Annotated in this window: 203 protein-coding genes, 23 pseudogenes and 1 riboswitch (2 of these 227 running past the window's edge); of the genes and pseudogenes, 124 read left to right on the forward strand and 102 right to left on the reverse strand. The window is 64.5% G+C overall.

Annotated elements, in window-relative coordinates:
• The 5 genes from kdgD to ACSKB8_RS24740 form a co-directional block, all read right to left on the reverse strand.
• Positions 1 to 307 carry the beginning of a 5-dehydro-4-deoxyglucarate dehydratase gene (gene kdgD / locus ACSKB8_RS24720; protein ID WP_438107016.1) on the reverse strand. The gene continues 638 nt to the left of window position 1, outside the view, so 307 of the gene's 945 nt are visible here — the first part of the coding sequence; it begins with the start codon at positions 305 to 307; its stop codon lies off the left edge, out of view.
• A 123-nt stretch (positions 308 to 430) separates the two neighbouring features.
• Positions 431 to 1336: a LysR substrate-binding domain-containing protein gene (locus tag ACSKB8_RS24725; protein ID WP_370989917.1), complete on the reverse strand. Its 906-nt coding sequence runs from the start codon at positions 1334 to 1336 to the stop codon at positions 431 to 433.
• 122 nt (positions 1337 to 1458) lie between these two features.
• Positions 1459 to 2811, reverse strand: a complete 1353-nt coding sequence (locus ACSKB8_RS24730) for an MFS transporter (RefSeq protein WP_438107018.1) — start codon at positions 2809 to 2811, stop codon at positions 1459 to 1461.
• Between the two features lie 364 nt (positions 2812 to 3175).
• The gene (locus tag ACSKB8_RS24735) at positions 3176 to 5128 is read right to left on the reverse strand and encodes a hypothetical protein (protein ID WP_438107020.1); all 1953 of its coding nucleotides are present in this window, start codon (positions 5126 to 5128) and stop codon (positions 3176 to 3178) included.
• 91 nt (positions 5129 to 5219) lie between these two features.
• Entirely contained in the window at positions 5220 to 6302 is a 1083-nt protein-coding gene (locus tag ACSKB8_RS24740; RefSeq protein WP_370989920.1) for a lysylphosphatidylglycerol synthase transmembrane domain-containing protein, read from the reverse strand.
• A gap of 426 nt (positions 6303 to 6728) precedes the next feature.
• On the opposite strand from ACSKB8_RS24740, the gene ACSKB8_RS24745 reads away from it, so the two are divergent.
• The 4 genes and pseudogenes from ACSKB8_RS24745 (at position 6729) to ACSKB8_RS24760 (ending at position 11458) form a co-directional block, all read left to right on the forward strand.
• Positions 6729 to 7235: a ferritin-like domain-containing protein gene (locus tag ACSKB8_RS24745; RefSeq protein WP_438110664.1), complete on the forward strand. Its 507-nt coding sequence runs from the start codon at positions 6729 to 6731 to the stop codon at positions 7233 to 7235.
• 301 nt (positions 7236 to 7536) lie between these two features.
• On the forward strand, positions 7537 to 8946 hold the full coding sequence (locus tag ACSKB8_RS24750) for an MFS transporter (RefSeq protein ID WP_438107022.1): 1410 nt from the start codon (positions 7537 to 7539) through the stop codon (positions 8944 to 8946).
• Between the two features lie 112 nt (positions 8947 to 9058).
• A complete protein-coding gene (locus ACSKB8_RS24755) occupies positions 9059 to 10831 on the forward strand; it encodes a bifunctional diguanylate cyclase/phosphodiesterase (RefSeq protein WP_438107024.1) in 1773 nt (590 codons plus the stop codon).
• A pseudogene (locus ACSKB8_RS24760) lies at positions 10801 to 11458 on the forward strand (putative bifunctional diguanylate cyclase/phosphodiesterase). Before ACSKB8_RS24755 ends, ACSKB8_RS24760 begins: the two are co-directional and overlap by 31 nt.
• Positions 11459 to 11462: 4 nt before the next feature.
• Here ACSKB8_RS24760 and ACSKB8_RS24765 read toward each other — a convergent pair.
• Positions 11463 to 11897: pseudogene (locus ACSKB8_RS24765) on the reverse strand (hypothetical protein).
• Between the two features lie 79 nt (positions 11898 to 11976).
• On the opposite strand from ACSKB8_RS24765, the gene ACSKB8_RS24770 reads away from it, so the two are divergent.
• A complete protein-coding gene (locus ACSKB8_RS24770) occupies positions 11977 to 12558 on the forward strand; it encodes a hypothetical protein (RefSeq protein WP_438110666.1) in 582 nt (193 codons plus the stop codon).
• Positions 12559 to 12566: 8 nt separating this feature from the next.
• Here the strand turns inward: ACSKB8_RS24770 and ACSKB8_RS24775 are convergent, their stop codons facing one another.
• Complete coding sequence (locus tag ACSKB8_RS24775) at positions 12567 to 13910, reverse strand: PLP-dependent aminotransferase family protein (protein ID WP_438107026.1); 1344 nt, start codon at positions 13908 to 13910, stop codon at positions 12567 to 12569.
• Positions 13911 to 14096: 186 nt separating this feature from the next.
• Here ACSKB8_RS24775 and ACSKB8_RS24780 point away from each other — a divergent pair, with 186 nt between their 5' ends.
• On the forward strand, positions 14097 to 14333 hold the full coding sequence (locus tag ACSKB8_RS24780; protein WP_438107027.1) for a DUF1127 domain-containing protein: 237 nt from the start codon (positions 14097 to 14099) through the stop codon (positions 14331 to 14333).
• 926 nt (positions 14334 to 15259) lie between these two features.
• On the opposite strand, the gene ACSKB8_RS24785 is transcribed toward ACSKB8_RS24780, so the two are convergent.
• Together ACSKB8_RS24785 and ACSKB8_RS24790 are read right to left on the reverse strand one after the other, a co-directional pair.
• Entirely contained in the window at positions 15260 to 15685 is a 426-nt protein-coding gene (locus ACSKB8_RS24785; protein ID WP_027577099.1) for a universal stress protein, read from the reverse strand.
• A 70-nt stretch (positions 15686 to 15755) separates the two neighbouring features.
• Positions 15756 to 16292 carry a SixA phosphatase family protein gene (locus ACSKB8_RS24790; RefSeq protein WP_438107029.1) on the reverse strand — a complete coding sequence of 179 codons (537 nt, stop codon included), beginning with the start codon at positions 16290 to 16292 and terminating at the stop codon, positions 15756 to 15758.
• A 195-nt stretch (positions 16293 to 16487) separates the two neighbouring features.
• Between ACSKB8_RS24790 and ACSKB8_RS24795 the strand changes: the two genes are divergently transcribed.
• The 9 genes and pseudogenes from ACSKB8_RS24795 to ACSKB8_RS24835 all read left to right on the forward strand — a co-directional run bounded on the left by ACSKB8_RS24795 (position 16488) and on the right by ACSKB8_RS24835 (position 30095).
• A complete protein-coding gene (locus tag ACSKB8_RS24795; RefSeq protein ID WP_438107031.1) occupies positions 16488 to 17945 on the forward strand; it encodes an NAD(P)/FAD-dependent oxidoreductase in 1458 nt (485 codons plus the stop codon).
• Between the two features lie 88 nt (positions 17946 to 18033).
• Positions 18034 to 18546 (forward strand): peptide-methionine (R)-S-oxide reductase MsrB, encoded by a 513-nt coding sequence (msrB, locus tag ACSKB8_RS24800; RefSeq protein ID WP_438107032.1) that lies wholly within the window; start codon positions 18034 to 18036, stop codon positions 18544 to 18546.
• A gap of 236 nt (positions 18547 to 18782) precedes the next feature.
• Positions 18783 to 21044 carry a flagellar hook-basal body complex protein gene (locus ACSKB8_RS24805; RefSeq protein ID WP_438107034.1) on the forward strand — a complete coding sequence of 754 codons (2262 nt, stop codon included), beginning with the start codon at positions 18783 to 18785 and terminating at the stop codon, positions 21042 to 21044.
• A gap of 35 nt (positions 21045 to 21079) precedes the next feature.
• Positions 21080 to 22963: a flagellar hook-associated protein FlgK gene (flgK, locus tag ACSKB8_RS24810; protein ID WP_438107036.1), complete on the forward strand. Its 1884-nt coding sequence runs from the start codon at positions 21080 to 21082 to the stop codon at positions 22961 to 22963.
• A 21-nt stretch (positions 22964 to 22984) separates the two neighbouring features.
• Positions 22985 to 24868, forward strand: coding sequence for a flagellar protein (locus tag ACSKB8_RS24815; RefSeq protein ID WP_438107037.1), 1884 nt, complete (start codon positions 22985 to 22987; stop codon positions 24866 to 24868).
• A 71-nt stretch (positions 24869 to 24939) separates the two neighbouring features.
• A complete protein-coding gene (locus tag ACSKB8_RS24820) occupies positions 24940 to 25725 on the forward strand; it encodes a hypothetical protein (RefSeq protein ID WP_128938762.1) in 786 nt (261 codons plus the stop codon).
• Positions 25715 to 27365: pseudogene (locus ACSKB8_RS24825) on the forward strand (hypothetical protein). The gene ACSKB8_RS24820 and the pseudogene ACSKB8_RS24825 overlap by 11 nt, the downstream one beginning before the upstream one ends.
• A 1-nt stretch (position 27366) precedes the next feature.
• A complete protein-coding gene (locus tag ACSKB8_RS24830) occupies positions 27367 to 28602 on the forward strand; it encodes an ATP-grasp domain-containing protein (protein ID WP_438107039.1) in 1236 nt (411 codons plus the stop codon).
• A complete protein-coding gene (locus ACSKB8_RS24835) occupies positions 28599 to 30095 on the forward strand; it encodes a pyridoxal phosphate-dependent decarboxylase family protein (protein WP_438107041.1) in 1497 nt (498 codons plus the stop codon). The genes ACSKB8_RS24830 and ACSKB8_RS24835 overlap by 4 nt, the downstream gene beginning before the upstream one ends.
• Before the next feature lie 102 nt (positions 30096 to 30197).
• Here the strand turns inward: ACSKB8_RS24835 and flbT are convergent, their stop codons facing one another.
• Positions 30198 to 30638, reverse strand: a complete 441-nt coding sequence (flbT, locus tag ACSKB8_RS24840) for a flagellar biosynthesis repressor FlbT (RefSeq protein ID WP_128938758.1) — start codon at positions 30636 to 30638, stop codon at positions 30198 to 30200.
• 320 nt (positions 30639 to 30958) lie between these two features.
• Between flbT and ACSKB8_RS24845 the strand changes: the two genes are divergently transcribed.
• The 5 genes and pseudogenes from ACSKB8_RS24845 (at position 30959) to flaF (ending at position 41655) form a co-directional block, all read left to right on the forward strand.
• Complete coding sequence (locus ACSKB8_RS24845; protein WP_438107043.1) at positions 30959 to 33238, forward strand: DUF1522 domain-containing protein; 2280 nt, start codon at positions 30959 to 30961, stop codon at positions 33236 to 33238.
• A 359-nt stretch (positions 33239 to 33597) separates the two neighbouring features.
• Positions 33598 to 35877, forward strand: coding sequence for a DUF1522 domain-containing protein (locus ACSKB8_RS24850; RefSeq protein ID WP_438107045.1), 2280 nt, complete (start codon positions 33598 to 33600; stop codon positions 35875 to 35877).
• Between the two features lie 328 nt (positions 35878 to 36205).
• Positions 36206 to 38486, forward strand: a pseudogene (locus ACSKB8_RS24855) (DUF1522 domain-containing protein).
• 218 nt (positions 38487 to 38704) lie between these two features.
• Complete coding sequence (locus ACSKB8_RS24860) at positions 38705 to 40993, forward strand: DUF1522 domain-containing protein (protein ID WP_438107047.1); 2289 nt, start codon at positions 38705 to 38707, stop codon at positions 40991 to 40993.
• Between the two features lie 293 nt (positions 40994 to 41286).
• Positions 41287 to 41655, forward strand: coding sequence for a flagellar biosynthesis regulator FlaF (gene flaF / locus ACSKB8_RS24865; RefSeq protein WP_008554779.1), 369 nt, complete (start codon positions 41287 to 41289; stop codon positions 41653 to 41655).
• 88 nt (positions 41656 to 41743) lie between these two features.
• On the opposite strand, the pseudogene ACSKB8_RS24870 reads toward flaF, so the two are convergent.
• The 4 genes and pseudogenes from ACSKB8_RS24870 to ACSKB8_RS24885 all read right to left on the reverse strand — a co-directional run bounded on the left by ACSKB8_RS24870 (position 41744) and on the right by ACSKB8_RS24885 (position 44261).
• Positions 41744 to 42102 (reverse strand): annotated as a pseudogene (locus tag ACSKB8_RS24870) (hypothetical protein).
• Positions 42103 to 42259: 157 nt separating this feature from the next.
• On the reverse strand, positions 42260 to 42757 hold the full coding sequence (locus ACSKB8_RS24875; protein ID WP_438107051.1) for a hypothetical protein: 498 nt from the start codon (positions 42755 to 42757) through the stop codon (positions 42260 to 42262).
• Between the two features lie 11 nt (positions 42758 to 42768).
• On the reverse strand, positions 42769 to 43137 hold the full coding sequence (gene flgJ / locus ACSKB8_RS24880; protein WP_438107053.1) for a flagellar assembly peptidoglycan hydrolase FlgJ: 369 nt from the start codon (positions 43135 to 43137) through the stop codon (positions 42769 to 42771).
• The gene (locus ACSKB8_RS24885) at positions 43137 to 44261 is read right to left on the reverse strand and encodes a flagellar basal body P-ring protein FlgI (protein ID WP_091898030.1); all 1125 of its coding nucleotides are present in this window, start codon (positions 44259 to 44261) and stop codon (positions 43137 to 43139) included. Before ACSKB8_RS24885 ends, flgJ begins: the two co-directional genes overlap by 1 nt.
• Positions 44262 to 44555: 294 nt before the next feature.
• On the opposite strand from ACSKB8_RS24885, the gene ACSKB8_RS24890 reads away from it, so the two are divergent.
• A complete protein-coding gene (locus tag ACSKB8_RS24890) occupies positions 44556 to 44969 on the forward strand; it encodes a flagellar assembly protein FliX (RefSeq protein WP_438107055.1) in 414 nt (137 codons plus the stop codon).
• 159 nt (positions 44970 to 45128) lie between these two features.
• Here the strand turns inward: ACSKB8_RS24890 and ACSKB8_RS24895 are convergent, their stop codons facing one another.
• Positions 45129 to 45500: a winged helix-turn-helix transcriptional regulator gene (locus ACSKB8_RS24895; RefSeq protein WP_091898026.1), complete on the reverse strand. Its 372-nt coding sequence runs from the start codon at positions 45498 to 45500 to the stop codon at positions 45129 to 45131.
• A 149-nt stretch (positions 45501 to 45649) separates the two neighbouring features.
• Here ACSKB8_RS24895 and ACSKB8_RS24900 point away from each other — a divergent pair, with 149 nt between their 5' ends.
• The 3 genes from ACSKB8_RS24900 to ACSKB8_RS24910 all read left to right on the forward strand — a co-directional run bounded on the left by ACSKB8_RS24900 (position 45650) and on the right by ACSKB8_RS24910 (position 48088).
• On the forward strand, positions 45650 to 46261 hold the full coding sequence (locus tag ACSKB8_RS24900; protein ID WP_438107057.1) for an NAD(P)-dependent oxidoreductase: 612 nt from the start codon (positions 45650 to 45652) through the stop codon (positions 46259 to 46261).
• A 215-nt stretch (positions 46262 to 46476) separates the two neighbouring features.
• Complete coding sequence (gene dksA / locus ACSKB8_RS24905; RefSeq protein WP_438107059.1) at positions 46477 to 46842, forward strand: RNA polymerase-binding protein DksA; 366 nt, start codon at positions 46477 to 46479, stop codon at positions 46840 to 46842.
• 466 nt (positions 46843 to 47308) lie between these two features.
• The gene (locus tag ACSKB8_RS24910) at positions 47309 to 48088 is read left to right on the forward strand and encodes a 2-keto-4-pentenoate hydratase (RefSeq protein WP_438107061.1); all 780 of its coding nucleotides are present in this window, start codon (positions 47309 to 47311) and stop codon (positions 48086 to 48088) included.
• Positions 48089 to 48147: 59 nt separating this feature from the next.
• Here the strand turns inward: ACSKB8_RS24910 and ACSKB8_RS24915 are convergent, their stop codons facing one another.
• From ACSKB8_RS24915 to flgF, 5 genes are all read right to left on the reverse strand, one after another.
• Positions 48148 to 49305 (reverse strand): IS4 family transposase, encoded by a 1158-nt coding sequence (locus tag ACSKB8_RS24915; RefSeq protein ID WP_438103250.1) that lies wholly within the window; start codon positions 49303 to 49305, stop codon positions 48148 to 48150.
• Positions 49306 to 49781: 476 nt separating this feature from the next.
• Positions 49782 to 50546 (reverse strand): flagellar basal body L-ring protein FlgH, encoded by a 765-nt coding sequence (gene flgH, locus ACSKB8_RS24920; protein ID WP_438107063.1) that lies wholly within the window; start codon positions 50544 to 50546, stop codon positions 49782 to 49784.
• A gap of 3 nt (positions 50547 to 50549) precedes the next feature.
• Positions 50550 to 51680 carry a flagellar basal body P-ring formation chaperone FlgA gene (flgA, locus tag ACSKB8_RS24925; RefSeq protein WP_438107065.1) on the reverse strand — a complete coding sequence of 377 codons (1131 nt, stop codon included), beginning with the start codon at positions 51678 to 51680 and terminating at the stop codon, positions 50550 to 50552.
• 10 nt (positions 51681 to 51690) lie between these two features.
• A complete protein-coding gene (gene flgG, locus ACSKB8_RS24930) occupies positions 51691 to 52479 on the reverse strand; it encodes a flagellar basal-body rod protein FlgG (RefSeq protein WP_091898014.1) in 789 nt (262 codons plus the stop codon).
• A 16-nt stretch (positions 52480 to 52495) separates the two neighbouring features.
• Positions 52496 to 53257, reverse strand: coding sequence for a flagellar basal-body rod protein FlgF (flgF, locus tag ACSKB8_RS24935; protein ID WP_438107067.1), 762 nt, complete (start codon positions 53255 to 53257; stop codon positions 52496 to 52498).
• A gap of 379 nt (positions 53258 to 53636) precedes the next feature.
• Here flgF and fliL point away from each other — a divergent pair, with 379 nt between their 5' ends.
• The 5 genes from fliL to ACSKB8_RS24960 all read left to right on the forward strand — a co-directional run bounded on the left by fliL (position 53637) and on the right by ACSKB8_RS24960 (position 57304).
• Entirely contained in the window at positions 53637 to 54137 is a 501-nt protein-coding gene (gene fliL, locus ACSKB8_RS24940; RefSeq protein ID WP_128926721.1) for a flagellar basal body-associated protein FliL, read from the forward strand.
• 18 nt (positions 54138 to 54155) lie between these two features.
• A complete protein-coding gene (gene fliM, locus ACSKB8_RS24945) occupies positions 54156 to 55358 on the forward strand; it encodes a flagellar motor switch protein FliM (RefSeq protein ID WP_091898008.1) in 1203 nt (400 codons plus the stop codon).
• Positions 55355 to 55801, forward strand: coding sequence for a DUF6468 domain-containing protein (locus ACSKB8_RS24950; protein ID WP_438107069.1), 447 nt, complete (start codon positions 55355 to 55357; stop codon positions 55799 to 55801). Before fliM ends, ACSKB8_RS24950 begins: the two co-directional genes overlap by 4 nt.
• A gap of 9 nt (positions 55802 to 55810) precedes the next feature.
• Complete coding sequence (locus ACSKB8_RS24955; protein ID WP_438107071.1) at positions 55811 to 56572, forward strand: MotE family protein; 762 nt, start codon at positions 55811 to 55813, stop codon at positions 56570 to 56572.
• Positions 56573 to 57106: 534 nt separating this feature from the next.
• Positions 57107 to 57304: a hypothetical protein gene (locus ACSKB8_RS24960; protein WP_438107072.1), complete on the forward strand. Its 198-nt coding sequence runs from the start codon at positions 57107 to 57109 to the stop codon at positions 57302 to 57304.
• Between the two features lie 22 nt (positions 57305 to 57326).
• Here the strand turns inward: ACSKB8_RS24960 and ACSKB8_RS24965 are convergent, their stop codons facing one another.
• Positions 57327 to 61469: a VCBS domain-containing protein gene (locus ACSKB8_RS24965; RefSeq protein WP_438107074.1), complete on the reverse strand. Its 4143-nt coding sequence runs from the start codon at positions 61467 to 61469 to the stop codon at positions 57327 to 57329.
• Between the two features lie 404 nt (positions 61470 to 61873).
• Here ACSKB8_RS24965 and ACSKB8_RS24970 point away from each other — a divergent pair, with 404 nt between their 5' ends.
• From ACSKB8_RS24970 to ACSKB8_RS24980, 3 genes are all read left to right on the forward strand, one after another.
• Positions 61874 to 62500 carry a FecR family protein gene (locus ACSKB8_RS24970; RefSeq protein ID WP_438107076.1) on the forward strand — a complete coding sequence of 209 codons (627 nt, stop codon included), beginning with the start codon at positions 61874 to 61876 and terminating at the stop codon, positions 62498 to 62500.
• Positions 62501 to 62607: 107 nt separating this feature from the next.
• On the forward strand, positions 62608 to 63492 hold the full coding sequence (locus ACSKB8_RS24975; RefSeq protein ID WP_438107078.1) for a tetratricopeptide repeat protein: 885 nt from the start codon (positions 62608 to 62610) through the stop codon (positions 63490 to 63492).
• Between the two features lie 225 nt (positions 63493 to 63717).
• Positions 63718 to 67434, forward strand: a complete 3717-nt coding sequence (locus ACSKB8_RS24980) for a tetratricopeptide repeat protein (protein WP_438107080.1) — start codon at positions 63718 to 63720, stop codon at positions 67432 to 67434.
• A 253-nt stretch (positions 67435 to 67687) separates the two neighbouring features.
• Here the strand turns inward: ACSKB8_RS24980 and fliP are convergent, their stop codons facing one another.
• Together fliP and ACSKB8_RS24990 are read right to left on the reverse strand one after the other, a co-directional pair.
• On the reverse strand, positions 67688 to 68446 hold the full coding sequence (gene fliP / locus ACSKB8_RS24985) for a flagellar type III secretion system pore protein FliP (protein WP_438107082.1): 759 nt from the start codon (positions 68444 to 68446) through the stop codon (positions 67688 to 67690).
• Positions 68443 to 69416, reverse strand: a pseudogene (locus ACSKB8_RS24990) (flagellar biosynthetic protein FliO). Before ACSKB8_RS24990 ends, fliP begins: the two are co-directional and overlap by 4 nt.
• A 352-nt stretch (positions 69417 to 69768) precedes the next feature.
• On the opposite strand from ACSKB8_RS24990, the gene flgB reads away from it, so the two are divergent.
• From flgB to ACSKB8_RS25040, 10 genes and pseudogenes are all read left to right on the forward strand, one after another.
• Positions 69769 to 70173, forward strand: a complete 405-nt coding sequence (flgB, locus tag ACSKB8_RS24995) for a flagellar basal body rod protein FlgB (protein ID WP_438107084.1) — start codon at positions 69769 to 69771, stop codon at positions 70171 to 70173.
• A gap of 18 nt (positions 70174 to 70191) precedes the next feature.
• Entirely contained in the window at positions 70192 to 70617 is a 426-nt protein-coding gene (gene flgC / locus ACSKB8_RS25000; RefSeq protein ID WP_128932833.1) for a flagellar basal body rod protein FlgC, read from the forward strand.
• Between the two features lie 17 nt (positions 70618 to 70634).
• Positions 70635 to 70943, forward strand: a complete 309-nt coding sequence (gene fliE / locus ACSKB8_RS25005; RefSeq protein WP_438107086.1) for a flagellar hook-basal body complex protein FliE — start codon at positions 70635 to 70637, stop codon at positions 70941 to 70943.
• Between the two features lie 166 nt (positions 70944 to 71109).
• Positions 71110 to 71373: a flagellar biosynthesis protein FliQ gene (fliQ, locus tag ACSKB8_RS25010; protein ID WP_011088555.1), complete on the forward strand. Its 264-nt coding sequence runs from the start codon at positions 71110 to 71112 to the stop codon at positions 71371 to 71373.
• A 17-nt stretch (positions 71374 to 71390) separates the two neighbouring features.
• Positions 71391 to 72161, forward strand: coding sequence for a flagellar biosynthetic protein FliR (gene fliR, locus ACSKB8_RS25015; protein WP_091897984.1), 771 nt, complete (start codon positions 71391 to 71393; stop codon positions 72159 to 72161).
• A gap of 7 nt (positions 72162 to 72168) precedes the next feature.
• Positions 72169 to 73248 carry a flagellar biosynthesis protein FlhB gene (gene flhB, locus ACSKB8_RS25020; RefSeq protein ID WP_438107089.1) on the forward strand — a complete coding sequence of 360 codons (1080 nt, stop codon included), beginning with the start codon at positions 72169 to 72171 and terminating at the stop codon, positions 73246 to 73248.
• 155 nt (positions 73249 to 73403) lie between these two features.
• A complete protein-coding gene (cckA, locus tag ACSKB8_RS25025; protein WP_438107091.1) occupies positions 73404 to 75986 on the forward strand; it encodes a cell cycle histidine kinase CckA in 2583 nt (860 codons plus the stop codon).
• A gap of 577 nt (positions 75987 to 76563) precedes the next feature.
• Positions 76564 to 77553 (forward strand): Tim44 domain-containing protein, encoded by a 990-nt coding sequence (locus tag ACSKB8_RS25030; protein ID WP_438107093.1) that lies wholly within the window; start codon positions 76564 to 76566, stop codon positions 77551 to 77553.
• 152 nt (positions 77554 to 77705) lie between these two features.
• The gene (locus ACSKB8_RS25035) at positions 77706 to 78386 is read left to right on the forward strand and encodes a lectin (protein ID WP_438107095.1); all 681 of its coding nucleotides are present in this window, start codon (positions 77706 to 77708) and stop codon (positions 78384 to 78386) included.
• A gap of 231 nt (positions 78387 to 78617) precedes the next feature.
• Positions 78618 to 79324 (forward strand): annotated as a pseudogene (locus tag ACSKB8_RS25040) (glutathione S-transferase).
• 28 nt (positions 79325 to 79352) lie between these two features.
• Here ACSKB8_RS25040 and ACSKB8_RS25045 read toward each other — a convergent pair.
• The 3 genes from ACSKB8_RS25045 to ACSKB8_RS25055 form a co-directional block, all read right to left on the reverse strand.
• Positions 79353 to 80027: a methyltransferase family protein gene (locus ACSKB8_RS25045; protein ID WP_438107097.1), complete on the reverse strand. Its 675-nt coding sequence runs from the start codon at positions 80025 to 80027 to the stop codon at positions 79353 to 79355.
• A 117-nt stretch (positions 80028 to 80144) separates the two neighbouring features.
• Positions 80145 to 80318 carry a hypothetical protein gene (locus ACSKB8_RS25050; RefSeq protein ID WP_164934497.1) on the reverse strand — a complete coding sequence of 58 codons (174 nt, stop codon included), beginning with the start codon at positions 80316 to 80318 and terminating at the stop codon, positions 80145 to 80147.
• Between the two features lie 327 nt (positions 80319 to 80645).
• Positions 80646 to 81119, reverse strand: a complete 474-nt coding sequence (locus ACSKB8_RS25055) for a hypothetical protein (protein ID WP_438107099.1) — start codon at positions 81117 to 81119, stop codon at positions 80646 to 80648.
• Positions 81120 to 81332: 213 nt separating this feature from the next.
• Between ACSKB8_RS25055 and ACSKB8_RS25060 the strand changes: the two genes are divergently transcribed.
• Complete coding sequence (locus ACSKB8_RS25060) at positions 81333 to 82988, forward strand: fumarate hydratase (RefSeq protein WP_128938729.1); 1656 nt, start codon at positions 81333 to 81335, stop codon at positions 82986 to 82988.
• Between the two features lie 163 nt (positions 82989 to 83151).
• Here the strand turns inward: ACSKB8_RS25060 and ACSKB8_RS25065 are convergent, their stop codons facing one another.
• The 6 genes from ACSKB8_RS25065 to ACSKB8_RS25090 form a co-directional block, all read right to left on the reverse strand.
• Entirely contained in the window at positions 83152 to 84072 is a 921-nt protein-coding gene (locus ACSKB8_RS25065; protein ID WP_438107101.1) for an SH3 domain-containing protein, read from the reverse strand.
• 16 nt (positions 84073 to 84088) lie between these two features.
• Complete coding sequence (locus ACSKB8_RS25070; protein ID WP_438107103.1) at positions 84089 to 84385, reverse strand: hypothetical protein; 297 nt, start codon at positions 84383 to 84385, stop codon at positions 84089 to 84091.
• Positions 84386 to 84571: 186 nt separating this feature from the next.
• On the reverse strand, positions 84572 to 85126 hold the full coding sequence (locus ACSKB8_RS25075) for an inner membrane-spanning protein YciB (RefSeq protein ID WP_438107104.1): 555 nt from the start codon (positions 85124 to 85126) through the stop codon (positions 84572 to 84574).
• Between the two features lie 12 nt (positions 85127 to 85138).
• Positions 85139 to 85714: a hypothetical protein gene (locus ACSKB8_RS25080; RefSeq protein ID WP_438107106.1), complete on the reverse strand. Its 576-nt coding sequence runs from the start codon at positions 85712 to 85714 to the stop codon at positions 85139 to 85141.
• Between the two features lie 77 nt (positions 85715 to 85791).
• Complete coding sequence (locus ACSKB8_RS25085; RefSeq protein WP_438110667.1) at positions 85792 to 86055, reverse strand: hypothetical protein; 264 nt, start codon at positions 86053 to 86055, stop codon at positions 85792 to 85794.
• Positions 86056 to 86194: 139 nt separating this feature from the next.
• A complete protein-coding gene (locus ACSKB8_RS25090; RefSeq protein WP_438107108.1) occupies positions 86195 to 87589 on the reverse strand; it encodes a carotenoid oxygenase family protein in 1395 nt (464 codons plus the stop codon).
• Between the two features lie 104 nt (positions 87590 to 87693).
• Between ACSKB8_RS25090 and ACSKB8_RS25095 the strand changes: the two genes are divergently transcribed.
• Complete coding sequence (locus ACSKB8_RS25095; RefSeq protein WP_438107110.1) at positions 87694 to 88410, forward strand: TetR/AcrR family transcriptional regulator; 717 nt, start codon at positions 87694 to 87696, stop codon at positions 88408 to 88410.
• Between the two features lie 237 nt (positions 88411 to 88647).
• Positions 88648 to 89223, forward strand: a pseudogene (locus tag ACSKB8_RS25100) (SET domain-containing protein).
• Positions 89224 to 89356: 133 nt separating this feature from the next.
• On the opposite strand, the gene ACSKB8_RS25105 reads toward ACSKB8_RS25100, so the two are convergent.
• Together ACSKB8_RS25105 and ACSKB8_RS25110 are read right to left on the reverse strand one after the other, a co-directional pair.
• On the reverse strand, positions 89357 to 89755 hold the full coding sequence (locus ACSKB8_RS25105) for a hypothetical protein (protein WP_438107112.1): 399 nt from the start codon (positions 89753 to 89755) through the stop codon (positions 89357 to 89359).
• Positions 89756 to 89786: 31 nt separating this feature from the next.
• Entirely contained in the window at positions 89787 to 90017 is a 231-nt protein-coding gene (locus ACSKB8_RS25110) for a hypothetical protein (RefSeq protein WP_438107114.1), read from the reverse strand.
• 101 nt (positions 90018 to 90118) lie between these two features.
• Here ACSKB8_RS25110 and ACSKB8_RS25115 point away from each other — a divergent pair, with 101 nt between their 5' ends.
• Positions 90119 to 90940 (forward strand): helix-turn-helix domain-containing protein, encoded by an 822-nt coding sequence (locus ACSKB8_RS25115; protein WP_438107116.1) that lies wholly within the window; start codon positions 90119 to 90121, stop codon positions 90938 to 90940.
• 82 nt (positions 90941 to 91022) lie between these two features.
• Positions 91023 to 91688 (forward strand): DsbA family oxidoreductase, encoded by a 666-nt coding sequence (locus tag ACSKB8_RS25120; RefSeq protein WP_438107118.1) that lies wholly within the window; start codon positions 91023 to 91025, stop codon positions 91686 to 91688.
• Positions 91689 to 91696: 8 nt separating this feature from the next.
• On the opposite strand, the gene ACSKB8_RS25125 is transcribed toward ACSKB8_RS25120, so the two are convergent.
• The 3 genes from ACSKB8_RS25125 to ACSKB8_RS25135 all read right to left on the reverse strand — a co-directional run bounded on the left by ACSKB8_RS25125 (position 91697) and on the right by ACSKB8_RS25135 (position 94806).
• Complete coding sequence (locus ACSKB8_RS25125; RefSeq protein ID WP_438107120.1) at positions 91697 to 92860, reverse strand: GNAT family N-acetyltransferase; 1164 nt, start codon at positions 92858 to 92860, stop codon at positions 91697 to 91699.
• Between the two features lie 153 nt (positions 92861 to 93013).
• Positions 93014 to 94453 (reverse strand): cytochrome c oxidase accessory protein CcoG, encoded by a 1440-nt coding sequence (ccoG, locus tag ACSKB8_RS25130; protein WP_438107121.1) that lies wholly within the window; start codon positions 94451 to 94453, stop codon positions 93014 to 93016.
• A gap of 32 nt (positions 94454 to 94485) precedes the next feature.
• Positions 94486 to 94806 carry an ArsR/SmtB family transcription factor gene (locus tag ACSKB8_RS25135; protein WP_128932862.1) on the reverse strand — a complete coding sequence of 107 codons (321 nt, stop codon included), beginning with the start codon at positions 94804 to 94806 and terminating at the stop codon, positions 94486 to 94488.
• Between the two features lie 90 nt (positions 94807 to 94896).
• Here ACSKB8_RS25135 and ACSKB8_RS25140 point away from each other — a divergent pair, with 90 nt between their 5' ends.
• The 3 genes from ACSKB8_RS25140 to ACSKB8_RS25150 are packed head-to-tail and all read left to right on the forward strand — an operon-like array spanning position 94897 to position 96174.
• A complete protein-coding gene (locus tag ACSKB8_RS25140) occupies positions 94897 to 95325 on the forward strand; it encodes a YeeE/YedE family protein (protein WP_438107124.1) in 429 nt (142 codons plus the stop codon).
• Positions 95326 to 95330: 5 nt separating this feature from the next.
• Positions 95331 to 95798 carry a DUF6691 family protein gene (locus ACSKB8_RS25145; protein WP_091889119.1) on the forward strand — a complete coding sequence of 156 codons (468 nt, stop codon included), beginning with the start codon at positions 95331 to 95333 and terminating at the stop codon, positions 95796 to 95798.
• A 19-nt stretch (positions 95799 to 95817) separates the two neighbouring features.
• Positions 95818 to 96174 (forward strand): carboxymuconolactone decarboxylase family protein, encoded by a 357-nt coding sequence (locus tag ACSKB8_RS25150; RefSeq protein WP_438107125.1) that lies wholly within the window; start codon positions 95818 to 95820, stop codon positions 96172 to 96174.
• 79 nt (positions 96175 to 96253) lie between these two features.
• On the opposite strand, the gene ACSKB8_RS25155 is transcribed toward ACSKB8_RS25150, so the two are convergent.
• Together ACSKB8_RS25155 and ACSKB8_RS25160 are read right to left on the reverse strand one after the other, a co-directional pair.
• Complete coding sequence (locus tag ACSKB8_RS25155; protein WP_438107127.1) at positions 96254 to 96586, reverse strand: hypothetical protein; 333 nt, start codon at positions 96584 to 96586, stop codon at positions 96254 to 96256.
• 109 nt (positions 96587 to 96695) lie between these two features.
• Positions 96696 to 97100: a hypothetical protein gene (locus ACSKB8_RS25160; RefSeq protein WP_438107128.1), complete on the reverse strand. Its 405-nt coding sequence runs from the start codon at positions 97098 to 97100 to the stop codon at positions 96696 to 96698.
• A gap of 154 nt (positions 97101 to 97254) precedes the next feature.
• On the opposite strand from ACSKB8_RS25160, the gene ACSKB8_RS25165 reads away from it, so the two are divergent.
• Both ACSKB8_RS25165 and ACSKB8_RS25170 read left to right on the forward strand, forming a co-directional pair.
• Entirely contained in the window at positions 97255 to 97485 is a 231-nt protein-coding gene (locus ACSKB8_RS25165) for a hypothetical protein (protein ID WP_438107130.1), read from the forward strand.
• 13 nt (positions 97486 to 97498) lie between these two features.
• Entirely contained in the window at positions 97499 to 99535 is a 2037-nt protein-coding gene (locus ACSKB8_RS25170) for a pyrroloquinoline quinone-dependent dehydrogenase (protein WP_438107131.1), read from the forward strand.
• A 44-nt stretch (positions 99536 to 99579) separates the two neighbouring features.
• Here the strand turns inward: ACSKB8_RS25170 and ACSKB8_RS25175 are convergent, their stop codons facing one another.
• Positions 99580 to 99738, reverse strand: coding sequence for a PilZ domain-containing protein (locus ACSKB8_RS25175; protein ID WP_438107133.1), 159 nt, complete (start codon positions 99736 to 99738; stop codon positions 99580 to 99582).
• 261 nt (positions 99739 to 99999) lie between these two features.
• Between ACSKB8_RS25175 and ACSKB8_RS25180 the strand changes: the two genes are divergently transcribed.
• Complete coding sequence (locus tag ACSKB8_RS25180; RefSeq protein WP_176945666.1) at positions 100000 to 100293, forward strand: HdeA family protein; 294 nt, start codon at positions 100000 to 100002, stop codon at positions 100291 to 100293.
• 73 nt (positions 100294 to 100366) lie between these two features.
• Here the strand turns inward: ACSKB8_RS25180 and ACSKB8_RS25185 are convergent, their stop codons facing one another.
• Both ACSKB8_RS25185 and ACSKB8_RS25190 read right to left on the reverse strand, forming a co-directional pair.
• Complete coding sequence (locus tag ACSKB8_RS25185; RefSeq protein WP_438107135.1) at positions 100367 to 100831, reverse strand: PaaI family thioesterase; 465 nt, start codon at positions 100829 to 100831, stop codon at positions 100367 to 100369.
• A gap of 37 nt (positions 100832 to 100868) precedes the next feature.
• The gene (locus ACSKB8_RS25190) at positions 100869 to 101078 is read right to left on the reverse strand and encodes a hypothetical protein (RefSeq protein WP_438107137.1); all 210 of its coding nucleotides are present in this window, start codon (positions 101076 to 101078) and stop codon (positions 100869 to 100871) included.
• 115 nt (positions 101079 to 101193) lie between these two features.
• Between ACSKB8_RS25190 and ACSKB8_RS25195 the strand changes: the two genes are divergently transcribed.
• Together ACSKB8_RS25195 and ACSKB8_RS25200 are read left to right on the forward strand one after the other, a co-directional pair.
• Positions 101194 to 101487: a hypothetical protein gene (locus ACSKB8_RS25195; RefSeq protein ID WP_438110669.1), complete on the forward strand. Its 294-nt coding sequence runs from the start codon at positions 101194 to 101196 to the stop codon at positions 101485 to 101487.
• Between the two features lie 104 nt (positions 101488 to 101591).
• Positions 101592 to 101846 (forward strand): hypothetical protein, encoded by a 255-nt coding sequence (locus ACSKB8_RS25200; RefSeq protein ID WP_176945665.1) that lies wholly within the window; start codon positions 101592 to 101594, stop codon positions 101844 to 101846.
• A 115-nt stretch (positions 101847 to 101961) separates the two neighbouring features.
• Here ACSKB8_RS25200 and ACSKB8_RS25205 read toward each other — a convergent pair whose 3' ends face one another.
• Positions 101962 to 102207 carry a DUF6894 family protein gene (locus ACSKB8_RS25205; RefSeq protein ID WP_091889101.1) on the reverse strand — a complete coding sequence of 82 codons (246 nt, stop codon included), beginning with the start codon at positions 102205 to 102207 and terminating at the stop codon, positions 101962 to 101964.
• A 164-nt stretch (positions 102208 to 102371) separates the two neighbouring features.
• A complete protein-coding gene (locus ACSKB8_RS25210) occupies positions 102372 to 102560 on the reverse strand; it encodes a hypothetical protein (protein ID WP_438107138.1) in 189 nt (62 codons plus the stop codon).
• A 262-nt stretch (positions 102561 to 102822) separates the two neighbouring features.
• Between ACSKB8_RS25210 and ACSKB8_RS25215 the strand changes: the two genes are divergently transcribed.
• The gene (locus ACSKB8_RS25215) at positions 102823 to 103080 is read left to right on the forward strand and encodes a DUF2798 domain-containing protein (protein WP_370988963.1); all 258 of its coding nucleotides are present in this window, start codon (positions 102823 to 102825) and stop codon (positions 103078 to 103080) included.
• Positions 103081 to 103925: 845 nt separating this feature from the next.
• On the opposite strand, the gene ACSKB8_RS25220 is transcribed toward ACSKB8_RS25215, so the two are convergent.
• On the reverse strand, positions 103926 to 104093 hold the full coding sequence (locus ACSKB8_RS25220) for a hypothetical protein (RefSeq protein WP_164934493.1): 168 nt from the start codon (positions 104091 to 104093) through the stop codon (positions 103926 to 103928).
• 254 nt (positions 104094 to 104347) lie between these two features.
• The gene (locus ACSKB8_RS25225; protein ID WP_438107141.1) at positions 104348 to 104539 is read right to left on the reverse strand and encodes a hypothetical protein; all 192 of its coding nucleotides are present in this window, start codon (positions 104537 to 104539) and stop codon (positions 104348 to 104350) included.
• A gap of 377 nt (positions 104540 to 104916) precedes the next feature.
• Here ACSKB8_RS25225 and recA point away from each other — a divergent pair, with 377 nt between their 5' ends.
• From recA to ACSKB8_RS25255, 6 genes are all read left to right on the forward strand, one after another.
• Positions 104917 to 106002: a recombinase RecA gene (gene recA, locus ACSKB8_RS25230; RefSeq protein WP_091889095.1), complete on the forward strand. Its 1086-nt coding sequence runs from the start codon at positions 104917 to 104919 to the stop codon at positions 106000 to 106002.
• A gap of 105 nt (positions 106003 to 106107) precedes the next feature.
• The gene (locus ACSKB8_RS25235; protein ID WP_438107142.1) at positions 106108 to 106275 is read left to right on the forward strand and encodes a hypothetical protein; all 168 of its coding nucleotides are present in this window, start codon (positions 106108 to 106110) and stop codon (positions 106273 to 106275) included.
• A gap of 88 nt (positions 106276 to 106363) precedes the next feature.
• A complete protein-coding gene (locus tag ACSKB8_RS25240) occupies positions 106364 to 107095 on the forward strand; it encodes a hypothetical protein (RefSeq protein WP_438107143.1) in 732 nt (243 codons plus the stop codon).
• Positions 107096 to 107105: 10 nt separating this feature from the next.
• A complete protein-coding gene (locus ACSKB8_RS25245) occupies positions 107106 to 107840 on the forward strand; it encodes a hypothetical protein (RefSeq protein WP_438107145.1) in 735 nt (244 codons plus the stop codon).
• A 28-nt stretch (positions 107841 to 107868) separates the two neighbouring features.
• The gene (locus ACSKB8_RS25250; RefSeq protein WP_438107147.1) at positions 107869 to 108102 is read left to right on the forward strand and encodes a hypothetical protein; all 234 of its coding nucleotides are present in this window, start codon (positions 107869 to 107871) and stop codon (positions 108100 to 108102) included.
• Between the two features lie 56 nt (positions 108103 to 108158).
• Positions 108159 to 109133 carry a hypothetical protein gene (locus ACSKB8_RS25255; protein ID WP_370988865.1) on the forward strand — a complete coding sequence of 325 codons (975 nt, stop codon included), beginning with the start codon at positions 108159 to 108161 and terminating at the stop codon, positions 109131 to 109133.
• A 121-nt stretch (positions 109134 to 109254) separates the two neighbouring features.
• Here the strand turns inward: ACSKB8_RS25255 and gcvP are convergent.
• The 3 genes and pseudogenes from gcvP to gcvT form a co-directional block, all read right to left on the reverse strand.
• Positions 109255 to 112123, reverse strand: a pseudogene (gcvP, locus tag ACSKB8_RS25260) (aminomethyl-transferring glycine dehydrogenase).
• A gap of 175 nt (positions 112124 to 112298) precedes the next feature.
• Positions 112299 to 112667, reverse strand: a complete 369-nt coding sequence (gcvH, locus tag ACSKB8_RS25265) for a glycine cleavage system protein GcvH (protein ID WP_438107149.1) — start codon at positions 112665 to 112667, stop codon at positions 112299 to 112301.
• A gap of 10 nt (positions 112668 to 112677) precedes the next feature.
• Entirely contained in the window at positions 112678 to 113826 is a 1149-nt protein-coding gene (gene gcvT, locus ACSKB8_RS25270; protein ID WP_438107151.1) for a glycine cleavage system aminomethyltransferase GcvT, read from the reverse strand.
• A 164-nt stretch (positions 113827 to 113990) separates the two neighbouring features.
• Positions 113991 to 114079: riboswitch (glycine riboswitch) on the reverse strand.
• 236 nt (positions 114080 to 114315) lie between these two features.
• On the opposite strand from gcvT, the pseudogene alaS reads away from it, so the two are divergent.
• A pseudogene (gene alaS, locus ACSKB8_RS25275) lies at positions 114316 to 116995 on the forward strand (alanine--tRNA ligase).
• Positions 116996 to 117001: 6 nt separating this feature from the next.
• Complete coding sequence (locus ACSKB8_RS25280; protein ID WP_128932880.1) at positions 117002 to 118234, forward strand: cyclic nucleotide-gated ion channel; 1233 nt, start codon at positions 117002 to 117004, stop codon at positions 118232 to 118234.
• Between the two features lie 13 nt (positions 118235 to 118247).
• Here ACSKB8_RS25280 and ACSKB8_RS25285 read toward each other — a convergent pair whose 3' ends face one another.
• Positions 118248 to 118748: a DUF3455 domain-containing protein gene (locus ACSKB8_RS25285; protein ID WP_438107153.1), complete on the reverse strand. Its 501-nt coding sequence runs from the start codon at positions 118746 to 118748 to the stop codon at positions 118248 to 118250.
• Between the two features lie 154 nt (positions 118749 to 118902).
• Positions 118903 to 120117 carry an NADP-dependent isocitrate dehydrogenase gene (locus ACSKB8_RS25290; RefSeq protein ID WP_438110671.1) on the reverse strand — a complete coding sequence of 405 codons (1215 nt, stop codon included), beginning with the start codon at positions 120115 to 120117 and terminating at the stop codon, positions 118903 to 118905.
• A 334-nt stretch (positions 120118 to 120451) separates the two neighbouring features.
• Here ACSKB8_RS25290 and ACSKB8_RS25295 point away from each other — a divergent pair, with 334 nt between their 5' ends.
• Positions 120452 to 121723, forward strand: a complete 1272-nt coding sequence (locus ACSKB8_RS25295; RefSeq protein WP_438107155.1) for a TrmJ/YjtD family RNA methyltransferase — start codon at positions 120452 to 120454, stop codon at positions 121721 to 121723.
• Here ACSKB8_RS25295 and ACSKB8_RS25300 read toward each other — a convergent pair.
• Positions 121711 to 122511 carry a TetR/AcrR family transcriptional regulator gene (locus ACSKB8_RS25300; protein WP_438107157.1) on the reverse strand — a complete coding sequence of 267 codons (801 nt, stop codon included), beginning with the start codon at positions 122509 to 122511 and terminating at the stop codon, positions 121711 to 121713. The two genes, ACSKB8_RS25295 and ACSKB8_RS25300, sit on opposite strands and share 13 nt — an antisense overlap.
• Before the next feature lie 247 nt (positions 122512 to 122758).
• On the opposite strand from ACSKB8_RS25300, the gene ACSKB8_RS25305 reads away from it, so the two are divergent.
• The 3 genes from ACSKB8_RS25305 to ACSKB8_RS25315 all read left to right on the forward strand — a co-directional run bounded on the left by ACSKB8_RS25305 (position 122759) and on the right by ACSKB8_RS25315 (position 125427).
• The gene (locus tag ACSKB8_RS25305; protein WP_438107159.1) at positions 122759 to 123301 is read left to right on the forward strand and encodes an OsmC family protein; all 543 of its coding nucleotides are present in this window, start codon (positions 122759 to 122761) and stop codon (positions 123299 to 123301) included.
• A gap of 37 nt (positions 123302 to 123338) precedes the next feature.
• Positions 123339 to 124472, forward strand: coding sequence for an acyl-CoA dehydrogenase family protein (locus ACSKB8_RS25310; protein ID WP_438107160.1), 1134 nt, complete (start codon positions 123339 to 123341; stop codon positions 124470 to 124472).
• Between the two features lie 76 nt (positions 124473 to 124548).
• On the forward strand, positions 124549 to 125427 hold the full coding sequence (locus ACSKB8_RS25315; protein WP_438107162.1) for a sulfurtransferase: 879 nt from the start codon (positions 124549 to 124551) through the stop codon (positions 125425 to 125427).
• A 188-nt stretch (positions 125428 to 125615) separates the two neighbouring features.
• Here the strand turns inward: ACSKB8_RS25315 and ACSKB8_RS25320 are convergent, their stop codons facing one another.
• Positions 125616 to 127550, reverse strand: coding sequence for a sigma 54-interacting transcriptional regulator (locus tag ACSKB8_RS25320; RefSeq protein ID WP_438107164.1), 1935 nt, complete (start codon positions 127548 to 127550; stop codon positions 125616 to 125618).
• A 159-nt stretch (positions 127551 to 127709) separates the two neighbouring features.
• On the opposite strand from ACSKB8_RS25320, the gene ACSKB8_RS25325 reads away from it, so the two are divergent.
• The 4 genes and pseudogenes from ACSKB8_RS25325 to cynS all read left to right on the forward strand — a co-directional run bounded on the left by ACSKB8_RS25325 (position 127710) and on the right by cynS (position 131590).
• Positions 127710 to 129092: a CmpA/NrtA family ABC transporter substrate-binding protein gene (locus ACSKB8_RS25325; RefSeq protein ID WP_438107166.1), complete on the forward strand. Its 1383-nt coding sequence runs from the start codon at positions 127710 to 127712 to the stop codon at positions 129090 to 129092.
• 166 nt (positions 129093 to 129258) lie between these two features.
• On the forward strand, positions 129259 to 130098 hold the full coding sequence (ntrB, locus tag ACSKB8_RS25330; RefSeq protein ID WP_438107168.1) for a nitrate ABC transporter permease: 840 nt from the start codon (positions 129259 to 129261) through the stop codon (positions 130096 to 130098).
• 4 nt (positions 130099 to 130102) lie between these two features.
• A pseudogene (locus ACSKB8_RS25335) lies at positions 130103 to 131027 on the forward strand (ABC transporter ATP-binding protein).
• A 74-nt stretch (positions 131028 to 131101) separates the two neighbouring features.
• Entirely contained in the window at positions 131102 to 131590 is a 489-nt protein-coding gene (gene cynS, locus ACSKB8_RS25340; protein WP_370988880.1) for a cyanase, read from the forward strand.
• On the opposite strand, the gene ACSKB8_RS25345 is transcribed toward cynS, so the two are convergent.
• A complete protein-coding gene (locus ACSKB8_RS25345) occupies positions 131577 to 132404 on the reverse strand; it encodes an isocitrate lyase/PEP mutase family protein (RefSeq protein WP_438107170.1) in 828 nt (275 codons plus the stop codon). The two genes, cynS and ACSKB8_RS25345, sit on opposite strands and share 14 nt — an antisense overlap.
• A gap of 104 nt (positions 132405 to 132508) precedes the next feature.
• Between ACSKB8_RS25345 and ACSKB8_RS25350 the strand changes: the two genes are divergently transcribed.
• Positions 132509 to 133483, forward strand: coding sequence for a LysR family transcriptional regulator (locus tag ACSKB8_RS25350; RefSeq protein WP_438107172.1), 975 nt, complete (start codon positions 132509 to 132511; stop codon positions 133481 to 133483).
• Between the two features lie 5 nt (positions 133484 to 133488).
• Here ACSKB8_RS25350 and ACSKB8_RS25355 read toward each other — a convergent pair whose 3' ends face one another.
• Positions 133489 to 133812, reverse strand: coding sequence for a DUF1476 domain-containing protein (locus tag ACSKB8_RS25355; protein ID WP_128932894.1), 324 nt, complete (start codon positions 133810 to 133812; stop codon positions 133489 to 133491).
• A gap of 319 nt (positions 133813 to 134131) precedes the next feature.
• On the opposite strand from ACSKB8_RS25355, the gene purC reads away from it, so the two are divergent.
• Positions 134132 to 134899 (forward strand): phosphoribosylaminoimidazolesuccinocarboxamide synthase, encoded by a 768-nt coding sequence (gene purC / locus ACSKB8_RS25360; RefSeq protein WP_173015815.1) that lies wholly within the window; start codon positions 134132 to 134134, stop codon positions 134897 to 134899.
• Between the two features lie 15 nt (positions 134900 to 134914).
• Positions 134915 to 135154: a phosphoribosylformylglycinamidine synthase subunit PurS gene (purS, locus tag ACSKB8_RS25365; protein ID WP_091889056.1), complete on the forward strand. Its 240-nt coding sequence runs from the start codon at positions 134915 to 134917 to the stop codon at positions 135152 to 135154.
• A 12-nt stretch (positions 135155 to 135166) separates the two neighbouring features.
• Here purS and ACSKB8_RS25370 read toward each other — a convergent pair whose 3' ends face one another.
• Complete coding sequence (locus ACSKB8_RS25370; protein WP_438107175.1) at positions 135167 to 136183, reverse strand: magnesium and cobalt transport protein CorA; 1017 nt, start codon at positions 136181 to 136183, stop codon at positions 135167 to 135169.
• A 169-nt stretch (positions 136184 to 136352) separates the two neighbouring features.
• Between ACSKB8_RS25370 and purQ the strand changes: the two genes are divergently transcribed.
• The 3 genes from purQ to ACSKB8_RS25385 all read left to right on the forward strand — a co-directional run bounded on the left by purQ (position 136353) and on the right by ACSKB8_RS25385 (position 138261).
• The gene (gene purQ, locus ACSKB8_RS25375; RefSeq protein ID WP_438107177.1) at positions 136353 to 137054 is read left to right on the forward strand and encodes a phosphoribosylformylglycinamidine synthase subunit PurQ; all 702 of its coding nucleotides are present in this window, start codon (positions 136353 to 136355) and stop codon (positions 137052 to 137054) included.
• Positions 137051 to 138025: a tripartite tricarboxylate transporter substrate binding protein BugD gene (locus ACSKB8_RS25380; protein WP_438107179.1), complete on the forward strand. Its 975-nt coding sequence runs from the start codon at positions 137051 to 137053 to the stop codon at positions 138023 to 138025. Before purQ ends, ACSKB8_RS25380 begins: the two co-directional genes overlap by 4 nt.
• A 104-nt stretch (positions 138026 to 138129) precedes the next feature.
• The gene (locus tag ACSKB8_RS25385; RefSeq protein WP_438107181.1) at positions 138130 to 138261 is read left to right on the forward strand and encodes a hypothetical protein; all 132 of its coding nucleotides are present in this window, start codon (positions 138130 to 138132) and stop codon (positions 138259 to 138261) included.
• Positions 138262 to 138277: 16 nt separating this feature from the next.
• Here the strand turns inward: ACSKB8_RS25385 and ACSKB8_RS25390 are convergent, their stop codons facing one another.
• Both ACSKB8_RS25390 and ACSKB8_RS25395 read right to left on the reverse strand, forming a co-directional pair.
• Positions 138278 to 140158, reverse strand: coding sequence for a TRAP transporter large permease (locus ACSKB8_RS25390; RefSeq protein ID WP_438107183.1), 1881 nt, complete (start codon positions 140156 to 140158; stop codon positions 138278 to 138280).
• A complete protein-coding gene (locus ACSKB8_RS25395) occupies positions 140155 to 141180 on the reverse strand; it encodes a TRAP transporter substrate-binding protein (protein WP_438107185.1) in 1026 nt (341 codons plus the stop codon). The genes ACSKB8_RS25390 and ACSKB8_RS25395 overlap by 4 nt, the downstream gene beginning before the upstream one ends.
• A 283-nt stretch (positions 141181 to 141463) precedes the next feature.
• On the opposite strand from ACSKB8_RS25395, the gene ACSKB8_RS25400 reads away from it, so the two are divergent.
• On the forward strand, positions 141464 to 142369 hold the full coding sequence (locus tag ACSKB8_RS25400) for a LysR substrate-binding domain-containing protein (protein WP_438107187.1): 906 nt from the start codon (positions 141464 to 141466) through the stop codon (positions 142367 to 142369).
• Between the two features lie 138 nt (positions 142370 to 142507).
• The gene (locus ACSKB8_RS25405) at positions 142508 to 143863 is read left to right on the forward strand and encodes an NAD(P)H-dependent oxidoreductase (RefSeq protein ID WP_438107189.1); all 1356 of its coding nucleotides are present in this window, start codon (positions 142508 to 142510) and stop codon (positions 143861 to 143863) included.
• A 26-nt stretch (positions 143864 to 143889) separates the two neighbouring features.
• On the opposite strand, the gene ACSKB8_RS25410 is transcribed toward ACSKB8_RS25405, so the two are convergent.
• Both ACSKB8_RS25410 and ACSKB8_RS25415 read right to left on the reverse strand, forming a co-directional pair.
• Entirely contained in the window at positions 143890 to 144855 is a 966-nt protein-coding gene (locus ACSKB8_RS25410) for a DMT family transporter (RefSeq protein WP_438107191.1), read from the reverse strand.
• A gap of 73 nt (positions 144856 to 144928) precedes the next feature.
• Positions 144929 to 145408, reverse strand: a complete 480-nt coding sequence (locus tag ACSKB8_RS25415; RefSeq protein ID WP_438107193.1) for a PaaI family thioesterase — start codon at positions 145406 to 145408, stop codon at positions 144929 to 144931.
• Between the two features lie 184 nt (positions 145409 to 145592).
• On the opposite strand from ACSKB8_RS25415, the gene purL reads away from it, so the two are divergent.
• Positions 145593 to 147803 (forward strand): phosphoribosylformylglycinamidine synthase subunit PurL, encoded by a 2211-nt coding sequence (gene purL / locus ACSKB8_RS25420; RefSeq protein ID WP_438107195.1) that lies wholly within the window; start codon positions 145593 to 145595, stop codon positions 147801 to 147803.
• Positions 147804 to 147986: 183 nt separating this feature from the next.
• On the opposite strand, the pseudogene ACSKB8_RS25425 reads toward purL, so the two are convergent.
• Positions 147987 to 149176, reverse strand: a pseudogene (locus ACSKB8_RS25425) (acyltransferase family protein).
• A gap of 175 nt (positions 149177 to 149351) precedes the next feature.
• Here ACSKB8_RS25425 and ACSKB8_RS25430 point away from each other — a divergent pair.
• Complete coding sequence (locus tag ACSKB8_RS25430) at positions 149352 to 149525, forward strand: DUF1328 domain-containing protein (RefSeq protein ID WP_007612121.1); 174 nt, start codon at positions 149352 to 149354, stop codon at positions 149523 to 149525.
• A 122-nt stretch (positions 149526 to 149647) separates the two neighbouring features.
• Here the strand turns inward: ACSKB8_RS25430 and ACSKB8_RS25435 are convergent, their stop codons facing one another.
• Positions 149648 to 150007: a DUF427 domain-containing protein gene (locus tag ACSKB8_RS25435; protein WP_091889032.1), complete on the reverse strand. Its 360-nt coding sequence runs from the start codon at positions 150005 to 150007 to the stop codon at positions 149648 to 149650.
• A 174-nt stretch (positions 150008 to 150181) separates the two neighbouring features.
• Between ACSKB8_RS25435 and ACSKB8_RS25440 the strand changes: the two genes are divergently transcribed.
• On the forward strand, positions 150182 to 150436 hold the full coding sequence (locus ACSKB8_RS25440) for a BolA/IbaG family iron-sulfur metabolism protein (protein ID WP_035707582.1): 255 nt from the start codon (positions 150182 to 150184) through the stop codon (positions 150434 to 150436).
• Positions 150437 to 150475: 39 nt separating this feature from the next.
• Entirely contained in the window at positions 150476 to 151657 is a 1182-nt protein-coding gene (locus ACSKB8_RS25445) for a low temperature requirement protein A (protein ID WP_438107198.1), read from the forward strand.
• Between the two features lie 10 nt (positions 151658 to 151667).
• Here ACSKB8_RS25445 and egtD read toward each other — a convergent pair whose 3' ends face one another.
• Entirely contained in the window at positions 151668 to 152639 is a 972-nt protein-coding gene (gene egtD / locus ACSKB8_RS25450; protein WP_438107200.1) for an L-histidine N(alpha)-methyltransferase, read from the reverse strand.
• Between the two features lie 48 nt (positions 152640 to 152687).
• Positions 152688 to 153986 (reverse strand): ergothioneine biosynthesis protein EgtB, encoded by a 1299-nt coding sequence (egtB, locus tag ACSKB8_RS25455; protein ID WP_438110672.1) that lies wholly within the window; start codon positions 153984 to 153986, stop codon positions 152688 to 152690.
• 237 nt (positions 153987 to 154223) lie between these two features.
• Here egtB and grxD point away from each other — a divergent pair, with 237 nt between their 5' ends.
• The 4 genes and pseudogenes from grxD to ACSKB8_RS25475 all read left to right on the forward strand — a co-directional run bounded on the left by grxD (position 154224) and on the right by ACSKB8_RS25475 (position 157698).
• On the forward strand, positions 154224 to 154550 hold the full coding sequence (gene grxD, locus ACSKB8_RS25460) for a Grx4 family monothiol glutaredoxin (RefSeq protein WP_061883061.1): 327 nt from the start codon (positions 154224 to 154226) through the stop codon (positions 154548 to 154550).
• A 3-nt stretch (positions 154551 to 154553) separates the two neighbouring features.
• Positions 154554 to 155105, forward strand: coding sequence for an O-acetyl-ADP-ribose deacetylase (locus ACSKB8_RS25465; protein WP_438107201.1), 552 nt, complete (start codon positions 154554 to 154556; stop codon positions 155103 to 155105).
• Positions 155106 to 155151: 46 nt separating this feature from the next.
• Positions 155152 to 156437, forward strand: a pseudogene (locus ACSKB8_RS25470) (serine hydrolase domain-containing protein).
• Position 156438: 1 nt separating this feature from the next.
• Positions 156439 to 157698, forward strand: coding sequence for a serine hydrolase domain-containing protein (locus ACSKB8_RS25475; RefSeq protein WP_438107203.1), 1260 nt, complete (start codon positions 156439 to 156441; stop codon positions 157696 to 157698).
• Here the strand turns inward: ACSKB8_RS25475 and ACSKB8_RS25480 are convergent, their stop codons facing one another.
• The 8 genes and pseudogenes from ACSKB8_RS25480 to ACSKB8_RS25515 all read right to left on the reverse strand — a co-directional run bounded on the left by ACSKB8_RS25480 (position 157699) and on the right by ACSKB8_RS25515 (position 164677).
• Positions 157699 to 158766, reverse strand: coding sequence for a threonine aldolase family protein (locus ACSKB8_RS25480; RefSeq protein ID WP_438107205.1), 1068 nt, complete (start codon positions 158764 to 158766; stop codon positions 157699 to 157701).
• A gap of 89 nt (positions 158767 to 158855) precedes the next feature.
• Positions 158856 to 159473, reverse strand: coding sequence for a 30S ribosomal protein S4 (gene rpsD / locus ACSKB8_RS25485; RefSeq protein WP_438107207.1), 618 nt, complete (start codon positions 159471 to 159473; stop codon positions 158856 to 158858).
• Positions 159474 to 159672: 199 nt separating this feature from the next.
• A complete protein-coding gene (locus ACSKB8_RS25490; protein WP_370988904.1) occupies positions 159673 to 160440 on the reverse strand; it encodes an acyltransferase in 768 nt (255 codons plus the stop codon).
• Positions 160441 to 160556: 116 nt separating this feature from the next.
• A pseudogene (locus tag ACSKB8_RS25495) lies at positions 160557 to 160689 on the reverse strand (cupin domain-containing protein); the annotation flags it as partial.
• A gap of 49 nt (positions 160690 to 160738) precedes the next feature.
• Positions 160739 to 161512 carry an HpcH/HpaI aldolase family protein gene (locus ACSKB8_RS25500; RefSeq protein ID WP_438107209.1) on the reverse strand — a complete coding sequence of 258 codons (774 nt, stop codon included), beginning with the start codon at positions 161510 to 161512 and terminating at the stop codon, positions 160739 to 160741.
• 61 nt (positions 161513 to 161573) lie between these two features.
• Positions 161574 to 162372 (reverse strand): annotated as a pseudogene (gene murI, locus ACSKB8_RS25505) (glutamate racemase).
• 187 nt (positions 162373 to 162559) lie between these two features.
• Entirely contained in the window at positions 162560 to 163366 is an 807-nt protein-coding gene (locus tag ACSKB8_RS25510) for a Crp/Fnr family transcriptional regulator (protein ID WP_164934486.1), read from the reverse strand.
• 238 nt (positions 163367 to 163604) lie between these two features.
• Positions 163605 to 164677 (reverse strand): annotated as a pseudogene (locus tag ACSKB8_RS25515) (SecDF P1 head subdomain-containing protein).
• 250 nt (positions 164678 to 164927) lie between these two features.
• Between ACSKB8_RS25515 and ACSKB8_RS25520 the strand changes: the two are divergent.
• Positions 164928 to 166834, forward strand: a pseudogene (locus ACSKB8_RS25520) (acyl-CoA synthetase).
• Between the two features lie 135 nt (positions 166835 to 166969).
• Here the strand turns inward: ACSKB8_RS25520 and ACSKB8_RS25525 are convergent.
• Together ACSKB8_RS25525 and purB are read right to left on the reverse strand one after the other, a co-directional pair.
• Positions 166970 to 168139: a M20 aminoacylase family protein gene (locus ACSKB8_RS25525; RefSeq protein WP_438107211.1), complete on the reverse strand. Its 1170-nt coding sequence runs from the start codon at positions 168137 to 168139 to the stop codon at positions 166970 to 166972.
• A gap of 170 nt (positions 168140 to 168309) precedes the next feature.
• Positions 168310 to 169617 carry an adenylosuccinate lyase gene (gene purB / locus ACSKB8_RS25530; protein WP_438107213.1) on the reverse strand — a complete coding sequence of 436 codons (1308 nt, stop codon included), beginning with the start codon at positions 169615 to 169617 and terminating at the stop codon, positions 168310 to 168312.
• A 566-nt stretch (positions 169618 to 170183) separates the two neighbouring features.
• Here purB and ACSKB8_RS25535 point away from each other — a divergent pair.
• Positions 170184 to 170771: a TetR family transcriptional regulator gene (locus ACSKB8_RS25535; RefSeq protein WP_438107215.1), complete on the forward strand. Its 588-nt coding sequence runs from the start codon at positions 170184 to 170186 to the stop codon at positions 170769 to 170771.
• Between the two features lie 34 nt (positions 170772 to 170805).
• Here the strand turns inward: ACSKB8_RS25535 and ACSKB8_RS25540 are convergent, their stop codons facing one another.
• The 3 genes and pseudogenes from ACSKB8_RS25540 to ACSKB8_RS25550 form a co-directional block, all read right to left on the reverse strand.
• On the reverse strand, positions 170806 to 171111 hold the full coding sequence (locus ACSKB8_RS25540; protein WP_438107217.1) for a hypothetical protein: 306 nt from the start codon (positions 171109 to 171111) through the stop codon (positions 170806 to 170808).
• Positions 171112 to 171221: 110 nt separating this feature from the next.
• Entirely contained in the window at positions 171222 to 171875 is a 654-nt protein-coding gene (locus ACSKB8_RS25545) for a response regulator (RefSeq protein WP_370988915.1), read from the reverse strand.
• Between the two features lie 7 nt (positions 171876 to 171882).
• A pseudogene (locus tag ACSKB8_RS25550) lies at positions 171883 to 173254 on the reverse strand (sensor histidine kinase).
• 212 nt (positions 173255 to 173466) lie between these two features.
• Here ACSKB8_RS25550 and ACSKB8_RS25555 point away from each other — a divergent pair.
• From ACSKB8_RS25555 to ACSKB8_RS25575, 5 genes are all read left to right on the forward strand, one after another.
• The gene (locus tag ACSKB8_RS25555; protein ID WP_091888984.1) at positions 173467 to 174237 is read left to right on the forward strand and encodes a MotA/TolQ/ExbB proton channel family protein; all 771 of its coding nucleotides are present in this window, start codon (positions 173467 to 173469) and stop codon (positions 174235 to 174237) included.
• A complete protein-coding gene (locus ACSKB8_RS25560) occupies positions 174234 to 174920 on the forward strand; it encodes a hypothetical protein (RefSeq protein WP_438107219.1) in 687 nt (228 codons plus the stop codon). Before ACSKB8_RS25555 ends, ACSKB8_RS25560 begins: the two co-directional genes overlap by 4 nt.
• Positions 174913 to 175518, forward strand: coding sequence for a hypothetical protein (locus ACSKB8_RS25565; RefSeq protein ID WP_438107221.1), 606 nt, complete (start codon positions 174913 to 174915; stop codon positions 175516 to 175518). Before ACSKB8_RS25560 ends, ACSKB8_RS25565 begins: the two co-directional genes overlap by 8 nt.
• 115 nt (positions 175519 to 175633) lie before the next feature.
• The gene (locus ACSKB8_RS25570; protein WP_128932926.1) at positions 175634 to 176374 is read left to right on the forward strand and encodes a metallophosphoesterase family protein; all 741 of its coding nucleotides are present in this window, start codon (positions 175634 to 175636) and stop codon (positions 176372 to 176374) included.
• Between the two features lie 5 nt (positions 176375 to 176379).
• A complete protein-coding gene (locus ACSKB8_RS25575) occupies positions 176380 to 177819 on the forward strand; it encodes a serine/threonine protein kinase (RefSeq protein ID WP_438107223.1) in 1440 nt (479 codons plus the stop codon).
• A gap of 22 nt (positions 177820 to 177841) precedes the next feature.
• Here the strand turns inward: ACSKB8_RS25575 and ACSKB8_RS25580 are convergent, their stop codons facing one another.
• The 4 genes from ACSKB8_RS25580 to rpe all read right to left on the reverse strand — a co-directional run bounded on the left by ACSKB8_RS25580 (position 177842) and on the right by rpe (position 179234).
• Positions 177842 to 177991 (reverse strand): hypothetical protein, encoded by a 150-nt coding sequence (locus tag ACSKB8_RS25580; RefSeq protein ID WP_438107225.1) that lies wholly within the window; start codon positions 177989 to 177991, stop codon positions 177842 to 177844.
• A gap of 59 nt (positions 177992 to 178050) precedes the next feature.
• On the reverse strand, positions 178051 to 178230 hold the full coding sequence (locus tag ACSKB8_RS25585; RefSeq protein WP_438107227.1) for a hypothetical protein: 180 nt from the start codon (positions 178228 to 178230) through the stop codon (positions 178051 to 178053).
• A gap of 5 nt (positions 178231 to 178235) precedes the next feature.
• Positions 178236 to 178379 (reverse strand): hypothetical protein, encoded by a 144-nt coding sequence (locus tag ACSKB8_RS25590; RefSeq protein ID WP_438107229.1) that lies wholly within the window; start codon positions 178377 to 178379, stop codon positions 178236 to 178238.
• 153 nt (positions 178380 to 178532) lie between these two features.
• Positions 178533 to 179234: a ribulose-phosphate 3-epimerase gene (gene rpe, locus ACSKB8_RS25595; RefSeq protein ID WP_438107231.1), complete on the reverse strand. Its 702-nt coding sequence runs from the start codon at positions 179232 to 179234 to the stop codon at positions 178533 to 178535.
• Between the two features lie 280 nt (positions 179235 to 179514).
• Here rpe and ACSKB8_RS25600 point away from each other — a divergent pair, with 280 nt between their 5' ends.
• Complete coding sequence (locus ACSKB8_RS25600; protein WP_438107233.1) at positions 179515 to 180312, forward strand: EF-hand domain-containing protein; 798 nt, start codon at positions 179515 to 179517, stop codon at positions 180310 to 180312.
• 170 nt (positions 180313 to 180482) lie between these two features.
• On the opposite strand, the gene ACSKB8_RS25605 is transcribed toward ACSKB8_RS25600, so the two are convergent.
• A complete protein-coding gene (locus ACSKB8_RS25605; protein ID WP_438107234.1) occupies positions 180483 to 181484 on the reverse strand; it encodes a P1 family peptidase in 1002 nt (333 codons plus the stop codon).
• Between the two features lie 58 nt (positions 181485 to 181542).
• Complete coding sequence (locus ACSKB8_RS25610) at positions 181543 to 184380, reverse strand: PAS domain S-box protein (protein ID WP_438107236.1); 2838 nt, start codon at positions 184378 to 184380, stop codon at positions 181543 to 181545.
• Positions 184381 to 184615: 235 nt separating this feature from the next.
• On the opposite strand from ACSKB8_RS25610, the gene ACSKB8_RS25615 reads away from it, so the two are divergent.
• A complete protein-coding gene (locus ACSKB8_RS25615; RefSeq protein WP_370988927.1) occupies positions 184616 to 184999 on the forward strand; it encodes a response regulator in 384 nt (127 codons plus the stop codon).
• A gap of 75 nt (positions 185000 to 185074) precedes the next feature.
• On the opposite strand, the gene ACSKB8_RS25620 is transcribed toward ACSKB8_RS25615, so the two are convergent.
• The 5 genes from ACSKB8_RS25620 to ACSKB8_RS25640 form a co-directional block, all read right to left on the reverse strand.
• Positions 185075 to 186193: a branched-chain amino acid ABC transporter substrate-binding protein gene (locus ACSKB8_RS25620; protein ID WP_438107238.1), complete on the reverse strand. Its 1119-nt coding sequence runs from the start codon at positions 186191 to 186193 to the stop codon at positions 185075 to 185077.
• Positions 186194 to 186364: 171 nt separating this feature from the next.
• Positions 186365 to 187108 (reverse strand): ABC transporter ATP-binding protein, encoded by a 744-nt coding sequence (locus ACSKB8_RS25625; RefSeq protein ID WP_438107240.1) that lies wholly within the window; start codon positions 187106 to 187108, stop codon positions 186365 to 186367.
• Positions 187105 to 187938 carry an ABC transporter ATP-binding protein gene (locus ACSKB8_RS25630; RefSeq protein WP_370988930.1) on the reverse strand — a complete coding sequence of 278 codons (834 nt, stop codon included), beginning with the start codon at positions 187936 to 187938 and terminating at the stop codon, positions 187105 to 187107. Before ACSKB8_RS25630 ends, ACSKB8_RS25625 begins: the two co-directional genes overlap by 4 nt.
• Positions 187935 to 189236, reverse strand: coding sequence for a high-affinity branched-chain amino acid ABC transporter permease LivM (livM, locus tag ACSKB8_RS25635; protein ID WP_438110674.1), 1302 nt, complete (start codon positions 189234 to 189236; stop codon positions 187935 to 187937). The genes ACSKB8_RS25630 and livM overlap by 4 nt, the downstream gene beginning before the upstream one ends.
• 30 nt (positions 189237 to 189266) lie before the next feature.
• Positions 189267 to 190184, reverse strand: coding sequence for an ABC transporter permease subunit (locus tag ACSKB8_RS25640; RefSeq protein ID WP_091888955.1), 918 nt, complete (start codon positions 190182 to 190184; stop codon positions 189267 to 189269).
• A gap of 269 nt (positions 190185 to 190453) precedes the next feature.
• On the opposite strand from ACSKB8_RS25640, the gene ACSKB8_RS25645 reads away from it, so the two are divergent.
• Both ACSKB8_RS25645 and ACSKB8_RS25650 read left to right on the forward strand, forming a co-directional pair.
• Complete coding sequence (locus ACSKB8_RS25645) at positions 190454 to 190615, forward strand: hypothetical protein (protein WP_164934786.1); 162 nt, start codon at positions 190454 to 190456, stop codon at positions 190613 to 190615.
• Between the two features lie 207 nt (positions 190616 to 190822).
• The gene (locus ACSKB8_RS25650) at positions 190823 to 191347 is read left to right on the forward strand and encodes a hypothetical protein (RefSeq protein WP_370988932.1); all 525 of its coding nucleotides are present in this window, start codon (positions 190823 to 190825) and stop codon (positions 191345 to 191347) included.
• On the opposite strand, the gene ACSKB8_RS25655 is transcribed toward ACSKB8_RS25650, so the two are convergent.
• The 3 genes from ACSKB8_RS25655 to ACSKB8_RS25665 all read right to left on the reverse strand — a co-directional run bounded on the left by ACSKB8_RS25655 (position 191309) and on the right by ACSKB8_RS25665 (position 193946).
• On the reverse strand, positions 191309 to 191701 hold the full coding sequence (locus ACSKB8_RS25655) for a carboxymuconolactone decarboxylase family protein (RefSeq protein ID WP_091888951.1): 393 nt from the start codon (positions 191699 to 191701) through the stop codon (positions 191309 to 191311). The genes ACSKB8_RS25650 and ACSKB8_RS25655 overlap by 39 nt on opposite strands.
• A gap of 102 nt (positions 191702 to 191803) precedes the next feature.
• Positions 191804 to 192586, reverse strand: a complete 783-nt coding sequence (gene pcaD / locus ACSKB8_RS25660; RefSeq protein WP_438107244.1) for a 3-oxoadipate enol-lactonase — start codon at positions 192584 to 192586, stop codon at positions 191804 to 191806.
• Between the two features lie 37 nt (positions 192587 to 192623).
• Complete coding sequence (locus ACSKB8_RS25665) at positions 192624 to 193946, reverse strand: 3-carboxy-cis,cis-muconate cycloisomerase (RefSeq protein WP_438107246.1); 1323 nt, start codon at positions 193944 to 193946, stop codon at positions 192624 to 192626.
• 201 nt (positions 193947 to 194147) lie between these two features.
• On the opposite strand from ACSKB8_RS25665, the gene ACSKB8_RS25670 reads away from it, so the two are divergent.
• The 11 genes and pseudogenes from ACSKB8_RS25670 to adhP all read left to right on the forward strand — a co-directional run bounded on the left by ACSKB8_RS25670 (position 194148) and on the right by adhP (position 203406).
• Positions 194148 to 194594: an SRPBCC family protein gene (locus ACSKB8_RS25670; RefSeq protein ID WP_091888945.1), complete on the forward strand. Its 447-nt coding sequence runs from the start codon at positions 194148 to 194150 to the stop codon at positions 194592 to 194594.
• Between the two features lie 134 nt (positions 194595 to 194728).
• Positions 194729 to 195214 carry a (2Fe-2S)-binding protein gene (locus tag ACSKB8_RS25675; protein ID WP_091888943.1) on the forward strand — a complete coding sequence of 162 codons (486 nt, stop codon included), beginning with the start codon at positions 194729 to 194731 and terminating at the stop codon, positions 195212 to 195214.
• 33 nt (positions 195215 to 195247) lie between these two features.
• The gene (locus tag ACSKB8_RS25680; protein WP_130218699.1) at positions 195248 to 196054 is read left to right on the forward strand and encodes an FAD binding domain-containing protein; all 807 of its coding nucleotides are present in this window, start codon (positions 195248 to 195250) and stop codon (positions 196052 to 196054) included.
• Positions 196055 to 196115: 61 nt separating this feature from the next.
• Positions 196116 to 197039 carry an AAA family ATPase gene (locus ACSKB8_RS25685; RefSeq protein WP_438107249.1) on the forward strand — a complete coding sequence of 308 codons (924 nt, stop codon included), beginning with the start codon at positions 196116 to 196118 and terminating at the stop codon, positions 197037 to 197039.
• 161 nt (positions 197040 to 197200) lie between these two features.
• Positions 197201 to 198403 carry a vWA domain-containing protein gene (locus tag ACSKB8_RS25690; RefSeq protein WP_091888937.1) on the forward strand — a complete coding sequence of 401 codons (1203 nt, stop codon included), beginning with the start codon at positions 197201 to 197203 and terminating at the stop codon, positions 198401 to 198403.
• A gap of 10 nt (positions 198404 to 198413) precedes the next feature.
• Complete coding sequence (locus ACSKB8_RS25695) at positions 198414 to 198737, forward strand: XdhC family protein (protein WP_008564652.1); 324 nt, start codon at positions 198414 to 198416, stop codon at positions 198735 to 198737.
• A 2-nt stretch (positions 198738 to 198739) separates the two neighbouring features.
• Positions 198740 to 199441 carry an XdhC family protein gene (locus ACSKB8_RS25700; RefSeq protein WP_438107252.1) on the forward strand — a complete coding sequence of 234 codons (702 nt, stop codon included), beginning with the start codon at positions 198740 to 198742 and terminating at the stop codon, positions 199439 to 199441.
• A pseudogene (locus ACSKB8_RS25705) lies at positions 199438 to 201043 on the forward strand (NTP transferase domain-containing protein). The gene ACSKB8_RS25700 and the pseudogene ACSKB8_RS25705 overlap by 4 nt, the downstream one beginning before the upstream one ends.
• A 208-nt stretch (positions 201044 to 201251) precedes the next feature.
• Positions 201252 to 201641 carry a DUF4189 domain-containing protein gene (locus ACSKB8_RS25710; RefSeq protein ID WP_091888931.1) on the forward strand — a complete coding sequence of 130 codons (390 nt, stop codon included), beginning with the start codon at positions 201252 to 201254 and terminating at the stop codon, positions 201639 to 201641.
• A 186-nt stretch (positions 201642 to 201827) separates the two neighbouring features.
• Positions 201828 to 202238, forward strand: a complete 411-nt coding sequence (locus ACSKB8_RS25715; RefSeq protein WP_438107254.1) for a DUF2000 family protein — start codon at positions 201828 to 201830, stop codon at positions 202236 to 202238.
• A 142-nt stretch (positions 202239 to 202380) separates the two neighbouring features.
• A complete protein-coding gene (adhP, locus tag ACSKB8_RS25720; RefSeq protein ID WP_438107256.1) occupies positions 202381 to 203406 on the forward strand; it encodes an alcohol dehydrogenase AdhP in 1026 nt (341 codons plus the stop codon).
• 105 nt (positions 203407 to 203511) lie between these two features.
• Here the strand turns inward: adhP and ACSKB8_RS25725 are convergent, their stop codons facing one another.
• Genes ACSKB8_RS25725 through ACSKB8_RS25735 form a run of 3 tightly spaced genes read right to left on the reverse strand, consistent with a single transcriptional unit; the run spans position 203512 to position 204743 of the window.
• Positions 203512 to 203925, reverse strand: a complete 414-nt coding sequence (locus tag ACSKB8_RS25725) for a GFA family protein (protein WP_438107257.1) — start codon at positions 203923 to 203925, stop codon at positions 203512 to 203514.
• A gap of 12 nt (positions 203926 to 203937) precedes the next feature.
• Positions 203938 to 204411 carry an SRPBCC family protein gene (locus tag ACSKB8_RS25730; protein ID WP_091888923.1) on the reverse strand — a complete coding sequence of 158 codons (474 nt, stop codon included), beginning with the start codon at positions 204409 to 204411 and terminating at the stop codon, positions 203938 to 203940.
• On the reverse strand, positions 204408 to 204743 hold the full coding sequence (locus ACSKB8_RS25735) for an ArsR/SmtB family transcription factor (protein WP_438107259.1): 336 nt from the start codon (positions 204741 to 204743) through the stop codon (positions 204408 to 204410). The genes ACSKB8_RS25730 and ACSKB8_RS25735 overlap by 4 nt, the downstream gene beginning before the upstream one ends.
• A 101-nt stretch (positions 204744 to 204844) precedes the next feature.
• Between ACSKB8_RS25735 and ACSKB8_RS25740 the strand changes: the two genes are divergently transcribed.
• The 6 genes and pseudogenes from ACSKB8_RS25740 (at position 204845) to ACSKB8_RS25765 (ending at position 210844) form a co-directional block, all read left to right on the forward strand.
• Complete coding sequence (locus tag ACSKB8_RS25740) at positions 204845 to 205540, forward strand: TetR/AcrR family transcriptional regulator (RefSeq protein WP_438107261.1); 696 nt, start codon at positions 204845 to 204847, stop codon at positions 205538 to 205540.
• A complete protein-coding gene (locus tag ACSKB8_RS25745; protein ID WP_438107262.1) occupies positions 205537 to 206325 on the forward strand; it encodes an HlyD family secretion protein in 789 nt (262 codons plus the stop codon). The genes ACSKB8_RS25740 and ACSKB8_RS25745 overlap by 4 nt, the downstream gene beginning before the upstream one ends.
• Positions 206322 to 207254 carry an ABC transporter ATP-binding protein gene (locus ACSKB8_RS25750; protein ID WP_438107264.1) on the forward strand — a complete coding sequence of 311 codons (933 nt, stop codon included), beginning with the start codon at positions 206322 to 206324 and terminating at the stop codon, positions 207252 to 207254. The genes ACSKB8_RS25745 and ACSKB8_RS25750 overlap by 4 nt, the downstream gene beginning before the upstream one ends.
• Positions 207255 to 207266: 12 nt before the next feature.
• Positions 207267 to 208430 carry an ABC transporter permease gene (locus ACSKB8_RS25755; protein WP_128946572.1) on the forward strand — a complete coding sequence of 388 codons (1164 nt, stop codon included), beginning with the start codon at positions 207267 to 207269 and terminating at the stop codon, positions 208428 to 208430.
• A gap of 30 nt (positions 208431 to 208460) precedes the next feature.
• Positions 208461 to 209768, forward strand: a complete 1308-nt coding sequence (locus ACSKB8_RS25760) for an adenylate/guanylate cyclase domain-containing protein (RefSeq protein ID WP_438107266.1) — start codon at positions 208461 to 208463, stop codon at positions 209766 to 209768.
• Positions 209769 to 209930: 162 nt separating this feature from the next.
• Positions 209931 to 210844: pseudogene (locus ACSKB8_RS25765) on the forward strand (PhzF family phenazine biosynthesis protein).
• A 124-nt stretch (positions 210845 to 210968) separates the two neighbouring features.
• On the opposite strand, the gene ACSKB8_RS25770 reads toward ACSKB8_RS25765, so the two are convergent.
• Positions 210969 to 211430, reverse strand: a complete 462-nt coding sequence (locus tag ACSKB8_RS25770) for a DUF488 domain-containing protein (protein ID WP_370988948.1) — start codon at positions 211428 to 211430, stop codon at positions 210969 to 210971.
• Positions 211431 to 211438: 8 nt separating this feature from the next.
• Positions 211439 to 212275 (reverse strand): DUF72 domain-containing protein, encoded by an 837-nt coding sequence (locus ACSKB8_RS25775; RefSeq protein WP_438107268.1) that lies wholly within the window; start codon positions 212273 to 212275, stop codon positions 211439 to 211441.
• A gap of 95 nt (positions 212276 to 212370) precedes the next feature.
• Between ACSKB8_RS25775 and ACSKB8_RS25780 the strand changes: the two genes are divergently transcribed.
• From ACSKB8_RS25780 to ACSKB8_RS25795, 4 genes are all read left to right on the forward strand, one after another.
• The gene (locus tag ACSKB8_RS25780) at positions 212371 to 212736 is read left to right on the forward strand and encodes a hypothetical protein (protein ID WP_438107270.1); all 366 of its coding nucleotides are present in this window, start codon (positions 212371 to 212373) and stop codon (positions 212734 to 212736) included.
• Between the two features lie 87 nt (positions 212737 to 212823).
• On the forward strand, positions 212824 to 213018 hold the full coding sequence (locus ACSKB8_RS25785) for a hypothetical protein (RefSeq protein WP_438107272.1): 195 nt from the start codon (positions 212824 to 212826) through the stop codon (positions 213016 to 213018).
• 243 nt (positions 213019 to 213261) lie between these two features.
• Positions 213262 to 214395, forward strand: a complete 1134-nt coding sequence (locus tag ACSKB8_RS25790; protein WP_091889161.1) for a glycosyltransferase family 2 protein — start codon at positions 213262 to 213264, stop codon at positions 214393 to 214395.
• A gap of 6 nt (positions 214396 to 214401) precedes the next feature.
• Positions 214402 to 215904 (forward strand): glycosyltransferase family 39 protein, encoded by a 1503-nt coding sequence (locus ACSKB8_RS25795; protein ID WP_438107274.1) that lies wholly within the window; start codon positions 214402 to 214404, stop codon positions 215902 to 215904.
• Between the two features lie 39 nt (positions 215905 to 215943).
• Here the strand turns inward: ACSKB8_RS25795 and ACSKB8_RS25800 are convergent.
• Together ACSKB8_RS25800 and ACSKB8_RS25805 are read right to left on the reverse strand one after the other, a co-directional pair.
• Positions 215944 to 217834 (reverse strand): annotated as a pseudogene (locus tag ACSKB8_RS25800) (CHASE2 domain-containing protein).
• Between the two features lie 61 nt (positions 217835 to 217895).
• A pseudogene (locus ACSKB8_RS25805) lies at positions 217896 to 218421 on the reverse strand (FecR domain-containing protein).
• Between the two features lie 678 nt (positions 218422 to 219099).
• On the opposite strand from ACSKB8_RS25805, the gene ACSKB8_RS25810 reads away from it, so the two are divergent.
• Positions 219100 to 220206, forward strand: a complete 1107-nt coding sequence (locus tag ACSKB8_RS25810; RefSeq protein WP_438107276.1) for a DUF2778 domain-containing protein — start codon at positions 219100 to 219102, stop codon at positions 220204 to 220206.
• Positions 220207 to 220328: 122 nt separating this feature from the next.
• Here the strand turns inward: ACSKB8_RS25810 and ACSKB8_RS25815 are convergent, their stop codons facing one another.
• A complete protein-coding gene (locus tag ACSKB8_RS25815) occupies positions 220329 to 220922 on the reverse strand; it encodes a cysteine hydrolase family protein (RefSeq protein ID WP_438107278.1) in 594 nt (197 codons plus the stop codon).
• Between the two features lie 129 nt (positions 220923 to 221051).
• Between ACSKB8_RS25815 and ACSKB8_RS25820 the strand changes: the two are divergent.
• Positions 221052 to 221886, forward strand: a pseudogene (locus tag ACSKB8_RS25820) (LysR family transcriptional regulator).
• 177 nt (positions 221887 to 222063) lie between these two features.
• Positions 222064 to 222816, forward strand: coding sequence for a signal peptidase I (gene lepB, locus ACSKB8_RS25825; RefSeq protein WP_438107279.1), 753 nt, complete (start codon positions 222064 to 222066; stop codon positions 222814 to 222816).
• 59 nt (positions 222817 to 222875) lie between these two features.
• Here lepB and ACSKB8_RS25830 read toward each other — a convergent pair whose 3' ends face one another.
• Positions 222876 to 223106 carry a GIY-YIG nuclease family protein gene (locus ACSKB8_RS25830; RefSeq protein ID WP_438107281.1) on the reverse strand — a complete coding sequence of 77 codons (231 nt, stop codon included), beginning with the start codon at positions 223104 to 223106 and terminating at the stop codon, positions 222876 to 222878.
• A gap of 214 nt (positions 223107 to 223320) precedes the next feature.
• Between ACSKB8_RS25830 and ACSKB8_RS25835 the strand changes: the two genes are divergently transcribed.
• A complete protein-coding gene (locus ACSKB8_RS25835) occupies positions 223321 to 223866 on the forward strand; it encodes a hypothetical protein (RefSeq protein ID WP_438107283.1) in 546 nt (181 codons plus the stop codon).
• Between the two features lie 238 nt (positions 223867 to 224104).
• Here ACSKB8_RS25835 and groL read toward each other — a convergent pair whose 3' ends face one another.
• The gene (gene groL / locus ACSKB8_RS25840; protein ID WP_060736470.1) at positions 224105 to 225745 is read right to left on the reverse strand and encodes a chaperonin GroEL; all 1641 of its coding nucleotides are present in this window, start codon (positions 225743 to 225745) and stop codon (positions 224105 to 224107) included.
• Between the two features lie 45 nt (positions 225746 to 225790).
• Positions 225791 to 225986 carry the 3' portion of a co-chaperone GroES gene (locus ACSKB8_RS25845; protein ID WP_091888887.1) on the reverse strand. Its footprint extends 119 nt past the window's final position, so 196 of the gene's 315 nt are visible here — the last part of the coding sequence; its start codon lies off the right edge, out of view; it ends in the stop codon at positions 225791 to 225793.

A 225986-nucleotide genomic window follows, 5' to 3' on the forward strand; every position in this document is an offset into this window, starting at 1 on the left:
CGCCAACGGCGATCTCGCGGGCGATCGCGGTGCCGTAGCCGGTGCCGGCGAGCACGGGCACGCGGCCCTTGGTCTCCTCGACGGCGATCTTGACGATTTGCGGAACCTCGGTCGGCGTCAGCGAGAAGAACTCGCCGGTGCCGCCGGCGGCGAACAGGCCAGCGACGTCATAGCCGCACAGCCAGTCCATGTTGGCGCGGTAGGTCGCCTCGTCGAAGGAGTAGTCAGCCCTGAACGGCGTGACGGGGAAGGACAGGAGGCCAGATCCGATCTTCTGGGCCATTTCCTGCGGGGTCATCTTGCTCATGGGCGCGGCTCCCTTCTTGCGTGTTGTGGAGGACGCAAGCCTGCGCGTCCATGCGCCGGTGTTTAGGAGACCGTCCGATGCGCGTCCAAGCCAAAGCCTATATCGACTGATGCAGATTGAGTATCAATCCTCCGCCACCTCCACGGAGGACAATTCACCGGCGATTTTGACGAGGGCCGAGAGCAACGGATTCTCGTCGTCGCGGCGCCAGACCATGAAGAGCTCGACGGGAACGCGGGTACGCAGCTTCAGCGGCCGCAGCCGCACGTCGGCGATCTTCAGGCTTGCCGCCGCCGCCGGCACGATGGCAAGGCCGAGGCCGGCACGCACCATGGCGAGGATCGAGTGGATCTGGCTCAGATGCTGGACATAGCGCGGCAGCACGTCGGCGCGGGTGAACAGCGCCACCAGCAGATCGTGGAAGTAGCGGCTCTCATAGGGTGAATACATCACGAAGGGCTGGTCGTCGAAATCCTTGATGGTGATGCTCTCCGCATTCGCCAGCGGGTGCTTCTTGGGGATCGCCGCGAGCAGGGGCTCGGCGACGACGCGGCGGCTGGCAAGCTCGGGCCGCGCTATCGGCGGCCTGAGCAGGCCGGCGTCGATCTGGCCCGAGGTTAGCGCCTCGAACTGGTCGCCGGACACCATCTCCTTCAGCGAGAAGTCCACCTCCGGCAGCTTGGCGCGGCAGGCGGCAACGAGCTCAGGCAGGAAGCCGTAAGCCGCGGCGGCCGTGAAGCCGATCTTCAGCGAGCCGGTCTTGCCGAGCGCGATGCGGCGGGCGACTTGCGAGGCGCTTTCCGCGAGCTTGAGGATGCGCCGTGCCTCCGGCAGGAAGCTGCGCCCCGCAGGCGTCAGGCGCACCGAGCGGCTGGTGCGCTCCAGAAGCGGCGCATCGATGATGTGCTCGAGCACCTGGATCTGCCGGGACAGTGGCGGCTGCGTCATGTTCAGCCGCGCGGCGGCGCGGCCAAAATGCAGTTCCTCCGCCACCGTGACGAAACAGCGGAGCTGGTTGAGGTCGAACATCGATACATGCCTTAGATGGATAAGGCGTTTCCCCGGCGCTTCTAGCATCGATCACCCCCAAAACAAAGACGGCGGCTGGGAAGCCGCCGTTGAGTTGCCTGGTCAAGCTCCCATGGGAGCCCTCAGGAGGAATGTTTGAGCGTCACCCGCTCGATCTTGCCGACCACCACGAGATAGGCGAACGCCGCCACAAGCGCGTTGAGGCCGACGAACACCAGCGCGCCGTTGAACGAGCCGGTCGCAGCCAGGATGTAGCCGATCACGATCGGCGTGGTGATCGAGGAGAGGTTGCCGAAGGTGTTGAACAGACCGCCGGAAACGCCGCCGGCTTCCTTCGGCGAGGTGTCGGACACGACCGCCCAGCCGAGCGCGCCGATGCCCTTGCCGAAGAAGGCGAGCGCCATGAAGCCGACCATGAGTGCCTGTCCGTCGACATAGTTGCAGGCGATGATCGACATCGACAGCAGCATGCCGCCGACGATCGGGATCTTGCGCGCCATGGTCAGCGAGCCCGTCCTGCGCAGGATGGCGTCGGAGATGATGCCGCCGAGCACGCCGCCGATGAAGCCGCACAGCGCCGGGAGCGTCGCGACGAAGCCGGCTTGCAGGATCGACAGCCCACGCTCCTTGACGAGGTAGACCGGAAACCAGGTCAGGAAGAAATAGGTCAGCGTGTTGATGCAGTACTGGCCGAGATAGACGCCGAGCATCATGCGGTTGGAGAGCAACTGGCGGATGTGATCCCAGCCGGAGCCGGCCCCGGGGGCACGCTCGCGCAGCAGATCGTCCTTGGGCGCGTCGAGATCGACCAGCGCGCCGCCTTCCTTGATGTAGTCGAACTCGGCGTCGTTGATCGAAGGATGCTCCTTCGGGCTATAGATGCTCTTGATCCAGACGAGGCCCATGACGATGCCGAGCGCGCCCATCACGAAGAACACGAAGCGCCAGCCATAGGTGTGCGCGATCCAGCCCATCAGCGGCGCGAAGATCACGGTCGCGAAATACTGTCCCGAGTTGAAGAACGCCGACGCGGTGCCGCGCTCATTGCCGGGAAACCAAGCGGCGACGATGCGGGCGTTGGCGGGGAAGGAGGGCGCTTCGGCGATGCCGACCAGGAAGCGAAGTGCGAACAGCACGAGGACAGCGGTGCCGGCGCTGAAGAACCCGACCCAGCCCTGCATCATCGTGAAGATCGACCAGACGATGATGCTGAAGGCATAGACGAGGCGCGAGCCGTAGCGGTCGAGCAGCCAGCCGCCCGGCACCTGCGCGATCACGTAGGACCAGCCGAACGCCGAGAAGATGTAGCCCATGGCGACGGGATCGAGATGCAGCTCCTTGGAGAGCGCGGAGCCTGCGATCGACAGCGTGGCGCGGTCGGCATAATTGACGGTGGTGACCAGGAACAACATGGTCACGATGAACAGCCTGACGCGAGACCTCTTCACGTCCGCTGCGGACACCACTGCGCTCATCACGCGCCTCCTTAGAACTCGAACATTTCCTCAAGGCGACTCCTAGAGGCGCGCGCGGCAAAGTGTCCAAGTTCAAGGCAGTATCGATCGATGCCGTTTTTGGATTGATGGAACGGCAGGGAGAGGGAACGATCGTGAGGGTGGCGAACACGCGCTCTCCATACGCACTCCGCTGTCATTCCCCGCGACCCGGCTACGCCAAGGCTTCGCCGGGGTTGAGGTCCAGGGGCGCCGAAGCTTTAGCGAAGGCGGCAGGCGGGGAATCCAGTACGCCGCGGCCCCTCGATTTAATCACGCCTGCCGCGGAGTACTGGATCGCCCGCCTGCGCGGGCGATGACACCGATCGTGTGGAGCTAGCGTGAACTACTGCCGCGCACTCGGTAGCAGCTGTGGCAGAAATCCGCGCGTCACATCCGGCGGAGCGGCGTCGAGGCCGAGCACGGCGCTCGCGGCGGGCAGTGCGGCATCCGCCATCGCGGCGTGGCCCTCGGCACTTGGATGCACGGCACCGCCATAGACGGCGGAGAGCACGCCCCAGGTCGCGTCGTGGATGTCCGTCGGCTGGCTCGCGGCCGGCAATCCTTGCGGATAGGTCATCGCGGCAAAATAGCTGTCGTTGGCGTCGCGGATCCAGCGGGCGCGCGGCAGGTAGGCGCGGTATTCCGAAGCGCCGCGCCCGCACAGCATCGGCTGGCTCGCCGCCGTCACGATGTCGGGATTGAAGCTCTGGCCGTTCTCGGCAAAGCAGGTGCGGTCGAATTCGGGATCGTTGCCCGAATGAGCGCAGAAGCCGTGATCGGCGAACGCCGCCTGATGCGTGTCGACGAAGGTCATGCGGTCGGCTTCGGGATCACGGCAAAGCGCGCCGCGGGTGCAGGTGGCGAGCCCCTTCAGCTGCGGCAGGAATTCGGTGTCGACGAAGGTCGAGACGCGGGCCAGGCGTTGCGGATCGGCGTTGAAGGATGGATGGATGTCGAAGCCGGCGCGGCCGCCGCGGCAGGGCACGCCGCCATCGGCGAGCGCCGGGTTGGCGTAGGAGACATAAACCACGTGCGAGAGATCGCCACCGACCAGCGGCTTCAGCGCCTCGCGCAGCTTGACGAAATTCTGCGGCAGCTCGCGCGCCAGCGCATCGCGGGAATCATCCACGCTCGCCATCACGCCGGAGCGGCGGAACAGCGCGCGCTCGGTCGCGGTGTCGACGATGACGTCGGCGACGAGACCGGAAAAATAGACGTCGTTGGCGCCGACCGACAACAGCACGAGATCGAGCGTGCGGTCGGGCTGGCGCTTCTTCGCCGCGGTGAGCGCTTCGCGCAGCTCGGCGACCTGCGCGTTCACGCTGGTGTTGCAGACGCCGGTCTTGCCGGGCGGGCATTCGCGGGCGCGCTGCGAGCCGAGCAGTCCGTCGCCGATGCTGGCGCCGGTGCAGGCGAGCGGCAGGAAGGTCACGGCGATGTGGGTGTAACGCACCGCGAGCGCCAGCGCGGTGCGGGCCTGATAGCTGTAGAGCGAGCGGTGGCAGGGTGCGTTGAACCACAGCGCACTGTAGCGTTGCCAGTTGGCGAGCGTATCCGGCGCCTCGCAGGCGCGGCCACCCTTGAAGCCGTGGCGGCTCGGCCGGTAGTACTGCGCGCCGGCGGTACCGAGATAGGAGCGGAAGCAAAAACCTTCGTCCGACAGCGCCAGCGGTCGGTCCGGATTGCCTTCGCCTGAGGCGATGCTGTCCCCGAGGCCAGCGACGAAGATGTCGCGGACCTGAATCTCGGCCTGGACCCGCTGGGTCGGATCCGAGCCGGAGGAGACGTCGACGGTTGCGACCGTCTGCTTGCCGTAGCGGACGCGCAAATTGACCGGCTCGGCACAGTCGAAGGTCGAGGCTTGCGGCCCGTCGCCGTCGTCGAACGACCAGGCGCAGGTGGCGCCGACCGGCACTGCGCCGGCGAGGCGCACGGTGACGGGATGGTCGATCGGGGTGAGGTAGTTCTCCTTGACGTTGTCGCGGGTGCAGGGCTGGTTGACCCGGCCTTGAAGGTCGATGCAGAGCCGGTTGACCATGTTGCGGGCCCAGCCGCGGCCCTCGCTCTGGAGCTCCAGCGACTGCTCGGCAGCCAGGATGCTGCGGTTACGCGCATTCTCGACATGGAGCAGGAAATCGCGCTCCTCGCGGAACAGGCGGAAGCGGTTGCGCACCTCCCAACTGATCTGCATGGCGCCGGCGTCCTGCGCGGCGGCGCGCTCGAGCGGCAAGGCGAACAGAATCGCGGCAAGCACCAGGGCGCCTGCACAGAGGGTGCGAAAGGGGAGAGGGATCATGGTCCGCGTGTTCAACGGCAAAGTTGGGGCGGAAATAAGAGAGGATTGTTGCCCCGCCCGCAACCTTAGTCTGACGCTCCTGCTGACCCGCCTATCGCTTGCCGGCCTGCCGCAGCGTCCGCTCGCGCTCCATCGCGGCCACCTGCTGGGGCAGGTTGGCCTGGGCGCAGGCCTCCGCCAACCGTCGCCGCTCCTGCCACGGCGCGACCACGTTCATCCAGAGTTCGCGCGTGCCCATGATGGAGATGGCGAGGCCGAACGGGATCACGAAATAGAGAAGGCGGAACACCAGCAGCGTCGCCAGAAGCTGCTCGCGGCCGAATTCGGGCAGCGCTAACAGCATGGCGGCATCGAACACGCCAATCGAGCCGGGTGCGTGGCTGGCAAAGCCGAGCAGCGTCGCCAGGATGAACACCACGGCGAGCGACATGAAGTCGATTGGCGGATTGGCCGGCATCAGCAGGTACATCGCCGTGGCACAGAAGCCGAGATCGACCACGCCGATCAGGATCTGCACCAGCGTCAGCGGCGTCGAGGGCAGCACCACCTTCCAACCCTTCTGGCCGAGCTCGCGCCGCTTTTCGCCCATGCAAAGCCAGACCAAATAAGAACCGATCGAGGCGAGGCCGCCGAGCGCGATCAGCCGGTTGATCGATGACGGCAGCTGATCCATCGCGGACGCCGCATCCGGATGGATGGCCATGCCGATCGAGAGCACGAAGATGTTACCGAGCCAGAAGGTCAGGCCCGACAGGAAGCAGATTTTCGCGACGTCGATCGCGTTCAGGCCGTAATCCGAATAGATCCGGAAACGGATCGCGCCGCCGGTGAAGACGGTGGCGCCGATGTTGTGGCCGATCGAATAGGACGTGAAGCTGGAGAGCGCCGCGATGCGATAGGGAACGTGCTTCTTGCCGATCGTTCGCAGTGCAAAAAAGTCGTAGAAGGTCAGGGTGCAGAACGCGAAGAAGACGCAGATCGCCGCCAGTCCGATACTTCCGCGGGGAATCTCGGTCAACGCCGTCAGGATGACCCCGGTATCGATGCCCTTGAGGGTCCGCACCAGCGTGGTGACCGCGAAGGCGATGATGCAGACGCTCGCGGCAATGCCGAGCCGTCGCCAGCCGATCCATCTATTGAAGCCGCGTCTCAGCGCGGGCAGCAGTCCGTGCATTCATCCTCCCGGCGGGGGGCAAGACCGATCCAGCCAGGTATTGGCAAGTCGGGTACGATGACGGCCAAAGGCGGGCGTCGATCGGTTGGCATGATCCAGCTCATTTAAGGCAAAAACAGCGGCTTGTGCAGCCCTTGACAACAATAGGTTCTGCGTTGGACCAGCCACTTTTGTCATATGTGGTTCACATCTGACGCCCGTTAAGCATATGAGTCGCGAAACGCGGTTCGGACGGCGCATTCATGTTCAAGAGGATGGTTTCAAATCCTGCCGCCATCCGCATTGTTCCAGCGCAAGCGATGGGCGTTTTGGAACGTCGATACCGCGTGCTCGTTGGGCCCCATCAGCAACCGAACATGGCGGAATATGGGGCTTTTCGTGCAGGCCGATAACCACCGTGTTCCCGAAACCCAAGAGGACGGAACGATGGGACTGTTCACAAAAGACATCAAAACCATGAACGACCTGTTCGTGCACCAACTCCAGGACATCTATTACGCCGAGCAGCAGCTCACCAAGGCGCTGCCGAAGATGGCAAGCAACGCTACCGATCCGCAGCTGAAACAGGGCTTTTTGACGCACCTCGATGAAACCAAGCAGCATGTCACGCGTCTCGAGGAGGTGTTCAAGATGCACGGCGTCGCCGTGAAGGCAGTCGACTGCCCGGCCATCGACGGCATCATCAAGGAAGCCGACGAGACGGCCGGCGAGGTTGCCGACAAGGCCGTGCTCGATGCTGCGTTGATCAATGCGGCCCAAGCCGCTGAGCATTACGAGATCGTCCGCTACGGCAGCCTGATCGCCTGGGCTAAGCAGCTCGGCCGCAATGAGTGCGCGGCGGTACTTGCCAAGACGCTCGAGGAAGAGAAGGCAACCGACAGGAAGCTGACCACACTCGCCGAGAGCAAGGTGAATCTGCGCGCGGCGAGCTGATGAAGGTGGCGAGATAAGGTGCCGCGCGGTGCTCCGCGCGGCGCTTCTGTTTTTTCACCATCCACTGTCATACTCCGCGAAGGCGGGGCATTCAGTACGCCGTGGCGCCAATTGGATTCACAATTCCCGCCGCGGAGTACTGGATCGCCCGCCTCAGTGCGCAACTGCGCACAAGGTGGGCGATGACCCCGTTGGGAGTGGATTGCGCTGCACCGCTCCATCCATCATTCGTCCATTATCGAAACATGACAGCGGGCCGGAAGCGTATATTTCGCATGGGGCTGCAATCGAGGTTGGCAGCATGCGAGCAAGCGCCATCAAATATCAAACCGTGGACAACGCGCGCGTCGCCTCGCGCGCCGGCTCGCATCTTGCAACCTCCCTCACGCTTGCCGCGATGAGCCTCGGCTACGGCGTGGTGCAGCTCGACGTCACCATCGTCAACACCGCGCTCGATGCAATGGGCAGGGCGCTCGGCGGCGGCGTTGCCGAGCTGCAATGGGTGGTCAGCGCCTACACCATCGCGTTTGCCGCTTTTATCCTGACGGCCGGCGCGCTGGGCGACCGGATCGGCGCCAAGCGCGTCTTCATGGCGGGGTTCGCCATCTTCACCGCGGCCTCGCTCGCCTGCGCGCTGTCGCCCAATGCGGTCGTGCTGATCGCAGCACGGCTGGTTCAGGGCCTGGCGGCGGCGATCCTGGTGCCGAATTCTCTTGCGCTGCTCAATCATGCCTATGCGGACGACCGCGAGCGTGGTCGCGCCGTCGCGGTCTGGGCCGCCGGAGCAAGCCTTGCGCTCACCGCCGGCCCCTTTGTCGGCGGCGCGCTGATCACGCTGGTCGGCTGGCGCGCGATCTTCCTGGTCAATCTGCCGATCGGGCTCGCCGGCCTGTGGCTGAGCTGGCGTTACGCCAGCGAGACCACGCGGGCGCGCTCGCGCGAGATCGATCTGCCCGGCCAGCTGGCCGCGATCGGTGCGCTGGGCGCGCTCGCCGGCGCAATCATCGAAGGCGGGGCGCTCGGCTGGGACCACCCAGCCGTGATCGCAGCCTTTGTCGGAGCCGCCGTTCTCGCCGTGCTCTTTGTCTGGCGCGAGAGCCGCGCGGCGCAGCCGATGCTGCCGCTGTCGTTGTTCGGCCACCGGCTGTTCACGCTGACCGCGCTCGTGGGGCTGCTGGTGAACGTCGCGATCTACGGCCTGATCTTCGTGCTCAGCCTGTATTTCCAGCGGATCAACGGGCTGTCGGCGTGGTGGACCGGTCTTGCCTTCGTGCCCATGATGGCGGCGGTGCTGCCGGTCAATCTGCTGGCGCCGCGCCTTTCCGAGCGCATCGGTCCGTGTCCGACCATCGTCGTCGGCGCCTGCATCTCGGCCCTCGGCTGTCTCGGCCTGCTCTGGATCGAAGCCGGGACCAGCTATTGGGCGATCTGCGCGCAGACGATCGCGATCAGCGGCGGGCTCGGCCTCCTGGTGCCTCCTCTGACGTCGACGCTGCTCGGCAGCGTCGAGAAGGCGCGTTCCGGCATTGCGGCCGGCGTCCTGAACGCGACGCGGCAGACCGGCAGCGTGCTCGGCGTGGCTCTGTTTGGTTCCCTTGTGGCGTCGGACCGTGCGTTCATGACGGGGCTGCATCTGTCGCTGGTCATTTCGGCGGCCGTCTTGCTGATCGCCGCCGGCGTGATCGGAATCGGCGCGCCGGCGCGAGGATGAACAATGTGAGCGAACACACACATCTCCCGTTCACCATTCCCCGAACAGGCTTGCAGCCAGTTACCGATCGTCCATTTCTGTCGGGTCAAGTGCCGGTCGATAGGGGTCGGCAATGTATCAAGTTCTCTTTTGTCTCACCGACGAGCACGACTGGCGACTGGTCGCGCTTGGCGGCGCGGTGTGTCTGCTCGCCAGCGCGGCGGCGATCAGCCTGTTTCAGCGCGCACGAGTGACGCACGGCCCCGCGCGTCTGGCCTGGATCGCCCTGGATGCCGCCGTCAGCGGATGCGGCATCTGGGCGACGCATTTCATCGCGATGCTCGCTTACGGGCCGGGCGGCGCCGGCGCCTACAACATCCCGGTGACGCTCCTCTCCTTGATCCTTGCGATCTCCGTGACCTTCGTGGGGCTGAGCATCGCGGTATCGTCCTCGCGCCCGGTGTGGATCGCCCTCGGCGGCGCGATCGTCGGCACCGGTGTCGCGGCGATGCATTACACCGGCATGGCGGCGCTGGAGATACCGGCACGGGTGGACTGGATCGGAAGCACGGTTGTCGCCTCGGTGCTGTTCGGAATCGTCTTTGCCGCCTTCGCATTGTTCATCGCCGCGCGGCGCGACGACCTCTCCCATGCACTGACGGCGACCACCCTGTTGACGGTTGCCATCGTCGCGCATCATTTCACCGCGATGGGCGCGGTGCTGCTGACGCCCGATCCGACGCGCGCGATCAGCGGGCTTTCCATCCCGCCGGCTTCGCTGTCCTTCCTCACCGCCAGCGCCGCGGTCGCGATCATCGCGATTGCGCTCGTGGCCGCGCTGCTCGACCGCCGCGCCAAGGGCGCCTTGGGGCGCCAGCAGATCGTGTTGGACAGCGCGCTCGAGAACATGTCGCAGGGACTGTGCATGTTCGACGCGGACGGCAAGATCATCCTGTTCAACGAGCGCTATGCCGCGATGCTCCGTCGCACCGACATCCTGCTCACCGGCCGCCTTCTGGTCGACGTGCTCAGGGAAGAGCAGGCCAAGGGCCAGTGGCAGGGCGACGCGGATGAATTCTTCACTCGCCTCGTCGCCGACGCGCGCGAGGGCCGCACCACGACCGACGTCGTCAACCGGTTTGGCCGCTCCATCCGCGTCGTCAATCAGCCGATGCAGGGCGGCGGCTGGGTCGCGACCTTCGAGGACATCACCGAGTGGCTCGAGGCGCAGGCCAAGATCTCGCACATGGCGCGCCATGACGCACTGACCAGCCTGCCGAATCGCGTGCTGTTCCACGAACAGCTCGAGCAGGGACTGCGCCGGACCAATTCGGGCGACCAGCTCGCGGTGCTTTGTCTCGATCTCGATCACTTCAAGGACATCAACGACTCGCTCGGCCACCCCATCGGCGATGCGCTGCTGAAGGAGGTCGGCCGCAGGCTGAAGACGACCGTCGGCGAACACGACACCGTGGCGCGGCTCGGCGGCGACGAGTTCGCGGTGGTCCAGATCGGACGTTCCGAGGAAACCGCCGCGAGGTCCCTTGCCGGGCGCCTCGTCGAGGTGATCTCGGCGCCTTACGAGATCGACGACCATCAGATCGTGATCGGCGTCTCGATCGGCATCGCGCTGGCGCCGCAGGACGGCAACAATCCGGACGAACTCCTGAAGAACGCGGACCTCGCGCTCTACCGCGCCAAGGCGGACGGCCGCGGCACCTATCGCTTCTTCGAGACCGGCATGGATGCCCGCGCGCAGGCACGGCGCCTGTTGGAAATGGATCTGCGCGCGGCGCTGCAACGTGACGAGTTCGAAGTGTTTTATCAGCCGATCGTGACGTCGCGAGCGGCCGTGTCGTCGCCTTCGAGGCGCTGCTGCGTTGGAACCACCCGCAGCGCGGGCTGATCGCACCCATCAGCTTCATCCCGCTGGCCGAGGAGACCGGACTCATCGTTCAGCTCGGCGAGTTCGTGCTGCGCTCCGCCTGCACCGACGCGGCCACCTGGCCCGACGATGTCGACGTCGCCGTCAATCTCTCGCCGGTGCAGTTCGAAGAGTCCGAACCTGATCGCATCGGTGACCGAGGCGCTGGCCGCCTCGGGACTCGATGCGCGCCGCCTCGAGCTCGAGATCACCGAATCGGTGCTGCTCCAGAACAGCGAGGCGACGCTGACGACCCTGCACGAACTACGCGCCATGGGCGTGCGGATCTCGCTCGACGATTTCGGCACCGGCTATTCGTCGCTGAGCTATTTGCGCAGCTTCCCGTTCGACAAGATCAAGATCGACCGCTCGTTCGTGTCGGAATTGGCGACGCGCGAAGATTCCATGGCGATCATCCGCGTCGTGACCGGCCTCGGCCGCAGCCTCGGCATCGTCACCACCGCCGAAGGCGTCGAGAACGACGCGCAGCTCGAGCTGCTCCGGCGCGAAGGCTGCACCCAGGCGCAGGGCTATCTGTTCAGCAAGCCGCGACCTGCGTCCGATGTGGCGATGATGCTGGACGGCCCGCGGCTGCGCGCGTCGGCTTGATGGTCTAGCCGCGGCGCAGTGCGAAATGCGCGCCGCAAAATGCCGATCACGGCGCCGAGACACAGCGCAGCGAGCCCGGCGAGCACGCTCGAGACGGTCGGGATCGGGCTCGGTGCCGAGGCCACCTGACCTGCGCCCGCAAGCAGGAGCACGCCGACCGCGATCAGGAATTGCCGCATCCGTTGCGGGATCTGCCCGGAAATCGCGCTCTGCATCATGGTCGCGGTGGAATAGCCGCCGGAAAAGCCGACGGTGGCGATCAGCCACCATGCGATCGCCGCGCCGGCCGGGATGAACTCATGCGTGTCGGAGCGCCAGAGGCCGCCGAGATCGAGCCCGTAGCGCGCGCCCAGCATGTGCATCGCGAGCGCGAGCAGCACGCCGGAGATCATTGCGGCGCCGAGAATCAGGCGGCGCGGAAAAAGGTCGTCTCAGCCATGCCCCGCTTGTAGGATGGGCGAGGGCGGTCGCGCAAGCGGATCGCATACGGGATCGCGCGGATGGGATTGATTGTCGAGATGCAGGTTTCGGATGCTGAGGCAGTCACGAGCTATGCCTATAAGGCGTCGCTGATCGGCTCGGCACATCGCTTCGAGCTCACGGAGGAGGGGCTTTCCTGGCACGTCGCGGGGCGCTCCGCGCTGTGGCGCTATGATGAGATCAGCGCGATCCGGCTGTCGTTCCGCCCGGTGTCGATGCAGCAGCACCGCTTTCGCGCCGATGTCAGCCACGCCAGCGGTGGGCGTATCGCGATTCTGTCGACGAGCTGGCAGACCGCGGCGCTGATGGCGCCGCAGGACAGCGGCTTTCGCGCTTTTCTCGTCGCGCTGCATGCATGGATGGCGAAAGCGGGCAGCCGGGCGACGCTGAGCGCGGGCCTCGGCCGCAAGACCTATGCGGCGGTGCTGGCCTTCCTGGCGGTGCTGACGGTGGCGATGGCGGGTCTGTTGATCCGCGCGCTGATGATCGGCGAGTTCGCCGGCGCGCTGTTCATCCTCGGCTTTGCCGCACTGTTCGCCTGGCAGGTCGGCGGCTTCGTGTGGCGCAACCAGCCACGGAGCTACAGCTTCGATCAGTTGCCCCGATCCTTGCTGCCATAGACCGATCGCTACTCCGTCGAATCGAAATCCTCTTCCTTGGTGCCGAGCAGCGACACGATGGTGCGCAGGCCGGAATCGAGCTGCTCGGGCGAGGGCGGGGCGAGCGCGAGCCGCACCGCATTCGGTGCATGGCCATGCGCGATCGCGAAGGTCGAGGACGGCGTCAGCGCGATGCCGCGCCTTGCCGCCGCCGCGACGAAGGTCTGCGAGCGCCAGTGCGGCGGCAGCGTCAGCCAGAGATGATAGGAGCGCGGATCGGCGGCGAGCTGGTAGCCGGCCAGCAGCCTTGCCGCGGTCTGCTGGCGGCGCGCGGCGTCGATGCGCTTCAGCCGCGTCAGCTCGGCGACGGTGCCGTCGGCCATCAGCCGCTGCCCGGATGCGAGCGCGTGGCCGGAGGCGATCCAGCCACCGGTGCGGACCGCGCTCATCACGCTTTCGCGTAAGTGAGGCGGCGCGACGAGGATGCCGAGCGCAAGGCCCGGCGCGACCTTCTTGGACAGGCTGTCGATCACGATGCAGCGGTCCGGCCCGAGTGCGGCGAGCGGCGTGTCGTCGGCGAGGAAGCCGTAGACGGTGTCCTCGATGATGGTGAGATCGAGCTTTTCGGCAACCCGCATGATGTCGGCGCGCCGCGTCGCGTTCATGGTGACGCCGAGCGGGTTCTGGATGATGGGCTGGAGATACAGCGCCGACAGATGCGCCTCGCGATGCGCCTTCTGGATGGCGTCGGGCCGCGCGCCGTGCTCGTCCATGGGAAGCGGGACCAGCGTCACGCCGAGCCGCGCGGCGATGCTCTTGACGTAAGGATAGGTCAGCGCCTCGACGCCGCAGCGCCCGCCGGCGGGAACGAGCGCCGCGAGCGCGGCCGCGAGTGATTGCTTGCCATTGGCGGTGAAGACGATCTGCTCGGCCTGCGGCGTAAAATCCTTGCGCGAGAGATAGGCGGCGGCAGCATTGCGCGCGCTCTTGGTGCCGGTGCTGGTCGAGACGCGCAGCGCGGATTCGAGCGCGTCGACGCGCTCGAGCCCCGCAAGGCTCTTGGCGATCATCGCCCATTGCTGCGGCAGCAGCGGGTAATTGACTTCGAAGTTGATGCGCGCGTCGACCGGCTCGCTGATCGTCTCGACCTCGCGCCTGATGTCGCCGGAGATGAAGGTGCCGCGGCCGACCTCGCCGACCACGAGCCCCCGGCGGAGCAATTCCGTGTAAACCCGGCTCGCGGTCGAGACCGCGATGCCGCGGTCATAGGCAAAATTGCGCTGCGGCGGCAGCCGATCGCCGGGCCTTAACGTGCCGTTAGCGATATCGACGGCAATGGCATCGGCAAGCTTCACGTACTCGAACTTGGACATTATTGCACCGAGAGCAATGTTTTCCTTGCTCCGAGTAATGTACTGGAGCATTTAGGTTCCATCAAGTTCCGCGATTGAGCCGAGGAGAGCGAGAGCAATCCGACGGCAAATGAGGTGCAAGCGCTCGAAGCGTCTGCGCCAACGGCATCGGCTTCGCCGCGCGGGACGACAGGCCGGAGAAGAACAATGACCACGATCTCGCAAACTGCCGGGCAGAGCTTACGCCCATCCTCATCGAGCGGATTTTTCAGCACGCTCGCTGGCGCCGTCTACGCGCTGTTCGACCGCCTGGAGCGCCGCTCCGCTGTCAAGACGCTGAACGAGCTCGACGACCGCGCCCTGCGCGACATCGGGATCACGCGCAGCCAGATCGAGGACGCGGTCTACGGCCAGTTCAAGGCCGAGCTGACCAGGTATCTGTGAGCCGCTTCTATCGCTACGCCCGGCAAGTCCGGGCGTGGTGATGGACGTAAAGTGCTTCCCCATCGTCATTGCGAGCGTAGCAAAGCAATCCAGAATCCCTCCGCGGAAATACTCTGGATTGCTTCGTCGCAAAACTCCTCGCAATGACGGAGTATGGGCGACTCCGTCGCTTCATCGTTCGCATCTTCATTCCAGACGCACGATCGCATCCTCGCGGCTCATCTCGCCCGAGCTTTGCTTCGGTGCCTTGCCCTCAATGAAAGAGGGCGCAGGGAAGGCCGAGTGCCGGCCGGGCACCCACGGTCCACTGTGCGAAAGATGGCAACGAAATCTGCACAGCGGCATACAGGTGAAGCCTAACAACCGGCCTTCCCTGCGCAGTGGTTTTACGGCTTATGTCGTGCTCTCCCCGGGGAGCGATGCACTATTGCCCCCGTCGCCTTGCGGATGGCTGATGCGCGCGTCCGGTTGGACGAGACACATCACCGCCAGACTTGGCGCACAGACCCCGGGCGCCAGGACCACACGATTTGGCCGTACGCGAACCGCACCCGTCGTTGGCGTGACGCTTTCGCTCACGGTTGCCCGCCCTGCGAAGCCTTTCGCGCCGGTGTCGTCCATGTCCACCACCGCCCGACCCGCGTTCGTGACGATCGCGATACGCCCCTCTTCCTTGGGCCGGGTTGCGCGACACATACGCCCTTTCCGAATTTTGGTAAAGCAGAATATTTTGGATGGCGCGCGTTGACCCATGGCTTGCGTGTTTTGCCCGACAGGCAACGCAAGGTCTTGTAGCCCGAGCAATAGGCGGACGGTGTCTCAACGCCGTCATTGCGAGCGCAGCGAAGCAATCCAGAGTCTTTCCGCGGCGGCAGTCTGGATTGCTTCGTCGCAAGGGCTCCTCGCAATGACGGCATGGTGAGAGATCAGTGCCTGACCACCAGCACCGAGCATTTGGCGTAGCGCACGACGTGTCCGGCGTTGGAGCCGAGGAAGTAGGTGCGCATCGCCGGTCGGTGCGAGGTCATCACGATCAGGTCGGCTTTCATGTGCGCCGCTTCTTCCAGGATCTCGTGATAGATGCCGCCTTGGCGCACCACGCTGGAGATGCGGGAGGGCTCGATCCCGGACTCGCGCGCGACGATGGCGAGGGCCTCCTCCGAGGTCTGGCGCTGCTGCTCGTCGAAATCGGCCGGCACGTATTCGGCCAGCATCACCGGCGTCATCGGCAGCACGTTGAGCAGGCGTACCGTGCCGCTCCAGGTCTGAGACAACGTCGCCGCGGTTGCGATCGCCGGCTTGGCGAGATCGGTGTCGGCGAGGTCGATGGGCACGAGGATGGACTTGAACATCTGCGCCTCCAGTCTTCCAGTCAGCACCTCCTGGGACTGAATCAACCGGTCGAGACCACGCCCGCGCGTCTCATCCCGATCGAAGCAGCTTGGGGCTGACGAACAGCACCAGTTTGCCGCGGCGGTAGGCCACGTCACCCCAATCCTTGACGTCAAAGTCGAAGATCGCAAGCCCCGCTGTGGGCAGGTTGTGGCCGAGCGCCCTGGCTCCGGCCGGGTCGCCGCTGCCTGTCAGCATCAGCGCGACCTCGTGCATGCCGGGATTGTGGCCGATCAGCAGCAATCGCTTCGGGTTGGCCGGCGCGGTTGCAGTGCGAATGGCTTCCAGGATCTGCGCGGGATTGGCGCCATAGAGTTCCGGCAGGACCTCGACCTGCGGCGCCGCGACGCGGTCCTTCATTGCCTTCCAGGCGATGTCCCAGGTCTGTCGGGCCCGGACGGCATGCGACACCAGCACGGTATCGGGGAAGGGCGGATGGGCGGCGATCCAGTCGCCCATCTGCGCAGCATCCCTGTGGCCACGGTCGTCGAGGCGGCGATCCTGGTCACGGCCGCTCGGCGCGTCGGTCTTGGTCTTGGCGTGACGCAGCAGCATCAAACGGCGCATGGCATTCTCGAATCGTTACGCATCCAGGATAATCTACAGGCGCGGGTTGAGGACAAGGTGACAAGCGCCCGATCGGTCAATTAAAGCGCGACGGGATTAGGACGAATCGTCATCGCGCTTTAGGTTATTGCTTTAAGCATGATCTTTTCGGAAAACCGCTGCACACTTTTCCGGATCATGCTCTAAGAAAACGACATGAGCGAGACCTTCACAAGCGTGCCCCAGGACGAAGCCGGCTTTCACGAGCGGGAGCGGCTGTCGTTCGATCTCGATGCCGACATTTGCGTGATCGGGGCGGGGCTTGCCGGCCTTTCCATCGCGCTGGAGGCGGCCCGGTTCGGGGCCAGCGTCGCGGTGCTCGAGGGCCGCCATGTCGGCTGGAATGCCTCTGGCAATCAGCTTGGCACCGTGATGCCGGGCTTTGCACTGCCGCTCACCGACCTAATCGAGCGCATCGGCTTCGAGGACGCGCGCGAATTGTGGACGCTGTCGAAGGAGGGCGCCGAGTTCGTCCGCGCCAACGCCACGGAAGAGAACATGCCGGGGATCAGCCTCAGCGAGGGCGTGCTGGAAGTCTCCAATGTCGATGCCGGCGACCGGCTGATCAGCCGGTTGCAGATGCTGAACGAGGATTTCGATACCGAGGTCGAGGGCTGGCAGGTCGATCGCGTCCGCGCGGTGCTCAAGACCGACCGCTATTTCCACGGCATCCATTATCCCCGCGCGTTCCAGGTCGACGGCCGCAAATATGTGCATGGCCTCGCGGCGCTGGCGCGGCGGGCAGGCGCCCGCATCTTCGAGGATACGCCGGTCGTCAGCATCGATCATTCCGGCATCCGCAAGCGTATCGTCACGCCCTCGGCGCGGCTGCGCGCGACGCATATCGTGCTCGCCGGCAACATCCATCTCGGCGCGCCCTTGCGGCGCCTGTCGGAGACGCTGCTTCCGGTCTGGCGTTATGCCGGGATCACCGCGCCGCTCGGCGAGCGTGTGCATGAGATCATCGCCTTCAAGGGATCGGTGCTGGATTCCGACTGCATCGACCATTTCCGTATCGTCGACGGCGACCGGCTGATGTGGGCGAGCCCGGAAACCACCTGGGCGGCACGTCCGCAGCGCTTCGCCGGCGCCATCAAGCGGCGGATCCGCACGATCTTTCCCCAGCTCGGTGACGTCGAGATCATCGATACATTCGGCGGCGCCACCGGCCAGACCGTGCACGGCATGCCGCAGATCGGCCAGCTGCGCAAAGGCCTGTGGGTGGCGAGCGGGTTCGGCCGCCAGGGCATGAACATTTCGGCCATGGCCGGACAGATGATCGCGCGCAGCATCCTCCGGGCCGACGAGCGCTGGCGCCTGTTTTCGCCGTTCGAGCTGGTCTGGGCGGGAGGCACGACCGGACGGGTCGCGGGCCAGCTGGTCGGGATCTGGGGCAGGGCGAGCTCCGCCGCCGCCGGCTCGCTCGCCCGCTACCGCGAGCGGGCGCGGGTCAAGGACAGGGAACGCGAGGCCCGCCTTGCCGAAGCCAACCGGGCGGCCGGCACCGGTCCGCGCCGTCCGCCGCCCGCTGTCCGGCCACGGCCGGCCCCGCCGCCACGAGCTGCGGCCCAGGACGCGGAACCGGCCTCGCACGAGGACATTGTCTCGCAATAGACCCGAGAAAAATTCCGCCCGGAAGTGTAACGTCGGCCGTTAGAGCCCGTATCTCAGGGCGTGGACACGCTCCCGCACGGAGAATGAGATGTTTGATCGCCGCATCCTGCTATCGACTGCCGCCGGCCTGTTCGGCCTTTCGGCCTTCCGCTGGCTGAGGGCATCCCCGGCGGAGGCTGGTGAGAAGGCCGCGGAAAAGTTCGAGATAACGAAGACGGAGGCCGAATGGCGTGCCCAGCTCACGCCGCAGCAGTATGAGATCCTACGCAATCACGGCACCGAGCGGCCCGGCTCCAGCCCGCTGCTGAAGGAGCACCGCAAGGGCATCTTCGCCTGCGCCGGCTGCGACCTGCCGCTGTTTGCGTCCGAGACCAAGTTCGAGAGCGGCACCGGGTGGCCGAGCTTCTATGCGCCGATCGAGGGCAATGTCGGCAAGACCGAGGACCGTGCCTACGGCATGGTCCGCACCGAAGTGCATTGCCGCCGCTGCGGCGGCCATCTCGGCCACGTCTTCGACGACGGTCCGAAACCGACGGGCTTGCGCTACTGCATCGACGGCTTTGGGCTGGTTTTCCATCCCGCGGCGGCGTCGGCGACGTGAGGCTCTTTATTTGACGCGTCTTCTTCACCCGAGCTGGTGACGCGTCGCTCGAAAACGTCATGACGTCCCGGCAATTGTTGCCGGCCCGGCAATCGTGCCCCGGTCATCCGACCGGGGCATGTCTATTTAAGTCGTTGATTTCCTGAAGATACCCGCATTGGCATGGCCTTTGCGACTGTCTCTCCCGATTGCGGCCACGGGTCGGCGCCGCCGAGATCGGATTTGGAGACAAAGTTATGGGTATCTTCGATGCAATGAACACCTCGGTGGGTGGCTTGCAGGCGCAGTCCTTCGCGCTTCAGAACATTTCCGGCAACATCGCGAACTCGTCCACCACCGGTTACAAGGGCATCGGCACCAGCTTCGTCGATCTCATCCCCGACTCATCCGTGCCGAGCAAGCAGGTCGCAGGCGGCGTGACGGCCAACGCGAAGGCCACCATCACGACGCAGGGCACGATCTCATCGTCCACCGTCGCCACCAACATGGCGATCACAGGCGACGGTTTCTTCTCGATCCAGAAAGCGAGCGGCGTCGTCGACAACGTGCCGGTGTTCACCGGGGTCACCTACTACACCAGGCGTGGCGACTTCCAGCTCAATGCCAACGGCAATCTGGTCAATGGCGCCGGCTATTACCTGATGGGCGTCACGGTCGACCCGAAGACGGGCAATCCGCAGGGCAACGTGGCGACCGTCCTGCAATTCCAGAACAATTTCATTCCGGCGCAGGCGACCACCTCGATCCAATACGCCGCAAACCTGCCGACGCAGCCGAACACGGTGGCGAGCACGACCGCGGCGACCGGCACGCTGCTGGCGGCTGGTGGACTAAACCCGTCCGATTTCGCCGCCAACCCGCTGCCGGTCGGCACACCGCCCGCACCCTATACCAACGCAAAGGTGTCCGGCGCGGCGGCGACCGGCAACGTCCGCTCGGCCTACACGTCGACGACGGCGACGGGCACGGTTGCGCTGCAGAACAATTCGTCCGCGGTGGCCTCGACCACCACGTCCCTCGACAACACGGTCGGCACGCATCTCGCCTCCAGCATTCTCACCGCGCTGAGCGGCCAGACGCTGACCATCAACGGCAACACGATCACCTTCAACGCCGGCACGACGGTCTCGACGGTCGGCAGCAACACCACGATCGGTCTCGGTGCGGGCACGACGGCCACGGTGGCGGACATCCTGAACGCGATCCAGACCGCCGGCGGCGCCGGCGTCACGGCATCGCTCTCCGCCAGCGGCAATATCGTGATCTCCAGCGGTACCGGCACCGACGTGGCGGTGGGCAGCGGCACGGCAGCCACCGCGCTCGGCATCAGCAGCGTGACGCGCGGCGGAAACGTGCTGTCCTCGCCCGCGATCTCGGGCGCGACGGTGCTGAGCGGCACGGCGACCGCCGGCGGCGCCCAAGTGCTCTCGTCGGGTTTTTCGGCAGGCCCGCCCGCCGACACGATCACCGTCAACGGCCAGACGCTGACCTTCGTCGCCTCGGGTGCCTCGGGCCCGAACCAGATCAACATCACAGACAACATCACGACGCTGCTCGGCAAGATCGACGCGCTCTCCGGCGGATCGGGGTCGTCGGTGAGCAGCGGTGGCGTGATCACGCTGAACACCGGCACCGTCTCCAACCTCACGGTGTCGAGTTCGAACAGCGCTGCCTTCGCCGCGCTCGGCTTCACCTCGACCATCACCAAGAATCGCGACGGTGGCGGCACCGCCGGTACCGGCGGTGTGATCGGCAACGATATCGCCACCTTCACCAAGGAATCGATCAGCGGCGGTGCGGTGACCGCCTACAACGCCGCGGGCACGCCGGTGAACCTGCAATTGCGCTGGGCCAAGACCGACAGCGCCTCGCTGGGTGCGGGCCATTCCGATACCTGGAACCTGTTCTACCAGACCGACCCGAATGCGACTGGTACGACGGTCGGCTGGGTCAACACCGGCCAGGCCTTCACTTTTGCCGCCGACGGCTCGCTGACCTCGCCGAGCGGCTCGGGCATCACCATCAACAATGTCAGCGTGAGCGGTCAATCGCTCGGCTCCGTCGCCTTCAACATCTCATCGGGCGGGCTGACGCAATATGCCAGCACGAGCGGCGCGGTGACCATCAACACCATCACCCAGAACGGCTATGCCGCCGGTCAGCTCCGCTCGGTTGCCGTCAACAACAATGGCATCGTGGTCGGCACCTTCTCCAATGGCCAGAACCTCAACCTCGCTCAGGTGCAGCTGTCGCATTTCAACGGCACCAATTATCTGAAGGCGCTCGATGGCGGCGCCTATGCCGCGACTGAACAGTCGGGAGACGCCATCGACGGCGCTTCGGGCACCATCAGCGGCTCCTCGCTGGAGGGATCCAACACCGACATCGCCGACGAATTCACCAAGCTGATCGTGACGCAGCAGGCCTATTCGGCCAACACCAAGGTGATCACGACCGCGAATTCGATGGTGCAGGACCTCTTGAACGTGTTGCGCTGATCGGCGCGTAACGTAACCAAAGGCAGGTCAGTGATATGGGTTTGAGTTCAGCCCTCGCCAGTGCGATGAGCGGTCTGCGTGCCAACCAGGCAGCGCTCTCGATCGTCTCCTCGAACGTCGCGAATTCGCAGACGCCGGGTTATGTCGTCCAGACGCCGAACCAGATCGAGGTCACCACCGGCGACTTCGGCTCGACGGCGATGACCACCGGCGTCAGCCGCGAGCTCGACAGCTACGTGCTGAACCAGCTGCGGACCGAGACCGGCGGCAGCGGTTACGCCGACCAGATGGCCAACATCCTGAAGCAGCTTCAGAATGTCTATGGCACGCCGGGCAACGACGGCACGCTCGAAAGCGCGCTCAACAAATTCACCACGGCGCTCCAGGCGTTGTCGACCAGCTCGGGCGCCTCGTCGGCCCAGACCGTTGCGCTGGGCGCGGCACAGGCGCTGGCGCAGCAGTTCAACGTCACCACCAAGGGCATCCAGTCGCTGCGCTCCAACGTCGAGCAGGATCTCGGCACCTCCGCCCAGCAGGCCAACGCGGCGATGCAGAAGGTCGCCGACATCAACACCAAGCTTCAGGGCCTGTCGGCCAACGATCCCTCGGCGGCGACGCTGATGGACCAGCGCGACCAGGCCATCAACACGCTGTCGAAATATGTCGACGTCCGCGTCACCACCGACGGCTCGAACCAGGCCAACATCTACACCACGACAGGCATTCAGCTCGTCGGTGCCGGGCTTGCCTCGCAATTCTCTTTTGCGTCCACCGGCGCGCTCTCGGCAACGTCGCTCTATAACATCGATCCGGCCAAGTCCGGTGTCGGCGCGCTCACGATCAAGCTGCCGAACGGCTCGCAGCTCGACGTCGTCGCCAACAACGTGGTGTCTTCCGGCCAGATCGCGGCCGATCTGAAGCTGCGCGACCAGACCCTGGTGCAGGCGCAGACCCAGCTCGATCAGCTCGCTGCGACGATGTCGAGCGCGCTGTCCGACAAGACCACGGCCGGCAGCACGGTCTCGGGCCCACCGGCCGGATTCGATCTCGACCTTGCCGGTGCCCAGCCGGGCAATACCGTCAACATCACCTACACGGACACGGCGACCAACACCCAGCGCCAGATCACGCTGGTCAACGTGACCGATCCGGCGGCGCTACCGCTGCAGAACGCGACGAATGCCAACCCGATGCGGATCGGTGTCAACTTCTCCGGCGGCATGGGAGCGATCGCCTCTGCGCTCAATACCGCGCTCTCAGGCACGCATCTGTCGTTCGCCGCCGCCTCATCGCCGGCGACAGCCACGACCCTGCGGGTGACCGATGACAACACCGGTCTTGCCAAGCTCAATTCGGCCTCGACCACCAAGACGATCTCGTCGCTGACCTCGGGCAATCCGCAACTGCCGCTGTTCACCGACGGCGGGCAGGCGCTCTACACCGGTGCGATCACCGCGTCAGGCTCGCAGATGACCGGCCTTGCCGGGCGCATCGCCGTGAACACGCAGCTGGTTTCCGATCCGACCCGGCTGTCGGTCTACAACACCTCGCCGGTGACGCCCGCGGGCGACACCACGCGTTCGGACTATCTCTATTCGCAGCTCACCAATGCGGTGTTCTCCTATTCGCCGCAGACCGGCCTCGGCTCGGCGAACCAGCCCTTCACCGGTAGCGTTTCGAACTACCTGCAGCAGTTCCTGAGCATCCAGTCCAACGCCGCGACCCAGGCGACCCAGCTCCAGCAGGGCCAAAGCGTGGTGGTCTCGACGCTCCAGGCGAAGTTCGACTCGACCTCCAAAGTCAATCTGGATTCGGAGATGTCGAACCTGATCCAGCTTCAGAATGCCTATGCCGCCAACGCCCACGTGATGTCGGTGGTGCAGAGCATGATGAACACGTTGCTCCAGGCTCAAGGGTAAGAAGTAACAGGGCTCTGAAAGATGTCGATCAGCAGCATCAACTACTCGTCGTCGGTTCTGGGCGCGCAGATCCGCAACATCAATCAGCAGCTCACGGATCTGTCGACGCAGCTCTCGACCGGCAAGCTGTCGCAGAACTATTCCGGCATGGGCACCAACGAGGGCTTTGCGATCGCCGGGCGCGCGCAGCTCTCCAACATCGCCGCCTATACCGACACGATCACCAACGTCAATGTCAGCATCAACCTCGCCAATACCGCGCTGCAGTCGCTGACGAAGATCCGCAACACGGTGCAGACCGGCTCGGCCAGCACCGCGCAAGACCTCAACGTCAACGGCCAGACGGTCGCGCAGAACACCGCCGCCGCCCAGTTCGGCTCGATGGTCGGCGTTCTCAACACGCAGACGGGCAGCCGCTATCTGTTCTCCGGAACGGCCGTCAACACCCAGTCGGTTGCGGATGCCGGCGACATCATCAACGGCACCACGACCCAGGCCGGGTTCAAGACCGTCATGGCGGAGCGCCAGGCCGCCGACCTCGGCGCCAACGGCATGGGCCGCCTGGTGCAGACGCAGCCGACGCCGAGCTCGGTGCGGGTGTCGGAGGACGTCGCCGGATCGCCGTTCGGGCTCAAGATCAAGGCGGTCTCTTCGACCCTGACCGGCGCAACCGTCACCGGCCCGAGCGGCTCGCCGGTGTCGTTCTCGGTCGATCTCAACGGCGTCAACCCGAACAACGGCGACAAGCTGAGCATCCAGTTCACGCTGCCGGACGGCACGACCGAGCAGATCGACCTGACCGCCTCGACAGCGACGCCGACGCCGCTCGGCAGCTTCGCGATCGACGCGAGCGTCCCGGTCAACCCGAACAACACGGCCGCGAACCTCAACACGGCGCTGAACACCGCGATCACCAAGCTCGCCAACACCTCGCTGGTGGCGGCATCCGCGGTCGTCGCCGGCGACAATTTCTTCAACACGGCGAGCTCTGCGATCAGCACGCCCGTCAACAACCAGGCGGCGCCGCCGGCCCCCGTCACCGGCGCGACGGCACTCTCCGGCGCGAGCCCCTCGGACTCGATCTCGCCGGGCTTCGTCGCCGGCGACACCATCACCATCAACGGCACCACGCTGACCTTCGTCAGCTCGGGCGCGACCGGCAACCAGATGAACGTCACCGACGGCATCCAGACCCTGCTGAGCAAGATCGACCAGATCACGGGGACGTCGAAGCCCTCGACGGTCCATGGCGGTTCGATCACGATCAACACCGACGATGCGGCGAGCCTCAACATCACGAGCTCGAATACGGGGGCGCTGAGCTCGCTCGGTTTCAGTTCGACGCCTGTGACCGCCACGCAACCGCCGCTGCGCGTCGGCTCGTCGCCGGCGAGCTCGGCAACCACGCTGGTGAACGGCTCGGCCAATACGGTGAAATGGTATTTGGGCAATGACGGGCCGGGCTCGCCGCGCTCGACGGCGATGGCGCGGGTCGACGATGCCGTCACGGTGCAGTATGGCGCCCAGGCGAATGAAGATGCGATCCGCCGGCAATTGCAGGCGATCGCGGTGTTCGGGACTTTCTCGACCTCGCCGACCGGGCAATATTCGGGCGGGCAGGTTTCCGCGCTGAGCCTGCGCGTGACGCAGGCGCTGACCCAGCAGCCCGGTCAGCAGCGCATCGAGGACATCCAGACCGACATCGCGATGGCCCAGAACACAATGAAGGACGCGACCACGCGCCAGACCCAGGCCAAGGCGCAGCTCCAGACCATCATCGACCAGGCGGAATCGGCCTCGCCGGACCAGGTCGCGAGCCAGATCCTGGCGCTCCAGAACGCGCTCCAGGCGTCCTACCAGGTGACCTCGAACCTGGCGCAGCTCTCGCTCGTCAAGTTCTTGTAAGGTCGCGTTAAGACGCCGTTAACCATGCCTCTTTACCTCTTGGTGAGGATTGGAGCGGGGCGGGGCTGCCGATGTCGGACAAGATGCAATTGGTGGTGGCAACGCCATGCTTCGGCGGGCAGGTGTCGAGCATCTATGCGAGCTCGATCTTCGCGCTCCAGCGCGCCGTGCACGGAATGTCCAATCTCGAGCTCAAGGTGCACTTGCGCGACGGCGACGCGCTGATCACGCGCGCGCGGGCCAATCTGGTCGCGATGTTCCTGGACGATCCCAAGGCGACGCATTTCCTGTTCATCGATGCCGACATCGGCTTCAAGCCGGAGCAGGTGTTCCGGCTGATCGAATGCGGCGCCGACGTCGTCGCCGGCTGCTATCCGATCAAGCGGGTCAACTGGGACAAGGCGAAGCGCGCGGTCGAGGCCGGCCGCGCCGATGTGCCGGCGGCCTCGCTCGACTACGTGCTGGAGATCGAGGATCCCGACCGCATCGTGGTCGTCAACGGCTTCACCCGTGTGCGCTATGCCGGCACCGGCTTCCTGATGATCCGGCGCCACGTGCTGGAAGCGATGTGCCGCCACCCGGATTATGCAGCTCTGCAATTCTTCCGCGAGCATTCGCACGATACGCTGGCGGCGAGCCCGAACCGGTTCGCGCTGTTCGAATGCATGATCGATCCGGCGACCGGCACGTATCTTTCCGAGGACTTCGCCTTCTGCAAGCGCTGGACCGACATCGGCGGCGAGATCTGGGCCGACATCCAGAGCTCGCTCGATCACGTCGGACCGTCGGTGTTCCACGGCGACATCGCTTCGCAATTCGCGCCCGCGCCCGCAGCGGCGGCAGCCGATGCGGCGTGAGCCTTTCGGGATGAGCGCCGGCGCATCCCGTCTGTCGGCACCGGAACGCGCGTCCGAGGGCGGCCCGCGCTACCGCCTGCGCGATCTCTTCACACCGCTGGACACGCTGCTCGTCTCCGGCGGAGATCCGCGGCTGGCGCTGGACTCTAAGGATCGCATCAACGCCTATGGTTGCGCGGCCTCGCCCGAGCCGGAGATCTGGAATTTCGCCTCCTCGACCGCGTCGACGATCTCGCAAGCTGCTTACGATCGCGCCGCGCTCGCGCGCGAAGAGCTGATGCACAAGTGCCTGTTCGACGAGGTCGAGATCGCCTTCGATGCGCGCTGTGAAGGCATGCGCGAGGAGCTGCGCGGCCATTTCCAGCTTTCGCCGCGCGTCGATGTGGTGTTCTCGCCGTCCGGCACGGATTCCCAGCTTCACGCCCTGTTCGTGGCGCGCGCGGTGCTTGGCGCGCCGCCGGTGACGATCGTGGTCGGCGCCGACCAGACCGGAAGCGGGACGATCCATACCGCGCGTGGACATCATTTCAGCTCCACGACGGCGAGCGGCTTGGCGGTCCGCAAGGACGGCGCAGTTGCGGGGCTGGCCGGCGCCAGCATCGCGCTGCCATTGCGCGAGGCGGGGCCTGGGATCGCGATGCGCGCGGACGCGGATGCTGCGGTGCTGCGCGCGATCGAGGCCACGATCGCGCAGGGCGCGCCGGTGCTGCTTCAGATCATGGATGCCTCGAAACTCGGCTGGCGCGCACCGAGCGCGGCCTGCCTCGACGAGATCGCGCGGCGCTGGCCGCGCAAGGTTCAGATCGTTGTCGATGCCTGTCAGGCCCGGCTCGGCCGCCGCCGACTGCGCTCCTATCTCGACCGCGGTTACCTCGTGCTGATTACCGGCTCGAAATTCTTCGGCGGACCGGCCTTCAGCGGCGCGCTGCTCGTCCCGAAAGGCTTTTCGCGGTCGCTCGACCGAGTCGAGGCGATCGCGCCTGACTTTTTCGATTATGCCGGCCGTTGCGACTGGCCGATGGCCTGGACGATCCTGCGTTCGCGCTTCGAGCGCCGGCCGAATTTCGGCCAATGGTTGCGCTGGGAGGCGGCGCTGGCCGAGATCGGCAGCTACTATGCAGTGCCAGGTGCATTTCGCGCCAGGGCACTGGTCGAGCTCGCGGCCGGCATCGACAGCATGATCGCGCTGTCGCCGTCGCTTCGCTCCGTTCCAGCCGGAATCGGGAAGGTTGGTGTCGACGACGAGGAGTTCGCGCAAACTACGATCTTTCCGTTTCTGGCTGCTGCGCGACGGCAAGCCGATCTCGATCGCGGAGACCGGCGCCGTTCATCAGGCGCTGGCGCGTGACATGAACGAAGAGATCGGCGGCAGCACGGCGGACCGGCAGGTCGCCGCGCAGCGCTGCCTGGTCGGCCAGCCGGTCCGGCTGGAGCGCCAGGACGAGGCCCCGCTGGCCGTACTGCGCCTCTGCGTCGGCGCACGGCTCGTGACCGAGATCTGGTCCCCGGACATGGCGCAGGCGCGACGCAATTTGCAGCACGTGCTCGATCGCGTCGCCGACGTCCTGGTGAAGATCGAGCTGTTGCTTGATCGTGGCGCGGCGGCGCCCGTGCCGGCAAAGTCCGCGTTCGAGGTGTGAGATGCAGCAGCCGGTTTCCGTAGCCAACTTTGCCGACCGTATCGGCTTTGCGCAGTTGACGCGCCAGGCCTTCGAAGGTGTCGATTTGCAGCCGTTGCGCGACCAACTCGTCGTCCGGATCACGGAGGGGACGGCGCAGGCGGGCGAAGGCCTGGATTTGTCGCTGATCGTCCAGCTCCTTGGCGACAAGGCGGCGGGGCTTGCGATCCAATCGGAGGTGCTGACCTTCCATCAGTTGTTTCGTACGCCTAGCGCGGCTCCGAAGCCGGGCTTGCGCGTGCTCGCGCTTGCAGCCGACATCGACATGGGCGGCAACACGCCGATCGATTTCCTGCTCGAAGGCTCCGACATCGAGCTGTTGACGCTCTATGTGGTCAAGGGCGTCGGTCTGCCCGAGAACTTGCCCGAGCACGACGTCGCCATCGTGATTGCATCCGATTCCGAGGAATGCCGGGACGCGCTCGCGCTGATCGAGAAGGCCGCGCCACACTGGCCGCGGCCGCTGCTCAATCGCCCCGATCTCATCGGCAACCTCGATCGCGACAAGCTCTATCGGCTGCTGACAGGTGTGCCCGGCCTCGACATTCCCGCGACCGTCCACGCCACGCGTGCGCAATTGTCGGATCTCGCGCAGGGGCGGATCGCATGCGCGGCCATCGCGGACGAATTGCACTTTCCGATGATCGCGCGGCCGCGCGGATCGCATGCCGGTGTCGGGCTCGCGAAGCTCATTGATGCGGCGGCGCTCGTGGCCTATCTCGCCGAACGGAAAGAGCAGGACTTCTTCGTCGCGCGCTTCGTCGACTATGTCAGCCCCGACGGGCTCTACCGCAAGTATCGCCTCGCCATGGTCGACGGCAAGCCTTACGCCTGCCACATGGCGATCGCCGATCGCTGGGACATCTGGTATCTCAACGCCTACATGGCATTCAGCGAGGAGAAGCGGGCCGAGGAAGCCGTCTTCATGCTCGACTTCGACCACGCCTTTGCGGCGCGCCACAAGAGCGCGCTCGAGCAGATGAGCAGGCGCGTCGGCCTCGACTATTTCATCGTCGACTGCGCCGAGAACCAGAACGGCGAGCTCCTGGTGTTCGAAGCCGACAATACCGCCGTCGTGCACAACATGGATTTGCCGGTCGTGTTTCCGTACAAGCCGCCGCAGATGCGCAAGATATTTGCGGCGTTCACGGCGATGCTGTCGCGGCATGCGCGAGCGGGCAAGGGAAGTGCAACATGAACGAGATCATCCGCAGCACGCCAAGCTCCGTCACCCACAGCTCGCTCGATCCGCAGGACTGGAGCGAATTTCGCGCGCTGGCCCATCGCATGCTGGACGAGGCGATCGATGGCATCGCCAACGTTCGGGCGCGTCCGGTGTGGCAGCCGATCCCCGATGAGGTCCGCGCGGCATTCAAGGCCGACGTGCCGCGCGAGGCGAGCGACCTTGCCGATGTCTATCGTGAATTTGCCGAGCATGTCGCGCCCTATGCGACCGGCAACGTCCACCCGGGCTTCATGGGCTGGGTCCATGGCGGCGGCACTGCAGTCGGCATGCTCGCGGAGATGCTAGCAGCCGGCCTCAATGCCAATCTCGGCGGACGCGACCACATGCCGATCGAGGTCGAGCGCCAGATCGTGGCGTGGATGCGCCGCCTGTTCGCATTTCCGGAAGACGCGAGCGGCATCTTCGTCACGGGCACGTCGATGGCCAATCTGATGGCGGTGCTGGTGGCACGTACGAATGCACTCGGCACGCTGGCGCGCCAGCACGGCATCGGCAATGACGGCGCACTGCTTACGGCCTATACGTCGCACGCTGCACATGGCTGCATCTCGAGGGCGATGGACATTGCCGGGCTCGGCATGGACGCGCTACGCAAGATCGGTGTCGATGCCGATCATCGCATCGATGTTGCCGCGCTTCGTGCGCAGATCGCGGTCGATCGCGAGGTCGGCTTCAAGCCGTTCCTGGTGGTGGCATCGGCCGGCACGGTGGATGTCGGCGCGATCGACGATCTCAGGACAATCGCGGAGCTGTGCCGCGATGAAGGGATCTGGTTTCACGTCGATGGCGCTTTCGGTGCGCTTGCGATCCTGTCACCCGAGCTCGCGCCGTTGCTCCGCGGCATCGAGCTTGCGGATTCCGTTGCGCTCGACTTCCACAAATGGGGACAGGTGCCTTATGACGCCGGCTTCCTGCTGGTGCGCGACGGCGAGCAGCATCGACAGGCCTTTGCGCAGCCCGCGGCCTATCTGCGCCGCGAGGCGAGGGGGCTCGCAGCGGGCGCGGTCTGGCCCTGCGATCTCGGCCCGGATCTGTCGCGCGGCTTCCGTGCGCTGAAGACCTGGTTCACGCTGAAGACGTTCGGCACCGATCGGCTCGGTGCGGTGATCGCGCGAAGCTGCGCGCTGGCGAAATATCTGGAGGCGCGCGTGCTGGCCGAGCCGCGGCTGGAATTGCTGGCGCCGGTCAACCTCAACATCGTCTGCTTCCGCTACCGCGCCGATGATGCGATCAATCGCGAGATTGTCGCCGACATCCAGGAGGCCGGCGTCGCGGCCCCATCGAGCACGACGCTCGACGGCAAGTTCGCGATCCGCGCCGCGATCGTCAATCACCGCACCGACGAGACCGACATCGATGCGCTGGTCTCGGCCGTGCTGGAGTTCGGCGGACGAAGGAGTGACGGAGTGGTCGAGGTCGAGGCGCCGCCGCTGGCAGTGCAGTAGCATCGATGCATGGCCAAACGACAACGGCCCCGGAGGTGATCCGGGGCCGTTGTCGTTTGCGGCTTGGTTGTTGGCGCAGCGTGGCGGCACGAACGCGTGTGGTCAGGCTGCGGTGCTGACGTCGTCCTTGCCGGCTTCCGTCTTGGGATGGGTGGCCTCGAACTGATCTCGCAGCTTTTCCTCATAAGCGATCAGCTTGCGGGCGTCCTTCAGCGCCCGGTAGAGGTCGCCGTTGAGGATATTGTTGTTGATGCCTTCGATGATCGGCCAGGCGCTCGGCACCGCGGTGACGATGTCGCGCACCAGGTTGAAATAGGTGCCGTGCTGGGTCTGCGGATCCGGCGAGATGTACATGAGCTGGACCGCCAGATAGACCAGCTTGGCGGGCGTGGTTGCGGTCTCCGGCGTGAGAATGTCGCGCTCGCGCAGGATCGGCACGTTGTCGCCGTCGATCAGGAGGCGGGCGCGCTGGTCCGTGTTGGTAATCACGCAGTTACCGACGATGATGCGTTCGTGCGGTCTGAGCTCGACCTTGAGGGCCATGCCTGTTCTCCATCAACGCTTTCGTAACCGAGCGTTCGTTGCGGCTCATCAGGGCGTGATTCTCGCTCGGAATTAGTTAACGAGCTGTGAATCGCCGGCGTTCACGCGAAAAAGGACAGCATTATCAATATTGTATCTGTGTGGCGGTGCGGCGATGTGCTCAGCTCCCACGCCCGAATCACGTGCGGCCCGGCAAAAGCACGGGTTTCATTTCATGTTTCGTTAGAGGTCTCGACGCCACGGTCCGCCGGTCGCTGGGTCAATCTCGATCCAAGCTGACGCGTAACAGTAGCGTCGTTTACCAGAAAGGTAACACCTCAATGTCCGGTATCGTCCTCTCCGCATCGGTTCGTCAGAACCTGCTCTCCCTCCAGTCCACCGCTGACCTCCTCGCCACCACGCAGAACCGTCTGTCGACCGGCAAGAGCGTCAACTCGGCTCTCGACAATCCCACCAACTTCTTCACGGCCCAGTCGCTCGACAACCGCGCCAGCGACATCAACAACCTGCTCGATGGCATCGCCAACGGCGTGCAGGTGCTGCAGGCTGCCAACACCGGCATCACCTCGCTGCAAAAGCTGATCGACAGCGCCAAGTCGATCGCCAACCAGGCGCTGCAGACCACGGTCGGTTACTCCACCAAGTCGAACGTCTCCGCTACGATCTCCGGTGCGACAGCGGCCGACCTGCGCGGTACGACGAGCTTCGCCAGCGCGACGGCGAGCAGCAACGTGGTGTATAGCGGCGCGGCCGGCGGCACCACGGCGGCGACCGGCACCACGACGCTCGGCGCCACCATCGGCACGTTCACGGGCACCGCAGGAACGGCCGGCGACGGCACCACGGCCCTGACCGGCACCATCACCCTGATCGCGACCAACGGCACGACCGCGACCGGCCTGGTCGGCAACGCCCAGCCTGCCGACGGCGACACGCTGACCGTGAACGGCAAGACCATCACCTTCCGCAGCGGCGCTGCGCCGGCGTCGAGCGCGGTTGCGTCCGGTTCGGGCGTCAGCGGCAACCTCGTCACCGACGGCAACGGCAACACCACCGTCTATCTCGGCACCGCGGGCACCCCGGCTGCGACCGTCAACGATCTGTTGACCGCGGTCGATCTGGCCAGCGGCGTGAAGACGGCTTCCATCAGCTCGGGTGCTGCGACGATCGCCACGAGCGTCAACCAGACTGCATCGAGCGTTGGTGGTGGTGCCGTCACGCTGAAGAGCTCGACGGGTGCGGATCTGAGCGTCACCGGCAAGGCCGACCTGCTCAAGGCGCTCGGCCTGACCACGTCAGTGGGCGGCGGCAACGCCACCGTGACTGTCAACCGGACCACGACCTCGGCCTCGCTGGGTGCGACGATCACGGACGGTTCGACGCTGAACGTCGACGGCCACGTCATCACCTTCAAGAATGCGCCGATCCCGGGTTCGACCGGTGCTCCGAGCGTTCCGAGCGGTTATGGTGCGAGCGGTAACGTCCTCACCGACGGCAACGGCAACTCCACGGTCTATCTGCAGGGTGGCACGATCAACGACGTGCTGAAGGCGATCGACCTTGCCACCGGCGTGCAGACCGCGACGGTCAACGCCAACGGCACCGCGACGCTTGCGACGGCCACCGGCCAGACCAACTCGTCGATCAACGCCTCGGGTCAGCTCAAGCTCTCGACCGGCGTCAATGCCGACCTGTCGATCACCGGCACCGGTAATGCGCTGAATGCGCTTGGCCTCGCCGGCAATACGGGGACCTCGACCGCGTTCACCGCGGCGCGTACCTCCGGCATCGGCGGCATCAGCGGCAAGACCTTGACCTTCTCCTCCTTCAACGGCGGCACGGCGGTCAATGTCACCTTCGGCGACGGCACCAACGGTACGGTCAAGACGCTCGATCAGCTCAACACCAAGCTTCAGGCCAACAACCTGACCGCGACGATCGACGCCAACGGCCTGCTGACGGTCTCGACCACCAACGACTACGCGTCCTCGACGATCGGCTCGAGCGCCGCAGGTGGTGCGATCGGCGGCACGCTGACCTCGTCGCTCACGTTCTCGACGGCTTCCACCCCCGTCCAGGACACGGTTGCGCAGACCTCGCGTGCGAACCTGGTGTCTCAGTACAACAACATCCTGAACCAGATCGACACGACCTCGCAGGACTCCTCGTTCAACGGTGTCAACCTGTTGAACGGCGATCAGCTCAAGCTGGTGTTCGACGAGACCGGCAAGTCGAACCTCAGCATCACTGGCGTGACCTACAACTCCAAGGGTCTGGGCCTCGCCGCGCTGACCAGCGGTGTCGACTTCATCGACAACTCCGCGACCAACAAGGTGCTGTCGAACCTGAACGCCGCGTCGAGCACGCTGCGCTCAGAAGCTTCGAGCCTCGGCTCGAACCTCTCGGTGGTGCAGGTTCGTCAGGACTTCAACAAGAGCCTGATCAACGTGCTGCAGACCGGCTCGTCCAACCTGACGCTGGCCGACACCAACACCGAAGCGGCCAACAGCCAGGCGCTGTCGACCCGCCAGTCGATCGCGGTCTCCGCGCTGTCGCTGGCCAACCAGTCGCAGCAGAGCGTGCTCCAGCTGCTCCGCTAACAAGCGGCGCACATCGCAAGACGATCACGGCGGCGGGGCTTCGGCCTCGCCGCTTTCTTTTTGCGCCGGCCTCAGAGTGCCGCTCGGCAAAAGTGGAGACGATGCATTCGGATGCAGCCAATTGCTCACTCTGAGTTATGGTTGACAAGTCGCAAACACCTGGTCGCTGCACGAAAAAGCGTCATCCTATCATGACGATATAAGCGAGCCCGATCCGGCTCCGGTCGCCCGCATGGTGAATCCGCGCAAGGATTGGCGCGACGCGCTTCATGCTTTGTTAGCCGTCTGCGTTCACCGTCCCGGCATCGATTAATCCTAATCGAAGTTTGTTGCGTTGCGTACCAGAAGGGTAACACTCAATGTCCGGTATCGTTCTCTCTTCGTCGGTTCGTCAGAACCTGCTCTCCCTCCAGTCCACCGCCGATCTTCTCGCCACCACGCAGAGCCGTCTGTCGACCGGCAAGAGCGTCAACTCGGCTCTGGACAACCCCACCAACTTCTTCACGGCCCAGTCGCTCGACAACCGCGCCAGCGACATCAACAACCTGCTCGACGGCATCGCCAACGGCGTGCAGGTGCTGCAGGCTGCCAACACCGGCATCACCTCGCTGCAGAAGCTGATCGATAGCGCCAAGTCGATCGCCAACCAGGCGCTGCAGACCACGGTCGGTTACTCCACCAAGTCGAACGTCTCCACCACGATCTCCGGTGCGACGGCGGCCGACCTGCGCGGCACGACGAGCTTTGCCAGCGCGACCGCGAGCAGCAACGTGGTGTATAGCGGCGCGGCCGGCGGCACCACGGCGGCGACCGGCACCACGACGCTCGGCGCCACCATCGGCACCTTCACGGGCACCGCGGGAACGGCCGGCGACGGCACCACGGCCTTGACCGGCACCATCACCCTGATCGCCACCAACGGCACGACCGCGACCGGCCTGGTCGGCAACGCCCAGCCTGCCGACGGCGACACGCTGACCGTGAACGGCAAGACCATCACCTTCCGTGCGGGCTCTGCCCCGGCGTCGAGCGCGGTTGCGTCCGGTTCGGGCGTCAGCGGCAACCTCGTCACCGACGGCAACGGCAACACCACCGTCTATCTCGGCACCGCGGGCACCCCGGCTGCGACCGTCAACGATCTGTTGACCGCGGTCGATCTGGCCAGCGGCGTGAAGACGGCTTCCATCAGCTCGGGTGCTGCGACGATCGCCACGAGCGTCAACCAGACTGCATCGAGCGTTGGTGGTGGTGCGGTCACGCTGAAGAGCTCGACGGGTGCTGATCTGAGCGTCACCGGCAAGGCCGACCTGCTCAAGGCGCTCGGCCTGACCACGTCAGTGGGCGGCGGCAACGCCACCGTGAGCGTCAACCGGACCACGAGCTCGGCCTCGCTGGGTGCGACGATCACGGACGGTTCGACGCTGAACGTCGACGGCCACGTCATCACCTTCAAGAACGCGCCGACCCCGGGTACGACCGGTGCGCCGAGCGTTCCGAGCGGTTATGGTGCGAGCGGTGCGGTCGTGACCGACGGCAACGGCAACTCGACCGTCTATCTGCAGGGTGGCACGATCAACGACGTGCTGAAGGCGATCGACCTCGCCACCGGCGTGCAGACCGCGACGGTCAACGCCAACGGCACCGCGACGCTTGCGACGGCCACCGGCCAGACCAACTCGTCGATCAACGCCTCGGGCCAGCTCAAGATCTCGACCGGCGTCAACGCCGACCTGTCGGTCACCGGCACCGGCAACGCGCTGAATGCGCTCGGCCTCGCCGGCAACACCGGGACTGCGACCGCCTTCACCGCAGCACGTACCTCGGGCATTGGCGGCATCGCCGGCAAGACCTTGACCTTCACCTCCTTCAACGGCGGCACGGCGGTCAATGTCACTTTCGGCGACGGCACCAACGGCACGGTCAAGACGCTCGATCAGCTCAACACCAAGCTTCAGGCCAACAACCTGACCGCGACGATCGACGCCAACGGCCTGCTGACGGTCTCGACCACCAACGACTACGCGTCCTCGACCATCGGATCGAGCGCCGCGGGTGGTGCGATCGGCGGCACGCTGACGACGGCACTGACCTTCTCGACGGCTTCCACTCCCGTCCAGGACACGGTTGCCCAGACTTCGCGCGCCAACCTGGTCAATCAGTACAACAACATCCTGAACCAGATCGACTCGACCGCTCAGGACTCTTCGTTCAACGGCGTCAACCTCTTGAACGGCGACCAGCTCAAGCTGGTGTTCGACGAGACCGCCAAGTCGAGCTTGAGCATCACTGGCGTGACCTACAACTCCAAGGGTCTGGGCCTCGCCGCGCTGACCAGCGGTGTCGACTTCATCGACAACGCTGCCACCAACAAGGTGCTGACCAACCTGAACTCCGCGTCGAGCACGCTGCGCTCGGAAGCATCGGCTCTGGGCTCGAACTTGACGATCGTGCAGGTGCGTCAGGACTTCAACAAGAACCTGATCAACGTGCTGCAGACCGGCTCGTCCAACCTGACGCTGGCCGATACCAACGTCGAGGCGGCCAATAGCCAGGCGCTGTCGACCCGCCAGTCGATCGCGGTCTCCGCGCTGTCGCTGGCCAACCAGTCGCAGCAGAGCGTGCTCCAGCTACTCCGCTAACAAGCGGACAACATCGCAAGCAAGATCGGGCGGCGGGGCTTCGGCCCCGCCGCTTTTTTCGTTCGTCGCTCGAGGTTTCGAGAGGGCAGGCGGCACTCTGAAAAAGTAACCAGCGGTTATGGTTAATGGAGCGTAAGCGCTGAAAATCGCCAATGATTTCAGAGCGATTGTCCGACCCCGCAACCGGCGTCCAGTCGCTTATGGTGAACCGCCGCTTATGCGGGCGATGTTCGTTTCACCCTTTGTTAGCCATGTCAGCGCACCCTCTGCCCGTCACTCGATCCAGAAGCGATCGAACGAAGACGCGTAAGCCAGAAGGGTAAGAGTCATGTCCGGTATTGTTCTCTCTGCGTCGGTTCGTCAGAACCTGCTCTCTCTCCAGTCCACCGCCGATCTTCTCGCCACCACACAGAACCGTCTGTCGACCGGCAAGAGCGTCAACTCGGCTCTCGACAATCCCACCAATTTATTTCACGGCTCAGTCGCTCGACAATCGCGCCAGCGACATCAACAACCTGCTCGATAGCATCGCCAACGGCGTGCAGGTGCTGCAGGCTGCCAACACCGGCCTGACCTCGCTGCAGAAGCTGATCGACAGCGCCAAGTCGATCGCTAACCAGGCGCTGCAGACCACGGTCGGCTATTCCACGAAGTCCAACGTCTCCACCACGATCGCGGGCGCGACGGCGGCGGACCTGCGCGGCACGACTTCGTTTGCCAGCGCCACGGCGAGCAGCAACGTGCTGTACAATGGCACGGCCGGCGGCACCACCGCGGCGAACGGGACCACGACGCTCGGCGCCACTCTCGGCTCGTTCACGGGCACGGCGGCAACGGCCGGCGACGGCACCACGGCCCTGACCGGCACCATCACCTTGATCGCGACCAACGGCACGACCGCGACCGGCCTGATCGGCAACGCTCAGCCCGCCGACGGCGACACGCTGACCGTCAACGGCAAGACCATCACCTTCCGTTCGGGGGCTGCTCCGGCGTCGAGCGCCGTTCCGGCCGGTTCGGGCGTCAGCGGCAATCTCGTCACCGATGGCAACGGCAACACCACCGTCTATCTCGGCACCGCGGGTACCCCGGCTGCGACCGTCAACGATCTCTTGACCGCGGTCGATCTGGCCAGCGGCGTGAAGACGGTGTCCATCAGCTCCGGTGCTGCGACGATCGCCACGAGCGTCAACCAAACCGCTTCGAGCGTTGGTGGTGGTGCGGTCACGCTGAAGAGCTCGACGGGTGCGGATCTGAGCGTCACCGGCAAGGCTGACCTGCTCAAGGCGCTCGGCCTGACGACGTCTACGGGTGCAGGCAACGCCACCGTGAACGTCAACCGGACCACGAGCGCGAGCTCGCTGGGCGCGGAGATCACGGATGGTTCGACGCTGAATGTCGACGGCCACGTCATCACCTTCAAGAACGCGCCGATCCCGGGCACGACCGGCGCGCCGAGCGTTCCGAGCGGATATGGTGCGAACGGTGCGGTGGTCACCGACGGCAACGGCAACTCGACGGTCTATCTGCAGGGCGGCACGGTCAATGACGTGCTGAAGGCGATCGACCTCGCCACCGGCGTGCAGACCGCGACGATCAACGCCAACGGCACCGCGACACTTGCGACCGCGACAGGCCAGTCGAACTCGACGATCAACACCTCCGGTCAGCTCAAGATCTCGACCGGCATCAATGCCGACCTGTCGATCACCGGCACCGGCAATGCGCTGAACGTGCTCGGCCTCGCCGGCAACACCGGCAACGCGACCGCCTTCACCGCGGCGCGCACCTCCGGCATCGGCGGCATTGCCGGCAAGACCTTGACCTTCACCTCCTTCAACGGCGGCACGGCGGTCAACGTTACCTTCGGCGACGGCACCAACGGCACGGTCAAGACGCTCGATCAGCTCAACACCAAGCTCCAGGCCAACAACCTGGCGGCGACGATCGACGCCAACGGCCTGCTGACCATCACCGCGTCTAATGACTATGCCTCCTCGACGCTCGGCTCGACGGCCGCCGGCGGTGCGATCGGCGGCACGCTGACGACGGCGCTGACCTTCTCGACGGCTTCCACTCCCGTCCAGGATGCGGTTGCACAGACGGCCCGCGCCAATCTGGTGTCCCAGTACAACAACATCCTGAACCAGATCGACACCACCTCGCAGGACTCTTCGTTCAACGGCGTCAACCTCTTGAACGGTGATCAGCTCAAGCTGGTGTTCGACGAGACCGGCAAGTCGAGCCTGAACATCACCGGCGTGACCTACAACTCCAAGGGGCTGGGTCTTGCCTCGCTGACCGTCGGCGTCGACTTCATCGACAACGCCGCCGCCAACAGGGTGCTGACCAATTTGAACGCCGCGTCGAGCACGCTGCGCTCGGAGGCGTCCAGCCTCGGTTCGAACCTCTCGGTGGTGCAGATCCGTCAGGACTTCAACAAGAACCTGATCAACGTGCTGCAGACCGGCTCGTCCAACCTGACGCTGGCCGATACCAACGTCGAGGCGGCCAACAGCCAGGCGCTGTCGACCCGCCAGTCGATCGCGGTCTCCGCGCTGTCGCTGGCCAACACGTCGCAGCAGAGCGTGCTCCAGCTGCTCCGCTAATAAGCGGCTGAAATACCTAAATAAAATCGAGCGGCGGGGCTATTTCCCCGCCGCTCTTTTTTGCGTTCGGAGGCGGGCAGGGGCGTTCACCCACTATTAACCCTATCGCTTAAACCGGCGTTAACCATACTTTAAAGGACACCTCCTAAAACTGGACCAAAGCCCGCTTTCCAGACCGCGCGGCCGATTCGTATCCGGTTCAAGAGGAAGACTCGCCAATGTCCAACATCGTTCTCTCGGCGTCAGTTCGCCAGAACCTGTTGTCGCTGCAGTCGACGGCCGACTTGCTGGCCACGACGCAGGAACGGCTGTCGACCGGCAAGAAGGTCAATACGGCGCTCGACAATCCCACCAACTTCTTCACGGCGCAGGGGCTGGACAACCGGGCGAGCGACATCAGCAACCTGCTCGACGGCATCAACAACGGTGTGCAGGTGCTGCAGGCGGCCAACACCGGCATCACCTCGCTGCAGAAGCTGATCGACAGCGCGAAGTCGATCGCTAACCAGGCGCTGCAGACCACGGTCGGCTATTCCACCAAGTCGAACGTCTCCACCACGATTCCCGGCGCGACGCCCGCCGACCTGCGCGGCACGACCTCCTATGCGAGCGCGACCGCCAAGAGCAACGTGCTCTATACCGGTGCAGCCGGCGGCGTCACTCCGGTCACGGGGACTGCCGCGCTCGGCGCCTCGCTGGGCTCGAGCGCCGGCACCTTCACCGGCACAGCAGCGACCGCCGCCGACGGCACCACCGCACTGTCCGGAACCGCCACGCTGGTCGGCACCACGGCATCCACCAGCTTCGGCGCGCCACCCGCGGATGGCGACACCATCACGGTGAACGGCAAGACCATCACCTTCCGCACCGGCGTCGCTCCGAGCACGCAGCCGACCGGCTGGGGCCTCGACGCCAGTGGACACATCGCCACCGACGGCAACGGCAATTCAATCGTTTATGAGGGAACGCCGACTGCGCCCGGGGCGACCGTCAACGACGTCCTCACTGCGATCGACCTCGCCAGCGGCGTCAAGACTGCAACCATCAGCGCTAGCGCGGCGACCATCGCCGTCAGCGGCTCGGCCGGTCCTGTCGGCACGCTTCAGGTTGCATCGTCCATTACGGCCGGCGCGGTTACGTTGAAGAGTTCGACCGGCGCCGATCTGAGCGTGACGGGCAAGGCCGACTTCCTCAACAAGCTCGGTCTGACTTCTGCGACTGGCGCCGGCAATGCCAACGTCACTGCGGCCCGGTCGACGACCGCGGGCTCGCTCGGCACGCTGGTCCAGGACGGCTCGACGTTAAATGTCGACGGCCACACGATCACCTTCAAGAACGCGCAGACGCCGCAATCGGCGGCGAGCGTGACGTCGGGCGGCGTCAGCGGCAACATCCTCACCGACGGCAACGGCAACTCGACGGTCTATATCCAGAGCGCGACGCTGACCGACCTGCTCAACGCGATCGACCTTGCCACCGGCGTGAAGACCGCCAGCATCTTCAATGGTGCGGCGACCCTCTCGACGACGTCGGGTCAGATCCCCTCGTCGGTGAATTCCAGCGGTCAGCTGTCGCTCTCCACCGGCATCAACGCCGACCTCTCGATCACCGGTACCGGCAACGCGCTCAGCGCGTTCGGCCTCAGCGGCAACACGGGAACGGCGACCGCCTTCACCGCAGCCCGCACCTCCGGCGTCGGCGGCATCAGCGGCAAGACGCTGACCTTCACCTCGTTCAACGGCGGCACCCCGGTGAACGTCACCTTCGGCGACGGCACCAACGGCACCGTGAAGACGCTGGACCAGCTCAACGCCCAGCTTCAGGCCAACCACCTGACGGCGACGATCGATGCCAATGGCGTGCTGACGGTGACCACCGTCAACGAATACGCCTCCTCGACGCTCGGTTCGACGACCGCCGGCGGCGCAGTCGGCGGCACGATCACCGGTGTTCTGGCCTTCACCACCGCGCAGCCGCCGGTCCAGGATCCCGTCGCGCAGACCGCGCGCTCCAACCTGGTCAACCAGTTCAACAATATCCTGGCCCAGATCGACACGACGTCGCAGGACTCCTCTTTCAACGGCGTCAACCTGCTCAACGGCGACACGCTGAAGCTGGTGTTCAACGAGACCGGCAGCTCCACGCTCAGCATCAACGGCGTGGTGTTCAATGCGGCGGGCCTCGGTCTCAGCAATCTCGTCAACGGCGTCGACTTCATCGACAACGGCGCCACCAACAAGGTGCTGGCCAGCTTGAACGCCGCCTCGAGCACGCTTCGCTCCGAAGGCTCCTCGCTCGGTTCGAATCTCTCGATCGTGCAGGTGCGTCAGGACTTCTCCAAGAACCTGATCAACGTTCTGCAGACCGGCTCGTCCAACCTGACGCTCGCCGACACCAACGAGGAAGCGGCCAACAGCCAGGCGCTGTCGACCCGCCAGTCGATCGCGGTCTCCGCGCTATCGCTGGCCAACCAGTCGCAGCAGAGCGTGCTCCAGCTGCTCCGCTAATTTCGCGATGCAGGATCGCCATTCGAGATTTCGCGGCGGGGCTAATGCTCCGCCGTTCATTTGAGGGAGATCGCTAAGACAAGATTAGCTCAGATCGACACGCGTCACGTGGAGCGAGTTTACACCGTGTGTGCGTGAATCTAACGTTGCGCTGACGAAGAGCTCTGCGACCCGTAATTGTCCGGAGTGCTTCCAAGCACACACGTAAGCAAATCTTAAGCGGTGCTGCCTAGGGTTGGGAAAGAAATCCTTAAGCGCGTTCAACGCGCTAGGTAACCTCCAGGGTGTGATTGATGTCGAATTCCGCTGCCTCGGCCTACGCGCGTGTTGCAACGACCACAGCATCTCCTCGCGACATCGAAGCGCAGACCCTGCTCAAGGCCGCGAACAAGCTCCAGGATGCGGTGAACAACGCCGATCCGCTCAGCGAGCAGACCATGCAGGCCCTGATGTTCAACCGCAAGCTCTGGACCATCTTCTTGAGCGAGGCGATGCGCGACAACAATCCGCAGCCGATCGACGTCCGGCAGAAGATCGCCAATATCAGCGTGTTCGTGCTGAGCCAGACCGCAGCGCTGCAGATGAGCCCGCAGTTCGATCACTTCCGTCCGCTGATCGAGATCAACCGCAATATCGCTGCTGGTCTGTCCGGGCGGCCGTGACGGAAGCGCTCAGCGCAGCGATGGCTCGCAACGTCAGCGGCTGCTGATCTATCTCGATACTGCCGTTACGCCGCTCGACGCCTGATCGTCAGGCGCTGCGGTCGGTGCTGAGCGGACGCGAGGGTTCGGACTTCAGATCAAGCGCATGGAAATAGGCCCGACGGCGCAGCATCGCTTCGTCAGGGAATTGGTTGACCACCGCGTCGGTCCTCTCGTTGACGACCTGGAAGACGAAGGATGCGGCCGCCTGGTCGAACACGACCTGGCGCGAGACGTTCTCGTGGTTCGGCAAATCATTGCGCACTGGCGCGCCCGTATCGCTCGCGGCGACCGTCTGGCTCACCGGCAAATCAGTTTGCACAGCCTCGTTCGCCGCCGCGTTTGACGTCGTTACGATCTGCACGGGGCCGGGATCCCCACCGGCCGGATGCTGAAATCTGTACTCATGGCAGCCTCCTGGTTGCCTTACTTGAGTCAAATCCCAACCCCTCTAATCGCGCAAGCATGGAACACCAGGCCTGAAGACCCGGTAAGGAAACGTGCCTAACCGCGCGACCACATCGCCGCGCGGTTTTTCATAAAATTGTCGCTTATTCTTGTGCGCTCAGAGCGAGCGGCTGACCGCGAGCGGCGTGATGTGGCGCGGACCCGGAGCTGCGCGACGACCCGCGGCGGTATAGGTGTTTGGTACGTTGCGCTTCTGGATCTCGGCATTGACGCCGCGCACGACGCTCTCGGACACGGCGTGTGCGGTGGCGAGCACGGTGAGGTTGACCTGAAGCATCGCGCGGAACGCATCGTGATGACGATGCAGCGTCGAGAGCAGCTCGGGCGCGGATTTCGCGAGCTGGGCCTGGTTCGCCTTCAGTTGGCTGACGGCGCCGACATAGTTTCGCGACAGCTCCTGCTTCTTGCCCTCGAGCGTCATCGCCTCACGGACCTGGCCGGCGCGGACGAGCTCGGTCTCGCGCTCGATCAGTCCGAGCAGGGCGCTCATCGCATCCATCAGGCTCTCGGCGAGCTTGCGGGCCTCGGCGTTGCCGGGCGCGGTGTTCGTACGCTGCGCTTGCATCGGCTGACGTGAGGCGTTGAAATGGTTCATCTCGATTGACCTTATGCCGTGCGGATCGTTTTCGCCTGCTGCATGATCAGGGTGCGGTAGACTTCGTTGGCGATGCCGACGCCGCCGGCCTTGGCGAAGTTCTTGGAATATTGCTCCGTCAGCATCGAGCGCCACACCCCGGTGCCGGGCGTGTCGCCGAACGGGCCTTCGCCCTTCAGGCCGGAGGTCATCTGCGAGAACATGCTGTTGAGGAACATCGCCTCGAAATCGGTGGCGGTCTTCTGCGCCTTGGTCTGCTGTTGCGGCGAGACCTTTTGCAGGGCGCTCGCGAGCTCGAAGTCTGGCCGGCCGTTGCGGCTCTCGACCGAAAAGGCCGAGGAGTTGGCGACGCGCGTGGTGTTGATCGCGCCGGTCTGCATCACATCACCTCGATGTCGGCTTCGATCGCGCCCGCGGCCTTGATCGCCTGCAGGATGCTGATCATGTCGCGGGGACCGATGCCGAGGCCGTTGAGGCCGTCGACGAGCTGCTGGAGCGACACGCCGTCCTTGACCACGGCCAGCTTCTTGCCGTCCTCGGTGACAGTGACGGCGCTGCGTGGCGCGACCACCGTCCGCCCACGCGACAACGGGTTGGGCTGGCTCACCTGCGGGCTCTCGGAGATCGTGACAGTGAGGTTGCCTTGCGCAACCGCGACCGTGGCGACGCGGACGTCGCGGCCCATCACGATGATGCCGCTCCGCTCGTCGATGATGATCTTGGCGGCGAGATCGGGATCGACCTGGAGCTGCTCGATCTCGGTGAGAAAGGCGACGACGTTGCCCTTGAACTCCGGCGGGATCGACAGCTGCACCGTCGAGGGATCGATCGGCTCGGCGGTCTTGACGCCGAGATAGTCGTTGACGGCGGCCGCGATGCGCTTGGCGGTGGTGAAGTCGGCGTTGCGCAGCGCCAGGCGCACGTTTGGCAGACGATTGAGTGCGAACTCGATCTCGCGCTCGATGATGGCGCCGTTGGCAATGCGCCCCACGGTCGGCACGCCGCGCACGATTTTCGCCGCTTCGCCTTCGGCCTGGAAGCCGGAGATCGCGAGCGAGCCTTGCGCGACCGCATAGACGTTGCCGTCGGCACCTAACAGGGGCGTCACGAGCAGGGTCCCGCCCTGCAGGTTCTTGGCATCGCCGAGCGCCGAGACGGTGACGTCCATGCGCGTGCCCTGGGTGGCGAACGCTGGCAGGTTGCCTGTCACCATCACGGCGGCGACGTTGCCGGTGCGGATGGTGGCGCCGCGGATGTTGACGCCCATGCGCTCGAGCATCGCCTGCAGCGACTGCTTGGTGAAGGGGATGTTGTTGAGCGTGTCGCCGGTGCCGTTGAGGCCGACGACGAGGCCGTAGCCGATGAGCTGGTTCTGCCGCACGCCCTCGATGTTGGCGAGGTCCTTGATGCGCGATGTCGCGCTTGCAGGCGTGACCGAGAGCGCCAGCGCTGACAGCGCGGCACAGGCCACCCCAACAATCCTCACCCACCGAACGCCTGGCATCCTCTGCTCCCCAAGGCTCCTAAAAAGGCTCCTAAAAAGGCTCCTCAAATCGAAGGACCGGCTGCGACACTCCCATGACGAGCTGGTCCGGCGCTTTCCTTGCGAGCGCTGTGCCAACCCGGAGCAGCGAGGGTAGGTGGCTGAATAGGTTGAATAAATCTGTTTCGACCGGTGTCAGCCGGCGTTCGCTCTGAGGAGCGAAACTGCCGCCTGTCGGCAGATTTTGCCGACCCGTTTACGCGCCGTTAACCATAAAACGGCGAAGGTGCGGCATCGATCACCCGGATTGCTGCGATGCGCATCTACGGACCGAACGGCACCACGCTTGGAGCTCCGGCCAGCCAGGCCAGGCGGACGGGCTCGGGCACCTTCGTCCTGCCCGACACCTCGTCGGCGCAGGAGACGCGGAGTGCTGCCGCGCCGAAAGCCGCCGCCAACATCGATGCGCTGCTTGCACTGCAGGGCGTCGAGGAGGATCCGGTCGAGCGCCGCAAGCGCTCGGTCGCCCGCGGTAGGACCGCGCTTGACGTGCTCGACGATCTCAAGATGGGGCTCCTGTCCGGCAATCTCGACGCGTCGACCGTGATGCGGCTGCGCGATGCCGCAGCGAATTTGAAATCGTCTTCGGGTGATGCCGGTCTCGATGCGGTGCTGTCCGAGATCGAGCTGCGCGTCGAGGTCGAACTGGCGAAGGCCGGGCGGGCGTAGTCAGGCATCGCGCGCTGTCATCGCCCGCGAAGGCGGGCGATCCAGTACTCCAGAGACAGTCCTTGTTGAATCGAGAGGCCGCGGCGTACTGGATGCCCCGGTCAAGCCGGGGCATGACAGCGGAGTTTGGGGGCGCGGAGTGCGCTCCTGCGAGAGCGCCTACGCCGCTTCCTCCTTCTGCTGTGCGTCGTAGCGGCGCTGGGCGGCGAGCACGTCCTTCAAATTCTGCTCGGCCCAATCGCGCAGGGGATCGACCGCCGCCGCCAGCGTCAGTCCGAGCTGCGTGATCGAATATTCCACCGTGACAGGCACGGTCGCGATGGCGCGGCGCCTGATCAGGCCGTCGCGTTCGAGCGATTTGAGAACCTGACTCAGCATCTTCTGTGAAATGCCCTCGATCGTGCGGCGCAATTGATTGAAGCGCATCGGCTCCTCGCGCAGCAGCAAGAGAATCAGCACCGCCCATTTGTCGCCGACGCGATCGAGGATCTGGCGCGTCGGACAGTTCGCTGCATAGACGTCGGGTTTCATCGTCGGGTCCTCGGATTCCATTCTGGTCGATTGCGAAGGCACGCCGGTTACTCCAGCGTTATCAGGTAAGCACAAAGTGCTCTCTTAACACCAGCATTCTTTGCGATATCTAGTAACCGCTAGTTACTATAGGAGCAAAGGAGCCTTTCATGAAAATCGCAGTCGCCGGCGCCTCGGGCCGGGCCGGGTCGGAAATCACCAAGGAACTGTCGCGTCGCGGCCATAGCGTCACCGCCATTGCCCGCAACCCGGAAAAGATCGCGGCCCTGCCGAACGTCACGCCAACCAAGGGCGACGTGCTCGATCAGGCCGGCCTCGCCAAGCTGTGGGCCGGGCACGACGTCGCCGTGAGTTCCGTGCACTTCCTGGCCAGCGATCCGCTCAAGCTGATCGGCGCGGCGAAGAACTCCAAGGTGAGCCGTTACCTCGTCGTCGGCGGCGCTGGCAGCCTCGAGGTCGCTCCGGGCGTGAAGCTGGTCACGACTTCCGGATTTCCCGCCCAGTACAAGGCCGAGGCCGAGAAGGGTTCCGCCTTCCTGGACCTGTTGCGACAGGAAAAGGACCTGAACTGGACCTTCATTTCGCCGTCGGCGCTGTTCGTCGAGGGCGAGCGGACGGGGAAGTTCCGGCTCGGGACCGACCAGCTTCTCGCAGATGCGAACGGCAAGAGCTGGATCACCTTCGCCGACTACGCCATTGCGCTCGCCGACGAGATCGAGCGGCCGGCCCATCTGAGGCAGCGTTTCACGGTCGGTTACTGAGCCGGCAGCCGCCCCCGGGTCTTTGCGGATAAACGTTCTTGTGCAAGGACTTGGGGGTGGCCCCCGAGCGATCAGGGAAATATTGTCTGTCATGGGAGGCCGCTATATAAGGCCCCGCTCAACGGATCCCGTTCCGTTTGCGAGTCGTTGCTTAGACAGATAGGCCGCCCTTGGAAAAGTTGAAAAACTACCGACCGACCGACAAAGAGCCTTTCATGAACGACCGGCAGAAGGAGTACTTCCGTCTGAAGCTCCTTGCCTGGAAGGATGAGATCCTCAAGAAGTTCAAGCTCACCCTGCAAGCCCTGCAGGAGGAGAACGTGAACCACCCCGATCTCGCCGATCGGGCTTCGTCCGAAACCGACCGTGCCATCGAACTCCGCGCCCGCGACCGCCAGCGCAAGTTGATCGCCAAGATCGACGCCGCGCTTCAGCGCATCGAGGACAACACCTATGGCTATTGCGAGGAAACCGGCGAGCCGATCTCGTTGAAGCGGCTCGAGGCCCGGCCCATCGCGACGCTCTCGGTGGAAGCGCAGGAGCGCCACGAGAAGCGCGAGAAGGTCTATCGCGACGAATAGAGCCCGAGCCGCAGAGTTGCGGCTCTTTGTTTTTGGACGCAAGGCGCCTTCGGGCGTCGGGATCGGCGTTTTGCCTGTCGCTTGAAAGCCGCGCGCTTCAATGCGCGGGCGCAATCGCGAAAAGTGAATCGCGATCAACGCTCTAGACTCGATTCCTCCGGGCTCACGTGAGTTCGGATGAGAAACAGCCTTCACTTCAGGTGCGGGAGGTTTTGCGAGTCGCATCAACGAGATCGACTCGGATGTTGAGGCGTTGATCCAGCAGCATCAAGCATCGCTGTAATCGCGCTTCGGGCGCCGGTCGCGGAGGGCCCCGCAAGGCGCGCGCCCCATAAGGCCCAGACCAATTCAATATTTCCTTAAACGCGGGCGAGGGGCCGTAGTCTGCCCGCCGCCCGCGCTTGTCAGGCCGGAGCGGGGATGCTGAAGTGTCGCCCTCGAATGCGTAGCGTGGGAGGCGGCGCCGATGGACAGGATTCTTGAAGCCGCAAAGGCGATCGCGCTGGCGCGCCGCAACCATGCGCCGCTCGCGGCGCTGAAGCGTCCCCCGGCCGATGAAGCCGAGGGCTATCAGGTCCAGCGCGCCCTGCACGATCTCCTGCTGCCCCATGTCGGGCCGCTCGTCGGCTACAAGATCGGGTGCACCAGCCAGGTGATGCAGGACTACATCGGCATCCCGCATCCCTGCGGCGGCGGCGTGTTCCAGAACGGCGTCCACGAGAGCGGCGCGAAGCTCGCCGCTTCCAACTATGTCCGCGTCGGCGTCGAATGCGAGATCGCGGTCCGGCTGAAGCGCGACCTTGCCGCCGGCGAGGCGCCGTTCACGGCCGAATGGGTCGGCGAGGCCGTCGAAGCCTACCATCCCGCGATCGAGATCGTCGACGATCGCTACGTGAAGTGGGAGACGATGGGCGCGCCGACGCTGATCGCCGACGATTTCTTCGCGGCCGGCTGCGTGCTGGGACCCCTGGTTCCGCGTTCGTCCGTGCCGGATCTGATGGCGGTGAAAGGCCGCGCCATCGTCAACGACGAGGAGGTGAGCCAAGGCACCGGCGCCGACGTGCTCGGTCACCCCCACAACGCGCTCGCCTGGCTCGGCAACCACCTCGCCGCCGAAGGCAAGAGCCTGCACGCGGGGCAGCTCGTGCTCACCGGCAGCCTGGTTAAGACGCTCTGGCTGAAGGCCGGCGACAGGGTGCGGATGGAGCTGGACGGGCTCGGGACGGTGGAGGCGGAGTTTACGTGAGGCGTTGCGGTATCCTCCGCGGTCATTCCCCGCGAAGGCGCAGGGCTGTCCGGGGAATTCTATGCATAACAGAAGCTGATCTGGTCGGGGGAGCTTCTGTCGCGGGCAGCGGATGGGTTCACCTTGGGAGGTCGGTCGATGTCGGCGATTGGTTTTCGTGCGAACAGCGACGCGGCGACAAGACCTGCGAAGCGGATAGCCGGCATGATTAGACGACTTTCGCGTGCGGCGATCCGCAGCAGCAGATAGGCGATCATGGCGGCGAGGATTTGCAGACGGACCGCGTTCTCGGAGCGGCCGAGAAATTTGCGAAGCTTGAGGTGCTGCTTGATCCAGCGGAACAACAGCTCGATCTGCCAGCGTGTTTTGTAAAGCGCAGCGATTTCGATGGCCGAACGCTTCAGATCGTTGGTGATGAGGGTCAGTTTTGTACCGTCATCGCGTTTGAGGCGTATGCGGCGCATCGGAACAGCAAGTTTGGAGCTGCTGAGGAGCTTTACCTCAGCATCGTCGATGATTTTAAAGCCCTTCCCCTTTTGTTTCCGCAGCTTCCGCCAGCGTGTAGCTCTGAAGCGCAGATTCTTCTTCTGGCGGGTGACGAAGCAGGCGCCCGCGTCGTGAAGCCGTGTCCACCAGGCATAACTGCAATAGGCCTTGTCGAACACATAGGTGGCGCCGGCCTCGATCGGGAATTGCTGGGCTGGTGTGACGTCATTGACCGTCGACGGCGTGATCGCCAGACGGCGCGGATGATCCGAGCCGGGATCGTAAACCACGTGAAGCTTGAGACCACGGGTACGTCCGTTCCAACCGGCCCAGGTGCTGAGTTGATCCAGCGGCACCGGCGTCGCATCGATCAGCCGCAGCATCTCGGCACCCTCCCGCTTCAGCGCTCGGTCGGCATGCCCAGACAATCGCTCAAAGACTTCTGCGAAGATACTGACCGGCCGTCGGGCATTGGCATCCGCAAGCGTCGAGCGCGCCAATTTGCCGACACCAAGATGGTAGTGATGATGCGAATTGGCGTTCCAGATCGCCTCAAGGGCACGCAAGCTGTCGACGCCACTGAGCTGGGAGAATATCAATGCGACAAGATGATCCCAGCTGTCGAACGTCTTGTCGTAGGCATCGCCATCCAAACGATCCACAGTCGTCTGAAACTGCCGCCGATTGATCGGTTCAAGCAGCCTTCCAAAAATGCTATCGCTAAACCGCATGCCCGGCCCCTTTCTGAGTCTCGACAACCAGAAAGTACCTGCTTCAAGCCGGGAAAACCCGGGCATGCTCCGCGACACAGTGAATCATTCCCCGGACAGCCCTGCGCGAAGGCGGGGAATCCAGTAGGCCGAGGCTTTTCTGTTCATCACTGATGTCTCGGAATACTGGATCGCCCGCCTTCGCGGGCGATGACAGTTGAGAGGGCAGATTGCGCTCGGCCAAGCTCGTCATTGCGAGGAGCTCTTGCGACGAAGCAATCCAGAGTCTCTCCGCGGAGACAGTCTGGATTGCTTCGCTGCGCTCGCAATGACGGAGTGTAGGCAGATGGCGTCGCTGCAATTACGTATCTGACTCGCTGTATGCAGCCATCGCCAAAATACATGCGGCCCTCGCCAGGGGAGCTAGCGAGGGCCGCGTCGTACATCGTCGTTCGCGCCTAGGTTCGCGAACACGATGTGGGAGCTCTTAAACAGGCTTAGAAGGGCAGCAGCACGTCCATGACCTGCTGGCCGTAGCGCGGCTGTTGCACGTCCATGATCTGGCCGCGGCCGCCATAGGCGATGCGGGCCTGCGCGATCTTGCTGGAATCGATGGTGTTGTCGCTCTGGATGTCTTCGGGGCGCACGATGCCGGCGACCACGAGCTCGCGGATCTCGTAGTTGACACGGATCTCCTGCTTGCCCTCGACCACGAGGTTGCCGTTCGGCAGCACCTGCGTCACAACCGCGGCGACGTTGGTCTGCAACGCTTCCTGGCGGTTGACCGAGCCCTTGCCGTCGGCCGAGGACGTCGAGTTGGTGGTGAGGAGACGTCCGGGGAGAACCTTGAGCGGCTGCGTGACTGTCTGGCTGCCGATGAAGTCCGTAATCCCTGAATCTTCCTTGCTGGTCCGGCTACGTTGGGTCTCGTTGGAGAGGTTGGCCTTGTCCGTGATGTTCACGGTCACGGTCAGGAGGTTGCCGACCTGGCGGGCGCGCTGGTCCTTGAAGAAGGCGCGGCTGCCGTTACGCCACAGCGAGTTCGGATTGTAGGAGGCGACTTCCGGCTTCGGCATCGGCATCTGCACCGGCTTGTAGCCGGGCTGCGTCGTCGGATTGTCGATCGCGGACAGCTTCGGTTGCTCGCCGATCTGCGACAGGCGGTCGATCGAGGAGCAGCCGGTTGCCAGCGCGCAAGTCGCCAGCAGCAGGGCAGAGATCGCGATGCGACGAAGGCGGGAAGCCGAACTGAACGGAGACATGACTTACTCTGACTTGGCTGGAGCTTGCGAGACGCGAACTTGCGGAATCTGGGCTTGTGCGATCTGGGCGGCAGACGCCGGCGCCTGGATCAGGCTCTGCGCCAGGGCTGCGGCCGCCGGCACATCGTCACGCTTGAGCGACGAGGTCTGCTCGACCGCGGGCGCCATCGGTGCGGACTGGCTTGCGCCCTGGACCGTGACCTGGCCGCGACCGGTGACGACGCCGGTCAGCGTGCGCTTGGATTGCGGATTGAGCACGCTGACGGTGTCGCCCTCGGCACCGCTCTCGATCGCCTTGCCGCGTGTGGTGAGATAGAGACCGGGCACCTGGTAGATGATGGTGACGGTCTGATCGCGCACCACGAAGTCAGGCTTGACGATGTCGGCGACACGGATCGGCATGCCCGCGCGCATCGGCCGGCGCAGCTGCATGCCGACGGTACGATCGCGCGAAGCGGGCTCGCCGGTGACCTCGGCCTTCGGCCGCCGCTCCAGCGAGACGTCGGAGGATTTCAGGAGCTCGGTGCGGTCGATGTCGCGCGTCAGCACGGCCACTTCTACCGTCTCGATCGCGGTGCCGGTGAAGCGGAGCTTGGTCGGCGCCGGATTGTTGTCGTTGTTGATCTCGAAGGCGACGTCGAAACGGCCGCTCCGGGCGTCATAGCGGGTTGAGACCGGCTGGAGCGCACCAGTGTTGGAGGCGTCCAGCCGCATATCGGAGATGCCGCGGTCGAACGTGACCGTGATGTTGGCGGCGTCGCCAAGGCCGAAGCGGCGCTCGAGCGTCGAGGCGACCGCGGCTTCGAGGTCCTTGCTGGCGAGCGTGCGGGCGAGGCGGGTGACCTGGACCTCCTTGATGTCGCCGGTCATCACGCCGATCACCTGTTTGGCGCGGAGCACCGACAACACCTGCGCGACCGTCAGCGTGCCGGTGGTGCCGAGATCGGGCGAGCGGTAGACCGGGATCAGCGCGGCCGATCCTGCGTTGTCGATGAGATCGCCGACCCGCACCACGTTCGAGGTGACGGTGACGCTCGCGCGCAGCGTCGGCGCTGCGATGAAATCGTCGGCTGCCGCTGCCGGCAGCGCCAGCGCGAGAAGAGCGGAGATCGTGGCGAGGGTGGTCCGGATCATCGTCATCACCTCAGCGGAACAGCGCCGTGGTCGATTGCATCATCTGGTCGGCGGCGCTGATCACCTTGGCGTTCATCTCGTAGGCGCGCTGGGCCGCGATCAGGTCGCTCATCTCCGAGACGACGTCGACATTGGCCTGCTCGAGGCTTCCTTGCGTGATGTTGCCGTAACCTTCGGCCGTCGCGGTGCCGTCCTGGGGCGGGCCGGAGGAGGGCGTCTCGGTGAACTGATTGCTGCCGACGGGCTGGAGGCCCGCCTTGTTGATGAAGCGAGTCAGGCCGATCTGGCCGAGGATGGTCGAGGTCGACGAGCCCGGCAGGGTCACCGAGACCTGGCCCTGGACGTTGACGGTCAGGCCCGAGGCGTTGTTCGGGATCGTGATCGTCGGCTGCACCGGATTGCCCTGCGCGGTGACGATGCGGCCCTGATTGTCCATCTGGAAGGTGCCGTCGCGGGTGTACTGGTAGGTGCCGTCGGGCATCAGGATCTTGAAGAAGCCTTCGCCCGAGACCGCGAGGTCGAGATCGTTGCCGGTCTGCGACAGCGTGCCCTGCGTCATGCTGCGCGGCGTGCCGACGGTCTTGACGCCGCCGCCGATGTCGACGCCCACCGGCAGGATCGTGCCCTGGTCGGACGACTGCGCGCCGACGCGGCGGACGTGCTCGTAGATCAGGTCCTGGAACGCCGCAGTCTGCTTCTTGAAGCCGGTGGTGCGCAGGTTGGCGATGTTGTTGGAGATCACCTGAACGTTGAGTTCCTGTGCCGCCATTCCGGTCGCTGCGGTGTGAAGCGCCTGCATGTCAGTTCTCCCTCAATCAGGCCGGAACGTCGGCGAGCTTCTCGATCGCCGATTTGTGGAGGTCGCTCTGCTGCTGGAGCAGGTTGGCGATGGCGGTGTAGCTGCGCATGACTTCGACCATGCGGCTCATCTCGCCGACCGCGTTGACGTTCGACTTCTCGACGTAGCCCTGACGCACGCTGGACTTGGTGTCGGCCTGCGGGACGGCGGAGCCCACGTCATAGAGGTTGGCGCCGAGCTTGGTCAGCTTGGTCGGATCGTCGAACGCGGCCATGCGGATCTTGCCGCGGATCGAGTTGGTCTTCGCCGTGCCCTCGAGCACCGTGATGGTGCCGTCGGGTGCGACGTTGATGTCGTGGTCGGTCGGCTGGAAGGTGATCGGGCCGCTGGTGCCGAGCACGGGGTTGCCGTCGGAGGTGACGAGCTGGCCGGTGCTGTTGAGCGAGAATTTGCCGTCGCGGGTGTAGCGCTCGCCGCCATTGGCCTGCACCGCGAAATAGGCATTGCCATCGATCGCCATGTCGAGTGGATTGTTGGTCGGCTCCATCGGCCCCTGGCCGACGTTGCGGAAGGTGCCGCGGTCGTGCACATAGGAGACCCGGCGGTCGGAGCCGATGAAATTGTCCTCACGCGCGTTCGAGTTGAGGAACTCCTCGAACAGCGAATGGTCGGCCTTGAAGCCGTTGGTATTGGCATTGGCGACGTTGTTGGCGATGACATCCATCTGCCGTTCCAACGTCATCTGCCGTGACAAGCCGATCAGAAGCGCGTTCTGCATCGGAAATCTCCCCTGAGTGAGATCTGCCACCTCGCTCTCCCAAGCGCCTTGGCGGACCCCGTGAACGAGACCGTCTGGTTCTCCCAAACCGTCAGGTCTCGGCCCTTTCTCAGCGAAAGCCGTGCCAACTCGAAAAAGTGTGTAATTTCAAATTGTTGATGAATTATCGGGGGCGCGGGAGGGCGGCAGAAAGGTTCTGTTAGCCATGTTTGCCCGGCAGATTTTTCCTAGCGGAGGCCCAATCGAAAGATTCCGTTAACCATTATTACCGTAGCGTTTGCCATGAAGAGGAGCGCATTTGCGCCGGGGGCATTTGTATCGCGTCACTGTCTGAGGCTTCGCTCTATCGACCCCTTTGAGAGATCCGGGCGCGGCGACCATGGCAGAGAACGAAGCGGAAGGCGGTGCAGCCGCCGAAGGCGCGGAAGCCGCTCCGCCGAAGAACAAGCTCAAGCTCATCATCATGGCCGTCGGCCTGCTCGCCGTCCTCGGCGGCGGTGCTGCGACCTGGTTCTTCTTCTTCCGTCACGGCGACGACGAGCACCACGCCGAGGCGGCGCCGCCGCCGAAGCCGCCGGCTTTCGTCGACGTCCCCGATATGATGGTCAACCTCGCCGGCGCGCCCGGCGAGCGCGTGCAATATCTGCGGCTGAAGATCGTGCTGGAGCTGAAGGAAGAGAAGCAGATCGAGGCGATCAAGCCGACCATGCCGCGCGTCACCGACATCTTCCAGACCTATGTGCGCGAACTGCGCCCCTCCGACCTCAACGGTTCCGCCGGCATCTTCCGCCTCAAGGAGGAGCTGACCAAGCGCGTCAACGCGGCGGTCGCCCCCATCCAGGTCAGCGCGGTGCTGTTCAAGGAAGTCGTGGTGCAGTGAGGGTGATGAGCTAGCACCATGGCCGGCAACGAGCAGATGGACCAGGATGCGATTGCCGCCCAATGGGAGGCTTCGCTCGATTCCGAGGATCCCGCGGAGGCCGCGAAGGCTGCCGCCGAAAACGAATTATCCGAGACCATGGCCCTGCAATGGGCGGCCATGGTCGAGGACGGCAGCCGCGATCTCGGCACCGGCAAGAACTCCGGCGAGCGGGTGCTGTCGCAGGAGGAGATCGACAATCTCCTCGGCTTCACCGTCGGCGACGTCACGCTCGACGACCATTCCGGCATTCGCGCGATCATCGATTCGGCGATGGTCTCCTACGAGCGTCTGCCGATGCTCGAAATCGTCTTCGACCGCCTGGTACGGCTGTTGACGACGAGCTTGCGCAATTTCACCTCCGACAACGTCGAAGTCTCGCTCGACCGCATCACCTCGGTCCGCTTCGGCGACTACATGAACTCGATCCCGCTGCCGGCCGTGCTCTCGGTGTTCAAGGCCGAGGAGTGGGAAAACTTCGGCATGGCGACGGTCGATTCCAACCTGATCTACTCGATGATCGACGTGCTGCTCGGCGGCCGCCGCGGCACCAGCCAGCTCCGCATCGAGGGACGGCCCTACACCACGATCGAGACCGAGCTGGTCAAGCGGCTGGTCGAGGTGGTGCTGGCCGACGCTGAGCAGGCGTTCCGGCCGCTATCCCCGGTGACCTTCACGATCGACCGGCTCGAGACCAATCCGCGTTTCGCCGCGATCAGCCGGCCCGCCAACGCGGCGATCCTGGTGCGCCTGCGCATCGACATGGAGGACCGCGGCGGCAACATCGAGCTGCTGCTGCCTTATGCGACCATCGAACCGATCCGGGGCGTCCTGCTCCAGATGTTCATGGGCGAAAAGTTCGGCCGCGATCCGGTCTGGGAGGGGCATTTCGCCACCGAGATCGTGCAGGCCGAGATCGCCGTCGATGCCGTGCTCTACGAGGCCGACATTCCGCTCAAGCAGCTGATGCGGCTCAAGGTCGGCGACACGCTGCCGCTCGAGATGCGCGCGGATGCCAACGTGTCGGTGCGCTGCGGCAGCGTCACGCTGACCGAAGGGCGGATGGGCCGGGTCGGCGACCGGGTCGCGATCCGCGTGACGAAACCCCTGCGCAAGCCAAGTACGACACTTGCGATGTTCGAGAAGGTGGACGAGCAGAACAAGATGATGGAGGCCCCATGAACCACTCCCTGGGAATGGCGATCGAGTCACTGGTGGCTATCCTGCTGATGCTGACGATCGTCTACTGCGTCATGCTCAACAAGCGCCTGACGCGGCTGAAGGCGGACGAGCATTCGCTGAAGGCGGTGATCGGCGAGCTGATCACCGCGACCGAGATCGCCGAGCGCGCGATCGGCGGGCTGAAGCTCGCCGTGCGCGACGTCAACGAGAACCTCGGCAGCCAGCTTGCGGCGGCAACCCAGATGTCCGACCAGCTCTACAAGCAGCTCGGCGAAGCCGACAACGTGGTGCGGCGCCTGTCCAAGATCGCGATCGCCGCGCGCCCCGTGACCAACCCGGAAACCGTTGCCGCGCCCGCGGCCAAGCCTTCGTCGGCGAAGGCGGTGGCGGCGGCGGCCGAAGCTTTCTCCGAGCGCCGACGATCCAACGGCATTGCCGCATGAAGTCAGGGTATGAAGTCCTTTCGTAACATCCGCGTCATCCCGGTCGTCCTGGTCGCCGTCGCAGGTCTCGCCACGCTGAAGGTGGCGGGCCTCGTGATCAATGGCGGCTATGTGTTCGACTACAAGCCGAACCAGGCCAAGAAATCCTGGGCGCAGGAGAATCTGAACTTCCCGACCGGTCGCGAGGACCCCGACATCACCGGATCGACCCATGGCGCGCCGAAGGAGGCGCCGAAACCGGCTGCTCCCGAGACCAAGCCCGAAGGCACCGTGGTCAAGATGGACGAGGCCCAGCCGCAGGTCTCGGCCTCCGAGCGCGCGATCCTCGAGCGGTTGCAGGCACGCCGCCAGGAGATCGAGGCCCGCCAGCGCGAGATCGACATCCGCGAGAGCCTGCTCAAATCGGCCGAGAAGCGCATCGAAAACAAGGTCGAGGAGATGAAGGCGGTGGAAACCCGCATCTCCGCGACCCAGGCCGAGCAGAAGGCCGCCGAAGCCCAGCGCATGAAGGGCCTCGTCACCATGTATGAGGGTATGAAGCCGAAGGACGCCGCACGGGTGTTCGACCGGCTCGAGATGGGCGTGCTGATCGAGATCGCCTCGGCCATCGCGCCGCGGAAGATGTCGGACATCCTCGGGCTGATGTCGCCCGAGGCCGCCGAGCGGCTCACGGTCGAGATGGCCCGCCGGGCCAATAGCGGCGGCGATCAGTCCGCCTCGGCCGGCGATCTGCCCAAGATCGACGGCAAACCGACGCAAAAGCCGAATTGAGACGCCATGCGTGTCTAGTTCGCGAACGCCTGTTGCGCCCTGCGAACAGGCGGGCGCAACTTCTTCTCAACGCGAGGAAGAGTATTGAGCTGCTGCTTGATCAGCGCGGCCTTTGTGACGCGAGTCACAAGCTGCAGCGTGCTATGGCAACAGGAGCATTCATATACTTTCAGGGCATATCCTCTGGCGATCGGAACGATCGCTACGACCGCTCTTGCCCTGCTACACACAATGCAACCGGCTTCTCCGCTCATTGATTACCCCCAGAGCTAACCAATCGATTCGTATCGCCGAGATCACATCTGATTCAGAGTCGCGTGCGAAGCGCAACGCCTCGAAGGTTGTGAGTGCGCGTGCTCAGCAACTCGTCAAGGCAGCACATCAAGCTCCCGTTGCGGGTGCAGCTGCGGCAGGCGGCATCTTCTGAGACTGCGGTGACTTGACGCGCGCAGGTGTGAAGTGGCGGACAGTGGCGCCCAAGGCGCCGTCGTAGGCTTCGGCCATTCGCAATGAGCAGCGCAGGAGGAGGAGGCCATGAACTGCTCGTCCGCAGCAGAGCGCGTAATCGAGGCCGTCAACCGGTTGCTCCTAGCGGCGATGACGTCCGCCTGGACATCCGCGCTAAGCCATCAGCATGCAGCGCCGCCCGAGGGCGACGACAGCAACGATGATGAATCTTCTCTCGGTCAAGAGAGCTCCTCCGCGCCGGATGGCGCCGGCAATCGACACTGAAGACGCCACCGGTTTGCGGGCGTCACACGATCAGATCGTGTAGCACATGGCCCTGAACTGTACCTGCACCGTAAGCTGGATCAACATCAGGTGGGGATGTTTCAGGCACGGACGCCGGCTCGGACCCGTGGAATGTCCCAGCGTGGTCGTGATGACCGGCGAGGTCTGAGAGATGATCCAGCCCCGCGCCGTGCTGTGAACCCCGCGAAGCGTCATCCTTGAACTGGAACGAGTCGCCGAACTGCTGCGGATTGGCGGGCTTTAGCCCGGACGCTCCATGGGGCGGTTCGTGCTGCTCGGCCGCCTCGCTTGAGGGCGAATGGTTGGCGCCAGCCGTCGATGACTTCAGTAGGCTGGGGTTGAGCGTCGTCTTTGCCGTGTCATCGCTGGTATGACCAGGCGCCTGGGCGGCGTTTCCCGGGAGCGAGACGCCGTGATTCCCGGCATCGCTCGCCAGCGCAAGCCCGCGTCCGGCGTGCTGTTCGGCCGCGTTGTGGGCAAAATCCAGCCCGGCGATAGCGTTATCAGGCATCTGGCCGCTTCCGGAAATCGCGCCATTTTTGCCGGCCGTCGTGTCGGGCGCCGCCAAGTGGCTGAAGACAAAGCTGACCTCCGTCGGTGCGGCCATGTGCTGCAAGATCGTAGACGGTCCGCTGCTTGATGCAGCTATCGCATCACTGCGGGGCGTTTCGGTCGCGTACGTTTGCACGTCTGAAGTGGAGAGGCTGGAATATTGGGTCCCTTCGGTCTGGTCCCAGCTCCAATTCAGGCTGTAGGTCGCCTCGCTTGACTGGATTGTGGAACTCCCATCGGCGGAGATCGCGCCGTCGCCGCTCCCGGAATCGGAGGAGACCTCGGAAGTGGTCGTCGTCACGGCGGTCGCGTCACTCTGCACGGTTGCGGTGAGATCGAGCAGTTCGCTGGCAGCCGCCATCACAGGCGCCGCAGCCGGCGCTAGGATGAAGTCCGACGCGTCGATGGTCGCAATGCCCTGTAAATGGATTTCGAGCAGACCGGAATCGCCGATGTGCAAGGTCTGGTCCGTTGCGTTGACGTATACGATGGTTTCATTCGCCGCGCTGTCATAGAGCCAGGCGATCGTATGTGCCGGCACGGCCGTGTTGGTCGAGCTCAAGGCCAAGATGACGAATCCAAGCGCGCCAAGAGCGGTCAAGTCGATCTTGTCGGCCCCCGAGACGAAGTCGGTGATGGTGTCGAACTGGCTTGCGTTGGAGTCGGCTACAAACAAATAAGCGAAGCGGTCGTTGCCATTGCTGCCGGTGAGTTGGTCCGCACCAAATCCACCGATTATGGTGTCGCTGCCGTTGTTGCCGTTGATCGTATCGTTGCCCGAGCCCCCGTAGATGACGTCATCGCCATCGTTGCCTTTGATCGTGTCATTGCCGGAGCCGCCATAGAGGACGTCGGCTTTGCCTGTGCCATTGACGGTATCACTGCCGGCCCCCGCGTAGATGATCTGACCTGTGTCGCCGCCGCCCGCGATGGTTTCGCTCCCCGGCGTTCCATACACGTTGGGGGGATCGGAGATCACGACGGATCCGGTCGCCAGGTTATCAAAATCGTTGGGGTCTGCGTCACTGGCGCCATGGATGGCGATGGTCACCGCCTGGGTCGTGCCATCGATGGCAGTTACCGTGAAAGTGTCGGTCAACGTGTCGCCGACATCGAGCGCCTGAACCACGCTATTGTTGTTGTCGAGCGTGTAAGTCCATACGCCGGCCGCCGTCATGGTGAAGGTGCCATATCCGTCGTCGCTCGCAACAGGCGAAGAGACCGCGGTGAAAGTGTTCGGCGCGTTGTCGACGTCTGTATCGGTGAGCGTGCCGGTCGCGACGGGAGCGCCGGGCGAGGAAGTTCCTGCCTCGATCACTGAGCCGGTTGTCGTGCCAGAAATCATGGCCGCGTCGTTGGTGCCGTTGATGGTGATCGTCACCACCTGCGGCGTGCCGTCGAGGGTTGTGACAGTGAAACTGTCAGTGAGCGTGCCGCCAACATTGAGCGCCTGCACCGCGCCGTTGGCGTTATCGAGCGTGTAGGTCCACACGCCGGCGGCGGTTATCGTAAAGGTGCCATAGCCACTCGTGCTTGCCTTGGGCGAACTCACGGTTGTGAAGGTATTGGACGCATTGTCGACGTCGGCAGCAACCAGCGTGCCCGTTGCGCTCGGCGCGCCGGGTGTCGCGTTGGCAACGCCTCCGGCCTCGGTCACCGAGCCGGCCGTGGTGCCGGAAATGACGGCAGCATCGTTGCTGCCATGGATGGTGACCGTCACCACTTGGGCGGTTCCGTCCAGCGTGGTCACTGTGAACGTGTCGGTCAGTGTCTGGCCGGAATTGAGCGCCTGCACTGCAGCGTTGGCGTTGTCGAGGGTGTAAGTCCACACGCCCGCTGCCGTCATGGTGAAGGTGCCGTAGCCGGCGGCGCTCGCCGTTGGCGAGCCGACCGCCGTGAAAGCATTTGCGGTCGTGTCGACATCGGTGTCGGTGAGCGTGCCGGTCGCGGTGGGCGTGCCGGGGTTTGCATTGGCGATGCCGCCAGCCTCGATCACTGCGCCGGTCGTCGCGCCGGAGATGACCGCCGCGTCACTGGCTCCGTGGATGGTGATCGTCACCACCTGGGCGGTGCCTCCGATCGTGGTCACCGTAAAGCTGTCGATGAGTGTGTCGCCGGCATTGAGCGCCTGCACAGCGGCGTTGCCGTTGTCCAAGGTGTAGGTCCACACGCCGGCCGCCGTCATCGTGAAGGTGCCATAGCCACCGGCGCTCGTTGTTGGCGAGCTCACCGTCGTGAACGTATTAGGCGGATCGTCGACGTCGGTGTCGGTGAGGGTGCCGGTCGCAATCGGCGTGCCTGGCGTTCCATTGGCGATGCCGCCAGCCTCGATCGTCGAGCCGGTCGTGGTGCCGGAGATGATTGCGGCGTCGTTGACACCGTTGATGGTGATGGTGAAGGTCTGATTGACCGTGGTGTCGCCATCGGAGACCGTGATAACAAAATCGTCGGTCGTGGGCGCCTTCAGCGCGTTGATTGCGGCGTCATCAGGCACGAATGTATAGGCGCCGCTCGTGCTGTTGACGTAGAGTGTCCCGTAGGGGCTTGTCTTCGACAGATCGTAGGTAACTCCACCCAGGACAGTATTGCCGGCGCTCGCCCCGACAACGCCAAAGGTCAGCTGGCCGCCGCCGTTGGTGCTACTGGCACTGAAAGTTCCTGTCGTCGCAGTGAATGTGTCAAACACCACTGTGTCGAGCTCAGCTGGCCCTGCTCCGGTGCTGAGCGTCGGCGGTAGACGTCCCAGAGGCTCGATAATGGCGAATGGCAACACAGTCGGCAACGTCTGCAGCTCCGGCGCATCAGGCGGAACGAAGTTGATCGGCTGCAGCAGCTGGGATTTGACGAAGGGAGGCGTGCTCGAGCCATGCGGCCCTTGCCCTTGTGTTAGATTGGCGAGCACGTCCTGTTGCTCGGCACGTAACTCGTCCATCCGAGCGGCAGTGTTCGTGACCTGGTTGACACTGATGGTGGATCCCACTTTTTTGAGGATGATCGTCTCACCAGGATCTTCGACGATGATGTGCCGTGGGATCGGCTCCTTGGTCACGAGCTCAAATGCGCCGTGCGCAAGATCCTTGTAGGTGATGGAGTCGTCATCCAGGACTGTGACATCCGGATCCGCGGCCTCGGCATTTTGCGCGGCCGAGAAAGTCAGTGCTGCAAGCGTCAGCATCCCGAAACCGCCCGCATGGCCTCGGGTGCGAATACCTGCAATCGGCGTATTCAGCCGGAGAGACCCGGCTTCTGCCAGCCGGCCCAGTACGAAACTGAAGCTCCCTCGGGTCACGTCGAACAACGCTGCATGTGACATGCCTTCGACTTCGAAGACGAAGTCGCTCAGCGCGACGTGAGTGCCGCCGGAGATGTTGAAAAGAGTACCGTCGATGAAGCGAAGTGTGATCTGTCCGTCGGCATCGGTTTCGATCACGTCGGCCCTGTAAACAGGCGCACCAGCTACGGCCTGTGTGGCGACGCCGCTCGCTCGCGTGAGCGTACCGCAACCGATCACCGTATGAATGTGGCCGATGATCTGGACGGGCAGGGACGTGGCGGCCCCGTTACCAACCTGGATGTCGGACGCAACTGACATGGTTCGACCTCGCCTGGGTGATCGATTCAGGCTCGGCGTGCTGCCAGGGTCTTGCTCGGGGCGCCCTCGCCAATGGACAAAATATCCTGGGCGCTGGCAGCCCGAAGGCTTGCCCGCCGAAATAATCAAGTCTGCTTTGAGAGAGACGCATTGCGCGGGGTACAGCGACGCGTACCGCCATTCCCGCCGTGTCCCCTCCCGCCAATGTGATTAAATTGACAAACGAGACGTATTTAATATGTGGCGTTTACTTAACGTTGAGGATAAATTAGGCCGGTCGAGCAAATTAAACAACAATTATATTTTATTGCAGCTGCGCTTCGCGGTTCAAAAATGGGCCAACGATAGCGACAGATCCTTCTCAGAAAGGGGGGATCATGTGCAGACCCACGACAGCCGCATTGGTGACCAGCTTCGTTTTGGCGCTTGCCAGTTTCTTGCCGAGTGCGGCTCGAGCGCAAATCGATTCCGCCAAGCCCGCCGTCGCTGACTCGTCATCCAAACCCATTGGCAAGGTGGTGGCGGCCACAGGTTCGGTCACGATCGAACATGCGGGCGCGGTGATCGTTCAAGCGAATGTGTCGGGTGAGCCCGGTCGGGCCAACACGGGTGATCCCGTATATCTCGGTGACGTGGTGCGGACCGGAGCCGACGGCCGAGTCGGCATCAACTTTACCGACGGCACCTCGTTCAATCTATCGAGCAACGCCCGCATGGTGTTGGATCACTATGTGTATGAGCCGGACGGCAAGTCCAATGCGACCCTGTTCAATCTCGCCAAGGGAACGTTCACTTTCGTTGCTGGCAGTGTCGCAAAGACCGGCGACATGAAGGTCGAGACTCCGGTCGCCACGCTAGGGATTCGAGGCACGACGCCGCATATCGAGATTTCGGATGATGGGTCGGTCAAGTTTTCGACCCTGATCGAAGAGGGCAGCAAAAGTAAGCTCGTGAAGAAGTCGCCGTCGTCGGCGCAGCCCGAGTCCGATCGAAGCAGCAACCGCAGGCTCAACATCTGTCGGGGATGCTGAAAAATTTGTTGGCCTGAAGCCGCCATGATGCCGGCGCAACGCAGCCGGGCAGAGAAGACTGGGATTAGCGCTTCGTTCGCTCTCGGAGTTGGACGCCTGCTGTGAAAATGATCGCAACAGCCAGTGTCATCAAGGCAGTGATGCGTGTCATCAAGGCAGTGATGCTCATTCTCATCATCGTGCCGTCCGGCTCGTCGGCCTTGGCGCAGAAGCCGGAGAAGGGCAGCTCCCTCAAGAATGTTGAACTGTGTAACGGCTCAGATCGCGTGTCGCCCGAAGCTCGGATCGATGGCTGCACGGCGTTTATCGATGCGGGCGAGGGGACTGCGAACGGCTTCGCTGTCGCCCACAACAACAGGGGCAATGCCTATAGCGCCAAAACCGACTACGAACGCGCGATCAAGGACTTCGTCGAGGCGACCAGGCTCAATCCAAATTATGCCAAAGCCTTCAACAACCTCGGCGTGGCCTATCTGAGGAAGGGCGCGCACGACCTGGCCCTTGGCGCCTTTGAGGAGGCGCTCAAGCTGAACCCAAACTATGGCGCTGCTTTTGCCAACCGTGCGGCAGCCTACCTGAAGAGGAATGCGTACGAGCGTGCAGCGCAGGACTATGACGAGGCAATTCGCCTTGATCCGAATCTGGAGGCGGTGTGGAGCGGACGCTGTTGGGCTCGAGCCGTCCTCGGCAGCTTGCAGGCTGCGCTGGACGATTGCGACAGGGCGCTTCGATCGGACGCAAACAACGCCGCAACATACGATTCGCGAGCTCTGATAAATCTGAAAATGGGGCAACTCTCCGCCGCTATCGATGACTACAACTCAGCGCTGAGGTTCGCGCCCAAGCTTGCGAGCGCGCTCTACGGCCGCGGCGTTGCCAGGCTCAAGCTCGGTGACAGAGCCGGCGGCGATAGCGATATTTCGGCGGCAAGACGAATCGACGCTGGAATCCGCGAGGACTTTGCCCGCTATGGAGTGCCGTCGAACGATTGACCAATCGCGGCAGCGCTGTTGTGCAGGTGTTAACAACTCCTTAACCGCCTGCCTCTCAAATCCAAAGCTGGCGGACCTGCCCACGCTCGATCCGGCACCGCGTGCTGCCCCCAGAGCAAATCAAGATATAGCATTAACAAGTCCTTAATTGGCGAGACCTACAGTCGACGGCACCGGCCGGCGCCATTGCCGGCATGGATTGTCGGACCGGAAGAAATGCCGCCAATGGCGCGAAAGGCTGCCGCTGGATTGTTGACGCGAGCCCGCGCCCTGGTGCGGCAATTGTCGCGTCATGTCCGCAAGGTGCCCGTGCTTGCGGCCTGCCTGCTGATCAGCCTCGCGGCGCCTGCCCGGGCGGCCGATCCCGTCAGGGGCGAGGCGAGTTTTTCCGCAGGCGGCGGTTTTGCCCGTCTCGTGATCAAGCTCGGCGAGGACGTTTCGTCCGAGGTGACCACGGCCGGCTCCATTCTCGTGATCCGTTTCGATCGGCCCGTCGACGTACCCGTCGACCGCGTCCCGGAAGGCGCGCCCGACTATGTCAATTCCGCTCGGCGCGATCCCGATGGCGGCGCCATCCGCCTGTCGCTAGCGCGCCGGGTCACCGTCAACACCATGAATGCCGGCGAGCGCACCTTCATCGACCTCTTGCCCGAGGGGTGGAAGGGGCCGCCGCCGAGCCTGCCGATGGAAGTAGTCAAGGAACTGGCCGAGCGCGCCCGGGTCGCCGAGCGCGCGCTGCGCGCGCAGCGCGCCGCAGCCGAGGCCAAGAAGCGTCCGCAGATCCGCGTGCGCGCCTCGGTGCAGCCGACCTTCGTCCGCTTCGTGTTCGAGATGCCCGACGGCGTCGGCGTGTCCTCCGTGCTCAATGAGCAGAAGCTCACGCTCGCGTTCAATGCCAACCTCAATTTCGATCTGGCGGACGCGGTCGTCGCCGCGCCGCCGAACGTCGCCTCGATCAAGCAGAAAGCCGACATCGACCAGACCAGTGTCGAGATCGCGCTGATCGGCGATTCCGACGTGCATTCGTTCCGCGACGAGAAGAACTACGTCGTCGACATCGCCTTCCAGCCGGACAGGGGCAGGGCGGCGGCGACGCCCGAGGCGGCGATCGCGCAGCTCAGGCCCGCAGGTCACGGACCTGCGCCTGTGCCTGAAAGCCCGGCGGGCGAGAAGCCGAAGGACGCTCATCGCGAGATCGCGGCGCCGACGTCCGAGACAATCGCACGCGAAGCCAGGATAGAGGTGAAGCCAGAGGTGAAGCCGGAAGCGCCCGGCGCGATGCCGACCGTCGAAGCGCCGAAGCCGGCGCCGGCGACTGAGGCTGCGCACGCTCCAGCAGCGCCCATGGAAGCCTCCAAGCCGGCGCCGCCCGTTGCCGAAGCCGCCCCTGAAGCACCGCAAGAGGCCGTGAAGGAAGCTGCGAAAGAGCCGGTCAAGGAAGCTGCCAAGGAAGTTCCCAAGACTGCTCCTGCGTCGGTGCCGGCGGCGGTGCAGTCCGGTGTTGCCAGAGTCGATGCGCGCCGCGACAGCGACGGCCTGCGCGTGACGTTCCCGCTTCAGGTCGCAACGCCTGCGGCGGCGTTCCGCCGCGGCGACACGGTCTGGCTGGTGTTCGATACACCGAAGCCGATCGATGTCGAGGCGATCCGCACCAAGGGCGGCGCGATGATCGGCGAGGTCGGTCGCGTGCCGCTCGACAAGGGGCAGGCGGTTCGCATCCGCCTCACCCGTCCGCTGGTCTACTCGCTGACGAGCGAGGAGCTCGGCAAGGAGACCAACTGGCTGCTGACGCTCGCCGACAAGATCCAGGCGACGCCGCTGCCGCTGATGATGTCGCGCAACATCACCGATCCTGCGCTCGCCAACATTGCGATCCCCTTCGCCAATCCGGGCGTTCTGCACAAGCTCACCGATCCCGATGCCGGCGACACGCTCTATGTCGTCACCGCGCAGCGGCCGGTGCGCGGCTTCATCAAGCGGCAGGACCTCGTCGATCTCTCGCTGCTGGAATCCGCGCATGGCATTGCGATCCGGCCGAACTCCGACGAGGTCGGCGTCGAAGTCGGCGCCGACAAGGTCATTCTCGGCAAGAAGGGCGGGCTGACGCTGTCGCCGGTCGACATCTCGGCCGAGCGGGCCCCGACCGCGGTGCGGCCGATCTTCAGCCCCGAAGGCTGGCGCAAGGGCCAGTCGGAGAATTTCTGGACGCGCCAGAGCGATCTGATGACGGCGATCTCGGCCGTCGACCCCGCGCTGCGTTCGCTGCCGCGGCTCGACCTCGCGCAGTTCTACATGTCGCGCGCCATGTATCACGAGGCCGAGGCCGTAACGGACGTGATGCTGAGCGATCCCCTCAACAAGGAGGAGAGCGGCGCGCTGATCATGCATGCGATCGCGAACATCCTGATCGGCCGGCCGGCGCAGGGCTTGAAGGACCTCGCCAATCCCGTGATCGGCAACAGCCACGATTCCCAGCTCTGGAAGGCGCTCGCCTATGCGCGCCAGGGCAAATGGGCGGACGCGCGCGAGAAATTCAAGAACGTCGAGTTCGCCATCGCCTCGCTGCCGCTCGACATCCAGCGCATCGTGACGATGGACGCGATGCGCGCTTCCCTCGAGGTGAAGGACTATGCCGGCGCCTCCAAGCGCCGCAGCGAGCTCGAGGTGGTCGGCGTCTCGCCCGAGGCTGCGCCCGGCTTCGCCGTCCTGCGCGGCCGGCTCGCCGAGGCGCTCGGCCACGACAAGGATGCGCTCGACGACTACAAATTCGCGGTCGCCTCAAGCGACCGGCCGGCTGCGGCCGAGGCCAAGCAGCTCGAGGTCGCACTGCGTCAGAAGCGGGACGAGATCGGCAAGGAAGAAGCGCTGCGCGAGCTCGAGACGCTGTCGATGACTTGGCGCGGCGATGCGATCGAGGTCAAGACGCTCCAGATGCTGTCGCAGCTCTATGCCGAGAACGGGCGTTACCGGGACGCGCTGACGGCGGCTCGCACCGCGACGAAGCTGCAGCCGAACGCAGAAGCCTCGCGCCAAGCGCAGGATCTCGCCTCCGATCTGTTCACGCAGATCTTCCTGGGGCCCAAGGGCGACGAGCTGCCGCCGGTCGAGGCGCTCGGGATGTTCTACGAGTTCCGCGAGCTGACGCCGATCGGCCGCCGCGGCGACGAGCTGATCCGCCGTCTCGCCGACCGTCTCGCCTCGATCGATCTGCTCGACCAGGCCGCCGAGCTCCTGCAATACCAGGTCGATCACCGCCTCGAAGGCGCCGCCCGTGCCCAGGTCGCCGCGCGCCTTGCCATGATCTATCTCGCCAACCGCAAGCCCGATATGGCGATCACCGCGCTGCGCGCGAGCCGCATCAGCGACCTCTCCGGGGAGCTCAGGCAGCAGCGCCTGCTCCTGGAAGGGCGGGCGCAGAGCGACGTCGGCCGTCATGATCTCGCGCTCGACATCGTTTCCAACGTCGCCGGGCGCGAAGTGCTTCGCCTGCGCTCCGACATCTTCTGGGCGGCGCGGCGCTGGCGCGAATCCGCCGAGCAGATCGAGCTCTACTACGGCGAGCGCTTCCGCGACTTCAAGCCGCTCAATGCGGTCGAGAAGAGCGATATCATCCGCGCCGCAGTCGGCTACGCGCTCGCCGACGATTCGATCGGCCTGTCACGCTTCCGCGAGAAATACGCGCCGCTGATGAGCGAGAGCGCCGACCGTCTCGCCTTCGACATCGCGAGCAAGCCGGCGGCTGCCTCCAGCGCCGAATTCGCCGAGATCGCCAAGCTGGCTGCCAGCGTCGATACGCTCGACGGCTTCCTGCGCGAGATGAAGCAGCGTTTCCCCGACGCCACCGCCCGCGCCCCTAGCGCGCCGCAGGCCAGGGACGAGTCCGATCACACCGGCTCGCTGCCCACGATCCCGGTCGTGCGGCAGATCAAGATGACGCGATAGGGCTCTGCTGCCTCGCGAAGCGCGGCCCGGAACGGCGCCGCAGTCTCCGTCATCGCGAGCGCAGTTGTGTCGGAAGGTCGCCACCCCATTCTCGTCATTGCGAGCGCAGCGAAGCAATCCAAAATCTTTCCGCAGCGGCAGTCTGGATCGCTTCGTCGCGAGGGCTCCTCGCAATGACGGGGAGGGGCCGGAGGCTATCGCTGGGAGCGCAGAGGATGCCTCTTCGCGGGGCATGACTGCGGATGCATCGGCCTCATCCCCCGTAGCTCTGCACCAGGCTCCCCGCCACCAGCGACCAGCCGTCGACCAGGACGAAGAAGATCAGCTTGAACGGCAGCGAGATGGTTGCCGGGGGCAGCATCATCATGCCCATCGACATCAGCACGGAAGCGACGACGAGGTCGATGATCAGGAAGGGGAGAAACAGCAGGAAGCCGATCTCGAAGGCGCGCTTCAGCTCGGAGATCATGAAGGCGGGGACGAGGATGCGCAGTGCGAGATCGTCGGGCGTGGCCGGCGGCTGTTCGCCGGAGAGATCCAGGAACAGCTTGAGGTCCTTCTCGCGCACGTTCTTCTGCATGAAGCCGCGCAACGGCACCGCGGCGCGCTGAAGTGCGTCCTCGACACTGACCTGGTTGGCGACGAGCGGGCGGATGCCCTCGTCGTAGGATTTCTGCAGGACCGGACCCATCACGAAGAAGGTGAGGAACATCGCGAGCGCAATGATCACCGAGTTCGGCGGCGCGGTCGCCGTGCCCATCGCGGTGCGCAGCAGCGACAGCACGACCACGATGCGCGTGAACGACGTCATCATGATCAGGATCGACGGCGCGATCGACAGGATCGTGAGCAGGGCGATGAGCTGGATCGCGCGCTCGGTGACGCCGCCACCGCCAGCGCCGCCGCCGAGGTTGATGCTGATGTCCTGCGCATGCGCAAGGCTCGCGAGCGAGGCCGCGCCGACCAGGACAGAAAGGAAAAGAACTCTACGCGGGAGGGCCGGCAGCCTCACGAAGACGGCTTCGGACGGCCGAGCAGCGAGGCCATCTCGTCTTCGAGATTTTCGAAGCTGGTCTTTTCCGCGGCGGGCTTTGCAGGCGGGGCCGGTGGCGCCGGCGGCTCGCTGCGTCCCGCGCGCGGGGGAGCGGCCGGCGGCTCCGGCGCAACCGGAGGCGCGACCGTTTCGCCGGCCGGGCGGCGCAGGGCAGCTTCGAGTCGCTGAGCCATTTCGGCGAGATTCTGCTCGGCGCTCGAGGGGATAGCGGCGGGGGCCGGTGGCGGAACCGGCGGAGCCTGCGGAATGGGGGAGGCGGCGGCGCGGCTGCGCGCTCGGCGCGCACCGGCGGCATCTTCGGCGGCTCGCTCTGGCGCGGCGGACGCGGCATCAGCGGCGGCTCGTTGCGGGCAATGCGCGGCGGCAGCGGCTCGGGGCGCGGCTCACGCTCGGGCCGCGGCGCGATCGGTTCGGGCGGAAAGCCGGCAAGCGGCGGCTCGCTGCGGCGTTCGGCCAAAGCGGGCGCAGGCCGGCGCACTTCATCGGCGAAGGACGGGCGCGTGGGCCGCGGCGGCGGCTCGGGCATGTGTGGCTCGGGATGATCCAGCAGCTCTGGTCGCGGCGCTTCGTCGGCCCAGCCGCCGGAATCGGGCATGGGGGCGAGGCGCGGCGGCGGTTCCGCGGCGCTGGGACGCTGCGGAAGCTGGTCGCGGCCGGACGCGGCGCGAACGATGTCGGGCTCGACGACGATGTCTGTCGGGCCGCCGATCATGAGGAGATGCTCGACATTGTCACGCCGGACCAGCACCAGGCGCCGCCGGCCATCGACGGCGGCGGCATCGATCACGGCGAGCCGGGGCATCCTGCCGCGCTGGGTGTTGGCGCCCAGCCGGCTGCCGGCGAATCGGCGAACCAGCCACGCAGCGACGCCGATCAACGCCAGAACGACGATGAACGCGACGATGAAGGTGATAGGGCTGCCTTGCATACTTGTCCCCGACAAATGGCGCTTTTCTCGTGCCCGTGGTCAGACGCGCCAACCACCGGCCTACGATGCCCCAAACTGCGATCTCTTAATGTTCCACGGCAGGTTTTGCCGTCCCCAACTCTTAATAACCTATGAATCGCTCGATCCAAAACGACTTCTTGGCCCGTGTACGCGCCGCCAAACGGTTGGGTTAATGCCACTTTTGGCAGGGTCGAATCACGAAGCGCGCATTTCGTGTGCCATCGGGGAACAGATGCCCGTGACATCTTTAACCAGCTGTTAACCATACAGGCGGCAAATTCTGCCTAGCTACGGACCTCAAGGTCCGGAAGGGGCGGAAGGAGCCGCAACGATGTCCATCAACGACCTCCCGGTGCTGTCGGCGCTTCGGACCAAGATGCAGTGGCACCAGGAGCGCCAGCGCGTGCTGTCCGAGAACGTCTCCAACTCCGACACCCCCAAATTCCGGCCGCGCGACCTAGTCGAGCCGAAGCTCGACAAGACCGGCACCGTCACGGGGTCGATGGGGCCTCTGGCCCTTGCCCGTACCAGCGCCTCTCACATGACGCCGTCAGGCGCGGCCTCCGCATTCGACCAGAACAAGAATGCGGGTTTTGAGACCCGCCCTGCGGGCAACGCCGTCAATCTCGAAGAGGAGATGATGAAGGCGGCCAGCAACCAGATGGACTACGCGGCGGCGACCTCGCTCTATTCGAAGAGCCTGCATCTGCTCAAGACCGCGATCGGCAAGGGCTAGACCTAGAGGAGCCCCATCATGGCGAATGACAGCAGCGATTTTGCCCGCTCGATGGCGATCGCGACCTCCGGCCTGCGGGCCCAGGCCGGGCGCATGCGGGTGATCTCGGAGAACATCGCAAACGCGGATTCGACCTCGCAGACATCAGGCGGCGATCCCTACCGGCGCAAGGTGCCGACCTTTTCTTCCGCGCTCGACCGCACGCTCGAGGCGCAGGTCGTAACCCTCGGCAGGATCAAGCCCGACCAGTCGAGCTTCCGCGTCAAATACGAGCCGAACAATCCGGCCGCGGATGCGAGCGGCAACGTCAAATATCCCAACGTGAATTCGGTGGTCGAGATGACCGACATGCGCGACGCGCAGCGGTCCTACGAGGCCAATCTCAACATCATCAGTGCGACGCGCCGGATGATCCAGCGCACGCTCGACATCCTCAAGAGCTGAACAGGACATTTTGAGCCATGGCATCACCGACAATCGCCGCCAACGCTTACGCCAGTCTCGCCCGCGTGCTGGAGAACGGCGGCGCCGGCAAGGGCAGCGAGCCCAGCGGACAGTCCTTCGCTTCGCTGCTGAAAGACGCTGTCGGCAGCGTCATGGAGTCCGGCCGCAAGTCCGACGCGCAGACGGTGGCGATGGCCGCCGGCAAGGCCAACGTGATGGACGTGGTGACGGCGGTCGCCGACACCGATGTCGCGGTGTCCACGCTGGTCTCGGTCCGCGATCGCGTGATCGCGGCCTATGAAGACATCATGAAGATGCCGATCTGATTTGGGAATGGCGCTCGCCCCAATCGTCATTGCGAGCGCAGCGAAGCAATCCAGAGTCTTTCCGCAGGCGCCAGTCTGGATTGCTTCGCTGCGCTCGCAATGACGGGGGAGAGGGCGCTTGTTCCTCGCCGGGCTGGCTGGGATGAAGGAATAAAGGAAGTTTGCAATGACCGGACCCGAAACCCTCGACGTCGCGCGCGATGCGATCTGGACCATCGTGATCGTGTCGTCGCCGCTGATGGTGGTCGGCCTCGTGGTCGGCGTCATCGTGTCGCTGTTCCAGGCGCTGACTCAGATTCAGGAGCAGACGCTGATCTACGTGCCGAAGATCCTGGCCATCTTCGCCACGATGCTGTTGGCGCTTCCGTTCATGGCCGACTCGCTCCACGCCCACATGCTGCGGATCTCGTCGCGAATCATCGGCGGCTGAGGCAAGATGCGTAAACTATGCGCATCGACGTCTCGCTGCTGCCGGCGCTCGCCGCTTCCTTCATGCTCGCCTTCGCCCGGGTCGGTGCGATGGTGATGCTGCTGCCGGGCCTGGGTGAGACCAACATCCCGACGCGGATCAAGCTGTCGATCGCGCTGCTGCTCACGCTGATCATCCTGCCCCTGCACCGCAATGCCTATCAGGTCGACATGGGCTCGCTCGCGCCGCTCCTGGTCCTGATGCTGCATGAGATCGCGATCGGAATCGTGCTGGGCGCGACCGCCCGTGTGACGCTCTCGGCCCTGCAAGTCGCCGGCTCCGTGATCGCGCAGCAGATGGGGCTCGGCTTCGTCACCTCGGTCGATCCGACGCAGGGACAGCAGGGCGTGCTGGTCGGCAATTTCCTGACCATGCTGGGCGTGACCTTGTTGTTTGCCACCGACAGCCACCATCTGGTGATCGCGGCGCTGAACGACAGCTACAAGATCTTCTCGCCGGGCGAGACCGTCTCGAGCGGCGATATTGCCTCGCTGGCAACGCGGGCCTTCGCAGCCGCGTTCCGCCTGGGCTTGCAACTCTCCGGACCGTTTCTGGTGTTCGGCCTCGTCTTCAACATCGGGTTAGGTGTGCTGGCGCGGCTGATGCCGCAGATGCAGGTCTATTTCGTCGGCGTGCCGCTCTCGATCTTCGCGGGCTTTTTGGTCCTCGCCGTGGTGCTCACGGCGATGATGGGTACGTTTCTCGACTATTTCATCGGTGTCATGCACCAGATGATGCCGCTCAAATAGGTGATCGATGGCGGAAGACAACGATCCAGAGAGTCAAACAGAAGACCCGACGCAAAAGCGCCTCGACGATGCGCTCGAACGCGGCGACGTCGCCAAGAGCCAGGAGATCAACACCTGGTTCATGATGGCGGGCGGCACGCTCGTGGTTTCGACCTTCTCGGGCTCGGTCGGCAGCGGGCTGCTGACGCCGATGCGCAACTTGCTCGCCAATTCCTGGATGATCAAGACCGACGGCAGGGCTCTGCTCGCGCTGATGCAGCAGATCGAGTTCGCCGTGCTCACGGCGATTGGCGTGCCCCTCTTGATGCTGGTGCTGGCGGCAATTGCCGGCAACATGCTCCAGCACCGTCTGGTGTGGTCGGCCGAATCCCTGAAACCCAAATTCAGCAAGATTTCGCCCGGCGCCGGCTTCAAGCGCATCTTCGGCAAGCAGGCGGCGGCGAACTTCCTGAAAGGCCTCGGCAAGCTGATCGCGCTCAGCGTGGTCATGACCATGATCCTGTGGCCGGAGCGGCATCGCATGGAGGCGATGGTCAAGCTCGATCCGGCCGCGATGCTGGGTGCCACCACCAGCATGACCATCCATCTGCTCGGCGCGGTGGTGGCGGCGCTCGCGATCGTCGCCATCGCCGACTATTTCTTCCAGTACCGTAGCTGGTTCCAGCGGCAGAAGATGTCGCTCCAGGAGATCAAGGAAGAGTTCAAGCAGTCCGAAGGCGATCCGCACATCAAGGGCAAGATCAGGCAACTCCGGCAGCAGCGCGCCAAGAAGCGCATGATGGCGGCGGTTCCCAAGGCCTCCGTGATCATCACCAACCCGACCCACTATTCGGTCGCGCTGTCCTACGAGCGCGGCATGTCGGCGCCGATCTGCGTCGCCAAAGGTGTCGACAACCTCGCCTTCAAGATCCGGGAGATCGCGCGCGAGCACGACATCCCGATCGTCGAGAACGTGCCGCTCGCCCGTGCGCTCTACGCCACCGTCGACATCGACCAGGAAATCCCGACCGAGCACTACCATGCGGTCGCCGAAGTCATCGGCTACGTCATGCGGCTGAAGCGCGGATTCGGCGCCGGGCGGGGATAAAATGCCGGAAAAGTACCGGAAATGGTCGTAATCTGGGAATCAGCGTACCTTTCGCTCCTGCTGCCCTTGCACCTTTGGGTCCGATTCAGGCAGGGAGGACCCCGTGCGCCCCGGAGCGCGTTGATTCTCTGCCGACAGGCTGCGCCAGCTTCGAGATGACTGCTGAGACCGACCACGACCTCACACGCGAGCCCGTTGCGGCGCACGAGCCGTCGCCGCGCTCGGGCAGCATCGCGCTGGTGCTGCTGGTGGCCGCCGGCCTCGTCGCGGTCGCCGTCGGGCTGATGACGCTCGGGCGCGCGCAGGCGCAGCCCTATATCCTCGGCATCCTCGCCGTGCTGGCGATGGTCGGCCTGTTCAACCTGTTCGCCTTCGCCGCCGGCATCATCCGCTTCGCCGACCGTAATCTCGACGATCCCATCATTGCCCGCATCTCCGATCACGCGTTCGACGGGCTCGCGGTCACCGATGCGCGCGGGCATGTGGTCTATTCCAACGCGGCCTATCTGACGCTGACCGGCGCCACCGGCCCGCAGGACGTGCGTCCCGTCGAGCGCGTCTTCATCGGCAATCCCGACGTCTCCGAAGCCGTGTTCCGCCTGCTCAAAGCCGCCCGCGAAGGCAAGCGGCAGCAGGAGGAGGTACGCATCTCCGGCCAGGATGGCAACCAGGGCCGCTGGCTGCGCATGCGGGTGCGCCCGCTCGGCACCGGCAAGCGCGAGGCGAAATATGCGGTGTGGTCGATCGCCGACATCACCCGCGACCGCGAGCGCCAGGAAGACGTGTTCCAGGAGCTCCAGCACGCGATCGAATATCTCGATCACGCGCCTTGCGGCTTCTTCTCGGTCAATCCGGCCGGCGAGCTCGCCTATGTCAACGCGACGCTGGCGAACTGGCTGGACTACGACCTCGCCGAGATCGGCTCGGGTGGATTGAAGCTCACCGACATCGTCTCCGGCGACGGCGCCTCGCTGCTGACCTCGATCGTGGCGGTGCCGGGCGAGGTGAAGACCGAGGTCTTCGACATCGACCTGCGCATGCGCACGGGCAAGACCATGCCGGTGCGGCTCTATCACAAGCTCGCCTTCGGTGCCGACGGCGCGCCGGGGCCGTCGCGCACGCTCGTGATCAGCCGCGCCCGCGACGAGCGCAGCGATCCCGACCGCGCCGCCGAGGTGCGCTTCATGCGCTTCTTCGACCACACGCCAATGGCGATCGCGACCGTGGATCGCGGCGGCAATGTCGTGCGCGCGAATGCGCGCTATGCCAAGCTCGGACAGGCGCTCGGGCTCGACAGCGCCTCCAAGTCGATCTTCCGCGCGGTCAATTCCCGCGACCGGCACCTGTTGATCGCGGCCATCAACCAGGCCGCCGAAGGCCGGGCCGACATCGCGCCGGTCGAAGTGGCGCTGGAAGGGACCAAGGAACGCTGGGGCCAGTTCTTCGTCACCCCGGTCGATGCGGCCGAGAATGAGGCGGAAGCCGCCATCGTGCACATGCTCGAGACCACCGAGCGGCGCGCGCTGGAGAACCAGATCAATCAGTCGCAGAAGATGGAGACGGTCGGCCAGCTCGCCGGCGGCATCGCCCACGACTTCAACAACGTGCTCTCCGCCATCATGATGGCGAACGACTTCCTGCTGAACGCGCACAAGCCGACCGATCCGTCGTTCCAGGACATCATGCAGATCAAGCAGAACGCGACGCGCGCCGCGACGCTGGTGCGGCAGCTGCTGGCGTTCTCGCGTCGGCAGACGCTGCGGCCGCAGGTGCTCGATCTCGGCGATGCCTTGAGCGATCTCACCATGCTGCTGCGCCGGCTGATCGGCGAGAAGGTCAAGCTCGACCTCGTCCACGGCCGCGATCTCTGGCCGGTGAAGGTCGACGTCTCCCAGTTCGAGCAGGTGATCGTCAATCTCGCCGTGAACGCGCGCGACGCCATGCCTGACGGTGGCAAGCTGATCATCCGCACTGCAAACGTCAGCACCGAAGACGCGGGCAAGCTCGCTTACAAGGGCATGCCGGCCGCCGACTATGTCCGGATCGAGGTCGCCGACACCGGCACCGGCATCCCCGCCGACATCCGCGACAAGATCTTCGAGCCGTTCTTCTCGACGAAAGAGGTGGGCAAGGGTACCGGGCTCGGGCTTTCCACCGTCTACGGCATCGTCAAGCAGACCGGCGGTTTCATCTATGTCGATTCCGAACCGGGGCAGGGCACCTCGTTCCATATCTTCCTGCCGCGCCATCATGCCGAGCCGGAGGTGCAGGTCGAGCAGCCCGCAGCTTTGGTCAGCGCGGCCAATGGCGCCGCGAAGGAAGCCGCACCGGCGGCGGAAGCCAAGCCGCGCACCGATCTCACCGGGCAGGGCACCATCCTCTTGGTCGAGGACGAGGAGGGCCTGCGCGCCCTGAACGCGCGTGGCCTGCGCTCGCGCGGCTACACCGTGGTCGAGGCCGAGAACGGCGTCGAGGCCATGGAGGTGCTGGAGGAGGAGAGCGGCGCGATCGATCTCGTCGTCTCCGACGTGGTGATGCCGGAGATGGACGGCCCGACGCTGCTGAAGGCGATGCGGGAGAAGAACCCGGACATCAAGTTCATCTTCGTTTCCGGCTACGCCGAGGATGCGTTCGAGAAGAGTCTCCCCGAGGGCCAGCAATTCGATTTCCTGCCAAAACCGTTCACGCTGAGCCAGCTCGTGGCGGCGGTGAAGGAAACGATGACGAAGGCTGGGTGAGCGTTGTGCCCGAGAGATTGCACTGACGCGCCGCCGTCGTCCTGGCGAAAGCCAGGACCCATACCGCGTGATCTCTCGGTTGCGCACGCTGCCAATCCCGAACGACCAGCCTTCGCCAAATTGCCTCTAGGGGTAATGGGTCCTGGCTTTCGCCAGGACGACATCGGGAGTGTATGCGCGCGACCGCTTCAACACCGTCATTGCGAGCCACCGGGTCCGCGCAAAGCGCGGCCCGATGACAGGCTCTGCGAAGCAATCCAGGCCGTCTCCGCGGAAAGATTCTGGATTGCTTCGTCGCATCAGCGCAAAATTGCTACGCAATTTTGTCGCGAGCTCCTCGCAATGACGTGGTGGGAGAGATGCGCTGGCCATGACGAGGGAAAAAGCGGAAATCCCGTCGCAAAAGCGCCGGTATCCCGCGACCTCGGTTCCCCACCCGGCCAACCCCCGCCAAATGCGGCCAAACCCCCGCCAAATATGGGTTTTTGCCACATCCCCGCGACTGAGGGCCGCAGCAATAGGTTCCGAAACCGGCTTCACTTTTCGGGAAGTCTGCCCATCTTAAGCGCACGTCCCCATGCCGGGGATTTGGAAAACGCACATGACTTTCTCGCAACGCTCCCGCAGTCTCTTCAAGACCATTGCCGTCGTGCTGGCGCTTGCGCTGCCGACCGCACTGGCGATCTCGTCCGCTGACGCCCGCGTCGGCGGCGGCTTCTCGTCGGGTTCGCGCGGCTCGCGCACCTATTCGGCGCCGCCATCGACCACGACTGCGCCGGGCTCCACCTCGCAGTTCAACCGCACCTACACCCAGCCGGGCGCAGGCATGAATTCGGCCGCGACCGCGCCGGCGCGCGGCGGCCTGTTCGGCCGCGGCGGCGGCTTCCTGGGCGGCCTTGCGGCCGGCTTCCTCGGCGCCGGCCTGCTCGGCATGCTGTTCGGCGGCGGCCTGTTCGGCGGCCTTGGCGGACTGTCCTCGATCCTGGGCCTGATCATCCAGATCGCGCTGGTGGTGCTCGTGGTGCGGCTGGCGATGTCCTGGTGGCAGCGCCGCCACACGTCGCAGCCGGCCTATGCCAATGCTAATGCGGGCGCCGGTCAAGGACCGCAGCCGAACTATCGCAGCGGTCTTGGTGGCTTCGGCTTCGGCGCCAACAGCGCGCCGCTCGAGATCAAGCCGGACGACTATGAGGCGTTCGAGCGCCTGCTCGGCGAAATCCAGACCGCCTGGTCGAACGAGGACGTGGCCAAGCTGCACACGCTCGCGACGCCGGAGATGGTCTCCTATTTCGAGCAGGATCTCGCCCAGAACCGCGCGCGCAACGTCGTCAACAAGGTGACCAACGTCAAGCTGTTGCAGGGCGACCTCGCGGAAGCCTGGCGTGAAGGCGAGACCGACTACGCCACGGTGGCGCTGCGCTTCGGGCTCATCGACAAGACGGTCGACCGCAACACCGGCGCAGTCGTGGCCGGTAGCGAGCAGCCGGGCGAGGCGACCGAGATCTGGACGTTTGCCCGCCGGCCGAGCACCGGCTGGGAATTGTCGGCGATCCAGCAGACCAACTGATCGCTCGCGACACGAGGAACCAAGGCGTCGTGCTCCCGCACGGCGCCTTTTTCTTTTGGGCGCCTCTTCTTTTGGGCGCCCCGCATCGGAATAAGCGGGCGTGCGTCGGGTTGAAATCAGGCGGCCAACGACAAGCACAACCGGAGGACAACATGATCCGCACCGAGAGATCCGTGACGATTTCAGGCCTCGCGCTCGCAATGGCCTTGCTTGCCGCGCCATCGGCGCAGGCGCAATCGGCCGACATGACGTTCTTCGTGACGTCCAACGGCCCCGGCAAGGGTGCCGATCTCGGCGGCCTCGAGGGAGCCGACGCGCAATGCCAGAAACTTGCACAAGCCGCAGGCGCCGGCACCAAGACCTGGCGCGCCTATCTCTCGACACAGGCAGCCGACGGCAAGCCGGCGGTCAACGCCCGGGACCGCATCGGCAAGGGACCGTGGCAGAACGCCAAGGGCGCGGTGATCGCCAAGGACGTTGCCGACCTGCACGGCGCGGCCAACAACCTCACCAAGCAGACCGCGCTCAGCGAGAAGGGCGAGGGGATCAATGGTGTTGGCGACCAGCCAAACCGGCATGACGTGCTCACGGGATCGCAACCAGACGGCACCGCTTTTGCCGGTCCGGACGATCGCACCTGCAAGAACTGGACATCGGGCACGCAAGGCGCCGCGATGGTCGGCCATCTCGATCGACGTGGTCTGCGCGACGATGAGCCCTCGAAATCTTGGAACAGCTCTCACCCCTCGCGCGGTCCCGACGGTGGCTGCTCGCAGGCCGATCTGAAGAGCACCGGCGGCGACGGCCTGCTGTATTGTTTCGCGGCGAATTGAGACGCGAGCTGTCTCTTCCGTCATTGCGAGGAGCGTAGCGACAAAATTGCGAAGCAATTTTGCGCTGAAGCGACGAAGCAATCCAGAGTCTGTCCGCGGCGGCAGTCTGGACTGCTTCGCTGCGCTCGCAATGACGGAGTGTTTGGTACCGCCGCTCCGTCTCACTCCGACGGAACTTTCGGCTACGTGTTACATTGGTCCCGTCGCCCGCAACGCTCACGGACTCCTCCCATGAAATACGAGCTCTATTATTGGCCCGAGATCCAGGGCCGCGGCGAATATGTGCGGCTGGCGCTGGAGGAAGCGGGCGCCGCCTACGTCGATGTCGCGCGCGGACCGCGCGGGACAGCTGCGATGATGAAGATGATGGACGCGCATGGGGGCACGCCGCCCTTTGCCCCGCCATTCCTGAAAGCGGGCAAGCTCGTCATCGGCCAGACCGCCAACATCCTGCTCTATCTCGGCGCCCGCCATGGCCTCGCGCCGAAGACCGAAGGCGGCAGGCTCTGGGTGCACCAGCTTCAGCTCACCATCACCGACCTCGTCGTCGAGATCCACGACACCCATCACCCGCTCGGGCCCTCGCTCTACTACGAAGATCAGAAGCCGCCGGCGAAGAAGCGCACCGCCGATTTCTGGAGCGAGCGCGTGCCGAAATATCTCGGCTATTTCGAGCAGCTTCTCACCGAGAGTGGCGGCACCTACGTCACGGGACGCAGACTGACCTATGTCGATCTCTCGCTGTTCCAGATCGTCGCGGGGCTGCGCTATGCGTTCCCCAAGCGCATGAAGGCGTTCGAGCAGATCTCCCGGGCCTCCTCGACCTGCACGACCGCATCGCCGCACGGCCCAACATCAAGGCCTATCTCGACAGCGACCGCCGCATTGCCTTCAACGAGCAGGGCATCTTCCGCCGCTATCGCGAGCTGGATGCTTAGCTGGTGCGGACGGCAGAGTGATCTGCCCTCACCAGAGACCTGGCACCAGGCGGTAGCGCACCCGCGCCGCATAGTCGGCATAGCCCGGCAGGCCCTCGCGCAAGGTGCGCTCCTCGATAGGGATGCGGACCGCGAACAAGGCGATGAAGAGCGGTATCATCGCAAGTCCCCACCACGACCCAAGCAACAACGGTGCGCCGGTGAAGAACAGAACCATGCCGCTGTACATGGGATGCCGGACATAGGCGTAGGGACCGGTCGAGATCACGTGCTGTGCGCGCTCGGCCTGGAGCTTCACCACGGGTGCGGCAAACGAGTTCTCGCGGAAGACCCACATCGTGAACAGTGTCGAGGCCAGGAACAGCCCGAGGCCGAGGATCTGGAACGCAACCGGCATCTCGGAGGATTGAATGCGCCGGTCGAGGCCCATCGCGACCAGCCAGGCCAGCATCGCCACGACAAAGACCGTCATGAACATTTTGTCGGCGGTGGGCTGATCCCGTTGCAGGACCGGCCGCAGACGTTCGGCGAGCAGAGCCGGATCGATCCGGTAGAGCCACCAGCCGCAGAGCGGACCGAGCAGGGCGGAGGTGGCGAGGAGGACCCAGGCCGAAGGCCAGTGCAGCGTTCCGGCGGACGCGAACAGCAACGCGCCCATGCCGACGACGAAGATCGTGTTCTGCAACAGGAGGCGTGCGATCATGCGCAGGGTCCCGGGATGACCGCGCACGACAGTGGTCCTGCTATCCGGCAAAGATGCGGCCGGATGCGCAAAAGGCCCGATCGACCGGATCGGGCGCTTCAGCTTTGGCAAGCCTGATCAGGCGAGCTGATCGATCCGCGTGCCCTGACCCGGCGGCAGCGGCGCGGGCGGCTGCGGCTTATAGGTCGGATCATCGTCGTTGACCTTGGCCTGATCGTCCTGCTGCTTGGTCGTGTCATAGCTCGGAACCACGATCGCGATCGGTGGCGGCGCAACGGTGGAAACCTTCATCCGCAAATCCTCACACATGGAAACAACTGAGCCTGCCCCGCGAGGAGCGAAGTTTCCTTCAAGGCAATCGTTAAAATGCGAGGGAATGGGTGAGGTGGGGCGCGTCCGACGCCATTTCGTGAGACGACGAGACCTCTCCTCGTCATTGCGAGGAGCTCGCGACAAAATTGCGTAGCAATTTTGCGCTGATGCGACGAAGCAATCCAGTCTGTCTCCGCGGAAAGATCCTGGATTGCTTCGCTGCGCTCGCAATGACGGAGTACGTGGCCAGCTGCGTCGCGCCACATGAGCACTGCGTCCGCAGCAAGAGCGGGGGGAGCCCCGCGCCTATTCGTCCTTGCCGCGCGTGATCGCGATGGACGCATCCGCCTTTGTGCGGGTGCATTCCATGTTGAGCCGCCGGTAGCGCATGTTGATCTTGTCGCCGCGCAGGAGACCCATCCGCTTCAGGCAACGTGTCGCGCCCGACGTGGTGTCGTCCTTCGTCACGGTGAAGACGATCGCGGCCATCGACCCCACCAGCGCATAGAACTCGGGCTTGGGCTTGCGATCGCCCTTGGCGTAGAGTTCGATGGAATATTTGTCGCCGCGGCAGCCGACGGACAACTCCTTGGCCGCCGGGTGCGTCAAATAGACGATGTTGGCGGCCCGGAAATTCACCTTGAGCCGCTCGATCTGGTTCGCCAGCTCCTTGGCGCTGTCGTCGCAGCGGTCGGCACGCGCGGAGGAGGTGAGGGCCACAAGGCCGGTGATGGCGGCGGCGACCAGGATCGCGCCGCGGACGTTCGAGTTCAATGTCATGATGAAAAGCCCCTTAGGGCGCGCATTCAAGCGTCGGCGGACGCGAAGCGCAAGGGTGAGCGCGGGCCTTTCCACGTGCTGTGCCAATGCCTTCCCGAGCCCTAGCCACCCTCTCCCATGCGCACCGGTCCCTTTCTTTTCTGCCGGAAATGGGCTTAGAACGCTTCTACGCCGACGGCCCGTGCGAGGCCCCAAAACCCCGAGATCGACCCCATGAACGCTCCCACCGCCTTCCCCGACCAGTCAAAACCCGTTCCGCCCTACAAGCACACTCCGCTGTTCCCGCTGGGCAAGGACGAGACGCCCTACAAGAAGATTTCGTCCGAGGGCGTCAGGGTCGAGAAGGTCCTGGGCAAGGACATGCTGGTGGTGTCGCGCGAGGCGCTGCGGGCGCTGTCGGAGGCGGCTTTCGGCGACATCAATCACTATCTGCGGCCTGGCCATCTGAAGCAGCTCCGCGCGATCCTCGAGGACGGCGAGGCGAGCCCGAACGACAAGTTCGTTGCGCTCGACTTTTTGAAAAACGCCAACATCGCCGCCGGCGGCGTGTTGCCGATGTGCCAGGACACCGGCACTGCGATCATCATGGGCAAGAAGGGCTGCAACGTCATCACCGATGGTGACGACGAGGCGGCGCTGTCGGAGGGCGCGCGCGATGCCTACCTGCGCCGCAATCTGCGCTACTCGCAGGTCGCGCCGCTCTCGATGTACGAGGAGAAGAACACCGCCAACAACATGCCGGCGCAGTGCGAGATCTACGCCGAGGGTGACGACGCCTACAAGTTCATGTTCATGGCGAAGGGCGGCGGCTCCGCCAACAAGAGTTTTCTGTTCCAGGCGACGCCTTCCGTCCTGACCAAGGACCGGCTGCTCGCCTTCCTCAAGGAGAAAATCCTGACGCTCGGCACCGCGGCGTGCCCGCCCTATCACCTCGCCATCGTGATCGGCGGCACCTCGGCCGAGCTGTGCATGAAGACAGTGAAGCTCGCCTCGGCGCGCTATCTCGATGCGCTGCCGACGCACGGCTCGCCCGATGGCAACGCCTTCCGCGACGTCGAGATGGAGAAGGAAATCCACAAGATGACGCAGTCGCTCGGTGTCGGCGCGCAGTTCGGCGGAAAGTATTTCTGCCACGACGTGCGCGTGATCCGGATGCCGCGTCATGGCGCCTCGCTGCCGATCGGGCTTGGCGTGTCCTGCTCCGCCGACCGCCAGGTGCTCGGCAAGATCACGAGGGACGGCATTTATCTCGAGGAGCTCGAGCACAACCCGGCGCAATATCTGCCGCAGGTGGAGCAGTCGCTCGGCGGTGAGGTCGTCAAGATCGATCTCAACCAGCCGATGAAGGACATTCTGGCCACCTTCTCGAAATATCCGATCAAGACCCGGGTCTCGATGACCGGCACCATGATCGTCGCGCGCGATAGCGCCCATGCCAAGCTGCGCGAGCGGCTGGAGAGGGGCGAGCCGCTGCCGGACTATTTCAAGAACCATCCGGTCTATTACGCCGGCCCGGCCAAAACGCCCGACGGCTACGCCTCCGGCGCGTTCGGCCCGACCACGGCGGGTCGCATGGATTCCTTCGTCGACCAGTTTCAGGCCGCCGGCGGCTCGATGGTGATGGTCGCCAAGGGCAACCGCGCGCCGGCCGTGCGCGAGGCCTGCAAGAAGTATGGCGGCTTCTATCTCGGCTCGATCGGCGGCGCTGCGGCGAATCTCGCCGAGCACTGCATCAAGAAGGTCGAGGTGCTCGAATATCCCGAGCTCGGCATGGAAGCGATCTGGCGCATCGAAGTCGTCGACTTCCCGGCGTTCATCATTATCGACGACAAGGGCAATGATTTCTTCAAGGAGTTGAATCTGGGCTAGCTGCTTCATCCGCACTTGCGTGCGGGTGATCGCACCTGTGCTTTACGAAAGATCGTCATGCCCGGGCTTGTCCCGGGCATCCACGTTCTTGGTACGGCGAACAAGATACGGCGAACAAGACGTGGATGGCCGGGACGAGCCCGGCCATGACGATGCGGAAGCTTCAACTACAATTCGTGACCTGGTTGGAGCAGAGCGAACGCCACCAGCCGCGCACACCGTCGTGGCTCTCGACGAGGCCCCAATATCCGCTACAGGCGAGCAGGCGCTTCGGGCCGCCGTCACCGTCAATCGGGCCGCCGAGCTCGCGCTGGGCCGGCATCCATTTGGCGTCGACGAACGGCGCCTGGAACAGCCCGCCCGCGCGCGTGTAACCGTTGGCGAAATTCGCGCCGACCTTGTTGGAGGCGACCCAGCCGCGTCCGGCATAGGGCTTTGGCGCATTGCGCGGATATTTTTTCTCGTCCTCGTAATCTTTGCCTAGCGGCTTCGCGCCTTCGATCAGAAACCAACCATCCTTGAAACCGATGATGCGGAATTCGGTGAGCCAGCCGCCATCGGGCGTGTTCTCGCTGCCGCCAAGCTTTAGTCGGTACGGCGGTGGCAGGGTGCCGAGCACGCGCGCCTTCACCGATGGCTCGGTCCGCACGTTGAGTCCGTTCGGATCCTTGTCGATGGACCAGGCGCCGAGATCGCAGGGCTCGGTGCCCTCGGGCAGGGTTGCGCGCTTGCCCGCCAGCTCCGCGTGGAGCTTTGCATAATCGCCGTCGTCATCGACCGCATCGGCCTCGACGCGCGGTTTCAATTCGGCCGATACCGCGCGCTTCTTGTCTGGCGTCAGCGCGACCACGAGGGTCTGGCGCGCAGCGAACACGCTGGCCGGCGACTTCGGGTCATTCGACGTCGCCGGATAGACGGCGAGGTAACCGGTCGAGGCTTCGGTGCGGTAGGCCGTGCCGGCGACATAACCCGCCGGCACCAGGGCGAGCGCGCTTGCGCGCCACGCCGGTTCGGTGTCGTCCGCGCGCGCTGCTTGTGTCACGACACACAGGATCGTCGCCGCGATGAGACGGAGCAGGCGCACGATTGCTGCCGCGGCCTTACGCCCGCGCGCCCGTGAACGGGAAGCTGCCCATCGGGCCGATGCCCATCTCGCCGCTGATGCTGTCGCCGGAGACGGTGCCGGTGAATTCGAGCGTGAGCGGCATCGGGTTGGTGATCGAGACTTTCCAGGAGACGTTGTCGCCAGAGACAGTGCCGTCGAAAATCTCGGCGGTATTACCTTCGGCGCCTTGCGTGCCCGTGAGCGCGCCGCCCGCGGCCTTCAGGCTCAGCGTCGCCTGGCGCTCGCCCATCGGCGTCGTCATGGTCAGATTCCAGTTGCCGTCAACGGCCATTCCTGTCTCCCAAAATCCCGGCGGGTCGCGACGATCCGCGGCCAGTCCTGGGCGAGCCTATAACCCAACTCGCAGCTCCTGCCTAACGCTGCATTGGAGGCATAGAACATGATCCGGAAAAGTGTGTAGCGGTTTTCCGAAAAGATCATGCTCAAACAACAACCTAAAGCGCGGTCACATCGCGCTTTAGGCGCGGGCAGCAGCGCGCCGGCGACTGGTGACGATGAGGCGCAGAACGACGTACTGCACGGCAAAAGCCAGGATCTTGGCACCGCCTGCGACCACCGTGAGGTATAACGCCCACAGCTTCAGATCGCCGGTCGATGCGACGGCGATCACGCCGACGCCGATCACGAACATCAGCACCGCCCAGGCATAGCCCGCAGCCGTCACATATTCCGGAACGGTCTCGACGACGATCGGCGGCATGTAGCGCAGCATCCAGCCGCGCTTGAGCATGATGAGGCCGATCGCGAAATGCGCGATCGCGGGCTTTGCCAGCATGAAGCGGGGATCATTGGTCAAGAGCGTGATCGCGCCCAGCACGACCACGAGCGCGAGGCTCGCATAGGTCATGTAGTTGAGCTCTCGTCCTTTGACGCGGGCATAGATCACCTGCGCGATTGCACCGGCAATCGCCACCAACGTCGCCAGGACGACGTTGTCGGTGATGAGGTAGATGACCAGGAAGACGATGGCGGAAAGGAAGTCGGAGGCGAGGCGGGCGAATACGCTCTTCATCGTCGATCCTGTTCAGCGCGCGTTGGGCAATGCGCGGGCGGGCGCACCGTACTTGATCTCGCGATACTCGGGATACCACTTTGTGAAGTACATCGCGCTGTTGCGGGCCGCGAAGGCAACCGCAAGGCTCGACCAGAGCGGCAGCCCGGGGACGTAGAGTAGCACGAGATTGGCGGCTGCCATCAACAGCGCGGCTGCGGTCCAGGCGCCGGTTATGACATAATTGGCGCGGAGGAAGCCGGGCATCGCCGCGGTTTCGGCCGGGACCGATTCAAGCGCATATTGCAGCGTGAAGGGACGACGGACCAGCATCGAGCCGAGCGAGATGATGAAGATGCCGAGATCGACCGACAGCTTGACGCCGAGCGTGCCGAGCGCGGGATCGAGCAGCGCGAGATAGAGGCCGATTGCGGCGAACACGATCGCCGAGCCCGTGGCCAGGATCTTCACCGAGCGGCCGCGCATGACGTCGATTGCGACCGTGGCGAGGCAGATTGCAGAGGCCGCAAACACGCTGATCGTGGCGGAGGTCACCAGCATCAGCAACGCGAAGGCGCCGTAGGGCGCGAGGATCAGGAAAATCGCCATGAGCCGCCTCTGTCGGGTCAAATCTTTACAATGTCAAGATAAATAAGCCGGGCGTGATCTCGGGTCAAGCGAAATCTTTACAATGTCAAAATGACATAGGCGACCTCTAAAAGGTGAAGTGCTGCAACGGCTTGGTCGGAGGCTTCGTCAGCCAATTCCGCCCAGGGCAGGCGCGACAGGATCGGCAGTGCGGAGGCGATCAAAAGGCCGATGGTGAGCAAGATGCCGCCGTTGAAGAAGGTAAGGCTGCTTCGCCGCAGCCGGATTGTCTGCAATGTGAATGCGGCGCAGGCCAGGGCGAGGACGGCAAGGCAGTCCGCGGTGATCGAGGGCATGTGCATGTGGTATCTCTTTGGTGACACATCTGCGCTGTCATTCCGGGGCGACGCGAAGCGTCGGAATCCATTGAGCGGCAGAACACGCAGCGAAATGGATTCCGGGGCGCGCGCTAGCGCGCGCCCCGGAATGACGAGGTGAGAGCTACGCCCCCACCCAATTGCCGTGAAAGCCATCGGGCACGCGGTGGCCGAGCTGCACCAGTGCGACGGGACCGGCCTCGACATCGGTGGCGTTGAACACGGCGAGGTCGCTGCGGTTCTCCCGCGCGCGCCAGACCACCGCGAGCAGCCAACCGTCGCCCTCGGCGGCATCGTTCGACCGCTCGACGAACACCGGCTCGGAGATGGTGTCGCCGGCTGGCAGCAGATAATGGCCGAGCCGTTTGCCGTTGCCGTCGACGTGGACGACGCCTGAGAGCGCGCCGAACATCGGCAGCCTCGGATTGGCGCAGGCGTACCAGCCGTGGCGGCTCGCCAGTCCGGCGCGGCGATCATCGATGCGGGGGAATTCGCCGGTGAGATCGTCGAGATAAGTCTGCTGGAAGCGGTCGGTATTGCCCGAGAGATCGAACGTCCAGCGGCAGTGGCGGGCGCGTGACTTCTCCGGATCCGTCGGCCGGCCGTCGGGATGCGGAAACAGCGGCGCCTCCTCGAACTGCATGACGTCGGCGATGATGCGGTGATCGTCTTCCCACGCATTCATGACGTGGAAGACGTAGCAGGCCTCAGCTCGAAACCAGACGATGTCCTTTGCCGTGCCGTTGCGTTTCATCACGCCGACATAGGCGCCTTTGTCCGGCTCCCAGGCATAGGGCGGCCGTCCACTCATCGCGCGCTCCATGCTGCCGGTGATGGGAAGGATCGGAAACAGCACATGGTTCGCGGTGACGATGAAGTCATGCACCATGCTGGCATAGGGCGCCTCGAAACGCTCGAAGCGCGTCACCTTTCCGGACGCATCGATCGATCCGTAGGAGAGGGCAGGCGTCAACGGTCCTGCGGCATTGTAGCCGAAGAACACCAGTTCGCCTGTGATGGGATCGATCTTCGGATGCGCGGTAAAGCTGCCGGCGACGCGGCCCTGGTAGTTGTGATAGCCGCGCGTTGCCAGCGTGCCAGGCTCGATCTCGGTCGGCAGATGCGCTTCTTCCAGCGCCAGCAGCTTGCCGGCATGGAAGATGATGTTGGTGTTGGCGACGCCGCCATCGGTGAGATCAGCCGGGGCATCGGGCAGCTTGCGGCCGAAGCCGCCGAACAAGGCGCGGCCGGCGTCGCGCTCGGCCAGCCATTTCGGCGTGCGGACCCAGCGATTGCGGTAGCTGGCGCGTCCGTTCTCGAGGTGGAAGGCGTGCAGCATGCCGTCGCCCACGAACCAATGCGCGCCGGGCGAAGAGAACTGCGGATTGGCGCCGTTGCGGTAGAGCGTGCCGTTCAGCTCGCGCGGCAGTTCGCCAATGATGTTGAGGAATGGCGCATCGGCCTCGAACGGGATCGGCGCGATGTTGTTGCGGCGCTCAATGACGGCGTCCTGCTGCACGGCGTATCCTTTTATCTTTACATTGTAAAGATTGGATAACGCTAATTGCCGTTCCGGTCAAGCGAAATCTTTACACTGTCAATATTGCGCCCTATAGCTTGTCCATGGGCAAGAGCGAAACCAGGGCCGCGCACGGCGTGCGCCCCCCGAAGAAGACACCATCGGCCTCGCGTTCCCCGCGGCGCCCGGCGGTTGCGAAGACCGAGACACCCTATCATCACGGCGCCCTGCGCGAGGCGTTGCTCCAGGCTGCCGAACGGGTGCTGGAGCGCGACGGGCTTGCCGGCCTGACATTGCGGGCGGTGGCGCGCGAGGCGGGCGTCTCGCATGCTGCGCCGACCCATCATTTCGGCGACCTCACCGGGCTGCTCAGCGAGCTTGCGGCCGTGGGCTTCCGCCAGTTCAACGCCGCGATGGCCTCGTCCTGCGATGCTGCCACCACGCCGCTCGAGCGCGCGCTGGCGCGGCCGAAGGCCTATGTCGCCTATGCGCAGGCCCATCCCGGCATGTACGGAATCATGTTCCGCACCGAACGGCTCGATTATTCGAGGCCCTCGCTGCATGAGGCCGCCGAGGCCTCCTTCGCCGGGCTTGCCAATGCGATCGGCATGATGCGGCAGGAGCAGATCAGCGAAGACGCGCTGACGTTGAACCAGGGCGCGGCGATCGCCCGCGCCTGGTCGATGGTGCACGGCTTCACCACGCTGCTGCTCGACGGGCGGCTCAAGGATATTTTGGAGCGGCTGCCCGAGGGCACGACGGCCGAACGGCTGCTCGAGGCGATGCTGACGGCGCCCGTGACCACCAAACTTCCAGTGTAGCGGGCTGTTGAGCCGGAGAAGAGCCTAAATCGCGATGAGATTAGGATGAATTGTCATCGCGGTGAGGATGGGATCATGATGGCGGCTCGATGCAGCTGGAACTTCGTAGCATCAGACGCCTTGATTGTGGGCAAGGCTCAAAAGCGCCATCAGGCACCTGACAGCGGCGCGGAATCGTTCTGAGAAGAGCGGCTTCGCTTGGGTCATCCAGCCTCGTTCGTCCTTTTTCTCTTGATCATGCCAGCCATCTCTTCGAACAAACCTTATCGCGTCGGCCGCTCCAAGACCGGGCTCGGCCTTTCGCCACCAAGCCGATCAAGAAGGGAACCCGGATCATCCGCTATTTCGGGCCGATCCTGGACTCGCGGATTCCGGCGCACGACGAGATCGAGAACAAATATCTGTTCGAGCTCAATGGCCGCTGGACCATCGACGGATCGGTGCGCAAGAACTTCGCCCGCTACATCAATCATTCCTGCCGGCCCAACGCCGAGTCCGATGTTCGCCCGCGCGAGCGCAAGGTCTTCATCCGCGCCATCAAGAACATCGAGCCGGGCGACGAGATCAACTACGACTACGGCACCGACTATTTCAAAGCCTATCTGAAGCCGATCGGCTGCAAGTGCGAACTCCTGCGAGAGAAAGCGCAAGAAGCTGCGCGCCGAGGCGCGGGCCGAACGCGCCAAGGTGAAGGCGCGGGCCGAGCGCAAGGCCACGAAGGCGGGCGCCAAGAGTCCGAAAAGCAAGGCCGCCAAAAAGAAGAAGCTCAACGGCCACGCCATCGGCAAAGCGAACGGCCGCGCGCGGGCCTGAGCTTGAGCCCTTAACTCAGCTGTCATGCCCCGGCTTAGGGCATCCAGTACGCCGCGGCGTCTCCGTATCCATTTACTGTCTCTGGAATACTCGGCGCCCGGTCAAGCCGGGGCATGACAGCATGTATGTGGCCTCACGCCGCCACCACACCCGCGCTCCTCCGCAACCCCACATATTGCAGCTCGGCGAACACGCCGGTCGCAATCGCCTGCGCCACGACCATCAGTTCGCCTGCAAGGTTCGGCGATACTGCGCCCGAAAGCAGCAACGCGATGCTGCCGGCTGTCCAGGCCGCGTTGCCGATCACGACCAGCAGCACCAGCGCCTTGGACACGGATGCACGCGCGGCGAGCCAGCCGACCAGCACGGTGTAGGCGATCAGGAACAGGCCGGTCTCACGCAGCAGCGCTTCGGGCAGATTGAACAGCGAGGCGAACGCGCCTGCACCGAAGGTGAAACCGAGCGCGGCGACGCCGCTGAAGACGGCATCGGCGAGCAGTGCACGGCGCAGGAAAGTGGATGCTTCGATCATCGTGGTTCTCCTTGGTTGAGGTCGGGGGAAATCACCGCAATCCGCGCCACCAAGCGCGGAGCAGGCGGGCGAGGCGGAACGGGCAGAGGCTTCTGCCGACGCCGTGCTCGAAGGCGATGACCTGGGCGACGACATAGTCGCCGGTCGAATGCACCAGCGGCTCCGGCATGTCGAGGCTGCGCGCCAGCATCCGGGTTGCGAAGGCCATGGCCCAGGGCAAGACGTGGTCTGCGAGGGTCCGGTAGAGCAGCAGCGCGATCATGGTCATCTCCTGTTGCGACCGAAGATGCGCGCGTCCGCGCCCCAATTCGATTACCTCGCGGGTAATGGAAGGGCCGAAATCGACGTGCTAGGTTTTCGATCATGAACGCACATGCATCCACGGCACGCGCTGAACGCAGCCAGCCGGTCCATATCGGCGACCATTTGCGCGAATGGCGGCAGCGCCGTCGCATGAGCCAGCTCGATCTCGCCGGCGAGGCCGAGGTCTCGGCGCGGCACTTGAGCTTCGTCGAGACCGGCCGCGCCGCGCCCTCGCGCGACATGGTGCTCAGGCTCGCCGAACGTCTCGACGTGCCCTTACGTGAACGCAACGTGCTGCTGGTCGCGGCCGGCTATGCGCCGGCGTTCCCGCAACGCACCCTGGAGGATCCCGCCTTGAAATCAGCCCGCCAGGCGATCGACCTCGTTCTCAAGGCGCATGAGCCCAATCCGGCCCTGGCGGTGGACCGGCATTGGAACCTGGTGTCGGCCAATCGCATGGTGGCGCCGCTGCTCGACGGCATCCCGCAGCGTCTGCTCGGCCAGCCCTTCAATGTGCTGCGGCTCGCGTTCCATCCGGAGGCGCTGGCGCCGCGCACGGTCAATCTCGCGGAGTGGTGCGGGCATCTGCTCGAGCGGCTGCACCGGCAATGCGAGGCGACGGCCGACCCTGAGTTGATCAAGCTCTATAACGACCTGAAGGGCTATCCTATCCCTGCGCGCGCGGCCCCGCTGTCGAGCGACAATGTCGCCATTCCCTTCAAGCTGCGTCATGACGGAGAGATACTAAGTTTCTTCTCTACCACCATGGTGTTCGGCACGCCCGTGGACATTACGTTGTCGGAGCTGGCGCTGGAGACGTTCTTCCCGGCCGATGAGCGTACTGCGGAGCGGCTGAAGCAGATGGCGGCAGCTATGACGTAGCGCTCTCATCTGGCGCCCTTGCCTCGGGACAGGTTCGGCTTATCTTGGTTCAAACCCGCATCGCCCGAAGGAGGCGCCGCCCATGAGCACGCTGAAACCGCTCCAGATCGACGTCGTCTCCGACGTGGTGTGCCCCTGGTGCTATATCGGCAAGCACCGGATCGAGAGCGCGTTGGCGCTCGTGCCCGATGTTCCGGTCAAACTCAATTTTCGCCCGTTCTTCCTCAATCCCTGGGTGCCGCGCGAGGGCATCAGCCGCGAGGATTATCTCACCAAGAAGTTCGGCTCGGTCGAGGCTTACAAGGGCATTGCCGGCCGGGTCGTCGCGGCTGCGAGCGAGGAGGGCCTCGTCTACCGGCCCGAGATGGTGGCGCGCCAGCCCAACACGACCGATTGCCATCGCCTGATCCTCTGGGCCGAGGCGATCGGCAAGGCGCCGGAGATGAAGCAGCGCCTGATGGAGCTCTATTTCCGTGACGGCGGCGATCTCACCGATGTGAACGTGCTGGTGCAGGCAGCCGCCGATGTCGGCCTCGATGCCGACGACGTGCGCAAGCGCCTCGCCACCGACGAGGACGTCGCGCGCGTGTCGGCGGACGCACAGGAGGCCGCCGAGAAAGGCATCTCCGGCGTGCCGACCTATGTGTTCGCACAGAAATACGCCGTCTCCGGCGCGCAGGATCCGAACTTGCTCGCCCGCGCGATCCGCCAGGTCTCGGCGGAGATCAACGCGCAGGCGGCGGAGTAGTCTTTCGCTTATTTGCGGAGCCGATGGACCACGCGTCGCGCGGCCTGATGCGCGACGTTGAGGCCGGTCAGCGCAGCATGAATGAGCGCGACGACCGGATCATTCCGCCGCAGCGGGATCAGCACGTCACCGATAGCGAAACGTCCCCGCCAGATCGGATTGATCATGGGGTGATCGGCACTCGCCATCGAATCCGCGCTGGCTATGGCGGGATCGGCGCAGAGGTGGCGGGTGAGGTCGAGCGTGAGCTGCACGCCCGGCGAATATTTCGCAAAGCGCTCGTCGATGCCGAGCTTGAAGAAGAAGGCGCGGTCCTGGTGCCGCAGCACGATTCCGGCGGCGATCGGCGTCATGCCGGCACGAAGCGTGACGATCTCGCATTGCGCGGTTTCTGCCAGCGCCGCGACGGCGCGACGGATGAAGGTCGTATCGCCTGCATGCTGGATCAGCGCGGTGCCGCGCTTGCCCTTCCAGCCGCTTGCCTCAAGCTGCAAGAACGTTTCGAGCGCGGGCCCGACCTCGTCGCGCCCTCGCGCGACCTCGAACGCGACGGGGCCGTTTTCTTCGAGCCGATGGCGCTGGCGCCGCAGCTCCTTGAGCTTCCTGGCGCCGAGCGCCTCGCGCAAGAGCGTCTCGCCGTCATGCGTCGCATCGAGGCTGGCGCGGATGTAGGAGCTGAGCAGGCGCGGCTTCAGGCCATCACGATTCAGAACCTGATTGAGAGCGGTCATCGCAGCGCCGTCGAGCGCGACGTCGTTCAGCACGAGCGCATCGGCTCCGGCCTCGCGCGCCTGCTGCAACAGACGTGTGGCGGCCTCGATCGGGGCGTCGCGGTCGATCAGCGGGCTGCACAGCGTGCCATAGGGATGCGCGCTCACCAGCGCGGGCAGGGGAATTTTCCAGGCGCGCCAGAGTGAGATCGCCGGCATCAGCCCGATCAGGCGCGTCGAAGATGCGTCGAATGCAGCAAGCGCTGAGGCCCCGGTGTGGCCGCGCGCGGTCGCGCTGACGGCAAGCGCCCAGCCCGGCAGGTAATAGCCGTTCGGTTCGATCGTGCGTTGCGCGAGCGCACGCCATTGACCGGGGTCGATGGAGGTGAGCGCAACGCGCGCGCGCGCGGCATCCCTTGCAGATGCTGGATTGACCGCTGCCTGCTGCGCGATGTCGACCACGTCCCGTCGTCCCCGTTCACGCGGTCCAAGGCCGCGTTACGGCGATGCTTAGCGCAAAGATTGGAAAATACCGTTGGGACGCTGCCTCAATTCGAGCAGTAGTGTTAACGTCTCGTTGAACATCCCGAGAGGCGGCGAGTCGCCGGAGGCTTGCTACTGGTCACCCGGGACGAAATGGTCGCGGGCGCTTGCCCGTCCGCCCCCGGCAGTGTCCGTGATCGTGATGTCGATGTCGCGGGACGTCTGCGGCAAATGTGCCGGGCCGACCTGCACGGATAAGCGCACCTCGCGGGTTTGGTCCTGCCCGACCGCGACGACCGGCTTGCCGTCCGGTCCGGCCTCGATGCCGGCGACGCGACTGGTCGCGCCGGGCAGTCCCGAGGTCTCGAGCACAAACGATCGTTCTGCGCCCTTGTTGAGGATGCGCACGATATAGTCGTTGCGCACCCCGCCATCCGAGAGCTGGACGAAGAGGGGATTGCGCTCGTGCAGCACGTTGACGTCCATGGTCGCGCGCGTCGCGAGCGCGTAGAGCATGATGCTGCCGACGATTGCGATTGCTGCGGCGTAGATCAGCGTGCGCGGGCGGATGATGCGATAGATCGGCGGCTTGCCGTCGCGCCGGCGCTGCATGTTGATGTCGGTGTCGTAGCCGATCAGGCCGGCGGGCCGACCGATCTCGCGCATGACGTTGTCGCAGGCATCGATGCACAGGCCGCACTGGATGCAGCCGAGCTGGATTCCATGGCGGATATCCACGCCTGTCGGGCAGACATTGATGCACTGGTGGCAGTCAACACAGTCGCCGGCGACGTCGCCATGGGCGCGGGCGACTTCCGCCTTCTTCACCGACATGCGCGGCTCGCCGCGGTCGCGGTGATAGGTGACGTTGAGCGCCCATTCGTCGGTCAGCGCCGCCTGGATGCGGGGCCACGGGCACATGTAGATGCACATCTGCTCGCGGGCGTGGCCTGCGAAGAGGTAGGTCGTGGCAGTCAGGATGCCGATCCAGAGATAGGCGATGAATGGCGCCTGGAACGTCGCGAGCTCCTTCACCAGCGTCGGCGCATCGGCGAAATAGAGCACCCAGGCGCCGCCGGTCCACCAGGCGATCATGATCCAGAGGAAGTGCTTCAGGGCAACTTTTCGGATGTGATCGAATGTCCAGCCGCGCTTGTCGCCCAGCATGCGCTCGCGCCGGTCGCCCTCGACCCAGCGCTCCACTGCGTAGAACAGATCGGTCCAAACCGTCTGCGGACACATGTAGCCGCACCACAGCCGGCCTGCGACCGCGTTCATCAGGAACAGCGTCATCGCCGCGATGATCAGCAGACCGGTGAAGTAGTACACCTCCTGCGGCCACAGCTCGATGAAGAAAAAATAGAAGCGGCGATGCGGGAAGTCGATCAGCACGGCCTGATCCGGCAGGCCGGGGCCGCGATTCCAGCGTACGAACGGCAGCAGATAATAGGTGCCGAGCGTGACGCAGAGGATCGCCCATTTGATGCGGCGGAAGGGCCCGCGGACCGACTGCGGATAGACCTTCTTGCGTTTCTCGTAGAGAGGTCCCTCGATGAAAGTATCGTCGGTCATGCCGCGCTCCCGGCGTTATTGCCAGCGAAGACCTATTCCGGTGCGCAGAAGAGGCGGTACAGAGTCTCCAGCACCGAGCGGACCTCCTGGCTCGCGATGCTGTAGTATATCGTCTGACCCTCCCGTCTGGGTTTGACCAGGCTCAATGCGCGCATCTTTCCGAGATGCTGGGATAGTGCCGCCGACGACAAGCCCGCGATGTCGGCGAGCTCGCCGACGGACTTTTCGCCATCCAGCATGTTGCAGAGAACCAGGAGCCGTTTTGGGTTACCCATGGCGGCGAGGAGGCGGGAGGCCTCCTCGGCCTTCTCCTCCAGAGCGAGCAATTCTTGATTCCGGGGCTTGCGCTTCATGGGTGCTATATATTAGTATATCCGAAAATAAGAAAGTACTAAATCGTTGGTGCGGGGTTCCTGAAAGGTGCTCTCGCTGCGGAGGGTCTGATGGTTTCGACATCATTTACGCCGATCGCCTCCCTCGTCGGCGGTGCACTGATCGGGTTGTCCGCCGTTCTGCTGATGTGGGCGAACGGACGTATCGCCGGCGTCAGCGGCATCGCGGCACGGCTGTTTCCGCCTTACGAGGACGGCGAGTTCGCCGGCCGGCTCGCCTTCGTCGCCGGTCTCGTCGCCGCACCCGTGCTGGCGCTGTTCGTCACCGGAAGTCTACCGGCGCAGACGATCGCGGCCGGGCCGGCCGTTTTGATCGTCGGCGGGTTGCTTACCGGTTTTGGTTCGGTGTGGGGCAGTGGCTGCACCTCCGGCCATGGCGTCTGCGGCCTGTCGCGGCTCTCAGCGCGCTCACTGGTTGCGACCATCACTTTCATGGCGACCGGCGTTGCGACGGTCTTCGTGATGCGGCACTGGAACTGACGCCGATGGCTATCCTGGTTCAATTCGTCGTCGGCCTGATCTTCGGTCTCGGCCTCATCGTGTCTGGCATGTCGAACCCGGCCAAGGTTCTGAACTTCCTCGACATCGGCGGCATTTCGGCGGGAACGTGGGATGCGAGCCTTGCCTTCGTGATGGCCGGTGCGGTCGCGGTGACCTTCATCGGCTTCAACCGCGTCCTGAGGCGTGCGCGTCCGTTCTTCGCTGAACGGTTTTATCTTCCCACGCGAAGGGACATCGATCCCAGGATCATCGCAGGTCCCGCGATCTTCGGCATCGGCTGGGGACTGGCAGGCTTCTGTCCGGGACCGGCGCTGACCGCGCTCGGTTTTGGATCGGTGTCCGCCGTGATCTTTGTCGCGGCGATGAGTGCCGGCATGGTGCTGGCGCGCTTCATCGCCCGCTTGCCGTCGCTGACGCGCTTCGTCACCCCTGCCGATCCGCTCGAAACCTGAAGTAACCGGAGAGTAAATCATGGACAAGAATTATCCCGAGATCACGCGGCAAATCTCGGCCAACATGCGCAAGCTGCGCAGCGACATTCCCGACACCATGAGGGGATTTGCCGCACTCGCTCAGGCGGCCACGCACGACGGCGCGCTCGACAAGAAGACGAAGGAGCTGATCGCGCTGGCGCTTGGCGTCGCTGCGCATTGCGACGGCTGCATCGGCTTTCACACCGAAGCGCTCGTCAAGCTCGGCGCGACGCGCCAGGAGGTCGAGGAGACGCTCGGCATGGCGGTCTATATGGGCGGCGGCCCGTCGTTGATGTATGCTGCGGACGCGATCGCGGCCTACGAGCAGTTTCAGCAACAATCGGTTGTCGCCTAGTTGCGGTCATTCGATACGATCATGCGAACGGGACCGGGCGAGTTGTCTCGTCCGGTCCCGGCCATCAAGACTTCATCGATTACCAGCGATCGTCGACACCGACGCCAACGCTGACGCCGGGTGCGCGAATGCCGACGCCGGCGCGCGGGCCGTCATCCCAATCGCGATGGTAGATCCGACGTTCATAATAGCGTTCGCGCGGCATGTAGTCATCGGAATCTCGCACGATCACACGCGAACCGCCGCGCGTGCGATAGCAGCGGCCGGCGTCGTCGCAGACAAGTCGTACCTGCTGGACGAGATCCGGATTGGTGTACTCGCTGCTCGTGTAGATGTCGGAAGCCTTCGCACTCGATGCGGCTGCCAAAGCACCGACGCCCGCCAACAGCGCAACAGTCAACGTCCTCATCATGTCCTCCTCGAAACTGCCCTCGGCGGTAACAAGAAAGGGAGGCGGTGTTCGTTCCCGTCGGCGATGCTGGTTTTTCCCGGAACCGCAGCTTCGTTAGAGCGATTTGTTCCTAAATCGGCTGGTAAGTCTCGGTCCAGCAGATGTCGTCGGCTTCCGCACGCCGGCGGTCGACGACCCTTCCACCGGTGATGGTCACGATGTAGGTCTGGGCGCCCAGCGACGTACCAGTCGCGGAGGTGAGCTGTGCGCGGACGCAGGCCGTCCAGCCCGGTCCTCGCACCTCGCGATGGGGCGGGGCTACGTGCACCTCACGCGGATAGGACGTGTTCAGGAAGACCACGTCGATCTGCTCGCGCACCACGCGCTTGACGTCGGGGGCCGGCTCGGGTGGCGGTTGCTCGGCTTCCTTCATGCGCATGAACTCGGGCACCGGCGCGCGGCTGTCGGCAAAGCCGCAGGCACCGAGTGCGAGCGCGCCGGCGAGAAGCGCCGCATGAGCAATGATCCGCAACATACTTGAAGGTCCCCCCTGCGCGCCAACACATAGGCACGAATGCGATCGGGCGAAGTCCCGCCCGATCAAGATTTGCTGAAGTCTTGGAACCCGCGGCATTTGCTATTACGGGATTGCAGGCTAGTTTGTACCCCAGGCGAGGGGGGTTGCATTCATGAGGATTTTGGTGATAGCGGCCGCGGTGCTGGCGCTGGCGGGAAGCTTGGCTCAGGCGCAGATGGGCGCCGGCAGCAAGCGCCATGGCAACGACGCCAAGGCGGACAACAAGCCCAAGGTCGACGAAAAGGCCTACAAGGCCGCGCTCGAGCGCATTCCCGAGCCCAAGGAAAAGTACGATCCGTGGGGTGGGGCCCGCCCCAGCGAACCTGCCAAGAAGTCGAAATAGAACGAGGCGGGCGTTGCGGATCCACCTGCGCGTTGCTGCCGCATTCGTTACGCTCCTGTCGTTTGCCGTGCCGCCGTGCTTCGCCTGGGAGAGCTGGGGCGGCGATCCCGGCGGTTCGCGCTTCTCGCCATTGCGGGAGATCTCGCCGGGCAATGTCGGCCAACTCGTCCGCGCCTTCGAATATCACACCGGCGATCTCACGGCACGCTCGCCCGAGCTGATGCGGCGAACCAAATTCCAGGCGACGCCGCTGTTCGTCGAAGATAGCCTGATCTTCTGCACGCCCTTCAACGAGGTCATCGCGCTCGATCCCGGCACGGGCGCGCAGAAATGGCGCTACGATCCGAAGATCGCTATCAACCAGCGTCCCGCCAATCGCTATGTCTGCCGCGGCGTCACCTATTGGGTCGACGACACGGCACCGCCGGATGCGGCCTGCCGCGCGCGCATCTTCATGGGAACGAACGACGTCCGCCTGATCGCGCTCGATGCGAAGACAGGCATGCCCTGTGCCGGTTTTGGCAATGGCGGTGAGATCAAGCTCGATATCGGAATGGCCCTGGAATGGCCGGGCGAATTCCAGATCACCTCGCCGCCGGCGGTCGGCCGCGGTGTCGTCGTGGTCGGATCTGCGATCGGCGACAACCGCCGCGTCGATGCGCCGAGCGGCGTGGTGCGAGCGTTCGATGCGCGCAGCGGCCAGCCACGCTGGACCTTCGAGCCGCTCGAGCGCGAAGGCATCGAAGCCGGTCACGCCAATGTCTGGGCGCCGATGTCGGTCGATGACGCGCGCGGACTCGTATTCCTGCCGACGTCGTCGCCCTCGCCGGATTTCTGGGGCGGCAAGCGGCCGGGCAACAACGAGCACGCCAATTCGGTGGTCGCGCTGCACATCGAGACCGGCGAACTCGTATGGGCCTTTCAGATCGTGCATCACGACGTCTGGGACTACGATCTGGCGGCGCAACCGACGCTGGCGCGCCTCGACACGGGTGACGGCCAGCGCGATGTCGTGATCCAGCCGACCAAGCAGGGGTTTGTCTTCGTGCTCGATCGCGACACCGGCAAGCCGGTGTGGCCCGTCGAGGAGCGCGCCGTGCCGCAGGACGGCGCGGAAGGGGAAAGATTGTCGCCGACCCAGCCGTTCCCGACGCACGTGCCCGCGCTGACGTCACAGACGATCTCGACCGATGATGCGCTCGCGCTATTGCCTGCGCTGCGCCGCTCGTCCTGCGAGCGGCAATTCGCGGAGGCGCACAATGAGGGCCTGTTCACGCCGCCTTCGAGGCAGGGCACGCTGTTGTTTCCGTTCACCGGTGGCGGGGTGAACTGGGGCAGTGCGGCCTTCGATCCGGTCAGCCAGATCCTCTACGTCAACACCAGCCGCGCCGTGCATCGCGTCAAGCTGATCCCGCGCGCGGAAGCTGTCGGGTTCAATCCGCCGCCCGGTCATGATTTCGGCCAGCAGCGTGGCACGCCGTTCGCGATGACGCGCGCGGTGGTGACGTCGCCGCTCGGCTTGCTCTGCAACAAGCCGCCCTGGGGCGAGATGGTCGCGGTCGATCTGAAAGCCGGAAAAATCCTCTGGCGTTCGACGGTCGGCACCACCGAGGATCTTGCACCGCTCGGCGTGCCGCTGCCGTGGGGCGCGCCGCTCGTCAACGGGCTCGCGGTCACCGCAGGCGGGCTCGTCTTCACCGGAGCGATGGACGCCTATTTGCGCGCCTTCGATGCGCGGAGCGGCAGGGAGCTGTGGCAGGGCCGGTTGCCGGTCCCGGGCGTCGCCAATCCCATGACCTATCTCTGGCAGGGCGAGCAATATGTCGCGATCGGCGCCGGCGGCCACTCCGAGGCAGGCACTTCGATCGGCGACAGCGTCGTTGCGTTTCGCCTAGCGCGGCCGGGCGAGGCGCCCTCGCTATGGTCGCGCACCATCGATCGTCCCGGTGGACGTTTTCTTGCGGCGTCCTCAGTGATCGCGCTCGCGGTCGTCGCGTTCGCGATTGCAAGCCTGCGCTGGCGTCGCCGCCGTCGTATCGCGCGATCATGATCGTGTTGTGGATGCGATGCGAACGATCGTTCACATCGCGCGCGCTATTGCACGAAAGCAAGGCCGACGCGTTTGTCGCTGCGCCACACGGGGCGGCAAGTCCGCACGAAATTGTCGCACGAAATCGATAACTTGAAGCTCTGCGGCAGCGTTGTGGGGCCGTCGAGATCGACGGCAGCGCCGCCGGTCGATATGTTTCTCACCGTGCATGCGATTCCGCTATTTTCAAAGGTGATCCTGCCCCCTTGAAAACACGGTGACGCTGCGTTTCACGCCTCTCAATCATTCGCGTTCATCCACAATGACCATTGTGAAATAGCGCATAGAAATTACCTTGAACTCAACTCAATACTGGCGCTACTTGCACAGCGCTTCAGACTTCGTTTACCACATTGACGCGGACAATCTCTCCGCCGACTTTCCTGACAAGCCTTTTATGGCGCTACGCGCCGATGGAGATACTGATGAAGACCATGCTTTCGATTCTGTTCGCTGCAGCGCTCTCGCTGTCGTCCATGCCCGCCCACGCCGTCAAGTGGGACCTCTCGACCATGAGCTGCAAGCAATTCCTCGAGAGCGGCGAAGACAACATCCAAGTCGTACTGACCTGGATGGACGGCTGGTACAAGGGCGACGAGGACAACGCGATCATCGACACCGACGTGTTCATCGAGAACGCCAAGAAGTTCGGCGCCTATTGCGGAAAAAATCCGAACGTCAGCATCGTGACCGCAGCCGACGAGGTGCTGGGCAAGTAGCGTTTCCTGTCTCGACATGGGATTTGTCGAGAGCCGCGGCGCGCCTGGCGGCTCTCTTCTTTTCGAAACACGCTCAGCCCGGCAGCATCGCGAACGCGCTCGACACCATCGCAATCGGCTTGTTGTCGGAGGCCGAGAGCAGCGTGACGCGGCCAAAGCTCATGGTGCGCCCGAGCCGCACCACGCGCGCGTCCGCCAGCACGTCCGACGAGGAGGCTGCGCGCATGAAATGCGTGGTCTGGTCGACCGTGGTCATCGGACGATAGCCGCGGTTGGCGGCGAGGATCGCGATTACCATCGCGGTGTCGGCGAGCGCCATCAGCGCCTGGCCGCAGACCACGCCGCCGTTCCGGCACAGCCGTTCCGAAAACGGCATGCGCAGCAGGGCACCCGGCTGCCAGTCCGGCGCATCCGCTGGCTGTGCGTGCTCGATGCGCTCGACCGAGAGGTCGAGATCCTGGACCCAGGGCGCAAAGACCTCGCCGAGGATGCGTTTGGCGTCAGAGATGCCGAACTCGGCGTCTGGCTGCGTTTGCATTGCTGTCGTTCCCTCCATGATGGCCGGATGTTTCGCCTCATTCTGCGCGCATCGGCGCGGCAAAGTCACCCGGTCCGGCGCCGGTCTCTTCGGCTTGAAAATGCCCGACTTCGCCCGATATGATGGCTCGCTTGGGTACGGGTGGATGATGTTGCGTCGATGTGTCCTGGTCTTTTGTCTGGCTGCGCTCGGCCTTGCGCTGAACGGGTGCACCAAATGCGGCCCGATCTGGGACGACTGGCTGCATGCGCCGAAATCGTGCAGATCGGACCGGCTCTAGCGGCCCTGAGGTCGCGGTCGGCCGCGACAAGGATGACAAGGCGCGGGCGATCCGCGCTTCATGGATGATCAAGGAGTGGATGATGAAGCTTTTCCGTTTGGCCGCGGTGCTGGCCGTGCTGGCGGGACCGGCCTACGCGCAAATGCCCAATCTCAATTTGCTGCAGGAAGGCCCGGGCAAGACCCCCGAGGAGAAGGCCGCGGACGCCGAGCGTGAAAAGGCCTATAAGGAAACGCTGAAGAAGATTCCGGACTCCAAGGCGTCCAACGATCCCTGGGGCGGCATGCGCTCCGATCCGCCGAAGCAGTCGGCGGCGCCGAAGGCCTCGGCCGCGACCAGCGCGCCGAAGAAGAAATCCGGCACGGCCGCCAATTAACCTGCCGCCGCTCGGGGGTGGTTGACGCCTCTGGGTGGGACTCCTCTTTGCCCTGCCGGCCTCCTACATCTCGCAAGAGAGTATTGCGTAGAGGAGGACGGGACATGGCCGATCGTCCGCGGGATCTCGCCGAACGGATGGCACGCCGGCGCAAGATGGGCGGCAAGCCGGGCCATCCGACCGGCGACGGCTATCTGCGCGAGACCTTCACGCTGCCGCGCGCAGCGGCACGGGCAAGGGCGGAGGCCTTCTTCGCCCGCTACCCCAAGGCCGGCTATATGAGCGCGGTCGAGACCTGGCGCGAATTGCCCGGCGGCGACATCGAATTCACCATGCGGCGGCTGCCCAGCGCGGATTAGAGCATGATCCGGAAAAGTGTGCAGCGGTTTTCCGGAAAGATCATGCTCAAACAAAAGATCATGCTCAAACAAGAGCGTAAAGCGCGACGACGATTCGTCCTAGTCGCATCGCGCTTTAGGGGCTCACCTTTTCGATCGTCTCTGCGACGATGCGGATCCGGAATACGGGCTCTTTCGCCTCGTCCAGCAGCTCCATGTGCCATTCGGAATTTTGCTGGAGCTTGCGGGCGATGCCGGCGGCCATGTCAGCGCAGACGCTGGTCATCTCCTTCCAGGCCGAATCGCGATCGGCAAATTCGCTCGCCTGGTCCGCGCAGCCGGAATAACGGCCGTTCCGGATTCGAAAGAAGTAGAGCGGCATGGCTGGCACCGATCAACGCGTGACGGCCCAACCCCAAGGCCACGGGCGCGCAGTGCAATCCCAAACCCCGGTCAGATCAATTCCGGGCGGCTACGGGATATACCCTGCGGGGCGCCGCGCCGGCCGCTGATCTCACCCAGACCGGCCGGTTCAGGCCGTCTTGCTCAGGCCGTCTTGCGCTCGATGGCCTTCAGTTCTCGGTCGATGCGCAACTGCACCCGCCGGATCGCCAAGAGGTCGATCTTCGTCTCAGTTCTGCCGGTCTTGATCTGCTCGCCGATGCGGAACTGCCACTGCCAGACGTCAGGAACCGCCGTCTTGGCGACGGTGAACTCGACGCCCCTGTGATTCATGGTCACCTCCCACGATTCACCTTCCATGCCCGTAACATGTTGGGCGTCATCATATGCCCGCGACAAGTGAAATCTGTCGATAAGTCCCGGACCGTTGACGGAAACCGCGAGGGCGCGCACTCCAAAGCAAACGAGGTCGGATTCGGCGCCGCTTGCGCGCCGCCCCGGAACTCTGTTCATGGTCGGAGAACCACGGAGCAATCCGCGCGCGACGGCATGGGCCTTGCTTGGCCCGATGACGGCAAGCAACCATGGGCGCCTCATGCTCGGCATTCCCCGCCGCTATTCTCATTTCGTCTTCGGCATCATCCAGTCCGGGCTGACCTCACTGATCGCGGCAGGCATCGCCAGCCTTCCCGCAGGCAGCGCGAGGGTCTTCCTCGGGCACTGGATGGTGTCGTGGCTGATCGCTTGGGCCGCGATGCTGCCGATCGTGCTGCTGGCTGCGCCCGCGATCCGCGCCGTCTCGCTGCGGCTGACGCGGGAGGAGCGGGAGCTGCGAACCAGCAAGCAGCCATGAAAAAACCCCGCCTGGGGAGAGCCAAGCGGGGCAAAGAGTTGTTGGAGGCTGAGGTGCTGGGCTGCAACACCATAGCCAAGAGACCCTAACTGGTTCGACTTACGTCAGCCTGACAGGCGGCCAAAGCGGAGCGGGGGCCGGCGTCACGTTCGTCGCGCCGCTTTCGTCCATGCCCGCAAACAGAAAACCCCGCTCGCGGGGAGCGGGGTCGTCGGCTGGGTATGGAGACCCGGTGTTGGTCCACCGGGCACGTCGAGACTAGGCGATCAGGCTTACACGCGCCTGACGGTGTCAGTGGGGAAGCCGCGATCGCGCGGGCCGCAGACTGGCCTCGCGCCCGTCCCAATTTCGACATCCGTCCGCACAACTGGCGACACACGGGTCGGCAAGATTCCACACCGTCCGGCGCAGCCATGGGGGAAACGTGGCGCGGCGGCAACGGGGTGGCATCATGGATAACGTAGAGCGGTCTTTCGCCGCCGCGACGGCGGCTGGCTTCGTCGTGCTGGTGATCGGTCTCGTGCTGCTGGCCTTGCTATAGCGAGGCGTCAGCGCAGGTGCGGGGGAGGCGGCCCGGAGCTCCGCGCCGGCGCGCTTCGTCGATGGTGAATGGCACCAATCTTTCAAAAAAGGTGGAAAACAACCCCATGCACAGTAGGCTGTGGGGTGATTTCGTCATTTCATCAATGGCTTACTGGAAGTATTTAGATACCATAACCACGCCGGGTGCTCAGCCCAGCGCATCGCGGCGCGCGATGCTGGATTCTCTTGATTCAACGGCAGCCGCTCGCGGCGGTCAGGTTCTGCAACGTGTGCCCAGGCGCTGCCGCTCGCCGTCGTGGGCTTTAGTGAACCTTGATCTCGCCGAGAGGCAACCGCAGCTCGGCGGCGCGCTCGTCACGGTCCTTCTTGCGAAACTCGTTCTCCTTGCGCTCGAACTTGATCATCTCCTCCTGCGCGGCCTCCAGGAGGTGGTTGCGCCTGATGGCGCCGTGGTGTGTGTCTTCAGTCATGACAGGGGTCCCCAGAGTTGCGGTCCCATCCCGAAGAAGGCCACAGACCGCGAAAAGGTTCGGTGCCTCAGGATTAAGGATTTATGACGGCGCCAAGGCCCGCGCGTCTTTGATGCGCGTCAGTTTCGGACGAGGATCCCATTAGCGCAAAGTGTGCAGCGGTTTTTCCTCGCGACAAACGCCGAACGCGTTTGCGCGGAGATCATGCTCAAACAATGGACTAAAGCGCGATGACGATTCTTCGTCATCGCGCTTTAGTGGCAGGGCTTACCAAGCATCTGCGCGTGCCGGCTGTGGCAGCCGTCGTGCAATTGCGATTTCTTCGTAATTTTTGCACCGACTTTCGGAGCGCCCGATGAGATCGGAGTGTTCGATGTCTGCGCTTGCGTCGAGGCCGAGCCGACGAAGATGGCCAGCGCCACAACGATCTTGAGAACCGACTGCATCACGCCTCCTGGATTCAAGGGTACGAAAGATAACGCTACATATATTAGCGTTACATAGCGTAGCATTCAAGAGATCCAGCGCGACGCAAATTAGGACAGTGCTACGAACAGTAGTTGCCCGGAATCCACTTGGCATCTGGACACCGGTACGGTGCCTCCCGCCGGGGCTGGAATTTCATCCCGAAACGAGATTGCAACCGGCAAAGGGGTCGCTGAAGGGCGGCCCCTTTTCGAATTCAGGCACGAGCAGGGATTGGGACAGCCGCAAAGAACATATTGCGAACCTGGAACAAATAGGGTACATTACTTTTATCGCCGGCCCGCCCTCTCAATCGTTTGTCCCCCTAGCGAATCCTCGCCATAAGGAGCACGACCCAATGTCCGCCACTGCCCTGCGTATCGTCGAAGGATCTTCCATGGACAAGAGTAAAGCCCTGGCTGCCGCGCTCTCTCAGATCGAGCGCCAGTTCGGCAAGGGATCGGTGATGAAGCTCGGCAAGAGCGACCGCTCCATGGACATCGAGGCGGTGTCCTCGGGCTCGCTCGGGCTCGATATCGCGCTCGGCATCGGCGGCCTGCCCAAGGGACGCATTGTCGAGATCTACGGGCCGGAATCGTCGGGCAAGACCACGCTGGCGCTGCATACGGTGGCGGAAGCGCAGAAGAAGGGCGGCATCTGCGCCTTCATCGATGCCGAGCACGCGCTCGACCCGGTCTATGCCCGCAAGCTCGGCGTCAACATCGACGAGTTGCTGATCTCGCAGCCCGACACCGGCGAGCAGGCGCTGGAAATCTGCGACACCTTGGTGCGCTCCGGCGCGGTCGACGTGCTGGTGGTCGATTCGGTTGCGGCGCTGGTGCCGAAGGCCGAGCTCGAGGGCGAGATGGGCGATGCGCTGCCAGGTCTGCAAGCCCGCCTGATGAGCCAGGCGCTGCGCAAGCTCACGGCCTCGATCAACAAGTCCAACACCATGGTGATCTTCATCAACCAGATCCGCATGAAGATCGGTGTGATGTACGGCTCGCCCGAGACCACGACCGGCGGCAACGCGCTGAAATTCTACGCCTCCGTCCGCCTCGACATCCGCCGCATCGGCGCGATCAAAGAGCGCGACGAGGTCGTCGGCAACACCACGCGCGTGAAGGTGGTGAAGAACAAGCTGGCGCCGCCCTTCAAGCAGGTCGAGTTCGATATCATGTATGGCGAGGGCGTCTCCAAGATGGGCGAGATCCTCGATCTCGGCGTCAAGGCCGGCATCGTCGAGAAGTCCGGCGCCTGGTTCTCCTATGACAGCCAGCGCCTCGGCCAGGGCCGCGAGAACTCGAAAGCCTTCCTGAAGGCCAACCCCGACATCACCGCCAAGATCGAGACCTCGATCCGCCAGAACTCCGGCCTGATCGCCGAGCAGATTCTCGCCGGCACACCGGAGCGCGACGCCGACGGCGAGGAGCCGGCGGAGTAAGCCTTAAAGCAGTAGAGTTTTCGCGAGGAGCGGGCGCTGAGGACGTTGAGTTGCCGACGTCTTCGGTGCCCGTTTCGTTTGGTGTTGCGTTGATCAGGTGGTGCGATGAAGCGGCTGATCCTGACCAGTTCGTCCGGCTTCGGTCTCGGGAAATCGGAGCTGGCCGACATCGTCGTAATGTTCGCTTTTCGCTTTCAGTGGGGACCCTTGCCTTCACCCGAAATGCTTGCCGCCTATTTTTGCGGCGCGTTCGGAGGCTCTTCCGCGAGGTGACCACTGGTCAGATTGGGGCATCCATTGGCCTCACGCCGTCAGGGACCAAAAAGATCTGTCCTTTGTCGATCTTTGCGAACTGTACGACGTGATCGAACTCTGGTTCGACCCGAGTCCGGTAGATCAGCTGCAGCTGATTTGGTTGCTGGATTACCTCAGCTCTCATGCCTGGCCGGCGCGAAAGCTCAAACTGCGCTTGGTGACGGATGATCTGATCATGATGAGGGGCGAAGAACTGGGAAAGTCCGCATCGCATATTCCAGCCTTCGCGGTCACCTCAAGGGAGTTTGAAACTGCCAGAATGACATGGCAGGCCTATCGTGCATCGACGCCGGAGCCATGCATCGATCTTCTTCACAGCGATCTGAGCGCTTTGTTGATGCTGCGGCCAGATTTGCTCGATCTGCTGGCGGAACTGCCGTCGCCCTCGACAGGGCTTGGTGCGACGGAGATGCGATTTCTGGAGCTTCTTTCAAGAGGGTTTGCGAACACGAATGGGTTGTTTCATCTGCGCTCGCAACGGCGCACATATGTGTTCGGAGAATTCGAGTTGGGCTCGTTGCTTGAGGGGCTCGCGCTCGGCCCGAGGCCAGCAGTGGCCGGTTTGGGCGACGAACTGCGCACAATCGATCGTAAGAATTTGAGGGCTCGGCATGAAGTCTATCTGCGCAGCCGCCTTTCGCTGACCGAGTTCGGGAAGGCTATCCTGGCGCATCAGGAAGATTTCAGCCGATACAATCCGATTGATCGCTGGTGGGGCGGCACGCATCTGACCAACGATCGGCTGTGGCGCTACGGCCCTGGCTTGGCGAAACCGTGAGGCTGCGAGCATGACGCGGCTCATCGTGACAACAGATTCATCCGCTGCCGGCGCTCTGCTACGCGCGGACCTTGCCGATCTCGTCATCGCGATCGAGCGCCGGCTCATCTGGGGGCCGCTGCCGTCCGAGCAGGAATTGGGGGCTTTCTTTGCGCCGCGCACGACGCAGTCTTGCGGTCTTCATTGGTTGGACGACACGCCGTCCTGGCGTCTCGAAGAGTTGGGAGTGAAAGACCGTGGACTGATCGAGCTGCTGTCGGAATGCGACTCGGCCGAATTGTGGATGGAGCCAGAGCCGAATGCGCAATTGATTCTGCTCTGGCTGCTCGACCATTGCGGCAATGAAAGAGCGGCGGTTTCCAAACTCGTGATGCGTCAGCTGGACGTTGCCGTTGGTCGTGTCGATCTGGAGCGGCTTGCCAAGCTGAACCCGCCGATTGTTGACCTCACGCCTGATCACCTTGAACTGGCAGCTCGTGCGTGGCGGGCTTATCGTGCGCCGACGCCGCAGGACTGGTTCGGCCTTCTCAAAACGGATTTGAGTTTGCTTCCGCAGCTTGAGTGGGGCGCCGTTGACCTGCTCGAAGAGCTTCCGAGCGTTGCCACTGGTCTCGGAGCCACTGAGATGCGGATTCTTCGAGTTGATCGCACCAGGCAACGTGCAGCCCTTCGATGTCTTCCCAGGCCATCAGAAGCCCAACGAGCGTCGCGTATTCGACTACTGGGAAGTGGGCGCGCTGCTTGATGGACTCGCGCGATGTCCGGTGCCGGCTGTGTCCGGGCTGGACGAGGGGCCATTCTCGCTCGACATGCATGACGATGCTCTCCGTCACGCACGATACAAGCAATCCCGCTTGTCGCTTACAGATCTGGGGAAGGCGGTGCTGGCAGGCGAGGATTTCCGCCGCGACAACCCGATTCGGCGCTGGTGGGGCGGTACGCTTCTCACCAATGAACGATTGTGGCGCTGGGATTCGCAAACCCGCTTGTTGGTTGCGCCGGTGTAACGCGTGCGTGTTGCTCAAAAGTGCCCCTGTATTACGTATCAATTTGAGAGGCGACCGTGTCACATCTGATCCTGGCCACGAACGATCTTGCGGCAAACACGCTTCGCCAATCGGGTGCTGCGAACATCGCGCTCGGATTCTGTCTACGCTTTGTCTCGGGGAAATTACCTTCCGAGGAGCAACTTTTGATGGGGCTGGAGCGGCGATCGGAAAAGCACCGTAATCCAGGCGATCATTGGCTCGACGACGTTTGTCGCGGCTCGCTGGAAGGTTTCGGCACGCGCGATATCGGTTTCTTTGAGCTGTGTGCGAAGTTCGACTCAATCGAAGTATGGGTCGATCCCCTGCCCAATGATCAGCTTGTGCTCGTCTGGCTGCTCGACCTTCTTCGCCCCTACAAGGAGATCACGACGAAGCTGAGCTTGGTGCATACGGATGACATTGTTGCGAACTATGCTCCGCAATCGGTCGCAAAATGGAAGCTGCCGGCCTTCAAGGTGGTCGACAATCATTTGATGACGGCAAGCCGCGCCTGGCGGGCCTATCGGGCGTCGACGCCGGCACCCTGTTTCGATCTGCTGATGACGGATCTGATGGTCCTGCCGAGACTTCGATCGGCGCTCATTGCGATGCTTGAAGAGCTTCCGGACAGCGTGACGGGACTCGGTGCAACTGAAATGGATCTGCTGGATTTTGTGAACGAAGGGCACACCGACCCGAGGCGCGTCTGCGATGCCAGGTGCCTTCGCGATGTATTCGACGGAAACGACGCGCGCTATGCCTTGCTCGAACTGGCGGAACATTCGGCGCCGCCGGTCTTGTTGGGCGATCCGGCGTTCGACAACGAGGCCCGCTATTTCGGCAAGAGTGAGTGGAAAGTCACGCTGACTGAACTCGGGCGTTCACTTCTCGCGCGCGAAGACGACATGTGGCGTCACAACACGATCAAACGTTGGTGGGGCGGTACTGAACTGACCAATGAACGTCTCTGGCGTTGGGATCGCGAAAGCCGATTGTTGGTTGGGCCTTAGAGGCGCGTTCAGTGCCGTAGGGTGGGCAAAGGCGCGCAAGCGCCGTGCCCACCATATTTCAATGAAGGCAAGATGGTGGGCACGCTTCGCTTTGCCCACACTACGAGACCTCCGTCGCGTCTTACTCCGCCGCTTCCGCGTAATCGCTCACCGGCGGGCAGGAGCACACCAGGTTACGGTCGCCATAGACGTTGTCGACGCGCCCGACCGGGCTCCAATATTTGTCGGTACGCGAGACGCCGTCGGGGAAACAGCCCTCGGCACGGGTGTAGGCGCGATTCCACGCATCGTCGGCGATGTCATGCACGGTGTGCGGGGCATTGCGCAGCGGCGAGGCCGCGATCTCAAAGCGGCCGGCTTCGACCTCGGCGATTTCTTTCCGGATCGCGATCATGGCGTCGCAGAACCGGTCCAACTCGGCCTTCGATTCCGACTCGGTCGGTTCGATCATCAGAGTTCCCGGCACCGGGAAGCTCATGGTGGGCGCATGGAAGCCGTAGTCGATCAGGCGCTTGGCGATGTCATCAACGGTGACGCCGCTCGCCGTCTTCAGCGGACGGGGGTCGACGATGCATTCATGCGCAACGCGGCCCTTCGCATTCTTGTAGAGCACCGGGAAATGCGGATCGAGACGGGCCGCAATGTAGTTCGCGTTGAGGATCGCGATTTCGGTCGCACGCTTCAATCCTTCACCGCCCATCATCAAGATGTAGATGTAGGAGATGGTGAGGATCGAGGCCGAGCCGAACGGCGCCGCCGACACCGGGCCGACCGGGGCGTCCGCCTTTGTTGCGGGATGACCGGGCAGGAACGGCGCGAGATGCGCTCTGACGCCGATCGGGCCCATGCCGGGGCCGCCGCCGCCATGCGGGATGCAGAAGGTCTTGTGCAGGTTGAGGTGGCTGACGTCGGCGCCATAATCGCCGGGCCTGCTAAGGCCGACCTGTGCGTTGAGGTTGGCGCCGTCGAGGTACACTTGGCCGCCATGGCCGTGCACGATGTCGCAGATCTCGCGGATGTGCTCCTCGAACACGCCGTGGGTCGAGGGATAGGTGATCATGACCGCGGCGAGATCGTTGGAATGCTTCTCCGCCTTGGCGCGGAGATCATTGACGTCGACGTCGCCATTCTTCTCGCAGGCGACCACCACCACGTCCATCCCGACCATCGCGGCCGAAGCCGGATTGGTGCCATGGGCGGAGGAGGGGATCAGGCAGATCTTTCGCTGGCTCTGTCCGCGCGACGCGTGATAGCCACGGATTGCGAGCAGCCCGGCGTATTCGCCCTGCGCGCCAGAGTTCGGCTGCAGCGAGATCGCGTCATAGCCGGTGATGTCGCACAGCCACTTTTCAAGCCGCGCGAACAGCGCGTGATAGCCGGCGGCCTGCTCGCGCGGAGCGAACGGATGCAGCGTCGCAAACTCCGGCCAGGTCAGCGGCATCATCTCGGTGGTCGCATTCAGCTTCATGGTGCAGGAGCCGAGCGGAATCATGGCGCGGTCGAGCGCGAGGTCGCGATCACTGAGCTTGCGCATGTAGCGCAGCATCTCGGTCTCCGAGCGATGCGCGTGGAACACCGGATGGGTGAGGAACGCGGTGGTGCGCTTCAACTCGTCCGGCAGCGCCTCGCGCGTCTCGGCGTCGATCTCGGCATAGGCGAGTGTGCCGCCGAAGGCGCGCCAGACCGCTTCCACCGTCGCGGGCGTCGTGGTCTCGTCGAGCGCGATGCGCAAGCCGCTATCGCCGATTCCAAGATTGATCTTCTCGGCAGCGGCGCGCGCGACGATCTCGACGCGCTTGGCGCCGGCATCGACGCTGAGCGTGTCGAAGAAGCTGTCCGACTGGAGCGCAAAGCCGAGCTTGCGCAGGCCCGCGGCGAGCACCGCGGCGCGGCGGTGGACGTTGCGTGCGATCTGCGTCAGGCCCTCGGGGCCATGATAGACCGCATACATCGAGGCGATCACGGCGAGCAACACCTGCGCGGTGCAGATGTTGGAGGTCGCCTTCTCGCGGCGGATGTGCTGCTCGCGGGTCTGCAGCGCGAGGCGATAGGCCGGTGCACCGCGCGAATCCACGGAGAGGCCGACGATGCGGCCGGGCAGCGAGCGCTTCAGCGCATCGCGCACCGCCATATAGGCCGCGTGCGGTCCGCCATAGCCCATCGGCACGCCAAAGCGCTGCGCCGAGCCGATCGCGATGTCGGCACCTAACTCGCCGGGCGAGGCCAGCAGCGTCAGTGCCAGCAGATCAGCGGCAACGATCGCCAGTGCGCCCTTGGCGTTCAGCGCCGCAATCGCGGGCCGCAAGTTCCGCACCGCGCCCGAAGAGCCCGGATATTGCAGCAGCGCACCAAGCACGTCACTCTTGTCGAGATCGGTGAGGGGGTCGCCGACGATCAGGCTCCAGCCCAGCGGCTCGGCGCGGGTGCGCATCACCGCGAGCGTCTGCGGATGCACGTCCTTGTCGACGAAGAACGCCTTTGCCTTCACCTGCGAGTGCCGCTCGGCGAGCGCCATGGCTTCGGCCGCCGCCGTCGCCTCATCCAGCAGCGAAGCGTTGGCGACGTCGAGACCGGTGAGATCGCAGATCATGGTCTGGAAGTTGAGCAGCGCTTCCAGGCGGCCCTGGCTGATCTCGGGCTGATAGGGCGTATACGCCGTGTACCAGGCCGGGTTCTCCAAGATGTTGCGCTGGATCACAGCGGGCAGGATCGTGCCGGAATAGCCTTGGCCGATCAGCGAGGTGAAGACTTGGTTCTGCCGCGCCAGCTCGGCCATATGCGCAATCGCCTCGGTTTCGCTCAGCGGCTTGCCGAGATCGAGCGGGGCGGCCTGCCGGATCGAGGCCGGCAGCGTCTCCGCCATCAGCGAGTTCGACGCTTTTCGCGCTGACGGCCTCGAGCATCGCGGTGACATCGCCTGCCGAGGGGCCGATGTGGCGGCGAACGAAGCTGGCGGCGGCCTCGCCATTGGATTTGCGGTGCGCGGTCATCATTGGGTCCTCGCTTTAAATTTCGCTGTCATGCCCGCCTTGTGCGCGCTTGCGCACTGGGGCGGGGCATCCAGTAAACGCGGCCGTTCGTGCTTCACCCGAGAAGCCGCGGCGTACTGGATCGTCCGCCTTCGCGGACGATGACATCGAGAATGAGGTTACAGTTCGCTTCATCTCACGCCGTATGTGCCTTGTACGCAGCTTCATCCATGAGGCCGCCGAGCTCGCTTTTGTCGGCGATCTTGATCTTGAAGAACCAGGCGGCGCCTTGCGCATCCGAGTTCACCAGCGCCGGCTCGGCGGCGAGTCCGGGGTTGATCTCGAGCACTTCGCCCGAGACCGGGGCGTAGACGTCGGAGGCGGCCTTGACGGATTCCACGACGGCGGCAGCTTCCGCCTTCTTCAGCACGCGACCGAGCTTGGGCAGTTCGACGAACACGACGTCGCCGAGCTGCTGCTGCGCGTAGTCGGTAATGCCGACGGTCGCGACATCGCCCTCGATGGCGAGCCATTCATGGTCGGAGGTGTACAGCGTCGTGGTCATTGTCGAATCCTCAGCGTTTGTAGGTATTCTTGACGAAGGGCATGGCGGCGACCTGCAGGGGCAGGCGCTGGCCGCGCACTTCGGCGAACAGCTTGGTGCCGAGCGCGCTCTGGCTCGTGGGCACATAGCCCATCGCCACCGGTGCGTTCAGGCTCGGCCCGAAGCCGCCCGATGTGACCTTGCCGATCGGCTCGCCCGCTGTCGCCTCCGCAAACAGCAGCGCCCCCTCGCGCACCGGCGCGCGTCCCTCGGCGCGCAGGCCGACCCGGCGGCGGCTGGCGCCTTTATCGAAATGAGCGAGGATCGCATCAGCGCCGGGGAAGCCGCCGGCGCGCGCGCCGCCAGTGCGGCGGCTCTTCTGCACCGACCATTCCAGTGCGGCCTCGACCGGCGTGGTGGTGGTGTCGATGTCGTGGCCGTAGAGGCAGAGGCCGGCCTCGAGCCGCAGGCTGTCGCGGGCGCCAAGGCCGATCGGCATCACGTCGGGGTTTTCGAGCAGCGTCTTGGCGAGACGCTCGGCATCGCCAGCGGGAACGGAAATCTCGAACCCGTCCTCGCCGGTATAGCCCGAGCGCGAGACGAAACAGGGGAGGCCGGCGACCTCGTGAGGACCGGCGTCCATGAATGTCATGGAGGGCGCCACTGCACACATTTTCGCCAGCGCCGATTCCGCCTTCGGGCCCTGGAGCGCGATCAGCGCGCGGTCGGCAAGCGAATCGATGACGCAGTCGCCGGAGAGATGCGTGCGCAGATGCGCCTCGTCCGCGTCTTTGCAGGCGGCATTGACGACCAGGAACAGGTGATCGCCGAAATTGGCGACCATCAGATCGTTGAGGATGCCGCCATCCGCATTGGTGAACTGGGCGTAGCGCTGCCGTCCTGGTGCAATCGCCACGATATCCTGCGGCACCAGCCGCTCCAGCGCGCGGGCGGCGTCCTCGACCCTGCCGGACTTCGGCCGAAGTGCGATCTGGCCCATGTGGGAGACGTCGAACAGGCCGGCAGAGGCGCGGGTATGGAGATGTTCCTTCAGGACGCCCGCGGGGTATTGCACGGGCATGTCATAGCCCGCGAACGGCACCATCTTGCCGCCAAGCGACACATGAAGGTCGTAAAGGGGCGTTCGTCTGAGGGGGGCGTGGTCGTCGGGTGGAAGCATCACAGGGGCCCTCGGCGGTTCCCCGGGGACGATTCCCCGGGAGCAACCAGTCGAAGCCCCATCTGTCGCTGTGCCTGAGAGTATTATCCCGTCGGCGGACGCTGGTCCGGGCCACCCCCTTTTAAAAGGTAATTGCCCGTCGGCGCCTCTTTCCAGATGTCGTCAAAGCCACGCGGTCCTTTTGCCTGAGAGTTTCCGGGGCGGTTGCTCCTTCGGCGCCGGCACCAGTGCCGGTCTCTCCCGACGTGGCCGTACGATATAGATAGGTAAAGACCACAGGGCGGCCAAGCCTGTCAACGCGGCGGCTTCGCCTTTTAACCGGGATTGCTACGGGATTGCGCGCCTGCGGCAACCCACTGATCTGCTTGCACAGTTTCTGGACAGCGAAGCTGGCCTTGTCTAAAAGCGCTTTGGCCCGCAGATATCAGCCTTAACGTCCGGTTTTTTATGGCGAGAAGCGCGGGTCCAAGCACACCCGATTGGATGAACATGAGCGGCGTCAACGAGATCAGGTCGACCTTTCTGAACTTCTTTGCCGAGAACGGCCACGAGATCGTGCCGTCCTCGCCACTGGTGCCGCGCAACGACCCGACCCTGATGTTCACCAATGCCGGCATGGTGCAGTTCAAGAACGTCTTCACCGGCGTCGAGAAGCGGCCCTATCAGCGCGCCACGACGTCGCAGAAATGCGTGCGCGCCGGCGGCAAGCACAACGATCTCGACAATGTCGGCTACACTGCGCGCCATCTCACCTTCTTCGAGATGCTCGGCAACTTCTCGTTCGGCGACTATTTCAAGGAGCGCGCGATCGAGCTCGCCTGGAAGCTGATCACTGCCGAGTTCGGGCTGAAGAAGGACAAGCTGCTCGTCACGGTCTATCACACCGACGACGAGGCGGCCGGCCTGTGGAAGAAGATCGCCGGCTTCTCCGACGACCGCATCATCCGGATTCCGACCTCGGATAATTTCTGGGCGATGGGCGACACCGGCCCGTGCGGCCCGTGCTCGGAGATCTTCATCGACCGCGGCGAGCACATCTGGGGCGGGCCTCCGGGCTCTCCGGAAGAGGATGGCGACCGCTTCCTCGAATTCTGGAATCTCGTGTTCATGCAGTACGAGCAGGTGACGAAGGAGGAGCGCGTAGGCTTGCCGCGTCCCTCGATCGACACCGGCATGGGCCTGGAGCGCATGGCCTGCATCCTCCAGGGCGTCGAGAGCGTGTTCGAGACCGACCTGTTCCGCAACCTGATCGACGCGACGGCCTCCGCGCTCGGCGCCGGGCCGAGCGAGCAGTCAGTGGCGTCGTTCCGCGTCATCGCCGACCATTTGCGCTCCTCGGCCTTCCTCGTCGCCGACGGCGTGCTACCCTCGAACGAAGGCCGCGGCTATGTGCTGCGCCGGATCATGCGCCGCGCGATGCGCCATGCGCAGCTGCTGGGCGCGAAAGAGCCGCTGATGCATCGGCTGGTCTGGGCGCTGGTGCGCGAGATGGGCCAGGCTTACCCCGAGCTGATGCGCGCGGAGAATCTGATCGAGGAAACGCTGCGGCTGGAAGAGACCCGCTTCCGCAAGACTCTCGCGCGGGGCCTTGCCATCCTCGACGAAAAGAGCGCGTCCTTGAAGAAGGGCGACATGTTCGATGGCGACGTCGCCTTCACACTCTACGACACCTACGGCTTCCCGCTGGACCTGACGCAGGACGCGCTGAAGTCGCGCGGCATCGGCGTCGACCAAGCGGCCTTCTCCGATGCGATGGAGCGCCAAAAGGCCAAGGCGCGCGAGTTCGTGGAAGGGCTCGGGCGAAGCGGCTTCCGAGGCGATCTGGTTCCCGCTGCGCGAGAAGCTGGGTGCGACCGAATTCCTGGGCTACGAGACCGAGAGCGCCGAAGGCGTGGTTTCCGCGCTGGTCAAGGACGGCAAGGAGGCGGACAGTCTCAAGGCCGGCGAGACCGGGGCGCTGGTGCTGAACCAGACGCCGTTCTACGCGGAATCCGGCGGCCAGGTCGGCGACACCGGCGTGCTGCTCGGGGAGGGCGGCATCAAGGTCCGCATCACCGACACGCAGAAGAAGCTCGGCGATCTCTTCGTCCACATCGGCACGGTCGAGAGCGGCGAAGTGAAGCTCGGCACCGCGCTGCAGCTCGAGGTCGATCATGGGCGTCGCTCCTCGATCCGCGCCCATCACTCGGCGACGCATCTCATTCACGAGGCGCTGCGTCAGGTGCTCGGCGATCACATCGCCCAGCGCGGCTCGCTGGTCGCGCCCGACCGCCTGCGCTTCGACTTCGTGCATCCGAAGCCGATCACGGCGGAGGAGCTGTCCCGCATCGAGGACATCGCCAACGACGTGGTGCTGGAGAACGACGAGGTCACCACGCGCATCATGGGCGTCGATGAAGCCCGTGAGGCGGGGGCGCGCGCCCTGTTCGGCGAGAAATATGGCGACGAGGTCCGCGTCGTTTCCATGGGCAGGACCGCGCGCGAGCGCGGCGCCAACGCGCTCGGCTGGTCGGTCGAGCTCTGCGGCGGCACCCATGTGAGGCGCACCGGCGACATCGGCCTGATCACGCTCACGAGCGAGAGCGCGGTCGCCTCCGGCGTTCGCCGCATCGAGGCGCTGACCGGCAATTATGCGCGCAAGCACGCCAATGACACTATGGCGCTGGCGAAGACCGCGGCCAACGAGCTGCGCACGTCTATCGATGACGTGCCGGCGCGCATCACAGCGCTGATGGAGGAGCGCAAGAAGCTCGAGCGCGAGCTCTCCGACGCGCGCAAGAAGCTGGCGATGGGCGGCGGCGCGTCGTCCAGTAACGGCGCGGCGGCAGGCGTGCGCGAAGCCGGCGGCGTCAAGCTGATGGCGCGCGCCGTCGAGGGCATCGAGATGAAGGATCTCAAGAGCCTTGCCGACGACGGCAAGAAGCAGATCGGCTCCGGCGTCGTCGCCATCGTCGGCGTCACCGAGGACGGCAAGGCCGGCGTCGTGGTCGGCGTCACGCAGGATCTCACCGCGCGCTTCAACGCCGTGAACCTCGTCCGCATCGCCTCCGAAGCACTCGGCGGCAAGGGCGGCGGCGGCCGGCCCGACATGGCCCAGGCCGGCGGCCCTGACGGCGCCAATGCGGCCGCGGCGCTCTCGGCGATCGAAAAAGCGATGGCAGGCGCTTAAAGCCCTATGTCCCCCGTTCCGCGAGGACGTGGGCTTCGCGATCCCGATTTGAGGGATCGCCTCTTCGAATTGCTGGAGCACGATCCGCTGGCCTATTCGGTCGGGTCGCGCTTCATCCAGGTGATCATCGGCGTCATCGTGATCAACGTGGCGGCGATGATCCTCGCCTCGGTGCCTGAGCTGGACGCGCAATTCGGCACGCTGTTCGCAGGCATCACCATCCTGTCCGTGATCGTGTTCGCGCTGGAATATGCGGCGCGGCTGTGGACCGTGGCCGGCCACACGCAGCGCAAGGCGTCCGCGCTGTCCGACCGGCTCGGCTACGCCTTCTCCGCGCTCGGTATCATCGACCTCATGGCGTTCCTCCCCGCAGCGATCGTGCTGGCCACGGGCCGGCATGCGACGCTGGCAGCTCTCGGCGTACTGCCGTTCTTCAAGCTGATCCGCTATTCGCCGGCGATGCGCTCGCTGCTTGCGGCCGTGCATGCCGAGCGGCGCGCGCTGATCGGCTGCATCGTCATCCTGGTCGGCGTGGTCTTGACCTTTGCTTCGCTGCTCTACGCCATCGAGCGCGACGTGCAGCCGGACAAGCTCGGCACCATCCCGCAGGCGATGTGGTGGGCGATCGTGACGCTCGGCACCGTCGGCTATGGCGATGTCGTGCCGGTGACGCCGCTCGGCAAGTTCGTCTCCACCTTCGCCATCGTCAGCGGCTTCGCCATGATCGCGCTGCCGGTCGCGATCATCTCCACCGCCTTTGCCGAAGAGGTGAAGCGGCGCGATTTCGTCGTCACCTGGGGCATGCTGGCGCGGGTGCCGCTGTTCTCGCATTTGTCGGCCGCCGAGATCGCCGACATCATGCGGCTGCTCAGGGCACGCACCATCGAGCAGGGCGAGATCCTGGTGCGGCGGGGCGATGTCGCCTCCTCGATGTATTTCATCACCGCCGGCGAGGTCGAGATCGCGCTGCCGAGCCAGCAGGTGCGGCTTGCGGACGGCACCTTCTTTGGCGAGATCGCGCTCTTGCACAAAACAAAACGCAGCGGCACGGTGACGGCGACACGCAAGACCCGGCTGCTCGTGCTCGACGCCCAGGATTTCCACGCGCTGATCGCGCGCATGCCGACGCTGGCCGCCCACGTCCACAACACTGCGAAAGCGAGGCTCGCCGACACCGGCGATCTCGCTGCGGCGGAGCTGGCGCAGGCGGAGAAGGAAGATGGGGGCAAGGCGCGCTGACGAGGTCCGCGGGTTAGCCCTTCTTCAGGAAAACATACTCGGCGGAGTAGGGCACGCTCCTGAACTCGCCAGCCCTGTCGCAAGCGCCGTCGAGCTTGCCGCCATGGGTGTTGATGCGCTGGACCGTGGTCACGGGCGTCAGCACGCCGCTGCCGCGGTGAGCGGTCACTTCCAGCTTCAGCCAGGGGATATCGCTCGCCGTTGCGCCCGGCGCGTTGCCGATGGCCTTGCCGACCAGGGCGCTGCCGTCGGCATGCTCCCAGTTCGGGCCGGCATAGTGGCGGCCGATGGTCTTGCCGTCCGAGAAAAGCGTCGCGATCGGCTCGCGGAAGGTCCAGGCGAGCTTACCGTCGGTGCCGGCCTTGCACTCATAGACCTGCGCGCCCTCGGCGTGCACGCTGAGCACGATGCTCTCGCCCGGCGCGGCGATGGCCTCGGGAAGCGGATCGGCAGCGAATGCGGGCGTGCTGGCCAGCGCGAAGGCCGCGAATGCAAGGCTCTTCGATGTCGGCATGGCGCTTCCCCGGATAAGAACTCTCGTCATTACGAGGAGCTCGCGACAAAATTGCAGAGCAATTTTGCGCTGATGCGACGAAGCAATCCAGACTGTTTCCCCGGAGGATTCTGGATTGCTTCGCTACGCTCGCAATGACGGCGTGGCTGGCAGCTTACGCCGCCAGCGCCTTCGTCAGGTTCTCGGCGACCTTGTCCAGGAAGCCGGTGGTCGAGAGCCAGCGCTGGTCGGCGCCGACCAGGAGCGCGAGGTCCTTGGTCATGTAGCCGGCCTCGACGGTGTCGACGCAGACCTTCTCCAGCGTGTTTGCGAACTTGGCGAGCTCGGCATTGTTGTCGAGCTTGGCGCGATGCGACAGGCCACGGGTCCAGGCGAAGATCGACGCGATCGAGTTGGTCGAGGTCTCCTTGCCCTTCTGGTGCTCGCGGTAGTGGCGGGTCACCGTGCCGTGGGCAGCCTCGGCTTCGACCGTCTTGCCGTCCGGGGTGAGCAGCACCGAAGTCATCAGGCCGAGCGAGCCGTAGCCCTGCGCGACCGTATCGGACTGCACGTCGCCGTCGTAGTTCTTACAGGCCCAGACATAGCCGCCGGACCATTTCAGCGCCGAGGCCACCATGTCGTCGATCAGGCGGTGTTCGTAGGTCAGGCCCTTGGCGTCGAACTCCTTCTTGAACTCGCGGTCGAAGATGTCCTGGAAGATGTCCTTGAAGCGGCCGTCATAGACCTTCAGGATCGTGTTCTTGGTCGACAGATAGACCGGATAGCCGCGCAGCAGGCCGTAATTGAAGGAGGCGCGGGCGAAGTCGATGATGGAGTCGTCGAGATCGTACATCTCCATGGCGACGCCGGCGCCCGGGGCCTTGAACACTTCCTTCTCGATCACGGTGCCGTCCTCGCCGACGAACTTCAGCGAGAGGGTGCCCTTGCCCGGGAACTTGATGTCGGTGGCGCGGTACTGGTCGCCATAGGCGTGGCGGCCGATGATGATTGGCTTGGTCCAGCCGGGAACGAGGCGCGGCACGTTCTTGCAGATGATCGGCTCGCGGAAGATGCAGCCGCCTAGGATGTTGCGGATGGTGCCGTTCGGCGACTTCCACATCTGCTTGAGGTTGAACTCCTTCACCCGGGCCTCGTCCGGGGTGATGGTGGCGCACTTGACGCCGACGCCGACCTTCTTGATGGCCTCGGCGGCGTCGATGGTGACCTGATCGTTGGTGTGGTCGCGGTGCTCCATGCCCAGGTCGAAATAGAGCAGCTCGACATCCAGGAACGGGTTGATCAGCTTGTCCTTGATGTACTGCCAGATGATCCGGGTCATCTCGTCGCCATCGAGTTCGACGACGGGATTGGATACCTTGATTTTTGCCATGATCGGGGAAGCCTCTTGGGAACGGCGCTTGTGGTGCGCCATGGGAATATCCGGCGCCTCTAGCACCGCCGCGCGGCGGGCGAAAGCCAAGGGATTATGCACTTTTAGCTCATCCAGCTTCCGCAGACGGGCAGCGGCAGCCGCCCTCGGCCGGGCGCGGGGTCATGTTCCAGGCGAGATTCAAAAGTCGAATCCAACCCGTTATTTCCCTTGAGAATTTTGTCAGGACAGGCAAACGACAGGCGGACGGGCGGCCGGCCCGGTGGGCCGGCTTGAATCAACTCCTGAAGTGGCCTCTGCAAGGCCTTGAGAGACAGTGTGAAAGCGAAGCGAGATGTCGGGGACTGACAAGAGCAAGGCGGGGCTTTCTCTCGACGGTCCCATCGTGATCCTGGTCGAGCCGCAGCTCGGGAAGAACATCGGCATGGCCGCGCGCGCCATGGGCAATTTTGCCCTGAGCCGGCTTCGCATCGTCAATCCCCGCGACGGCTGGCCTAACATCGCGGCCCAGCGCGCCGCCGCCGGCGCCGACCAGATTCTGGAAAAGGTCGAGTTGTTCGAGACGGTCGAGCAGGCGGTCGCCGATCTCGACCTGTTGTTCGCCGCCACCGCCCGCGCCCACGACCAGGCCAAGCCGGTGGTCGGGCCGGAAGCCGCCGTCGCCGAGATCTCCGGGCACATCGCCACAGGGGGCAAGGCCGGTATCCTGTTCGGCCGCGAGCGCTGGGGCCTGACCAATGAGGAGGTCGGGCTCTCCAACCGCATCATCACCTTCCCGGTCAATCCGGGCTTTGCCTCGCTCAACCTCGCCCAGGCCGTGCTGCTGGTCGGCTATGAATGGTTCAAGCTGATGACCTCAGGCGAGCTGCCGCACGGCATGCCGGAGCGGTCCGAGCGCGCCTCGCAGCACCAGATGCAGGCCTTCTTCGACAACCTCGTGCGCGAGCTCGACAAGGTCGAATTCCTGCGCCCCGCCGAGAAACGCGACACCATGCTGGTCAACCTGCGCAACATCTTCAGCCGGATGGAGCCGACCAAGCAGGACATGCACACTCTCCATGGGGTGGTGATGGCGATCGCGGAAGGGCGCAAGGGCCCGGCCAAGGGCGGCGTGCTCGACGGCGAGCAGGCCACGCGCCTGCGCGCGCTCTTGGCCGAGCACGGGCAGGGCGGCGGCGTGCCCGACAGCGGCTCGACCGTGCGCGGCCTCGCCCGCCTGCTTCGCCGCAATCCGACCGATGCCGAGCGCCTGCTCTGGCATGCCCTGACCCGTGATCGTCGTTTCGCCGGCCAGTTCAAGCGCCAGACCCCGGTGGGGCGGCACATCCCGGACTTCGTCTCGTTCCCGCACCGGATCGCGATCGAGCTGGTCAACCCGGGCGAGGGCGAGACCATCGCCGCCGACCGCGCGTCGCGACGGGCGTGGCTGGAAGCGCGGGACTATCGGGTGCTGGACATTCGCGCGGCCGACGTGGAGCGCGATCTGGAGACGGAGCTGGTGCGGCTTGCTCGGGATGATGGCGCAGAGCGCATAGGTCTCGTCGCGCATCGGTCTTGTAAGGTGGGCAAAGCGCAGCGTGCCCACCATGTCGATCAACCGGACTGAGCCGGAAGTGGTGGGCACGACGCTGCGCGCCTTTGCCCACCCCCTGAATCTTCGTAGCCCGGATGAGCGGAGCGATATCCGGGACGGTGTTCCCGCATGTCGCTGCGCTCATGCGGGCTACGGATGAGACCGATCACACTGCCTCTAGCTGGTCCGCCGCGCGCTTCTTTTTCGTTTTCGAACTGGCTGAGCAGGGGACCAGCCGCGAGCGCGGCCGTATCCGCGACGCCTGGATCGCGCGAGATCATGGCTGCGACGATGGCGCCGTCGATGATGAGCCCGAGTTGGTGCGCGAGCACGGTGGGCTCGCTGGAGCCCAGCTCGCTGGCGAGCTTCTCGATGTGGCCGAGCACGATTTTCTTGTGCTTCAACGTGATGTTGCGGAACAGCTTCTGATCCTTGTCGTGCTCGCCGACGGCGTTGATGAAGGGGCAGCCGTAGAAGCGTTCTTCGGCGAACCAGCTCTTCAGCGCGGGGAAGATGCGCGTCAGTTTCGCCTGCGCGTCGCCGCCGCCTTGCTCCATCGCGCCAATGAACCATTCGCGCCACTGCTTGCCTTCGCTCTCCAGCACCGCGTTGACGAGGTTGGTCTTGGAGCCGAACAATTTATAGAGCGTGGTCTTCGCGGTGCCGGCTTCCTCGATGATCGCATCGATGCCGGTGGCATTGATGCCATTCTTGCAGAACAGATGGGTCGCGGCGCTCAGCAAACGCCCGCGCGCGGACTCGTCGTCGCCTGCGCCAGCGTACGGCGAATTCGTTTTTTTCTTCGATGACGTCTTAGCCATGGACTCGAACTTACCCGCAGCTGCGCCGCATCAGCAAGCCGCATCTGTTCGGCGCCGAAAAGATTCGCATGCGCAAGCGCATCTGCTTCGCCTTTAAGCAAGCTGCGGCTGATCAATCCGCAGGCAGGGACACCTAAGCGGCTCCAATGCTTCGCGTTTTGTTTTCGGCTTGCTGTGGCACGCTCCATGCAAGGAAACAGACCGTTCGGTATCCTGCCGATTTTCACTTCTGCCAGGGAGAAGACTGATGACTACCGTCGTTCAGAAGACAGTGCTGACGGGGTGCCTCGCGCCCATCGATAAGAATGGCCTCGAGCAACTGATCGCGAGCGGCAAGGCCAATCCGAAGGTCGTCAAGACCTTGAAGTGCAAGACGGTCGCGGAGGGAAAATTCCGCCACGCCAACTACATCCGCAATTTGCCGCCCTACATCGTCGACGAGCCCCCGGGGCTTCTGGGCGACGATACCGCGCCCAATCCGTCGGAAGCCTCGCTCGCCGCGCTCGGCTCCTGCCTCGCCGTCGGTCTGCACGCCAACGCCGTGCATCGCGGCTGGATCGTCAACAAGCTCGAGCTGGAGCTCGAGGGCGACCTCAACATCACTGCGGTCTGGGGCACCGGCGACACCTCCGACAAGCCGGTCGGCTTCACTGACGTCCGCGTCAAGGTCGACATGGAGTGCGAGGGCATCGCGCCGGACGAGATCAATGCGCTGGTCGCCCATGTGAAGAAATGGTCGCCGGTCGCCAATACCTTCACCCGCCCGGTCAATCTGAAGGTCGGCATCTAGCAGACGGCAATCAGGAACTTCGGTGCGGGAGGCGATCATGGGTTCACTGGCTTTATCGCGGGTCGACGTTTTGGATCATCCCGCACCGTCCATTGCAGGAGAGGTGGCGCGGATAGCGCGGGAGCAGCTCGCGCCGCTCGCTGCCGGCATCGATGCCGGCACGGTCTATCCGGCCGAGGCGCTGCGCAAGTTCGGCGCGGTCGGCGCCTGGGGCAGTCACGTCCCGCACGAAGGCCCCGCGGATCTGCGCTGCGCGATCCAGGCGATGGCTGCTATCGGCGAGGTCTGCGGCGCCACCGCCTTCATGGCCTGGTGCCAGAACACGCTGGTCTGGTACGCCGCGAACTCAACAAATCTGAAGCTGGCAAAACGCTTCGGCGACGCTTTCTCCACCGGGCGGGTGCTCGGCGGCACCGGCCTCTCCAACCCAATGAAGAGCTTCTTCGGCATCGAGAAGCTCAAGCTGAGGGGGCGCAAGGTCGACGGCGGCTACATCGTGCGAGGCGCGCTGCCCTGGGTCTCCAATCTCGGTCCCGACCATTATTTCGGCACGATCTTCGAACGCGAGGACGATCAGGGCATCGCAAAAGGCGAGCCTGGCACGGTGATGTTTCTGGCCGATTGCTCCGATCCCGCGATCACGCTGACGCCGTGCAAGCCGTTCCTCGCCATGGACGGCACCGGCACTTATGGCGTGCAGTTCCGCGACGTCTTCGTGCCGGACGAGCTGATCCTGGCCGATCCCGCCGGTCCCTTCGTCAGGAAGATCCGTGCCGGCTTCATCCTGCTCCAGGCCGGCATGGCGCTCGGCGTGATCAGGGACTGCATCAACATCATGGACGAAGTCGACAGCCCCCTTGGCCATATCAACCGCTATCTGCCGCAGCAGCCGGTGCATTTTCGCGATCTCGCCGCCGAGCTCGAGACCGAAACGATGGCGCTGGCGCGTGATCCCTACAACGAGGAGGAGACCTACTGGCGCAAGGTGATCGCACTCAGGCTTCGTGCCGGCGAAGTCAGCGTCGCGGCGGCGCATGCGGCGATGCTGCATTGTGGTGCACGCGGTTATCTCAAAAGCCACCGCGCTCAGCGGCGACTGCGCGAGGCCTATTTCGTCGCGATCGTCACGCCTGCCACCAAGCAATTACACAAGATGCTCGCCAATTCCTGATCTTCACGAGTCCACCCGAAGACCACTGCCAAGACGACTGCCAAGACCACCATCAACCTCAACGGAGAGGCTGCCAATGACGGACGTTCTGATCTCTGCCAGCGAACTTGCCGATCTCTTGAAGACCGAGCCCTGTGTCGTCATCGACACCCGCAATCCCGACGCCTACGGCGCCGGGCACCTCCCCAATGCCGTGAACGTGCACGATATCTTCACCTATCTTGCGACCTCGACGCCCGACGGCATCAACGAGCTCAAGACCAAATTTGCCGACGCCTTTGGTGCCGCCGGCCTCTCCGGAACGGAGACAGCGGTGGTCTATGAGCAGTCGATGAACTCCGGCTTCGGCCAGTCCTGCCGCGGCTACTATCTCCTCATCATGCTCGGCTATCCCAAGGTCAAGGTGTTGCATGGCGGTTTCGATGCCTGGGCAGCAGCCGGATTGCCGGTCACCAAGGACGTGCCCACGGCGGCGAAGGCCTCGTTCACGATCGTACCTGAGGCGGGCGAAATCCTGATCGACGCCAAGACCATGCTCGGGGCCGTCGGCAAGCCCGGCATCGCCATCCTCGATGTGCGCGACGTTGATGAGTGGATCGGCGACAGCTCGTCCCCATACGGCAAGGATTTCTGCCCGCGCAAGGGCCGCATCCCCGGCGCGGTGTGGCTGGAATGGTACCGCATGATGAAACCGACCGCCGAGGGCCCGCGCTTCAAGTCCAAGGACGAGATTCTGGCCGAATGCGCCACTGTCGGCATCTCGCAGACGACGCCCGTCTATCTCTACTGCTTCAAGGGCGCGCGGGCCTCGAACACGTTCCTGGCGCTGAAGAATGCCGGCGTGAAGGACGTGCGGATGTACTTTGGCTCCTGGAACGAATGGTCGCGCGATCCGTCGCTGCCGATCGAGCAGGGATTGCCGGTTGTGTCGGGGGTCACGACCAAGGCGGCGTGATTGCGTGCCGCTGCTATAGGGCTCGGTCCACCTCTCCCCGACGGGGAGAGGTCGGATTGCGCAGCAATCCGGGTGAGGGGGCGTTGCGTTTGGTGAGACCGTAAGCCCTCACCCGCATCTCTCGATGCGATCCGACCTCTCCCTACGGGAGAGGTGAACCGAGGCGCGCGACCGTGCCTCGCCAAATTCTAGCCGTTGAGACCCGCCCGTGGACGAGGCGCGATTCCCAGCGCCTTGATCCGCGAGGCCAACGTGGTCGGCTTGATATCGAGCAGTTCGGCCGCGCCGCCGGGGCCGAACACTTTTCCGGCGCAGGCCTCGAGCGCGGCCAGAATGTCGGCGCGCTCGTGGTCGCGCATCTCGGCAGAGGTCATGATCGCCGGGCGCGCCTCAGTCTTCTGGCGCGCGGCGCCAGTTGAGGGCTGGACGCCGGAGGGATCCGGCAGATCGATGCGCAGACGGCCGTTCTGCGACAGGATCGCGGCGCGCTCGATCACGTTCTGCAATTCGCGGACATTGCCGGGCCAGTCGTAGCGGGCGAGCCGCCGCGCATCGCCCTCGGAGAGGCGCAGGTTCGATTTGAGCGCCTTGCTCTCGCGCGTCAGGAAATGCTGGGCGAGCAGCGGAATGTCCTCGCGTCGCTCGCGCAAGGGGACGGTCTCGATCGGAAATACGTTGAGACGGAAATAGAGGTCCTCGCGAAACCGACCGCGTTGCACCTCCTGCTTGAGATCGCGATTGGTCGCGGCAATGACGCGCACGTCGACTGCGCGCGTGCGCTCCTGGCCGACGCGTTCGAAATTGCCTTCCTGCAAGACGCGCAGCAGCTTGCCCTGGAGTTCGAGCGGGATCTCGCCGACCTCGTCCAGAAACAACGTGCCGCCGTCGGCAAGCTCGAACCGGCCGATGCGGTCGCGCGTTGCGCCGGTGAAGGCGCCGCGGACGTGACCGAAGAACTCGCTCTCGAACAATTCGCGCGGGATCGCGGCGCAGTTGACGCGGATCAACGGCCGGTCGCTGCGACCTGAGGCTTCGTGGATGGCGCGCGCGATCAGCTCCTTGCCGGTGCCTGATGCCCCGGTGATCATCACGGCCGCGGTGGTCGGGGCCACCAGCTTGACCTGGCGCAGCGTCTTCTGGATCGCCTCGCTCTGACCGATGATGCCGCGGGGATTGGTCTCGATGCGGATTTCTTCCTGGAGATAGGCGTTTTCGAGCTCGAGACGCTCGCGCAGGCGGTCGACCTCGGCAAGCGCGGCATGCAGCTTCTCGTCGGCCTCGCGGCGCTGGCTGACATCGCGAAACACCACGACCGCGCCGACCACCACGCCGCGGTCGCGGATCGGAGTGGAGGTGTATTCGACCCAGGCCGGCGAGCCGTCCTTGCGCCAAAACACCTCGCCGTCGACCTGATGCACGGCACCGTCGCGGAACGCCGCATAGATCGGGCAGTCGTGGTTGTGATAGTGCCGGCCATCATGGTGGGTATGGTGCACGATGGGATGGATTTCCTTGCCGACCAGCTCCTCGGCGGTCCAGCCGAGCATCCGCTCCGCCGCCGGGTTGACGAAGGTGGTCTTGCCCTCGGCGTTGACGCCATAGATGCCTTCGCCGGCCGCGCGCAGGATCAGCTGGTTCTCGCGCTCGATGTCCTGGAATACGCGTTCGACCCGCTGCCAGGTCGAGATGCCGCCGCGCATGTGGTCTTCGGCAGCAGCGTCGACGTTGCGCCGGCGGCGCGCTTCGAGATCGGTGAGGGTGAGCAGCACCAGCGTGCGGCCGTCATGGGGCAGGATGCAGCCGGCATATTCGAGCCTGAGATTTTGCCCGGCGGCATGGCGCGGGGTGAGCGCCGTGGTCCAATAGGCGCCCTTGTGCAGCACGGCCTGGGTGAACACGGTCAGCGCCGGGAGCTGGCCGGCATGGAGGGTGCTGGCCCTGGTCTGCCGCAACAGCGTGCGGTCGTAGCCGAGCAGGGTGCAGGCCGCCGGATTGGCGTCGATGATCTGATCGCGGGAGGGATCGACCAGCAGCGTCGCCTCCACTGAGGACTCAAACGCCGCGGTGCGCGGATCGATGGTTTCGGCCGCATCATCGCGGCCGGGCATTGGCGTCATTGCCATTACGAAATCTCGTCATTTGATTACGAATTTTCGTTTATCACGACTTTTCGTAGCGACCAAGCGCGACGGAAAGTGCTGCGTCATCAACGCACTGCCCGACGATCCAGCGATGGCATGCTCCTTGCGTAATTCCTTCTGCAATGACGCGCAGGAGGTCCGATGTCCACATTCGACAATCCGTTTGATCCCGATCGAAACCTTCGAGCCGGTTGTGTCTGTGGCCAGCACCGATCGGCGGCGGAGCACGAGCAGGCGAGCGCGGCCCTGCGCTGCGAGCCGACGGACAGCGAGGAGGCGCGTTACGCGGGCGTCGTTGCCTCCGCGGTGATGCGCGCGATGTTTCCGCAAGATATGGCGCGGCGCGCGTTTCTGAAATCGGTTGGGGCCTCGACGGCGCTGGCCGCGCTGTCGCAGTTCTTCCCGCTTCAGACCGCAACCGAGGTGTTTGCCGAGACTGGCGCGCCGGAGAAGAAGGACCTCAAGGTCGGCTTCATCCCGATCACCTGCGCGACGCCGATCATCATGGCGGCCCCGCTCGGTTTCTATGCCAAGCACGGCCTCAACGTCGAAGTGGTCAAGACCGCCGGCTGGGCCGTGATCCGCGACAAGACCATCAACAAGGAATACGACGCGGCGCACATGCTGGCGCCGATGCCGATTGCGATCTCGCTGGGGCTCGGCGCGAACGCCATTCCCTTTGCCGTGCCGGCGATCGAGAACATCAACGGGCAGGGCATCGTGCTGGCGGCCAAGCACAAGGACAAGCGCGATCCCAAGGACTGGAAGGGCCTGAAGTTCGCCATTCCCTTCGACTATTCCATGCACAACTATTTGCTGCGCTATTATCTCGCGGAAGCCGGTCTCGACCCCGATACCGACGTGCAGCTGCGCTCGGTACCGCCGCCGGAGATGGTCGCGAATTTGCGCGCCGACAACATCGACGGCTTCCTCGCGCCCGACAACATCTGCCAGCGCGCGATCTATGACGGCGTCGGTTTCATGCATCTCTTGTCCAAGGAGATCTGGGACGGCCATCCCTGCTGCAGCTTTGCTGCGAGTCGAGAGTTCATCACGACGGCGCCGAACAGCTTTGCGGCACTGACGCGGGCCATCGTCGATGCGACGGCCTATGCCTCGAAGGCGGAGAACCGCAAGCAGATCGCGGAGGCGATCGCGCCGGCGAACTACATCAACGCGCCGGTCACGGTGCTGGAGCAGGTTTTGACCGGCACCTACGCCGACGGCCTCGGTGGGGTGAAGACCGACGCCAAGCGGGTCGATTTCGATCCGTTCCCCTGGCAGTCCTTTGCGGTGTGGATGCTGACGCAGATGAAGCGCTGGGGCCAGATCAAGGGCGAGGTCGACTACAAGTCGGTCGCCGAGCAGGTGTACCTGGCGACCGATACGAAGAAGCTGATGACCGAGATGGGGCTGTCGCCGCCCGCGAGCAGCTACAAGTCGTTCGCGGTGATGGGCAAGACGTTCGATCCGGCCAAGCCGGAGGACTATTTGGCCAGCTTCAAGATCAGGAAGGCGTCGTGAGTAAACTTCTCTCGCTACCGTCGTCCCGGCGAAGGCCGGGACCCATAACCCCAGGGAGATGTTTGGCGAAGACTCGTCGTTCGGTACCGCTGCCGATCGCGATCGATAGATTCCGCGGTATGGGTCCCGGCCTTCGCCGGGACGACATGTGGAGAGGTCTCGCGCGATGAACTCCTCCCTCCGCCTCCGCGCCGGCCTCGTCTCTATCGCGCTACTCGCCGCATTCCTCGGCATCTGGCATCTCGCCACGCGCTCGACCGGCGCAACGACAACGATGAGCCTGGAATACGCCAAGCTGATGGGGCTGACCGCGACGCAAGGCAAATCCGCGATGCCCGGGCCGCTCGATGTCGGCGCAAAGCTCTGGGAGCACCTGAGGCAGCCGTTCTATGACAACGGGCCGAACGACAAGGGGCTCGGCATCCAGCTTGCCTATTCGATCGCGCGCGTCGGCACCGGCTATCTGCTGGCGGTGCTGGTCGCCATCCCGCTCGGCTTCCTCATCGGCATGTCGCCGCTGCTCAGCAAGGCGCTCGATCCCTTCATCCAGGTGCTCAAGCCGATCTCACCGCTGGCCTGGATGCCGCTCGCGCTCTACACCATCAAGGATTCCTCGGTCTCGGCGATCTTCGTCATCTTCATCTGCTCGATCTGGCCGATGCTGCTCAACACCGTCTTCGGCGTTGCCGGCGTGCGCAAGGAGTGGATCAACGTCGCGCGCACGCTGGAGGTCGGCACCGTCAGGCGCGCCTTCACCGTGATCCTGCCGGCCGCGGCGCCGACGATCTTGACCGGGATGCGCATCTCGATCGGCATTGCCTGGCTCGTGATCGTCGCCGCCGAAATGCTCGTCGGCGGCACCGGCATCGGCTATTTCGTCTGGAACGAGTGGAACAACCTGTCGATCACCAACGTCATCATCGCGATCCTCCTGATCGGGATCGTCGGCATGCTGCTCGACCAGATCCTGGCGCGCTTCACGCGCATGGTCACGTTTCCGGAGTAGAGCAGTGACCGATAAATTCATCTCCATCGAAGGCATCGCGAAGCGCTATCCGGGCGCGGGCGGCGCCACCACGAGCGTGTTCGAGAATCTCTGGCTGTCGATGGCCCGCGGCGAGTTCTGTTGCGTGATCGGCCATTCCGGCTGCGGCAAAACCACAGTGCTCAACATCCTTGCCGGCCTCGATGTGCCGAGCGAAGGCGCCGTCATCGTTGACGGGCAGGCGATTTCTGGCACCAGTCTCGACCGCGCCGTGATCTTCCAGAGCCACGCGCTCTTGCCCTGGCGCACCGTGCTCGGCAACGTCGCCTATGCCGTCAGCTCGAAATGGCGGGGCTGGGATCGCGCCAAGGTCAGGGCGCACGCGCAGAGTTTCATCGATCTCGTCGGCCTCACCGGCTCCGAGCACAAGCGTCCCTCCGAGCTGTCGGGCGGCATGAAGCAGCGCGTCGGCATCGCCCGCGCGCTCTCGATCACGCCGAAGATGATGCTGATGGACGAGCCGTTCTCGGCGCTCGAACGCGCTGACACGCGGCACGCTCCAGGACGAGGTGCGGCGCATTTGCCTCGAGACTGGGCAGACCGCGTTCATGATCACCCATGACGTGGACGAGGCGATCTATCTCGCCGACAAGATTTTTCTCATGACCAACGGTCCTGGCGCGGTGCTCGCCGAAGTCGTGGAGAACCCGCTGCCGAGGGATCGCGGCCGCACCGATCTGCACCGCCATCCGCTGTACTACGCCTTGCGCAACCACATCATCGATTTCCTGGTGACGCGCAGCAAGACCTTTGCCGCCGAGACGCCTGGTCACGATCCGCGCAACGTGCCGGTGGTTCAGATCGGCAAGCCCGGACTGACGATCGCGTCGAATGGCGAAGAGCAACGACAGCCATGGATAGCCGGGCCCAGCCCCGGACTCACTGCGTGATTTTATAGACGCATGATCTACGGAAAACCGCTTCACACTTTTCCGGATCATGCTTTTGAAGAGGAGACCCTGACATGAAACGCGAAGACCTCACCGAAAAGCTGCTCGACATCAAGCGCGAGAAGGGCTGGAGCTGGAAACACATCTGCGACAAGATCGGGGGCTATTCCGAGGTGCTGATCGTTGGTGCCATTCTCGGCCAGATGAAATTGACCAAGCCGCAGGCCGCCAATGCCGGCGAGCTGTTCGGCCTGTCGAAGGCGGAAGTTGCCATGCTGAACGAGGTGCCGATGCGCGGTACCGGCACGCCGATGCCGCCGACCGATCCGCTGATCTACCGCTTCTACGAGATGGTGATGGTGAACGGCCCGGCCTGGAAGGCGCTGATCGAGGAAGAGTTCGGCGACGGCATCATGTCGGCGATCGACTTCGACATGGGCATCGAGCGCGTCGCCAATCCGAAGGGCGACCGCGTCAAGATCACCATGAGCGGCAAGTTCCTGCCGTACAAATATTACGGCGCCAGCGGCAACGTGCCGGAGTACGGCTTTAAGGAGGGGTGACCGCGGCGAAGGCGGCGCGCAGCTCGCCGACGGGCGCCATGTCGCGAATATAGGTGAAGGATCCCTTGTCCTTCATCTCGCGTGCGCAGTTCAGGAATGCGGCGAGCGCGTAGCGTGACATGGCCCCGCCGACGCTGATGCGCTTGACGCCGGCGGCGGACAATTGCCCGGCCGTCAGCGTCGGGTCGGCAAAGCCCATCACGTGGTTGAACGGCTTGCCGAGCGAGGCGACGACGGTCCGGATCGTGGCGAGATCGTAGAGGCCCGGCGCATACAGGACATCGGCGCCCGCGGCCTCGAAGGCCTGCAGGCGGCGAATTGTGTCGTCGATGTCCTTGCGGCCATGCAGGAAGTTCTCGGCCCGCGCGGTCAGTGTGAACGGAATCGGCAGCGCGCGCGCCATTTCGACCGCGGCCTGGACGCGCTCGACGGCGTGAGAAAAGTCGTAGATCGGGCGATCGCGGTCGCCGCTGAAATCCTCGATCGAACCCCCGACCGCGCCAGCCTCGGCGGCGCGCTGAATCGCTTGGGCGGCACGCTTCGGCTCATCTGCGCCGCAATTCTCGAGGTCGACGCTGACCGGCAAGTCGGTGGTTTCGACGATCGCGCGCGCGTTGGCGAGGATGACGTCGAGACTGACGCCGCCGCTGCCGAGCATGTTGGCCACCCCGAGGCTCGTGGTCGCCAGGGCCTCGAAGCCCATCGCCGCGAGCAGCTTGGCCGTACCGGCGTCCCACGGATTGGGAATGATGAAGGCTCCGGGCCGCTCGTGCAGCGCGCGAAACGCCGTCGCCTTGTCCAGCTGGCTCGTCATGGCTCGTCTCCGTGTTGTTCGTGCAAGCAGCCTTAGGAGCATTTCCGTCATCCGCCAAATTTGTTATTTCTTCGGAGATCATCAGTTTTTTGCATGAGGTCGCGATGGATAGTGACGCCCTCAACACCTTCCTGGCGGTGCATCGCAGGGGCGGGATCTCGAATGCCGCAAAATTCCTGCACCGTTCGCAGCCGGCGATTTCGCGCCGTATCGCCCTCTTGGAGCAGGAGCTCGGCGTGCCCCTGTTCGAACGGGTGGCAGGCCGCACCCGGCTCAGCGATGCCGGGCGCGTGCTGATCCCCTATGCCGAGCGCGCGGTTGCCGGGGCGCAGGACGCCGAACAGGCCATACGGGCGTTGACCAAGCAGAATTCGGGGCCGGTTTCGCTGGCCGTCACAGGCACGCTGGCCGATGGCCGCCTCTCGACCATCATGAAGCGGTTTGCCAGGGAAAATCCCGCCGTCACGCTGGCGCTGCAGACAGCGACCAGCGCGGAGGTCAGCGATCTCATCCGGCGCGGCGAGGCCACGGTCGGCCTGCGCTACAACACCGACCGCTCCGGCGATCTCGCCTGCGAGCAGGTGCTGAGCGAGGCGTTGCAGGTCGTCTGTGCGCCCGACCATCCTCTGGCCGGAAAGCGCGTGAAGCGCCTCGCCGAGCTGCGCGGCGAGCGCTGGATCGCATTCCCGGAGACTCGCGGGCGTCGCGAGATCGCCGCGGCTCACGTGTTCGCGCTGTTTCTGACGCAGGGACTTGGCGAAATCGAGTGGACGGCAGTGGATAGCCTCACCGCGCAGAAGCGGCTCGTGGAATCGGGCTTTGGCCTTGCACTCCTGGCGGGAAGCCACGTCGCGGAGGAGCTGCGTGCGGCCTCGATCGCGACGATCGCCGTGGGCGATCTTGCCGCGAACCAGGACATCGTCCTTGTCACGCGTCGTGGTGGCTTTCTGAGCGCGGCCGCCGATCGCCTGCTCGAGACCACCCGCCGCAACTATGCCGGGCCGGATGTCTCGACCACGCGGGACGCCAGAAAGCGGTCGCCGGCGCGCAAGGGAATTGCGCGCCGGCGACTCGCCTGAACCAGTTACTTCCCGGCCTTCACCTCGGCGGCCGCCACCGCGATCAGCTCGCTCATCTTGGCGCGAATCGCCTGCTCGGTGACGGCGACCTTCTTGGCGGCGAAATCGGCCATGACCTTGCGCAGGACGTCGCCATCGCCGGCCTCCTCGAAATCGGCCGCGACCACCTCCTTGGCATAGGCGGTGGCGGCGTCACCGGTGATGCCGAGCTGTTCGGCCGCCCACAGGCCGAGCAGCCGGTTGCGGCGGGCCTCTGCCTTGAATTTCTGCTCCTCGTCGAGGGCGAACTTCTTCTCGAAACCTTCCTCGCGCTTGTCGAACTCGCTCATGCTTTGTTCCAAATCCCTCTGAATGGAGTGGGAGCCTTCCGTTGCGGCGACCCGGCTGCATGCCTACATAGAGAGCAGAAATAGGCAAAACAACGGGCCGTTAAGCCGCAGGCAAGACGGTATAAGTTGGTGCCGGACGGCCGGATCGATTGTGCTTGGACAGCCAATCGGATAGGTTGCCTAAGGCTTGGTTCCCGTTCTGTTTCCAAGGATTCGAGATGGGTTCCCAGCCGTTCACGGCAGCTCCGCTGTGGGTCCTAATCCTAGTCAACCGGAGCACACCAAATTCATGGATTTCAACAAAACACGGTACATCCCAATGAGCCGTCGGCGTCGCATTTATGAAGGCAAGGCAAAGGTTCTCTATGAAGGCCCGGAGCCCGGTACCCTGATCCAGCACTTCAAGGACGACGCCACCGCATTCAATGCGAAAAAGCATCAGGTGATCGAGGGCAAGGGCGTCCTCAACAACCGGATCTCGGAGTACCTGTTTCAGCACCTCAACGACATCGGGGTGCCGACCCATTTCATCCGCCGCCTCAACATGCGCGAGCAGTTGATTCGCGAGGTCGAGATCGTGCCGCTGGAGGTGGTGGTGCGGAACGTTGCCGCCGGCTCGCTGTCGCAGCGCCTCGGCATCGAGGAGGGCACCCAGCTGCCCCGTTCGATCATCGAATTCTACTACAAGAATGACCAGCTCAACGACCCCATGGTGTCGGAAGAGCACATCACCGCCTTCGGCTGGGCGACGCCGCAGGAGATCGATGACATCATGGCGCTCGCCATCCGCGTCAACGACTTCCTCACCGGCCTCTTCCTCGGCATCGGCATCCGTCTCGTCGATTTCAAGATGGAGTGCGGCCGCCTGTTCGAGAACGAGATGATGCGGATCATCGTCGCCGACGAGATCTCGCCGGACTCCTGCCGTCTGTGGGACATCAAGTCGAACGAGAAGCTCGACAAGGACCGCTTCCGCAGGGATCTCGGTGGCCTGCTCGAGGCCTATACCGAAGTCGCAAAGCGCCTCGGCATCCTCATGGAGAACGAGCGTCCGCAGGGCTCCGGCCCGGTGCTGGTGAAGAGCTGAGAGAGGATCTTTGACGTGAAGGCACGTGTCACCGTTACCTTGAAGACGGGCATCCTCGATCCGCAAGGCAAGGCCATCGAAGGCGCGCTGAAGTCGCTCGGCGTCGACGGCGTCGCCAGCGTCCGCCAGGGCAAGGTGTTCGACATCGAGCTCGCCGGCGCCGACAAGACCAAGGCGGAAGCCGTGCTGAAGGAAGCCGCCGACAAGCTGCTGGCGAATACCGTGATCGAGAATTATCGGGTCGAGATCGTCTAACGCGCGGGCGGCTTACACCCACCCTGCACGACGGAATCGCCAGTACAGCGCGCCGCACGCCGTCAGCATCACGCCGAGCAGCATGTAATAGCCGTACTCCCATTCCAGCTCCGGCATGTGCTTGAAGTTCATGCCGTAGATGCCGGCGAGTGCGGTCGGGATCGCGATGATCGCGAGCCAGGAAGCGAGCTTCTTGGACACCGCCGTTTCCTGGGCTTGGCCGACCAGCAGGCTCGCCTCGAAGGCGAAGGCCAGCACCTCGCGCATGGAATCGATCCGCTCCTGGATGTTGCGGACGTGGTCGGTGACGTCGCGGAACAGTGGCTGCATGGCCTGCCGCACCATCGACAGCTCGTCATGCTCCAGCCGGCGGCAGACCTCCACCAGCGGTCCGATTGCGTTGCGGAGCCGCAGGAGGTCGCGGCGCAGCATATAGAGCCGCTCGATCTGCGCTTTGGTGATCGCGTGCGCGAGCACGTAGTCCTCGATCTCTTCGATCTCTTCGTGAATGCTCTCCAGCACGGGCGAGTAATTGTCGACGATAAAATCGAGAATGGCATAGAGGATGTAGTCCTCGCCGCGGGCGAGCGCCCGCGGGCAGCTTTCGCAGCGTTCGCGCACCGGTGTGTAGGAGGTCGAAGCACCGTGGCGCACCGAGACCAGATAGCCATCGCCAACGAAAATGTGCGTCTCGCCGAAGGCGATCCGGCCTTCGACCAGTTGCGCGGTGCGCGCGACGATGAACAGAGCCTCGCCGTACTGCTCGATCTTGGGCCGCTGATGGGCGTGGTTGGCGTCCTCGATCGCGAGATCGTGCAAATCGAACTGCTTCTGCACCGCGCGGAGCAGCGCCATGTCCGGCTCGTGCAGGCCGATCCAGACCACATGGCCGGGCTTGGCCCGCCAGCTCGAGGCCTCGCTGATGGCGATATTGGCGACGCGCCGGCCGTCGACATAAGCGCCGGCAGCGACGACGCCCTCGGTAGGCACCGGCTCGGAGGGGGATGCGGGCAGCGACGGGATATTCATGGCTTCAATCCCGGGCAAATCGAGCGGTCAGACTGCGTGCGACCAGAGCCTGTGTACAAGGCCCTTTGCCGAGGCTAGCACTGGTAAAATCCCCGTCAAATGGTTATGTCTCTTGGCGAATTGGCCCCTCCGTGCCACCCCGATTCCAGCCACCGTCGGAACTTAAGCCATGAAAGCCGCCATCCTCGTCTTTCCCGGAATCAATCGCGAGCGCGACATGGCGCGTGCCTTGAGGCTGATCTCCGGCAGCGAGCCCGCAATGGTGTGGCACGCCGAGACCTCGCTGCCTGCGGGCACCGACCTCGTGGTGGTGCCGGGCGGCTTCTCCTACGGCGATTACTTGCGCTGTGGCGCGATTGCGGCACGGGCGCCGGTGATGGACGCGGTGCGCGACTATGCGGCGAAGGGCGGCCTCGTGCTCGGCGTCTGCAACGGTTTCCAGATCCTCTGCGAGTCCGGCCTGTTGCCGGGCGTCCTGATGCGCAATGCGCGGCTGAAATTCATCTGCCACGACGTGCATCTGCGGGTCGAGCGTTCCGACACGCCGTTCACCCGCGGCTACAATGCCGGGCAGGTGATCCGCGTGCCGGTCGCCCACGGCGAGGGCAATTACGAGGCGGACGAAGAGACCATCAAGCGGCTCGAAGGTGAGGGGCGGGTGCTCTATCGCTACTGCTCGGCCGACGGTGTCGTTGACGATAACAGCAACATCAACGGCGCGGCGCATTCCATCGCCGGCATCGTCAACGACAAGGGCAACGTGCTCGGCATGATGCCGCATCCGGAAAACCACGTCGAAGACATCATGGGCTGCACCGACGGCCGCGGCCTGTTCGCCGGCCTCGTCCGGCAACTGGAAAAAGCCGCGTGATTTCGTTCGTGCTGAAGCGGTCGCTCGCCGCGCTCGCGGCGTTGTCGTTCGCGACCGCTGCGTTCGCGCAGGATTATCCCAAGCGTCCTGTTACCATGATCGTGCCGTTCGCGGCCGGCGGCACCTCGGACGTGATCGCGCGGACCGTCGCCGAGCAGATGGGCATCGCGCTCGGCCAGACCATCGTGATCGAGAACGTCGCCGGCGCCGGCGGTTCGACCGCGCTGGCACGCGCCTCTCGTGCCGAGCCTGACGGCTACACCATCGCGATCGGCAATGCCGGCACCAATGCCGCGACCTACACCATCTATCCAAAACTGCCGTTCACGCCGGACTCGTTCGTGCCGATCGCCATGGTGGCGAAGACGTTCGGCATCGTCGCCGTGCGCAAGCATTTTCCGGCGAAGGACCTGAAGGAGTTCATCGCCTATGCCAAGGCCAATCCGGGCAAGATCAATCTCGGCCATGCCGGCGTCGGCTCGTCGAACTATTTGATCTGCAAGAGCTTCGTCACCGCCGCCGGGATCGACGCGACGCTGGTCGGCTATCGCGGCGCCGCGCCCGCGCTGACCGATGCGGTCGGCAGTCAGATCGACGGCGTCTGCGATGCGGCGGCGTCCGTCTCGCAGGCGATCAACGAGAAGCTGGTGAAGGGCGTCGTGGTCGGCTCCACCGTGCGGCTCGCGACGCTGCCGGATCTGCCGACCTCTGCCGAAGCCGGCCTGCCCGAATTCGAGGCGCAGGGCTGGAACGGCCTGTTTGCGCCCAAGGGCACCCCGCCGGCCGTGATCGCCAAGCTCAATGCCGCCGCGCGCACGGCGGTGGAAACCGACGCGGTGAAGAAGCGCTTCGCCGACCTCTCGACCGTTGCGCCCGACCCCGACGAGCACACACCGGAGGTGCTGCAAAAGCTCGTGACGCGCGACGTCGAAAAATATCGGAAAATGCTCGCGGACGACGCCAAGCAATAGCTGTATTCGGCTGCGATTTCATGAACCTGCATCGCGTTTGAGACGACTGACCGCTCATCGCGACGCTGGACGATCTCCAGAAGCAATGGCCGGACTTGCTGCAAATGGTCGGCCGCACGGCCGAAGCGCGCATGGTCTTCAACGAGCTCCTGATCCAGATGCGCCGCGCGCCGAAATATCTGCGCAAGGCGCAGGCCGAGTGGCTGTCGATCGCCGAGAAGCAGCTTTCGACCTGAAGGGGGCGTGCCAATCTCATAGAAACGCCAGGGATATCCAGGGTACGAAGGTGATCAGCAACAGGCCCAGGAACAGCCAGGCGAGATAGATCCAGATCCGGCGCATGCCGGCATCCGGCGGCACGTTGCCGATGATGCAGGCGGCGTAGTAGCAAAGGCCGAACGGCGGCGCGAACAGGCCGAGGCCCATGGCGAGGATCACCACCATCGCATAGTGCACCTCGTGGATGCCGAACTGCGCCGCCACTGGAAAAAGCAGGGGGCCGAACAGCACGATGGCCGGGATGCCCTCCAGCACGCTGCCGAGCACGATGAAAGCTAGCACCGAGATCAGCAGGAAGCCGTAGGCGCCGCCGGGCACGCCCGCCATGCGCGCGGCGAGATCATGCGAGAAGCCGGATTGCGCCAACGCCCAGGCCATCGCGCTCGCGGCGCCCACGATGAACAAGATCGAGCCGGACAGCGATGCGGTCTGGACCAGCATCGGCAGCACATTCTTCCATGTCAGACTGCCGCGATAGATGATCAGGCCGAGCACGAGGCAGTAGGCGATGCCGATCGTCGAGACTTCGGTCGCGGTCGCAACGCCCTCGACCACGGCGCTGCGGATCAGGAACGGCAGGGCGAGCGCCGGCAGCGCCACCCAGAACGTTCTTGCGACCACGGATAGCGGCGCGCGAGCGACCTTGGCCGCGCCATTCTCCTCCGCGCCCGCCCGATAGCGCGCAACGAAGGCAAGCACGATCGCCAGCACGATCCCCGGCAGGATGCCGGCGGTGAACAGTGCCGCGATCGACACGCCGGTGACGGAGGCGATCGCGATCAGCACGATCGATGGCGGAATGGTCTCGCTCATCGCGCCCGAGGCGGCCAACAGCGAAACCAATTCGCCATCGTTCATGCCGCGCTTGCGCATCTCGGGGAACAGCACCGGTGCGATCGCCGCCATGTCGGCGGTCTTGGAGCCGGAGATGCCCGAGACCAGTAGCATGGCGCCGAGCATCACATAGGACAGCCCGCCTCGGACATGGCCGAGCACTGAGGCGAGGAAGGCGACCATGACCCGCGCCATGCCGGTCTGCTCGACCAATTGGCCCAGCAGCACGAACAGCGGCACTGCGAGCAGGATCAGCGAGCTCATGCCTTCGTCGATCCGCCCGACCACGACCAGCAATGGGGTGCGCGTCGTGGTCAGCAGGAAAGCGACGGTCGCAAGGCAAAAGGAAAAGGCGATCGGCACGCCCGCCATCACGGCGCAGCCGAGCAGCCCGACGAAGAAGATCAGCAGGTTCCAGTTGCCGAGCGACTTCAGCGAAGGCCCGGCGAGATAGAGTGCTCCGGCGATCGCGGCAAACAACATTCCAACGGCCAACAGGTCCTTCGCCGATCGCCTGACCAGCGTGAGGCAGATGCTGGCCAGCGCGACGATGCAGCCGACCGGAATCGCCGCGGCCCGGACCACGCCGGACCAGCCAAGCGCCGGCGTCTCCACGAACGCCTGATCTTCCACATAGTCCAGCGCCGGATGCAGGATGATCGCCAGGAACAGCGCGACGGAGCCGGCTGCGAGCGTCGAGGCCCAGGCCTCCGCGCGTGGCGACAAATGGGAGGTGAAGAAAGTCAGGCGCATATGCGCCGAGCGCTGCACCGCGATGGCGCTGCCGAGCATGGCGAGCCAGAGGAACAGGATCGAGGCGAGCTCGTCCGACCAGACGATCGGCCGATGGAAGGCCCCGCGTGCGACGATGCCGGCGAACAGGATGATCACCTCGGCGACCACGGCGATCGCCGCCGGGATCTCCACCAGCCGGCGCAGCACCTGCTCCGGCCAGCGTCCCCGGATCGCCCGCGCGTCACCGAGCGTGACCGCCTCGGGCATGTCGACGACCGCGCTCATGCGAGCGCCCCGACGGCGGCCTCGAGCGTTTTCCAGTTGTCCTCACCGAACTTGCCGCGCCATTCCTTGTAGAAGCCGGCGCTCGACAATCCCTTGCGGAAGGCCTCCTTATCGGACACCTCGAAGCTGATGCCCTTGGCGACCAGTTGATCCTTCAGGGTCGTGTTGAGCTTCGTGGTATCGGCGCGCTGCTCCATCGCGGCCTGGTCGAATTCTTTGCGGACGATCACCTGCAGATCGTCAGGCAGTGCCTTCACCGAACGGCGGTTGCCGAGGATGAAGAACGGATCCCAGATGTGATTGGTCTCGGAGATGTACTTCTGCACCTCATAGATCTTGCCTGCCTCGATGGTGACGAGGCCGTTCTCCTGCCCATCGACCAGATGCGTCTGCAGCGCCGTGTACAATTCGTTGAAGTTGATCGAAGTCGGGTTGGCACCCAGCGACTTGAACAGGGAGGTGAAGATCGGCGAAACAGGCACGCGGATCCGGTAGCCGGCGAGATCACCCGGCGTCTTGATCGGCTTGGTAAACGACGAGATCTGCCGAAACGTGTTGTCGGCCGGCTTGGCCATCACTAGCGCGCCGGTCTTCTCGATCTGGGTTGCGATCAGCCTGCCGAGATCGCCATCCATCGCATTCCAGACCTGGCTGTAGTCGGAGAAGGCAAAGCCGACATTGGCGATTCCGGCCACAGGCGATACGGTCGACAGCACGGAGCCGGCGATGTTGAGGAAGTCGACGCCGCCGCTGCGGATCTGGGTCAGCAGATCGGTGTCCGAGCCGAGCTGCGAGGCCGGAAAGAACTTGATCTCCAGCCGCCCGCCGCTCGCCTCCTTGATCCGCTTCACGGCCTGGTCGAGCCGGGTGTTGATCGGTTGCGTCAGCGATTGGCCGGTGGCGAGCTTGTACTCAAACTCGGCCGCTTGCGCCGGCCTGGTGCGAATGGCGACCAGAGGTACAGCCGCGACAGCGGCAGCCATGAAATTGCGGCGCGAGATGGTGTGGCGCTGACCCGACATCGTTCGTCCTCCCCTGATGCTGTTGTGCCGCGCCTTGTCTTGTCGGCGCACGTGTTCGTTGCCGCGCGCAAGCCCTGCGCCGGTGTTCTCAAAATCGCTTGTCTGGTGAAAGGGCTTAGCCTTGCGTCCTTCCCCCGGGCGAACCGGCGCTCCGCGCCGTCCTGTTTCCTCGATCAGCACCCGTCTGCCGCGGGTTGCCTTGAGCCTGAAGCCTAGATCGCTGGCCACGAGCGACAATTGAATTATATTCGCCGTCACTTTAGCTGGCCTAAAAGGTTTCCCGATGCAGATACCGTTTCGCGCCATCATCGTCTTCCACGCGGTGGCGCGCGCGGGCAGCATTTCCCGTGCGGCGGATGAATTGCGGGTCACGCCGTCGGCCGTCAGCCAGCAGATCCAGGCGCTGGAGCTGCATCTCGGCACGGCGCTGACCTCTCGGGTGGGGCGTAACATTACTCTGACCGAGGCCGGTGAACGCTATTTCGAGATGATCAGCCGCGAGATCGAGCACGTCACCGACGTCACGCAGCATGTCCGCGGCATCCGCTCCGCCACCACATTGACGGTGCGCGCCGCGCCGAGCGTATCGAGCAAATGGCTGCTGCCGCGACTGGCAAGCTTCGTCAACGCCAATCCGGACATCGAATTGCGGCTCGACGGCACCAATGAGCCGACCGATTTCCGCAAGGAGAATGTCGACCTCGAGATTCGCCATGGCGAAGGCAGCTGGCTTGGCCTGTTCGTGGAAAGTCTCGGCAAGGAGCGCTTCTTTCCGCTGTGTTCGCCTTCCTCGTTTGCTGCGGGGAGCCTCGTAGCCCAAGACCTGCTCAAGCACCGGCTGATCCATTCGGTGAAATCGCAGATGCAATGGCCGCGCTGGTTCACGGAGGCCGGCATCGAGCCTGCGGAACGCTGGAAGCGCGTGCTGTTCGACCGCAGCCACATGGCGATCGACGCTGCGGTCGACGGCCTCGGCATTGGGCTGGAAAGCGAACTGCTGGCCTGGCGCGAATTGCGCGACGGTCGCCTGGTTTGCCCCGTGAAGAACCCGCCGGAGGTCGCGCTGACCACGCAGTGGATCGTCTGTCCGCACGGCCATCTGCGCCATCGCAAGACCCGCACCTTCCTCGACTGGTTGCGCGGGGAACGCGACGCCTGGAGCGGGCAGCAGACCGTGTCGATTGTTTAGCGCGCCTACATCGTCGCGGCAGATAATCTGAATTGCCCCCGGATTCGCCGCTGCCTAACGTTTCCGTGCAAGGCGAGCGCGGCCGGGCCTCACGGCTGCAACAACGCCGTCATCCGAGGAACGCTTAAGGAAATCCAGATGAATCTCCATCGCATGCTGCTGGAACGCAAGGCGGCCGGCAAACCTGTTACCATCGGCCTGATCGGGGCCGGAAAATTCGGCCTGATGTTCCTGTCGCAGGTGCGCCAGACCGACGGCATGCATCTCGTCGGCGTCGCCGACCTGAACACCGCCCGTGCCCGCGCGCAGCTCAAGCTCGGTTGCTGGCCGGAGGAGCAATATGCGGCAACCTCGATCGACGACGCGCTCAAGCATGGCCGCACCGTCGTCACCGATAATGCCGACGCGCTGATCACGCACCCGGCCATCGAGGTGATCATCGAGGCGACCGGCGATCCCGGCGCTGGCATCCGCTTCGCGATGAAGGCGATCGAGAACGGCAAGCACATCGTGATGGTCAATGTCGAGGCGGATGCAGTCGCAGGCCCCATCCTGGCGCGCAAGGCGAAGCAGGCCGGCGTCGTCTATTCACTCGCCTGGGGCGACCAGCCGGCGCTGATCGCCGATCACGTCGACTGGGCGCGTGCCGCCGGCTTCAAGGTCGTCGCTGCCGGCAAGGGAACGCGCTATCACCCGACCTATCACCAGTCGACGCCGGATACGGTGTGGGACATCCTCGACAAGTACATGAAGATCAAGGATCGCAACTCGATCAACCCGAAGATGTTCAACTCCTTCGTCGACGGCACCAAGTCCGGCATCGAGATGACGGCGGTATGTAATGCGACCGGGCTGCATGCGCAAAGCGAGGGCCTGTCGTTCCCGCCGGCGACGCGTTTCGAGCACGCCGAAATCTGCAAGCCGAAATCCGACGGTGGCATGCTGGAGAAGTCAGGCGTCACCGAGGTCACGTCCTCGGTCTATCGTGATGGCACCGACGTGCCGCAGAGCCTCGTGATGGGGACCTATGTCGTGTTCGAGACCGACAGCGCCTATTCCGAGGAATGCTTCCGCGAATACAGCATGCTGCCGGACAAGACCGGCAAATATGCCTCGCTGTACCGGCCGATCCACATGATCGGGCTCGAGCTCGGCATCTCCGTCGCCTCCGCAGCGCTGCGCAAGGAGCCGACCGGCGCGCCGATCGTGTTCAACTCCGACGTGGTCGCGACCGCCAAGCGCAAGCTGAAGGCCGGCGAGATGCTCGACGGCGAAGGCGGCTTCTGCGTCTGGGGCAAGCAGACTCCGGCCGACGCATCATTGAAGCAGGGCTACCTGCCGCTCGGCCTCGCCCACCATGTCAAGCTCAAGACCGATATCGAGCAAGGTCAGCGCCTGAAATGGGAGGACGTGGAGTACGATCCCAATAGTCTCGCCGTGCGGGTGCGCCGCGAGATGGAAGCGGCCTTCCGGCAGCCGAACGTGGCTGCTTGATTGACGCTCGCAAAAAGCGCTTCACGCTATCGTAGCTTCAGCCGCTCCGCCGGCACCGTCATGGCCGCAACGCCGGCCATGACCAGCAGCAGGCCCAGCGCCAGGTTCGATGGCACGCTCTCGCCGAGCAGCAGCACGGAGAGGCCGACGCCGATCGGGATGCGCAAATAGCCTTGCGCGTTGGTGGTCAGCGTGCCGAGCCGGCCGAGGCAGACGTAGAACAGCATCAAGCCCAATGCGCTCGACACGATGCCCATGACGATGGTGGCGATGATCGCGGTCGGCGTCGGGTGCAGCGTCCAGGGCTGATCGATGAGAAGCGAGGGCGGCAGCAGCACGAGGCCGCCAAACGGCAGCGAGCCGGCCGCCACCACCATCGGATCATATTCGGACAGGCGAAGACCAAAGATCGTCGCGCAGGCAAAGGAGATGGTGGCGAGCAGAATCGCGATCTCCGCGATGATCTCGCTGCCAAAGCCGCGCAGCGCGTCGAGGCCGACGATGGCGACGGTCCCGGCAAGGCCGAGGATCGCGCCTGCAAGCTTGAGCAGCGTTGCCGGCTCGTGCCGCGTGATCAGCGAGGTGATCAGGAAGGCGAAGATCGGCGTCGTCGATGCCAGCACCACCGTGTTCGATGCCGGCACATATTGCTGCGACCAGGTGATGATCAGGAACGGGAAGGTCGAGTTGATCAATTGCTGGGTCGCGAACAGCTTCCAGGCCTTCGCGTCAGTCGGGACCCTGACGCCGCGCATCCAGAGGATCGCGAACAGGAACGCGGCCGCGATCAGCGAGCGCGCCGCGATGAAGGTAATGGGTGGAATCGTGTCCAGCGCGAGCTTCGCCAGCGGATAGGTCGAGCTCCAGCAGCAGGCGAGCGCGAACAGCAGCGCATAGTCGTGCCAGCTGCGTGCGCCGGTGGCGGCCATGGACGGCAACGGCGTTGATGCGGACGCCATCGCGCGACCCGCCTCCGATGTGCTCTGCGGCACCTTGTCCTGCTCCCGGCGCACAAGCGCCTGGTGCAACTCTGGGCGAGGGGGCGTGAAAAGGGAAGGCGTCGAGCTATGCGTTTGGCTGGGGCTGCGGCTTCCGCTTCATCCGCTTGATCGTGCCGGAAAAGGTGAGCAGCAGCCGCTCGCCGGATATCATCTTGCCGCGCAGGAAGATCAGCGAGGCGCCGGCGCGGCTGACCTCGCCGGTGCATTCGATCAGCTCGCCCTCCCGTGCCGCGTCGAGGAATTCGCAGGCAAAATTGGTCGTCACCGCCCGGCTGTCCAGGACGTGGGTGGCGATTGCGAACAGGGAGTAGTCGGCAAAGGCCATATAGCAGCCGCCATGGACGTTGCCGGAGCCGTTGAGGTGCTTCTTTTCGACCCGGAAGGCGCTGCGGACGCTGCCGTCCGCCTCGATCCGGTGCCAGAACGGGCCGACATGGGACTCAAAACTGTCCCGAATCCAGGTCCGCCAGCCCTTAAATTCTCCCTCGGTGGCGACGTGGAGGTCGGGGCGGCGGGGAGCGGGCGCTTTGGTCAATTCGTGCAAGGAAATGGGCCTTCAATTACGGGTCTTTAGCCCTTAAATCCGATCCGTCCGCGCCGTGCAATTCCTGTTCCCGCGGGGCCCCCGGCGCAAAACGTGGGACAGCGGGAAAATGCGCCATAAAGGGCTTTTCCAAGCCCTCCGATGTTCCTAAGAACGGCCAAAGCCCGCCGAAAGCCCCGAATCCATGAAGAATGAACCCAAGATCACCCCCGAACTGGTTGCCGCCCACGGGCTCAAGCCCGACGAGTATGAGCGCATCCTCAAGCTGATCGGGCGGGAGCCGAGCTTCACCGAGCTCGGCATTTTCTCGGCGATGTGGAACGAGCATTGCTCGTACAAATCGTCGCGTATCCATCTGCGCGGCCTGCCGACCAAGGCGCCCTGGGTGATCCAGGGCCCGGGCGAGAATGCCGGCGTAATCGACATCGGCGATGGCCAGGCCGTGGTCTTCAAGATGGAGAGCCACAACCATCCGAGCTACATCGAGCCCTATCAGGGCGCGACCACCGGCGTCGGCGGCATTTTGCGCGATGTGTTCACGATGGGCGCGCGGCCGATCGCCTGCCTCAATGCGCTCAGCTTCGGCGCGCCGGAACATCCCAAGACCCGGCATCTCGTCTCCGGCGTCGTTGCCGGTGTCGGTGGCTATGGCAATTCCTTCGGCGTGCCGACGGTCGGTGGCCAGGTCCGCTTCCACACCCGCTATGACGGCAACATCCTCGTCAACGCAATGGCGGTCGGCCTCGCCGATGCCGACAAGATCTTCTATGCGGCCGCCTCCGGCGTGAACATGCCGATCGTCTATTTGGGCTCCAAGACGGGCCGCGACGGCATCCACGGCGCCTCGATGGCGTCGGCCGAGTTCGACGACAAGTCCGAGGAGAAGCGCCCGACCGTGCAGGTCGGCGATCCCTTCGCCGAGAAGCTGCTGTTGGAAGCCTGCCTCGAGATCATGGAGAAGGGCTGCGTCATCGCGATCCAGGACATGGGCGCGGCGGGCCTGACCTGCTCGGCGGTCGAGATGGGCGCCAAGGGCGATCTCGGCGTCGACCTCGATCTCGATGCGGTGCCGACCCGCGAGACCGGCATGAGCGCCTACGAGATGATGCTCTCGGAGAGCCAGGAGCGCATGCTCATGGTGCTCAAGCCCGAGAAGGAAAAGGAAGCCGAGGCCATCTTCACGAAGTGGGGCCTCGACTTTGCCGTGGTCGGCTACACCACGCCGAGCAAGCGTTTCGTAGTCAAGCACGGCGGCGACGTCATGGCCGACCTGCCGATCAAGGAACTCGGTGACGAAGCGCCGGTCTATGACCGCCCGCATGTCCCCTCCGCCGCGCTGCCGATCGTACATGCGCGTGACGTTGCGGCGCCGATAGGCCTCGGCGCGGCGCTGGAGAAGCTGATCGGTACGCCCGACATGTGCAGCAAGCGCTGGGTCTGGGAGCAGTACGACCACGTCATCCTCGGCAACACCATGCAGCGCCCCGGCGGCGATGCCGCCGTGGTACGCGTGCAGGACGGACCGAAGGGCCTGGCGCTGACGGTCGACGTCACGCCGCGCTATTGCGAGGCCGATCCGTTCGAGGGCGGCAAGCAGGCGGTGGCGGAAGCCTGGCGCAACATCACCGCGGTCGGCGGCAAGCCGCTCGCGATCACCGACAACCTCAATTTCGGCAACCCTGAAAGGCCCGAGATCATGGGGCAGTTCGTCGGCTGCCTGAAGGGCATCTCGGAAGCTTGCCGCACGCTCGACTTCCCGGTCGTCTCCGGCAACGTCTCGCTCTACAACGAGACCAACGGCCGCGCGATCCTGCCGACGCCCTCGATCGGCGGCGTCGGCCTGCTCGACGATTTCACCAAATCCGCTTCGCTCGCCTTCAAGGCCGAGGGCGAGGCGATCCTGCTCGTCGGCGAGACCCATGGCTGGCTCGGCCAGTCGGTTTACTTGCGCGACATCTGCGGCCGCGAGGAGGGCGCCCCGCCGCCGGTCGATCTCGCAGCCGAGAAGCGCAACGGCGATTGCGTGCGCGGCATGATCCATGCGGGTACCGCGACGGCCGTGCACGACCTCTCCGACGGCGGTCTCATGATCGCGCTCGCCGAGATGGCGATGGCGAGCGGCATCGGCGCCAAATTGCTCGCGGCGCCGACCGCGCTTGTGTCGCAGGCCTATTGGTTCGGCGAGGACCAGGCACGCTATCTCGTCACCGTCCCGGAAACGGAGGCCGGCCGCGTGCTCGCCAAGATGCGCGGCTGCGAGGTGCCCTGCGTGCGGATCGGCACCACCGGGGGCGATGCGATTGCCATCGCGGGCGAGGCGCCGGTGGCGATCGACACGCTGCGCAAATCGTTCGAGCACTGGCTGCCGGAGTATATGGGCGGGAAGGCGGCGTAAGCCGTTCCCGTGCTCTCCGTCATTGCGAGGAGCAAAGCGACGAAGCAATCCAGACGGTCTCCGCGGAGGGACTCTGGATTGCTTCGCCGCAAGCGGCTCCTCGCAATGACGAGTTGAGAGACCTTGGCCTCACGATAAGTCCCGCAGCCCGGATGGAGCGTGCGCTCCATCCGGGCTACTGGGTCACAGCACCTTCGTTGCCCCGGGAATCTGGCGCAAGGCGCGCGTTAGCGCCCAACTGAACGCGACTGTCAGCACGAACCCGATCGTCGCCTTGACGATCGCTGGCAGCTCATAATCAAACAGCCAGTATTGCAGCCAAAGCGCGATCGGGTAGTGCACCAAAAACATGCCGTAGGCGTCCGACTGCATCGGATCGAGTAGCTTGGCTGAGCCTGATTGTCTGAACCTCTGGAAAAAGGCCAGGATTAGAAACATGATGGCCACGCTGAAGACAGCGAAGCAGATGGCATAGAGCCCCTCATACCAGTTCGGCAGCGGCGACGGATTTCCCAGTATTTCGCGCTTGATGAAGATCAGCCCCCAGAGCAGGCAGTACGGAACGATCGTCAAGACCATCCAGTCCCAGCTGACCTTCGCCATCCGGCCGTCTGCCGCGAGCAGGCCGCGATCCATATTCGCGACGCCAATGCCGGCACCGAAAAGAAGTAGCTCGCATAGAGCATCACACGCCCGTGCTGCACCGAGAACGGCCCGAACTCGAACCAGTTGCCTGGTCCATAATACATCAGCCCGGGAACATAGAACGCTGCAGTGACGGCAAGCATGACCGCGAAGAACACGGCGGGCCGACGGCGACCGTGCAGCGAGAGGCGGTTGATCGGATCGAGCAGGGTGGGTGACAGCCGATGCAATATGCAGGCTACCACGTCGAATCCGAGCAGGACCCAAAGGAACCAGATCGGCCCGCTCGGCCATGGGCCCTTCGTGATCATATTCCACCAATATTCCGAAAAGCCGATCTCGGGATGGTGTCTGAGCGAGATGGCGTAATAGGCGAGCGGAATGATCGTGAATGCGCAGATCACGAACGGCAGGCCAAGCCGAAGCAGGCGATCTGCCAAATAGTTCAGCGGTCCTTTGCGGGCGATGCCCGACCACGCAAACAAGCCCGACAGGAAGAAGAACATCGCCATAAAGAAGCTGTCGGTGGCCAGCACGATCATGTCGAAGCCGAAGAAGAATTTCGGGTCGGTATGACCGAAGTAAGTATAGGGGATGACGGCATGGTGCAGCAGCACCACCAGCGTCAGGAAGGTACGGGCACGATCGAGCGACAAATTGCGCGTCTTGGCCTTGGGTGCGGCGTGTGCCTCTGCGCCGATCGTCGCCGAATGTGACATCGTCATCATGATTGCCCCGCGCTCCCGCCCCGGCTGGACTGTGCCGCCGGGAACCTGATTCAGCAAGGGCCGTTTGGGTCGCTCTTCAGTCCCGGACCCCTTAGGAACCAGTTCCGCGTAACGAAGTTAGGGTTCGCGAAAAGGGCGTGAGGCCGCGAGGGGCGGCACCAATTCGGAGCTGGCGATGACGATCCTGAAGTGGGCGCTGATCTTCTTACTCGTTTCGATCGTGGCCGGCGTGCTCGGCTTCACCGGCATTTCGGCCGCCTCCGCCGATATCGCCCGCTTCCTGTTCTACGTCTTCGTGGTGATCTTCCTGGTGCTGCTGATCCTGGGGCTCACGATCTTCAGAGCTTAGCTTAGGTTCGTCATTCCGGGATGGTGCGTCAGCACCAGACCCGGAATCTCGAGATTCTCAGGTGCGCAACTGCGCACCAGGGTTCGGTCCTGCGGACCGCCCCGGAATGACGGCATCCAAAACTACCCCACTTCCTCGATCTTCACCTTGTCCGGATAGAAGGCCAGATGGCCTGAAATCTCCGTCATCGCGGGGAAGGGCGTCTCGTAGGTCCAGATCGCGTTGTCCAGCGTCTTGCCGTCGGCCTTGACGCTGTAATAGTTCGCGTCGCCCTTGTACGGACAATGGGTGACGCGATCGGTGCGCTCGAGCAGGGCCATGTTGGTGTCCTCCCGTGGCACATATTGCACCGCCGGATATTTGGCCTCCTTCAAGGTCAGCGCTTTGCTGGTCTCGGCGATCACGATGTCGCCGGCCGTGACGCGGACGCGCCGGGGATTTTGGGTAATGGTGATGGGGTGGTCGGGCCCTGGAAGCTTCATGATGTCACGCCTTTTCGATCAACCTGCCGCGCGCGGCACTTTGTCGTGCCTTCCTGTTGGGATCAGGGATATAGTGCCTGAGTGCGTGACGGTGAAGGCCGTTCACGCTAAGTTTGGCCGTGCCGGTGAGGGGACCCCGGCGAGCGATTCGAGACCAGAAGGAGCGAGACCAGAATGCCCATGGACGCCCACGATATCGAGGCGATGATCAAGGCAGCAATCCCCGATGCCGAAGTGACCATCCGAGACCTCGCCGGCGATGGCGACCACTATGCTGCGACCGTGATCTCGGAATCCTTCCGCGGCAAATCCCGCGTCCAGCAGCACCAGATCGTCTATCAGTCCCTGCGCGGCCAGATGGGCGGCGTGCTGCATGCGCTGGCGCTGCAAACCGGGGTACCCGGCGGGCCCGGGGTGCCGGGCACTTGATCTGACGGACACCTGATTCCAAGCGCGACGGGGACGAAGATGGCTGCGGAGAACCCGCGCGGCGCGATGTTTCGCGTCATCGGTCCGAACCAGCACAGCCGCGTCACCAATGCCGAGCTGTTCTTCGACCTCGTCTTCGTCTTTGCCGTCACACAAATCTCGCACACGCTGCTGCATCATTTTACGCCGCTCGGCGCGTTGCATGTCGCGGTGCTGTTTCTCGCGGTATGGTGGGTGTGGGTTTACACCGCCTGGGTCACCAACTGGCTCAATCCCGAGCTGACGCCGGTCCGCATCCTGCTTTTCGCGATGATGCTGGGCGGCCTCGTGCTGTCGACGACGATTCCGACCGCCTTCGAGGGGCGGGGCCTGTGGTTTGCGGTCGCCTATGCGACCATGCAGGTGGGGCGTACCGCGTTCTGGCTGTTCGCGACCCCGCATCACCGCACCGCGGTGCGGCACAACGCGATTCGCATCCTGACCTGGCTCTCGATCTCCGCGGTGTTGTGGATCGCTGGCGGCCTGTCCGAGGGTGATACGCGGCTATGGCTGTGGATCGCGGCGGTGACCTGGGAGTACATCTCCCCGGCGGCGCGCTTCTGGGTCCCGAAGCTGGGCTTCTCGTCGGTCGAGGCCTGGGCCGTCGAAGGCGCGCACATGGCCGAGCGCTGCTCTCTGTTCGTCATCATCGCGCTCGGCGAGGCCATCGTCGTCAACGGTGCCACTTTTGCCGAGCTGACGTGGACCGCGGACAACATCCTCGCCTTCGTCTCGGCGCTGGTCGGCGCCATTGCGATGTGGTGGGTCTATTTCCACAAAGGGGCTGAGGCCGGCTCCGAGCGGATCTCGAAGTCCACCGAATCCGGCCGGCTGGCGCGGCTCGCCTACACCTATCTGCACATGCCGATCGTCGCCGGCATCATCCTGACCGCGGTCTCGGACGAGCTGGTGCTGAAGCATCCTGCCGGCCATTCCGACCTGCGCACCATCGTGAGCACGATCGGCGGTCCGCTGGTGTTCCTGGTCGGCACCATCCTGTTCAAGCACGCCATCCGCGGCTTCCTCCAGCTCTCCCACGGCATCGGCATCATCCTGCTGCTGGTGCTGAGCTGGTTCGCGTCGGAGCTATCGCCGCTCTGGCTTTCGGTCGCAACGACGGTGATCATGATCGTGGTCGCGGTGTGGGAGTCGGTGTCGCTGGGGGCGGCAACCGAGGAGTAGGCGCGGAGGCCTACTCCGCCACCTCCAGCGCATGCACGGAGAACATCTTGGCCGCGTCGGTCCAGCTTTCGCGCACACGCCAGCCCGCGCCATGTGCCAGTGATGCGAAACGGTCGATGCTGTATTTGTAGCTGTTTTCGGTGTGGATGCTCTCGCCCGGGCGGAACGAGAAGCTGGTGCCGAGCAGACGCACGGTCTGGCTCTTCCTGCTGATCAGGTGCATCTCGATGCGGTGCCGCTCGCGATTGTAGATCGCGCGATGGGTGAAGGCGGAGAGGTCGAAATTGCCGCCGAGCTCGCGGTTGATCCGCACCAGCACATTGAGATTGAAGCGCGCGGTGACGCCGGCGGCATCATTATAGGCCTCAAAGAGCACTCGCTCATCCTTTTCGAGGTCGGCGCCGATGATCATCTGCGCGCCGCGGCCGAGGATCTTGCGCGCGCTCTTCAGGAACGCCTGGGCTTCCTGCGGCTCGAAATTGCCGATGGTCGAGCCCGGGAAGAAGCCGACCTTGGGCATGGATGCGACCGCCCTGGGCAGCTCGAACGGGGTAGTGAAGTCGGCGGCGACCGGATAGATGCCGAGCGCGGTAAAATCCCGCTTCAGGCCGTTTGCCTGCGCCTTCAGGAAGTCGCCGGAGATGTCGACGGGCACATAGGCCGCGAACTTGCAATGGCCCAGCAGCAGGCGGACCTTGGTGGTCGCGCCGGCGCCGAACTCGACCAGCGCCGCATGCTCCGGGATGATCTTCGCGATGTCGCTGCCGCGCTCCCTCAGGATCGCAAGCTCGGTGCGCGTTGGATAATATTCCGGCAGGCGCGTGATCGCCTCGAACAGTTCTGACCCCGTCGCATCATAGAAATATTTCGGCGACAGCTTTTTCGGCTGCTGCGAGAGGTCCTCGATCGCCTCGCGGGCGAAGGCAGTCGTCTGCTCGTCGGGGAGATGGGCTTCGGCCAAAGCGCTGGCGTGCACATTCATGATAGTCTCCTGAACGCGCTGTCCGGCGCGCATTTGTCGTCGGAATTTTTAGTCGTAGTCGGCGAGCCGCAGCCCCGTGAACTGCCAGCGGTGGTGCGGGTAGAAGAAGTTGCGATAGGTGATACGGCTGTGGCCTTCAGGGGTTGCAAGCGAGGAGCCGCGCAGCACCAGCTGGTTGACCATGAATTTGCCGTTGTATTCGCCGAGCGCGCCTTCAACGGCGCAGTAGCCGGGGTAGGGCGCGTACGAAGAGCGGGTCCATTGCCAGACGATGCCGAAGGCATCGTCGAGCTGGCCGGCGCGCGCGGCGACCTCCCATTCCATCTCGGTCGGCAGGTGCTTTCCGGCCCAGCGGGCGAACGCGTCCGCCTCGTAATAGCTGACGTGGCAGACCGGCGCGTTCGGATCGATCGGCTTGAGGCCGGCAAGCGTCATCACGTGCCACGCGCCATCGACCTCGCGCCAGTGGCCCGGAGCCTCCCAGCCCTCGTTGCTCACCGTGGCAAAGCCGTCCATCAGCCACAGCGTTGCGGTCCGGTAGCCGCCGTCGCGCATGAAGGCGAGCCATTCACCGTTGGTGACGAGATGGCGGGCGATCTTGACCGGGCCAACGAGGGCGCGATGCGCCGGCTTCTCGTTGTCGAAATGGAAGCTGTCGTCGACATGGCCAACGGTGTGGATGCCTTCGTTCAGAGACAGCCAATCCTCGCCGGCACGGGTCGCGGCCGGGAAGCGCCAGTCGGGATCATAGGCCGGGGAGACCGGATTCTGTGCGAAGGCGTGCAGGATGTCGGTGAACATCAATTCCTGATGCTGCTGCTCGTGATTGAGCCCGACCTCGACCAGCGGTGCGATCTCGCGCAGCTTGGCCGCGCCGGCTTCGCGGAAGAATTTGACGACGGCCGCATCGACATATCTGCGATAGGCGCCGACCTGGTCGGCGCTGGGACGGGTAATGTCGCCGCGGCGATGCCGGGCATGACGCGGGCCGGCGCTGACGTAATAGGAATTGAACAGGAATGCGAAATCGGGGTGGAAGGGCCGGTAGCCCACGGCATGCTCGCCGAGCAGGAATTGCTCCCAGAACCAGGTGGTATGCGCCCGGTGCCATTTGATCGGGCTCGCATCCGGCATGGACTGGATCTGCTGGTCCTCGGGTGAGAGTGGCGCCGCCCGGCGTTCGGTCTCGTTGCGGACGGTGAGAAACGCATCTCCCAGCCGCTGGGCGAGCTTGCCCGGGTCGGAGGACGGTGACGAAAGCGGAGCGGGGGCCGTAGCGGAGGCTTGTTTCGTCACGTTTTTCTCCAGACAGGACAAGAGAACGTTGTTGGCGTTGCGTGGTTCCAAAACCAAGGTTCGTCCTAGATAGGGGCTCCGTTACGGTATGAAAGTCCTCTCCGGCGATGATATTGATGTCATCAGCCTATGGACCGGCGGGGTTCAGACCGCCGCCGACGACCGTTCGCCGCCATTTTACTTTGGATGCACAACGGTTTGGGCTACATATATGGGCAGATGTCGGGTTAGATCGGCTGAGCCGGCCCGAGACAATTGGTGAGGGCTCCGCCCCGGAAGGACATGGAAATGAGCATCGAGGAATTCATCGCCAACGAAGTGAAGTCGAACGACGTGGTTCTGTTCATGAAGGGCACGCCGCAATTTCCGCAGTGCGGGTTCTCCGGCCAGGTCGTCCAGATCCTCGACCATATTGGCGTCGGCTATAAGGGCCTCAACGTCCTGGAATCCGCCGAGCTGCGCAACGGCATCAAGGAATACTCGAACTGGCCGACCATCCCGCAGCTTTATGTGAAGGGCGAGTTCGTCGGCGGCTGTGACATCGTCCGCGAGATGTTCCAGGCCGGCGAATTGCAGCAGCTCTTCTCCGAGAAGGGCGTCGTCGTCGCGGCTTGATGCATGACCCAGCTGACGCGCCGGGTCAGTGGCGCCGAGCTCGAGGTCATCGTTGCCGACATTACCACGCTGGGCGTTGACGCCATCGTCAACGCCGCAAATTCGTCTCTCCTTGGCGGAGGCGGCGTTGATGGAGCGATCCACGACGCTGCCGGTCCCGAGCTTCTCGCCGAGTGCCGGACGCTCGGAGGATGCCCGACCGGCGATGCCAAGATCACCAAGGGCTATCTTCTGCCTGCGCGCCATGTGATCCATGCCGTCGGCCCCGTCTGGCATGGCGGCAGCCGCGGCGAGGCGGAGGCGCTGCGCTCGTGCTATCGTCGCGCGCTCGAACTCTGTCAGGCCAATGGGCTGACCTCGCTGGCCTTCTCCGCGATCTCCACTGGCGTTTATCGTTTCCCGGCCGTCCAGGCCGCGAAGATTGCGGTTCATACGACCATCGACACGCTGCCGGCCGCGCCCTCGGTCACCCGCGTCATATTCTGTTGTTTCTCGGAGCGAAGCGCGGCCCTTCACATGGACGTGTTGGCGCGGTACGGCAGCCCTTGTGCGTGACGACGCGGTCAGTACACTCCGCCGGACCATGTTCCGGGGAGGGGGTATGATTTCACAATCTGGACTGCGTGCGCTGGTCTGCGGCGCGCTGGTGTCGCTTGGCGCGATGTCGTCCGCGCACGCGGAGGGCACCTACAGATTCCGGCCGGCGCGGATTTCAACCAGGACAAGCTCGCGAAGGTCAGCGAGTTCTTCAAGAACGAGGTCGCCACCGGCAAGATCGCCGGCGCCACCGTGCTGATCAAGCAGCACGGCAAGCCGGTTTACCACGAAGCCTTCGGCGTGCAGGACGTGGTCAGCAAGGCGCCGATCACCGACAAGACGATCTTCCGCCTGTTCTCGATGACCAAGGCGATCACCTCGGTGGTCGCGATGCGATTGATCGAGGATGGCAAGGTCAAGCTCGACGATCCCGTCTCGAAATACATCCCGTCCTTCGCCAATGTGAAGGTCGGCGTCGAGAAGAAGGCGGAGGACGGCAGCAAGTCGCTCGAACTGGTGCCGCCCAACCGGCCGATGACCGTGCTCGACCTGATGCGCCACACCTCGGGCATCACCTATGGGTTCTATGGCGACAGCCTGGTGCGCAAAGCCTATCGCGAGGCCAATATCTATGCTGGCGATTTCGACCTTGCCGAGTTCGCCGAGCGAATCGCAAAACTGCCGCTGCACAACCAGCCGGGTGCGCTCTGGCAATATGGCCATTCCACCGACGTGCTGGCGCGTGTGATGGAGATTGCGGCCGGCAAGCCGCTGATCGACATCATGCGGGAAAAGCTGCTCGACCCGCTCGGCATGGTCGATACCGGCTTCTTCGTTACGGCCCCCGAGAAGCAGAAGCTCCTGGCGCAGCCGGTGCCGAACGACAACGATTTCCGGGTCGGCCGGATCAACGATCCGACCACCGTCAAGAAAATCCAATTCGCCAGCGGCGGCATGGTGACGACCATGGCCGACTATGAGCGCTTTGCGCAGATGCTGCTCAACGGCGGCAGCCTCAACGGCAAGACCATCCTCAAGCCCGAGACATTCAAGTTGATGGTGACCGATCAGGTCGGTCCGAAATCGGGCGTCGACCGCGACTATTTCTACTTTCCTGGCGACGGTTTCGGCTTCGGCCTCGGCTTCGCAGTCCGCACTGATCCCGGCAATGCCAAACCGCCGCCACCCGGCGATCTCGGCGAATTGAAGTGGGACGGCGCCTCCGGCTGCTATTTCGTGATCGACCCCAAGCAGGACATGTTCTTCGTCCTCCTGGAGCAGACCCCGACCGAGCGCCAGCGGGTGCAACGGACATTGAAGCAGTTGGTCTATGAATCCATGGAGAAGTGATGTGCGCGGGCGCCGCGCGCTGATCGCGGCGCTCGTTCTTCTGTTTGGCGTGGTCGGTGCACGTGCGGGCTCCGAGCGCGCCGCGCATAAATTCTCGCCCGAAGGCCTCGCAAAGATCTCCGACTACATCCGGAACGAGATCGCCACCGGCAAGATTCCCGGCGCCATCCTGCTGCTCCAGCAGCATGGCAAGCCGGTCTACTATGAGAATTTCGGCGTCCGTGACGTCGCGACCGAGATCTCGATGAGCGCGGATACGATCTTCCGCCTCTATTCGATGTCGAAGCCGATCACCTCAGTCATGGCGATGATGCTGGTCGAGGAGGGCAAGCTTTCGCTCGACGATCCCGTCTCGAAATACATTCCGGCCTTCGCAGGCATGAAGGTCGGGGTTGAGAAGAAGGCGGAGGACGACAAGGTCGCGCTGGTGCTGGAAGCGCCGAATCGTCCCGTCACGATCAAGGACCTGCTGCGCCACACCTCGGGTCTGCCGTATGGCTATCATGGTGGCGGCATGGTGCGCGAGCTCTATGCCGAGGCCAATCTGTTCCAAAGCAATCTCAGCAATGCCGACTTCGTCGCGAAGATCACGACGCTGCCGCTGGTCGAGCAGCCGGGCACCGCGTGGGATTACGGCTTCTCCACCGACGTGCTCGGCCGCGTCGTCGAGGTCGCTTCCGGCAAGACGCTGCTCCAGTTCGAGAAGGAGCGGCTGCTCGATCCGTTCGGCATGACCGAGACCGCGTTCTTCGTCACCGATCCCGCCAAATTCCCGCGCGTTGCCGAGCCGATGCCGGAGGATCGCAACCTCAACCCGACCACGCCGGTTCGCGACATCAGGCGGCCGTCGAAGTGGGAATCGGGTGGCGGCGGCATGGTCGGCACGATCGGCGACTACGCCCATTTCGCGCAGATGCTGCTGAATGGTGGCCTCTACGAGGGACGGCGTTATCTCAAGCCCGAGACCATCGCGCTGATGGCATCCGATCACATCGGACCTGAGACGAAGATCGCGCGCGACCAGAGCTATTACCCGGGCGACAGCTCCGGCTTCGGCCTCGGCTTTGCCGTACGCACCTCGGTGCCGCCGGGTACGGCGTGGCCGCTTGGCGAGTATCGCTGGGACGGCGTCGGCGGCACCTTCTTCTTCATCGATCCCGAGGACGATCTGTTCGGGATCTTCATGGTGCAGACCCCCTCGGAGCGCGGCCGGATCCAGCTGGCGTTGAAGACGCTGATTTATCAGGCGATGGGGCGGTAGTTACGCTCCGCGCACGATCTCGCGCACGTATCCGATCGTCTCGTCGATCTGGCTCGCATTGACGTCGAGATGGGTGCAGGCGCGGATGCGGCCGTCCATCATCGCAAGCGTCACGCCGCGCTGGCGCAGCGCTGCGACCATCTTGTCGCCGGCAACGCCGGCGCCGTCGGGCTTGAAGAACACCAGATTGGTCTCGGGCTCCTGCACCTCGATGCCAGAGATCTGCGACAGCCCGCGGGCGAGCGCGCGCGCATTGGCGTGGTCGTCGGCAAGGCGCTCGACGTGATGGTCGAGGGCGTAGATGCAGGCCGCGGCGCAGATGCCGGCCTGCCGCATCGAGCCGCCGAGGCGCTGCTTCCATTGCCATACCGCGTCGATGAAGGCGCGTGAGCCTGCGAGCACGCCGCCGATCGGCGCCCCGAGGCCCTTGGAGAAGTCGATCCAGGCCGAATCCCATCCGGCGGTCATGTCGCGCGGCGAGATTCCGCTTGCCACGGTGGCGTTGAGCAGGCGCGCGCCGTCCATGTGGGTGATGAGGTCGTGCTGCTTCGCGATCGCGACGATCTCGTCGAGCGCCGCCTTCTTCCAGATCGTGCCGCCGCCGATATTGGCGGTCTGCTCGACGCTGACGACGGTCTGCGGCGGCTGGTAGCGCGTGCGCGGATGCAGCGCCTTGCGCAACGTCTCCGGCGTGAACTGGCCGTCGGCGCCCTTCAGCTGGGTGACCTGGAAGCCGCCGATCGCGGCATGCGCGCCGCCTTCGCGGGCGATGATGTGCGCGGTCTCGTGCGCGAGGATTTCGTCGCCGGGACGGCAATGCACCAGCGTTGCGGTGACGTTGCACATCGTGCCAGAGGGCATGTACACCGCGGCTTCCTTGCCGAGCAGATCGGCTACGCGCTCGCACAGCGCGTTCACGGTCGGATCGTCGCCGACCTGCTCGTCGCCGACCTCCGCCCGCGCCATAGCCTCGCGCATCGCGGCCGTCGGCTTGGTCTGCGTGTCCGAGAGCAGATTGATGCGCACCGGCGGCGCCTTGGGATCGACGGGGGGAGGGGTGTAGAGCATGCGACGCCTCCTGAAGGCATGACGGCCACTGAAGTGTGGCTCTTAAGCAAAAAGGCCCCGGCGAACCGGGGCCTTTCGATATTCAGATCTTAGCGCGAATAGAATTCGACGACCAGATGCGGCTCCATCTGCACCGGGAACGGCACGTCGGAGAGGCCGGGGATGCGCGCGTACTTCGCAATCATCTTGCCATGGTCGACTTCGAGATAGTCGGGAACATCGCGCTCGGGGAGCTGGCTGGCTTCGAGCACGTGAGCGAGCTGCTTGGAAGCTTCCTTGACCTCGATCACGTCGCCGACCTTGAGCTGGTAGCTCGAGATGTTGACCTTGCGGCCGTTCACCTTGATGTGGCCGTGGTTGATGAACTGGCGCGCGGCGAAGATCGTGGAGACGAACTTGGCGCGGTACACGACCGCGTCGAGACGGCGCTCGAGCAGGCCGATCAGGTTCTCGCCGGTGTCACCCTTGAGGCGGCTGGCTTCCACGTAGATGCCGTGGAACTGACGCTCGCTGATGTTGGCGTAATAGCCCTTCAGCTTCTGCTTGGCGCGGAGCTGCACGCCGAAGTCGGAGAGCTTGCCCTTGCGGCGCTGGCCGTGCTGGCCGGGGCCGTATTCCCTGCGGTTCACGGGGCTCTTCGGGCGGCCCCAGATGTTCTGGCCCATACGGCGATCGATCTTGTACTTCGCCTCACTGCGCTTAGTCATCGCGTCCTCTTCGGTTGCATGGTTTGAGGAAACGCGCCCTCCTGTGTGACGGGCCAGGCCCGGCACCGACAGGTCCGATCCCCAAAGCTTAAGGGACAGGACCACGGGTCGCGAAACGCTTCGCGGGCCGAAATCGGCCCGCGAGCAGGCGGCTTTTAGGGGAGTTTGGGGTTCGCTGTCAATGCGAATGCCCCCGGAATCAGGTCCTTACTGCCCGGATGGGCTTGGGGCCGGCTGCCCGCAATTCGGCAGCGATTTCAGTGTTGAGGACCTGTTCCAGCCGGGTCAGGACCCGGGCGATCGGGGCGGCATCCGTCACCCGGTGGTCCCAGCGGATCACGACATGAATGGTCTGGTCCGCCTCGGCCACCCCATAGCTGATGACGAAGGGGCCCGGCGTGATGGGGTGGAGCTCGCCGCCGCCATAGGCGGCCACCGAGCTGACCGCGAAGCTGCCGAACCAGTTGCCGCGCTGCCGGCCGAAATTCAGCCCCACCGCCCAGGACAGGCGCCGCAGCGGCAGGGGCAGGCGGGTCGCCCGCATGATCTTGCGGAACATCGGGACGTCCTCGACCGGCGCCGTCTTGGCGCGTCGGATCTCGGCGTCGATCTGGCCCAATGGCAGGGCTTCCGGGGCCGATATCCGCTGCGGCAGCACGCATTCCTCGCCCCGTTCGACCCGGGCGATGGCGACCAGCGCCACGCTCTTCGGCAGCTCGTAGAGCGATGGCCAGGGCCATTTGGCATAGACGGTCCGCAGGATCGGCTCGTCCTTGGCGACCAGGGCGAAGGCCTTGACGAACATCGCCGCCCAGCCGGCAGGCGCCATCGCGCCGGCGCGGGATTCGAGCAGGGGGCGGATATCAAGCGAACGGGAGAGCGAGACGAAGGGCACGCCCATCGAGGCGCGCATGAGGTCGCAAATCAGGCGGCGTCGCAGCGAGATGGTCTTGGGCGTCCCGCGCATTGGTCTCCGGTTCCCGCAGATTAAAAGCAGATTAAAATATGTGCAGCGAGCGGGTCATCCGCTCGCCGCGTGATCTAGCACGAACCAACCCGCTTGGGTTCGGTCGGTTCGTCGCATCAGGGCGCCGGCGAGGCCAGCGGCTTGGCCGGCGTAAATTACAAGCACTTTCAATGATTTATTACCATGGGGTTTGGCGTCGCGCACGGCGCCTGCTGGGATCTGGTAGGAATCGCCGGCCTCCAGATGCTTGTGGAACCGTCGACCCTGGCAGTTTCCGGCAAGGCCGAGATCGGCTTGTTCAGCGCCTGATCCCTTCGAACGCCGCCATGATGCCACGCTGGAACAGCGACCAGTCGAAGCCGAGCGCGATCGCCCGGTAGCCACGGTCGATCAGGGCGTTGGCCTGGTCGGCGGTGCGCGCCACGCCCCCGATCGGCACGCCGCTTCTGAGGATGCCGGCCTCCGCGCGGGCGACCAGCTCAAGCAGCTCCGGATCATCCATCCGACCGCGCTTGTTGATGGAGGTGGCGAGATCGCCGGGGCCGATCACCGCGACGTCGATGCCCGGCGTTGCCATGATCTCGTCGATGCGATTGACGGCATCGACATGCTCGATGGTGATCATGCAGATCATCTCATCGTCGGCGCTGGCCATGTAGTCCGGCATCGACTGGCCCCAGCGGAACGGCGCGTGGAAGGGACCCCAGAGCCGATCGCCGCGCGGCGGGTAGCGCACGCTGCGCACTGCTTTCTCGGCATCGTCTCGGTTGGTGATCATCGGGAAGTTGATGCCGAAGGCACCGATGTCCATCGGCGCTTTCGCAAGCCATGGCTCGTTCGCGGCGATCCGAACCAGTGGCGTGCATGGCGTGCCCGTGGTCGCGGCGATCATCGCATGTGCTTCGGTCAATCCAATCGGGCCATGTTCGAGATCGACGATGATCCAGTCGAGCGAGCGCGCCATGATCTGCACCATCTGCACGCTCGGGATCGTCGCGATCGCGCCGAAGGCGGGGCGTCCCTCGCGCCAGAGCTGGCGGAGACGGTTGAGTGGTGTGGAGGGGACCGACATGGGAAGGCCTGCGGCAAGGTGACAACGGCAAAGCCTAGCAGCGCGCCGTTGCCGCGCAAAGTCAGGCCAGGGCGCGGCCGCCGAAGAACGGTGTGAGCATCGCCGAAAGGCCATGCACGCGGTTCGAGGTGAAGATCATCTCGGCGCCGGACTGCACGATGCCGCCGATCCGCGGGCCAAGCAAATCCGAGACGCGGCGGGCGATCGCGGGCGCAGGGTCGATCCACTCGACCGGCCAGGGCGCCAGCCGTTTCAGCCGGTCGAGCAGCAGCGGATAATGCGTGCAGGCGAGCACCACCGTGTCGGTGCGCGATGTCGCATCCCCGGCGTCGCCGACGAAGCAGGGAGCGAGTTCGGCGAGGATGGCCTCGTCGCTGATCGCAGCGCCGCCGAGCTCGGCTTCAGCCAGCGAGGCAAGCTCGGGCGAGCCGACCAGAGTCACCTCGCAGCCCTGCGCGAAGTCGCGGATCAAAGCTTTGGTATATTCCCGCTTCACCGTGCCCTTGGTGCCGAGTACCGAGACGCGGCGGGTCTTGGACTGCGCGCAGGCCGGCTTGATCGCCGGCACCGTGCCGACGAAGGGTACGGAATAATTGGCGCGCAAGTGAGACAGGACCAGGGTGGATGCCGTGTTGCAGGCGATGACGACGAGGTCGGGATCATGTGTGCCGATCAATTCACCCATCAACGGCACCACGCGGGCGATGATCTCGTCCTCGCCATGGTGGCCGTAGGGGAAGAAGGCGTCGTCGGCGACATAGACGTAATGCGCGTCCGGGCGTGCGGCGACGACCTCACGGAGCACCGTGCAGTCCGCCAAGGCCGGAATCGAACACCAGGATGGTCGGGGAGTTGGTCACGTCATTACCTTAAGGCGCCATGGTTACCATTCGGTTTTTAGGGCGGTTTTGCGGCGGGACCGCCCCAGCGCCAATCTGGACGGGTCGAATGCGCTGCGGACGGGGACATATCCGCAAAATTGCGGGGAGCCATCGTGTCCTAGACGGGCCGCAACGCCTTTGGCGTTGCGGCGTAGAGCCGGGGCGGTCACGCGATCCTGTTCGTGGCGGCCGCCCGCTCCGTGGCGAGCTGCTTCTGCAGGCGATCGATGTTTTGCAAGAGGCGCTGGCTGGTCAGCACCAGGAAGTAATAACCGAACTGCGGATCCTGGAAATAAATCTCGAGCAGCCGGTCATAGGTGATCGTCAGCACCTGTCCATCTTCGATGCACTCGATCGTTCCGGTGCGCCGGTTGTCGGGCGTGAGAAAGCCGAGCTCTCCCATGAGAGTTCCTGGCCCGATCTCGACATTGATCTCCTTGACCAGGAATTTTCCGGTGACCGTGAGGAGCATCTCGTTGGCGGGGTCGCCCAGCCTGAACAACGTGTCGCCATGGCGATATTTGCGCTCGGTCATGAACGGCTTGAGCCATTCGATCGACATGTCGCCTTCGGCCGCATGGCGCGCCTTCTTGACCAGCTTGAGCATCTGCCGCAGCCGCAGGGCGTTGATCGGCAGCAACAGAAGATAGAGAAGGAACGTCGAGACGTTGGCGGAGAGCGCGCCGAAAACGGCGAACAACGCGCAGCCGATCATGTTGGCGACGCGCAGCGGCACCATCGTCCGCATCAGGAGCGTGGCGACGAAGAAAACGGCGCCGACCGCCGCGAATAGATTGGCCAGTGTGATGTTGTGGACGAAGATCTCCAGCAGCCGGTTGAAGATCGCGTCGTAGGTGACGTTGTTTGGATCGAGGCCCATCTGGACCAGGATTTTCGCGATCCTGAGGTTGTCCGTTGCCGCATCGAGAATGCGGTCGAGGATCGAGGAAACGTCTGCGCTGCCGGACGGCATGGTACTAACCCCGCGTAAGGCCTTCAGTCCTGCTCGGTATTCGTATAGCCGAAATCGAATGACGGCCGCCTGAAATGAAGCCTTCGGCCGTCATGCCGCAAGAGGCAAATTTTAGCTTGATCGGGCGTTTCGGCAATCGCCCCTTTGGTTGTGCGTCTGCCCGCAACGCGGCCGTGATTCGGGGCGACTTCAGCGTCGCGGATGGGCCCGACGCCGCGGGGGCCGCCCGATCTCCGCCTTAGGGCTTGGCGGCGGGTTGCACGACCTGCTGCTCGACGAGGCCAAGACGTCCGGGCAGCGAGCCTGCGCGCAGCAGCATGGCGACGCTGTTGGCCTCTTCCAGGGTGAAGTTGCCGGAGATCTGGCCTGAGCCGCCGGTGATGGGCTCGCGGATCACGGGAGCGGCGATCACCTTGTCGTCGAGCACGATGGCGAAGGGCTTTCCGACGTTCTCTGCGGTGATGTGGGCGAAGCGCCGCGTGCCGCGGCCGTTGAAGCGGAACGAGGCGATCGGCTCCTTCGTGTCGCTCGTAAATCCGGGTCCCGCATAGCCGATGTCGTCGCCGTCGAGCGCGCTGTCCTTGGCAACGAGATAAGAAAGCTTGTCCTTGAAGCCGAGCAGGACTTCCGTGCCAGTGGGCGGCGTGCCGGATCGCGCCTGCTCCGGCGGCATCGAGAGATCGATCAGGCGGAAGCTGACCCGCACCTTCTTGGCGAAGATTGTGGTGATGCGCTCGGGCTCCATCGCGCCTGGCAGGAAGATGCGGATGCGGTCCGTTCCCTCGGGCTGGACGCTGGCGAGCGTGATGCCGGCGTCCTTGAGGCGCTGCTCGATCATGGCGATGGAATCTTCGACGAGATCGTGCAGCCGTGCGGCGGATGCGGCGTCGGTCGGCGCGAGCCTGATCAGTCCGTCTCCGGCGTCGGTCACGGTGAGCGCGTGCGTGGGCAACCCCTCCGCCGCCGAGGCGAGCTTGCGCGTGAGCTGTTCGCGACCTTTGGCGTCCGCAATCTTCACTTCGACGCCGCCGTCGCGGATCGCAAGGCCGGAGAAAGCGATCCGTCCCTCGCGCAGAATCTGTAGGCGTCGTCGCGCAGGTCCGCGACGACCGCCTCCCGCAAGCCATCGGTGTCCACTTTGTAGATGATGCGGGATCCGCCCAGCTTCTCCATCTTGTCGGCGACGAAAGCCGCGACCTTGGCGCGCATCTTGTCGAATTGAGTGTCGGCCAACGCCACGCGAGGCAGCACGATCGCCATGGCGAGTCCGACGAGCAGGCTTGTGATGCGGTTCCGCAGATGCGTAGGCATGATCACCTCAAGTCTTGCGGCAGGACGCTGGCGGCGGAGGCCGGCGCCAGTTTCTTGGTCCCCGGATCGGGCGCGGAGGTTCAATTCGGTCGAGATCGAGGCCGACCGCCGCAGCCGGTAGGCAATAGACGAACGCCAAATCATCCATCATTGTGTTCCCGCTCGACCGGCAAATCGGTCGAGGCCTCGCCGAACCAAAATGTCAAAAGACAGGGGGCGGGGACATGCATCTGAGGGAGGACGGAATTCCATGGCGGGCATCCATGCGCTCGATCGGCTCATCGGCAACGACTATCCGGAATTTTCGACGGACGCCGACGTCCGGGCCTTCGAGCAGATTCCTTATGCCGATCGCGTCGCGGCCGAGAGCACCTATGACGCGATCAGGCTGGGTGCAGCGCGCAACCCCGACGGCGCGGCGATCCAGTTCCTGCAAAACGCCGATCCCGCCGACACGCCGGTCGTGGTCACGTATCGCGATTTCATCGCGCGCGTCACGCAGGCCGCCAACATGTTTCACGCGTTGGGAGCGGAGAAGGGCGACGTCATCAGCTTCATGCTGCCGCTGGTGCCGGATGCCTTCGTGACGCTGTTCGGCGCCGAAGCCGCGGGCATCGCCAATCCCGTCAATCCGCTGCTCGAGCCGCACCAGATCGCGGAGATCCTGGAGGCCGCGAACACGAAAATCCTGGTGGCGCTTGGGCCGATGCCCGGCACCGACGTCTGGCAGAAGGTCGAGCAGATCCGCCCGCAACTGAAGCATCTCAAGGCCATCGTGCAGGTGTTCGGCGGCGGCGATCCCGCCAACGGCATCTTCGCCTTCGGCGACCTGATCAAGCAGCAGCCGTCGGACCGGCTTGTCAGCGGGCGCAAGATTTCGGGTGCCGACATCGCCGCCTATTTCCACACCGGCGGCACCACCGGCACGCCGAAGCTGGTGCGGCACACCCATGCCAACCAGGTCTATCAGGCCTGGGCGCTCAATCTGCTGCTGAAGGCGAAGCCTGGCTCGATCTGCTGTTCGGCATGCCGCTGTTTCACGTTGGCGGATCGTTGACGCAGGTGCTGCTGACGCTGTCGAGCGGCGGCTCGCTGGTCGTGCTGTCGCCGAGCGGCTGGCGCAATCCGAATGCGGTGAAGAACATCTGGCAGCTCGTCGAGCGCTACAGGCCCGACGCGCTGTCGAGCGTGCCGACGGTGCTCGCCGCTACGCTGGCGGTGCCGCCAGGCAACGCCGACATCTCCAGCTTGAAATATGCCGCCGGCGGTGGCTCGGCGATTCCCGTCGCCGTGGGCTCGGCGATCCAGGACAAGCTCAAGCTGCCGGTGATCGAGGTCTACGGCATGACCGAGACCTCGAGTGTGCACACCTTGGCCTATCCGTCGCGGCCGATCCGGCTCGGCTCGGTCGGCCTTCCCATGCCTTACGCGCGCGTGCGCATCGTGCAACTCGATGCCGATGGCCGCCTGATCCGCGATTGTGCGCCCGACGAGATCGGCGTCGTCATCATGGCCGGGCCCGGCGTGTTCGGCGGCTATCTCAACGACGAGCACAACAAGGGCGCCTTCGTCGACGAGGTCTGGGTCAATTCCGGCGATCTCGGCCGGCTCGATGCCGACGGCTATCTCTGGATCACCGGCCGCGCCAAGGACCTCGTGATCCGCGGCGGACACAACATCGATCCCGCGCCGATCGAGGAGATCATGTTCAGGCATCCCGCCGTCGGCTTCGCCGCCGTGGTCGGCCAGCCCGACGCCTACGCCGGCGAGCTGCCGGTGGGCTACGTGCAATTGAAGCCGGGCGCGAGCGTCGAGCCGGGCGAGCTCGAAACGTGGGTGCGCGAGCGCACGCCGGAGCGCGCCGCCGTGCCGGTGCAGGTGATTCCGATCAATCCGATGCCGGTGACGGGCGTCGGCAAGGTGTTCAAGCCGCAGCTGCGCTGGGACGCGGCCGAGCGCGTGTTCGCCAAGGTACTGGCGCCGCTGGTCGCGCGCGGCATCGATTGCAAGGTCAGGGTCGGTGCCCATGGCAGCCACGGCTCGATCGCCACCGTGACGCTTGCGGGCCTGCCACCGGATCAGCGCGAGATGGTCGCGAACGAGGTGCACGCGCTGCTTGCACCGTTCGTGATGCGCCACGAGGTGGTGCAGACGTAGGAGAGGCGGGTGGGCAAAGGCGCAAGGCGCCGTGCCCACATCTTCCAATTGAGGCCGTTGTGGTGGGCACGCTTCGCTTTGCCCACCCTACGAGGTCCGCGCTCCCCGGTACAAGTTCTGCACCCTACATATTTTCTACGCCGGCATCCGCGTTTCGATCAGGCGCACCCAGTATGATGCGCCGTGGCCCAAAATGTTGTCGTTGAAGACATAGGCCGGGTGGTGGCACTCGTTGCCGTCGCCCATGCCGACCAGGATCATCGCGCCGGGGCGGGCTTCCAGCATGAACGAAAAATCCTCGGCGCCCATCATCGGGATGAACTTGTCGTTGACGCGATCAGTGCCGACGATGTCGCGGGCGACCTCGGCGGCGATGCCGGCCTCGCGTGCATGATTCATCGTCACCGGATACATCCGCGTGTATTTCGTCTCGGCCGAACCGCCATAGGCGCGGGCGATGCTGTCGGCGACTTCGCCGATGCGGCGCTCGACGAGATCGCGCACCTCAGGGTCGAGCGTGCGCACGGTGCCGGCGAGCTCGGCGATCTCCGGGATGATGTTGAAGGCGGTGCCGGAGTGGAATTGCGTGATCGAGATGACGGCGGACTTCAGCGGATCGACGTTGCGCGCCACGATCGATTGCAGCGCGCCCACGATCTGCGAGCCGATCAGCACGCTGTCGACCGATTTGTGCGGGCCGGCGCCGGCGTGGCCGCCCTTGCCGTGGACCGTGATCTGAATGTTGTCGGAAGATGCAAGCATCGCGCCGGGAGTGGTTGCGAAATGGCCCTCGGGCAGGCCCGGCATGTTGTGCATGCCGTAGACCTCCTGGATGTTCCAGCGCGTCATAAGCCCGTCCTCGACCATGGCCTTGCCACCGCCGCCGCCTTCCTCGGCGGGCTGGAAGATCATGATCGCTGTACCGTCGAAATTGCGCGTCTCGGCGAGATATTTGGCGGCGCCGAGCAGCATCGCGGTGTGGCCGTCATGGCCGCAGGCGTGCATCTTGCCGGGGACTTTTGAGGCGTAGGGCACGCCCGACGTCTCCATGATCGGCAGCGCGTCCATATCGGCGCGGAGGCCAATGGTCTTGCCGGAGGCCGACTTGCGGCCGCGGATCACGCCGACCACGCCGGTGCGGCCGATGCCCGTCACCACCTCGTCACAGCCGAACTCGCGCAGCTTGTCGGCGACGATGCCGGCGGTGCGGTGGACTTCGTAGAGCAGCTCGGGGTTCTCGTGGAAGTCATGGCGCCAGGCGGCCATTTCGTCGGACAGGGCGGCGATGCGGTTGACGATGGGCATGAGGGATCCGTTTTTGTTGTTGCTCGTAGGGTGGGTTAGCCCTGCAGATGCGCAACGCGCATCTGCTCGGCGTAACCCACCAGCTGTTTGTCTCCGCGGACGCGAAAGAGGTGGGTTACGCCCAGCGGACTGCGCTTCGCGCAGCCGCAAGGCTAACCCACCTTACGATCCTACAACTTCCCGAACACGCGCTTGAAGATCGTGTCGACGTGCTTGAGGTGATAGCCGAGATCGAACTGCTCCTCGATCTCGGCGTCGCTGAGATATTTCTTCACCTCAGCGTCCTTCTTCAGGAGCTGAAGGAAATCGCCTTCGCCGCGCCAGACCGGCATCGCGTTGCGCTGCACGAGCTTGTAGGCGTCCTCGCGGCTGGCGCCCTTCTGCGTCAACGCCAGCAGCACGCGCTGGGAGTGCACGAGGCCGCCGAGGCGGTCGAGGTTCTTCTGCATGTTGGCGGGGTACACCAGCAGCTTGTCGATCAGGCCGGCGAGGCGCACCAGCGCGAAGTCGAGGGTCACCGTCGCATCGGGCCCCATCATGCGCTCGGCGGAAGAGTGCGAGATGTCGCGCTCGTGCCAGAGCACGACGTTCTCCAGCGCCGGCGTCACATAGGCCCGCACCATGCGGGAGAGGCCGGTGAGGTTTTCCGACAGCACCGGATTGCGCTTGTGCGGCATTGCCGAAGAGCCCTTCTGTCCCTCCGAGAAGAACTCTTCGGCCTCCAGCACCTCGGTGCGCTGCATGTGGCGGATCTCCACCGCGATGCGCTCGATCGAGGAGGCGATCACGCCAAGGGTCGAGAAATACATCGCGTGACGGTCGCGCGGGATCACCTGCGTCGAGATCGGCTCCGGCACGAGGCCCATGGCCTTGGCGACGTGCGCTTCAACGCGGGGATCGATTTGCGCAAACGTGCCGACGGCGCCGGAGATGGCGCAGGTCGCGACCTCCTTGCGCGCCGCGATCAGGCGCTCCTTGGCGCGCGAGAATTCGGCATAGGCATAAGCGAGCTTGAGGCCGAAGGTGACGGGCTCGGCATGGATGCCGTGGCTGCGGCCGATGGTCGGCGTCATCTTGTGCTCGAAGGCGCGCTTCTTCAGGGCGGCGAGCACCTTGTCGAGGTCGGCGAGCAGCAGGTCGGCGGCGCGGGTGAGTTGGACGTTGAGGCAGGTGTCGAGCACGTCGGAGGAAGTCATGCCCTGGTGCACGAAGCGCGCCTCGGGACCGACGATCTCGGCAAGATGGGTGAGGAAGGCGATGACATCGTGCTTGGTCTCGCGCTCGATCTCGTCGATGCGGGCGACGTCGAACGTGGCGTCCTTGGCCTTGGCCCAGACGGTCTTGGCGGCCTCCTTGGGGATGGTGCCGAGCTCGGCGAGCGCGTCCGCCGCATGCGCCTCGATCTCGAACCAGATCTTGAACCGGGTCTGCGGCTCCCAGATCGAGGCCATTTCCGGGCGGGTATAGCGGGGGATCATCTGACGGCTCCAAGAGGTGGGCGGGACAACCCTGGGGACGCTAGGGGCGTGGGCTCCGGCCAAAATGCTTTTTACGCCGCGATTTAGCAGAGCGGGGAGGGCGAAACAAACGATCCGGCCCAGGGAGCTGGGTATGGGGGCAACTATCCACCGGTCGGGCGCGGCGAGCCTGCGCCGGAGCAAAAATTGGCTATCAATCACGGATCATTGACTGACAGATATTGAAATCTGTCAGCTGAGACGTGTATATCCGTACTCGGATGCTCCGATTGGGCGTCCCGCGACAAGCCCCGGGGAGCCCGACATCCGAAGCAAGCTCGGATCGGAGGGCGGATTAAAGAACGGGGACCGCGGACGAATGGAGACTTAAGACAATGACGACCGAAATCCTCAATTTCACCGGCGTGATTGGGCATTGGCTCAATTTGCTGGTGGCGCGCCAGATCGCGGCGCAGGCTGCAAAACTGCCTCATTAAGGCATAGGCTTTCCGAACGACCGGCCAGGGCGCTTCGGAAGCGGTCCTACTGCCGGGTAACTGAACCCTGAACGGGAACATGGTGCTGGCATGAATGAAGCTATTGTCTTGACGCCGGAGCGGATCCTCGAAGTCACCGAGGACGTGCTCAGGCGCTTCGGACTTGCCAAGGCCACGGTGGTCGACGTTGCCCGTGCGCTCGATGTGAGCCACGGCAGCGTCTATCGCCATTTCCCGAGCAAGGCCTCGCTGCGCGAGGCCGTTGCCAAACGCTGGCTCGACCGCATCGACGCGCCGTTGCGCGCGATCGCCGAGGAGCAGGGCCCCGCACCTGACAGGCTCGACCGCTGGCTTCGCATGCTGTTCGCCGCCAAGCGTTCGCGCGTGCTCGACGACCCCGAGATGTTCCAGACTTATCTGACGCTGGCGCGCGAGGCCTGTGCGGCCGTCAAGTGTCACAAGGACACCATGATCGACCAGATCGCGGCGATCCTGACCGACGGCGTCAAGCAGGGCGTATTCGAGGTGGACGACGTCAAGACCACTGCGCGCGCCATCTTCGATGCCACCGTCCGCTTCCACCATCCGGCCCATGCCGACGAGTGGAAGGATGCCGATCTCTCCGCGCGCGTCGACGCGACGCTGGCGCTGCTGCTGCGTGGGCTGAAGGCGGCCTAAAGCCGCAGATCCTTTCAATAAGCGGTGCGGCCAATCAACCTCTCGTCTTGTGAAGCAGGGCGTCGTCGCGAAGCGAGGGCGAGGAAGCCGGGTGTCTTCGCGTGTGGAAGGCAGGGTCGGACGAGGGCACGACCGGCGGACTCTCCGGATATGCATTGACCGCGATTTCGACGACGTCCTTCGATCGCTTTCGAAGGCGGTAGAATGTGAGTTCCTGATCGAGCATTGGGCAGCGGAAGTGGACGACGGCGGTGTCCGGCAGGCGGCAAAGCTCGTCGATGAGTTCGCCTACTGTGATGATCGGGGGATGGTCGACTGTTTTGTGATGACCCTTACTCATGACCGTTACTCCTTCACTCCGTTGCTAACCGAAACTGAACGGTCTCCGTTCCATTCCGCTTGGCACATTGAGAAGGTTCAAGGGACTGAAGGAATGCGGCAGCCCTGCTGCTAGATCCTCGTCAACCCGCACGACGCCGCGAGCCGCACGAGTTGCGCGTCCGTGCGCGCGCCCGTCTTCGACTTGATCAGATAGTGATAGTTCTGCACCGTCTTCACACTGAGATTGAGATGCGCTGCGATCTGCTCGGTGGTGGCGCCGCCGGCGAACTGGCGCAGGATTTCGATCTCGCGCTCGCCCAGTTGATCCAGCGCCGAGCCGGTCGGCGACAGGCTGTCCTCGGCGAGAATATGCGCGATGTCGTCGCTCATGGCGCGCTCGCCGCGCGCCACGCTGCGGATCGCATTCACGACTGCCGACGGCTCGCTGCTCTTGGTGACGAAGCCAGAGGCGCCGGCGCCGAAGGCGGCTTTCACCAGCACGGCTTCGTTGTGCATGGTGAAGACGAGAATGCGCGCCCGCGGGCTGCGCGCACGGATGTTGCGGATCGCCTCCAGCCCGCTCGCGCCGGGCATCGAGATATCAAGCACGACGACATCGGGATCGTGCGCTTTGAAGGCGCCATAGGCGTCCGCGGCGTTGTCGGCTTCCGCCACGACACGAAGATCGCCCTGGCTTTCCAGCACGCGCCGGTAGCCTTGCCGCACGATCGGGTGGTCGTCGACCAGCAGCACGGAGATTCCTGTTGCCGCGACCTCGCTCATCTCGGCCTCACGCGGCGAGCGGGATGGTGGCGGCCACGCTGAGGCCGCGGGTCGCTGGCAGGATCGACAGCGATCCACCGGCGGCCGCAACACGTTCGCGGATGCCGGTGAGGCCGAAGCCGGCCGATTGCGCGACGCGCTCCGCATCGCCGCCGCCGTCGTCCTCGACACGGATCAGGAGCGCGTCGTCCTCGCCGGCTTGGCGCTCGATGCGCAACGAGATCTCGCGCGCCGAGCCGTGACGCAGGGCATTGGTCAGGCATTCCTGCGCCACGCGATAGGCGGTGGTGGCCGCCGGACCGCTGATGTCGGTGAGATCGCCCCTGAGGTCGAGCTGGATCGTCGGCCGCGCCGCGCTCTGCGAACGCCAGCTGTCGACGAGATTGACGAGACTGGCCTCGAGCCCAAGCTCCTCGGGCAGCGGATTGCGCAGCCGCTTCAAGGCGTCACGCAGCGAGGCCATCAGGTGATGGGTGGCCTGCGAGATCATGCGCGCATCCTGCGCGATGCCGTTGTCTTTGCTTTCCTTCGCGCTCGCCGTCTCGATGGTGTTGGCGAAGGCGAGGATGGCGGAGAGATTTTGTCCGAATTCGTCGTGCAGCTCGCGGGCGAGCGCGCGGCGTTCGTCGTCGCGGATCTCGATCAGCCGCCGTGTCAGCGCTGCGCGCTGCTCGGTCGCTTCCTCCAGCCGGCCGCCGAGCGCATCGACGGCGCTCCCGATCATCGCAAGCTCCATCGAACGGAAGCGCGGCAGCTTCGTGCGATACTGGCCGCGCGCCATGCGCTGCAACGCGGTGACGATGGTGCGTGCCGGCGCCAGCGCGTGCGCGATCGCGAGCGAAGCCAGCAGAGCGATTGCCGCCGCCATCAGCAGAGCAACGTCGATCACGTTGAGGATGTACTCCCAGGCGAGCGAGATTGCGGCGGCGGCGTCCGGTGTCGCAACCACCGTGCCGGCGGCTGCCGCGCGGGGACTGACAGGCCGCACCACCTCGGCGTGGCTGCCGAGGAAGGTCGGCACGATCGATGCGAACCAGCGCGGCGGTGTCTTGCCGATGCCTTGGCTCTGGCCGCAGAGCGGCTTCTCGAACGCCGCGGCCGGCTGGAACTCGACGCAGACGCCGGGCGAGATCAGCTTCATCGTCTCCAGCGTGCGCCAATCCGGAACCGGCAAGAGATGCTCGCGGGCTCTGGCTGCTGCGCAACAAGAGCTCACGCCAATACAGCGCCTGAAGCGCCTGCGCGACCCGCTGCGCGGAGGCCGCTGTCGCCCGGTCGACGCTGCGATAGGCATCGAACGTGGCCCACACCGTCGCTGCTCCCAGGCACAGCGCCACGATGAGCAGCAGACGGGCGACGAGCTGAAGCACGAGGCGCATGCGATCACCCTCAACGTTTGGTAAGCTCAGCCTAACAACGCCGCCGCGCCTTGCCAATTGCGCGGAACGGCAGGATAGCAGCTCGGGCAAATTTCCCAAGCCGGATTGGGCATGGGTCTTTGGACCTGGCGCGGCGGCTTTGATCTAATCGGGCAAGAATCTTCTCGGCCAATCGTCGCAAGCCAATCGGCGCAAGTCAGGAGCAGTGCAGCATGAGTTCTATGACGATTGGACCGATCGCGGGCCAAGCTGCCGACCCATCCGAGCGCAGCGCACTGCTGTTCTGGATGATCTTCACCGGGCTCTCGGTCTTCGCCGTCGTGCTGTTATGGCGCTTCGGCCTGATCCACCTGATGCTGACTTCGGACCGCACCTACATTTCGAGCGTGATCGCGGTGCTTTATGTCGTCACCTGCGGCCACTGCTTCCTGCGGACGCGGGCGATCGCGCGGGAGGGCGCCGCGGCACGGCGCTGCCGGGCGGTGCTGTCGGCTGCCGGCGGCAGCAAGGCGCTGGATGCGGGGGCGACCGCGCTGCCGCGCGGCCTCGTGCGCGATCACATCGAGAGCCTCGTGACCAAGGCCGCTGCGCAAGGCTACCGGCCGGTCGACCAGACGCTGCTGCTGCGGACGCTGGCCGACCGCCTGCGCGGCTCCAACGGCTTCGGCGCCTTCGTCTCGGATACGCTGATGAAGCTCGGCCTGCTCGGCACCATCATCGGCTTCATCATCATGCTGGCGCCGATCGCGGGCCTGGATGCCGCCGACAAGACCGCGATGCGCTCCTCGATGGGGCTGATGAGCGACGGCATGGCGGTGGCGATGTACACCACGTTGGCAGGCCTCGTCGGCTCGATCCTGGTCCGCATCCAGTACTACATGCTGGATGCGGCGACCCAGCGGGTGTTCTCGGATGCGGTGGTACTGACCGAGACCTATGTGACCCCGGTCCTGGAGCGCAGGGGATCTGGGACGCCGTCATGATGGATGATTTCGGTCTCTATCCGCGCGAGGAGGCGTTCGATCCGCTCGGCGTGATGCTGTTCAAGGCGCTCCAGGTGATCGCGTTCCTGTTCTTTCTGGCATTGCTTGCGGTCTCGCCGGACGCCAAGGACGGCAAGATCAATTCCAAGGCCGAGTTCATGATCACGCTAGACTGGCCGGACAATCACCCCGACGATCTCGACCTGTTCGTGCAGGACCCTGCCGGCAACATCGCCTGGTATCGCCACCGCGAGGCCGGCTTCCTCACGCTCGACCGCGACGATCGCGGCGGCGCCAATGACTTCATCATCGTCGCCGGCAAGAAGATCGCCTCGCCCATCCGCGAGGAGATCGTCACCGTGCGCGGTATCCTCGCCGGCGAATACACCGTCAACGTCTCGCATTTCGTCGCGACGACCGGCGAGCCCGTGACGGCCAATGTGAAGGTGCAGAAGCTCAATCCGACAGCGCAGGTGATCTTCGACAACAAGTTTACGCTCGACCACACCGGCGACGAGAAGACCGCGGTCCGGTTCCGGCTCGACGCCGAGGGCAAGGTGGTCAACGTGGATCAGCGGCCGAAGTCGCTGCTGGAGACGTTTCGCAGCAGTTGGCGCAACGGCGGCGATGTCGATCCCAAGACCGGTGTGAGCAAGAACGCTGTGAGGGTGCGCCGTGATTAGCCTGCAGACGGTCATCCTCTCGCTGTCGGTCGCCTACGCCGTCGTAGGCGCTCTGCTGCTGGTCGTGCTGGTCTATGCGAGGCTGCACTGGTCACTGAAGGCGGTCGCGGTGGTCGTGACCAGCGCCTTCTATGTCGTCAGCTTCACCGAGATGCGCGGGCTGCTCGGCTGGGCCAGCGCCGACCGGATGCCGGCCGCCTTCAAGCTGCTCCAGGCCCGCATCGTCGAGCCGCATTCGCTGGAGGGCGACCCCGGCTCGATCTATCTCTGGGTCGAGGCGCTGGACGAAGACAATCGGCCGAGCGGCATTCCCCGGGCGTTCCGGGTGCCCTACGACGACAGGCTGGCCGACAAGACCCATGCGGCGCAGAACGAGATCGCGGCCGGGCATCCGCAGGGCGGGCGCGCTGCCGATTTCGGCGGTGGTGACGGCAGCCTGATCGACATGGTGCGGGAATATGTGACGCCGAAGACGATCCTGGAGACCAGTGGCGGCAATTCCTCGACCGGCGAGTTCAACGCCCCGCCGGCCGGCGCGCAAGGCGCTGTGTTCACGCCGCTGCCGCCGCCCCGGATGCCGCCAAAGGACGAGCAATAGGCCCTTCATCATCGCGGCAGCGACCGCTGGAAAACCGACCCGCGCCGGCGCATGTTCTTGACGTCCCTCAATTTGGCCTTATCGGCTTCCGATAAGATTTGAGGGTGGAGGGTGCGTGCTCCTAGCTGTCTTCTCGGATATCCACGGCAACCGGCAGGCGTTCGAGGCGTGCCTGAAGATCGCCCGTGCGAAGGGCGCGGAGCGCTTCGTCCTGCTCGGTGATTTCGTCGGCTATGGCGCCGATCCGGAATGGGTCGTGGACACAGCGATGGAGCTCGTCGCCGGCGGCGCCATTGCCGTGCGCGGCAATCACGACCAAGCGGTCAATTCCTCGGCCGAGACCATGAATGTCGAGGCGCAGGTCGCGATCGAATGGACCCGCGGCCGGCTCGATAGCGCGCAGCGGCGGTTCCTGGCCGAATTGCCGATGCTGGTGGAGGACGACGGCCGTCTGTTCGTGCATTCGGAAGCCTCCAGCCCGCAGCGCTGGCACTATGTCCGATCAACGGCCGATGCCGCCAAGAGCCTGATATCGACGCCCGCCCACGTCACCTTCTGCGGCCACATCCACCGTCCGGCGCTCTATTCGATGTCGGTGACGGCGAAGATGACGAGCTTCGTGCCGAAGACCGACGTGTCCGTGCAGCTCTTGCGCGGGCGGCAATGGCTTGCCGTGCTCGGTTCGGTCGGCCAGCCCCGCGACGGCGATCCATCCGCGGCCTTCGTGCTGTTCGACACGGTCTCGTGCCAGATCACCTATTGCCGCGCGCCCTACGATATCGAGACGGCCGCAAACCGGATCCGCGAGAACGGCCTGCCGCATTGGCTGGCCGACCGCCTCTCGCAGGGGCGCTGACGGCGATGCCGAAACCGCTGGTCAAATCAGGCGCTGTGATCGACGGCTTCACCATCGGCGAGTGCGTGCATGCCGGCGGAATGGCGACGCTGTGGACCGTCACCCATCCCGGCATCGACGTGCCCTTGCTGATGAAGATCCCGCGGGTGTCGGAGGGCGAGGATCCCGCCGCGATCGTCTCCTTCGAGATGGAGATGATGATCCTGCCGCGGCTCGCAGCGCCGCACGTGCCGGCCTGTTTCGGCACCGGGGATTTCGCGCACCAGGCCTATGTCGTGATCGAGCGCATCGTCGGCACGACGCTCTACAAGCGGCTGCCGGACCTGCCGCTGCCCTATGACGAGGCGCGGCAACTCGTGGCGAAGATTGCGACCGCGCTCGCCGACCTGCACCGGCAGAACGTGATCCATCACGACATCAAGCCAAGCAGCATCATGTTCCGCGAGAGCGGCGAGGCCGTGCTGATCGATTACGGCCTGTCGCACCACAACCATCTGCCTGATTTGTTGCAGGAAGAATTTCGCCTGCCTTACGGGACCGCGCCTTACATGGCCCCCGAGCGGCTGCTTGGTGTTCGCGACGATCCGCGCAGTGACCTGTTCTCGCTCGGCGTGCTGCTCTATTTCTTCACTACGGGCGAGCGCCCCTTCGGCGAGGGTGAGACGTTGCGCGCGATGCGGCGCCGGCTGTGGCGCGATCCCTATCCGCCGCGCGCATTGCGCGCCGACTATCCGCCCTGGCTCCAGGAGGTGGTGCTGCGCTGCCTCGAGATCGAGCCGGTGTGGCGCTATCCAACGGCATCCCAGCTCGCCTTCGATCTCACCCATCCGGACCAGGTCAAGCTCACCGCGCGCGCGGAGCGGCTGAAGCGTAATTCCTTAGGCGTCGTGTGGCGGCGCCGCTTCAATCAGGGCGTCATGCAGCCGCGTGCGAAATCGGACGTCGCGGCGCAGATCGCGTCGAGCCCAATTCTTGCGGTGGCGCTCGACACGGTGGAGGGCTCACCTGAGCTGAACGAGGCGCTGCGCGTGACGACCGAGCGCATCCTCGCCACGCTGCCCTCGGCGCGGCTTGCCTGCCTCAACGTGCTCAAGCTGAACCGCATCGCGATCGACCGGACGCTCGATGAGCAGGGCTCCGACGAGCATATCGATCGCCTGGTCGCGCTCCGGCATTGGGCGACGCCGCTCAAGCTGGACGAGAGCCGGCTGTCGGTTCATGTGCTGGAAGCCGTCGATCCCGCCGCTGCGATCCTGGAGTTCGCCGCGGTCGATCAGGTCGACCACGTCATCATCGGGGCACGGCAGAGCTCGTTCCGCCGTACGCTGCTCGGCAGCGTCTCGGCCAAGGTGGCCTCGGAAGCAGCCTGCACCGTCACCGTGGTGCGGCCGCCGCGAATGGCGGGGGATGCAGCCGAAGCGGATGCCGGCGAGGCGGCCGGATAGGGCTGCGCCTCCGAGCGGCGGATCAGGCCGCGTGGGCCGCGCGCTTACGGCGGATGGGCCAGGAGAATTGCGGGCCGGGCTCGCCGTGATCCGCACTGCCGCCAAAATACTGGATGATCTCGCGGCAGGGCTCGCAGTTGAACAGGTTGCGCGACGCGGACGCCTTGGTCATTTCCTTCAGGCAGTTCGGGCAGTGCGGCTTCATTGGGAGGCGGTCCGGAAAAGGAAATCTCAGTGTCGGCGCTGCGAGGAGAACGACTGGTCGAGGTCCGAATTGTCGGGCCAGGCATCGTTGTCCAGCGTGCCGTCGGCGCGTTCGAGGCGGCCGAAGAAGTCATCGAGGCTCGGATGCGGGCGACGCGGGATCCGGCACCTGCGCTTCGGCTGGCGCTTCACGAGTGCGATCTGCATGGCGCTCAGTCCTGGTGACGATGAAGCGGGATGATGCGAGCCGAAGTTGGGGCCTTCACCGGTCGCGCCACGTAGAGGCTGCGAGCTGCAATCGCCGCATTGAATCCGAACCACAACGCTACGCCAGTCCAAACCAGGGTCGTCGTCATGATGTGCTCCCGTCAAAAAGCAGGCAGGAGTTACTTGCGGTGATTTGCACGAATCAGTGAAGTCCGGATGAGTACGGATCAAGGTTGCAATTTGAGGCATTGCGCGCTGCAACACCGCTAGGAGCCGCAGGTTTGCGGGCTCCCCAATCCAGCTCAAATCGCTTCGCCGCGCGCCCCTAGCGCCGCGTTGCGGATGGCCGCGATGTTGGTCGTGTAGGCCTCCTGCGTGCCGCCCCTGAATACGGAGGTGCCAGCCACGAAGGCGTTGGCGCCGGCCGCCGCGAGCGCGCCGGCAACGTCGGGACCGACACCACCGTCGACCTCGATGTCGATCGGGCGTCCCGCAGTCATCGCGCGGATGTCACGGATCTTGCCGATCGCGGAGGGGATGAAGGCCTGGCCGCCGAAGCCGGGATTGACCGACATCACCAGCACGAGGTCGACCAGGTCGAGCACGTATTCGAGCGCGCTGATCGGCGTGCCCGGGTTGAGCGAGACGCCGGCCTTCTTGCCGAGCGCGCGGATGGCCTGGAGCGAACGGTGCAGATGGGGACCAGCCTCCGCATGCACGGTGATGTGGTCGCAGCCGGCTTTCGCGAAGGCCTCGAGATAGGGGTCGCAGGGCGAGATCATCAGATGCGCGTCGAAGATCTTCTTCGTGTGCGGGCGCATCGCCTTGATGACATCAGGGCCGTAGGAGATGTTGGGCACGAAGTGCCCATCCATCACGTCGAGATGGATCCAGTCGGCGCCGGCGGCATCCACCGCGCGCACCTCCTCGCCGAGCTTGGAGAAATCCGAGGCCAGGATCGAGGGTGCGATGGCCAGGGGGCGAGGGGCGAAGGCTTGGGTCATGGCGCGGTTTCCGGTGGCGGCCGAAACAAGAACGGCCTCGCCTAACATGGGCCTCCGCGGCGGGCAATGCAGGGGAAGCTGCTTCCTGTGGGCGGAAATTTCTGCCGCGACCGGCACGAATTGCCGGTATTCCCGGACCGTGCAAAGCGCAGCGAAGGCGGATTTCATTGAGCTTTTCACGCTGGCACGACGCTTGCTGACGTCTCTTTCTGACGTCGTCTCTTGCTGAAGTCGTCTTCGGAACATTGGCCGCGGCATGCCGCATCGGTGGAGTTGTGCAATGTTGTTCGCCCTAGGCGCGGTATCGAGTGCGCTCGACGCGATCCAGTCGCTGACGAACTCGAAATCGTCATCGGCAACGCAGAAGACGGGATCTTCCCAAGGTGCAACCAATCCGTTCGCGATCGACAGCGGCAACAGCAGCACGCCCAGCGGCGCGACCTCGTCGGTCAATTCGGGCAGGTATCCGCAGATATCGCCCGAAACGATGAATGCGTTGTTCGCGGCGCAAAGCCAGTCGGCCGACGGCGCGAGCGGCGCGACCAGCGCGACCTCGTCGAGTTCGGCGTCCTCGACCTCGAAGGACCGGGAGTCGGCGCTGAAGGATCTGTTCTCGCAGATCGATGCGGATGGCGACGGCAAGATCACCAAGTCCGAGTTCGAGGATGCGCTGGGCGCCGGCGGCACCAATCTGGCGCAGGCCGACGACGTGTTCTCGAAGATGGATGCGAACTCGGACGACGGCATCAGCCTGGATGAGATGTCGAAGGCGCTGAAGAGCGGTCACCGCGGCCACCACGCCCATGGCGCGAACGGCGCGGGCGACGCCTCCAGCGGCTCGGATTCCTCGTCGTCGAGCGGTGGATCGACCTCGACCACGACGACCAACGCCGACGGCTCGACCACCACCACCGTCACCTATGCCGACGGCTTCAAGATGTCGACCACGGTGCCGGGCGCCTCCAGCAGTTCCGGTAACTCGGCCTACGATCTGTTCGCGCAGTTGATGCAGCGGCAAGGCGGGCAGGGGCAAGGCGCGTCAGCAACTGCCGGTTCGTCCATGTCGATGAGCGTCTAAGCACCACGCGCGCTCTCCACAACTAACGCTGTCATGCCCCGGCTTGAACACTTGACCGGGGCATCCAGTACGCCGCGACCTCTCGGTCCAATCAATCCTGTCTCTGGAATACTGGATCGCCCGGTCTTCGCCGGGCGATGACGCGCGACGTGGTGAGAGACGTCTGCCCCTTACGCCCCAAACCGATCCCTCCACGCCGGCTGCGCACCGGGGAACGGCAAGGCGGACGCGCTGTAGACGCCGCGCGCGATCGCGCGTGCGACGACGTTGGCAGCGATCGTGCCAAGCTCGGTGAGGCCGACCAGCGGCTCGATCGGCTTCGCGCAGGTCGCTGCGGCGAACAGCACGTCGCCGTCGGTCGGCGCATGCACCGGATAGATCGCGCGGGCAAAGCCGGTATGCGCGATCATCGCCAGCCGCTTGGCCTGGGGTTTGGTCAGCACCGCATCGGTGACGACGGCGCCGATAGTGGTGTTTTCGCGAGCGCTCGCCGCGGGACCGCCCTTGATGCGCATGCGGAGCATGTCGTCCGTGAATTTGTCCGGCAGGCCGCGTCCGCCGAATTCGCCGTCCACCTCGAACGGCGCCGCCCAGAACCACGGTCCGTTACCGACGGTGACGCTGCCCACCGCGTTGACGGCGACGATCGCCGCGACCTTGACGCCATCGGGCGTCACCGCCGAGGCCGAGCCGAGCCCGCCCTTGAACGTCGCGGTGGTGGCACCGAGTCCGGCGCCGACGCTGCCGAGCGCGAAGTCCGTGCCGGCTGCTGCTGCTGCCGCGGCGTAGCCGAGGTCGCGATAGGGCGAGAAGCGTCCCCAGGCCTTGTCGCCACCGTTGAGGAGGTCGAACAGGATCGCGCCCGGCACGATCGGGATCAGCGCTTCGCGAACCCGGTAGCCGCGGCCCTGCTCGGCGAGCCAGGCCTGCACGCCGCCGCCGGTATCGAGGCCAAAGGCGGAGCCGCCCGACAGCGCGATGGCGTCGACGCGCTCGACGGTGTTGGCAAGATCGAGCAATGCGTCCTCGCGCGTGCCGGGTCCGCCGCCGCGAACGTCGATGGCGGCGACCGCCGGAGAATCGAAGATAACCGCGGTCGCGCCCGAGCCGGCTTTTGCGTCTTCGGCATGGCCGACGCGGACGCCGGCGATGTCGGTGAGGAGATTTTTCAAACTGGCCTCGTAACCTGAGAGGAGTTCGTACCTGCGATAGCGCAGAGACGTCGCAGGCTCAACTGGCGAGGGCCGTCCTGAGCATCTTGGCGAGCTCGGACTTGCGGTAGGGCTTGGCCAGCAGCAGCACGCCGGAATCCAGCCGGCCGTGATGGACGATGGCGTTCTCGGTGTAGCCTGAGGTGAACAGCGTCTTCAGGTCGGGGCGGCGCTTGTGCGCTTCGTCTGCAAGCTGGCGGCCGTTCATGTTGCCGGGCATGATGATGTCGGTGAAGAGCAGGTCAATGGTCTTGTCGCTATCGATGATGGTGAGGGCCTCGGCGCCGTTGGCGGCCTCGAGCGCGGTATAGCCGAGGCTCTTGACCTGCGTCACAACATATTGCCGCACCAGCGCGTCATCCTCGACGATCAGGATCTTCTCGTTGCCGCCGGTGATGGGCGCATTCTGGAGCGCTTCGAACTCGGCCTCCTGCACCCCGGTCGAGCGCGGCAGGTAGATCTTCACGCTCGTGCCGTGGCCTTCCTCGCTGTAGATCTTGATGTGGCCGCCAGACTGTTTGACGAAGCCGAACACCATGCTCAAGCCCAGGCCGGTGCCCTTGCCGACCTCCTTGGTGGTGAAGAAGGGATCGAACACACGGTCGATCAGGTCCGCCGGAATTCCGCTGCCGGTGTCGCTGATCGCAATCATCACGTAGCTGCCGGCGACCATGTCAGGGTTCATGCTGGCATAGCCATCGTCGAGGAAGATGTTGCGCGTCTCCAGCACCAAGGTGCCGCCGTCGGGCATGGCGTCGCGCGCGTTCAATGCCAGATTGAGGATCGCGGTGGAGAGTTGGCCCGGGTCGACCAGCGTCGGCCAGGCATCCTCGGTGAGCTGCGGCACGATCGTGATCTGCTCGCCGAGCGTGGGATGCAACAGCTTGGCGGCTTCGAGCACCAGTGCGTTGACGTCGATCTCGCGCGGCTGCAGCGGCTGCTTGCGCGCGAAGGCAAGCAGGTGCTTGGTCAGCTGCGCGCCCCGCTCGGCGGCATCGTCGATCAACTTGGTGATGGCGGCAAGCTCAGGCCGGTCGGCGACGGCGTCACTGAGAATGCCGATCGTGCCCGTGATGACGGTCAGCACGTTGTTGAAGTCGTGGGCGACGCCGCCGGTCAACTGGCCGATGGAGTCCATTTTCTGGACCTGCCGGAGCTGGGCTTCGGCGGCCTGCTTGTCGGTAAGGTCGCGGCCGATGAAGAAGTGGCGCTTCACAGGCTCCGACCAGGTGCCCATCCAGTTCAGCGTGACCTCGTGACCGTCGTAGTGGTAGTAACGCGCCTCGAAACTGCGCTTGACCGCGCCGCGCCGGGCGGCGCGCATCTCGCTCCGCGTGTTCTCGAGATCGTCGGGATGGATGAACTCGGTCGCGCTGTGCCCGACCATGTCCTCGGGGCTATAGCCGAGGATGTTCTTCACGCTCGGGCTGATCTGGACGAAATTGCCATAGCCGTCAGTGACCAGGATCAGGTCCTGCGATGTCTCGAAAATGCGCTGGCGTTCTTCGGTCTCGCGGCGCAGCTTCTCTCTCGCCTGCTTCTCTTCGGTAATGTCATGGGCGATCTTGGAGGCGCCGATGATCTCGCCATGATCCGTGCGCAAAGGGGAGACATTCAGGACGACGTCGAGCGGGCGTCCGTCTTTTCGGATGCGGATCGTCTCGTGCTGGGCGATCGACTCGTTGCTGGCAATCCGGTTGAGGATGCTCCTGACTTCGCCCTTGAGATCAGGCGGCACGATGATGTCGATCGGCTTGCCGATCGCCTCTGCAGCGGAATAGCCGAACAGATGTTCGGCGGCCTTGTTCCAGCCGGTGATGATGCCGTCGAGCGTTTTCGTGATGATGGCGTCGTTGGAGGACTCGACCACCGCGCCATACAGGGCGAGGCGCTTGCCGTAATAGTCGCGTTCCGAAGCCGATTGTTGGCGCAACCTGCCGACGAGGCCCACCGTATGCGCCTGAAGGCGGACATTCTCGATGAGGAGCACCGCGAGCACGAAGGTCGCCGCGCCGAGGCCATAGAGCCGGCCGGCATAGAAGCCGAGATCGAAGCGTGCGACGTTGACGATCGCCGACAGCGCGATGTCGAACAGCCAGGCGCACATGACGACCATGAGCCAGACGTCGATCACCGAATGCGGCCTGCGGAACCAGAGCGAGACGAGCGCGGCAAAGCTCAGCGACCACACGAAGGACACGACGCCGATCATCGTCGGCGTGTAGCGGCCGTCGCGCAGCAGAACCGGCAACAGATCGTGCTGCACGGTGACGATCCAGGTGAAGACAGCCATCGCGGCGATGATGCCGAGCACGCTGGCGCAGATCGCCCTGCTCGTCGCAGTCCGAACCCGCGGGCCTCCGTCCTTTTCCTTCAGCCAGGCATAGCCCAGCACGCATAGCGGGAAGACGCCGTGCCAGATCATGTAAAGCCAGACCGTGGTCTGCCGGCCCGCGCCGAAGAGCCCGCTCGGTGTGAACAGGCCGGGGAAGGTGAGGGCATGGACCAGCGCCGCCGCGGCGGTGAAGAGATAACCGGTCGCGAGCCACAGCAACGCGCGGGTCCGCAAGACTGCAAATTGCGACAGCAGCAGCACTGCCGTGACGATGTCGCTCACGGCGAGCGCCGATTGATAACTCGCGACGAAGGCGGGGACGGGCAAGAGCGGGGTACCCGCGAAGGGCACGGCCGCCGCGAACAGGATCGAGGACACGCCGACAATCGTCAGTGCCGCGCTGCGGTCGGTCGAGGTGGCCGGCAGCGTCGAAAGAAATGTGCTTCGGTCGATCGGTGCAGGCACGTCCACCTCTCGCGGGTCGGTCTTGAGCAGGTCAGCTTTGAGCAGCGTTTTGAGCATCTCCGCTTCGTCTCATTCGGCCGTCAGCCTCGTTCATGGTAGCGAGTTCTGGCGCACATCGTGAACGGAACCGGTGACGACTCAACCGAAGGTTACAGATTACTTAATTTCGGCGGGAACACGGTATAGGACGGGGTAAGATGCGCTTTACTGGGTGGTGTCATAATGCCCCTCCGTCCCGGCGGGTTCCAGGTTTGAATCAGCGATTTTGATCTCAATATCGGAAGTTGTCCCCATGCCTCGCGTTCTCATCATCGACGACCAAAAGGACGTCCGCGCGATGGTCGCGATCGTGCTTCGGGTCAATCGTTTCGAGGTCGTGGAGGCTGAAAGCGGTGCGGCCGGGCTGAAAGCCTTCGCGGAAAGCTCGTTTGACGCGGCAATCGTCGACATCTTCCTCGGTGATGCCAGCGGCGTCGACGTCATCGCGACCCTGCGTGAGCGCGCGCCTGCGCTGCCCGTCGTTGCGGTGTCCGGGATGACGACGCTCGATTTCATGGAATCGCCTCACCTCGCCGACGTGGTCTGCCTGCAAAAGCCGTTTCGGCCGAATGATCTCCTGCAAGCCCTGCGAAAGGCCCAGGCCGCGGCGGGCGGCGAACTGCCGGCAGCCGTCTGACCTCACGCAAGAAGAAACGCCCCGGGCAAGCCGGGGCGTGATGGTGATTGGTCGGTCTGAGGCCACGCCAGCGGGCTAGGTGCCGCTGCCGGCGATCTCGGAGTAGCTGCCCTTGGCATCCCATTTGTAGACGACGTAGTCGATCTGCTTGATGTCGCCCTTGGCGTCATACTCGATCGGGCCGATCACGGTGTCCCACTTGCCGGCCTTCATCGCCGCCATGACCTTCTTGGGGTCGGTGGTGCCGGCCTTCTTGGCGGCCTGCGACCAGACCTGCATCGCCGCGTAGGTGTAGAGCGTGTAGCCCTCGGGATCGATGCCCTTGGCCTTGAAGGCCTCGACGATCTTCTTCGCCGTCGGCTTGTTGCGCGGATCGGGGCCGAAGGTGAACAGGGTGCCTTCGCCGGCCGGACCGGTGATGGAGGCGTACTCCTTGTCGGCGAGCGCGTCGCCGGCCATCAGCACGGTCTTGAGGCCCTGATCGCGCATCTGACGCAGGATCAGGCCGCTCTCCTGATGATAGCCGCCGACATAGACGAGGTCGATGTTGTCGCGCTTCAGGCGCGAGACGATCGCGTTGAAGTCCTTGTCGCCCTTGTTGTAGGACTCATACATCTTCTCGGTGATGCCGGCCTTGTTGAGCGCCTTCTTGGTCTCGTCGGCAAGACCCTTGCCGTAGGTGGTCTTGTCGTTGAGGATCGCGATGTTCTTGCCCTTGAAGTTCTTGGCGATGTACTGCGCCGCGATCAGGCCCTGCTGATCGTCGCGGCCGCAGACGCGCGCCACGTTCCAGAGCTTGCGCTCGGTGAACAGCGGGTTGGTCGAGGCGGGCGTGATCTCGAGCACGTTGCCGTCGGCATAGGCTTCAGAGGCGGGGATCGACGACGACGAGCAATAGTGCCCGGCCACGAACGGGATTTTCGCGCCGGCGATCTTCTCGGCGATCGAGCGTGCCTGCTTCGGATCGCAAGCGTCGTCCTGGACGGAAAGCGCCAGCTTCTTGCCGTTGACACCGCCGGCGGCGTTGATGTCGGTCACGGCCATCTCGGCGCCGTTCTTCATCTGGCGGCCGAAGGCGGACTCGCCGCCGGTCATCGGGCCAGCGACTGCGACGGTGACATCCTGCGCGAATGCCGCGCTCGACAGCGCGAGTGATGCGCCGAATGCCAGACCGATGAGCTTCAGTGATTTCATGAGATACCTCGCGGGTGGTCGCCTGTGGAAGTTGCCGGGCTTGCCCGGTCCAAACCGGTCCCATTCTCGAATGAAATTGCCGAGAAGTCACCGGCAAAATACGGGCGTGGGCGGAGATATCTCGCCATATTCGGCCGCACGTGGTTCGCCCTTAGTCGCCCTTGGGGGGCGTCAGCCGTGCCGGCCGCCTTCCAGATAGGCGGCGCGAATCTCGGGGCGCTGCAACAACTCGGCGCCGGTCCCGGCCAGCGTGATCAGGCCATTGACCATGACGTAACCGCGATGGGCGAGCTTGAGCGCATGATTGGCGTTCTGCTCGACGATCAGAACGGTCAGGCCGTCCTGCCGGTTCAGGGTGCGGATCGCATCGAAAATCTGGCGGGCGATCAGCGGTGCCAGCCCGAGCGAGGGCTCGTCCAGCAGGAGCAGGCGGGGGCGGCTCATCAGCGCGCGGCCAATTGCCAGCATCTGCTGCTCGCCGCCGGACAGGGTTCCACCGCGCTGGGCAAAGCGTTCCTTCAGCCGCGGAAACAGCGTGAACACGCGCTGGAGCGTCGCCTCGCGCTCCGCATCGGTGCATCCGGTGGCATCCGCCCCCATCTGGAGGTTTTCCGCAACGCTCATGCGCGGGAAGATGCGGCGGCCTTCCGGCGATTGCGCGATGCGCAAATGCGCGATCTCGTGGGTGGGAACGTCGGTGATGTCGCGGCCTTCGTACAGGATCTGGCCGGCGCGGGCACGCGGCTTGCCGAAGATCGTCATCATCAGCGTCGACTTGCCGGCGCCGTTGGCGCCGATCAGGGCAACGATCTCGCCGGCATTGATCTCGACGTCGACGCCCTTCAGCGCCTCGATCTTGCCGTAGGCGGCGCGAAGGTTGCGGATCGCGAGCAGGGGAGTGGGTGCCGACGTCACGTCCCGCTCTCCATCACGGCCACCGCCTCGTCCTCGTCGGCGCCGAGATAGGCGGCGATCACCTTGGGATCGTCGCGGACTTCGCGCGGGGAGCCTTCCGCGATCTTGACGCCGTGGTCCATGACCACGATGTGGTCGGAGATCTGCATCACGACCGACATGTCGTGCTCGATCAGCAGGATCGAGGTGCCGAGCTCGTCGCGGATCGAGAGCAGGAGTTCGCTCAAGGCGGCGCTCTCGCGCGCGTTGAGGCCGGCCGCGGGTTCGTCCAGGCACAATAGCGCGGGCTCGGTGCACATGGCGCGCGCGATCTCGAGCCGGCGCTGATCGCCATAGGCGAAATTGCCGGCAGCGTCGTCGGCGCGGTCGAGCAGATTGACCCGCCTGAGCCAGTCGGTGGCGAGATCGATCGCGCGCTTTTCGGCGTCGCGGTAGGCGGGGACGCCGAGGAGACCGAGGAGGGTGAAGCCGGAGGCGCGCATCAATGGGTTGTGCTGCGCCACCATCAGGTTCTCCAGCGCGGTCATGCCGGGAAACAGGCGGATGTTCTGGAACGTGCGCGCGACCTTGGCCCGCTTGGCGATGCGGAAATCGTTTAGCCGCTCCAGCGCGATGACCTTGCCGTCGTCGTGGGTGAGGCGGATGGTGCCGCCGCTCGGCTTGTAGAAGCCGGTGATGCAGTTGAAGACGGTGGTCTTGCCGGCGCCGTTCGGTCCGATCAGTGCGGTGATCTTCTTCCGCTCAGCCGAGAGTGACAGGTCCTGCACGGCGACGATGCCGCCGAAGCGCATGGTGAGCCGGTCGACGCTGAGAATCTTGTCGCCGCTCATCCGTGCCCTTCCTTGACGAGGTCGGAAGAGATCGCCTGCGCCTTGGTCAGATACACGGTCGGCGCACGGTGGCCGATCAGGCCGCGCGGCCGCCAGATCATGATCAGCACCATCGCCATGCCGAACACCAGCATGCGATAGGTTTCGAGGCCGCGGAACAGCTCGAAGCCGCCAATCATGGCGAGCGCTGCAAGCGCGACGCCGAGCTGCGAACCCATGCCGCCGAGCACGACGATGGCGAGCACCAGCGCCGATTCCTGGAAGGTGAAGGATTCCGGGCTGATGAAGCCCTGGCGCGTGGCGAAGAACGCACCGGCGAAGCCGCCGAACATGGCGCCCGTCGCGAACGCCGTGAGCTTGGTGGTCGTGGTGTTGATGCCGAGCGCGCGGCAGGCGACCTCGTCCTCGCGCAGCGCTTCCCAGGCTCGGCCGATCGGCAGGCGGCGCAGGCGGATCGTCACCCAGTTGGTGAGGAGCGCCAGCGCCAGGATCACATAGAACAGGAAGACGATGCGGTGGGTCGGCGAATACTCGATGCCGAGCTTCGCAGCGAGCCCATCGTCGCTGCTGTCGAGCGGGATGCCGAAGAGGGTAGGGCGCGGAATGCTCGAGACGCCGTTCGGCCCGCCCGTTAGGCTCTGCCAGTTGATGATGACCAGCCGGATGATCTCGCCGAAGGCCAGTGTCACGATGGCGAGATAGTCGCCGCGCAGGCGCAGCACCGGGAAGCCGAGCATCACGCCCCAGAGGGCGGCGAGAATGCCGGCGAGCGGCAGGCAGATCCAGAACGACCAGCCGAAATTGGTGGCGAGCAGCGCATAGGAATAGGCGCCCACCGCATAGAAGGCGACGTAGCCGAGATCGAGCAGGCCGGCGAGGCCGACCACGACGTTCAACCCCCAGCCCAGCATGACATAGGTGAGCACGAGGATCGCGAGGTCGAGGATGTAGCGCTGGTCATAGAAGATCACAGGTACCAGCAGGGTGAAGATCAGGAGCGCCGGCGCGAGGAAACGGCCGGCGAACGACATTCCGCTTTGCACTGCCGGCGGCACCAGCCGCTCGGCGCCGCTCGGACCGATCCATTGCCGTAGCAGCTCGATCACGATCGAGCCGCCGAACACGACGCCGACGAGGGATGCGAGCTCACCGAGGCGCGTCCAGTAGGTGAGCTGGCCGGAGGAGCCCGCCTCGGTGCGGATACCGACCATCAGCGAGAACAGCACCAGTGCGACAGCTGCGTTGACGACGGCGGTTTTGAGGATGGAGAGGATGCCCGCTCTGGGTTTGGCCATCATGGTCGAGGGAGCTGTCACGCGGCCGATCCGTCAGACTTTTTCGACTTCGGGACGGCCGAGCAGGCCGGTCGGCATGAAGATCAGCACGACAATCAGGATCGAGAACGCCGCGACGTCCTTGTACTCGACCGAGAAATAGGCCGACCAGAACGTCTCGATCAGACCGATCGCAAGCCCGCCGAGCATGGCGCCCGGCAGCGAGCCGATGCCGCCGAGCACGGCTGCGGTGAAGGCCTTGATCCCGGCGACGAAGCCCATGAAGAAATCGACCAGGCCATAATAGAGCAGGTACATCAGGCCCGCGACCGCGGCGAGCGCGGCGCCGATCACGAAGGTCATGGAGATGGTGCGGTCGACGTTGACGCCGAGCAGCGCCGCCATGGTCTGGTCCTGTTCGCAGGCGCGCATGTCGCGCCCGAGCCGGGTGCGCGAGACCAGCCAGGTGAAGATCGCCAGCAGCACGATGGTGGTAATGACCACCATGATCTGGATGTTGGAAAGCTGGATCACGAAGCCGTCCGCGCTCTCATGCAGCGTGTAGCCGCCGGTGATGAAGGGCGGGATCGGCTTGACGCGGGCACCTTGCGCCACTTGCGAGTAGTTGGTCAGCACGAACGACATTCCGATCGCCGACAGCATCGGGGCGAGGCGGAAGGAATGGCGCAGCGGCCGGTAAGCGATACGCTCGATGGTCCAGCCATAGAGCGCGGTGATCGCCATCGAAACCAAGAGAACCACGAGCAGGATCACCGGGATTGCGGTGAGGCCGAACGAGATCAGGATCAGGAAGGTGATCAGCGCAATGAAGCCGCCGATCATGAAGATGTCACCATGGGCGAAGTTGATCATGCCGACGATGCCGTAGACCATCGTGTAGCCGATCGCGATCAGGCCGTAGATCGAGCCCAGGACGAGACCGTTGATGAGCTGCTGGGCGAAATAATCCATGCGCTGCCGTTTACCAAACCTGACGCGGCTCAAAGGGAGAGAGAGTTCTCAAGTTTCTTCTCGGGCCCCGGCAGCCCTTGAGCGTTCTTCCGGTTTTTGTAACAGGAGGGAACTGGCGGCTGCAACTGGCCAGATCTCGACATCAAGGCTTGTACAGAGGTCATTTTCGCCTTCGGTTCCCACGAACAGTGAGGAACCGGGTTCCTGGCCAACCAAAATGGAGGGCGGCCGTTGTCTCGCCTCTGTCGTCCAACAAGGGAGTTCCCCGAATGACGAAGCAGCAGAACCAGAATCCGGGTCAGCAAAGTCAGAACCCCGGCCAGCGCACCCCTCAGCAGCAGCAGGGCGGCGGGCAGAAACCCGGACAGCAACAGCAGGATCCGATGCGCCAGGGCGACCGGCCCGGTCAGCAACAGGGTCAGGACAAGTAAGTTTGGGAGCCCAGGCGTGAGAAGAGGGGCCCTGCCGTAAGGCGGGGCCTTTTTATTGGGGGCGCCCCGTTATTGGGGGCGCCCCGGTCCACCGGGCAGTTAAGGTAAACAAAGGGTTTAAATTGCCGCCACAGTCTGATGCGAGTTAGCTCCGGCAAAGCCGCTGCCTTCCGTTGAGGGCCTTCGGCAAACCAAGCGGGAAGCGGCATGTTCAGGAATTGGCGGATCGGCTCGGTCAACGGCGCGCTGCTGGCGGCCTATTTCATCCCGGCCTGGACCCTCGTCGCCTTCAGCATCATGGTGGCACCGGTGCACGGCCTCTATGAGCGGCCGAGCGTCGCGGTCGCGCTGTTCCTCAGCGACCATCTCGAGGTGACGGGGATGAGCACGGTGCGGGCCGCCTGGCTGCTGGCCCTGGGCCGGCTGACCGTCGTGGCGTTCTTCGTGATCTATCTCGCGCTGCTTTGTATCCCCCGCACGCGGAAGAATGGCGGCAGCGACGAGGCGCTCGGCATTGCCCTGGCGATCGGCAGCCTGATCTCGTTTGCCAGCATGGTGATGGCCTCGAAGGTCGGCGAGATGGCCGCGCTCCGGCTGCACGCCACCGAGCTCCTGCTTTTGCTCGGTGCCGCCATCGTGGTGGTGATCGAGAAGCCGGCGACGGCGCCAAAGACCGTCGAGACCGCCGCGCCGCTAAGTCTTGAGCAGGCCGAGCTCCTGCACAATCGCTGAGGCTTCCTTCACGGCGTGGTTCGCCGCCGGGACGCCGCAATAGATCGCCTGCTGCAGCAGGATCTCCTTGATGTCGTCGGGCGTGAAGCCGCCCTCGGCGAGCGCGGCGCGCACATGCAGGCGGAATTCGTCCCATTGCCCGAGCGCGACCATGGTGCCGATCACCAGCACCCGCCGCGTGCGCTCGTCGAAATGCGGCCGCGTCCAGATCTCGCCCCAGGCATAGCGGGTGATCAGGTCTTGGAAGTCGGTGTTGAACGCGTTGCGGCCCGCGATCGACTTGTCGACCCAGGCATTGCCCAGGACCTTTCGGCGTACGTTCATGCCGGCATCGCGGCGGTTCTGGTCGTCCATTGTGTTTCCTCCTTCGTCATTGCGAGCGTAGCGAAGCAATCCAGAAATGCGTCAGTCTGGATTGCTTCGTCGCTACGCTCCTCGCAATGACGCGTTGTGAGATCAGCGCTGCGTCAAGAACCCCACCACCGCGTCCGTAAACGCGTGCGGCTGTTCGACGTTGGAAATGTGGGCGGCGTCGATGATGGTCATGCTGGCGCCGGGAATGCTCGAGCGGATCAGTTCGGCTGCCGAGATCGGCGTCGCCATGTCGTGGCGGCCGGCGATCACCAGCGTCGGGCTCTTGATCTTGGGAAGCAGAGCGCGCTGGTCCAGCGTCGACAGCGCCTCGCAGCAGGCGAGATAGCCCTCGACGGGGGAGGCGAGCAGCATCGACTTCATTCTGGCGGTGATCTCGAGCTCGCGCTCGCGGAAGTCCTGGGTCAGCCAGCCCGCGATCACGGCATCCGCGACCGCCGCGATGCCGCCCTTCTTCACGGCGTCGATGCGCTCCAGCCATTTGGTCGGCTCGGCATAATAGCAGGAGGTGTTGGCGAGGACGATCTTGCCGAAGCGTTCCGGCGCGTTGGCGCCCAGCCATTGCCCGACCATGCCACCCATCGACAGGCCGCACCAATGCACCTTCTCGATGTTGAGATCGTCGAGGATCGCGAGCACGTCGCGGCCGAAGCGCTCCATCGTGTAGGGACCGGGCGGGACGTTCGACTTGCCGTGGCCGCGGCGGTCGTAACGGATGACGCGGAACACCTGCGTCAGCGCCTTCATCTGCGGCTCCCACATCTGCAGCGTGCAGCCGAGCGAGTTGGAGAGCATCAAGGTCGGTCCGCCGTCGCGGCCCTCGACGGAGACGTTGAGCAGGCATCCGTCGGCATCGATCATGGGCATGCGGCGTCTCCGTCGTATTTGGTCGTAATTGCGGTTCTTATTCGCGGTCGAGGCTGTCGAGCAGCCGGTCGATCAGGGCTTGGGAAGCTCCTTGATAGGCCATCGGATCGAACAATGCCGCAATTTTTTCCGGCGGCAGATGAGCAGTGACTAGCGAATCAGCCGACAGCACCTCGCGCAGATGCTTCTTCTCGGCGACCGCGCGCTTGCTGGCGGCCTCGACGAGATGATGCGCATCGCTCTTGCCGATCTTCTCTGCCAGCGCAAACGTGACCGCTTCCGCCATGATCAGGCCATGCGTCGCATCGAGATTGCTGCGCATGCGCGCGGCGTCCACGTCGAGGCCTTCGGCGATGTCGACGATGGCGGCAAGCGCCCCCGAGGTGACCAGCATCAATTGCGGCAGCGTCGGCCATTCCGCGTGCCAGGGGCCGGCACTGCGCTCATGATCCTGCACCTGCGCGGCAAAAATCGTCGCGGCGAGCTGCGGGGCCATGGTCGCAGCGCCGAGCGCGCTCCCGGCGGCAACCGGGTTACGCTTGTGCGGCATGGTCGAGGAGCCGCCGCGGCCTTCGCCGGCGGGCTCGAACGCTTCGGCGACGTCGGTCTGCATCAGCAGCGAGATGTCGCGCGCGATCTTGCCGCAGCTGCCGGCGAGAATTGCAAAGCAGGAGGCGGCTTCCGCGATGCGGTCGCGATGGGTGTGCCAGGGCGCCTCCGGCAGCGGCAGGTTCAGCTCCTGCGCCAGCCGTTCGGCGACCGCGAGTCCCTTATCGCCGAGGGCTGCGAGCGTGCCGGCGGCGCCGCCGAATTGCAGCGCGAGGCCCTCGCGGGAGAGCCGCCTGAGGCGGCAGCGGGCGCGGGCAAGGCTTGCAGCGTATTCGGCGGCCTTCAACCCGAACGGCATCGGCAGCGCGTGCTGGAGCCAGGTCCGCGCTACCATCGCGGTGGCGCGATGGGCTCGCGCCAGCGCGGCAAAACCCTTGATGGCGCGGCTGAGGTCGGCGTCCAGCGCATCGATGCCAGCGCGCAGCGTGAGCATGGTTGCGGTATCGATGACGTCCTGGCTGGTTGCGCCCCAATGCACGTAACGCGCGGCTTCCGCGTCGGCCTTGCCGACATTGGCGGTCAGCGCCTTGACCAGGGGAATCGCGAGATTGCCTGATCGCGTTGCCGCCTCGGCCAGGGCTGCCATATCAAAGGCATCAGCCTTGCAGGCAGACGCGATCGGCCCCAGCGCGGATGCGGGAATCACAGCTGTGGCAGCCTCGGCCTGTGCCAGGGCTGCCTCGAAATCGAGCATGTTCTGAAGGGTCGACCGGTCGTCGCAGACCGCGCGCATGGCTGCGCTCGACAGCATCGGCGCGAGCAGGGGGAGAGGGATGTGCTCATATTGTGCAGGACCTAACCACCATGACCCGCCTGTGCCAATCCCAAACCATCGGCGCAAGCTTTTTGCAGTTGCGAATATGCATTGCACGTGACCGGGGCCCGCCCTTTCCTTTACGGCCTCCGTGCGTTACTTGAACAGCATTATAGTTGTGCGATCCGGGAGGCACCCATGGCCATGACGATGAACGGCGAAGTCCAGCTTGCGGCGTCGCGCGAGGCCGTGTGGGACAAGCTCAACGATCCCGAGGTGCTGAAGGCCTGCATTCCCGGCTGCGAGGAGCTGGAGAAAACTGAAGACGGCGGCTTTCGCGCAACGGCGAAAATGAAGGTCGGTCCGGTGTCCGCGCGCTTCAGGGGCAAGGTCATGCTGTCCGATCTCGACCCGCCCAATGGCTACAAAATCTCCGGTGAGGGTGAGGGTGGGGTGGCCGGCTTCGCCAAGGGCGGCGCGGCCGTCAAGCTCGCGGAGAAGGACGGCGGCACGCTACTGTCCTACGACGTCGAGGCGCAGATCGGCGGCAAGTTGGCGCAGCTCGGCCAGCGCCTGATCAACGGCGCCGCCAAGAAGCTGGCCGACGAATTTTTCGCGAACTTCGCCAAGGCGGTACAGGGCTGAAGGCTATCGCCTTTCGGCATGGCGCCTTGCGTCCGGGGTGATGTTGCCCCGGGCATAATGGCCCATATGATGGGTTGGAATAATTATAAGAACCGCTTCGATGGGACCCGTCGGGGCGCTGATAGAGAGTGCTTATGGCAAAAATCTCCCTCATCGTGAACGGCAATCCAGTCACGGCCAACGTCGATCCCCGCACCCTCCTGGTGCAGTTCCTGCGCGAGAATCTGCGGCTGACCGGGACGCATGTCGGCTGCGACACCTCGCAGTGCGGCGCCTGCGTCGTGCATCTCGACGGCAAGGCCGTGAAGTCCTGCACCACACTGGCGGTGATGGCCGACGGCCACGAGGTCAAGACGATCGAGGGACTGGCCGCCGACGGTGCGCCGCTGCATCCGATGCAGGAGGCCTTCCGCGAGCATCATGGGCTCCAGTGCGGCTTCTGCACGCCCGGCATGATCATGACCGCGATCGACATTGTGCATCGCAAGGGCCATGAGCTCGACGACAACACCATCCGCGAAGAGCTGGAGGGCAATCTCTGCCGCTGCACCGGCTATCAGAACATCGTCGCCTCGATCTCCGCCGGCGCGAAGGCGATGGCGAAATCCGATCTCGCGTAAACCGCGCGCGCACTCCGCGATCAGGACACACCCATGTACGAATTCAAATATCATCGCCCTGGGACCGTTCGCCAGGCGGCCAACCTCCTGGTGAAGAACGAGGACGCCAAGGTGATCGCCGGCGGCCACACGCTGATTCCCGTCATGAAGCAGCGCCTCGCCAGCCCGCCGCATCTGGTCGACCTCTCTCACATCGAGGGGCTCGACACGATCGAGATGAAGGGCCGCTCGCTGGTGATCGGCGCCACCGCCAAGCATGCCGAGGTCGCGGCCTCCGCTGTCGTCGGCGAGGCGATCCCGGCGCTAGCGAACCTTGCCGGCGGAATCGGCGATCCCGCTGTGCGTCACAAGGGCACGATTGGCGGCTCGCTCGCCAACAATGATCCGACCGCGGATTATCCGGCCGCGGTGCTCGCGTTAGGGGCCACCATCGTCACCAACAAGCGCCGCCTCAAGGCCGAGGAGTATTTCCAGGGCCTGTTCTCGACGGCGCTGGAGGCCGACGAGATCATCACCAAGGTGATGTTTCCGCTGCCGAAGAAGGCGGCCTACATCAAATTCCGCAACCAGGCCTCGCGCTACGCGCTGGTCGGCGTGTTCGTGGCGCGGCGTCCGTCGGACGTGCGCGTCGCCGTCACCGGTGCGGGCTCCGAAGGCGTGTTCCGCGTCACCGCGTTCGAGGAGGCCTTGAAGAAACGCTTCTCGGCGAAGGCGCTTGACGGCATTGCGGTGCCGGCGGAAGGCCTCAACAGCGACATCCACGGCAGCGCCGAATACCGCGCGCATCTCATCGGCGTGCTGACGCGTCGCGCCGTCGATGCCGCCAATGCCAAGGAATGAGCTGACCTCATTCCTCGGCCGAATCTGTCCCCGGTGAGGGCGTAGCGAGACTGGCTTTTTCATGACTTCAGCGGCCAATTCTTCCGGTGCTTTGCCGGCATCGGTCGATGCGATGCTCGAACTCCTGACGTCGCGCGGCTACCTCGCCGAGCGAGCGCTGGCCACGGTGACCTATCTGTCGCTGCGCATGGGCCGGCCGCTGTTCCTGGAAGGCGAAGCCGGCGTCGGCAAGACCGAGATCGCAAAGGTGCTCTCGGCAGCGCTAGGGCGGAAGCTGATCCGCCTCCAGTGCTACGAGGGCCTCGACGTCTCCTCCGCGGTCTATGAGTGGAATAGCGCCGCGCAGATGATCGCGATCCGGATGGCGGAAGCCGCCGGCGACACCGATCGCGACCAGCTCTCGAGCGACATCTTCGCCGACCGCTACATGATCAAGCGGCCGCTGCTTCAGGCGCTGGAGCCCGACGTTGCCGGTCCCCCGGTGCTGCTGATCGACGAGCTCGACCGCGCCGACGAGGCGTTCGAGGCGTTCCTGCTCGAAATCCTCAGCGACTTCCAGGTGACGATCCCCGAATTCGGCACCGTGAAGGCGCCGCATCCGCCGATCGTCATCATCACCTCTAACCGCACCCGCGAGATCCACGACGCGCTGAAGCGGCGCTGTCTCTATCACTGGGTGGACTATCCCGCCGCCGAGCGCGAGCTCGCGATCGTCAAGACGCGCGTGCCCGGCATCTCGGCAAAACTCTCGCAGCAGGTCGTGCGCTTCGTGCAGGCGCTGCGCAACCAGGACTTCTACAAGTCGCCGGGTGTCGCCGAGACCATCGACTGGGCCACCGCTTTGTCGGAGCTCGACGCCCGCTCGCTGACCCCGCAAGTGGTCGGCGATACGCTAGGCGCACTGCTCAAATACCAGGACGACATTACGCGGATGCAGGGCGATGCCTTGCAGAAGGTACTGAAAGACGCGACGAGCGACAATTGACGCGCGTTAATTGAGTTCGTCATTCCGGGGCGCACGTAGCGCGAACTACGGTGCGCAATTGCGCACCTGAGAATCCGATCGTGCAGCGGCGATGGTGGAGGAATGGATTCCGGGTTCGGGACTGCGTCGCGCCCCGGAATGACGGCTGAGAGTGTAGATCGATGGCCATCAATCACCTTGCCCCGGAGCAAACCGAGCAGTTCGCCGACAACATCGTCGGCTTTGCCCGCGCGCTGCGTGCAGCTGGCATGCCGGTCGGACCGGGCGCCGCCATCGACGCCATGAGCGCGCTCCAGGTGATCGACATCGGCAGTCGCGCCGATGTCTTCACCACGCTTGAGGCGATCTTCGTCAAGCGCCACGAGCATGCGCTGATCTTCAAGCAGGCTTTCAACCTGTTCTTCCGCGCCTCGGAAGAATGGAAGCACATGCTGGATTCGGTGCCGCTGCCGGAGCAGGCTAGGAAGAAGCCGCAGGCAGGCTCCCGCCGCGTGCAGGAGGCGATGTCGCAGCCGCGCATGACGGAGACGCCGCAGCACCAGGAGCAGGATCTGCGCCTGTCGGTCTCCGACAAGGAGATCCTCCAGAAGAAGGACTTTGCGCAGATGAGCGCGGCCGAGATCGCCGAGGCGCTCCGCGCCGTCGAGCGGATGCACCTGCCGCAGGCCGAGCTCCTGACGCGCCGGCAACGACCCGATCCGCGCGGCCTTCGGCTCGACCTGCGCCGCACGCTGCGCGCATCTTTACGAACCGGCGGCGACATCATCGACATCCATCGCCTTGGGCGCATCGAGAAGCCCGCGCCAATCGTCGCGCTGCTCGATATCTCGGGCTCGATGAGCGAATATACCCGCCTATTCCTGCATTTCCTGCATGCCATCACCGATGCGCGCAAGCGCGTCTCGGTGTTCCTGTTCGGCACCCGGCTGACCAACGTCACCCGCGCCCTGCGCCAGCGCGACCCCGACGAGGCGCTGGCAAGCTGCTCGGCCTCGGTCGAGGACTGGGCCGGCGGTACGCGGATCTCGGCCTCGCTGCACAACTTCAACAAATTGTGGGCACGGCGCGTGCTGAGCCAGGGCGCCATCGTGCTGCTGATCTCCGACGGGCTGGAGCGGGAGGCGGATTCCAAGCTGGCCTTCGAGATGGACCGGCTGCACCGCTCCTGCCGGCGGCTGATCTGGCTGAACCCGCTGCTCCGGTTCAGCGGTTTCGAGGCCAAGGCGCAGGGCATCAAAATGATGCTGCCCCACGTTGACGAATTCCGCCCGGTACATAATTTGAGTTCGATCCAGGAGCTGATCACCACGCTCTCCCGGCCGCTGCCGCCGCATCACCGCAGCCTGATCCGCTCCGCAGCTTGAGAGGCTAGCCATGCTCGATCGCGACGAGGATATTCTGAAGGCGGCGGAGGACTGGCAAAAGGCCGGCCGTGGTGTTGCGCTCGCCACCGTGGTGGAGACCTGGGGCTCGGCGCCGCGCCCGGCGGGCTCGAGCCTCGTCATCAACGACGAGGGCACGTTCTTGGGCTCCGTCTCCGGCGGCTGCGTCGAGGGCGCCGTGGTCACCGAGGCCATGGACGTGATCGAGAGCGGCAAGCCCAAGATGCTGGAGTTTGGCGTTGCCGACGAGACCGCCTGGAATGTCGGGCTGTCCTGCGGCGGTACCATCCGCGTCTTCGTCGAGAAGGTGGGTTAGCCGTGAAGCTCGCGATCCTGCACGAACTCAACGCCGAGCGCGCCGCGCGCCGGCCGGTGATTCTGGTGACGGACACCGAGAGCGGCGAACAGCGCCTGGTGAAGGCGAATGACTTTGCCAAGGATCCGCTGCACGCAGAACTCGACAAGCAGCTTCGCATGGGCAAGAGCGCCAATGTCGAGGCTGGCGGCAAGAAGCTGTTCCTCAACGTCTATGCGCCGACCGCCAAGCTGGTCATCATCGGCGCGGTGCATATCAGCCAGGCCTTGGCGCCGCTGGCACGCTCGCTCGGCTACGACGTCACAGTCATCGATCCCCGTACGGCCTTTGCGAGCCCCGAGCGCTTCCCCGACATTCCGCTCGTCGCGGAATGGCCCGACGCGGCGCTGCCGCCGCTCAATGTCGATGCCTACACCGCCTTCGTCGCGGTGACGCACGATCCAAAGATCGACGATCCCGCGCTGCTGCACGCCTTCGAGCGCAACTGCTTCTACATCGGCGCGCTCGGCTCGCGGAAGACACACGCCAAGCGCGGCGACCGGCTGCGGGCGCAGGGCGCCAAGGAAAGCGACATCGCACGCATCCACGCGCCCATTGGCCTTGCGATCGGCGCGGTTTCTCCGTCCGAGATCGCGGTCGCGATCATGGCCGAGATCACGGCGGTGCTGCGGCTGCCTCCAAAACAAAAAGAAGAAGCGGCATGAAGTTCGGCCCGGCGAGCCCGAAGGATGCGATCGGCGGGGTGACCGTCCACACCCTGCGCCAGGGGCCGCTGGTGCTCAAGAAAGGCACGACGATCGGCCCCGCCGAGGTCGAGGCGCTGGAGCGCGCTGGGATCAAAGACATTGTGGTGGTGCGCATGGAGCCGGGTGACGTCTCCGAGGACGTTGCGGCAGCCAGCATCGCGCTTGCCGTCGGCGGCGAGGGCATCCATGTCGAGCGCGCCTTCACCGGCCGCGCCAACCTGTTTGCCGCGCGCGCAGGCGTTCTGGTGATCGACCGCGCCGCAGTTGATCGCATCAACAATGTCGACGAGGCCATCACCTTTGCCACGCTCGCCGCCTACAAGCCGGTGGTCGAGGGCGAGATGGTCGGCACCGTCAAGATCATCCCGTTCGGCGTCGACGAGAGTTTGCGCGATGCCGCGGTCAAGGCGGCCGGCAAGGATGTGCTCGAGAATCGCGCCTTACGTGATCCAGCGCGTCGGCGTGGTTTCGACGCTGCTGCCGGGCCTGTCATCCAAGGTGATCGACAAGACGCTGCGTGTTACCGCCGAGCGGCTCGCGCCGGCCGGCGCGAGCATCATCGCCGAGCGGCGGGTTCCGCATGAGGAGCAGGCGCTGTCGGCTGCGATCAAGGAGTTGCTGGGTCTTGGCGCCGAACTCGTGATCGTGTTCGGCGCATCCGCCATCGCCGACCGCCGCGACGTGATCCCGGCGGCCGTCACCGGCATCGGTGGTGAGATCGAGCATTTCGGCATGCCTGTCGATCCCGGCAATCTGCTGCTGATCGCCCGTGCCGGCGAGGTGCCGGTACTGGGTGCGCCGGGCTGCGCGCGCTCGCCGGTCGAGAACGGTTTTGACTGGGTGCTGATGCGGCTGCTCGCCGGCATCAAGGTGACGCGGTCCGAGCTGATGGGCATGGGCGTCGGCGGCCTCCTGATGGAGATCGTGACGCGGCCGCAGCCGCGCGCAAAACCCGAGACCGAGGGCAACAGCCAGGTCGCCGCCATCGTCCTGGCCGCCGGCCGCTCGACCCGGATGGGCGGACCGAACAAGCTACTTGCGGAGTTCAACGGCAAGAAGCTTGTGCGAATTGCCACCGAGCAGGCGTTGGCTTCCAGGGCATCCGAGGTGATCGTCGTCACCGGGCACCAGGCCGAGCTGGTCGAGCAGGCGCTGCAAGGCCTGAGGGTCAAATTCTGCCGCAACCCGGATTTCGCCGGCGGCATCGCAAGCTCGGTCAAGGCCGGCATCGCCGCCGTGCCCGAGACCTGCGACGGCGCCGTGGTGTGCCTCGGCGACATGCCGCTGATCGACGCCGGTCTGATCGACCGCCTCATTGACGGCTTTGCGCCCGACCGCGGCAACCTCATCGTCGTGCCCGTCAGCGAAGGCCGCCGTGGCAACCCCGTGCTGTGGTCGCGCCGCTTCTTCAAGGAGTTGTTGACCCTCGACGGCGATGTCGGCGCGCGGCATCTGATCGCCAAGCACACTGAAGCGGTGGCCGAAGTGCCCGTCGATGGCGAGAGCGCCTTCCTCGACATCGACACCCCGCAGGCGCTGGAAGCGGCAAGACGCGGATGATGCTGCCGTAGGGTGGGCAAAGGCGCGTAGCGCCGTGCCCACCATCTCTTCGTTGCGATCGACAGTTGGTGGGCACGCTGCGCTTTGCCCACCCTACGGCACCTTCCTACGGCATCTCTCACTCCCCGATTTCAACCACCCGTTCACCAAGTGGAAACGACCGCCGCTTAGAGTCCCCTCCACCTGCCTTGGGGGGAGGGGTTTTTCCATGGCTTCGAACGTCGTCGCGCGCCGTTGCGCGATGTTTTTCTTTGCGCTGTCGGTTTGTGTCTCCGGCGCCCGTTACATCACCGAAGCCCACGCAGCGGGCGCTATTGCGGTCGGCAAGTGCGGCGCGTATGGCCAGGCCTATGATTACGGCGCCGAGCACGAGGCGCGCGCCGCGGCACAGAAACAATGCAAGGGCGATTGCACGACCGTGACGATGAAGCGCGCCTGCGCTGCGATGTCGGTCGATCTCGCCAATCCCTGCGGCGCTTATGGCTTTGCCGTCAAGCCGAAGATTTCGGACTCGCTCAATGCCGCCACGCGCGAATGCTACAAATATGGCGGCAAGGAATGCGTGATCCGCGCCTGGGCCTGCGACGCCAAGGGTTGATCCTTCGAGCGCTGATTCCTCTTGCTGTCATTCCGGGGCGATGCAACGGTACCGCGCGGTGCGCGGACCTGAGCATCGAGCCCGGAATCGATTCCTCCCCGACTTTGGGACGCGATGGATTCTCGATGCGCAGCGCATCAGAGCCCGCGCCAAGTGGCGCGCCCGGAATGACATCTAGGAATACACATGCAGTTCGACACCAAGATCGCTGTCGTGATCCGCACCGATCTTCAGGCTTGGCAGAAGCTCAACGTCGCGTCTTTCCTGACGAGCGGCATTGCCGCGGCCTTTCCGGAATGCATCGGCGAAGCCTATGAGGACGCCTCGGGCACGAAATATCATGCGCTGATCGGCCAGCCGATCCTGATCTATGGCGCGGATGGTCCGGCATTATCGCGCGCGCTCGACCGGGCGCTGACGCGCAACGTCAAGCCGGCAGTCTATACCGAGGACATGTTCAAGACGACGCATGACGCCGCCAATCGCGAAGTGGTGAGGGCGGTGATGCGCAACGAGCTCAATCTCGTCGGCATCGCGATGCGCGCCGAGCGCAAGGTGATCGACAAGATTATCGACGGCCTCAAGTTCCATAGCTGAGGCCGCAGGCGTGTCATGTCGTGCCGTCATCGGGATGTCGTGATGGCGATCGGGTTGCGCAAAGTTTGTGCTGTTTGACGCCCATCAAAGGAGGACCTCTCGGTATCGCTAGTCTGTGTCTGTAATGCAAAGGAGCAGACCGATGCCGACCATGAAAGCCGCAATTGTCAGACAATTCGGCAAGCCGCTGGTGATCGAGGACGTGCCGGTGCCGCAGCCCGGTCCGGGAGAGGTTCTGGTCAAGGTGAAGGCCTGTGGCGTCTGTCACACCGATCTGCACGCCGCGTCCGGCGACTGGCCGGTGAAGCCGGTGCCGCCCTTCATTCCCGGCCATGAAGCAGCCGGCATCGTCGCCGCGGTCGGGTCCGGCGTGAAGAATTTGAAGGTCGGCGATGCCGTGGGCGTGGCCTGGCTGCACGATGCATGCATGTCATGCGAATATTGCGAGACCGGCTGGGAGACGCTGTGCGAGCACCAGCACAACACCGGCTACAGCGTGAACGGCGGCTTCGCCGAATATGTTATCGCCTCGGCCGCCTTCGCCGCAAAGCTGCCGGCGAGCGTCGATTTCGCCGCCATTGCGCCGATCCTCTGCGCCGGTGTCACCACCTACAAGGGATTGAAGGAGACCGAGGCGCGACCCGGCGAGTGGGTCGTGATCTCAGGCGTCGGCGGGCTCGGCCATGTCGCAATTCAGTACGCCAAGGCGATGGGGCTCAAGGTCGCGGCGGTCGATATCGCCCAGGACAAGCTCGCGCTCGCACGTGAGGCCGGCGCCGATCTCGCGGTCAACGCACTCGCCGCAGGGGCCGTGGACAATGTTCTTGCGGCAACCGGAGGCGGGGCGCACGGCGTGCTGGTGACGGCGGTGTCGACTGCTGCGTTCGCCCAGGCACTGAAGATGGTGCGCCGCAAAGGCACCGTCAGCCTCGTCGGCCTGCCGCCGGGCGAATTCCCGACGCCGATCTTCGATGTCGTGCTCAAGCGCATCACCGTGCGTGGCTCGATCGTCGGCACACGGCGCGATCTCGATGAAGCCATCGCGTTTGCCGCGGATGGCAAGGTCAAGGCCGAGGTGACGAAGGTGCCGCTCACGCAAATCAACGACGTCTTCGACCGCATGAAGGCCGGCAAGATCGACGGTCGCATGGTGCTGGATTTTGGCTAAAGCTTGATCCGGAAAAGTGCGAAGCGGTTTTCCGAAAAGATCATGCTCAAACAATAACCTAAAGCGCGATGACGATTCATCCCAATCTCATCGCGCTGTAGCACCTCACCCTGGCGGCATGCCTTCGAACTTTATCAGGCTGGCGTCGAGGCGATCCCAGTCATAGCCGCGCGCGGCGAAAGTGACCGCCTGCGGCTTGTAGCGGGCGGGCTCGTCGAAGGTTGCGGCGCGGATCGTGAAGACGCCGGGCTGTGCCGCGAAGGTCATGTACACAGGCACGCCGCATTGTGTGCAAAAGCCGCGCGTCTTCACGTTGCCGCTGTCGGCGACCATATCCCAATGCTTCGCTTCGCCGGTCAGCGTGACGCCGGCGCGCGCGAACGTCGCGTACGAGCCATGGCCGCTGCCGCTTTCCCGCTGGCAGTCCCGGCATTGACAGTGGTTGCTGAACAGCGGCTCACCGGCAATCGAATAGCGGATCGCGCCACAGGCGCAGCCGCCGGAATAGGGCTTGTCCATCGCGATATCTCCTCACTTCTCGCCGCTGATCTCATCGAGCTGTCTGACGACCTTCTTCCAGCCGCCGCTCATCACGTTGTAGGCCGACTCGTTCCTGGGCATCACGAAGCCCGCATGGACCAGGCGGATCCGCGTGCCGGCTTCGACCGGGGTGAGGGACCACGTCACGACGGTGTCGAGCGGCGCGCCATAACCGGTGTTGCGTTCATCGCCGCCTTTCCAGGCGTAGACGAGGCGCCTGTTGGCCACGACCTCGAGAACCCGGCAATGAATGACGCCGTCCCAGGCGCCGCCCGGGGTGGTTTGGAATGTGAAGGTGTTGCCTTCAATCGCTTCGAAGCCGGTCGGCTGCATCAGCCAGCGCGCGATCAACTGGGCGCTGGTCAGCGCCTTCCAGATCGTCTCCGGCGCATGAGGGAGCACTTCGTCAATGACGATGTCCCTGATGTTGTCTTGGGTCTCGGCTTTCAACTCGGCTGCACTCACGGTTCGATCTCCTTCAAGAGGTCACGCAGGTTCTGGAAGCGCTCGCGCCAGAACACGCCGTAATGGTCCATCCAGGTGACCAGCGGCTCGAGGCCTTGCGGCGCGGCGCGGTAGTAGACATTGCGGCCCTCGGCGCGCTCGGCGACGAGGCCCGCTTGCTTGAGGGATTTCAGGTGCTGCGAGATCGCGCCCTGGGTCACGCCGCTGCCGCGTGTCAGGTCGGCGACGCTGATTTCCCTGCTGTCGAAGACGCGTTCGAACACGGCGCGGCGCGTTGGGTCGGCGAGGGCGCGCATCACGGCGGTTACGGGGTTGGGGGTGACTTCCATCATGAGAAACACATTAGCATGTGCTAATTCATTAGTAAACACTAATTCGTCGTGCATTCCTTCTTTAAATTGACAATGACTGACTGGTCAGTCATAAATGGCAAATGACGAAGAAGCCCGCCAGAACAGCGATTGCATCCGTGGCCCGAACCGGGAGCCACGCACACGAAGCCGGAGCAGAAGCCGAGGCCCGCGTTTCAAATCGCGCCGCCCGGGCCGCGGAGCGGCGTGCGGCGATCGTGGAAGCGGCGATGGAGGAGTTCATCGCGCGCGGCTTTGCCGCCACGCGGCTCGACGACATCGCCAAGCGCGCCGGCGTCGCCAAGGGCACGATCTACCTGCACTTCAAGGACAAGGAATCGATGTTCGAGGAGCTGGTGCGCATTGTCATCGTGCCGGTGGTCACGCGCCTCACGGCGCTGCCGCCGCCGGTGGGCTCGGTGCGCGACCTGATAGAGGCCTTCGCCGGCAACTTCCTGAAGGAGGTCATCGGCACCAGGCGCGGCGACCTCGTCCGCCTGATCGTGGCGGAGGGGCCGCGCTTTCCGTCCGTTGCCGACTTCTACTACCGCGAAGTGGTCTCGCGCGGGATTGCCGCCATGCGCGCGCTGATCGAACTCGGCATCGCCCGCGGCGAGATTCGAGAGAAGGACCTCGCGCGCTATCCACAGATCCTGGTCGCGCCCGCGATGATCGCGGTGATCTGGCAGAGCCTTTTTGTGCGGCATGCGCCGCTCGACGCGCAGGACATGCTGCGCGTTCATCTCGATTTGATTTTTGGCGAACGGAGGACGACATGAGGTCGTCACGAGCGATTTTTAGATTTGCATTGGCCGTCGTGCTCGCAACCGCGCTTGCAGCCTGCAACGAGAAGCGCGATCCCGGCTTCCAGGGCTGGGTCGAGGCCGACATGATCTTCGTCAGCCCGGACGAAGCCGGCCGGGTGACCAAGCTCAATGTCCGCGAGGGGGACGAAGTCAAGGTCGGCGATCATCTCTATTCCGTCGATGACGATCTTCAGCTTGCCGATCTCAACCAGAACAAGGCGACGCTGGCGAATGCGCAGCAGACCTATGATCGCGCGGCTTCGCTGAACAAGACCGGCTCGGGCACGCAGGCCAATCTGGACTCCGCCGTGTCCGCCCTGCGCGTCGCGCAAGCGCGGGTGGCGACGTCGGAGACGCGAATGGCGCGGCGCAAGGGCTTTGCGCCGGTCGCCGGCACCATCCAGCAGATCTATTTCCGGGAGGGCGAGATGGTGGCGGCGCAGCGCCCGGTGCTCTCGATCATGCCGCCCGGCAATATGAAGCTGCGCTTTTTTGTGCCTGAGGCCGAGCTGCCGAAGCTCGCCATCGGCGATACGGTGCGGATCGCCTGCGATAATTGCGCGGCCGATCTCACCGCAAAGATCTATTTCATCGCGACCTCGGCCGAATACACCCCGCCCGTCATCTACAGCCTCGATGAGCGCAACAAGCTCGTCTACCTGATCCAGGCGCGGCCCTCGCGCCCCGACGCCTTGCGCGTCGGACAGCCGATCGACGTCTACCTCAATCCGAAGACACCGGTGGCGGACAAGCGATGAGCGGCGGCAACGGCATCGCGATCGACGTCAAGGGCCTGACCAAGTCGTTTGGGGGCCGCGAGGTCGTGCACGATCTGTCGATGCAGGTGAAGCGCGGCTCGATCTACGGCTTCCTCGGGCCGAACGGCTCGGGCAAGACCACGACCATCCGCATCCTCTGCGGCCTGCTCACGCCCGACAGCGGCGAGGGCACCTGCCTCGGATACGACATCCGCCGCGATGCCGAAAAGATCAAGCGCCAGGTCGGCTACATGACCCAGCGCTTCAGCCTGTACCAGGACCTCTCGGTGCGTGAGAACCTCGAATTCGTCGCGCGGCTTTATGGCCTCATTGACGCGCGTGGCGCTGCGCGCGACATGATCAAACGGCTCGGGCTCTCCGGCCGTGAGGAGCAGCTCGCGGGCGAGCTCTCCGGCGGCTGGAAGCAGCGCCTGGCGCTCGGGGCCTGCACGCTGCCCAATCCGCAACTCCTGCCGCTCGACGAGCCGACCGCCGGCGTCGATCCCAAGGCGCGCCGCGACTTCTGGAACGAGATCCACGCGCTCGCCGCCGACGGCCTCACCGTGCTGGTTTCGACTCACTACATGGATGAGGCCGAGCGCTGTCACGAGATCGCCTACATCGCCTATGGCCATCTCCTGACGCATGGCACGGTGGAGCAGGTGATCGCCAAATCCGCGCTCACCACCTACACTGTCACAGGTGAAGATCTGAATGGGCTCGCGGCCGAGCTCACCGGCAAGCCCGGCATCGACATGGTGGCGCCATTCGGCACCTCGCTGCACGTTTCGGGGCGCGACGTCGCCGCGCTCGAAGCCAGCATCGGGCCGTGGCGCGAGAAGAGCGGCCTGGACTGGCAAAAGTCGTCGCCATCGCTCGAAGACGTGTTCATCGAGCTGATGAGCCACTCCAAGGACAATTTCCAGTAAGGACAATGTCCAATGAGCGCTGTCGATCATCCCGCGCCACAGCACGAAATCCGGGAGCGCTTCGGCTTCTGGAGACGCTCCTATGCGATGCTGATCAAGGAGTTCATCCAACTGAGGCGAGATCGCGTGTCCTTCGCGATGATCGTGATGCTACCGGTGATGCAGCTCATGCTGTTCGGCTACGCCATCAACACCACGCCCCACAATCTGCCGAGCGCGGTGCTGCTCCAGGAGGATTCCGATCTCGCCCGCTCGATCCTGAAGGCGCTGGAGAACACCGCCTATTTCCGCTTCCTCTATGAAGTGCACGACGTCGAAGATTTCGACAATCTGCTGAAATCGGGCAAGGTGCTGTTCGGCGTCGAGATCCCGCGCGGCTTCGAGCGAGCGGTGCGGCGCGGCGACAAGCCGGCACTGCTGGTCGCGGCCGACGCCACAGATCCCGTTGCGGCGAGCTCGGCGATCGGTTCGCTCGGCATGGTGGTGCAGACCGCGCTCAAGCACGATCTCTACATCGGCGATCCCCCGGAGATGCCGTTCGAGATCCGCGCGCATGCCCGTTACAATCCGGCCGCGGCCTCCAGCCTCAACATCGTGCCGGGCCTGGTCGGCACCATCCTCACCATGACCATGCTGATCTTCACCGCGCTCTCGGTCACGCGCGAGGTCGAGCGCGGCACCATGGAGAGCCTGTTGTCGATGCCGATCAAGCCGGTCGAGGTGATGTTCGGCAAGATCGTGCCTTACGTGCTGGTCGGCTTCGTGCAGGCCTTCCTCATCATCGGCATCGGCGTCGGCCTGTTCGGCGTGCCTGTGCTCGGCAATCTGTTCCTGCTGGCGCTGCTCTCGACGCTGTTCATCACGACCAATCTGTCGATCGGCTACACCATCTCGACGCTGGTGCAGAACCAGCTCCAGGCCATGCAGATGTCGATGATGTTCTTCCTGCCCAGCATCCTGCTCTCCGGCTTCATGTTCCCGTTCGCGGGCATGCCGGCCTGGGCGCAATATGTCGGCGAGGCCCTGCCGCTGACCCATTACCTGCGCATCGTCCGCGCCATCATGCTGAAGGGCGCGACCATGCAGAACCTGCGCTTCGACACGCTGGCGCTGGCGGCCCTGATGCTGCTCGCCATGACCATCGCCGTGACGCGCTTCCGCCGCACGCTGGATTGAGGCACAATGCCCCCGGAATCGAGGGCTGAAATGGTCAGGTTTGCAAGCAGGAAAGCCCGGCAGCATGCCGTGCTATCGGAGGATTTCGAGCGCGAGCTGACGCGGGAGGTGCTCCGCACCGAGCTGTTGCGGGTGCGCGCGCTGATCATGACGGGTTGCGTCATGATGTTGTTCCTCACCACAATCTACCTGATCGATCCTGCTGTCGTGAACCGGGTCTGGCGCGGAACGGAAGGACTCATCGAGATCTATGGCCTTCTGGTCGGCTTCATCCTGTTCGAGGTCTGGGTTCACACCCAGATCAGGAAGAACCTCCGCCTTGATCGCGACCTGCCGGTGATCCGGCGCTATCTCGGCACGCTGATCGAGACGTCGCTGCCTACGGTGATCCTCATCCTTCAGATCCGGACCATGGGCGCGAGCCAGGCGCTCGGTTTCGCCGTGCCGCTGATGTACTTCATCTTCGTCATTCTCTCGACCCTGCGGCTCGATTTCTGGCTCTCAACCTTCACGGGTTTCGTGGCTGCAGCCGGGCTTCTAGCAATCGCGCTATATTACAATTCGGCGAGCGAGGCCGACGAACCCCTGATTTATTTCCACGCCGTGCGGAGCATCATCATCCTGATCTGCGGCGTGCTGGCGGGCGCCGTCGGCGCGCAGCTGCGGCGGCAATTTGCCGCGAGCATTGCGGCGACCACCGCGCGGGACCGGGTGACGAATCTGTTCGGCCAGCACGTCTCGCCGCAGGTGGTGGAGCGGCTGATGGCGGCGGGAACGACTGCAAGCGGCGACCTCCGCCGCGTCGCGGTGATGTTCGTCGATTTCCGCGGCTTCACGGCCGGTGCGCAGTCGCGCACGCCTCAGGAGGTGGTCGACCGGCTCGACGGCGCCTTCGCCGTTTTGGTCGATATCCTCGACCGCCACGGCGGCATCGTGAACAAATTTTTGGGCGACGGATTTCTCGCGCTGTTCGGCGCGCCATTGGAGGCCTCCGACGCCGCGCACCGCGCGGTCGCTGCCGGCCGCGAGATGCTGACGGCGATGGACCGCATCAACGCGCAGACGAGCTGGCCGCTGCGGATCGGCATCGGCATCCATTTCGGTGAGGTCGTCGCCGGCAACATCGGCTCGCCCCGGCGCAAGGAATACACGGTTATCGGCGACACCGTGAACTTCGCCTCGCGCCTGGAGGCGCTGAACAAGGAGCTCGGCTCCCAGCTCCTGATCTCCGAGTCCGTGCGTGAGGCGCTGGGAGACGACGGCAGCGATGCCGTCGCGCGCGGCGAGGTCGAGGTGCGCGGCTATGAGCGGCCGGTCGCGGTGTTTCAATTGGGGTGAGCGCTGTCTAGATCGGGGCGTAGGCAAGGCGCGCCCGCAACGTCGCTTCCGCGAATGCTCCGATTGCTCCGAATTTTGGGGCATGACGGGCGATGTCGCCGGCCTGTAGACTTGCCGGCGATGCGGCCGGTTGCGGCCGCGACTTGCATGGGGAAGTGAAAGATGCAGCGTCGCTACATCACCGTCGATGTGTTCACCGATCGCGCCTTCGGCGGCAACCAGCTCGCCGTGGTGCTCGATGCTGGCGGGCTGTCCACTCGGCAGATGCAGTCGATCGCGACCGAGTTCAACTATTCCGAGACGACCTTTGTGCTGCCGCCGCGTGACAAGGCGAATGATGCCGAGGTGCGCATCTTCACCCCGGTCAGGGAGATGCCCTTCGCGGGTCATCCGAATGTCGGCACGGCTTTCGTGCTGGCGACGATCGCCAAGGAGCCGAAGCCGCGCCTGCTGTTCGAAGAGAAGGCCGGGCTCGTGCCGGTCGACATCCGGCGGGAGCAGGGCCGGGTGGTGAGCACCGAGCTCACCGCGCCGCAGCCGCTGGCGCGGTTGTCGCAACTGTCTGCCGCGGATGCCGCGAGCTGCATCTCGCTCAGCGCGGAGGATATCAAGCTCGACCGTCACGCGCCGCAGGTCGTCGGTGTTGGAACGCCATTTTTGGTGATCGAGCTGCATTCGCGCGATGCGCTCAAGCGGGCGAGGTCCGACGCGGCGGCCTTCGGCAGGATATTTCCGCGCGACGGCGCAGTCTCCGCCTGGTTCTATACGCGCGATGTGCCCGCGGTGGAGGCGCCCTGCGAGCTTCAAGCGCGGATGTTCATGCGCGGTGCCGGCGGTCTCGCCGAGGACCCTGCCACCGGCAGCGCCACGGTCGCGGCCGCCGCGCTGTTCGCCGATCTTGACCCCGCGCGCGACGGCGAATTGAAGCTCACGGTCGGCCAGGGCTTTGACATGGGCCGGCCAGCCTGCTGCTGACGCGGGTGCGCAAGCAGGACGGCAAGATCATCTCGGCCCATGTCGGCGGCAGCTGCGTGCAGATGATGGAAGGGACGTTTCGGTTGGCGGGAGAGGGCTAGGGTGCTCTCAGCTCGTCATTCCGGGGCAGCGCGAAGCGCTGAGCCCGGAATCGATTCATCCACCAACTCCTTGGCTTAATGGATCTCGAGTTCCCGCTGCGCGCGCCCCGCAATGACGGTGTGGCTACACCTGCCGCCCCGCCAAATTCTTCACCGCCACGCCATCGCGCTCCTCGATGATCTCCGCGATCATCTGGCGGTGGCAGTGGGTGTGGTCGCGCTCGTAGCAGAGCAGGCACACGGGGCCGGCCTTCTTCACCAGCGCCGAGAGCTCGTCCATCTCTTCTCGCGCCTGCGGCGTCTTCAGGTGCTTTGAATAGATTTTTTCCAGCACGTCGTATTGGCCGCTGCGGGCGGCGAGGCGGCCTTCCTTCGGCGTGCCGAGCGCGGCGAGATGGATATAGGCGATACCGCGTTCGTCGAGTCCCGCGGAGAGCTGCTTCTTGGAGAAGCCCGGCCGTCGCGAGGATGTCACCGCGCGCACGTCGACCACGAGCTTGACGCCGGCCTGTTCCAGTTCGTCCAGCACGGCCTTGGGCGGCGTCTGCTCATAACCGATGGTGAAGAGCTTCTTCGCCTTTGCCATGGGAGACCTCAGCTTACCCGCGCGATCAGTTCCATGGCGCCGTGCGGCGCGCGCACCTTGCCCTCGTGGATGACGTAGGCGAACACGTCGCGCGGCTCCTTCGTCGGCTTGGCTTTGTCGACTTTCGGGAGGTCGTCGGGTTCGCTTCCCGACGCCCAGGCCTGAAAGCGCTCGGCCCAGGCATCGAGCTGCTTCGGCGGATAGCAGGTCTTGATCTCGTCATTGCCCTTCTGAAGCCGTGCATAGACGAAATCGCCGGCGACGTCGGCAATCGCCGGATATTTGCCGTGCTCGGCGAACACCACCGGCGTCTCGAATTCGCGGATCAACGCGACGAAGTCAGGCGTGCAGAAGCTGTCATGGCGCACCTCCACGACATGGCGCAGCGCGCGCCTCTCGAGCTTGCGCGGCAGCAGCTCCAAAAACTTGCCGAAATCGGCGCCGTCGAATTTTTTGGTCGGCGCGAACTGCCAGAGCACAGGCCCGAGATGGTCGCCGAGCTCCAGCACGCCGGAATCGTAGAACCGCTTGATGGAATCGCCGGCCTCGGCGAGCACACGGCGGTTGGTGGCGAAGCGTGGGCCCTTTACCGAGAACACGAATCCCTCGGGCACTTCGCTTGCCCATTTACGAAAGCTCTCCGGCTTCTGTGAGCCGTAATAGGTGCCGTTGATCTCGATCGAGGTCAGCTTCGAGGCGGCGTAGGACAACTCCTTGGCCTGCGTCAGCTTCTCCGGATAGAACACGCCGCGCCAGGGCTCGAAGGTCCAGCCGCCGATGCCGATGAAGATGTTGCCGGATTTTTTGGACGCGGTTTTTGCTTTGGCCACGGAAGGATCTCGCATCGACGGGGAGGGACCTCATCCTAATCAAACCAGTTGTGATTGGCCAGTTGGCCCGTCCCGTCTAAGCTCGCGACCCGCGAAGAAGGAGAACAAGAATGCGGATGCTGTTGCTGGGAGCCGCGCTCGTCATGATGACATCTGCCGCCATGGCGGATGACGACGACGCGAAAAGCGCACAGAAGCTCGCCCAGCAGGGCCGCGACGATTACTGGCACTGCCTGGCGCGGGAATATTCCCGCGATTTAAATCAGGGCCTGTCGGAACAGGATTTTGGCCGTTCGGTCGCGGGCGCCTGTCCGTCGGAGCGGCAATATTACCGGGTGGTGCTGCTCGACGATCTCACCACGCAATATCCCAACATCGATTCCGGTGCCCATCTCGCCACCGCGAACAGGGCGGTGGAGTTGGCGCAGAAGGACATCGTGACGGCCTTCGTCAAGCACCGGCCGCCGCAGAAATAGCTCCATTGGCCGCTGCGGCCCGGCGGCCCTTCCGGCTGCGCGCTCATCCATGGTATCACTGGGCGCATCTGGAACAGGGATGGGTCCATGTCGTCTGAGTCGGTGGGGGGCATTCTGGGCGCGATCGTCGCGGCGATCGTGCTTGCGGTCGCCGTCGTGTTCGGACCGATTGGCCAGTACGGCAAGCCGGCGAAAGTCGAGCAGGCCCCTTCTGCGGCACCCGCAGCCCCGGCCGCTCCGGCGCCGCGAGGGCCGGTGATTTGGGAAGTACCCAACCAATAGGGCGCCAAAATCGGGTTTTGGTCCTCTTGCGAAGCGGATTCGTCGTTCCGATCGTAGCTTTCAACGGTGACGTTGAGCGAAAACTCCGTCGCTGGGACGACCTTGGAATAGCTTGGGCCTGCGCCGGATGTACGCGCGGTCCGCCGTTCCGGGGTCGTTGGCATTTTAGGGCCTCTTTTGGGCCGTTCCCCTTGGAAAACCCCGGCTTGGCAGCGCATGACGCGGCGGATATACGCTGCCGTCATGAATGAAGTGATCAGACCGGGCGTCGACAACCTGCCGCAGGCTCAAGAAGGGCCGGAACTGTCGGTCATTGTCCCGACCTTCAACGAGCGCGACAACGTCACGGTGCTGTACCGGCGGCTGGAGGCGACACTCACCAACGTCGCCTGGGAGGTCGTGTTCGTCGACGACAATTCGCCCGACGGCACCTGGGACGTCGTGCGCGCGCTGGCGCAGCGCGACAGCCGCGTGCGCTGCGTCCGCCGCATCGGCCGCCGCGGCCTGTCGGGAGCCTGTATCGAGGGCATCCTCGCCTCGAGCGCACCCTTTGTGGCCGTGATCGACGCCGACCTCCAGCACGACGAGACGCAACTGCCGAAGATGCTGTTGCTGCTCGCGAGCGACGAGGCCGACCTCGTGGTCGGCAGCCGCTACATCGAGGGCTACAAGAGCGAAGGCTTCAACAAGCAGCGCGCCGGCGCCAGTGCGCTCGCGACCGAGGTCGCCAGGAAGATGCTGCGGGTCGAGATCGCCGATCCCATGAGCGGCTTCTTCATGATTCGCCGCGATCGGTTCGAGCAGCTCGCGCCAAAGCTTTCGGTGCACGGTTTCAAGATCCTGCTCGACCTCGTCGCGACCGCGCATGGCGGCTTGCGGGCGGTCGAGATTCCCTACACCTTCGGCGCCCGGCAGCACGGCGAGAGCAAGCTCGATTCCATGGTCGCGCTGGACTTCCTCGGCCTCGTCCTGGCCAAGCTGAGCAACGACATCGTCTCGCTGCGCTTCATCCTGTTCGCGATGGTCGGTGGCATCGGCCTCGTGGTGCATTTGACCACGCTGTTCATCGCGCTTCAGCTGTTCAAGGTGCCCTTTCCGGAGGCGCAGGCCGCCGGCGCTATCGTCGCCATGACCAGCAATTTCATCCTCAACAACTTCCTCACCTATCGCGACCAGCGGCTGAAGGGTCTTGCGCTGCTGCGCGGTCTGATCGCCTTCTACATCGTGTGTAGCGTTGGCCTGCTTGCCAATGTCGGCGTCGCCTTCTCGGTCTACGACCAGGAGCCGATCTGGTGGCTGGCCGGCATGGCCGGCGCGCTGATGGGCGTGGTGTGGAATTACGCGATGTCCGGACTGTTTGTCTGGCGCAAGAAATAGCGCGATATGGGCGGAGCTGACGCGGGGATCGTCCGCAACACCGCGCTGGCAATTCTTGCGCTGGTCGGCTTGCGACTGGTCGCCGCCGCGTTCACGCCGATCACCTTCGACGAAGCTTATTACTGGATGTGGTCGAACAATCTGGCGGGCGGTTACTACGACCACCCGCCGATGGTGGCCTATGTCATCCGCGCCGGCACCATGATCGCCGGCGACACCGAGCTCGGCGTTCGCCTCGTCTCGATCCTGCTGGCGCTGCCGATGAGCTATGCGGTCTATCGCTCCACCGCGATCCTGTTCGGCGGCGCGCGCGTGGCCGCGAACAGCGCCATCCTGCTCAACGTGACGATGATGGCGTCGGTCGGCACGCTGATCGTGACGCCCGATGCGCCGCTGCTGGTCGCCTCCAGCTTCGTGCTGTTCTTCCTCGCAAAGGTGCTGGAGACCGGCCGCGGCGTTTGGTGGCTCGCGGTCGGCGCAGCCGTTGGCGCGGCGCTGCTGTCGAAATATACGGCAATGTTCTTTGGGCTAGCGATCCTGATCTGGCTCGCGGCCGTGCCGAAGCTCAGGCCCTGGTTCCTCTCGCCGTGGCCCTATCTCGGTGGTCTCGTTGCTCTTGCGCTGTTCTCGCCGGTGATCCTCTGGAATGCGGACCATCAATGGGTCTCGTTCGCAAAGCAGCTTGGCCGCGCCAAAATCGAGGACTTTCGTCCTGTCTTCATCGCCGAGCTGATCCCGACCCAGATCGCGTTCGCGACCCCGCTCGTCTTCATCCTGGGCGCGATGGGGCTGCATGCGCTGACCTGGCACCGGGCCGGTGCATTGGCCTCGCGCGTGCTGATCGAGACGATGTTCTGGACCATCGTCGCCTATTTCGTCTGGCATTCCCTGCATGCCCGCGTCGAGGCCAATTGGTTCGCGCCGGTCTATCCGCCCTTCATCGTCGCCGCGGCCGCCGCCGCCAATCTCGTGCAATGGAAGCCGCGCCAGCGGCGCCTGGTGGATTTCTGCCTGCGCTGGGCCGCGCCAACAGGCGTCGTGATGTTTGCAGCCCTGATCGTGCAGGCCAATACCGGCTGGCTGTCCGGATATCGCCGCGATGCCACCGTGCGCAGCGTCGGCATCGGTTGGCGCGATCTTGCTGCCGAGATCGAAGCCGTGCGCACGCGCAGTGGCGCGACCTGTGTGCTCGCGCAGGACTACGGCACCACAGGCTGGCTTGCCTTTTATCTGCCGCGCGGCACCTGCGTGGCGCAGCAGAGCCAGCGCATCCGCTGGGTCAACATGCCCGAGCCCGATCCCAAGCTGCTCGCCGGCAAGCTGCTCTATGTCGACGAGCTGCGCAGCGATGGTCATCCCGTCCTCAACGATCTCTTCGCGACGGTGACGCAGATTGCGCAATTGCAGCGCAAGCGCGGGCCGCTGGTGGTCGAGACCTACGGCATCGATCTCTTGGAAGGCGCCAAGGGCGACGTGCTCGACCGCTCACCGCCGCCGGAAGCGCGGTAGCGACCGCGCTGCCCCCGCATCGTCGTCCCGGCGAAGGATTCAGTCCATCAGCTCGGCCCTGGCGGCAGCCTGCCTCGGCCCATCGCGGTCCCGCCAGAACCAGACGGTCACGACGCCGGAGCGGCCGCGGACCTGGGTGAGCAGGGGGCCCGACAGGACGCCGTCGGGAGCGCCGTGGAAGTCGGCGGTATTCAGCAGCGTATCGCTCAGCGCGAGCCGCGCGTCGTGCTGGGCGGCGATCTCCATCAGCCGGCTCGCGACGTTGACGGTGTCGCCGGTCGCGGTGATGTGCTGGTGGCTTTCGCCAAGGCGGGAGGCGACGATCTCGCCGAAATGCGCGCCGATCTTGAAGCCGAGCTGATCTCCGATCGCTGGCGGCAGCGAGGCGATCCAGCGTTCGACGCCGCGATGCAAGTCGATCGCGCATTTCAGCGCGCGCACCGCGTCATCGGGCATGGCGCGCGGCAGGCCGAACAGGATCATGGCGCCGTCGCCGAGAAAGCCGGTGATCAAGCCGCCGCAATCGACTGCGGTCTTGTCCACTAGCGCGTGAAACGCCTTCAGCATGTCCTGGAGCGCGTCTGGATCGGTCCGTTCGCTCAGCGCCGTGAAGCCGGAGAGATCGATGAAGACCACGGCTGCGTCCTGGCGGACGGGCTTGGACAGGAAATTCGGATCACGCGCCAGCCAGTCCTGCACCGCCGGCGCCTGGAATTGCGCCAGCGACCTGCTCTTGGCGGCGAGATATTGCGTGCGGCGGCCTCCCGCCCACAACTGCACGCCGGCAAAGACCGCAACCGGCGGCACCGTGGCCGCGAGCGTGGTCGCGGCGTTCAGCCAGACCCCATGCGTGAACGCGAACACGTTGAGCCCGGCCCAGGCGAGCATCACCGCGGCCGCCGCTATGATGCCGAGCGCACTGCGCCGCCAGGCGAGCAGGCCGACCAGCAGCATCGGCAAGAGGCTCGCGGCGAGCGCGTCGGCGATATGGACCCGGCGGTCGCGCACGATGCTGTCGCCGGCGACAAGGTGGGTGATCGCGGTCGAGACCACCTCGACGCCGGGCATCAGCGAATCGAACGGCGTCGGGTAGAAGTCGCCGCCGCCGGCGACCGCGGCGCCGATCACGACGATCCGGTTCTCGATCACCGCGCGGTTGAGAGTGCCGTCGAAGATGCTCTGCGCACTGACGGTGCGGATGGTGCGGCGCGGGCCGTAATAGGTGATCGGCAGCGCGAAGTCGCTGTCGGTCGGCACCGTGCGGTCGCCGAGCCTGAGATGATCCGGCGCGATCGTCAGCGGCTTGTCCAGCGCGCGGGCCGCCACGCGCAAGGGAAACGACAGCTCGACCTTGTCGGCCGTCCGGAACAGCATCGGCACCGAGAGCGGCGAGCCCGACTGTCCCGTCGCGACGTTGACAACGCCGACCTCGGCATGGTCGGCGAAGCGCAGGCAGCGGCAGCAGGAAGCGCTCGGCCTGCGGCAGGACGGCGAGGGGACCGTCGCTGCTCGGCGCCACGGTTTCGCTGGCGGCCGGGAAGATCGCCGCGGCCGCGAGCACCATCGGGCCGGTGGCGAGCGTGTTGGCGAGCGTCGCATCTCCGATCGCGGCGCTGCGGTCGACCAGCAGCAAGTCGATCGCGACGACCTTCGGCTTGAATTGCACGATGGTGTCGACGACGCGGGCGAGATCGGCGCGCGGCAGCGGATAGCTGCCGCCGCGCTTCACCACGGTATCGTCGATCGCGACGATGGTGACGAGATCGGGCGGACGCTGCACGCCGCGGACCTGGGTCCGCCAATCCGTCAGCGTCGCTTCGAGGCGGTCGAGAAAGCGCAGATGGCCGTTGGCGTGCGCGGCATAGACGCCCGCGCCCCACAGCGCGGTGAGGACGAGTGCCACCAGGATCTGAACGCGTCGGCTACGCATGCGGTCGGTTTGCAATCTTTTATCGTCCAAAACTCATTGGCCGAGCGTTGTCGACCCGGCCTTATTGTCCGAGCCTTGCCATCAGCGCGTCGACGCGCGGCTGGCCCCATGTCTTGACGGTCAACGGGCCGGTTGGCTCGACATCGACGCCTTCACCCGGTCCGAGCACGACACCGCGTCCGCGGGCCCTGCGGCTCACGCCGACGCGGCCGTCGGCGACGAACACGGAGGTCTTGGCGTCAGCGACATCGACCGCCCATTTCGTGCCGCGCACTGCGGCGATCGCCTGCGGCGTCAGTACCTTGAAGGGATTGCCGCCGGGCTTCTTGCGCACCTCGATCAGCAGGGCTTTGCTGCTCAACTCCACGGAGTTCTATATGTCCGTCGCGGTTGGCGTCCTTTAGTTCAAATCTGGCGCCGTTTTCGGCAACGATCGTGATGCCGTTGTCGCAGCGCCAGACTTGCGTGCCCGCGACCGACGGTGATGCCGTGCAGCCCGCATTGGTCGCAGGCTGTGCACTTGCAAACCCAATCAACAACAATGACCACGCCACGGCGTAAAACCCGGCGCGTGAAAAGCCTCTCATGCCAGCCTCCGTTTCGCGTGCTCGGCACAGTTCAAGGCGATGTTGATACGCCACCGTATCACCCGCAGAGGCTGCTGAAAAGTGCCGAGGTGGGAGCTATTTTCTCGTGGCGGCGATTGCCAGACCGGGGCGATCAACTTTCAGTCACGGCGCCGTGCCGCATGAGCGCTCCGGTCCGAGGTGTGAGATGTGCGTGAGCTATTGCCGCGATCGGCCGGCTCGGGGCAGGGCTGCTGGAAGCGGCGTCCGCCAGCCTCGCGCAATGCTCAGCCGCTAGGGTGAGGCGGTATTGAAGACCACGAAAATGACTTGGTTGGATGCGTTTAGAAAGGCGGCCGAGGAGGGGCGCTGACCGCACCGCTCCGGCCGAGAATTATAGTTAACAATCTCGCCTAAGTCCGTAGTTCTGCGGGCTTATTTCTCGAAATGGGACAGCATTAACGAGTTGCCCCACATCTGCCTGAACTTAATCTGCATTTAACTAAAAGTCGCCTTAATGACGCTCCGACCCTCTGCGAGATGCTGTTCCCGGATCGTGACCAGCGGCGCTTCGAAGGGGGACTGAGTGACACCGTCCTGGACGCAAGGCGAATGAGTACGAGTATCGCTGCGCAGAGTAACGCGGCACGGAAGTCCAAGAAATTCTCGAAGAATTATTCGCGGAAATCTTCCCGGAAAATGACCACCCACAATTGGCTTGGCGCCGCGGCGATCGGCTGCGTCGTGATCGGCGCCGGCTGGACCATCTACACCAACATCCTCGGCGCCAGCGTCTATCCAACCGTCGGCAACAGCGGCTACGACGAGCCGGTGATCAAGCGCGCGCCCAAGGTCGCGCTGCGCGAGGCGGGTGAGGCGGTCAAGGAAGCCTTCGCGCTCTTGCCCGACCGGTTGCAGGTGGCCGCGCCGATCTCGCGCGAGATGTTCAACGAGCGCTTTGCCGCGGCTGCGACGCAAGGCGTGGCCTCGAACGCGGCCAGCGCCGCGCCTGCCGCGCCCGCAACCAGGGTTGCCGAGGCCAAGGAAACGTCAAAGGACGCGCTGAAGGAGGCCGCGAAGCCGAGCGTGATCGCGAAGGTCGCGGACGCGCTGAAGCCGCACGGCTCGGCCAAGATTGCGGACGCTGGCAAGGCCAAGCGCGCTGACGCAGGCGTGCAGCTGGCCTCGGCCGATCCGGCCGAGATCGTGCCGGCGCCCGAGGCAAAGCCAAAATCCTTCGCCGATCGCGCCAAGGCCGCGGTGATGTCGATCACCGGTCCGCGCCAGTCGATGGTCGAAAAACTCTGGGGCAAGCGTGAGCCGTCCGGCGGGCTGCTCGCCTATGCCTCGGCCGATGCCAGCATTACCGCGTCGATCGCGCCGAAGGAGCAGAACCCGATGTTCGGTGGCGCGCCGCCCTATGAGCGCGACACCGCGGTCTACGACATCACCGCCAAGACGGTTTATCTGCCCGATGGCACCAAGCTCGAGGCGCATTCCGGCCTCGGCTCCAATCTCGACGACCCGCGCTCGTCGAAAGTCCGCATGCGCGGCGTGACGCCGCCGCACATCTACACGCTGAAGCCGCGCGAGGCGCTGTTCCACGGCGTGCCGGCGCTGCGCCTGACTCCGGTCGGCGGCGAGAGTGCGATCTACGGCCGCGACGGCTTGCTCGCGCACACCTTCATGCTCGGACCGAACGGCGATTCCAACGGCTGCGTGTCGTTCAAGGACTATTACGCATTCCTCGACGCCTACCGCAACAAGGGCATCCGCAAGCTCGCGGTGCTGGCGCGGGTGGATTGACGTCGGCAAAGCCCGCCGATGTTTGCCCGTCTAAAGCGCAATGAGATGAGGATGAATCGTCATCGCGCTTTTGGGCCGACTTCAATGTCCCCTTGCGGGAAAAGCCCAGATTCAGCCGGCACTCACGTCAGCGCATCGCCGCGCGCGATGATCGCGAAGCGGTCTGACAGCTCGGCCAGCGCGACCTCGTGGATGGTCCGGGCGTCCAGCGTGCCGCCGCGGCCGTCGGGCAGATCACGCGTGGCGCAGGCATCGGCATCGATGGTCGTGCGAAAGCCGAGATCGAGCGCGGCACGGGCGGTGGAGCTGACGCACATGTGCGTCATGAAGCCGGCCAGCACGATATTCTTGCGTCCGCTCGCGGCGAGCTGCGCCTGCAAGTCGGTGCCGGCGAAGGCGTTCGGCAACTCCTTCTCGATCACGAGCTCGTCCGCACGCGGCGCGAGCTCGGCGACGATGGCACCGCGATCGGCGGAGCGATCGAACAGGCCGCCGGACTTGCCGCGATGGGCGATATGGATGATTGCAGATCCGCGCTCGCGCGCCCGTGCCAGCAGGCCGGCCGCCCGCACGATCGCAGGCTTGGCGTCGGGCAGGGCGAGGGGACCTGCGAGATATTCATTCTGGATGTCGATCAGCACCAGCGCGGCGTCGCCAAGACGCGGCGGGGTGAGGTCGGCACCGGCGAGCTGCAGCAGGGTCTTTGCGGGCGTCATGATCTTCAAAATCTCCAAGGCGGAACGTGGGCCTAGCATAGCTCGTCGGTAGCCTGCTGATATGCAGGGATATTGCAGCCGATGGCTGCGATATTGCAGGCCAATGCCGGCCGATGTAGCCTTGAAGCCATGAACTGGGACGATCTTCGCATCATCGCCGCGGTCAGGGACGAGGGCACCTATGCCGGCGCCAGCGCGCGGCTGCGCATCGACGAGACCACGGTCGGACGCCGGCTGTCGCGCATCGAGCGAGCGCTCGGCCTGCGCCTGTTCGAGGCTGCGGACGGTCTCCGCAAGCCGACCCGTCAGTGCGAGGCGGTGCTGGCGCACGTCCAGGCCATGGCGGTGCATGCCGCCGAGATCGGCCGCATCAGCGAGAGCCTGCCGGGCCCGGTGGGACGACTGCGCATCGCCACGACCAATGCGGTCGCTGAGGAGGTGCTGGCGCCGCGCGCGAGCGACTTCCTGCGCGCCAATCCCGGCCTGACGCTGCAATTCCTGACCTCGAGCGAGAACGTCAAATTCTCGCGCTGGGAAGCCGATCTCGCGATCCGCCTGCGCAAGCCCGACAAGGGAGACTTCTCGATCTCCAAGACTCGGCGACATCCGCATCTACTATTTCGAACCGGTCGCGACTGAAGGCGAGCCGGTGCTGTGCGCCTATCCGGACGAGCTCGGCGCCATTCCCGAGATGCAATTCCTGCGGACGAAGAAAATCCGGCCGCGCTGCGTCACCGACAATGTCCGCGTCATCCGCACGCTGATCCGGTCGCACCAGGCCGCGGGCGTGCTGCCGGAGCACAGCTGCACCGATTTGCTCGGCGACCGCCGCCTGCGCGCCACGCTGCTGCCGAAACGGCGCGACGTCTGGCTGCTGGTGCAAAACCATCTCAAGCGCGACGCCGCGACCCGCGTGACGATCGACTGGGTGCGGGCCTGCTTCAGCGAGCTTGCGCGGCGATAACCCCGAGAGCGCGTGAAAACCGGAGGGCCGCCCATCGGCGGCCCTTCACAAATCCGTCTGTCGCCCCGCGATGAACGCGTGGCCGCGCCTGTGCGACCAAGATCACGGAGCCGAGATTGCACGCGCGCAAAAGTTGCGTAATCTCGCGACGACTACGAACTTGATCAGGGCAGGTGCATGACCATTCTTCAGGAAACGATCCGACCGCGGTCGTCGGCGCAGTCGCCGGAATGGAAGGCGATTGTCATCCTGATCCTGCTGATCCCGGTGCTGTGGTCGCCGCCGTTCCTGCTTCGCTTCTTCCTGTATCAGCCGTTCAACATCCCTTCTGGTTCGATGGCGCCGACGCTGATGGTCGGCGACTACGTCTTCGCCGCAAAATATGCCTATGGCTACGGCCGCTATTCCTTCCCGTTCGCGCAGTCCTGGATCTCGGGCCGTGTCTTTGCCGCCGAGCCCGAGTATGGCGACATCGTCGTATTCCGGACGGCGAAGGACAGTTCGGTCGATTACGTCAAGCGCGTGGTCGGGCTGCCCGGCGACCGCATCCAGATGCGGCAGGGCCAGCTCATCCTCAACGACCGCCCGGTGACGCGCGTCGCGCTCGAGTACGGCCTCGCCGGCGCTGCCTGCGGTGTGGACGGCGGCGTCAAGGTCAAGCGCTGGCGCGAGACGCTGCCGAGCGGCGTGTCCTATGTGACCTATGACTGCATCGACAACGGCTTCCTGGACAATACCAACGTCTTCACGGTACCGCCGGGCAACTTCTTCGCGCTCGGCGACAGTCGCGACAACTCCACCGACAGCCGCATGATGTCGACATTCGGTTTCGTGCCGATGGACAATCTCGTCGGGAAGGTGACGCGGATCTTCTGGTCGCTCGACGAAGACGGCGAGCCGCACATGGAGCGGCTGGGGAAGGTGGAGTGAGGCCCCGTCATTCCGGGGCGTCGCAAAGCGCCGAGCCCGAAATCCATTGATCCGCAAGTTCAGACCGCAATTTGCGGATACAGGTCGAACCACTGAGGATTCTTCTCCTCAATAAGCCGGATTTTCCATTCCCGTCGCCACTTCTTCAATTCCTTCTCGCGCGTGATCGCGGTGATGGGATCGTCGTAGATCTCGAACCAAACAAGCCTGTCGACGGAGTACCGCTTGCTGAAACCAGGAGCGACTTTGTTCTTATGTTCATGGATGCGGCGGACGATATCATTCGTCACGCCGATGTAGAGCGTTCCGTATTTCTTGCTGGCGAGGAGGTAGACCTAATAGGCCATGAGCAAGCTGTGAAATGGATTCCGGGCTCGCGACTTCGTCGCGCCCCGGAATGACAAGATTGTGCTACCATTGGTAGAGTAGTAGAAAACAGGGCCTTGACAATGGGTATCAGCCTTGAGGACGTTGGAAGGATAGCGCAGCAGCCAGGAGACTCGCGTGGATGACCTAGATCGGAGGCACATGGAGGAATGGAAACGGATCGGCGATTTTCTCAATTTTCCGGAAGAGCAGGAGCTGCACGATCTATTTCGCCGACTTGCATCACGCGTGTTGCACGAGTTCGATAATTTAGGAGACTATATCTGGAAGACACCAAACCTAATTGAGCATGAGCGGGCCGTAGAAGAGGAAAAGTTGCGCTCCTATTTTCCGACTACAGGGGATCCGAAGCAAGACGAAGTAGCTCAGCGTCTGCGGGATACACGCTGGTTCTACGAGTTTGAGAAGTTGTTTGTGTCGTTTCCAAATTGGATGTCCTCGGGAAATCTCTTCTTGGCCCTCGGTTTGTTTGAATCCTATTGCTTGCGATTGGTGCGATTGATTGAGCAAAGGTCGAAATTGTCTCTGGTGGATGCGAAGGGACGAGGGACTTCCAAAATGTTGGCATTCCTCGTGTCATCAGGCATCGATGTATTCACGTTGTCTTACTATCGCACGTCAATCGTCGACAGAAACGGAAATTGCCGTTCGACGAAATTGTAGTTGCTACAAGTGATCTTGGCGACCGGCTCACAATCAGTAACGACTATCCAAGACTTGTCACCACGTACGCTAGAGATTTCTTGATAAGCGCTGCTGCCGAGGCTCATCGACTCTACGCAAAAGTAGACTTGGAGAAGCGAGCTTAACTCTTGCTTCCGGATTGGCCTGACTACCAAACAAAAACCCCGGCATCGCTGCCGGGGCTTCGCATTTCGTCGTTTGCCAGAGTGGCCGGACCTTAGAAGTCCATGCCGCCCATGCCGCCGCCGGGGGGCATCGCCGGACCGGCGCCGCCCTTCTTGGGCAGCTCGGCGACCATCGCTTCCGTGGTGATCAGAAGCGCGGCAACCGAGGCTGCGTTCTGGATCGCGGTACGGACCACCTTGGTCGGGTCGATGATGCCCTTCTTGACGAGGTCGGCATATTCGCCGGTCTGGGAGTCGAAGCCGTAATTGTAGGCCTTGTTCTCCAGGATCTTGCCGACGATCACCGAGCCGTCTTCACCGGCGTTGATCGCGATCTGGCGAGCGGGCGCCGACAGCGCCTTGCGCACGATCTCGACGCCGGTCTTCTGGTCGTCGTTCTTGGTACGCAGGCCCTTGAGCTGCTCGGAGGCACGGAGCAGGGCGACGCCGCCGCCCGGGACGATGCCTTCTTCCACGGCCGCGCGGGTCGCATGCATCGCGTCATCAACGCGATCCTTGCGCTCCTTCACCTCGACCTCGGTCGCGCCGCCGACGCGGATCACCGCGACGCCGCCGGCGAGCTTGGCCAGACGCTCCTGGAGCTTCTCACGGTCGTAGTCCGAGGTGGTCTCCTCGATCTGCGCCTTGATCTGGGCCACGCGCGCCTCGATGTCGGCCTTCTTGCCGGCGCCGTTGACGATCGTGGTGTTCTCCTTGTCGATCATCACCTTCTTGGCGCGACCGAGCATGTTGAGCGTGACGTTCTCGAGCTTGATGCCGAGATCTTCCGAGATCGCCTGGCCGCCGGTCAGGATCGCGATGTCCTGCAGCATGGCCTTGCGGCGATCGCCGAAGCCGGGAGCCTTGACGGCCGCGACCTTGAGGCCGCCGCGCAGGCGGTTCACGACCAGGGTCGCAAGGGCTTCGCCTTCGACGTCCTCGGCGACGATGACCAGCGGCTTGCCGGTCTGCACCACGGCCTCGAGCAGAGGCAGCAGCTCGTTCAGCGAGGAGAGCTTCTTCTCGTTGATGAGGATGTAGGCGTCGTCCATCTCAACGCGCATCTTGTCGGCGTTGGTGACGAAGTAGGGCGAGATGTAGCCGCGGTCGAACTGCATGCCCTCGACGACGTCGAGCTCGGTCTCGAGCGACTTGGCTTCCTCGACGGTGATGACACCCTCGTTGCCGACCTTCTTCATGGCGTCGGAGAGGAACTTGCCGATCTCCTGGTCGCCGTTGGCCGAGATGGTGCCGACCTGGGCGATCTCGTCGTTCGAGGTGACCTTCTTGGAGTTCTTCTGGAGGTCCGCAACCACGGCTTCGACCGCGAGGTCGATACCGCGCTTGAGGTCCATCGGGTTCATGCCGGCGGCAACGGACTTCGCGCCTTCCTTCACGATCGCCTGGGCCAGCACGGTGGCGGTGGTGGTGCCGTCGCCGGCCGCGTCAGCGGACTTGGAGGCGACTTCGCGCACCATCTGGGCGCCCATGTTCTCGAACTTGTCGTCGAGCTCGATCTCCTTGGCGACGGTGACGCCGTCCTTGGTGATGCGGGGAGCGCCGAACGACTTGTCGAGCACGACGTTGCGGCCCTTCGGACCGAGCGTGACCTTCACCGCATTGGCGAGGACGTCGACGCCGCGCAACATCTTGTCGCGCGCTTCAACCGAGAATTTGACTTCTTTGGCTGCCATCTGGAATTTTCCTTGAGGTGTTTGACTGGAGGGAAAGAGAGGCTCTTAGGCCGCCTTCTTCTTGGAAGCGGGGACGTCGAGGACGCCCATGATGTCGCTTTCCTTCATGATCAGCAGGTCTTCGCCGTCGATCTTGACTTCGGTGCCGGACCACTTGCCGAACAGCACGCGGTCGCCGATCTTGAGGTCGATCGGGATCAGCTTGCCGGCTTCGTCGCGGCCACCGGGGCCGACGGCGATG

Origin of the sequence: Bradyrhizobium sp. BR 1432 (assembly GCF_051547705.1) — a bacterium.
In the GTDB taxonomy this organism is placed as follows: Bacteria; Pseudomonadota; Alphaproteobacteria; order Rhizobiales; family Xanthobacteraceae; genus Bradyrhizobium; species Bradyrhizobium zhanjiangense.

Coding starts and splice junctions, on each gene's coding strand:
- ACSKB8_RS24725 (WP_370989917.1), bottom strand. CDS start 1,336: ATGTTCGACCTCAACCAGCTCCGCTGTTTCGTCACGGTGGCGGAGGAA.
- ACSKB8_RS24730 (WP_438107018.1), bottom strand. CDS start 2,811: ATGAGCGCAGTGGTGTCCGCAGCGGACGTGAAGAGGTCTCGCGTCAGG.
- ACSKB8_RS24735 (WP_438107020.1), bottom strand. CDS start 5,128: ATGATCCCTCTCCCCTTTCGCACCCTCTGTGCAGGCGCCCTGGTGCTT.
- ACSKB8_RS24740 (WP_370989920.1), bottom strand. CDS start 6,302: ATGCACGGACTGCTGCCCGCGCTGAGACGCGGCTTCAATAGATGGATC.
- ACSKB8_RS24745 (WP_438110664.1), top strand. CDS start 6,729: ATGGGACTGTTCACAAAAGACATCAAAACCATGAACGACCTGTTCGTG.
- ACSKB8_RS24750 (WP_438107022.1), top strand. CDS start 7,537: ATGCGAGCAAGCGCCATCAAATATCAAACCGTGGACAACGCGCGCGTC.
- ACSKB8_RS24755 (WP_438107024.1), top strand. CDS start 9,059: ATGTATCAAGTTCTCTTTTGTCTCACCGACGAGCACGACTGGCGACTG.
- ACSKB8_RS24770 (WP_438110666.1), top strand. CDS start 11,977: ATGCAGGTTTCGGATGCTGAGGCAGTCACGAGCTATGCCTATAAGGCG.
- ACSKB8_RS24775 (WP_438107026.1), bottom strand. CDS start 13,910: ATGTCCAAGTTCGAGTACGTGAAGCTTGCCGATGCCATTGCCGTCGAT.
- ACSKB8_RS24780 (WP_438107027.1), top strand. CDS start 14,097: ATGACCACGATCTCGCAAACTGCCGGGCAGAGCTTACGCCCATCCTCA.
- ACSKB8_RS24785 (WP_027577099.1), bottom strand. CDS start 15,685: ATGTTCAAGTCCATCCTCGTGCCCATCGACCTCGCCGACACCGATCTC.
- ACSKB8_RS24790 (WP_438107029.1), bottom strand. CDS start 16,292: ATGCGCCGTTTGATGCTGCTGCGTCACGCCAAGACCAAGACCGACGCG.
- ACSKB8_RS24795 (WP_438107031.1), top strand. CDS start 16,488: ATGAGCGAGACCTTCACAAGCGTGCCCCAGGACGAAGCCGGCTTTCAC.
- msrB (WP_438107032.1), top strand. CDS start 18,034: ATGTTTGATCGCCGCATCCTGCTATCGACTGCCGCCGGCCTGTTCGGC.
- ACSKB8_RS24805 (WP_438107034.1), top strand. CDS start 18,783: ATGGGTATCTTCGATGCAATGAACACCTCGGTGGGTGGCTTGCAGGCG.
- flgK (WP_438107036.1), top strand. CDS start 21,080: ATGGGTTTGAGTTCAGCCCTCGCCAGTGCGATGAGCGGTCTGCGTGCC.
- ACSKB8_RS24815 (WP_438107037.1), top strand. CDS start 22,985: ATGTCGATCAGCAGCATCAACTACTCGTCGTCGGTTCTGGGCGCGCAG.
- ACSKB8_RS24820 (WP_128938762.1), top strand. CDS start 24,940: ATGTCGGACAAGATGCAATTGGTGGTGGCAACGCCATGCTTCGGCGGG.
- ACSKB8_RS24830 (WP_438107039.1), top strand. CDS start 27,367: ATGCAGCAGCCGGTTTCCGTAGCCAACTTTGCCGACCGTATCGGCTTT.
- ACSKB8_RS24835 (WP_438107041.1), top strand. CDS start 28,599: ATGAACGAGATCATCCGCAGCACGCCAAGCTCCGTCACCCACAGCTCG.
- flbT (WP_128938758.1), bottom strand. CDS start 30,638: ATGGCCCTCAAGGTCGAGCTCAGACCGCACGAACGCATCATCGTCGGT.
- ACSKB8_RS24845 (WP_438107043.1), top strand. CDS start 30,959: ATGTCCGGTATCGTCCTCTCCGCATCGGTTCGTCAGAACCTGCTCTCC.
- ACSKB8_RS24850 (WP_438107045.1), top strand. CDS start 33,598: ATGTCCGGTATCGTTCTCTCTTCGTCGGTTCGTCAGAACCTGCTCTCC.
- ACSKB8_RS24860 (WP_438107047.1), top strand. CDS start 38,705: ATGTCCAACATCGTTCTCTCGGCGTCAGTTCGCCAGAACCTGTTGTCG.
- flaF (WP_008554779.1), top strand. CDS start 41,287: ATGTCGAATTCCGCTGCCTCGGCCTACGCGCGTGTTGCAACGACCACA.
- ACSKB8_RS24875 (WP_438107051.1), bottom strand. CDS start 42,757: ATGAACCATTTCAACGCCTCACGTCAGCCGATGCAAGCGCAGCGTACG.
- flgJ (WP_438107053.1), bottom strand. CDS start 43,137: ATGCAGACCGGCGCGATCAACACCACGCGCGTCGCCAACTCCTCGGCC.
- ACSKB8_RS24885 (WP_091898030.1), bottom strand. CDS start 44,261: ATGCCAGGCGTTCGGTGGGTGAGGATTGTTGGGGTGGCCTGTGCCGCG.
- ACSKB8_RS24890 (WP_438107055.1), top strand. CDS start 44,556: ATGCGCATCTACGGACCGAACGGCACCACGCTTGGAGCTCCGGCCAGC.
- ACSKB8_RS24895 (WP_091898026.1), bottom strand. CDS start 45,500: ATGAAACCCGACGTCTATGCAGCGAACTGTCCGACGCGCCAGATCCTC.
- ACSKB8_RS24900 (WP_438107057.1), top strand. CDS start 45,650: ATGAAAATCGCAGTCGCCGGCGCCTCGGGCCGGGCCGGGTCGGAAATC.
- dksA (WP_438107059.1), top strand. CDS start 46,477: ATGAACGACCGGCAGAAGGAGTACTTCCGTCTGAAGCTCCTTGCCTGG.
- ACSKB8_RS24910 (WP_438107061.1), top strand. CDS start 47,309: ATGGACAGGATTCTTGAAGCCGCAAAGGCGATCGCGCTGGCGCGCCGC.
- ACSKB8_RS24915 (WP_438103250.1), bottom strand. CDS start 49,305: ATGCGGTTTAGCGATAGCATTTTTGGAAGGCTGCTTGAACCGATCAAT.
- flgH (WP_438107063.1), bottom strand. CDS start 50,546: ATGTCTCCGTTCAGTTCGGCTTCCCGCCTTCGTCGCATCGCGATCTCT.
- flgA (WP_438107065.1), bottom strand. CDS start 51,680: ATGATCCGGACCACCCTCGCCACGATCTCCGCTCTTCTCGCGCTGGCG.
- flgG (WP_091898014.1), bottom strand. CDS start 52,479: ATGCAGGCGCTTCACACCGCAGCGACCGGAATGGCGGCACAGGAACTC.
- flgF (WP_438107067.1), bottom strand. CDS start 53,257: ATGCAGAACGCGCTTCTGATCGGCTTGTCACGGCAGATGACGTTGGAA.
- fliL (WP_128926721.1), top strand. CDS start 53,637: ATGGCAGAGAACGAAGCGGAAGGCGGTGCAGCCGCCGAAGGCGCGGAA.
- fliM (WP_091898008.1), top strand. CDS start 54,156: ATGGCCGGCAACGAGCAGATGGACCAGGATGCGATTGCCGCCCAATGG.
- ACSKB8_RS24950 (WP_438107069.1), top strand. CDS start 55,355: ATGAACCACTCCCTGGGAATGGCGATCGAGTCACTGGTGGCTATCCTG.
- ACSKB8_RS24955 (WP_438107071.1), top strand. CDS start 55,811: ATGAAGTCCTTTCGTAACATCCGCGTCATCCCGGTCGTCCTGGTCGCC.
- ACSKB8_RS24960 (WP_438107072.1), top strand. CDS start 57,107: ATGAACTGCTCGTCCGCAGCAGAGCGCGTAATCGAGGCCGTCAACCGG.
- ACSKB8_RS24965 (WP_438107074.1), bottom strand. CDS start 61,469: ATGTCAGTTGCGTCCGACATCCAGGTTGGTAACGGGGCCGCCACGTCC.
- ACSKB8_RS24975 (WP_438107078.1), top strand. CDS start 62,608: ATGATCGCAACAGCCAGTGTCATCAAGGCAGTGATGCGTGTCATCAAG.
- ACSKB8_RS24980 (WP_438107080.1), top strand. CDS start 63,718: ATGGCGCGAAAGGCTGCCGCTGGATTGTTGACGCGAGCCCGCGCCCTG.
- flgB (WP_438107084.1), top strand. CDS start 69,769: ATGTCCATCAACGACCTCCCGGTGCTGTCGGCGCTTCGGACCAAGATG.
- flgC (WP_128932833.1), top strand. CDS start 70,192: ATGGCGAATGACAGCAGCGATTTTGCCCGCTCGATGGCGATCGCGACC.
- fliE (WP_438107086.1), top strand. CDS start 70,635: ATGGCATCACCGACAATCGCCGCCAACGCTTACGCCAGTCTCGCCCGC.
- fliQ (WP_011088555.1), top strand. CDS start 71,110: ATGACCGGACCCGAAACCCTCGACGTCGCGCGCGATGCGATCTGGACC.
- fliR (WP_091897984.1), top strand. CDS start 71,391: ATGCGCATCGACGTCTCGCTGCTGCCGGCGCTCGCCGCTTCCTTCATG.
- flhB (WP_438107089.1), top strand. CDS start 72,169: ATGGCGGAAGACAACGATCCAGAGAGTCAAACAGAAGACCCGACGCAA.
- cckA (WP_438107091.1), top strand. CDS start 73,404: ATGACTGCTGAGACCGACCACGACCTCACACGCGAGCCCGTTGCGGCG.
- ACSKB8_RS25030 (WP_438107093.1), top strand. CDS start 76,564: ATGCCGGGGATTTGGAAAACGCACATGACTTTCTCGCAACGCTCCCGC.
- ACSKB8_RS25035 (WP_438107095.1), top strand. CDS start 77,706: ATGATCCGCACCGAGAGATCCGTGACGATTTCAGGCCTCGCGCTCGCA.
- ACSKB8_RS25045 (WP_438107097.1), bottom strand. CDS start 80,027: ATGATCGCACGCCTCCTGTTGCAGAACACGATCTTCGTCGTCGGCATG.
- ACSKB8_RS25050 (WP_164934497.1), bottom strand. CDS start 80,318: ATGAAGGTTTCCACCGTTGCGCCGCCACCGATCGCGATCGTGGTTCCG.
- ACSKB8_RS25055 (WP_438107099.1), bottom strand. CDS start 81,119: ATGACATTGAACTCGAACGTCCGCGGCGCGATCCTGGTCGCCGCCGCC.
- ACSKB8_RS25060 (WP_128938729.1), top strand. CDS start 81,333: ATGAACGCTCCCACCGCCTTCCCCGACCAGTCAAAACCCGTTCCGCCC.
- ACSKB8_RS25070 (WP_438107103.1), bottom strand. CDS start 84,385: ATGGCCGTTGACGGCAACTGGAATCTGACCATGACGACGCCGATGGGC.
- ACSKB8_RS25075 (WP_438107104.1), bottom strand. CDS start 85,126: ATGAAGAGCGTATTCGCCCGCCTCGCCTCCGACTTCCTTTCCGCCATC.
- ACSKB8_RS25080 (WP_438107106.1), bottom strand. CDS start 85,714: ATGGCGATTTTCCTGATCCTCGCGCCCTACGGCGCCTTCGCGTTGCTG.
- ACSKB8_RS25085 (WP_438110667.1), bottom strand. CDS start 86,055: ATGCACATGCCCTCGATCACCGCGGACTGCCTTGCCGTCCTCGCCCTG.
- ACSKB8_RS25095 (WP_438107110.1), top strand. CDS start 87,694: ATGGGCAAGAGCGAAACCAGGGCCGCGCACGGCGTGCGCCCCCCGAAG.
- ACSKB8_RS25105 (WP_438107112.1), bottom strand. CDS start 89,755: ATGATCGAAGCATCCACTTTCCTGCGCCGTGCACTGCTCGCCGATGCC.
- ACSKB8_RS25110 (WP_438107114.1), bottom strand. CDS start 90,017: ATGATCGCGCTGCTGCTCTACCGGACCCTCGCAGACCACGTCTTGCCC.
- ACSKB8_RS25115 (WP_438107116.1), top strand. CDS start 90,119: ATGAACGCACATGCATCCACGGCACGCGCTGAACGCAGCCAGCCGGTC.
- ACSKB8_RS25120 (WP_438107118.1), top strand. CDS start 91,023: ATGAGCACGCTGAAACCGCTCCAGATCGACGTCGTCTCCGACGTGGTG.
- ccoG (WP_438107121.1), bottom strand. CDS start 94,453: ATGACCGACGATACTTTCATCGAGGGACCTCTCTACGAGAAACGCAAG.
- ACSKB8_RS25135 (WP_128932862.1), bottom strand. CDS start 94,806: ATGAAGCGCAAGCCCCGGAATCAAGAATTGCTCGCTCTGGAGGAGAAG.
- ACSKB8_RS25140 (WP_438107124.1), top strand. CDS start 94,897: ATGGTTTCGACATCATTTACGCCGATCGCCTCCCTCGTCGGCGGTGCA.
- ACSKB8_RS25145 (WP_091889119.1), top strand. CDS start 95,331: ATGGCTATCCTGGTTCAATTCGTCGTCGGCCTGATCTTCGGTCTCGGC.
- ACSKB8_RS25150 (WP_438107125.1), top strand. CDS start 95,818: ATGGACAAGAATTATCCCGAGATCACGCGGCAAATCTCGGCCAACATG.
- ACSKB8_RS25155 (WP_438107127.1), bottom strand. CDS start 96,586: ATGATGAGGACGTTGACTGTTGCGCTGTTGGCGGGCGTCGGTGCTTTG.
- ACSKB8_RS25160 (WP_438107128.1), bottom strand. CDS start 97,100: ATGTTGCGGATCATTGCTCATGCGGCGCTTCTCGCCGGCGCGCTCGCA.
- ACSKB8_RS25165 (WP_438107130.1), top strand. CDS start 97,255: ATGAGGATTTTGGTGATAGCGGCCGCGGTGCTGGCGCTGGCGGGAAGC.
- ACSKB8_RS25180 (WP_176945666.1), top strand. CDS start 100,000: ATGAAGACCATGCTTTCGATTCTGTTCGCTGCAGCGCTCTCGCTGTCG.
- ACSKB8_RS25185 (WP_438107135.1), bottom strand. CDS start 100,831: ATGCAAACGCAGCCAGACGCCGAGTTCGGCATCTCTGACGCCAAACGC.
- ACSKB8_RS25190 (WP_438107137.1), bottom strand. CDS start 101,078: ATGCAGCCAGTCGTCCCAGATCGGGCCGCATTTGGTGCACCCGTTCAG.
- ACSKB8_RS25195 (WP_438110669.1), top strand. CDS start 101,194: ATGAAGCTTTTCCGTTTGGCCGCGGTGCTGGCCGTGCTGGCGGGACCG.
- ACSKB8_RS25200 (WP_176945665.1), top strand. CDS start 101,592: ATGGCCGATCGTCCGCGGGATCTCGCCGAACGGATGGCACGCCGGCGC.
- ACSKB8_RS25205 (WP_091889101.1), bottom strand. CDS start 102,207: ATGCCGCTCTACTTCTTTCGAATCCGGAACGGCCGTTATTCCGGCTGC.
- ACSKB8_RS25210 (WP_438107138.1), bottom strand. CDS start 102,560: ATGAATCACAGGGGCGTCGAGTTCACCGTCGCCAAGACGGCGGTTCCT.
- ACSKB8_RS25215 (WP_370988963.1), top strand. CDS start 102,823: ATGCTCGGCATTCCCCGCCGCTATTCTCATTTCGTCTTCGGCATCATC.
- ACSKB8_RS25220 (WP_164934493.1), bottom strand. CDS start 104,093: ATGACTGAAGACACACACCACGGCGCCATCAGGCGCAACCACCTCCTG.
- ACSKB8_RS25225 (WP_438107141.1), bottom strand. CDS start 104,539: ATGCAGTCGGTTCTCAAGATCGTTGTGGCGCTGGCCATCTTCGTCGGC.
- recA (WP_091889095.1), top strand. CDS start 104,917: ATGTCCGCCACTGCCCTGCGTATCGTCGAAGGATCTTCCATGGACAAG.
- ACSKB8_RS25235 (WP_438107142.1), top strand. CDS start 106,108: ATGAAGCGGCTGATCCTGACCAGTTCGTCCGGCTTCGGTCTCGGGAAA.
- ACSKB8_RS25245 (WP_438107145.1), top strand. CDS start 107,106: ATGACGCGGCTCATCGTGACAACAGATTCATCCGCTGCCGGCGCTCTG.
- gcvH (WP_438107149.1), bottom strand. CDS start 112,667: ATGACCACGACGCTGTACACCTCCGACCATGAATGGCTCGCCATCGAG.
- gcvT (WP_438107151.1), bottom strand. CDS start 113,826: ATGCTTCCACCCGACGACCACGCCCCCCTCAGACGAACGCCCCTTTAC.
- ACSKB8_RS25280 (WP_128932880.1), top strand. CDS start 117,002: ATGTCCCCCGTTCCGCGAGGACGTGGGCTTCGCGATCCCGATTTGAGG.
- ACSKB8_RS25285 (WP_438107153.1), bottom strand. CDS start 118,748: ATGCCGACATCGAAGAGCCTTGCATTCGCGGCCTTCGCGCTGGCCAGC.
- ACSKB8_RS25290 (WP_438110671.1), bottom strand. CDS start 120,117: ATGGCAAAAATCAAGGTATCCAATCCCGTCGTCGAACTCGATGGCGAC.
- ACSKB8_RS25295 (WP_438107155.1), top strand. CDS start 120,452: ATGTCGGGGACTGACAAGAGCAAGGCGGGGCTTTCTCTCGACGGTCCC.
- ACSKB8_RS25300 (WP_438107157.1), bottom strand. CDS start 122,511: ATGGCTAAGACGTCATCGAAGAAAAAAACGAATTCGCCGTACGCTGGC.
- ACSKB8_RS25305 (WP_438107159.1), top strand. CDS start 122,759: ATGACTACCGTCGTTCAGAAGACAGTGCTGACGGGGTGCCTCGCGCCC.
- ACSKB8_RS25310 (WP_438107160.1), top strand. CDS start 123,339: ATGGGTTCACTGGCTTTATCGCGGGTCGACGTTTTGGATCATCCCGCA.
- ACSKB8_RS25315 (WP_438107162.1), top strand. CDS start 124,549: ATGACGGACGTTCTGATCTCTGCCAGCGAACTTGCCGATCTCTTGAAG.
- ACSKB8_RS25320 (WP_438107164.1), bottom strand. CDS start 127,550: ATGGCAATGACGCCAATGCCCGGCCGCGATGATGCGGCCGAAACCATC.
- ACSKB8_RS25325 (WP_438107166.1), top strand. CDS start 127,710: ATGTCCACATTCGACAATCCGTTTGATCCCGATCGAAACCTTCGAGCC.
- ntrB (WP_438107168.1), top strand. CDS start 129,259: ATGAACTCCTCCCTCCGCCTCCGCGCCGGCCTCGTCTCTATCGCGCTA.
- cynS (WP_370988880.1), top strand. CDS start 131,102: ATGAAACGCGAAGACCTCACCGAAAAGCTGCTCGACATCAAGCGCGAG.
- ACSKB8_RS25345 (WP_438107170.1), bottom strand. CDS start 132,404: ATGACGAGCCAGCTGGACAAGGCGACGGCGTTTCGCGCGCTGCACGAG.
- ACSKB8_RS25350 (WP_438107172.1), top strand. CDS start 132,509: ATGGATAGTGACGCCCTCAACACCTTCCTGGCGGTGCATCGCAGGGGC.
- ACSKB8_RS25355 (WP_128932894.1), bottom strand. CDS start 133,812: ATGAGCGAGTTCGACAAGCGCGAGGAAGGTTTCGAGAAGAAGTTCGCC.
- purC (WP_173015815.1), top strand. CDS start 134,132: ATGAGCCGTCGGCGTCGCATTTATGAAGGCAAGGCAAAGGTTCTCTAT.
- ACSKB8_RS25370 (WP_438107175.1), bottom strand. CDS start 136,183: ATGAATATCCCGTCGCTGCCCGCATCCCCCTCCGAGCCGGTGCCTACC.
- purQ (WP_438107177.1), top strand. CDS start 136,353: ATGAAAGCCGCCATCCTCGTCTTTCCCGGAATCAATCGCGAGCGCGAC.
- ACSKB8_RS25385 (WP_438107181.1), top strand. CDS start 138,130: ATGGTCGGCCGCACGGCCGAAGCGCGCATGGTCTTCAACGAGCTCCTG.
- ACSKB8_RS25390 (WP_438107183.1), bottom strand. CDS start 140,158: ATGAGCGCGGTCGTCGACATGCCCGAGGCGGTCACGCTCGGTGACGCG.
- ACSKB8_RS25395 (WP_438107185.1), bottom strand. CDS start 141,180: ATGTCGGGTCAGCGCCACACCATCTCGCGCCGCAATTTCATGGCTGCC.
- ACSKB8_RS25400 (WP_438107187.1), top strand. CDS start 141,464: ATGCAGATACCGTTTCGCGCCATCATCGTCTTCCACGCGGTGGCGCGC.
- ACSKB8_RS25405 (WP_438107189.1), top strand. CDS start 142,508: ATGAATCTCCATCGCATGCTGCTGGAACGCAAGGCGGCCGGCAAACCT.
- purL (WP_438107195.1), top strand. CDS start 145,593: ATGAAGAATGAACCCAAGATCACCCCCGAACTGGTTGCCGCCCACGGG.
- ACSKB8_RS25430 (WP_007612121.1), top strand. CDS start 149,352: ATGACGATCCTGAAGTGGGCGCTGATCTTCTTACTCGTTTCGATCGTG.
- ACSKB8_RS25435 (WP_091889032.1), bottom strand. CDS start 150,007: ATGAAGCTTCCAGGGCCCGACCACCCCATCACCATTACCCAAAATCCC.
- ACSKB8_RS25440 (WP_035707582.1), top strand. CDS start 150,182: ATGCCCATGGACGCCCACGATATCGAGGCGATGATCAAGGCAGCAATC.
- ACSKB8_RS25445 (WP_438107198.1), top strand. CDS start 150,476: ATGGCTGCGGAGAACCCGCGCGGCGCGATGTTTCGCGTCATCGGTCCG.
- egtD (WP_438107200.1), bottom strand. CDS start 152,639: ATGAATGTGCACGCCAGCGCTTTGGCCGAAGCCCATCTCCCCGACGAG.
- grxD (WP_061883061.1), top strand. CDS start 154,224: ATGAGCATCGAGGAATTCATCGCCAACGAAGTGAAGTCGAACGACGTG.
- ACSKB8_RS25465 (WP_438107201.1), top strand. CDS start 154,554: ATGACCCAGCTGACGCGCCGGGTCAGTGGCGCCGAGCTCGAGGTCATC.
- ACSKB8_RS25480 (WP_438107205.1), bottom strand. CDS start 158,766: ATGCTCTACACCCCTCCCCCCGTCGATCCCAAGGCGCCGCCGGTGCGC.
- rpsD (WP_438107207.1), bottom strand. CDS start 159,473: ATGACTAAGCGCAGTGAGGCGAAGTACAAGATCGATCGCCGTATGGGC.
- ACSKB8_RS25490 (WP_370988904.1), bottom strand. CDS start 160,440: ATGCGCGGGACGCCCAAGACCATCTCGCTGCGACGCCGCCTGATTTGC.
- ACSKB8_RS25500 (WP_438107209.1), bottom strand. CDS start 161,512: ATGTCGGTCCCCTCCACACCACTCAACCGTCTCCGCCAGCTCTGGCGC.
- ACSKB8_RS25510 (WP_164934486.1), bottom strand. CDS start 163,366: ATGCCGTCCGGCAGCGCAGACGTTTCCTCGATCCTCGACCGCATTCTC.
- ACSKB8_RS25525 (WP_438107211.1), bottom strand. CDS start 168,139: ATGCCCATCGTCAACCGCATCGCCGCCCTGTCCGACGAAATGGCCGCC.
- purB (WP_438107213.1), bottom strand. CDS start 169,617: ATGATCCCCCGCTATACCCGCCCGGAAATGGCCTCGATCTGGGAGCCG.
- ACSKB8_RS25535 (WP_438107215.1), top strand. CDS start 170,184: ATGAATGAAGCTATTGTCTTGACGCCGGAGCGGATCCTCGAAGTCACC.
- ACSKB8_RS25540 (WP_438107217.1), bottom strand. CDS start 171,111: ATGAGTAAGGGTCATCACAAAACAGTCGACCATCCCCCGATCATCACA.
- ACSKB8_RS25545 (WP_370988915.1), bottom strand. CDS start 171,875: ATGAGCGAGGTCGCGGCAACAGGAATCTCCGTGCTGCTGGTCGACGAC.
- ACSKB8_RS25555 (WP_091888984.1), top strand. CDS start 173,467: ATGAGTTCTATGACGATTGGACCGATCGCGGGCCAAGCTGCCGACCCA.
- ACSKB8_RS25560 (WP_438107219.1), top strand. CDS start 174,234: ATGATGGATGATTTCGGTCTCTATCCGCGCGAGGAGGCGTTCGATCCG.
- ACSKB8_RS25575 (WP_438107223.1), top strand. CDS start 176,380: ATGCCGAAACCGCTGGTCAAATCAGGCGCTGTGATCGACGGCTTCACC.
- ACSKB8_RS25580 (WP_438107225.1), bottom strand. CDS start 177,991: ATGACCAAGGCGTCCGCGTCGCGCAACCTGTTCAACTGCGAGCCCTGC.
- ACSKB8_RS25585 (WP_438107227.1), bottom strand. CDS start 178,230: ATGCAGATCGCACTCGTGAAGCGCCAGCCGAAGCGCAGGTGCCGGATC.
- ACSKB8_RS25590 (WP_438107229.1), bottom strand. CDS start 178,379: ATGACGACGACCCTGGTTTGGACTGGCGTAGCGTTGTGGTTCGGATTC.
- rpe (WP_438107231.1), bottom strand. CDS start 179,234: ATGACCCAAGCCTTCGCCCCTCGCCCCCTGGCCATCGCACCCTCGATC.
- ACSKB8_RS25600 (WP_438107233.1), top strand. CDS start 179,515: ATGTTGTTCGCCCTAGGCGCGGTATCGAGTGCGCTCGACGCGATCCAG.
- ACSKB8_RS25610 (WP_438107236.1), bottom strand. CDS start 184,380: ATGCTCAAAACGCTGCTCAAAGCTGACCTGCTCAAGACCGACCCGCGA.
- ACSKB8_RS25615 (WP_370988927.1), top strand. CDS start 184,616: ATGCCTCGCGTTCTCATCATCGACGACCAAAAGGACGTCCGCGCGATG.
- ACSKB8_RS25620 (WP_438107238.1), bottom strand. CDS start 186,193: ATGAAATCACTGAAGCTCATCGGTCTGGCATTCGGCGCATCACTCGCG.
- ACSKB8_RS25630 (WP_370988930.1), bottom strand. CDS start 187,938: ATGAGCGGCGACAAGATTCTCAGCGTCGACCGGCTCACCATGCGCTTC.
- livM (WP_438110674.1), bottom strand. CDS start 189,236: ATGATGGCCAAACCCAGAGCGGGCATCCTCTCCATCCTCAAAACCGCC.
- ACSKB8_RS25640 (WP_091888955.1), bottom strand. CDS start 190,184: ATGGATTATTTCGCCCAGCAGCTCATCAACGGTCTCGTCCTGGGCTCG.
- ACSKB8_RS25645 (WP_164934786.1), top strand. CDS start 190,454: ATGACGAAGCAGCAGAACCAGAATCCGGGTCAGCAAAGTCAGAACCCC.
- ACSKB8_RS25650 (WP_370988932.1), top strand. CDS start 190,823: ATGTTCAGGAATTGGCGGATCGGCTCGGTCAACGGCGCGCTGCTGGCG.
- ACSKB8_RS25655 (WP_091888951.1), bottom strand. CDS start 191,701: ATGGACGACCAGAACCGCCGCGATGCCGGCATGAACGTACGCCGAAAG.
- pcaD (WP_438107244.1), bottom strand. CDS start 192,586: ATGCCCATGATCGATGCCGACGGATGCCTGCTCAACGTCTCCGTCGAG.
- ACSKB8_RS25665 (WP_438107246.1), bottom strand. CDS start 193,946: ATGCTGTCGAGCGCAGCCATGCGCGCGGTCTGCGACGACCGGTCGACC.
- ACSKB8_RS25670 (WP_091888945.1), top strand. CDS start 194,148: ATGGCCATGACGATGAACGGCGAAGTCCAGCTTGCGGCGTCGCGCGAG.
- ACSKB8_RS25675 (WP_091888943.1), top strand. CDS start 194,729: ATGGCAAAAATCTCCCTCATCGTGAACGGCAATCCAGTCACGGCCAAC.
- ACSKB8_RS25680 (WP_130218699.1), top strand. CDS start 195,248: ATGTACGAATTCAAATATCATCGCCCTGGGACCGTTCGCCAGGCGGCC.
- ACSKB8_RS25685 (WP_438107249.1), top strand. CDS start 196,116: ATGACTTCAGCGGCCAATTCTTCCGGTGCTTTGCCGGCATCGGTCGAT.
- ACSKB8_RS25690 (WP_091888937.1), top strand. CDS start 197,201: ATGGCCATCAATCACCTTGCCCCGGAGCAAACCGAGCAGTTCGCCGAC.
- ACSKB8_RS25695 (WP_008564652.1), top strand. CDS start 198,414: ATGCTCGATCGCGACGAGGATATTCTGAAGGCGGCGGAGGACTGGCAA.
- ACSKB8_RS25710 (WP_091888931.1), top strand. CDS start 201,252: ATGGCTTCGAACGTCGTCGCGCGCCGTTGCGCGATGTTTTTCTTTGCG.
- ACSKB8_RS25715 (WP_438107254.1), top strand. CDS start 201,828: ATGCAGTTCGACACCAAGATCGCTGTCGTGATCCGCACCGATCTTCAG.
- adhP (WP_438107256.1), top strand. CDS start 202,381: ATGCCGACCATGAAAGCCGCAATTGTCAGACAATTCGGCAAGCCGCTG.
- ACSKB8_RS25725 (WP_438107257.1), bottom strand. CDS start 203,925: ATGGACAAGCCCTATTCCGGCGGCTGCGCCTGTGGCGCGATCCGCTAT.
- ACSKB8_RS25735 (WP_438107259.1), bottom strand. CDS start 204,743: ATGATGGAAGTCACCCCCAACCCCGTAACCGCCGTGATGCGCGCCCTC.
- ACSKB8_RS25740 (WP_438107261.1), top strand. CDS start 204,845: ATGACGAAGAAGCCCGCCAGAACAGCGATTGCATCCGTGGCCCGAACC.
- ACSKB8_RS25745 (WP_438107262.1), top strand. CDS start 205,537: ATGAGGTCGTCACGAGCGATTTTTAGATTTGCATTGGCCGTCGTGCTC.
- ACSKB8_RS25750 (WP_438107264.1), top strand. CDS start 206,322: ATGAGCGGCGGCAACGGCATCGCGATCGACGTCAAGGGCCTGACCAAG.
- ACSKB8_RS25755 (WP_128946572.1), top strand. CDS start 207,267: ATGAGCGCTGTCGATCATCCCGCGCCACAGCACGAAATCCGGGAGCGC.
- ACSKB8_RS25760 (WP_438107266.1), top strand. CDS start 208,461: ATGGTCAGGTTTGCAAGCAGGAAAGCCCGGCAGCATGCCGTGCTATCG.
- ACSKB8_RS25770 (WP_370988948.1), bottom strand. CDS start 211,430: ATGGCAAAGGCGAAGAAGCTCTTCACCATCGGTTATGAGCAGACGCCG.
- ACSKB8_RS25775 (WP_438107268.1), bottom strand. CDS start 212,275: ATGCGAGATCCTTCCGTGGCCAAAGCAAAAACCGCGTCCAAAAAATCC.
- ACSKB8_RS25780 (WP_438107270.1), top strand. CDS start 212,371: ATGCGGATGCTGTTGCTGGGAGCCGCGCTCGTCATGATGACATCTGCC.
- ACSKB8_RS25785 (WP_438107272.1), top strand. CDS start 212,824: ATGTCGTCTGAGTCGGTGGGGGGCATTCTGGGCGCGATCGTCGCGGCG.
- ACSKB8_RS25790 (WP_091889161.1), top strand. CDS start 213,262: ATGAATGAAGTGATCAGACCGGGCGTCGACAACCTGCCGCAGGCTCAA.
- ACSKB8_RS25795 (WP_438107274.1), top strand. CDS start 214,402: ATGGGCGGAGCTGACGCGGGGATCGTCCGCAACACCGCGCTGGCAATT.
- ACSKB8_RS25810 (WP_438107276.1), top strand. CDS start 219,100: ATGACCACCCACAATTGGCTTGGCGCCGCGGCGATCGGCTGCGTCGTG.
- ACSKB8_RS25815 (WP_438107278.1), bottom strand. CDS start 220,922: ATGACGCCCGCAAAGACCCTGCTGCAGCTCGCCGGTGCCGACCTCACC.
- lepB (WP_438107279.1), top strand. CDS start 222,064: ATGACCATTCTTCAGGAAACGATCCGACCGCGGTCGTCGGCGCAGTCG.
- groL (WP_060736470.1), bottom strand. CDS start 225,745: ATGGCAGCCAAAGAAGTCAAATTCTCGGTTGAAGCGCGCGACAAGATG.